The organism is uncultured Endozoicomonas sp., from assembly GCF_947495845.1.
Classification (GTDB): domain Bacteria; phylum Pseudomonadota; class Gammaproteobacteria; order Pseudomonadales; family Endozoicomonadaceae; genus Endozoicomonas.
In genome coordinates, this window is sequence record NZ_CANMAO010000002.1 from 1 (window position 1) to 230686 (window position 230686).

The 230686-nt window shown below is 46.4% G+C and carries 219 protein-coding genes and 5 tRNA genes (1 of these 224 cut by a window edge); 118 read left to right on the plus strand and 106 right to left on the minus strand.

Going from position 1 to position 230686, the window contains the following annotated elements; genetic code table 11:
• On the plus strand, positions 1–357 hold a 357-nt coding region (locus tag Q1B11_RS01685; protein ID WP_299726416.1), incomplete at its 5' end, for a DUF599 family protein.
• Between the two features lie 110 nt (positions 358–467).
• Positions 468–2381 (plus strand): molecular chaperone HtpG, encoded by a 1914-nt coding sequence (gene htpG, locus Q1B11_RS01690; protein ID WP_299726419.1) that lies wholly within the window; start codon positions 468–470, stop codon positions 2379–2381.
• A gap of 62 nt (positions 2382–2443) precedes the next feature.
• Here the strand turns inward: htpG and Q1B11_RS01695 are convergent, their stop codons facing one another.
• The 5 genes from Q1B11_RS01695 to fabA all read right to left on the minus strand — a co-directional run bounded on the left by Q1B11_RS01695 (position 2444) and on the right by fabA (position 8317).
• The gene (locus tag Q1B11_RS01695) at positions 2444–3139 is read right to left on the minus strand and encodes a hypothetical protein (protein WP_299726422.1); all 696 of its coding nucleotides are present in this window, start codon (positions 3137–3139) and stop codon (positions 2444–2446) included.
• Between the two features lie 298 nt (positions 3140–3437).
• Positions 3438–4847 carry an L-serine ammonia-lyase gene (locus Q1B11_RS01700; RefSeq protein ID WP_299726425.1) on the minus strand — a complete coding sequence of 470 codons (1410 nt, stop codon included), beginning with the start codon at positions 4845–4847 and terminating at the stop codon, positions 3438–3440.
• Positions 4848–5039: 192 nt separating this feature from the next.
• Entirely contained in the window at positions 5040–6311 is a 1272-nt protein-coding gene (locus Q1B11_RS01705) for an aromatic amino acid transport family protein (protein WP_299726428.1), read from the minus strand.
• A gap of 232 nt (positions 6312–6543) precedes the next feature.
• Positions 6544–7761, minus strand: coding sequence for a beta-ketoacyl-ACP synthase I (fabB, locus tag Q1B11_RS01710; protein WP_299726430.1), 1218 nt, complete (start codon positions 7759–7761; stop codon positions 6544–6546).
• 31 nt (positions 7762–7792) lie between these two features.
• On the minus strand, positions 7793–8317 hold the full coding sequence (gene fabA, locus Q1B11_RS01715) for a 3-hydroxyacyl-[acyl-carrier-protein] dehydratase FabA (protein ID WP_067517805.1): 525 nt from the start codon (positions 8315–8317) through the stop codon (positions 7793–7795).
• 239 nt (positions 8318–8556) lie between these two features.
• Between fabA and Q1B11_RS01720 the strand changes: the two genes are divergently transcribed.
• The 19 genes from Q1B11_RS01720 to Q1B11_RS01810 all read left to right on the plus strand — a co-directional run bounded on the left by Q1B11_RS01720 (position 8557) and on the right by Q1B11_RS01810 (position 30517).
• Positions 8557–9843 (plus strand): hypothetical protein, encoded by a 1287-nt coding sequence (locus Q1B11_RS01720; RefSeq protein ID WP_299726437.1) that lies wholly within the window; start codon positions 8557–8559, stop codon positions 9841–9843.
• A 1542-nt stretch (positions 9844–11385) separates the two neighbouring features.
• Positions 11386–11943, plus strand: coding sequence for a hypothetical protein (locus Q1B11_RS01725; protein WP_299726440.1), 558 nt, complete (start codon positions 11386–11388; stop codon positions 11941–11943).
• An 824-nt stretch (positions 11944–12767) separates the two neighbouring features.
• Positions 12768–14192 carry a winged helix-turn-helix transcriptional regulator gene (locus Q1B11_RS01730; protein ID WP_299726443.1) on the plus strand — a complete coding sequence of 475 codons (1425 nt, stop codon included), beginning with the start codon at positions 12768–12770 and terminating at the stop codon, positions 14190–14192.
• Between the two features lie 929 nt (positions 14193–15121).
• Positions 15122–15364 carry a hypothetical protein gene (locus Q1B11_RS01735; protein ID WP_299726446.1) on the plus strand — a complete coding sequence of 81 codons (243 nt, stop codon included), beginning with the start codon at positions 15122–15124 and terminating at the stop codon, positions 15362–15364.
• 3 nt (positions 15365–15367) lie between these two features.
• On the plus strand, positions 15368–16048 hold the full coding sequence (locus Q1B11_RS01740) for a hypothetical protein (RefSeq protein ID WP_299726449.1): 681 nt from the start codon (positions 15368–15370) through the stop codon (positions 16046–16048).
• A gap of 1 nt (position 16049) precedes the next feature.
• Positions 16050–17837 carry a hypothetical protein gene (locus Q1B11_RS01745; protein WP_299726452.1) on the plus strand — a complete coding sequence of 596 codons (1788 nt, stop codon included), beginning with the start codon at positions 16050–16052 and terminating at the stop codon, positions 17835–17837.
• A gap of 370 nt (positions 17838–18207) precedes the next feature.
• Positions 18208–18558, plus strand: a complete 351-nt coding sequence (locus Q1B11_RS01750) for a hypothetical protein (RefSeq protein WP_299726455.1) — start codon at positions 18208–18210, stop codon at positions 18556–18558.
• A 29-nt stretch (positions 18559–18587) separates the two neighbouring features.
• Positions 18588–18899, plus strand: a complete 312-nt coding sequence (locus tag Q1B11_RS01755; protein WP_299726458.1) for a hypothetical protein — start codon at positions 18588–18590, stop codon at positions 18897–18899.
• A gap of 203 nt (positions 18900–19102) precedes the next feature.
• Positions 19103–19681, plus strand: a complete 579-nt coding sequence (locus Q1B11_RS01760; RefSeq protein WP_299726461.1) for a hypothetical protein — start codon at positions 19103–19105, stop codon at positions 19679–19681.
• A complete protein-coding gene (locus tag Q1B11_RS01765; RefSeq protein WP_299726463.1) occupies positions 19681–20301 on the plus strand; it encodes a hypothetical protein in 621 nt (206 codons plus the stop codon). The genes Q1B11_RS01760 and Q1B11_RS01765 overlap by 1 nt, the downstream gene beginning before the upstream one ends.
• A complete protein-coding gene (locus Q1B11_RS01770) occupies positions 20291–20545 on the plus strand; it encodes a hypothetical protein (RefSeq protein ID WP_299726465.1) in 255 nt (84 codons plus the stop codon). Before Q1B11_RS01765 ends, Q1B11_RS01770 begins: the two co-directional genes overlap by 11 nt.
• Positions 20546–20611: 66 nt before the next feature.
• Complete coding sequence (locus Q1B11_RS01775; protein ID WP_299726467.1) at positions 20612–20866, plus strand: KilA-N domain-containing protein; 255 nt, start codon at positions 20612–20614, stop codon at positions 20864–20866.
• Entirely contained in the window at positions 20838–21299 is a 462-nt protein-coding gene (locus tag Q1B11_RS01780) for an antA/AntB antirepressor family protein (protein WP_299726469.1), read from the plus strand. Before Q1B11_RS01775 ends, Q1B11_RS01780 begins: the two co-directional genes overlap by 29 nt.
• 74 nt (positions 21300–21373) lie before the next feature.
• Positions 21374–24493, plus strand: a complete 3120-nt coding sequence (locus Q1B11_RS01785) for a hypothetical protein (RefSeq protein ID WP_299726471.1) — start codon at positions 21374–21376, stop codon at positions 24491–24493.
• 447 nt (positions 24494–24940) lie between these two features.
• Entirely contained in the window at positions 24941–26005 is a 1065-nt protein-coding gene (locus tag Q1B11_RS01790; RefSeq protein WP_299726473.1) for an NAD(P)H-dependent glycerol-3-phosphate dehydrogenase, read from the plus strand.
• Between the two features lie 48 nt (positions 26006–26053).
• Positions 26054–26350: a DUF4389 domain-containing protein gene (locus Q1B11_RS01795; RefSeq protein WP_299726475.1), complete on the plus strand. Its 297-nt coding sequence runs from the start codon at positions 26054–26056 to the stop codon at positions 26348–26350.
• A 194-nt stretch (positions 26351–26544) separates the two neighbouring features.
• Positions 26545–26988 carry a histidine phosphatase family protein gene (locus Q1B11_RS01800; RefSeq protein ID WP_299726477.1) on the plus strand — a complete coding sequence of 148 codons (444 nt, stop codon included), beginning with the start codon at positions 26545–26547 and terminating at the stop codon, positions 26986–26988.
• A 286-nt stretch (positions 26989–27274) separates the two neighbouring features.
• Positions 27275–28540 (plus strand): MFS transporter, encoded by a 1266-nt coding sequence (locus Q1B11_RS01805; protein ID WP_299726479.1) that lies wholly within the window; start codon positions 27275–27277, stop codon positions 28538–28540.
• Positions 28541–28615: 75 nt separating this feature from the next.
• Entirely contained in the window at positions 28616–30517 is a 1902-nt protein-coding gene (locus Q1B11_RS01810; protein ID WP_299726481.1) for an ATP-binding cassette domain-containing protein, read from the plus strand.
• A 59-nt stretch (positions 30518–30576) separates the two neighbouring features.
• Here Q1B11_RS01810 and Q1B11_RS01815 read toward each other — a convergent pair whose 3' ends face one another.
• Positions 30577–31020: a universal stress protein gene (locus Q1B11_RS01815; protein WP_299726483.1), complete on the minus strand. Its 444-nt coding sequence runs from the start codon at positions 31018–31020 to the stop codon at positions 30577–30579.
• Positions 31021–31415: 395 nt separating this feature from the next.
• On the opposite strand from Q1B11_RS01815, the gene fadB reads away from it, so the two are divergent.
• From fadB to Q1B11_RS01840, 5 genes are all read left to right on the plus strand, one after another.
• Positions 31416–33566: a fatty acid oxidation complex subunit alpha FadB gene (gene fadB, locus Q1B11_RS01820; RefSeq protein ID WP_299726485.1), complete on the plus strand. Its 2151-nt coding sequence runs from the start codon at positions 31416–31418 to the stop codon at positions 33564–33566.
• A gap of 46 nt (positions 33567–33612) precedes the next feature.
• The gene (gene fadA, locus Q1B11_RS01825; RefSeq protein ID WP_299726487.1) at positions 33613–34785 is read left to right on the plus strand and encodes an acetyl-CoA C-acyltransferase FadA; all 1173 of its coding nucleotides are present in this window, start codon (positions 33613–33615) and stop codon (positions 34783–34785) included.
• Between the two features lie 523 nt (positions 34786–35308).
• Positions 35309–37951, plus strand: coding sequence for a type I DNA topoisomerase (gene topA, locus Q1B11_RS01830; protein ID WP_299726489.1), 2643 nt, complete (start codon positions 35309–35311; stop codon positions 37949–37951).
• Positions 37952–38042: 91 nt separating this feature from the next.
• Entirely contained in the window at positions 38043–38519 is a 477-nt protein-coding gene (locus Q1B11_RS01835; RefSeq protein ID WP_299726491.1) for a DUF6586 family protein, read from the plus strand.
• Positions 38520–38567: 48 nt separating this feature from the next.
• A complete protein-coding gene (locus Q1B11_RS01840) occupies positions 38568–38867 on the plus strand; it encodes a hypothetical protein (RefSeq protein ID WP_299726493.1) in 300 nt (99 codons plus the stop codon).
• A gap of 9 nt (positions 38868–38876) precedes the next feature.
• On the opposite strand, the gene Q1B11_RS01845 is transcribed toward Q1B11_RS01840, so the two are convergent.
• Both Q1B11_RS01845 and lexA read right to left on the minus strand, forming a co-directional pair.
• Entirely contained in the window at positions 38877–39302 is a 426-nt protein-coding gene (locus tag Q1B11_RS01845; RefSeq protein WP_299726495.1) for a hypothetical protein, read from the minus strand.
• Between the two features lie 167 nt (positions 39303–39469).
• The gene (gene lexA / locus Q1B11_RS01850; RefSeq protein WP_299726497.1) at positions 39470–40066 is read right to left on the minus strand and encodes a transcriptional repressor LexA; all 597 of its coding nucleotides are present in this window, start codon (positions 40064–40066) and stop codon (positions 39470–39472) included.
• A 197-nt stretch (positions 40067–40263) separates the two neighbouring features.
• Between lexA and Q1B11_RS01855 the strand changes: the two genes are divergently transcribed.
• From Q1B11_RS01855 to Q1B11_RS01890, 8 genes are all read left to right on the plus strand, one after another.
• The gene (locus tag Q1B11_RS01855; protein WP_299726499.1) at positions 40264–40893 is read left to right on the plus strand and encodes a TetR/AcrR family transcriptional regulator; all 630 of its coding nucleotides are present in this window, start codon (positions 40264–40266) and stop codon (positions 40891–40893) included.
• 52 nt (positions 40894–40945) lie between these two features.
• On the plus strand, positions 40946–41428 hold the full coding sequence (locus tag Q1B11_RS01860) for a L,D-transpeptidase (protein WP_299726501.1): 483 nt from the start codon (positions 40946–40948) through the stop codon (positions 41426–41428).
• A gap of 98 nt (positions 41429–41526) precedes the next feature.
• Positions 41527–42642: a mechanosensitive ion channel family protein gene (locus Q1B11_RS01865; RefSeq protein WP_299726503.1), complete on the plus strand. Its 1116-nt coding sequence runs from the start codon at positions 41527–41529 to the stop codon at positions 42640–42642.
• A 198-nt stretch (positions 42643–42840) separates the two neighbouring features.
• Positions 42841–43362, plus strand: coding sequence for a GspH/FimT family protein (locus Q1B11_RS01870; protein ID WP_299726505.1), 522 nt, complete (start codon positions 42841–42843; stop codon positions 43360–43362).
• A gap of 130 nt (positions 43363–43492) precedes the next feature.
• A complete protein-coding gene (locus Q1B11_RS01875) occupies positions 43493–44515 on the plus strand; it encodes a mechanosensitive ion channel domain-containing protein (RefSeq protein WP_299726509.1) in 1023 nt (340 codons plus the stop codon).
• Between the two features lie 18 nt (positions 44516–44533).
• Entirely contained in the window at positions 44534–45703 is a 1170-nt protein-coding gene (locus tag Q1B11_RS01880) for a SpoIIE family protein phosphatase (protein ID WP_299726513.1), read from the plus strand.
• Between the two features lie 203 nt (positions 45704–45906).
• The gene (locus tag Q1B11_RS01885) at positions 45907–46239 is read left to right on the plus strand and encodes an STAS domain-containing protein (RefSeq protein WP_299726516.1); all 333 of its coding nucleotides are present in this window, start codon (positions 45907–45909) and stop codon (positions 46237–46239) included.
• A 2-nt stretch (positions 46240–46241) separates the two neighbouring features.
• Positions 46242–46685, plus strand: a complete 444-nt coding sequence (locus Q1B11_RS01890) for an ATP-binding protein (RefSeq protein ID WP_299726519.1) — start codon at positions 46242–46244, stop codon at positions 46683–46685.
• Positions 46686–46709: 24 nt separating this feature from the next.
• Here the strand turns inward: Q1B11_RS01890 and Q1B11_RS01895 are convergent, their stop codons facing one another.
• Both Q1B11_RS01895 and mfd read right to left on the minus strand, forming a co-directional pair.
• Complete coding sequence (locus Q1B11_RS01895; RefSeq protein WP_299726522.1) at positions 46710–47513, minus strand: CsiV family protein; 804 nt, start codon at positions 47511–47513, stop codon at positions 46710–46712.
• Between the two features lie 33 nt (positions 47514–47546).
• On the minus strand, positions 47547–51014 hold the full coding sequence (gene mfd, locus Q1B11_RS01900; RefSeq protein ID WP_299726525.1) for a transcription-repair coupling factor: 3468 nt from the start codon (positions 51012–51014) through the stop codon (positions 47547–47549).
• 310 nt (positions 51015–51324) lie between these two features.
• Here mfd and Q1B11_RS01905 point away from each other — a divergent pair, with 310 nt between their 5' ends.
• The 4 genes from Q1B11_RS01905 (at position 51325) to Q1B11_RS01920 (ending at position 56086) form a co-directional block, all read left to right on the plus strand.
• Complete coding sequence (locus tag Q1B11_RS01905) at positions 51325–52758, plus strand: glyceraldehyde-3-phosphate dehydrogenase (RefSeq protein ID WP_299726528.1); 1434 nt, start codon at positions 51325–51327, stop codon at positions 52756–52758.
• 293 nt (positions 52759–53051) lie between these two features.
• Positions 53052–53384, plus strand: coding sequence for a FeoA family protein (locus Q1B11_RS01910; protein ID WP_299726531.1), 333 nt, complete (start codon positions 53052–53054; stop codon positions 53382–53384).
• Complete coding sequence (feoB, locus tag Q1B11_RS01915) at positions 53381–55729, plus strand: Fe(2+) transporter permease subunit FeoB (protein ID WP_299726533.1); 2349 nt, start codon at positions 53381–53383, stop codon at positions 55727–55729. Before Q1B11_RS01910 ends, feoB begins: the two co-directional genes overlap by 4 nt.
• 96 nt (positions 55730–55825) lie before the next feature.
• Entirely contained in the window at positions 55826–56086 is a 261-nt protein-coding gene (locus Q1B11_RS01920; protein WP_299726536.1) for a FeoC-like transcriptional regulator, read from the plus strand.
• 5 nt (positions 56087–56091) lie between these two features.
• On the opposite strand, the gene Q1B11_RS01925 is transcribed toward Q1B11_RS01920, so the two are convergent.
• The 3 genes from Q1B11_RS01925 to Q1B11_RS01935 form a co-directional block, all read right to left on the minus strand.
• Positions 56092–56604, minus strand: a complete 513-nt coding sequence (locus Q1B11_RS01925) for a hypothetical protein (RefSeq protein ID WP_299726539.1) — start codon at positions 56602–56604, stop codon at positions 56092–56094.
• Between the two features lie 11 nt (positions 56605–56615).
• Positions 56616–57071: a DUF2147 domain-containing protein gene (locus Q1B11_RS01930; RefSeq protein WP_245673478.1), complete on the minus strand. Its 456-nt coding sequence runs from the start codon at positions 57069–57071 to the stop codon at positions 56616–56618.
• Between the two features lie 179 nt (positions 57072–57250).
• The gene (locus Q1B11_RS01935; RefSeq protein ID WP_299726549.1) at positions 57251–58264 is read right to left on the minus strand and encodes a helix-turn-helix domain-containing protein; all 1014 of its coding nucleotides are present in this window, start codon (positions 58262–58264) and stop codon (positions 57251–57253) included.
• Positions 58265–58457: 193 nt separating this feature from the next.
• Between Q1B11_RS01935 and Q1B11_RS01940 the strand changes: the two genes are divergently transcribed.
• From Q1B11_RS01940 to cobB, 3 genes are all read left to right on the plus strand, one after another.
• Complete coding sequence (locus Q1B11_RS01940; protein ID WP_299726552.1) at positions 58458–60296, plus strand: beta-ketoacyl synthase; 1839 nt, start codon at positions 58458–58460, stop codon at positions 60294–60296.
• A gap of 182 nt (positions 60297–60478) precedes the next feature.
• Entirely contained in the window at positions 60479–61867 is a 1389-nt protein-coding gene (locus Q1B11_RS01945) for a hypothetical protein (RefSeq protein WP_299726555.1), read from the plus strand.
• A 54-nt stretch (positions 61868–61921) separates the two neighbouring features.
• Positions 61922–62617, plus strand: coding sequence for a Sir2 family NAD+-dependent deacetylase (gene cobB / locus Q1B11_RS01950; protein ID WP_299726558.1), 696 nt, complete (start codon positions 61922–61924; stop codon positions 62615–62617).
• Between the two features lie 18 nt (positions 62618–62635).
• Here cobB and Q1B11_RS01955 read toward each other — a convergent pair whose 3' ends face one another.
• On the minus strand, positions 62636–63811 hold the full coding sequence (locus Q1B11_RS01955) for a VWA domain-containing protein (protein ID WP_299726561.1): 1176 nt from the start codon (positions 63809–63811) through the stop codon (positions 62636–62638).
• Between the two features lie 6 nt (positions 63812–63817).
• Entirely contained in the window at positions 63818–64657 is an 840-nt protein-coding gene (locus tag Q1B11_RS01960) for a MoxR family ATPase (RefSeq protein ID WP_299726564.1), read from the minus strand.
• A gap of 250 nt (positions 64658–64907) precedes the next feature.
• On the opposite strand from Q1B11_RS01960, the gene cysK reads away from it, so the two are divergent.
• The gene (cysK, locus tag Q1B11_RS01965) at positions 64908–65879 is read left to right on the plus strand and encodes a cysteine synthase A (RefSeq protein ID WP_299726567.1); all 972 of its coding nucleotides are present in this window, start codon (positions 64908–64910) and stop codon (positions 65877–65879) included.
• Positions 65880–66094: 215 nt separating this feature from the next.
• Positions 66095–66379 carry an RNA-binding protein gene (locus Q1B11_RS01970; protein ID WP_299726570.1) on the plus strand — a complete coding sequence of 95 codons (285 nt, stop codon included), beginning with the start codon at positions 66095–66097 and terminating at the stop codon, positions 66377–66379.
• On the opposite strand, the gene Q1B11_RS01975 is transcribed toward Q1B11_RS01970, so the two are convergent.
• From Q1B11_RS01975 to gloB, 7 genes are all read right to left on the minus strand, one after another.
• Positions 66373–67968, minus strand: coding sequence for an ABC transporter ATP-binding protein (locus Q1B11_RS01975; protein ID WP_366139427.1), 1596 nt, complete (start codon positions 67966–67968; stop codon positions 66373–66375). The genes Q1B11_RS01970 and Q1B11_RS01975 overlap by 7 nt on opposite strands.
• Before the next feature lie 6 nt (positions 67969–67974).
• Positions 67975–68997, minus strand: a complete 1023-nt coding sequence (locus Q1B11_RS01980) for an ABC transporter permease (RefSeq protein WP_299727235.1) — start codon at positions 68995–68997, stop codon at positions 67975–67977.
• An 11-nt stretch (positions 68998–69008) separates the two neighbouring features.
• Positions 69009–70097, minus strand: coding sequence for a microcin C ABC transporter permease YejB (locus Q1B11_RS01985; RefSeq protein ID WP_299726573.1), 1089 nt, complete (start codon positions 70095–70097; stop codon positions 69009–69011).
• Between the two features lie 17 nt (positions 70098–70114).
• Positions 70115–72121, minus strand: coding sequence for an extracellular solute-binding protein (locus tag Q1B11_RS01990; RefSeq protein ID WP_299726576.1), 2007 nt, complete (start codon positions 72119–72121; stop codon positions 70115–70117).
• Positions 72122–72196: 75 nt separating this feature from the next.
• The gene (locus tag Q1B11_RS01995; protein ID WP_299726579.1) at positions 72197–74002 is read right to left on the minus strand and encodes an extracellular solute-binding protein; all 1806 of its coding nucleotides are present in this window, start codon (positions 74000–74002) and stop codon (positions 72197–72199) included.
• 154 nt (positions 74003–74156) lie between these two features.
• Positions 74157–75761, minus strand: coding sequence for a LysM peptidoglycan-binding domain-containing protein (locus tag Q1B11_RS02000; RefSeq protein ID WP_299726582.1), 1605 nt, complete (start codon positions 75759–75761; stop codon positions 74157–74159).
• A gap of 41 nt (positions 75762–75802) precedes the next feature.
• Positions 75803–76585 (minus strand): hydroxyacylglutathione hydrolase, encoded by a 783-nt coding sequence (gene gloB / locus Q1B11_RS02005; RefSeq protein ID WP_299726585.1) that lies wholly within the window; start codon positions 76583–76585, stop codon positions 75803–75805.
• A gap of 331 nt (positions 76586–76916) precedes the next feature.
• Between gloB and Q1B11_RS02010 the strand changes: the two genes are divergently transcribed.
• Genes Q1B11_RS02010 through nudC form a run of 4 tightly spaced genes read left to right on the plus strand, consistent with a single transcriptional unit; the run spans position 76917 to position 79778 of the window.
• Positions 76917–77738: a methyltransferase domain-containing protein gene (locus tag Q1B11_RS02010; RefSeq protein ID WP_299726587.1), complete on the plus strand. Its 822-nt coding sequence runs from the start codon at positions 76917–76919 to the stop codon at positions 77736–77738.
• The gene (rnhA, locus tag Q1B11_RS02015) at positions 77735–78178 is read left to right on the plus strand and encodes a ribonuclease HI (RefSeq protein WP_299726590.1); all 444 of its coding nucleotides are present in this window, start codon (positions 77735–77737) and stop codon (positions 78176–78178) included. Before Q1B11_RS02010 ends, rnhA begins: the two co-directional genes overlap by 4 nt.
• Positions 78179–78203: 25 nt before the next feature.
• Positions 78204–78929 carry a DNA polymerase III subunit epsilon gene (dnaQ, locus tag Q1B11_RS02020; RefSeq protein ID WP_299726593.1) on the plus strand — a complete coding sequence of 242 codons (726 nt, stop codon included), beginning with the start codon at positions 78204–78206 and terminating at the stop codon, positions 78927–78929.
• Between the two features lie 51 nt (positions 78930–78980).
• Positions 78981–79778, plus strand: a complete 798-nt coding sequence (gene nudC / locus Q1B11_RS02025) for an NAD(+) diphosphatase (RefSeq protein WP_299726596.1) — start codon at positions 78981–78983, stop codon at positions 79776–79778.
• Positions 79779–80052: 274 nt separating this feature from the next.
• Here the strand turns inward: nudC and Q1B11_RS02030 are convergent, their stop codons facing one another.
• The 7 genes from Q1B11_RS02030 to Q1B11_RS02060 form a co-directional block, all read right to left on the minus strand.
• Positions 80053–80445 carry a type IV pilin protein gene (locus Q1B11_RS02030; RefSeq protein WP_299726599.1) on the minus strand — a complete coding sequence of 131 codons (393 nt, stop codon included), beginning with the start codon at positions 80443–80445 and terminating at the stop codon, positions 80053–80055.
• Between the two features lie 11 nt (positions 80446–80456).
• The gene (locus Q1B11_RS02035) at positions 80457–83723 is read right to left on the minus strand and encodes a hypothetical protein (RefSeq protein WP_299726601.1); all 3267 of its coding nucleotides are present in this window, start codon (positions 83721–83723) and stop codon (positions 80457–80459) included.
• A 40-nt stretch (positions 83724–83763) separates the two neighbouring features.
• Positions 83764–84321 (minus strand): hypothetical protein, encoded by a 558-nt coding sequence (locus tag Q1B11_RS02040; RefSeq protein WP_299726604.1) that lies wholly within the window; start codon positions 84319–84321, stop codon positions 83764–83766.
• 14 nt (positions 84322–84335) lie between these two features.
• A complete protein-coding gene (locus Q1B11_RS02045; RefSeq protein ID WP_299726607.1) occupies positions 84336–85262 on the minus strand; it encodes a PilW family protein in 927 nt (308 codons plus the stop codon).
• 22 nt (positions 85263–85284) lie between these two features.
• Positions 85285–85860: a type IV pilus modification protein PilV gene (gene pilV / locus Q1B11_RS02050; protein WP_299726610.1), complete on the minus strand. Its 576-nt coding sequence runs from the start codon at positions 85858–85860 to the stop codon at positions 85285–85287.
• Entirely contained in the window at positions 85860–86378 is a 519-nt protein-coding gene (locus Q1B11_RS02055) for a GspH/FimT family pseudopilin (RefSeq protein ID WP_299726613.1), read from the minus strand. Before Q1B11_RS02055 ends, pilV begins: the two co-directional genes overlap by 1 nt.
• 228 nt (positions 86379–86606) lie before the next feature.
• Positions 86607–86921: an SCP2 sterol-binding domain-containing protein gene (locus Q1B11_RS02060; protein WP_299726616.1), complete on the minus strand. Its 315-nt coding sequence runs from the start codon at positions 86919–86921 to the stop codon at positions 86607–86609.
• A 200-nt stretch (positions 86922–87121) separates the two neighbouring features.
• Here Q1B11_RS02060 and sohB point away from each other — a divergent pair, with 200 nt between their 5' ends.
• Positions 87122–88177 (plus strand): protease SohB, encoded by a 1056-nt coding sequence (sohB, locus tag Q1B11_RS02065; protein ID WP_299726619.1) that lies wholly within the window; start codon positions 87122–87124, stop codon positions 88175–88177.
• Between the two features lie 61 nt (positions 88178–88238).
• Here the strand turns inward: sohB and Q1B11_RS02070 are convergent, their stop codons facing one another.
• The 7 genes from Q1B11_RS02070 to Q1B11_RS02100 form a co-directional block, all read right to left on the minus strand.
• Positions 88239–89411, minus strand: a complete 1173-nt coding sequence (locus tag Q1B11_RS02070; protein ID WP_299726622.1) for a cation:proton antiporter — start codon at positions 89409–89411, stop codon at positions 88239–88241.
• Positions 89412–89525: 114 nt separating this feature from the next.
• Positions 89526–90023 (minus strand): DUF934 domain-containing protein, encoded by a 498-nt coding sequence (locus Q1B11_RS02075; protein ID WP_299726625.1) that lies wholly within the window; start codon positions 90021–90023, stop codon positions 89526–89528.
• Positions 90010–91662 (minus strand): nitrite/sulfite reductase, encoded by a 1653-nt coding sequence (locus tag Q1B11_RS02080; RefSeq protein ID WP_299727238.1) that lies wholly within the window; start codon positions 91660–91662, stop codon positions 90010–90012. Before Q1B11_RS02080 ends, Q1B11_RS02075 begins: the two co-directional genes overlap by 14 nt.
• A gap of 354 nt (positions 91663–92016) precedes the next feature.
• Positions 92017–92220 carry a DUF2970 domain-containing protein gene (locus Q1B11_RS02085; protein ID WP_299726628.1) on the minus strand — a complete coding sequence of 68 codons (204 nt, stop codon included), beginning with the start codon at positions 92218–92220 and terminating at the stop codon, positions 92017–92019.
• Between the two features lie 302 nt (positions 92221–92522).
• Positions 92523–94235, minus strand: coding sequence for a hypothetical protein (locus tag Q1B11_RS02090; protein ID WP_299726631.1), 1713 nt, complete (start codon positions 94233–94235; stop codon positions 92523–92525).
• A gap of 74 nt (positions 94236–94309) precedes the next feature.
• Positions 94310–95815 (minus strand): hypothetical protein, encoded by a 1506-nt coding sequence (locus Q1B11_RS02095; RefSeq protein ID WP_299726634.1) that lies wholly within the window; start codon positions 95813–95815, stop codon positions 94310–94312.
• Between the two features lie 213 nt (positions 95816–96028).
• The gene (locus Q1B11_RS02100) at positions 96029–98002 is read right to left on the minus strand and encodes a monovalent cation:proton antiporter family protein (RefSeq protein WP_299726637.1); all 1974 of its coding nucleotides are present in this window, start codon (positions 98000–98002) and stop codon (positions 96029–96031) included.
• Between the two features lie 153 nt (positions 98003–98155).
• Here Q1B11_RS02100 and Q1B11_RS02105 point away from each other — a divergent pair, with 153 nt between their 5' ends.
• A complete protein-coding gene (locus Q1B11_RS02105; RefSeq protein WP_299726640.1) occupies positions 98156–98395 on the plus strand; it encodes a glutaredoxin family protein in 240 nt (79 codons plus the stop codon).
• A gap of 121 nt (positions 98396–98516) precedes the next feature.
• Positions 98517–99407, plus strand: a complete 891-nt coding sequence (locus Q1B11_RS02110) for a cation diffusion facilitator family transporter (protein ID WP_299726643.1) — start codon at positions 98517–98519, stop codon at positions 99405–99407.
• On the opposite strand, the gene Q1B11_RS02115 is transcribed toward Q1B11_RS02110, so the two are convergent.
• From Q1B11_RS02115 to Q1B11_RS02130, 4 genes are all read right to left on the minus strand, one after another.
• Entirely contained in the window at positions 99391–100188 is a 798-nt protein-coding gene (locus Q1B11_RS02115; RefSeq protein WP_299726646.1) for a TatD family hydrolase, read from the minus strand. The genes Q1B11_RS02110 and Q1B11_RS02115 overlap by 17 nt on opposite strands.
• Positions 100189–100283: 95 nt before the next feature.
• The gene (locus Q1B11_RS02120) at positions 100284–103379 is read right to left on the minus strand and encodes an efflux RND transporter permease subunit (RefSeq protein ID WP_299726649.1); all 3096 of its coding nucleotides are present in this window, start codon (positions 103377–103379) and stop codon (positions 100284–100286) included.
• Positions 103380–103385: 6 nt separating this feature from the next.
• Complete coding sequence (locus Q1B11_RS02125) at positions 103386–104495, minus strand: efflux RND transporter periplasmic adaptor subunit (protein WP_299726652.1); 1110 nt, start codon at positions 104493–104495, stop codon at positions 103386–103388.
• Positions 104496–104753: 258 nt separating this feature from the next.
• Complete coding sequence (locus Q1B11_RS02130) at positions 104754–105911, minus strand: hypothetical protein (RefSeq protein ID WP_299726655.1); 1158 nt, start codon at positions 105909–105911, stop codon at positions 104754–104756.
• 544 nt (positions 105912–106455) lie between these two features.
• On the opposite strand from Q1B11_RS02130, the gene Q1B11_RS02135 reads away from it, so the two are divergent.
• The 5 genes from Q1B11_RS02135 (at position 106456) to Q1B11_RS02155 (ending at position 110755) form a co-directional block, all read left to right on the plus strand.
• Positions 106456–106785, plus strand: coding sequence for a MarR family winged helix-turn-helix transcriptional regulator (locus Q1B11_RS02135; RefSeq protein ID WP_067517756.1), 330 nt, complete (start codon positions 106456–106458; stop codon positions 106783–106785).
• A gap of 377 nt (positions 106786–107162) precedes the next feature.
• Complete coding sequence (locus tag Q1B11_RS02140; protein WP_299726661.1) at positions 107163–108221, plus strand: DNA-binding protein; 1059 nt, start codon at positions 107163–107165, stop codon at positions 108219–108221.
• Positions 108221–109342, plus strand: a complete 1122-nt coding sequence (locus Q1B11_RS02145) for a site-specific integrase (RefSeq protein WP_299726664.1) — start codon at positions 108221–108223, stop codon at positions 109340–109342. The genes Q1B11_RS02140 and Q1B11_RS02145 overlap by 1 nt, the downstream gene beginning before the upstream one ends.
• A gap of 37 nt (positions 109343–109379) precedes the next feature.
• Positions 109380–110396: a protein DA1 gene (locus tag Q1B11_RS02150; protein WP_299726667.1), complete on the plus strand. Its 1017-nt coding sequence runs from the start codon at positions 109380–109382 to the stop codon at positions 110394–110396.
• A gap of 41 nt (positions 110397–110437) precedes the next feature.
• Positions 110438–110755 (plus strand): VOC family protein, encoded by a 318-nt coding sequence (locus Q1B11_RS02155; protein WP_299726670.1) that lies wholly within the window; start codon positions 110438–110440, stop codon positions 110753–110755.
• Between the two features lie 116 nt (positions 110756–110871).
• Here the strand turns inward: Q1B11_RS02155 and Q1B11_RS02160 are convergent.
• From Q1B11_RS02160 to Q1B11_RS02200, 9 genes are all read right to left on the minus strand, one after another.
• Positions 110872–110945: transfer RNA gene (locus tag Q1B11_RS02160), tRNA-Cys, on the minus strand.
• Positions 110946–110954: 9 nt separating this feature from the next.
• Positions 110955–111041: transfer RNA gene (locus Q1B11_RS02165), tRNA-Leu, on the minus strand.
• An 83-nt stretch (positions 111042–111124) separates the two neighbouring features.
• A tRNA-Cys gene (locus Q1B11_RS02170) sits at positions 111125–111198 on the minus strand.
• A gap of 34 nt (positions 111199–111232) precedes the next feature.
• Positions 111233–111308: transfer RNA gene (locus Q1B11_RS02175), tRNA-Gly, on the minus strand.
• Between the two features lie 158 nt (positions 111309–111466).
• Positions 111467–112030: a CDP-diacylglycerol--glycerol-3-phosphate 3-phosphatidyltransferase gene (gene pgsA, locus Q1B11_RS02180; protein WP_299726673.1), complete on the minus strand. Its 564-nt coding sequence runs from the start codon at positions 112028–112030 to the stop codon at positions 111467–111469.
• Between the two features lie 102 nt (positions 112031–112132).
• Positions 112133–113998, minus strand: coding sequence for an excinuclease ABC subunit UvrC (gene uvrC, locus Q1B11_RS02185; protein ID WP_299726676.1), 1866 nt, complete (start codon positions 113996–113998; stop codon positions 112133–112135).
• A 145-nt stretch (positions 113999–114143) separates the two neighbouring features.
• Positions 114144–114785: a UvrY/SirA/GacA family response regulator transcription factor gene (gene uvrY / locus Q1B11_RS02190; protein WP_067522466.1), complete on the minus strand. Its 642-nt coding sequence runs from the start codon at positions 114783–114785 to the stop codon at positions 114144–114146.
• Positions 114786–114916: 131 nt separating this feature from the next.
• Positions 114917–115846: an FAD-binding protein gene (locus tag Q1B11_RS02195; protein ID WP_299726683.1), complete on the minus strand. Its 930-nt coding sequence runs from the start codon at positions 115844–115846 to the stop codon at positions 114917–114919.
• Positions 115846–116598 (minus strand): electron transfer flavoprotein subunit beta/FixA family protein, encoded by a 753-nt coding sequence (locus Q1B11_RS02200; protein ID WP_067522470.1) that lies wholly within the window; start codon positions 116596–116598, stop codon positions 115846–115848. Before Q1B11_RS02200 ends, Q1B11_RS02195 begins: the two co-directional genes overlap by 1 nt.
• 641 nt (positions 116599–117239) lie before the next feature.
• On the opposite strand from Q1B11_RS02200, the gene Q1B11_RS02205 reads away from it, so the two are divergent.
• Positions 117240–118904 (plus strand): electron transfer flavoprotein-ubiquinone oxidoreductase, encoded by a 1665-nt coding sequence (locus Q1B11_RS02205; RefSeq protein ID WP_299726688.1) that lies wholly within the window; start codon positions 117240–117242, stop codon positions 118902–118904.
• 31 nt (positions 118905–118935) lie between these two features.
• Here Q1B11_RS02205 and Q1B11_RS02210 read toward each other — a convergent pair whose 3' ends face one another.
• Positions 118936–119517: a DUF1285 domain-containing protein gene (locus Q1B11_RS02210; protein ID WP_299726691.1), complete on the minus strand. Its 582-nt coding sequence runs from the start codon at positions 119515–119517 to the stop codon at positions 118936–118938.
• A 167-nt stretch (positions 119518–119684) separates the two neighbouring features.
• On the opposite strand from Q1B11_RS02210, the gene Q1B11_RS02215 reads away from it, so the two are divergent.
• Positions 119685–120596 (plus strand): YiiX/YebB-like N1pC/P60 family cysteine hydrolase, encoded by a 912-nt coding sequence (locus tag Q1B11_RS02215; protein ID WP_299726694.1) that lies wholly within the window; start codon positions 119685–119687, stop codon positions 120594–120596.
• A 110-nt stretch (positions 120597–120706) separates the two neighbouring features.
• On the opposite strand, the gene Q1B11_RS02220 is transcribed toward Q1B11_RS02215, so the two are convergent.
• The 21 genes from Q1B11_RS02220 to Q1B11_RS02320 form a co-directional block, all read right to left on the minus strand.
• Entirely contained in the window at positions 120707–121921 is a 1215-nt protein-coding gene (locus tag Q1B11_RS02220; RefSeq protein ID WP_299726697.1) for a site-specific integrase, read from the minus strand.
• 165 nt (positions 121922–122086) lie between these two features.
• On the minus strand, positions 122087–122263 hold the full coding sequence (locus tag Q1B11_RS02225) for a hypothetical protein (protein WP_299726700.1): 177 nt from the start codon (positions 122261–122263) through the stop codon (positions 122087–122089).
• Entirely contained in the window at positions 122250–122567 is a 318-nt protein-coding gene (locus Q1B11_RS02230; RefSeq protein ID WP_299726703.1) for a hypothetical protein, read from the minus strand. Before Q1B11_RS02230 ends, Q1B11_RS02225 begins: the two co-directional genes overlap by 14 nt.
• A 92-nt stretch (positions 122568–122659) precedes the next feature.
• Positions 122660–122890 carry a hypothetical protein gene (locus tag Q1B11_RS02235; protein ID WP_299726706.1) on the minus strand — a complete coding sequence of 77 codons (231 nt, stop codon included), beginning with the start codon at positions 122888–122890 and terminating at the stop codon, positions 122660–122662.
• 66 nt (positions 122891–122956) lie between these two features.
• Positions 122957–123292 carry a hypothetical protein gene (locus Q1B11_RS02240; RefSeq protein ID WP_299726710.1) on the minus strand — a complete coding sequence of 112 codons (336 nt, stop codon included), beginning with the start codon at positions 123290–123292 and terminating at the stop codon, positions 122957–122959.
• 76 nt (positions 123293–123368) lie between these two features.
• Positions 123369–123623: a hypothetical protein gene (locus Q1B11_RS02245; RefSeq protein WP_299726713.1), complete on the minus strand. Its 255-nt coding sequence runs from the start codon at positions 123621–123623 to the stop codon at positions 123369–123371.
• A 68-nt stretch (positions 123624–123691) separates the two neighbouring features.
• A complete protein-coding gene (locus tag Q1B11_RS02250) occupies positions 123692–123922 on the minus strand; it encodes a hypothetical protein (protein ID WP_299726716.1) in 231 nt (76 codons plus the stop codon).
• A gap of 63 nt (positions 123923–123985) precedes the next feature.
• On the minus strand, positions 123986–124324 hold the full coding sequence (locus Q1B11_RS02255) for a hypothetical protein (protein ID WP_299726719.1): 339 nt from the start codon (positions 124322–124324) through the stop codon (positions 123986–123988).
• Positions 124325–124395: 71 nt separating this feature from the next.
• Positions 124396–124686 (minus strand): hypothetical protein, encoded by a 291-nt coding sequence (locus Q1B11_RS02260; RefSeq protein ID WP_299726722.1) that lies wholly within the window; start codon positions 124684–124686, stop codon positions 124396–124398.
• Positions 124687–125053: 367 nt separating this feature from the next.
• Entirely contained in the window at positions 125054–125221 is a 168-nt protein-coding gene (locus tag Q1B11_RS02265; protein WP_299726725.1) for a hypothetical protein, read from the minus strand.
• A 170-nt stretch (positions 125222–125391) separates the two neighbouring features.
• Positions 125392–125640, minus strand: coding sequence for a hypothetical protein (locus Q1B11_RS02270; RefSeq protein ID WP_299726728.1), 249 nt, complete (start codon positions 125638–125640; stop codon positions 125392–125394).
• On the minus strand, positions 125637–125837 hold the full coding sequence (locus Q1B11_RS02275) for a hypothetical protein (RefSeq protein ID WP_299726731.1): 201 nt from the start codon (positions 125835–125837) through the stop codon (positions 125637–125639). Before Q1B11_RS02275 ends, Q1B11_RS02270 begins: the two co-directional genes overlap by 4 nt.
• On the minus strand, positions 125834–126718 hold the full coding sequence (locus Q1B11_RS02280) for a DNA cytosine methyltransferase (protein WP_299726733.1): 885 nt from the start codon (positions 126716–126718) through the stop codon (positions 125834–125836). Before Q1B11_RS02280 ends, Q1B11_RS02275 begins: the two co-directional genes overlap by 4 nt.
• Positions 126705–126869 carry a hypothetical protein gene (locus Q1B11_RS02285; protein ID WP_299726736.1) on the minus strand — a complete coding sequence of 55 codons (165 nt, stop codon included), beginning with the start codon at positions 126867–126869 and terminating at the stop codon, positions 126705–126707. The genes Q1B11_RS02280 and Q1B11_RS02285 overlap by 14 nt, the downstream gene beginning before the upstream one ends.
• On the minus strand, positions 126853–127650 hold the full coding sequence (locus Q1B11_RS02290; RefSeq protein ID WP_299726739.1) for a hypothetical protein: 798 nt from the start codon (positions 127648–127650) through the stop codon (positions 126853–126855). Before Q1B11_RS02290 ends, Q1B11_RS02285 begins: the two co-directional genes overlap by 17 nt.
• The gene (locus Q1B11_RS02295; protein WP_299726742.1) at positions 127637–127846 is read right to left on the minus strand and encodes a hypothetical protein; all 210 of its coding nucleotides are present in this window, start codon (positions 127844–127846) and stop codon (positions 127637–127639) included. The genes Q1B11_RS02290 and Q1B11_RS02295 overlap by 14 nt, the downstream gene beginning before the upstream one ends.
• 28 nt (positions 127847–127874) lie before the next feature.
• On the minus strand, positions 127875–128468 hold the full coding sequence (locus tag Q1B11_RS02300; RefSeq protein ID WP_299726745.1) for a 3'-5' exonuclease: 594 nt from the start codon (positions 128466–128468) through the stop codon (positions 127875–127877).
• A 25-nt stretch (positions 128469–128493) separates the two neighbouring features.
• Positions 128494–129141 carry an ERF family protein gene (locus Q1B11_RS02305; RefSeq protein WP_299726748.1) on the minus strand — a complete coding sequence of 216 codons (648 nt, stop codon included), beginning with the start codon at positions 129139–129141 and terminating at the stop codon, positions 128494–128496.
• Between the two features lie 53 nt (positions 129142–129194).
• A complete protein-coding gene (locus tag Q1B11_RS02310; RefSeq protein WP_299726751.1) occupies positions 129195–129521 on the minus strand; it encodes a hypothetical protein in 327 nt (108 codons plus the stop codon).
• Positions 129522–129566: 45 nt separating this feature from the next.
• A complete protein-coding gene (locus Q1B11_RS02315) occupies positions 129567–129836 on the minus strand; it encodes a hypothetical protein (protein WP_299726754.1) in 270 nt (89 codons plus the stop codon).
• A 557-nt stretch (positions 129837–130393) separates the two neighbouring features.
• Complete coding sequence (locus Q1B11_RS02320; RefSeq protein WP_299726757.1) at positions 130394–131002, minus strand: LexA family transcriptional regulator; 609 nt, start codon at positions 131000–131002, stop codon at positions 130394–130396.
• A 131-nt stretch (positions 131003–131133) separates the two neighbouring features.
• Here Q1B11_RS02320 and Q1B11_RS02325 point away from each other — a divergent pair, with 131 nt between their 5' ends.
• The 40 genes from Q1B11_RS02325 (at position 131134) to Q1B11_RS02520 (ending at position 158128) form a co-directional block, all read left to right on the plus strand.
• The gene (locus Q1B11_RS02325; RefSeq protein WP_299726760.1) at positions 131134–131340 is read left to right on the plus strand and encodes a helix-turn-helix transcriptional regulator; all 207 of its coding nucleotides are present in this window, start codon (positions 131134–131136) and stop codon (positions 131338–131340) included.
• A gap of 196 nt (positions 131341–131536) precedes the next feature.
• Positions 131537–131797, plus strand: coding sequence for a hypothetical protein (locus Q1B11_RS02330; protein WP_299726763.1), 261 nt, complete (start codon positions 131537–131539; stop codon positions 131795–131797).
• A gap of 201 nt (positions 131798–131998) precedes the next feature.
• Positions 131999–132643 carry a helix-turn-helix domain-containing protein gene (locus tag Q1B11_RS02335; protein ID WP_299726766.1) on the plus strand — a complete coding sequence of 215 codons (645 nt, stop codon included), beginning with the start codon at positions 131999–132001 and terminating at the stop codon, positions 132641–132643.
• The gene (locus Q1B11_RS02340) at positions 132570–133301 is read left to right on the plus strand and encodes a replication protein P (RefSeq protein ID WP_299726769.1); all 732 of its coding nucleotides are present in this window, start codon (positions 132570–132572) and stop codon (positions 133299–133301) included. The genes Q1B11_RS02335 and Q1B11_RS02340 overlap by 74 nt, the downstream gene beginning before the upstream one ends.
• Entirely contained in the window at positions 133301–133720 is a 420-nt protein-coding gene (locus Q1B11_RS02345) for a sigma factor-like helix-turn-helix DNA-binding protein (protein ID WP_299726772.1), read from the plus strand. Before Q1B11_RS02340 ends, Q1B11_RS02345 begins: the two co-directional genes overlap by 1 nt.
• A gap of 69 nt (positions 133721–133789) precedes the next feature.
• Positions 133790–134215, plus strand: coding sequence for a hypothetical protein (locus Q1B11_RS02350; RefSeq protein WP_299726775.1), 426 nt, complete (start codon positions 133790–133792; stop codon positions 134213–134215).
• Complete coding sequence (locus tag Q1B11_RS02355) at positions 134212–134703, plus strand: hypothetical protein (protein ID WP_299726778.1); 492 nt, start codon at positions 134212–134214, stop codon at positions 134701–134703. Before Q1B11_RS02350 ends, Q1B11_RS02355 begins: the two co-directional genes overlap by 4 nt.
• Entirely contained in the window at positions 134700–135005 is a 306-nt protein-coding gene (locus Q1B11_RS02360; protein ID WP_299726781.1) for a Ref family recombination enhancement nuclease, read from the plus strand. Before Q1B11_RS02355 ends, Q1B11_RS02360 begins: the two co-directional genes overlap by 4 nt.
• Before the next feature lie 88 nt (positions 135006–135093).
• Entirely contained in the window at positions 135094–135543 is a 450-nt protein-coding gene (gene ssb, locus Q1B11_RS02365; RefSeq protein WP_299726784.1) for a single-stranded DNA-binding protein, read from the plus strand.
• A gap of 61 nt (positions 135544–135604) precedes the next feature.
• On the plus strand, positions 135605–135784 hold the full coding sequence (locus Q1B11_RS02370; protein WP_299726787.1) for a hypothetical protein: 180 nt from the start codon (positions 135605–135607) through the stop codon (positions 135782–135784).
• Positions 135777–136040: a hypothetical protein gene (locus tag Q1B11_RS02375; RefSeq protein WP_299726790.1), complete on the plus strand. Its 264-nt coding sequence runs from the start codon at positions 135777–135779 to the stop codon at positions 136038–136040. Before Q1B11_RS02370 ends, Q1B11_RS02375 begins: the two co-directional genes overlap by 8 nt.
• 206 nt (positions 136041–136246) lie before the next feature.
• On the plus strand, positions 136247–136573 hold the full coding sequence (locus Q1B11_RS02380; RefSeq protein WP_299726793.1) for a hypothetical protein: 327 nt from the start codon (positions 136247–136249) through the stop codon (positions 136571–136573).
• A 14-nt stretch (positions 136574–136587) separates the two neighbouring features.
• Positions 136588–137313, plus strand: a complete 726-nt coding sequence (locus Q1B11_RS02385) for an antA/AntB antirepressor family protein (protein WP_299726797.1) — start codon at positions 136588–136590, stop codon at positions 137311–137313.
• 15 nt (positions 137314–137328) lie between these two features.
• On the plus strand, positions 137329–137868 hold the full coding sequence (locus Q1B11_RS02390) for a hypothetical protein (protein WP_299726800.1): 540 nt from the start codon (positions 137329–137331) through the stop codon (positions 137866–137868).
• A 471-nt stretch (positions 137869–138339) separates the two neighbouring features.
• A tRNA-Met gene (locus tag Q1B11_RS02395) sits at positions 138340–138414 on the plus strand.
• Between the two features lie 55 nt (positions 138415–138469).
• Positions 138470–138883 (plus strand): glycoside hydrolase family protein, encoded by a 414-nt coding sequence (locus Q1B11_RS02400; protein WP_299726803.1) that lies wholly within the window; start codon positions 138470–138472, stop codon positions 138881–138883.
• Complete coding sequence (locus Q1B11_RS02405; protein WP_299726806.1) at positions 138871–139083, plus strand: hypothetical protein; 213 nt, start codon at positions 138871–138873, stop codon at positions 139081–139083. The genes Q1B11_RS02400 and Q1B11_RS02405 overlap by 13 nt, the downstream gene beginning before the upstream one ends.
• Positions 139083–139280 (plus strand): hypothetical protein, encoded by a 198-nt coding sequence (locus Q1B11_RS02410; protein WP_299726809.1) that lies wholly within the window; start codon positions 139083–139085, stop codon positions 139278–139280. Before Q1B11_RS02405 ends, Q1B11_RS02410 begins: the two co-directional genes overlap by 1 nt.
• Positions 139281–139291: 11 nt before the next feature.
• Positions 139292–139747, plus strand: a complete 456-nt coding sequence (locus tag Q1B11_RS02415) for a terminase small subunit (protein ID WP_299726812.1) — start codon at positions 139292–139294, stop codon at positions 139745–139747.
• On the plus strand, positions 139680–140948 hold the full coding sequence (locus Q1B11_RS02420; protein WP_299726815.1) for a phage terminase large subunit: 1269 nt from the start codon (positions 139680–139682) through the stop codon (positions 140946–140948). Before Q1B11_RS02415 ends, Q1B11_RS02420 begins: the two co-directional genes overlap by 68 nt.
• A complete protein-coding gene (locus Q1B11_RS02425) occupies positions 140945–142342 on the plus strand; it encodes a DUF4055 domain-containing protein (protein WP_299726818.1) in 1398 nt (465 codons plus the stop codon). Before Q1B11_RS02420 ends, Q1B11_RS02425 begins: the two co-directional genes overlap by 4 nt.
• Before the next feature lie 18 nt (positions 142343–142360).
• Positions 142361–142567, plus strand: a complete 207-nt coding sequence (locus Q1B11_RS02430; RefSeq protein ID WP_299726821.1) for a hypothetical protein — start codon at positions 142361–142363, stop codon at positions 142565–142567.
• Positions 142564–143613 carry a minor capsid protein gene (locus tag Q1B11_RS02435; protein WP_299726824.1) on the plus strand — a complete coding sequence of 350 codons (1050 nt, stop codon included), beginning with the start codon at positions 142564–142566 and terminating at the stop codon, positions 143611–143613. The genes Q1B11_RS02430 and Q1B11_RS02435 overlap by 4 nt, the downstream gene beginning before the upstream one ends.
• A complete protein-coding gene (locus Q1B11_RS02440; protein ID WP_299726827.1) occupies positions 143610–143750 on the plus strand; it encodes a hypothetical protein in 141 nt (46 codons plus the stop codon). The genes Q1B11_RS02435 and Q1B11_RS02440 overlap by 4 nt, the downstream gene beginning before the upstream one ends.
• Before the next feature lie 111 nt (positions 143751–143861).
• Entirely contained in the window at positions 143862–144536 is a 675-nt protein-coding gene (locus Q1B11_RS02445; RefSeq protein ID WP_299726830.1) for a hypothetical protein, read from the plus strand.
• Between the two features lie 6 nt (positions 144537–144542).
• On the plus strand, positions 144543–145502 hold the full coding sequence (locus Q1B11_RS02450; RefSeq protein WP_299726833.1) for a major capsid protein: 960 nt from the start codon (positions 144543–144545) through the stop codon (positions 145500–145502).
• A gap of 37 nt (positions 145503–145539) precedes the next feature.
• Entirely contained in the window at positions 145540–145989 is a 450-nt protein-coding gene (locus tag Q1B11_RS02455) for a DnaT-like ssDNA-binding protein (RefSeq protein ID WP_299726836.1), read from the plus strand.
• On the plus strand, positions 145986–146342 hold the full coding sequence (locus Q1B11_RS02460) for a hypothetical protein (protein WP_299726839.1): 357 nt from the start codon (positions 145986–145988) through the stop codon (positions 146340–146342). Before Q1B11_RS02455 ends, Q1B11_RS02460 begins: the two co-directional genes overlap by 4 nt.
• The gene (locus Q1B11_RS02465; RefSeq protein WP_299726842.1) at positions 146339–146746 is read left to right on the plus strand and encodes a hypothetical protein; all 408 of its coding nucleotides are present in this window, start codon (positions 146339–146341) and stop codon (positions 146744–146746) included. The genes Q1B11_RS02460 and Q1B11_RS02465 overlap by 4 nt, the downstream gene beginning before the upstream one ends.
• The gene (locus tag Q1B11_RS02470) at positions 146746–147147 is read left to right on the plus strand and encodes a phage tail terminator-like protein (protein ID WP_299726845.1); all 402 of its coding nucleotides are present in this window, start codon (positions 146746–146748) and stop codon (positions 147145–147147) included. The genes Q1B11_RS02465 and Q1B11_RS02470 overlap by 1 nt, the downstream gene beginning before the upstream one ends.
• A 25-nt stretch (positions 147148–147172) precedes the next feature.
• The gene (locus Q1B11_RS02475) at positions 147173–148081 is read left to right on the plus strand and encodes a phage tail tube protein (protein ID WP_299726848.1); all 909 of its coding nucleotides are present in this window, start codon (positions 147173–147175) and stop codon (positions 148079–148081) included.
• Positions 148081–148530, plus strand: coding sequence for a phage tail assembly chaperone (locus Q1B11_RS02480; protein WP_299726851.1), 450 nt, complete (start codon positions 148081–148083; stop codon positions 148528–148530). Before Q1B11_RS02475 ends, Q1B11_RS02480 begins: the two co-directional genes overlap by 1 nt.
• A 35-nt stretch (positions 148531–148565) precedes the next feature.
• The gene (locus Q1B11_RS02485; protein ID WP_299726854.1) at positions 148566–148844 is read left to right on the plus strand and encodes a hypothetical protein; all 279 of its coding nucleotides are present in this window, start codon (positions 148566–148568) and stop codon (positions 148842–148844) included.
• A gap of 28 nt (positions 148845–148872) precedes the next feature.
• Positions 148873–149220 (plus strand): hypothetical protein, encoded by a 348-nt coding sequence (locus Q1B11_RS02490; RefSeq protein WP_299726857.1) that lies wholly within the window; start codon positions 148873–148875, stop codon positions 149218–149220.
• A 63-nt stretch (positions 149221–149283) separates the two neighbouring features.
• Positions 149284–151452, plus strand: a complete 2169-nt coding sequence (locus Q1B11_RS02495) for a tape measure protein (protein ID WP_299726860.1) — start codon at positions 149284–149286, stop codon at positions 151450–151452.
• A complete protein-coding gene (locus tag Q1B11_RS02500) occupies positions 151452–152051 on the plus strand; it encodes a hypothetical protein (RefSeq protein WP_299726863.1) in 600 nt (199 codons plus the stop codon). Before Q1B11_RS02495 ends, Q1B11_RS02500 begins: the two co-directional genes overlap by 1 nt.
• Positions 152048–152617: a DUF2163 domain-containing protein gene (locus Q1B11_RS02505; protein WP_299726866.1), complete on the plus strand. Its 570-nt coding sequence runs from the start codon at positions 152048–152050 to the stop codon at positions 152615–152617. Before Q1B11_RS02500 ends, Q1B11_RS02505 begins: the two co-directional genes overlap by 4 nt.
• 2 nt (positions 152618–152619) lie before the next feature.
• Entirely contained in the window at positions 152620–156435 is a 3816-nt protein-coding gene (locus Q1B11_RS02510) for a hypothetical protein (RefSeq protein ID WP_299726870.1), read from the plus strand.
• 178 nt (positions 156436–156613) lie between these two features.
• Entirely contained in the window at positions 156614–157606 is a 993-nt protein-coding gene (locus tag Q1B11_RS02515; protein WP_299726873.1) for a tail fiber protein, read from the plus strand.
• 9 nt (positions 157607–157615) lie between these two features.
• Positions 157616–158128, plus strand: coding sequence for a hypothetical protein (locus tag Q1B11_RS02520; RefSeq protein ID WP_299726876.1), 513 nt, complete (start codon positions 157616–157618; stop codon positions 158126–158128).
• Positions 158129–158135: 7 nt separating this feature from the next.
• On the opposite strand, the gene Q1B11_RS20410 is transcribed toward Q1B11_RS02520, so the two are convergent.
• A complete protein-coding gene (locus Q1B11_RS20410) occupies positions 158136–158306 on the minus strand; it encodes a helix-turn-helix transcriptional regulator (RefSeq protein WP_366139429.1) in 171 nt (56 codons plus the stop codon).
• Positions 158307–158475: 169 nt separating this feature from the next.
• Between Q1B11_RS20410 and Q1B11_RS02525 the strand changes: the two genes are divergently transcribed.
• Positions 158476–158664 carry a hypothetical protein gene (locus Q1B11_RS02525; RefSeq protein ID WP_299726879.1) on the plus strand — a complete coding sequence of 63 codons (189 nt, stop codon included), beginning with the start codon at positions 158476–158478 and terminating at the stop codon, positions 158662–158664.
• Positions 158665–159266: 602 nt separating this feature from the next.
• Here Q1B11_RS02525 and Q1B11_RS02530 read toward each other — a convergent pair.
• A complete protein-coding gene (locus tag Q1B11_RS02530) occupies positions 159267–159551 on the minus strand; it encodes a 4a-hydroxytetrahydrobiopterin dehydratase (RefSeq protein WP_067522477.1) in 285 nt (94 codons plus the stop codon).
• 197 nt (positions 159552–159748) lie between these two features.
• Complete coding sequence (locus Q1B11_RS02535) at positions 159749–160150, minus strand: hypothetical protein (RefSeq protein WP_067584706.1); 402 nt, start codon at positions 160148–160150, stop codon at positions 159749–159751.
• 309 nt (positions 160151–160459) lie between these two features.
• Between Q1B11_RS02535 and aat the strand changes: the two genes are divergently transcribed.
• From aat to infA, 3 genes are all read left to right on the plus strand, one after another.
• A complete protein-coding gene (gene aat, locus Q1B11_RS02540; protein WP_299726902.1) occupies positions 160460–161179 on the plus strand; it encodes a leucyl/phenylalanyl-tRNA--protein transferase in 720 nt (239 codons plus the stop codon).
• Positions 161176–161883, plus strand: a complete 708-nt coding sequence (locus tag Q1B11_RS02545) for an arginyltransferase (protein ID WP_299726905.1) — start codon at positions 161176–161178, stop codon at positions 161881–161883. The genes aat and Q1B11_RS02545 overlap by 4 nt, the downstream gene beginning before the upstream one ends.
• Before the next feature lie 132 nt (positions 161884–162015).
• Entirely contained in the window at positions 162016–162234 is a 219-nt protein-coding gene (gene infA, locus Q1B11_RS02550; RefSeq protein ID WP_034842760.1) for a translation initiation factor IF-1, read from the plus strand.
• Between the two features lie 51 nt (positions 162235–162285).
• Here infA and clpA read toward each other — a convergent pair whose 3' ends face one another.
• The 3 genes from clpA to icd all read right to left on the minus strand — a co-directional run bounded on the left by clpA (position 162286) and on the right by icd (position 166596).
• Positions 162286–164592, minus strand: coding sequence for an ATP-dependent Clp protease ATP-binding subunit ClpA (gene clpA, locus Q1B11_RS02555; protein ID WP_299726919.1), 2307 nt, complete (start codon positions 164590–164592; stop codon positions 162286–162288).
• Between the two features lie 20 nt (positions 164593–164612).
• Positions 164613–164969 (minus strand): ATP-dependent Clp protease adapter ClpS, encoded by a 357-nt coding sequence (gene clpS / locus Q1B11_RS02560; RefSeq protein WP_095210643.1) that lies wholly within the window; start codon positions 164967–164969, stop codon positions 164613–164615.
• 370 nt (positions 164970–165339) lie between these two features.
• Positions 165340–166596, minus strand: coding sequence for an NADP-dependent isocitrate dehydrogenase (gene icd / locus Q1B11_RS02565; RefSeq protein WP_299726930.1), 1257 nt, complete (start codon positions 166594–166596; stop codon positions 165340–165342).
• A gap of 421 nt (positions 166597–167017) precedes the next feature.
• Between icd and mnmA the strand changes: the two genes are divergently transcribed.
• The 3 genes from mnmA (at position 167018) to purB (ending at position 170328) form a co-directional block, all read left to right on the plus strand.
• Positions 167018–168145, plus strand: coding sequence for a tRNA 2-thiouridine(34) synthase MnmA (gene mnmA, locus Q1B11_RS02570; protein ID WP_299727241.1), 1128 nt, complete (start codon positions 167018–167020; stop codon positions 168143–168145).
• A gap of 35 nt (positions 168146–168180) precedes the next feature.
• Entirely contained in the window at positions 168181–168798 is a 618-nt protein-coding gene (gene hflD, locus Q1B11_RS02575) for a high frequency lysogenization protein HflD (RefSeq protein ID WP_299726933.1), read from the plus strand.
• A 150-nt stretch (positions 168799–168948) separates the two neighbouring features.
• Positions 168949–170328 (plus strand): adenylosuccinate lyase, encoded by a 1380-nt coding sequence (gene purB, locus Q1B11_RS02580; protein ID WP_299726936.1) that lies wholly within the window; start codon positions 168949–168951, stop codon positions 170326–170328.
• A 3-nt stretch (positions 170329–170331) separates the two neighbouring features.
• On the opposite strand, the gene Q1B11_RS02585 is transcribed toward purB, so the two are convergent.
• From Q1B11_RS02585 to Q1B11_RS02610, 6 genes are all read right to left on the minus strand, one after another.
• The gene (locus tag Q1B11_RS02585) at positions 170332–171816 is read right to left on the minus strand and encodes a DHA2 family efflux MFS transporter permease subunit (RefSeq protein ID WP_299726939.1); all 1485 of its coding nucleotides are present in this window, start codon (positions 171814–171816) and stop codon (positions 170332–170334) included.
• Positions 171806–172873 carry an HlyD family secretion protein gene (locus tag Q1B11_RS02590; protein WP_299726942.1) on the minus strand — a complete coding sequence of 356 codons (1068 nt, stop codon included), beginning with the start codon at positions 172871–172873 and terminating at the stop codon, positions 171806–171808. The genes Q1B11_RS02585 and Q1B11_RS02590 overlap by 11 nt, the downstream gene beginning before the upstream one ends.
• Positions 172874–173076: 203 nt before the next feature.
• Positions 173077–175260 carry a malate synthase G gene (locus Q1B11_RS02595; protein ID WP_299726946.1) on the minus strand — a complete coding sequence of 728 codons (2184 nt, stop codon included), beginning with the start codon at positions 175258–175260 and terminating at the stop codon, positions 173077–173079.
• 560 nt (positions 175261–175820) lie between these two features.
• Positions 175821–185786: a hypothetical protein gene (locus Q1B11_RS02600; protein ID WP_299726948.1), complete on the minus strand. Its 9966-nt coding sequence runs from the start codon at positions 185784–185786 to the stop codon at positions 175821–175823.
• 224 nt (positions 185787–186010) lie between these two features.
• Positions 186011–186142: a hypothetical protein gene (locus Q1B11_RS02605; RefSeq protein WP_299726951.1), complete on the minus strand. Its 132-nt coding sequence runs from the start codon at positions 186140–186142 to the stop codon at positions 186011–186013.
• 201 nt (positions 186143–186343) lie between these two features.
• Positions 186344–187270: a LysR family transcriptional regulator gene (locus Q1B11_RS02610; protein WP_299726954.1), complete on the minus strand. Its 927-nt coding sequence runs from the start codon at positions 187268–187270 to the stop codon at positions 186344–186346.
• A 137-nt stretch (positions 187271–187407) separates the two neighbouring features.
• Between Q1B11_RS02610 and aceA the strand changes: the two genes are divergently transcribed.
• The 3 genes from aceA to Q1B11_RS02625 all read left to right on the plus strand — a co-directional run bounded on the left by aceA (position 187408) and on the right by Q1B11_RS02625 (position 191448).
• Complete coding sequence (gene aceA, locus Q1B11_RS02615) at positions 187408–188724, plus strand: isocitrate lyase (RefSeq protein WP_067522509.1); 1317 nt, start codon at positions 187408–187410, stop codon at positions 188722–188724.
• Between the two features lie 201 nt (positions 188725–188925).
• Complete coding sequence (locus tag Q1B11_RS02620) at positions 188926–189936, plus strand: pyridoxal-phosphate dependent enzyme (RefSeq protein ID WP_299726964.1); 1011 nt, start codon at positions 188926–188928, stop codon at positions 189934–189936.
• A 321-nt stretch (positions 189937–190257) separates the two neighbouring features.
• On the plus strand, positions 190258–191448 hold the full coding sequence (locus Q1B11_RS02625; protein ID WP_299726967.1) for a hypothetical protein: 1191 nt from the start codon (positions 190258–190260) through the stop codon (positions 191446–191448).
• A gap of 23 nt (positions 191449–191471) precedes the next feature.
• On the opposite strand, the gene Q1B11_RS02630 is transcribed toward Q1B11_RS02625, so the two are convergent.
• The 6 genes from Q1B11_RS02630 to ppsA all read right to left on the minus strand — a co-directional run bounded on the left by Q1B11_RS02630 (position 191472) and on the right by ppsA (position 200429).
• On the minus strand, positions 191472–192935 hold the full coding sequence (locus Q1B11_RS02630; RefSeq protein WP_299726970.1) for an ATP-binding protein: 1464 nt from the start codon (positions 192933–192935) through the stop codon (positions 191472–191474).
• Positions 192936–192949: 14 nt separating this feature from the next.
• The gene (locus tag Q1B11_RS02635; RefSeq protein ID WP_299726973.1) at positions 192950–193489 is read right to left on the minus strand and encodes a heme NO-binding domain-containing protein; all 540 of its coding nucleotides are present in this window, start codon (positions 193487–193489) and stop codon (positions 192950–192952) included.
• Positions 193490–193600: 111 nt separating this feature from the next.
• The gene (pykF, locus tag Q1B11_RS02640) at positions 193601–195022 is read right to left on the minus strand and encodes a pyruvate kinase PykF (RefSeq protein ID WP_299726976.1); all 1422 of its coding nucleotides are present in this window, start codon (positions 195020–195022) and stop codon (positions 193601–193603) included.
• Positions 195023–195246: 224 nt separating this feature from the next.
• Entirely contained in the window at positions 195247–197199 is a 1953-nt protein-coding gene (locus tag Q1B11_RS02645) for a TolC family outer membrane protein (RefSeq protein ID WP_299726979.1), read from the minus strand.
• A 286-nt stretch (positions 197200–197485) separates the two neighbouring features.
• The gene (rraA, locus tag Q1B11_RS02650) at positions 197486–197965 is read right to left on the minus strand and encodes a ribonuclease E activity regulator RraA (RefSeq protein ID WP_299726982.1); all 480 of its coding nucleotides are present in this window, start codon (positions 197963–197965) and stop codon (positions 197486–197488) included.
• A gap of 88 nt (positions 197966–198053) precedes the next feature.
• Positions 198054–200429, minus strand: a complete 2376-nt coding sequence (gene ppsA / locus Q1B11_RS02655; RefSeq protein WP_299726985.1) for a phosphoenolpyruvate synthase — start codon at positions 200427–200429, stop codon at positions 198054–198056.
• A 251-nt stretch (positions 200430–200680) separates the two neighbouring features.
• Between ppsA and Q1B11_RS02660 the strand changes: the two genes are divergently transcribed.
• Positions 200681–201502: a pyruvate, water dikinase regulatory protein gene (locus Q1B11_RS02660; protein WP_299726988.1), complete on the plus strand. Its 822-nt coding sequence runs from the start codon at positions 200681–200683 to the stop codon at positions 201500–201502.
• Between the two features lie 58 nt (positions 201503–201560).
• On the opposite strand, the gene Q1B11_RS02665 is transcribed toward Q1B11_RS02660, so the two are convergent.
• From Q1B11_RS02665 to Q1B11_RS02690, 6 genes are all read right to left on the minus strand, one after another.
• Positions 201561–201683 (minus strand): hypothetical protein, encoded by a 123-nt coding sequence (locus Q1B11_RS02665; RefSeq protein WP_299726991.1) that lies wholly within the window; start codon positions 201681–201683, stop codon positions 201561–201563.
• Positions 201684–201921: 238 nt separating this feature from the next.
• Positions 201922–203100: a 2-methylaconitate cis-trans isomerase PrpF gene (gene prpF / locus Q1B11_RS02670; RefSeq protein WP_299726994.1), complete on the minus strand. Its 1179-nt coding sequence runs from the start codon at positions 203098–203100 to the stop codon at positions 201922–201924.
• Between the two features lie 138 nt (positions 203101–203238).
• A complete protein-coding gene (acnD, locus tag Q1B11_RS02675; protein WP_299727243.1) occupies positions 203239–205833 on the minus strand; it encodes a Fe/S-dependent 2-methylisocitrate dehydratase AcnD in 2595 nt (864 codons plus the stop codon).
• A gap of 221 nt (positions 205834–206054) precedes the next feature.
• Positions 206055–207182: a 2-methylcitrate synthase gene (gene prpC, locus Q1B11_RS02680; protein ID WP_299726997.1), complete on the minus strand. Its 1128-nt coding sequence runs from the start codon at positions 207180–207182 to the stop codon at positions 206055–206057.
• Positions 207183–207296: 114 nt separating this feature from the next.
• The gene (locus tag Q1B11_RS02685; RefSeq protein ID WP_299727000.1) at positions 207297–208136 is read right to left on the minus strand and encodes an oxaloacetate decarboxylase; all 840 of its coding nucleotides are present in this window, start codon (positions 208134–208136) and stop codon (positions 207297–207299) included.
• Positions 208137–208166: 30 nt separating this feature from the next.
• On the minus strand, positions 208167–208841 hold the full coding sequence (locus tag Q1B11_RS02690; RefSeq protein WP_299727003.1) for a GntR family transcriptional regulator: 675 nt from the start codon (positions 208839–208841) through the stop codon (positions 208167–208169).
• A 200-nt stretch (positions 208842–209041) separates the two neighbouring features.
• Between Q1B11_RS02690 and pabB the strand changes: the two genes are divergently transcribed.
• On the plus strand, positions 209042–210463 hold the full coding sequence (gene pabB / locus Q1B11_RS02695; RefSeq protein WP_299727006.1) for an aminodeoxychorismate synthase component I: 1422 nt from the start codon (positions 209042–209044) through the stop codon (positions 210461–210463).
• A 65-nt stretch (positions 210464–210528) separates the two neighbouring features.
• Here the strand turns inward: pabB and thrH are convergent, their stop codons facing one another.
• Positions 210529–211134, minus strand: a complete 606-nt coding sequence (gene thrH, locus Q1B11_RS02700) for a bifunctional phosphoserine phosphatase/homoserine phosphotransferase ThrH (RefSeq protein WP_299727009.1) — start codon at positions 211132–211134, stop codon at positions 210529–210531.
• Between the two features lie 204 nt (positions 211135–211338).
• Here thrH and Q1B11_RS02705 point away from each other — a divergent pair, with 204 nt between their 5' ends.
• The gene (locus tag Q1B11_RS02705) at positions 211339–211605 is read left to right on the plus strand and encodes a hypothetical protein (RefSeq protein ID WP_299727012.1); all 267 of its coding nucleotides are present in this window, start codon (positions 211339–211341) and stop codon (positions 211603–211605) included.
• A 50-nt stretch (positions 211606–211655) separates the two neighbouring features.
• Here the strand turns inward: Q1B11_RS02705 and cysB are convergent, their stop codons facing one another.
• The gene (cysB, locus tag Q1B11_RS02710) at positions 211656–212630 is read right to left on the minus strand and encodes an HTH-type transcriptional regulator CysB (RefSeq protein WP_299727015.1); all 975 of its coding nucleotides are present in this window, start codon (positions 212628–212630) and stop codon (positions 211656–211658) included.
• Positions 212631–212845: 215 nt separating this feature from the next.
• On the opposite strand from cysB, the gene Q1B11_RS02715 reads away from it, so the two are divergent.
• A complete protein-coding gene (locus tag Q1B11_RS02715; RefSeq protein ID WP_299727018.1) occupies positions 212846–213616 on the plus strand; it encodes a sulfite exporter TauE/SafE family protein in 771 nt (256 codons plus the stop codon).
• Between the two features lie 398 nt (positions 213617–214014).
• On the plus strand, positions 214015–215088 hold the full coding sequence (locus Q1B11_RS02720) for a 3-deoxy-7-phosphoheptulonate synthase (protein ID WP_299727021.1): 1074 nt from the start codon (positions 214015–214017) through the stop codon (positions 215086–215088).
• Between the two features lie 18 nt (positions 215089–215106).
• Here the strand turns inward: Q1B11_RS02720 and Q1B11_RS02725 are convergent, their stop codons facing one another.
• A complete protein-coding gene (locus tag Q1B11_RS02725; protein ID WP_299727024.1) occupies positions 215107–215505 on the minus strand; it encodes a hypothetical protein in 399 nt (132 codons plus the stop codon).
• Positions 215506–215646: 141 nt separating this feature from the next.
• Positions 215647–216129 (minus strand): transcription elongation factor GreB, encoded by a 483-nt coding sequence (gene greB, locus Q1B11_RS02730; protein WP_299727027.1) that lies wholly within the window; start codon positions 216127–216129, stop codon positions 215647–215649.
• 473 nt (positions 216130–216602) lie between these two features.
• Between greB and Q1B11_RS02735 the strand changes: the two genes are divergently transcribed.
• A complete protein-coding gene (locus tag Q1B11_RS02735; RefSeq protein WP_299727030.1) occupies positions 216603–217325 on the plus strand; it encodes a hypothetical protein in 723 nt (240 codons plus the stop codon).
• Between the two features lie 56 nt (positions 217326–217381).
• On the opposite strand, the gene nfuA is transcribed toward Q1B11_RS02735, so the two are convergent.
• A complete protein-coding gene (nfuA, locus tag Q1B11_RS02740; RefSeq protein WP_299727033.1) occupies positions 217382–217963 on the minus strand; it encodes a Fe-S biogenesis protein NfuA in 582 nt (193 codons plus the stop codon).
• 157 nt (positions 217964–218120) lie between these two features.
• Here nfuA and Q1B11_RS02745 point away from each other — a divergent pair, with 157 nt between their 5' ends.
• Entirely contained in the window at positions 218121–218936 is an 816-nt protein-coding gene (locus Q1B11_RS02745; protein WP_299727036.1) for a hypothetical protein, read from the plus strand.
• Positions 218937–218964: 28 nt separating this feature from the next.
• Here the strand turns inward: Q1B11_RS02745 and cysG are convergent, their stop codons facing one another.
• Positions 218965–220359, minus strand: a complete 1395-nt coding sequence (gene cysG / locus Q1B11_RS02750) for a siroheme synthase CysG (protein WP_299727039.1) — start codon at positions 220357–220359, stop codon at positions 218965–218967.
• A gap of 294 nt (positions 220360–220653) precedes the next feature.
• Here cysG and Q1B11_RS02755 point away from each other — a divergent pair, with 294 nt between their 5' ends.
• Positions 220654–222033 (plus strand): MATE family efflux transporter, encoded by a 1380-nt coding sequence (locus Q1B11_RS02755; protein ID WP_299727042.1) that lies wholly within the window; start codon positions 220654–220656, stop codon positions 222031–222033.
• Positions 222034–222077: 44 nt separating this feature from the next.
• Here the strand turns inward: Q1B11_RS02755 and serS are convergent, their stop codons facing one another.
• The 5 genes from serS to Q1B11_RS02780 form a co-directional block, all read right to left on the minus strand.
• Positions 222078–223367, minus strand: coding sequence for a serine--tRNA ligase (serS, locus tag Q1B11_RS02760; protein WP_299727045.1), 1290 nt, complete (start codon positions 223365–223367; stop codon positions 222078–222080).
• 136 nt (positions 223368–223503) lie between these two features.
• On the minus strand, positions 223504–223902 hold the full coding sequence (gene crcB / locus Q1B11_RS02765; RefSeq protein WP_299727048.1) for a fluoride efflux transporter CrcB: 399 nt from the start codon (positions 223900–223902) through the stop codon (positions 223504–223506).
• A gap of 144 nt (positions 223903–224046) precedes the next feature.
• A complete protein-coding gene (locus Q1B11_RS02770) occupies positions 224047–225372 on the minus strand; it encodes a replication-associated recombination protein A (RefSeq protein WP_299727051.1) in 1326 nt (441 codons plus the stop codon).
• A gap of 40 nt (positions 225373–225412) precedes the next feature.
• A complete protein-coding gene (gene lolA, locus Q1B11_RS02775) occupies positions 225413–226099 on the minus strand; it encodes an outer membrane lipoprotein chaperone LolA (protein WP_299727054.1) in 687 nt (228 codons plus the stop codon).
• Positions 226100–226122: 23 nt separating this feature from the next.
• A complete protein-coding gene (locus tag Q1B11_RS02780; protein WP_299727058.1) occupies positions 226123–228531 on the minus strand; it encodes a DNA translocase FtsK in 2409 nt (802 codons plus the stop codon).
• A gap of 179 nt (positions 228532–228710) precedes the next feature.
• Here Q1B11_RS02780 and Q1B11_RS02785 point away from each other — a divergent pair, with 179 nt between their 5' ends.
• From Q1B11_RS02785 to Q1B11_RS02795, 3 genes are all read left to right on the plus strand, one after another.
• The gene (locus Q1B11_RS02785; RefSeq protein ID WP_299727061.1) at positions 228711–229373 is read left to right on the plus strand and encodes a potassium channel family protein; all 663 of its coding nucleotides are present in this window, start codon (positions 228711–228713) and stop codon (positions 229371–229373) included.
• A gap of 92 nt (positions 229374–229465) precedes the next feature.
• On the plus strand, positions 229466–229705 hold the full coding sequence (locus Q1B11_RS02790) for a YecH family metal-binding protein (RefSeq protein ID WP_299727064.1): 240 nt from the start codon (positions 229466–229468) through the stop codon (positions 229703–229705).
• A gap of 357 nt (positions 229706–230062) precedes the next feature.
• On the plus strand, positions 230063–230686 hold the 5' portion of the coding sequence (locus Q1B11_RS02795; protein WP_299727067.1) for a hypothetical protein. 264 nt of this gene lie beyond the right edge of the window; 624 of the gene's 888 nt are visible here — the first part of the coding sequence; its start codon is at positions 230063–230065; the stop codon falls past the right edge of the window.

Sequence of the window (230686 nt, forward strand, 5' to 3'; positions counted from 1 at the left end):
ATTGTGCGGGCTGTGTTTTTCTACCTCCTCTGTACATCTTGCAGCTGTGAGGCTTCAGGAAAGAGCGGGAATTGCTGGATGGGCAATGCGCCGTTTCTTAACGAGGTCGTGGGTAAGCAAGCGGAGCAGGAAGATTATGGTAAGACCGCGGGTTACATTATGACCTTGGCTGCGAGCCACTTTAACTTTGGTCTGCGTGCGTACTATTTTGCACTGGCGACCCTGAGCTGGTTTATCGACCCCCGATTATGGATGGGAACCATTATTCTGGTGACGGCCATCCTCTACAGTCGTGAGTTTCACTCCAAAGTATTGAGTGTCTTAGAGGGCTACGATTTACCGCCAAAGTTGTCGTAAGCGCATTGTTATGAGATACATTTTTTCATGGAGGGTTGAAATACCATTTCATGCCCACATTTTAGTATCACTCTCAACACCCATTATTATGAACATACTTTGAGGTTCCAATGACCGTAGAAGCACAAAAAGAGACGTTAGGTTTTCAAACCGAGGTAAAGCAGCTGCTGCACCTGATGATTCACTCCCTTTATTCCAATCGTGAGATCTTTCTCCGGGAGTTGATTTCTAATGCCTCTGACGCTGCGGACAAACTGCGCTACGAAGCCCTGAATAACAGTGCACTGCTGGAAAGCGATCCCAATCTGGAAATCCGGGTAGATTTCGATAAAGATGCCAAAACCGTGTCCATTGCCGACAATGGCATTGGTATGAATCGTGACGACGTGATTGCGCACCTGGGCACCATTGCCAAGTCTGGCACCGCAGACTTCCTGCAAAACCTGAGTGGCGATCAGAAAAAAGATTCCCAGCTGATTGGTCAGTTTGGTGTTGGTTTCTATTCTGCCTTTATCGTTGCAGATAAAGTGACCGTAGAAACCCGCAAGGCCGATGCCGACGAAGGGGTTCGCTGGGAGTCTGATGGTTCTGGTGAATTCACCGTTGAACCTCTGGATAAAGAAGGCCGCGGCACCACGATCATTCTTCATCTTAAAGATGACGCAGACGAGTTTGCTGATGGTTGGCGTCTACGCAACATCATCCGCAAATATTCGGATCATATTTCTCTGCCCATCATGATGAAAAAGGAAGCCATGCCTTCCGGTGATGAGGATGAAGCAAAGGATGAAGAGCAAGCGCCTGAGTGGGAAACGGTCAACACTGCCAAAGCCTTGTGGACTCGTTCTCGCAGTGAGATCAGCGACGATGAGTACAACGAATTCTATAAACACATCAGCCATGATCATGTGGAGCCACTGAAGTGGAGTCACAACCGGGTGGAAGGCAAGCTTGAATACAACAGTCTGCTGTATATTCCGGCCAAGGCACCGTTTGACCTTTATAACCGCGACATGCAAAAAGGTCTGAAGCTGTATGTTCAGCGCGTATACATTATGGATCAGGCAGAAGAGTTCCTGCCGATGTATCTGCGTTTCATTAAAGGTGTGGTGGATTCCAACAACCTGTCTTTGAACGTATCCCGTGAAATTCTTCAGAAAGACCCGGCTGTTGACAGCATGAAAAGCGCTCTGACCAAACGAGTGCTGGATATGCTGGATAAAATGGCCAAAAAAGAACCAGAAGCTTATACCTCGTTCTGGAAAGAGTTTGGTCAGGTACTGAAAGAAGGCCCTGCTGAAGATCACGCCAACCGTGAGCGTATTGCCAAGCTGCTTCGCTTTACAACCACCGAAAGCGCCGGCACAGATCAGGATCAGTCTCTGGAAGGTTATCTTTCCCGTATGAAGGAAGGGCAGGATAAAATCTATTACATCAGTGCAGAAACACCCAAAGCGGCGGCAAACAGTCCGCACCTTGAAGTTTTCCGCAAGAAAGGGCTGGAAGTTCTTCTTCTGTCCGACCGTGTCGATGAGTGGCTGATGTCTCACCTGTTTGAGTTTGATGGTAAGTCATTTGTTGATATTGGCCGTGGCGATCTGGATCTTGGTAAGCTTGACAGTGAAGACGACAAGAAAGCGCAGGAAGAATCTGCCAAAGCCAATGAAGATCTGATGAAGCGGATTAAAGACGTGCTTGGGGCGGATGTGGAAGATGTTCGTGTTACTCATCGTCTTACCGACTCTCCAGCATGCCTTGTCGTGGGTGATAATGATATGGGTCTGCAGATGCGCCGGATTATGGAAGCCGCTGGCCAGGCGATGCCAGAATCCAAGCCGATCTTTGAAATTAACCCTGAGCACCCATTGGTGAAGCGTCTGGATAATGAATCTGATGAAGATCGTTTTGGTGATCTGACCCGGGTGGTGTTTGATCAGGCGAATCTGGCGGCGGGTGGTCAGTTGGATGATCCGGGCTCATATGTACAGAGATTGAACAAACTGTTGTTAGAAATAGCGGGTTAACCTCTCTCTATTGCATTCATCATAAAAAACCGGAGCTCATGGCTCCGGTTTTTTTATGAGTATTATGATTGGCCTGCAGCACTGTCCGGTTTAGGTTTCGCCGACTGAGATGGAGGAGGTGGTGGTGGTGGTGGCGTACTGGGTTTAACCGGTGGTTTTTTATCAGTTTTGATCTTTGTTGCTAAAGTTGCAGTTTCTGCGGATTTTCTGGATGTTTGAGAAGCATTATTAGACTTAAAAGTTGAGAAGGTAGGAGCGGTTTCTGGTGGGTTGGTGGGTGTTGGCTCAGCTATCTGATTCTCCAGCGGTATGTTGGTAAAATCGTTTTCTGCCATTTCTAATCTCGCCCTGTGAGCCTCTGGGGCGTTTGGTATCCATAGGTCCCCTTTTTTTACTTTTGAGGAAAAATTGACTGTCAGACGCTCCGGTTTTTTGGATTCTGTGTGCTTTTCCTTTATTTCAGGCTTTTCCATCTCAGGTATGGCTATCTCAGTTGGCTTGATACTTTCATAATCTTGTCGTTCTCGGTAATCCTCCGCCGCATTTTTGATCCATAGATCAGGTACTTTTGCTTTGCGGTCAAAAATGCTGGTTTTGTGCGGCGTCTTATGCTTGTCTAGCTCGAGTAGTTTTCTTGCGAATTTTTTCAGAGGACTGAGGAGTCTCTTGCCGTGTTTGGCTTTTTTAGCGTGTTGTAATTTTTGGTCAGGTGGAATCTGACTCTGACTCTGAGGACCTTTTCCAGATACTATGGGCATATTGCGTCTCCGTTTTATTAGTTAGAACGTTCCTTATTTATCACTTTAAACAGTATAGTAATTGCACTTGGTTATTTCTTAGCCTGTAAGGGTGCTGCGCTGACGTTGTTGATAATTGTCAAAATCAACTGGCATTGACAGAGTGTGTTGGATAATTCGAATGCTTATCCAGGCGAGTGTCAATTTTCTAACAAAAGAAGAATGAAGCTCTAAAGGTGTTAATTTTCAGTAACTTAGGTTGCATGGAATCGGCTTCTGGATAAGGGGGCGTTAACACCCTATCCAGAAGCGTATTGATTTAGGAAACCATCATCTTAATCGGTTGGGCTTTGGCATAAATCGCCAATCCACCCAGAGATGTCTCACGGTATTTAGCTTGCAGATCCAAACCCGTTCGATACATGGTTTCAATACAGCTATCCAGAGACACTGCGTGTTCACCATCGCCACGCATAGCCAGGCGTGATGCGGTTATGGCTTTGATAGCCGCCATACCATTTCGCTCAATACACGGAATTTGTACCAGCCCGGCAATTGGATCACAGGTCATGCCCAAATGGTGTTCCATGCCAATCTCGGCAGCGTTTTCCACTTGCTCCATTGTGGCACCCTGAACAGCCGCCAGTGCTGCGGCAGCCATGGAGCAAGCAGAGCCTACTTCAGCCTGACAACCCGCTTCAGCACCCGAAATAGAAGCGTTCATTTTGATCAGCGCGCCAATAGCGGCAGCTGTCGCGATGAAGTCACGAATACCTTGCTGGTTATTGCGGGAAATAAAGCGAGTGTAATAAGCCAGTGTCGCCGGAATAACGCCGGCTGCACCATTGGTTGGTGCCGTCACCACACGACCACCGCAGGCATTTTCTTCATTTACGGCCATGGCAAACAACGTCACCCAATCCATGATGGCGAAATGATCCATCAGCATAGCTTCCGGATTAACGGTGAGCTTTTTATGCATATCTGCAGAGCGTCGTTTAAGACCACTGACCGGCAGTGTGCCTTCCATACGGAGACCGCGTTCGATGCAGGCATGCATTACTTCCCAGATATTATCGATTTTTTCATTCACCAGTTCGGCGTTGCCGTCGTGACGGGCAATTTCATTTTCAACAACCAGTTGAGCGATGGTTAAGCCATGATCGTGACAAAGGTTTAACAACTCTTCGGCGGAACGGAAAGGGTAGGGAACCGGTGATATTTCATCTGAACCATTGGCTGCTTCTGGCTGATTAAATTCATCCGCACTGACCACAAAGCCACCGCCCACAGACAGGTAAGATTTGTAATAAACAACAACGCCGTTTTTGTCCGAAGCAAAGATGCGCATGCCGTTTGGGTGTTCCGGCAGGGTTTCACCGTTATGGAATACCAGGTGTGAATCGTAATCGAAGTCAATATCGAACTTACCGGCCAGCGTCAGTTTTTTCTCAGAGCGAATGGTTTCAAAAATACGGTCAGCATCGTCTGGCTCGATGGTGTCTGGACGGTAGCCTGCCAATCCAAGCAGAGTGGCTTTATCAGTACCATGACCAACACCGGTCAGAGCCAGCGAGCCATAAAGGCCAACTCGTATAGAGGCAATGCTCGAAAGAATGCCTTTCTCTTCAAGTTCATTCAGAAAACGGTGACCTGCCCACATAGGGCCAACAGTGTGTGAACTGGAGGGACCAATCCCGGTTTTGAAAATATCGAAGATGCTGAGCATAGTACTTCTTGCCCTTGAAAGGATGAACGAGCAATGGCCCGTTACGATTCTACAAATGGTTGGGAGTCTAGCCCGTGCATTGAGAACAAAGGCTAGTGAAAATTCTTTGGGTATTTTGCCGTGCTTTGCCGGTAACTGAAATACCGTGAGCACTCATGGCGCTCACGGATTACCGAAGGTTTCGGTGGGAAATCAGATTAACTGGGAAGTGATAAAACCGGTGATTGCAATCAGGCCCATTACCACGGTAAAGATGTTGGCCTTAGAGCGATACTGCGCCATGGAAGGCACTTTATGGGTTGCATACACTGGCAGGATAAACAGGATCATGGCCAGAATCGGTGCAACCAGAGATTCGATCATGCCCATAACGCTGACGTTAGCATAAGCAACCGCCCAGACAGACAGCGTGATGAAAGCAATAATGCCTTTATCGATGGCCTTCTCATTCACTTTCTTACCCTGAGCCTTGGCACGGTTAACCAGCATACCTTGCAGACCTTCACGGGTACCCATGTAGTGACCGAAGAAGGAAGAGGAGATTGCGACAATGGCAACCACCTGAGCCAGCCAGGCAAAGATCTGGTTATCAGTACGCTCGGCAAAGATAGACAGAATTGGCAGGTTAGCCGCTTTAGCGTGCAGCAGTTCAGCAGGCGACAGTGTCAGTACACAACTGTAGACAAAGAACATAGTGAAGCCAACCAGCATCATGGTGGTGCGTTTCAGCGTTTTGCTGGTTTGTGCTTCAGCGCCGTCACCCAGCTCTTTACGATAAGCAGAAGAGAAGGAGGAAACCGCAGGGGAGTGGTTGAAAGCAAAGACCAGAACCGGAATGGTCAGGAATACGGTTTTCAGGAAGCCTGCGGCAGTGACTGGCGCATCAAACTGTGCGGTATTCCACTCTGGAATCAGGTACAGAGATGTACCGAACAGTACCGCAATCAGAGGGTAAACGATGGCGTTGGTCACTTTCAGAACGGTTTTCTGACCAGCAATCATGACGCTGACCATGGCGGCTACCAGCACAAAGCTGAGAATCGCACGGTTTGGTGTTTCCATGCCAAGCTGATTCACCATTAGAGAGCTGACAGTGTTGGTGATACCGATGCCGTAGATCAACAGGATTGGGTAGATAGAAGCAAAGTAGCCAAGCGTAATCAGAGAGCCGGCTTTCTGGCCAAAATGCTCAGTCACGGTTTCGGTGATGTTGGAGTCCGGGTTTTTGGAAGACAGACACAGACGATTCAGACCACGGTGAGCCAGAAAAGTCATTGGTCCAATGATGATGGTCATCAGGATCAGTGGCCAGATACCGCCAAGGCCAGCATTGATCGGTAGGAACAATACACCAGCGCCGATAGCGGTGCCGAACAGTGTCAGCATCCATTCCGTATCACGTTTGGTCCAGTTGCTGGAAGTTGTGTTGCCAGCGGTCATTGGTTGAGCAATTGTTTGCGACATCGGAGTCACCCGGTCAGTAGATAATCAGATGGCGCGAACTGTACAGAATTTACGCTGTTGGTTTTTTGATCTGGATCAAGTTGGATGAACAGTTGGTGTCCGTATTTAAGGGGTTGATATTTCGGTATTTATTTATAGATAAACCAATGCGCTATGGGAGACTTTGGAGGGGAGTAGACAAAAATAAACCGGCTAAAGCCGGTTTATTTTACAGTTAGAATCGGTTTGCGATTTATTGCTCAAAGCGATCGAACACCAGGCAGGCATTGGTGCCACCAAAACCAAAGCTGTTGGACATGATCCGGTTCAGTGTCTGTTCACGAGCTTCACCAACCAGAATTGGCAGATTAGCGGCCGCCTCATCCAGGTTGTTGACGTTGGCAGAGGCAGTGATAAAGCCGTGCTTCATCATCAGCAATGTATAAATCGCTTCCTGAACACCGGCGGCACCGAGGGAGTGGCCAGACAAGGATTTTGTCGAGCTGATCACTGGCATGTGATCACCGAACACCTCAATCAATGCTTTCAGTTCTGCAACATCACCAACCGGTGTACTGGTACCATGGGTGTTGATGTAATCGATTGGGCCATCGAGTGCTTCCATCGCCATGCGCATGCAGCGAGCAGCACCTTCACCGGATGGGGCGACCATGTCGTAACCATCGGAAGTGGCGGCGTAGCCGGTAATTTCAGCATAAATTTTCGCACCACGAGCCAGGGCGTGTTCCAACTCTTCCACAACCACCATGCCGCCACCGCCAGCGATAACAAAGCCATCACGGTCAGCGTCGTAAGCACGGGAAGCTTGCTCCGGTGTCTCGTTGTATTTGGTAGAAAGGGCGCCCATGGCATCAAACAAACCGGTTTGAGTCCAATGCTCTTCTTCGCCACCACCGGCAAATACGATGTCCTGTTTACCCAGCTGAATCTGTTCTACTGCATTACCAATACAGTGGGCGCTGGTGGCACAGGCAGAGGTGATGGAGTAGTTAACACCCTTAATTTTGAAGGGGGTTGCCAAGCAAGCAGAAACGGTACTGCCCATAGTCCGGGTTACCCGATAAGGGCCAACACGCTTCACCCCTTTTTCCCGCATGATATCTGCGGAATCAACAATGTTTTCAGAAGAGGCACCACCGGATGCGGCAATGAGACCGGTTCTCGGGTTGGAGACCTGATCTTCAGTAAGGCCTGCATCTTCAATGGCCTGTTTCATGGAAATGTAGGCATAAGCTGCCGCATTACCCATAAAACGCAGGGTTTTACGATCGATATGCTCTTCGAAGTTGATATCAACGGTTCCGGATACCTGGCTGCGAAAACCATGATCGCGGTAGCTTTCATTGAAGCGTATGCCGGAACGTCCGAGTTTCAGGCTCTCAGCAACTTCGTCCTGGGTAATGCCCAGGCAAGATGTGATGCCAATCCCTGTAATTACAACGCGTTTCATTGATGTTACCTGAGTAGTCCTGGAAAAAAAATCAGAAAGAGTCTGTGTTCTGGAAAAGGCCTACGCGGAGGTCTTTTGCCGTATAAATCTCGCGACCATCGACACTGACACTGCCGTCGGCGATGCCCAGAACCAGCTTACGGGCAATCACGCGTTTAAGATCGATACGATATGTCACAAGCTTGCTGGTGGGCAGAATCTGGCCAGTGAATTTCACTTCGCCGCTGCCCAGTGCTCTTCCCTTACCGGGGTTACCCATCCAGCCCAGATAAAAACCGACCAGCTGCCACATGGCATCAAGGCCGAGGCAGCCCGGCATTACGGGGTCACCGGGGAAGTGGCAGGAAAAGAACCAGAGGTCAGGATTGATATCCAGCTCGGCGACGATCTCACCTTTACCGTAGGCGCCGCCTTCTTCAGATATGCGCACAATGCGATCCAGCATCAGCATATTCGGAGCAGGGAGCTGCGCATTTCCAGTACCAAACAGCTTGCCTTCAGAACACTCTAAGAGTTCTTCCTTGCTGAAGGACCCTTTTTTTAATGGTTGATTCATAGGTTTATTGATTCCTGGCGGACTCAGTACTTTGGTATATCATCTGCTATTCCATTCAAACCACAGGGGATTCGATGATAGCAATTTGCTGATTGATAATGCCTTGAGTACTGAAGACTCCTTTATATCCTGACAGTTGTGCAAAAACGTTCACTATCGTTCCGAGGGTGAACTATACCATTGCAAACCGTCTATCATAGTCCTGCTGAGCAATTTGTAACAATAACCCTACATAAATTATGATAAATAGTTACAAATCAAGGGCTAGAGCCAAGCCGAGACAACTAAAGAGACATAGTGTATCTCAAGTTGTAACTCATTTGATAACTCGAAGTGGTACTCACTACTACAGAAGGAGGTACGACAAGAGCCACTACATAACACTTTCGCTATTCACGGATAGTTATTCTGAAGCTCAAAGAATAGTCTTTATTTTAAATATTGTATGGGAAGCAAGAATAAGCATGACTATCTTCAAGAATCTTAAGGAAGAACTCATAGCCGCTAGAGATAACGCTGTTACCACCTCTCAGTTGCAGTGGGTCAAGTATATGCTTGAAGAAGTAGTTGAGGCTGAAGAAGCCATAGTACCTATAGATGACCTTAGCTCTGCTCGTTACGCTGCTGAGTATGAACAGAAGGTGTATAGAGAGTTAGATAGTTTAATCGGTGAGTCAGTTGTAAGTGAGCCACAAGCTGTAACCAATAGCGATAATACGACAGAGAATAGTGAGATCTTCTTAGCTCCTCTATTTGAAGAATACTTAGATGAGAAGTCTAGGGACTGGAAAGACCCAAAGCAGAGAAGGAAGGATGTAGTTAAGGCTTGGCAGTTCACTGATATTAAGTATCTGCATGAGATAACTAAAGACAATGTTCGTACATTCAAGAAGAAGATACAGGATAAGTACAAGGGAACTTCAGCACAAACAGTCTACCTTAATGCTCAAGGCTTCATCACTTGGTTACTGAAAGCTACTGAACATGAGTTTAAATGCCCGTTTAAGGCTATAGGTGGCTTTAAGAACCTTAAGAAGGTGAACCATAAGACCCCAATCAAAGGAAGCGTATGGACAGCTTTAAGAGCCTCTAAGGAGTATAAAGGTGCTGAGGATATATTCTCATTCTTCTACTACTCAGGTTGTAACGCTAAAGAAGTCTACAACATACAGTGGACGACAGTAGAAGGTATACCTTGCTATAAGGTGACTGATAGTAAGACTGATGCTAGAGAGCGAACAATTCCACTTCATGCAAACATTAAGCATCTTTACGGTCAGGACTTGAGTAGCGGTAAGAAGTATGATGCTTGGCTTACGTTCCTCAATAGGAGACTAGCAGTTCATGGGTTGTCAACTCACGGTTTCCGTCATGGGCTTACAGATAGGCTTAGAGACTTACTAGACGTTCCTGACAGTTTACGTAGACATATTACAGGTCATTCCTCAGTGGGAACTACAGATAGACAGTATGGCTCAGGTTGGTCTGTAGAGGTCATTAAGTCAGTTATAGATAGGTTGGAATAGAACTATTGATTTAATCCTATCTATAAGAAGAAGAAGTAACTTTGGGGGGTTTGGGGGGCACTCTAAGTCAAACCCTAAGTTACTTATAGTTAACTTTAAGCTACTCCATTATGTGAGTTACAGGTAATGCCTTACTTAAAGTTAGCTATAGTTCCTCCTTAATACTTATTCTATTTAGTATTCTTATAAGTAAAAGACTGATAGCTAACCTAAGACCAAGCTATAAGGCTGTTAGCTATCTGTAAGTCAACTCAAGGCTAACCCAAGGCTAACCACTAGCCAAACATAAAGACCTCATAAAGACCTCTTACTCTAAGGCTAATCGCTATCTGTAAGTCAGCTTGTATCCAATTGAAGTTGACTTTAAGTTCCTACTGTAGAAAGAATACTACTAAGGAGAACTAAGGGAATAAGGTCTCTGTTTAACTCTGATTCATACAATGAATACTCTACGCTTACATAAAGTTTACCGACTGATATTTTATGCAAAAATGTCTATGGCTTAAATCAGTAACGCAAAGCCGAACTCCCCCCATAGCCCTAAGTAGAACTACGGATAAACTCAAAGCAGATTGAGAGCTAGCCATGAACACCTATGTTCCAAACATTGTCACCTATGATGCAACCTGAAGCTGCGTATGAGTAGAACATCGGCAGCTATACTTAACCTTACGTGTACTCTTATTTAGCATAACCGGACTACTGTCGTACTCTAACTGCACCTCATGTCACCATTATGTCACCTACCTAAGCTGTAACCCTTGGTAACTCTAGGTTCACTGGGGATTATATATCCATTGGTTGCAATGCTTGCATCATTGGTTAGCTTAAGGTTTATTTTTTGTATTGGTTGAGCAGTACAAAGATGCTAATGGTTCTCATATAGTTAGCTTAAGCTGGCTATTGCTCCTATGTATGGAGCTATTAGTTTTTGCAAAGTTGGCATAATGATTGCTTAATGCTGGCTTGTGTTTATAGGTTGCAATGATTGCATCATAGAGTTTAGCTATCAGTGGCGTAAGGTTGATAGAGGTTAGCTATTGGTTTTCTTTAAGCCTCTAAGAGTACCTGTTGAGCGTAGAGCATTCATTGTATGAATGAGAGTGAGCGTAGAGCATTCATTGTATGAATGAGAGTGAGCTTAAAGCCTTACACATAAAGAATTCATTGTATGAATTAAAGCCAAACATAAAGCCAAACATAAGCCTTCTGAGAGCTAAATTAACGTGTTTTAATGGTGTTTATAGTTAGCCTATGCCATTGCATTAGATAAGGCTTAAATAGGCTGAAAATGGCTTGAATTGGCTACTTAAAGCTGACTATTAGCTCCTTTCTATAGTTCTCCTTAGTAGTATTCTTTCTACAGTAGGAACTAGAGCAGGAACTTACGTTAATGACCAATGGTAATAGTAGACCAACATAAAGGCTATTGGTTAATCTCAAGTCAAACTCAAAGCTGCCCCTTGGTTAATCTCAAAGCTTCCTTCAGTAAACTCTTATTTATTCCTAGCTAATAGAAAGTAATAACTAGGAGTAAACACAATGAACAACACTGTATTCAATAACATTGAACGTAGTATCAATAAGAATCAACTTAAAGCAGTAACTACTATTTCTGAATGTCAATTATCCCTTGATGAGCTAATAGCTAACGGTAAGTTACACACTTGGCATAGCAGACAGTTAAATCTGAACTTCTTAGGTTTATCACCTTTTAGTAGAAGACAGAGAGAGTCTATTGTAATGGCTTATAGTGAAGCTGATAGAAGACTTGAAGCTATACGTAAGGTTAAACCTAAGAAAGTAAGAGTAAAACCTTTACCTAATCTTACAGCTAAAGAAACAGTTACCTTTAAGTATCTTCAGGCTAACAATGGTTTTAATAAGGGTCATAAGCAGTTGGCTAAAAGGCTTGAGATTAGTGAGAAGACAGCTAGAAATCATCTTAATAAATTGGAGTGTAATAATTATATCTTCATAATTAGAGATGAGAGTAATTCTTATACCAAGGCTTCTAGTATTTGGGTAAATACTGACTTTGAGTTTCAACATAAAGAGGAACTTTTAACTGACTTTGAGTTGTCGGAACTGCCTTACTGAAGGTCTGAAGTGTACATAAGTTTACTAGTCTCCCAAGGGCTGTAGCTTTTTTTACCACCCTTATATAGAGTTTCACCTATATTAAAGCATAGAGTTGGATAATAGTTTTCCTTAAGAAATAATACTAATAAGGAAAACTATAAAAACAAAAGAGTAAGGTTTGCTAATAGTTAGCTTAATATAAAACTTAAGTTTGTAGACCACTCTTTTTATCTTTGTAGTATTCTCTTTAGTAGGTTAGCTATAAGGCAGCTTTGAGTTTGACTTGAGCTTAACTAGCAGCCTTTATATTGGTCTCTAAACAGACGGTCTTATTACCTATAAATTACCCAAAACATTTTATCCTCACTATAAGACTAGTCTAAGACTCTAAGTTCCTCTCTAAGCCAAACCTTAAGTTATAACTTTAAGTTAGCTCCATCATTGAAGCCTTAGTTAATGTTATCTTTAAGCTAACCTAAGTTCCTCTTTCATTCTTATTCTATTTATTATTCTTATAAGTAAGAAACTAAAGACAGTAACTATAAGCTAACACTAAGCCACTCTCAGGCTACTTGATGCTGACTGTAGCTAAGAAGACTACTAAGTAAGAACATAAGCAAAGAGAATAGGGTTAGGGCTTATAGGCAGCTTGGAGTTAGCGTTTAGGTTTGACCTTTATCTTTGGTATCTATTCATATGCTGCTTACTTTAAGCTGACTCATAGCTAAACCCTTTGAAACAGGTTACTTATTATCTGTATAAATACCTAAACCATTTAGCCATTAAGAAAGAATTAAGCCACTAAAAGTACATTGGTCTCATACCTATAAATGGAATGAAGTATGACCATTATCACTTTCGAGACCACTAAACACGAACTTATCGCTGACTCTGAATTAACTCAGGTAAGAGCCAAGACAAGCAAGCAGCATAAAGACGCTCTTGTTGGAGAGATTAAAGCCTTACTTGAAGAAGACCCTAAAGCTAGGTTAAAGCCACTGAAGGTTGTTAAGGCTACTGACAGAACGAATGACTTTGGGTTTGAGGTCTTCTACCTAGCTGATGGTTTCCATAGGTATCACGCTTACAGAGAAGCAGAAGTTACTGACTTTCCAGTTGAGGTTATCACTGAGGGTAACGAGTTAGACGCTAAGAAGGCTTCATTAAAAGCTAACGCTGACCAAGAGATTATCTTAGGTATGACAGCTAAAGATAGAAAGAAGGTCATGCTTAAAGCCGCTGAAGTTTTAACTGATGGTCTTCCTTTATATAAGAAGACAGTAAGTATGGGGTCAATGATTGAACTAACAGATATGCCTGAAAAGTTTCATAGTCCATTAGAGACATTCATAAAGAACTTCAACAGGGAAGCCAAACGTGAAAGAGATAACGTGATTGTACGTTTAATAGAAGACACTGAACTTACACAGCAAGAGATAGCTGATGAAGTTGGTGTAAGTGTAGGTAAAGTAAATTCAAAAATTAAAGAGCTTAGGGATTTTCAAAAATGTGAAAATGCCAAAACTGAAAATTCACCAGAACCAGCAGCTAAACCGTTTGAAACAACTATCACGGTATCCACTGCTTCTACAGAACCACAACGTGGTTGTGCTTATCCCTCCTCTACTCCACTCCAAGAAGAACAAAAAGTCCTAACCATAGAAGAAGAAATGGCTCTCATTGAAGCTAATCCAGAAGACGTTTCCTTCCTTAACTTCAGAAATGAAGAACTGGTTGAAGACGACTCTGAATTATTCCTATCTTTAGATAACAACAATAATAATACAGAGAACAATCAGCCCATGAACAAGAACAAGAGAGGCAAAGTTAAACGCCCTCAACATAGCTTCCGTAGGTTATCAACATTAGTTGACTTGGATTATGACCCTAGTCAGCGGGGTAAGACTTACATATCAACCTTGGTCAGTAAGAAAGATACTTATGATGAACTTGTATTCAATTTGTCGCAATTCAAGGAACATAACAGTGACCAAGTTGTAAAGAAGCTCATGCTTAATCTTCAAGTATTGAATGAGGCTGCTAAGGAAGCTGGGCTTAATACAGAATTAACATTACCTAAGAGAAGCATTAAGTCTTGGGATAAGGGTCTAGTAACAAAAAGAGAGAAAGTTAAAAGAGAGGAGAGAGCTTACCGTAAATCTTTATCTCAATCTGATAGAGAGTTCTTAGCTGACATGGAGCAGCTACAAGCTAACGCTGACCAAGCTGAAGCTGAGCTTAGAGAATTCAAGATTTGGAAAAACTGAAGTTAACAAAGCCAGCGAGAAGCGAAGCATTCAGTATCATATCGGTGAACTCCTGAATGAACTGAGGGGACAGTTTGCTAGTAATAATGAATTTGGCGAAGCTGTTGTGCAGGTTTTTGAAAAATTGCACAACGGGAACTGGAAAGTACCAGGTAAGCGTAACTGGCAGAACTTCATGCAACTACCAAAATTCTCCACGTTATCCGATTGTGAAACCATTGGCTTCACTAACGTCTGTAAGCTCATGATGGTGGTCTATTATTATTTCTCTACTTTTTATTTTATCCTACCTAATAGAGAGTAAGTAAGAAAACTCTCAGTCAGTCGTATATAAAAGTTCATGTATCTGCGAAGACGTTACTATAGGGTTTCTATAGTTTTACTGCCTAATAAAGTGTTTCTTAGAGTTAAAGTTAAACCTTGAGTTGTTGTTGTATCTACTTCCAATTCTCTCCTGTTGTTGGCTCAGGGTTTAGCTTTTAGCTCTAATTTACATACATACATATATATATAATATTCAGGGATAACTTTAATTTAATCGTTAAGTAATGAAGGCTCTTAACAAATAGTTGTGGTGGCTAGTTAGTTTAAAGTTATCCCTGAGTGTTATAAAAATAATAAGAAACTCAAACCTAATTCTTTCTCTTCAATTTAGTTAGGTTTAACTCTCGGTCAGGCTTAATGCTTGGCTGAGGGTTTCTTTTTAGTCAATTAATTTACAATATTAAAGGTGTATAACCATGTATAAGCAATATAAATCACATACAGATTTCAAATCAGTTACAACTAGAGTACCCATCGAGACAGCTAGAGAGCTAAAGGAAGCATTACTTATCTACAGTTCTACTAAAGGTAAGCTATACAACTCTAATAAGCTGCTGGCTGAACTCATCAATAAATTTATTAAAGACGTTAAGGAACTGTAGACAATGATTAAACTTAAATTCAATAACAAGACAGTTACAGTTAAGACTCATCCTGAAAATGATGAACTGTATTGTCTTAACGATATACATAAAGCTAGTGGTGGGACTGGTAAGCTAACTGATTTAACTAAGAACCTAAATGAAAAAGTAGTACGCCGTTTTAGCATAGTGAGTATTAACGGTGGAAAACTAAAAGGTACTTATGCTAATGAGCATTCTGTCAGCTTTAGCCCTAAAGGAATGTGACCAATGATTAAACTTAAATTCAATAACAAGACAGTTATGGTTAAGACTCACCCTGAAGATGAAACCTTGTATTGTCTTAACGATATACATAAAGCTAGTGGTGGTGAGAAGAAGTACACACCAAGTCAATTCTCACGGAATGCATATTTGCATTCTGTCAGCTTTAGCCCTAAAGGAACTAGGGCATCTTATATTTATACTGACGAAAAGACTGTTTATAAGTATGCTGCTTGGATTGATGACACTTTCTATGACACTGTATTTGAAGCCTTCAAAGCTGCAGCTAATGGTAAGTCAACTGAAGCCTCAACTATCGCTAACTCTGTAGCTGTACCTGAAGCTCTAATAACTGAAACTAAGGAGACTGAAGCTAGACTTTCATATCACATAGATAAAGCTGGTAAGAGAGGTCTCATTAATATTAAGCATCCACATTCTCAGTTTAAACGCCAAGCTATGAAAGTAGCTACGGGTTATGGCCATAAACAGTTGACGAATAAGACAGCTACAGGAATTGAATATCTAGTTGAAGCTGAGCATACAGCAGCTATCAGTGCATATAAGGCTAGTCTCGAGATTATTATTAAGCTCTTGGTTTCAGGTGTTACTGACTATCACACTATTTCTATGATCTTAGGTGTCGAGACTGGAAAGAATAAAGACTTAATTAAGGAGGCCGCATAACATGCCAACATACGCAGGAGATATTCAAACTAATGCCCTACCCAAAGTACGTTCTCAATCAGCAGCACGACAGCGACAGCCTCTTCAGGTGGGACAGTTAGCTCAAACCCATACTCTCGATAGCCCTATTGAGAAACTAATTCAGAACGGTTCAGCTATCTTCTCAAACGTAGCTGACCAAATTGAGACTACTCATTACGCTAATAAACAGGAAGCAATTAACAATGACCAGCTTCTAGTTAAACGTTCAATGCCTTTATATAACCAAGCGTTTAAAGAGCGTACAGCTAAGTTTAGTGATGAGCAAAAGCTAGACACTGAAGCCTATAAGCTAGCTACAGAAGAATTAAGTGCTGAATACTTCAAAGGTGTAAGTCAATACTCTAAGGATAAGGTTAAAGCCTCATTAGAAGCTGACAGTCAACTCTTAGTTCAACAGAACATATTCAATAAGGATAACTCAGAACGTCTACAGCGTGGCTCTCTAGCCCTTGATGGGTCTACAGATAGCCTTGAGTCATTACAGCAAACTATTAGTCTACTTAAGTCTTCTGACACTCAATGGTCTGATAGTATGAATGAGGAGGAGATTAATACTCAGCTATATAAAATGTATCAAGCTAACCCTAGAAACTTAAGTGTTAATGATTACATTATTAATTCTGAAACATTCCCTGCTCACTTAAAAGAAAGCGTGAGAGAATCTGAACGCTCAATCAAAAGTTTTGATACTCATCAAGCCTTATCAGATTTAGCTAAAGCAGGTAAACCTGAAGCTATCGCAAGTCTAGCTGAAGTAGCTCAACGTGAAGGTAAGCTAACTGCAGTTCAAGTTAAGCGATATGAAGAAGAAGGAATTAAGAATTATGAGTTTAAACAATCAGTAGCTGCAGCCAAAGCTGAATTGACTACTACGGGTAAAGCTCCGGTTAAAACTAAGTTAACTAAAGAGCAGCTTGCAGAGGCTACTAATGAAGCATATCAAAACGGTAATGATAACCAGAAGCGTAGGCTTATAGCTCAGTCTGTAGTTCCTATGGTTAAAGATCAAATAGCTCAAGGTCTAATTGCTAAAGATGCTGATGGTTATCCAGATAGGGTTGCGCTGTATGGAGCTTATACACGTTTTTCTAAAATAGCTGAGAGTAGAGGTGGTATTGGATTTGCTCAAGACTATGCAGGGTCAACTGAAAACTTCAATCAGTTACTACTAATGGGCACTCTAATTAAATCGCAAGGTCAAATGCAGGGTATCAATCAATATGTAGCTTTGAAGGGTAAAGGTTTACCAGCCATTAAATATAGTCCTGAAGTAAGTGAAGGTTTAACGCTTACAGGTAATCTATCAGATAACCCTGCAGTTATGGCTGAAGGTAAAGCCTTACTTAATACTTATAGTCAGCTAGGGCTACCTGAAGACCAAGCTAAAGCGGTAACTCAAGGTCTACTTAAAAATAACTTTATTGAACTTGAAGTTGAAGAAGGGTCTTGGTTAGGTTTCTTCAATTCAAATTATAAAAGTAAAGACTTAGTAGTAAGAAAAGATATTAAGCCAGTCTTAGATGAGCTTGAAGCTAATACTATAGGTGATGAGACTGTAGGTGATATCTTAGGTTCTTATCTAAAAGGTCTAACTGCTGAGATTGAAGTCATCCAAGATAACTTTGATATTGATGATTATCAGATTTACGCTGACCCTAGAAATAGCCATGGTCTAGTTATATTCGCTGAAGGTAATCCTCTTATTCGTGTAGAGGCTGAAGACATTCTTAATGGTGTCTATCCGTGATTTAAGCTATCTAAATCCTATCTAAAACGTGACTTACAGTTCAGATTAATGTTGAGCTATAGGTTCACATATACATAAATTTAAAACACTAAAACACTAACTAATAGGAAGTATTATTATGAGCTTACGTAAAGCTATTAATGCTCATTGCAAATCTTGTATTTATGATGATGCTGAGAAAGGAACTTGGGTTAAGCAAGTAGAAAACTGTACCGTTTACAAATGTGACTTGTACAAAGTAAGGCCACTAACTAAAGCATCAAAACAGCTAATTAAAACTACAAGTATCTGAAGGTATGCAAAGATATAGACTTTAAGTCTTACCTTCAGTTTAGACACCAAATTGAATACTTAAATAGGTTATCCATAGATGAGCAAAGGATACGGAAAACTTCAGTTAGCAATAATTGACTACTTAAAGCATTCTGAAAGTGCAGCTATGGAAGTTTATTTTATTTCTGAAGATTTAGACTCTACTAAACAAGCTGTAGGTAGAGCTTTAAAAAGACTATTAGCCGATGGTCTTGTAATTAAAGAACAACGTAGAGTTAATATTTCAGGTAAGAATAGAATAGTAAACACTTATATCCTACCTGATAGAATAGAGACCTCTTATTTAGAAGACCATGAAGAAGCTATTGAGACTAATAAAGCTGTAGATATTCATGGTTGCTATTACAAGGCTATTGCTAAAAACATTATCAACCACTTTAAACTATAAACACTTAAACCTAACTAAAGGAAACTAAAATGGGAAGTTCAACCACCTTTGAATCAAATCAATCTGAAGCTATCAACGGTTACGATGAGTATAACGTTGACCGTAGCAGCTTTGGTTCAACTAAAGGTTATAGCGTAACGCCTGACTCTATGGGTACATTTCCGCTAATCTCTCAGCTATCTAATGGTGGGGCTATTAGTCAATCTCAGGCTGATGCTATCACTAATGGTCTATACGACAATGAAATGATTGGTAGTTATAACTACAGTAACGAACAGGTAGCTATGGCTAAACACTCGCTACAGCAAATGATTATGGCTGGTAGAGTCAAACTAATTTAATTAAATAGGAGCATACTGCTATGAAAAACTTAAAGACTATTATTGATGATGATTATAAGGCTTTCTTGAAGTTCATATTGATTAAGCATTATGCACCTATCACATTTGTACTGCTTCTTTGTGGAATTGTAGAAGCTGTTAATTATCTTAAAGACCTAATCAATTAAACACAAACAAAACTAAACCTAACTAAAGAGAACACTATGCAAACTATTGCTGAAACTAAAACAATTGAAGACATGACCATTGACCAAGCTCATGAGCTTCTGTCTTCTTATTCATCTTCTAATAAGCCTCAAACCGTAGAGAAGCCTTATCTGCTAACTGGTGGTGAGGGGGGCTTCAATATCACTGAAATGAAGAAGTACCAAAAGACACTTGATGCTACTTACAAAGTTAATACTGGTGACACACTTGTAGCTACGACTGGTCTACGTAAAGCTGTCTCTAGCCTTATTGATGATCAAGACACTGAAGCTCTACAGACCATTGTTAATAAATTACCTAAATGGGTGTCTTATATTCGTGAGACCATTCAAGGCATTAATGAGTATAAGGAAGCTCAAGCTAATCTACAGCACAACCTAGAGAAAGCACGTTTTGTAATCGACGTAGAGTCTATGGTTGAACGTCAAGTTGAAGCCAAAGCTAAACGTGTATTAGAAATTAATGCTCATAAAGAGGCTATTAATATTCTACTTAATAAAGCTATATCTGAAGTTGAGCAGGAGATTCTTAAGGCTAAGCTATTGGCTTTTGATAGTGAACTGGAAGCTATGTAATGAAAACTATTAGCAGAGCAGAAGCTAAATCTGAGTGTCTTAAATTCTACTTTACAGGTAAGCCTTGCAAGTATGGGCATATAGTTAAGCGTTATGTTAGCACTGGTGTTTGTTTTGAATGTAAGCGTTTAAGGGGTGCTTCAGACGAAAGTAAGCAAAAGAAGAAGCAGTACAACTTAGAGAACGCTGAAGCTATCAAGCAATATCAGAAGCAATACCAAGCAGAGAACGCTGAAGCTATTAAGCAGTACAAGAAGCAATACCGATCAGAGAAGCCTGAAGTTAGACTTAAAGGTAGTGCTAAACGTAGAGGTGCTTATATAGCTTCTTCTTTAGATGACTCTTGGGATGAATTAAATGAGTTCTGTATTAACGAAATTGGTCTACATAGAAATCAATTAACTGAAATGACAGGAATTGAACACCACGTAGACCATATAATCCCTATAGCTTTAGGTGGTGTTCATGCTTATTTCAACTTAAGAGTAATTCCAGCTAGTCAGAACGTAAGGATGCAGCCTATAGCTCTACCTGAAGAAACTAAAACTTACTTCAAACAACTTACAACTAACCTAAATTCAAACTTAAAGATTTATAAGAAGATTAAACATGAAAGCTAAAGACCTTAAAGCAATTATTGCTACCTCAGAACAATTGATTGAAACCTATAGCAGAAGTAACCCTAATAACTTTGGTTATAAAGAAGTTGCTGAAGTAGTTGACGGTCAACTTATGCTTATTGAGTTCTACATTAAAGATGAAGACCATTCACTACATGAGCTATGGATTAAAGCTAACTTGCTCCTGCATAAAGTTAAGACTATCTGTCTTGAAGCAGAGCTTTATCAGAAGTTTGGACGGTAATAAACTAAAGATTAACTGAGGGATTAACTTCCCTCTAACTAAATTGAAGAAGAAAGAAGTACAATTATGATTACATTAAAATTTAAAGACCAAGAAGTAAACGTTAAGACTCACCCTGAAGATGAAACCTTGTATTGTCTAAATGATATACATAAGTCTAGCGGTGGTGAGAAGAAGAACCAACCTAACCATTTTAAAGAATATTCTAATTCCCGAAAATTCGGGAGTAAGATTAAATCATTAAGTGGTCGTTATGGTGGTTCATACGCTGACGAAAAGACTGTTTATAAGTATGCTGCTTGGATTGATGACACCTTTTAAAGATTGGATAAGAGAAAAAGTTAAACAGAATAAGCTTATTGAAGGTGAGGATTACGAGGTGTTTTTAGCTGCACAAAAAAATGCAGCGGGTGATACCAAGGGCTGTAGAGGAGGTAATAACAAGAAGGAGTATATATTAACTCTTGATGCTTCAAAGATGCTAGCAATGCAAGCTAAGAGTGATATAGGTATCGCTGTTCGTAGGTACTTCGTTCTGTGTGAGAAGTTATTAAAAGGTATGGCTGTCTATAACCCTCCACGTATTCTATCCAAGGCTAACCAAAAGAAGGTTGGAGACTGGTATCAAGATCAACTTAAAGCAGGTGCTAAAGAACAGCCTATGCACATCTTTAAGATTCGATTTAATAAACTATTTACGAGCGTGAAATCACGCCGGTTACTATTTGCGCCAATTTGGGCGAAAATAAAATAAACCTTAACTCAGGGTCTAGCTAACACCTAGGCTCTACTCACTCTATTTAATTTAATAAGAAGTAAATAAGAAACATGGAAAACGATATAGATTTAAGTCAGGCTCAAGGTCTCGGCTTTGAGCTTAACCCAAGACGAAGCCGTAAGCGTGAAGTAGCCTCAACTAATGCTGACCCATTCTCACCTATTAAACACCTACCAGAAAGCAATAGCCGACCTAATAGACGAACTTCAACTAAGACTAAAGACTTCTCTTTTAGTAATGCACTAGAGGCTTCTTATCTTATTGATGAAGTAGAAGGCTCATTCTTCAATAGTGAACTATCAGACATTCAAAGCCAGCATGAAGCTAACCCTGATTTCAACATAAGAGACCGTAAATCTAATGAAGTTGTCTTTAAGGGTTTAAATTCTAAATGGCAGCAAACCTTAGTTGACCAAGAGCCAGTAAGCCAAGAGGCTGCTGAAGCTATGGCTGAAACTCTACGTAGACGACAGCAAGCAGAAGCTGACTTACAGCAATACGGTATGATGACTAATCTAGCTGCTGCTTTCTTAGCTGACTTCAATACTAAAGAAGACTTGGCTGCTCAAGCTGGTATGACTGCAGTAACTCTAGGTTTTGGTACTGTCATTAAGGGTCTATGGACTGGCTCAAAGGCAGCTTTACGTCTAGCTAAGATGAACCGTGTAGCTAAGTATGGTCTTGTAGGTGCTGCTACTAATGCAGGTGATGAACTATTAAGACAGAGTATTAGGACTCAGACTAATGAGTTATACAATGCTGAAGACGCTTTGAAAGATACTTTATTCTCTGCTGCTGTTGGTGGTGTCTTAGGTGGTACAGGTGCAGGTCTTAAGATTGGTGCTGAGAAGCTACTTAAGAAAGGTAAGCCAGCTAGGGCAGCCAATAGCCAAGCTGCTGCTGAACTCGTAGACGAAGTAGAGCAGACAGTTAGTCATCTTATGGTTGATGCTGTAGAGGAGACTAGCGCACCACAATGGAGAGCCTTAAAGCTACGTATGGATTTAGGTGCAAGGTCTCAAAAATTAGACTCAAGTGTAGCTAAACGTGAATACAGTAAGTTGCTGACTGATGCTGTAGACGTAGATGGTAAGGCTGATGGTGCTGATTATTTAGCTTTAAGTCTTAGAGAGAACGTAGGTCTTAAGTTTAAAGATGATCTAGCAGCAGCCTTCAAGTTAGACAAAAACTTAATCTCAAGGTCTCCTGCAGAGAAAGCTGAGTTTATGACTCATGTTTATAAGAAAGCTGTTACAGGTGCTGCAGGTGAATCTGAAGCCGAACGTATGGCTATAGGTGCTGTACGCTCAGCATTAGATACTTTAAAGATTAAAGCTAGTAATGCAGGTGTAGAAGGTGCTGACTTTAAATCATTGAAGAACTATGTACCTAGAATTTGGAAAGGTGACAAAGTTAAAGAGCTAATTCGTAAAGGTGAGCTATCCATAGACAGCGTTAAGTCAGCCTTACGTAATGCTGTAAGTAAGGGTCAGCCTGATAAGAGTCCTGATGAAGTTGAAGCCCTAATTGAACGTATAGTTAAAGGTGGTGACTTAGACCCTTATGCTGAAGAAAGTGTAAGTAGTCTTAAGTTGCGTGATGGTTTCCTAGCTGATGAAGATAGATTTAAGAAGCGAATTGAACTTGATATGTCAGCTACTTCTGATGATGGTTCTGTCTCTGTATTTGATTTAGTTGATACAGACTTGAATAAGGTTATTGATAACTACACGTCATCTATGAGTGGTCGTATAGCTTTAGCTGAGAAAGGTTTTAAGTCACCTGAAGACGCTGAGAGCCTTCTGAGGAGTGTTATTAGTGACTTAAAGCGTAACCATAAGGGAAGCGAGAAAGACCTACAGAAGAAGATTAAGGATGCTGAGAAGGTACACTCAGATACTATGAATGGTATCATGGGAAGACAGCAGCGAGACAATTGGTCTTCTGATTTTGATAGAGCTTTCAATAACCGAGTAGTAAAGTCTTTAAAGTCTCTTGGCAATTGGACTATGTTAGATTATTCCTCTTTTGCAGCCTTACCTGATATAGCTAACTCTATTGGTAAACTTGGGGTTGCAGGTGTACGAGAACATATACCTTTACTGTCAAAGCTAACTAATCCACAACGTAAGAGTCTCTTAAATGAACTTGAAGTCATTGGTCTTCATTTAGGTGACTCAAGTAATGCTCGTTACTTTGGTAAAGCATTAGCTGACCTAGAGCCTGCTGGACGTTTTGACTCTGCACTAAATACTTCTGATAGATTGGCATTCAAAGCTAACTTACTGTCATACATTGAAGGTGGTGTTAATAAGGCTTTGAGTTTACAAGTAGTTGGAAACATAGCCAAGAAAGGTAAGATAACTCCTGCAATGCGTCGAGCTATGGGTCTATCTGTAGATGAAGCTGCAGTCATCGATAAGCACTTGAGTAAGGTTACTGTTAAGAAAGGTCTTACAGGTAAGCAGATAAAGGCTTTTAACTTTGACCAGTGGGTAGACGATAATGGTATGCCTGACCAGAGAGCATTGGACTTGCTTGCAAGAGGAGCTAAAAGAGAAGCTGACAGAGCTAATGCTAAGGCTGCTGTAGGTGAGAAGATTACAGGACTAGACGCTCCTTTAGGTGGTGTCATGCTTCAGTACATGAATGCTGTAGCTAACTCTTGGCAGCGTATCACCTTACGTACAGGCTATGAGGTCTTTAGTAGAGGTCAAGCTATTGATATGGACACAAGACTTAGGGCTGTTCAAGGTGCGCTATTAGCTGGAATGGTTAGCTATCTAAGCTCTGAAGGTAAACAGTATGTTAGAGCTATAGGTGATAAGGATAAACAGAAGCAGCTTAAAAAGAGAACCACTAAAGAGAAGACACTAAACGCTTTAGCTTATACACCTCAAGCAGGTGCTTTGTTAGCTGTAACTGAAAAGCTGTCTCCTATTCTTTATCAATTTGGTATTGAAGTTAATGAGTTTGCTAGATACCAGAAGCCAAGTTCAGCTTGGGTAGGTGCGCCTATAATTTCTCAAACAGACCAAATCTTTAGTTCTGCAGGAGCTTTACTTGATGATGACAAAATGACTGTGAAAGAAAAAGAGAAGGCTTTAAAACTACTTCCATTCTATGAGGTTGGTAACAACATTAAGAATATAGCTGAAGATATGTTCTGAGAGCTAACATAAAGCTCTCTCAGCAGACTTTAGGTTTAACTAATGCGATGGCATAGGGTTATCTTAAAGCCACTGATACAGGCTTTATCTCAATACTACAGGGTGACTTGGATTTATTTCTGAGTCACCTATTTTTTGCTTTAACAGAAGTTCAAAGTTCATGCTTAGTTGTAACCTAAGTTGTACCGTTTGTTGTATCATTTGTTGTAACTCATGCTTGCCCTAAGCCATTGATATTGTTAGGCTTTAGACTCATTCATAGCTAGTAACAATACTCATACAAAATATGTGGCAAAGAGCCGCACAGGGCAAAGCAATGAATACTGTGTGCGCTTTCAGCTAATTGCCACCGACTTATGTTATTCGCTGCTTGTGTGGTTTAATAAGCTCAGGAATTACATGCCATTTTATAAAGCGGTTCGATAGCAGTAATCAGGATTGAAAGCGATGACAGTTAAGCCAGAAAACGCTAAGCCAGAAAGCGCAGGGAATGTTCAATCGTCCGAGATATTATCCATTGCGGTTCTTGGCGGCGGCAGCTTTGGTACGGCTCTGGCAGATATTTCAGCGACAAATGGCCACCGGGTTAAGCTCTGGATGCGGGATGAAACTCAGGTTCAAAGCATCAATGAACATCATGAGAATCAGCGATATTTGCCCGGTTTTCAAATTAATCCCCGGGTGAGCGCTGACAGTGATCTGGATGCGGTGATCTCGAATGCAGATATTGTGTTTATTGCCATTCCCAGTAAATCCTTCAGGGATGTGATCCGTAAAGCCGGTGATAAGCTCAATGGCAAGATCGTGATCAGCACCACCAAAGGTATTGAACCGGTCACCTTTGACTTAATGAGCGAAATACTGCGTGAAGAGTTGGACAATATACGACTGGGGGTTCTCAGTGGTCCGAATCTCGCCAGAGAGATTGTTGCCAAGGCGCTGACAGCAACCGTTATTGCCAGTGAAGATGATGCCCTTTGTCAGACGATTCAATCGGTTCTGCATTGTGACTATTTCCGGGTATATTCTAATAGTGACGTCTATGGTGTGGAGTTGGCCGGCGCACTGAAAAACATCTACGCCATTGTCTGTGGTATGGGTGCTGCCCTTGGAATGGGGGAGAATACTCACAGCATGCTCATAACCCGCAGCCTGGCAGAGATGAGCCGCTTTGCCGTCACTCTGGGGGCCAACCCAATGACGTTTCTTGGCCTTGCCGGTGTTGGTGATCTGGTGGCGACGTGTACATCAGAATTAAGTCGTAACTTTCAGGTGGGGCGCGCGCTGGGAGAAGGCTGCAGTCTTCAGGAAGCGGAACAGAAGCTGGGGCAGGTGGCGGAAGGTGTTAACACGCTTCAACAGGTGAAGCAGAAGGCCGATGAGCTGGGTATCTATATGCCTCTGGTGGATGGTCTTTATAGTATTATTTTTGAAGGTAATGCCATCGAAAATCTGGTGAAGGGTATGATGTTGCGGGAACAGAAAACGGATGTTGAATTTATGTCCAGGTAAGGTATTTAATATCTTTGCAGGGCTTAGCTATGCGATAGGAGACAGTCAATGGATGAGAATATAGTCGATAACTTGAAATCAGAGTCACGGTGGTTTCGCCTGGTATTTATGGTGCTGTTTGGCATAGCAGCCTACCTTGCCGGTTTCCTTGTGATGTTGATTGCGTTGATTCAGGCGGTGCATGGTTTTGTTGTTGGTGAGCCCAACCAGCGATTGCTGAACTTCAGTGATAGCGTGAATCAATACATCTTTCAGATTGCCAGTTTTCTCACCTTTAACAGTGATGTAAAGCCCTACCCATTTTCAGATTGGCCGCAGGGCTCTCCAACTGATATAGATGAATAATACCAATTCTGTTTTTAAATTATGGGCTGCGCAGCCATTTTGGGCGAATGGATCTGCGTTGAAGCTCCTCGCCATAGCTACGGCTATGACTCGTCGCTTCGCCTTTATGCCCTGTGGGTATTGCCCAGTCGCTCAAAATAACTTGCTCACTCCACAATTTAAAAACGACATTGGTATAAGAGGATGTGCACGCCATGCAGTTAATTATCATGCGTCATGGTGAGGCTTCCTGGTCAGCGACGAGTGATCGGGCACGGGTACTGACCGACGTTGGCAGAAATGAAGTGCTGAGTACGGTGACTGCCATGGCGGATATTCCGGTTACCCGGATTATTTCCAGTCCTTATGATCGTGCCAGAGAAACTGCAGGTATTGCTGCCAACCAGTTTGGCTGTGATGTTGAAACGTTGGATGCCCTTGTGCCAGAGGGTAACCCCCGTGATATTGTGGAGCGGTTACCGGACTCTGGCGTTGTCCTGTTGGCAAGTCATATGCCAGTGGTGAGTTATTTGACTGGGTTGCTCTGCGATGGTGTGCCATCTTCAGGCCCTTCTTTTCAGACGGCCATGGCAGTGTTGCTTGAAGCTGAACTCATGGTGGCAGGGCTGGCCACCATTAAACACTGCTACACACCTTGATACCTTCGACTTAGCATCCTGAAGCTTTTAATTCTCCAGAATATATTTTTGGCTTGCTGTCTTTCATTGATGATCTGTCTTCACGTCTTGCCTGATAGATGTTTCATTTTCTATTTAAGTAATTGCTACTATGACTTCTAATTTTTCCTGTAGTGACTGTGACGCTCAAACTGTTTTTTAAGGTGAAGTTAACTGATTTTTGACTACGCTAAGCAGGCTCATATCCCATTTGTACGATTGTTAAATGCAGGGAGGTGCGCAAGATTGTTTAGGGGGAAAGAGTCCAATGGTCAAAAATGTGTGTGTGCGTGGTATATTGGTTTGTGCGGTAGCATCTCTGTTTTGTTCCTACCAGCTTATGATTCAAGGCGCGCCGTCGGTGATGGTGCCTCAGTTGATGAGTGCTTTTCATCTCGACGTTGCCGGTATCGGCTGGCTCACCAGCAGTTATCTGTATTGCTATCTTATCTTCCAGATTCCCGCAGGTTACCTCACAGACCGTATTAACTTAACCGTCTTATTGAGTATTTCTTCAATGCTGATGGCAGCTGCTTGCTATTGGTTTAGTGTGTCAGAATCACTCTGGTCAGTATTCATATCCCGCTCGCTTATGGGAGTGATTGCCACACCGTGTATTGTTGCCTCCCTGACGTTGGCTTGCCGTTGGATGCGAGAGGATCAGTTCCCGGCAATGGCGGGTATGGTAGAAGCTTTTGCCATGCTCGGTGGTGGCCTCGGGCCGATCGTTCTGCCGAACTTGCTTGATATGTGCGGCTGGCAATGCACCATGAAAATCGTCGCTTTAGTCGGTGTTGTTATTTCATTTTTAATTTTGTTCATGGTTAAAAATGCACCGTCATACCCAGTATCGGATTCTGAGACGGATATATCTGGCCGTATTTGTTCCACATTTAAGAAAGGCGAAGACTCTGAGGCAGAACCCTTTAATCGAATGGCATACGCTCAATGCTGTATTTTCGGGTTTGGTTTGTTTTCAATTATTTCAACCTTCGGAGGGCTGTGGGGGATTCCTTTTTTTTATGAGCGCTTTCCAGGGCAGGAAGAAGCGGTAGGGGATGTGGTGGGTGTTATGTTTCTGGGGGCGGGTATAGGAGCACCGCTGCTGGGTTGGCTTGCTACCCGGTTGGGCTCTTCCAGCAAGGTGATGATGGGTTCATCGGTCATGTCGGTTCTGCTGTTCTCTGCTTTGATCTTCTGCCCCTTTTCACTTGGTGCACTGGGAGTGCTGAGTTTTTCCACCGGCTTCTTCAGTGGTGGTTATATATTGTCATTTTCATTGGCTAAGCAGTTTAGCCCAACAAACAGTAAAGGGTTTTATCTGGCAATTATCAATGCATCGATGCTGATAGCTGCCCCTGTGATGCAACCATTAATCGGCCTTGCTTTGGAAGCAAAAGCACCGGATCTGGATGCATTGACCATACAGGACTTCCAGATAGCATTTTTAGTGCTGATTTTATGCCAGCTGGCTGCCATCATCGTTGCAATCTGCCTCAAAAAACATGAGCTTGCTATGCATTCAGTGAGCTAAAAGTTATCCTACCGCTTTTGAAAATTCACTCTGTGCGCTTTCCGCGGACAGAGTTCATGTCTTTCTGGATTGAGAATGCCGTTACTTAGATTTGAAAAAATCAGCCTGGCCTATGGTGACCAGCCTTTACTGGATCAAGCCGAATTCCAGATTCGCAAAGGAGAAAGGGTCTGTTTGCTTGGTCGTAATGGTGCGGGCAAATCCACCATGATGAAGCTGGTGTCGGGCGCTGCCATTGCTGATGACGGTTCCATGTGGCGCAAGCCGGGCTTGAAAGTGGGCGTGTTAAGCCAGGATCTGCCGGATCAGGATGAGAAAAAAGTCTACGATGTAGTGGCTTCCGGATTGGAAGCGGTGGGTGAGCTGATTAGCCGTTATCACAGTTTGTCCATGAACATCAGCACTGATGAGGACATGAAAAAGCTGGAGAAAGTTCAGCAACAGTTGGAGGCCGCGGATGGCTGGCGTTTAAGCCAAAAGGTCGATACTGTCATGCAAAAGCTGGGCTTGCCTGCAGAAAAGCAGATGAAGGAGCTTTCTGGTGGCTGGCGTCGTCGTGTTGAACTGGCTCGTGCGCTGGTGGGTGAGCCCGATCTGTTGTTATTGGACGAGCCGACTAACCATTTAGATATTATTGCCATTGATTGGCTGGAAAAACAGCTGAAGGACTTTGGTGGCGCGCTGTTGTTCATCACCCACGATCGTTCTTTCCTGCAATCGTTGGCCACGCGCATCATCGAGTTGGATCGCGGTCAGCTGACCAGTTGGGACTGTGATTACAACACCTATCTGGAACGCAAAGCGCACGCTTTGGAAGTGGAAGCAGAACAAAACGCCCTGTTTGATAAAAAGCTTGCCCAGGAAGAAGTGTGGATTCGTCAGGGCATCAAAGCTCGCCGCACCCGTAACGAAGGTCGGGTTCGTGATCTGAAAAAGTTGCGGGAAGAACGTAGCCAGCGTCGTGAAGTGCAGGGCAATGCCAACTTTGGGCTGGAACAGGGTGACAGCTCCGGTAAGTTAGTGCTTGAAGTGAAGAATGCGTCACAAGCCTTTGATCAAAATACGGTTATCAAAGATTTCAATCTGCGTGTCATGCGTGGTGACAAGATTGGTTTGATCGGTGCTAACGGTGCCGGTAAATCCACATTGCTCAGTATTTTGTTGGGCAATCTTGAGCCGCAGGTTGGCACGGTAAAAATGGGCACCAAGCTGGAAATCGCCTATTTTGATCAGCTGCGCAATCAATTGGATCTTGAGAAAACCGTTATTGATAACGTGGCCGAGGGGCGTGAAAGCATCATGATTAATGGTGCCAGCCGTCATGTGATCAGTTATCTCGGTGATTTCCTGTTTCCAGCCAACCGTTGTCGTGTGCCTGTAAAGGCATTGTCCGGTGGGGAGCGAAATCGATTATTGCTGGCCCGCTTGTTCAGTAAACCTGCCAACCTGTTAGTACTCGACGAACCGACCAACGATCTGGATGTAGAAACTCTTGAATTGTTGGAATCGCTGCTGATGGATTTCCAGGGCACGATTCTACTGGTGAGTCACGACCGAACCTTTTTGGATAATGTGGTTTCGAGCACGCTGGTGTTTGAACCAGGTGGTCATATCAGCGAATACGTTGGTGGTTTTGATGATTGGCTGCGGCAGGGTGGTGCTATCAACAAGCTGGTTGCAGAAAGTGGCTCTGCAAAGAAGCAAGGAAAGCCCAGCGAATCGGAAGCAGCGCCAGTGAAAGACAGCGCACCCGCCAAAAAGAAACTGAGCTACAAGCTTCAAAGAGAGTTGGATGGGTTGCCCGCTGAGATTGAAGCGTTGGAAGCAGAACTGAATGATCTGGAAACGAAAACAGGTCAGGCTGATTTTTATCAGGGTGATCAGGAGGCCGTGCAACGGGTGCTTGGTCGTTTAACGGAGTTGAATGAATTGATTGAAGAAAAGATGGAGCGTTGGGAAGAGCTCGATAATATGTAAATCAGATCTGAAAAAAGGGTGTCGTTTGACGCCCTTTTTTGTGTGATTTCAAGACTGCATTAACTGTCGTTTTTACCAACCCGAACCGCAAGAACATCACAGTTTGCGCCGTGCAGAACACTGGTAGACGTCGATCCTAAAATCAGCGCCAGTCCGTGACGGCCATGACTGCCCACTACGATCAAATCCACATCGCTCTCTTCAGCTATACGGTGCACTTCCCGCTCGGGGCGTCCGTAAACAACATGCTGTTCACCTTTTTCCAGGTTGATCGAGTTTGCCAGATGAGCAATGCGTTCCTTGGCTTGTTCGGTAATCTCGTCCTGAAGGGTAGTTAGATCCAGAGGAATGTCGCTGCCATAGGCAACGCTCAGTGGCTCAACCACGTGTACCAGAGTGAGTCTGGCTTGATGTCTTTCGGCAATGGTCTTGGCCTTATTGAGCACCTCATCGGACTCATCGGACAGGTCAACCGCAACAAGGATGTGCTTGTAGAGGCTCATAAGCTGGTTTCCTTTATGAAATCTTCTCAAGTCTTGGCCTCTCTATTGTAAGGCTTCGTCGTGTTTTATCCATGATTTTCTTTGCATTGGTCAGTAAAAACCATTAAAAGACAGTGGTTATCTTTGTGCTGTCTTATTTTTTGTAAAAGAGTGGGTTTCTCTGTCATTTTCTGTTTTTACGCCAAGGCGGTAGGGTTGACTTTGAATCTCTTTTCAAAGAAGGTAGGCATAAATTCAAACACCTGTATGAATTTGCAAGGAAGTAACTGGTTTTGCCAGTGTTAATTCAGGAAGTCATATAGGATCGGAAACACTGCTCTATAAATAGAAAGGCGAGCAGGCAGTATCCGATTGCTATAGAGCAATAATAATCAAACATCCGAAAGGAGACGTTCATGATCTACCAGGGCAAGGCGTTCAGGGTTCTGCCTGTGGAAGACGGTATCGCCGAATTGCAGTTCAATCTGGAAGGTGAGTCCGTCAATAAATTCAGTCGCCCGGCGATTGAAGATCTTGCAGCGGCCATCGCAGCGATCAGTGCTGATGGCTCTATCAAAGGGCTGGTTTTGACCAGTGGAAAAGACGGCTTCATCGTCGGTGCCGATATCAACGAATTCGTACAAACCTTCAAAGAAAGCGATGACGTTCTCTATGCCGGCGTGATGGAAGTGAACAAAATCTTCTCCAGCTTTGAAGATCTGGACATGCCAACCGTTGCTGCCATTAACGGTATTGCACTGGGTGGCGGTTTTGAAATTTCTCTCTGTGCTGACTACCGGGTGTTGTCTACCAACGCCAAGGTTGGCCTGCCAGAAGTCAAACTGGGCATCTATCCAGGTTGGGGCGGCACCGTTCGTCTGCCACGGGTTATCGGTGCAGACAATGCCGTTGAGTGGATTGCCAGCGGTAAAGAATTTCGCCCGAACGCTGCACTGAAAGTGGGTGCGGTTGATGCAGTGGTTGCTCCTGAGAAACTGAAAGACTCGGCGGTTGCCCTGATCAAAGATGCCTTAGCTGGTGAGCTGGATTATAAAGCTCGTAAGGCTGAGAAGAAGGGTAAGCTGACACTGTCTCCTATCGAAAGCATGATGGTGTTCGAAACCACCACTGCTTTTGTTAAGCAGCAGGCTGGTCCACACATGCCTGCACCAGTTGCAGCGGTTAAATCCATCCAGAAGCATGCTTTTCTTGAGCGTGATAAAGCACTGGAAGTGGAAGCCAAAGGTTTCATCAAACTGGCAAAAACCGACGTCAGCGATGCGCTGGTTAACCTGTTCCTGAATGACCAGAAGCTGAAGAAAAAAGCCAAAGACTCTGCCCATCTGGCTGCAGAAACCAACAAAGCTGCCGTTCTCGGTGCTGGCATTATGGGTGGCGGTATTGCCTACCAGTCCGCTCTGAAGGGCACGCCGATCCTGATGAAAGATATTAATCAGGCGGGTATCGATCTGGGTCTGTCGGAAGCCAGCAAATTGCTGTCCAAGCGTGTATCCCGTGGTCGTATGGACGCTGCCAAGATGGGTGGTGTGCTGAACAACATCGTGCCAACACTGTCTTATGGTGATTTTGAATCGGTAGACGTTGTTATTGAAGCCGTTGTTGAAAATCCTAAGGTGAAGAAAGCGGTTCTGGCGGACGTTGAAAACTACGTTGCTGACAACGCTGTGCTGACATCAAACACCTCAACCATTTCGATTACTGATCTGGCCAGCGACCTGAAACGTCCTGAGCAGTTCTGTGGTATGCACTTCTTTAACCCTGTGCACGCCATGCCACTGGTGGAAGTTATTCGCGGAGAGAAGACCAGCGAAGAAACCGTAGCCACTGTCGTGGAATACGCTCGCAAGATGGGTAAGACACCGGTTGTCGTTAATGACTGCCCGGGCTTCATGGTAAACCGTGTTCTGTTCCCTTATTTCGCTGGCTTTGCTTCACTGCTTCGCGACGGTGCTGACTTTAAGCAGGTTGATAAAGTCATGGAACGTTTCGGTTGGCCAATGGGTCCGGCTTACCTGCTCGACGTAGTGGGCATGGATACCGGTAACCACGCTGAAGGTGTGATGGCTGAAGGTTATCCAGACCGTATGCAGAAGAGCTTCAAGACGGCCATGGACGTTATGTTTGAGAACAAGCGCTTTGGTCAGAAGACAGAAGCCGGCTTCTACAAATATGAGCAGGACAAAAAAGGCAAGCCAAAGAAAGTCGTTGATGAGTCTGTTTACGAGTTGATGGCTGACGTTTGTGCTGAGCGTAAAACCTTTGAAGATGACGAAATCATCGCCCGCATGATGGTGCCGCTGTGCATGGAAACCATTCGTGCCCTGGAAGATGGCATTGTTGACTCCGTTGCTGATGCAGATATTTCCCTGATCATGGGTATCGGTTTCCCACTGTTCCGCGGTGGTGCACTGAAATACATCGATACCATGGGTGTTGCCGAGTTTGTGGCCCTGGCGGATAAGTACGCTGAGATCAGCCCGCTGTACGCGCCAACGGACAGACTGCGGGAAATGGCTCGTAACGGCGAAACATTCTACGGCGCTTAAGTCGCGACCGATGAACCATTTTCAGGGATTATAAAGAGAGAAAATCATGAGCCTGAATCCAAGAGATGCAGTGATTGTTGATTACGGCCGAACCCCAATGGGGCGTTCCAAGGGAGGCATGTACCGCAATGTGCGTGCTGACACCCTGTCGGCTGAACTGATTACCGGTGTTCTGAATCGCAACGAAGCCCTGAACCCGGCAGAAGTTGAAGACGTTATCTGGGGTTGTGTAAACCAGACTCTGGAACAGGGTTGGAACATCGCCCGTATGGCTTCGTTGATGACGCCAATTCCTCATACTTCAAGTGCTCAGACGGTCAGTCGTCTGTGTGGTTCTTCCATGAGCGCTCTGCACACTGCCGCACAAGCCATTCAAACCGGCAACGGTGATGTGTTTGTTGTGGGTGGTGTTGAGCACATGGGTCATGTTGGCATGATGCACGGTGTGGATCCCAATCCACGTCTGTCCAAATACGGCGCCAAAGCGGCGGGTATGATGGGATTGACGGCGGAAATGCTGGGCACCATGCACGGTATTACACGTCAGGCGCAGGATGAGTTCGGCGCTCGTTCTCACCAGCGTGCCTGGGCTGCTACGCAAGCGGGTAATTTCAAAGATGAAATCATCCCAATGCAGGGGCACGATGCAGACGGCAATCTTCGTCTGTTTACTCAGGATGAAACTATTCGTCCAGAAACGACAGCGGAAAGTCTGTCTCAGCTGAAGCCAGCCTTTAACCCTAAAGGTTCGGTTACTGCTGGTACCTCATCACAGATTACCGATGGCGCTTCCTGCATGATCGTGATGTCTGCCCAGCGTGCTCAGGACTTGGGTCTGCAGCCATTGGCTGTGATTCGCTCCATGGCGGTGGCGGGTGTGGATCCGTCCATCATGGGTTACGGTCCTGTACCAAGCACCAAGAAGGCGCTGAAGCGTGCTGGCCTGACCATTGACGACATTGACCATGTAGAGTTGAACGAAGCGTTTGCTGCCCAGGCTTTGCCTGTGTTGAAAGACCTGAAACTCCTCGACAAGATGGACCAGAAGGTCAATCTGAATGGTGGCGCTATAGCTCTGGGTCATCCGTTTGGTTGTTCTGGTGCGCGTATCTCCGGCACACTGCTGAATGTGATGAAGCAGAATGGCGGTAACATTGGCCTGTCTACCATGTGCGTAGGTTTGGGTCAGGGCATTACGACTGTCTTTGAAAGGGTTTAATCCTTTATCAATGATAAAACAGAAGCTGGTTTCAGCTTCTGTTTTTTTATGTACTTAGAAAAGGCTGTGTTTTCTATTCCCTGTTTTCTATTGCCTTTTCTAAGTACATATCCTTGGTGTTTGCGGCCGAGCGTAGCTTGTCAGTGAACCCCTAAGTTTTAGATCATCTTGCCGTTATCGTTTACATGAATTCAGGGCTGACTGGATTGATGACGTGTGTTTTTGCAGCACAGCGATAATTTTTTATACAGCGGGATATAACAGAGAAACTGTGGATCGAAGGCGTTTTCAGCGATGTTTCAGAGTGTTAATTGATCAAGGTTTTGGTAAGTGTTTTCATGGTTTTCCTTGACCGATTATTGACTTCGCCTTATATATTGAAGCAATTTCTATCCCGGCTTTCCTGTTTTGGCTGATGACTTTTTCTGCAAAAACTGGGCATACAGCATAATATGCTGATAACCTGCTCTCAGAATCTGATCAGTCGGAACAATGGAACAGATGACAGGACGTGTAAGGCAGCATGGGTAAATCGCTAGTTATTGTGGAGTCGCCAGCCAAGGCGAAAACCATCAACAAATATTTGGGCAAAGACTATGTTGTCAAATCCAGCGTTGGTCATATAAGAGACCTGCCAACGTCGGGTGGTGCCAAGAAACCTGTTGATGCAAAAGCCCGGGCAAAAGCCGCGGCCGAATCGAAGAAACTCCCACCAGAAGAACGGGAGATTCGCAAAAAAGCCAAAGCGCGTAAGCAGCTTATCGAGCGCATGGGCATCGACCCGGACAACAACTGGGAGGCGCATTATGAAGTGCTTCCTGGTAAAGAGAAGGTGGTTGATGAACTGACGCGTCTGGCAGAAAATGCCGACACCATTTATCTCGCAACGGATTTGGACCGCGAAGGGGAGGCTATTGCCTGGCACCTTCAGCAGGCCATCGGTGGTAATCCTGATCGCTACCGACGCGTTGTGTTTAACGAGATCACCAAAAAGGCGATTCAGAAAGCCTTTGAGGCACCCGGTGAATTAAACCAGGATCGTGTGGATGCCCAGCAGGCTCGCCGGTTTCTGGATCGTGTGGTTGGCTACATGGTTTCACCACTGTTGTGGTCAAAAATTGCCCGGGGCTTGTCTGCCGGTCGGGTTCAATCCGTAGCGGTTAAGCTGGTGGTGGATCGTGAACGTGAAATCCGCAGCTTTATACCGGAAGAATTCTGGGAAGTGTATGCGGATCTGACTACTGCCAAAAAGGACACTGTTCGCTTCCAGGTGGCTAAAGAGAACGGTGAAGCGTTCAGGCCCACCAATAAAGCAGCTACCGATAAAGCGCTGGCTGTTCTTGAGAAAGCGGAATACTCCCTGACCAATCGGGAAGATAAGCCCACCAAGAGTAAACCTTCAGCGCCTTTTATTACCTCGACGTTACAGCAAGCGGCAAGTACACGACTTGGGTTCAGTGTTAAGAAAACCATGATGATGGCTCAGCGTCTCTATGAGGCAGGCTATATCACCTACATGAGAACCGACTCCACCAACTTGAGTCAGGATGCTGTGGACAGTGCCCGCACTTACATTGTTGATCAATACGGTGAGGATTACTGCCCGGAACAGCCAAATCGCTATTCCAGTAAAGATGGCGCTCAGGAAGCCCACGAAGCGATTCGTCCTTCCAGTGTGACTCAGGAACCGGGCAGCCTGAAATCCATGGAGAGGGATGCTGAACGGCTTTATGAGTTGATCTGGCGTCAGTTCGTTGCCTGTCAGATGACACCTGCGCAATACCTCAGTACTTCATTGACTATTGATGTGGATGGCTATCAGCTGAAGGCCAAAGGTCGCACCTTGAAGTTTGACGGTTACACCCGTGTTCAAAAAGCAGTGGCTAAAAAAGGTGAAGATCTGATTTTGCCTGCACTGGATAAGGGAGTCGGCTTCGATTTAGACAAATTGGATCCAAAGCAACTGTTTACACGACCACCGGCTCGTTTCAGTGAAGCAGCATTGGTTAAGGAGTTGGAGAAACAGGGGATTGGTCGTCCATCCACTTATGCTTCGATTATCTCAACGATTCAGGATCGAGGCTACGTGACGGTCAAGAGCCGTCGATTTTATGCTGAGAAAATGGGCGACATTGTTACGGATCGCCTGGATGAATCCTTCCGTGATCTGATGGATTATCACTTCACTGCTCGCATGGAAGAGCAATTGGACGATATTGCAGAAGCTGGTAAGGACTGGAAAAAGGTGCTTGATGAGTTTTATGCGGATTTTTCCGAGAAGCTCGCCAAAGCGGAGCAAGAAGAAGGTGGTATGCGTGCCAATGAACCTTCTCTAACGGATATTGAATGTCCGACCTGCTGTCGCCCAATGATGATTCGTACAGCTTCAACTGGTGTGTTTCTCGGTTGCTCTGGCTATGCGCTCCCCCCGAAGGAGCGTTGCAAGACCACCATTAACCTGGTGCCAGGTGAAGAAGTTGAAGATGTTGATGATGAGTTTGCCGAAGTCAATGCCCTGAGAGCCATGCGTCGTTGTCCTAAATGTGCAACGGCAATGGAAAGCTACCTGATTGATGAAAAGCGCAAGCTTCATGTTTGCGGCAATAATCCGGATTGCTCTGGCTATGAAGTCGAACAGGGTAGCTTTAAGCTGAAAGGCTACGATGGTCCGGTACTTGAGTGTGATAAATGCGGCAGTGAAATGCAGTTGAAGACGGGTCGTTTTGGTAAGTACTTTGGTTGTACCAATGCTGAGTGTAAGAATACGCGGAAGCTCCTGAAAAATGGTGAAGCGGCGCCACCAAAGATGGATCCGGTGCCGATGCCAGAATTGAGCTGCCTCAAGGTTGAAGACCATTACATCCTCAGAGATGGCGCGTCAGGACTGTTTTTGGCGGCCAGTCAGTTTCCGAAGAATCGGGAAACCCGTGCACCGTTGGTTGCTGAGCTATTACCTCATCAGGCGGAGATTGATCCTAAATACGGTTACTTGATGGACGCACCAAGACAGGATCCGGATGGTAATCCTTCCATTATTCGTTACAGTCGCAAAACTAAGTCTCAGTATGTCATGACTGAAATTGAAGGAAAGGCAACCGGTTGGAGCGCTACCTTTGAAGAAGGCAAGTGGCATGAGAAGCAAACGAAGAAACGCAAATCCAGTTAGTGGATGACCAACACACAGGTTAAATAAAAGTAACAATGCTTTTGTTTAACCTGTTTGGTTACTTTGTATTTGGTGATTTCAGGAGTTGGTTATGACCAATAATTGGCAGGGATATACTAACAAAATGTTGTTCCACTCCCGTTTGCTGTTAGAAGCCTGGGAGGGTGCAGACGATATTGCCAAGCCTGCGTTTCGCGAAGCGTGTCTGAATGCCATGATACAGGCTTATCATTCTTTGTTGGCCGAAATTATGACTAACCACCGTCTCCCTGTTCAACAATTACCATCCCTTGATGAAGCCATTAATAGCATTCACCAAAAAGGTGAGGTTTCTTCCGAGCTGAAGTATGTTGAGCGCTTAGAGCAACAGGATTCCTGGCTGGCGGCACTGTTGAAAAGTCATGAGGAATGCTCAATGCCCATTGAGCGAAAGGGTATCAATCACAATGAGATTCCACTATTCAATGAGAGCTCAATTCGCTATGACCTTCCTGGTAATCTATTGTCGGCGCTTGAGTCTTTAAAAGAGTTGGTGACTTATAGTCGGAACTTTAGTCTTGAGTGGTAAATGGTGGTGATATATTCAGTGCTTCGCCTTGAAAGCACTGGATGGCTCATGCAAAATGCCCTTCAATATTTTCTTGTCCGTTATTTATCTAAGCACGGGATGTCTATGTCAGTGTCGTTTCTGGAAATTGTGGAATTACCTTCTGGCGAGATTGTCTTGCGCCGAAGTGATGAAGAAGATGCTGAACCACTGGTGACTATGTCTTTTTCTCAGGAATTGGTGGATTTCCTGCAGGGGGATCAGTTTGAAATCGCCAGGGTTATGTTAGACGCCTGTATTGAAGAAGTAGGGCGTAAAACTGAGACGGATGCCGGTGAATATATTCCGGAAGACCGAGTGCTCCATTGATTAATTAATTTACCGGTTTCTAATGGCTAATGCATGACATTGGCCTGATCTTGCAGCAAATTCGAGTTCGGATAATTCTCTACTGGTTAGTTCATTAACCCAGCTGACGACTGTGTGGCTGGTGCCTGAGGCTAGAGCCTTTTGGGTGAGTTTGAATGGGTCTGCTTTTGCTGAATGATTCAGAACCTGTAAGCGCTGGCTCTTAAGTCCATTGGTTTTCAACCATTTAATAGTGCTTCCCGCCTGTTCACCAGAGAGGATTAGTGTCAGCCATCGTTGATCCTGTGGGTCATTTGCCAGGTCATTCAGTAGGGATTTCAGTAGCTTTCCTGATTTGAATAATGAGCCTGAAAGAATCACTTCGTCAATTGAATGGATGTTCTCAGGTTCAGGGGAAGCGTATTGTGTTTTTTCTGCCAGTGATAATAATTGCATGTCTGACTCCTACAACGGCAATACCTGCCTTAGATTAACTATCATATTTCTTTTTTACAGGTGCCAGCCCCCTCAGGCATCACATGTCTGTGTAAATGAGGAGTAGGCATTTAATGGATCGAAGCGGTATCAATACCGCCGAATCAAAACTCGGCTTGTTTTGTAATTTAGTGTCTAATTACGCCAACACTTAAGCCTTCAATCGCAAAATCATCAACACTGAGATCGACCTCGATGGTGTTAAAGTCTTCGTTCTCAGGGTGGAGATAGACCTTGTTTTTGATCTGCTCAAAGCGTTTCACTGTCACTTCATCTTCAATTCTGGCCACTACAATCTGACCGTTAGATGCAGTCGTTGTTTTGTGAACAGCTAATAAATCACCGTCTAAAATACCAATATTTTTCATGCTCATTCCTTTAACTCGAAGCATGAAGTTTGCTTTTGGCGAAAAGAAATCAGCATTGATTGAAAGGTGATTTTCAATATGTTCCTGGGCAAGAATTGGGCTACCTGCGGCCACTTGGCCTACAATGGGAAGGCCTAACTGGTCAGAGCCGGGTATGCGGATGCCTCTTGATGCACCAGGGGTGATTTCAATCGCACCTTTACGGGCAAGGGCACGTAAATGTTCTTCAGCAGCATTGGGTGACCGAAAGCCAAAAGTTTTCGCAATTTCGGCACGTGTCGGTGGGAAACCTGTTTCTTCTATATAGGAGCGAATCAGGTTCAGTATTTCCGCTTGGCGCTTGGTCAGTTTATACATGATGATATCTGTTTTTTTATACAGTACATGTGATTATATACAGTATTTTTTCGGCTGCAATAGCTGATTCTTCAGTAAACAGGATAAATAACCTGAAACCCTGTTGGCATATAGATGCATTACACGAATTCTGACTTGAAGTTTTATGTTTCGAACGGTAGTTTTAAACAAACGTTTACATTGGAGGTATATAAAGTATGTCACAGCCAGCAACCGTAGACAGGATTCTGGATGCTGCGGAGAAGTTGTTTGCTGAGCACGGATTTGCTGAGACCTCCCTGCGCTCTATAACCAGTAAGGCCGGTGTTAATCTAGCTGCCGTTAATTACCATTTTGGCTCCAAGAAGGCGCTGATACAGGCCGTTTTTTCCCGTTTCCTGGATCCATTTGTTCAGAATTTGTCGGGGGCATTGGCAGATTACGAATCCGGGGAAAAGGAGGTGGATCTGGAAGGTGTTCTGCATCTTCTGGTGGATCAGATCATGGCCGTTCAGCCGAGAAAGTCACAGGATCTTTCTGTCTGCATGCGACTGATTGGGCTTGCTTATACCCAGGGGCAGGGACACCTTAAAAAATATCTGCGGGAAGTGTATGGCGATGTTTTTCAGCAGTACCTTCAATTAATGGTCAAGGCGTGTCCTGAGCTTCCGATTGATGATCTTTTCTGGCGTGTGTATTTCATGCTGGGATCTGCCGTGTTTACACTGTCCGGTGCCAATGCGTTACGCGCTATTGCGGAAAGTGATTATGGTGTTCATCATGATCTTGAAGAAATTATGCGTAAGATGGTGCCGTTTATGGCGGCGGGTCTTCGGGCGCACGTTTAAATATTGTTGTTTGACTGTATTCGTTGAATAGAATGTTGGAGTAAATTCCCTCATGCACATAACGGTCCATGTTGCGACTCAGGAAATGGTGCTCCATGAAGATGATGATAATAAGCGACGTTACTTGATTTCGACGGCCAGTAAGGGCACAGGCCAGCAGGAAGGCAGCTGGCAAACCCCCTTGGGAAAGCACATTATCAGGGCAAAAATTGGTGATGGGCTTCCCAGACACGCCGTTTTTGCTGCGCGTCGATTTACTGGTGAAATATATGATGAAGCACTTAAATCCCAGTATCCTGCGAGAAAAGACTGGATTTTAAGTCGAATTCTTTGGCTTAGCGGTCTTGAGCCTGGTTTTAACCGGCTGGGTAGTGTCGATACTATGCGACGATATATCTATATTCATGGTTCTCCGGATACAGCGGAAATGGGTAAGCCCGGTTCCCGAGGCTGCATACGGATGCACGGTGATGACATTATCGATTTGTTCGCTCGGATATTACCCGGGACGCCAATTGAGATCTTACCTGTTTAGTGATTATAATCCGCTGTCGTATATTATTCCCATCAGAGCCTGATGCTTGGTTTATAGTAAATACCTGAGTATTTGGCTTACCTTTCAGGTCTTCTCCTATGGATTTTCAGTCCCTGCTTCATGAACCTCCGCCTGAATGGCTGTATGTGCCGGTTATAGCGCTTATCACCACGGCAATTATCCGTTTTCTGTCTGGCTGGTTATTCAAGGCGCTGATTGTTAGAGCCAAAACCACGAATAATATCTGGGACGATGCTCTGTTAATGTCTGGGCAGAAACCAGTTCATCTATTTATCTGGGCTGCAGGTATTAGCTGGACCATAGATGAATGTTGGGAAGGTTCAGCGGGGGCACTGTTTACACGGTTTTTGACCTTCAGAGATTTTTTGTTTGTCCTGCTCTTTTGCTGGATTTTTATCTCCTTTATTAAAACCATGGAGAGCCACTACCTTCAACTGGCAGGGAAAAAGAAATTTGATCAAACAAGTGTGATTGCTATGGCAAGGTTATCCATTATTGCTGTTGTGATCGCGGGTGTTTTGATTGTTATGCAATCCATGGGCTATAAGCTGTCCGGTCTGCTGGCCTTCGGCGGTGTGGGTGGTTTGGCCCTGGGTTTTGCGGCAAAAGACATGCTGGCCAATTTTTTTGGTGGCTGGATGATTTATCTGGACAAGCCTTTTCGCGTTGGAGATTGGATCAGCTCTCCGGATAAGAACATTGAAGGCACTGTTGAGTATATAGGCTGGCGACAGACCCGTATTCTGACTTTTTCAAGGAGGCCGCTCTACGTACCGAACTCAACCTTTATGAGTATCTCGGTAGAAAACCCATCAAGGATGCAAAATAGAAGAATCAAGCAGATGTTTGGGTTACGGTATGATGATAACACGCTGATTAATCGGATACTTGAGGACATACGAAGCTATTTGGCGGATCATAAGGATGTTGATCAGAGCAAAGCCTTAATGGTTAATTTTGTCGGCTTTGGCGGGTCCAGCCTTGATTGCAGCTTGTATTGCTTTACCCGAACGACTGATTGGGCAAGGTATTTATTAATTCAGGAAATGATCCTGCTTGAAATTTTAAATATTGTTCATAGCCACGGTGGTGATATTGCTTTTCCAACCAGAACACTGGATTTTCCATCTAATCATCCAATGAACCCATCAAGCATGAAAATGGTTAAAGAGGTTGAAGAAAATGCTTTCTGATGGTCTGTACTAACTGTATTTTTAATCTTCTTTAGGCATGCCCTCGTGTGCCATATGCATTAATTGTGGGCTGCCACAATAACTCAATCTAGTGGTTATTGGATTAAGGTATATGCCGATTAATTAAGTGATATTTAAAATCATGTTAAGCAATACATGGTTTTTCTACGCTGATTAACAAATAGGATGGCATGGCGAATGCTGGTTTTAAAACGAAGGGAACATGGCTTTACGCTGATCGAGCTGCTGATTACAGTCATTATTATTGCTATCTCAATTTCTCTCGTCACGCCCATTGGTCAAATTGCAGAGCGCTTTCGCCTGGATTATTTTAACCAGAGGGTATATTCCAGCGCGATGCTGGTAAAGAGTGAGGCGATTAAACGATCACAGTTGGTCAGTGCCTGCCAGTCTAATTCTGGAACCAGTTGCGATGGTGATGCAAACTGGGCAGGTGGTTGGGTTATTTTTGAAAATCCGAATAATGATGATTTGATTGACCCAACTGAAGAAGTGATTCGTGTTTACAATGCAATCGATTCAATCATTGAAATAAGTTGGGGTGGTGGAACCCGGTTATCATTTACCTCAGCAGGTGTCCCCGTCACCAGTGGTGAATTTTCAATGTGTTCCTCCACTTCAAGAGCCATCGAAGAAAGGGTTGTCAACGTAGCCAGTACAGGCTTGATTAGCAAGCAGGTAAGGGGAGCGTGTCCATAAATGGTGGTCAATTCGATGTTAGCTACTCGGCTTGGAAATGAGTACTAAAGCTCAGTATCGAACAATTTGAAAGTACTGGTCACTCAGCAAGCTACACTGTATTGAACGATAATTATGCTTGGCTGCTGCAATGAGTGACGGTTTTTTGTCTTTTTACTACCACATTATTTTTGCTTTCTTGTTGTCTGCCATTTTCTTCTATGGCTTTCGGCGGGTATCCATATCACTTCAAAATGACTCCCACGAAAATTTTAGAACGATTGTTATAAAAACAGTTAAGTTGCCTTTGCTGTTATTGCCCTGGTTTCTCTTTTTGTTTTATACAGCGTACGCCTGGCCTGGTGATAAAAGTGATGAGTATTTGAATGTTCTGGATTTGGTTCGCCGGGTTTTCTGGATTCTCTATGTTGGCTGGTTCAGTTGGGAAGTCAGTCTTAATGTCGGTGCAATGCTGCAGGCTTCCAGCGGCAGACTGGCCGAGCAGGTTTCCCATTCAGTGGTTAGCCGCACCATTCAGTTGCTGGCGACTATTGGTATTTTTCTAAATCTTGTTCATGTGTTTGGTTATAGCCTGTCTACTTTGCTTGCTTTTGGTGGAGTGGGCGGCATTATTCTGGGTCTTGCTGCTAAGGACTGGTTGTCCAATTTCTTTGGCGGTTTGATGCTAATGCTTGATCGTCCATTTTCAGAAGGCGACTGGATTCGATCGCCAGATCGATCCATAGAAGGCCACGTCGAAAAGGTAGGCTGGCGATTAACCAAAATCCGTACATTTGATCGTCGTCCGATCTACGTTCCTAATTCAATTTTCAGTGGCATTGTGGTTGAAAATCCGAGTCGAATGCGTAACCGCCGAATGGTAGAAGATTTCTCTCTGTGTTATGAAAATCTCGAAAAAATGCCTCGTATCCTCAAAAGGATCGATGAAACAGTTTCTTTGTTATCGGATGTGGACGCTACCGAACCTCACTATGCTGTTTTCATAAGGTACGACGACTCTGGTCTTTTATGTCAGATACGTGCGCACATTACACGAGTTGATCGAGTGGGTTATTTACAGGTGCAGGAAGAAATATTACTGATTATTGCTGACATTGTGAAAGAAGAAGGGGCGGCGTTTGCCTACCCAACCCGAAGGATTATCAACGAATAACCAATATCCGAGAAAGATATGGAAATCTTAGTGGTAGAAGATGCCCGCGATCAGCGAATGATGCTGACGAGGTTGCTGACAAAACAAGGCTTTCAGGTTTATGAAGCGGCTGACGGCCTTGAGGCGTTGGCGATGATTCATGATCATCGGGGTATTCGTTTTGTCGTCAGTGATTGGATGATGCCCGGGATGGATGGTATAGAACTGTGCAAGACTATCCGCGCCACTGATTTTCACCGCTATATCTATTTTGTTCTGTTAACTGGTAACTCCGATGAAGAAGCCGTGGTTGAGGGAATCAATGGCGGGGCAGATGACTTTCTGAAAAAGCCGGTTGATTTTAATGAGCTTCAAGCCAGGTTAAATGCCGGCAATCGAATCATTGAATTGAAAGCTGCGTTGGAAGCGAAAATTGACGCCATTGAAACGGACTTAAAATCCGCTGCAGATACTCAGGCACAATTATTATGTGATCCAGCTCAATTAGGGAATGTAGCTTTCAATTGGTATTTTAAACCCAGTCGTTTTCTGGGTGGCGATATGTTTGGCTATCACGAACTGGGTGATGGGCATATTTGTTTTTATCAACTGGATGTTGCCGGGCATGGCATACCTTCTGCGCTGTTATCATTCTCTTTAAATCATATTCTCTGTGATGATCAACACGGAAACGTGGTGAAAGAAGTGCTGGATACACCCCCGTATGTTAGAGGCAGAGCACCGGATCAAGTGCTGTCCCGGCTAAATGAGCAATTTCAAGCCAAAGCAGAGTCAATGCTGTATTTCAGCATGGCTTATGGGCTGATCAATAATGAGACCGGCGCTGTTTCCATTGCGTTAGCGGGGCATCCGCCTCCCTTGTGGGTTCGTAAAACAAGCGCTTCGATAGAAGTACTTCCGATCGCCGGTGTGCCAATTGGTATGATGCCGGGAATGAGCTACTCAACTGAATCGCTGCAGTTAGCGCCGGGTGATCGGCTGTTCCTCTACTCCGATGGCTTAACAGAATGTGAGAACCGGGAAGGAGAGATGTTTGGCGAAGATCGGTTAAAAAGTATGCTCAAAGAGTCGATCACGAAAGACCTGGGTCTCGTAGTGAATCATTTTGAAGATAGTATTCGAGATTGGTCGGGCTCCGAGGTATTTGAGGATGACGTGACTTTTTTATTATTGGAATGGAATCCGTAAACGATAATTAATACCAATGGCGTTTTTAAATTATGGAGCGAGCAAGTTATTTTGAGCGACTGGGCAAGACGAAGTGACGAATCATAGCCGTAGCTATGGTGAGGAGCTTCAACGCAGATCCAGTCGGTTAAAATCGCTGCACAGCCCATAATTTAAAAACAGAATTGGTATAACCTACTGGCTGACAATGCAAGGAGTGCACAATGCCGTTTGATACCAAGAACGAATCCAATCACCTGGTGGTGTCCGTGGATGAGGCGCGTCTGGATGCTTCTATCGCAGAGAACTTTAAAGACTATCTATTCAATCATATTGATCAGGATGCATCGGATATGGTGATCGATTTATCCGTAGTTCGGTTTATGGACAGCAGTGGTCTTGGTGTGCTCGTATCAGCTTTGAAAAAAATGGACGGTAAAAGCAAAATCAAACTGGCTGGAGCTCAACCCGCGGTTCTGGATCTGTTTCACCTTACCTCTATGGATAAACTGTTTTCCATCTTACCGACAGTGACTGAGGCGATAGAGGAGAAGTAGTCATGTCAGATGAGACCGGGCATTCGCTAAAGCTGCAAATTGACAGCGAACTTTCAAACACGGCATTGGTCGCCATGGCGGTTCGTGGTCTTTGCACCATGACAACGCTTTCACCGGTAGAAGTGAACCGGGTCGAACTGTGTATTGTAGAAATAGTCAACAATGCCATCGAACATGCTTATGACAGTGAGAAAGGGCATAAAGTAGAAGTTGGCGTGGATCTGCTTCAGTCGAAGCTGCAGTTCACCGTCAGTGACTGGGGGAAAAGCCTGGACGAATCCAAGTTAGATGAAAAAGAAGAGTTGGATGTTGATGGTGATAATCCAGCGAGCTGGCTGTGCAGTGGTCGAGGACTGAGTATTGTTCAAAATCTGATGGATCAGATTGATTATCAGTCCGAAGGGGATAAAAATAGCTTTATCATGAGTAAGCAAATCCGGGAGTGATTTGCTTACTCTATCTTTCAAACATCAATTCACTGTTGTAATACTGCTTTCTTCAGCGTCTGTTTCTTCTGGCTGCCAGGGTGTCAGTTTGAAAATAACACCAATCACTGGGCTGTCCATATATTGAATTTCCCGCGTACTACGAATCCTGCGTCTCTGCTCCAGAGGATAGTTGGCAGTGACGCGCAATGGCGGCAGGTTGGCATTTTGGAAAATAACCTGCTCACCAGGCGCTTGTTCCTGACTATTCGGGTTTTGGTCACCAACTCTACCCAGAGAGCTAGTGATAAACGTGTCCACAGGCTCCAGCTTCTTCAGCCAGAAGTCCGCATCCACATGAAGAAACCGTTCTTCGCTGATGGTGATGGTGCCATCCAGCAACATGGGATCGATACCATCAATCATTGTTGAGATTTCTACTGGTGGCATTTGTTGGCCAGACATCAACGGGCCGCGCCAGGCCTTTTGTGTTATCACTTCATAACGCCCACTCTTTGCCAGTTTATTGGCTTCTCTCGTCAGTTTCATTTCACTGGCCGGCAGTGAAATAAACGCATTATCCGGGAATGTCGTCAGAGAGCTGCTGCCGATGTCGAAAGAGGGCGCATAGAAAGGGATTTCACCTTTAAGGGTGATGGTGCCTTCAGGTTTATTGGTGGCGGTTACGTCTGGCCATGCTTCACCACTGCTATCGCTCAGGTAGCGAAAGACGATGATGTCTGCCTGATACCATTTTTCTTCAGGCTCAGCAACCTGAGCCTGAAGGTTGACCAGAGGCAAGCTAAATAACAATGCAGCAGACAGCGCAATAAAGTGGTTTCTACTCATAAATGGTCTCAAGTGGTCTCAAAAAGCTTTCTCTCATTGTGCTGGCTCGCCGAGCAATTGCAGAAGGGATTCTATGGCCTTGAAGCGCTGCTCTGGTGCGTCCATGGTTTCACTGTACTTTAAGATGCTACTGCCTTCCAGCCGGAACTGCTGTGCTCTGGATTGTATCAGTTTAATGATGGTCATAGGATCAACCGATGGCTGTTCTTCAAACTCGATACGAGCATTTTTAGTGCCAGCATCGAGTTTCTGGATACCCAGCTTCTGGGCTTTCAGCTTCAGAGACATCTGGCGAAACAGATGTTTGGCCGGGTCGGGAAGCAGTCCAAACCGATCAATCAGTTCCACTTGAAGGTTTTTTAGTCCTTCATCATTTTTAGCGGCAGCAATGCGCTTATAGAGAATCAATCGGGTATGAACATCGTGAATATAATCTTCTGGCAGCAGGGCTGGCAAACGCAGGTTGACTTCGGTTCCGTGGTTCAGCGGTTTGTCCGGGTCCGGTGTTTTACCATCACGGATGGCGGCAACAGCCCGTTCCAGCATCTCAGTATAAAGGGTAAAACCAACCCCTAAAATCTGGCCACTTTGGCCTTCGCCCAACAGCTCGCCCGCGCCACGAATCTCCAGATCGTTCGACGCCAGCATAAATCCTGCGCCCAGAGTTTGTGCTTCTGAAATGGCTTCCAATCGCTTCTGGGCATCCCTTGTCATGGCTTTTGGCGAAGGTGTGAGCAGGTAAGCATAAGCCTGATGATGAGAACGTCCAACCCGGCCGCGCAATTGATGTAGCTGTGCCAGGCCAAACTTATCCGCCCGGTTGATGACAATGGTGTTGGCGTTAGGGATATCAATACCGGTTTCAATAATTGTGGTGCAGACCAGTACGTTATAACGCTTGTGATAAAAGTCGGACATCACCTGTTCCAACTGCCGTTCGCGCATCTGGCCGTGTCCGGTGATGACCCGGGCTTCTGGTATCAGTTCCTGCAGTTCGCCGGCTACTTTTTCTATGCTTTCTACTTCATTGTGGAGGTAGTAAACCTGCCCACCCCGAAGCAGTTCACGGAGAATGGCTTCTTTCACCAATGGCTGATCGTACTGGCGCACGAAGGTTTTTACGGACAGTCTTTTTGCCGGTGGCGTGGCAATAATGGAAAGATCCCGAATGCCGGACATGGCCATGTTCAGCGTTCTTGGAATCGGCGTTGCTGTCAGCGTGAGAATGTCGACTTCAGAGCGCAATGATTTCAGCTTCTCTTTATGACGCACACCAAAGCGATGTTCTTCATCAATGATTAACAGGCCAAGCTGTTTAAAGGTGAGATCACCCTGAAGGATTTTGTGAGTGCCGATGACAATATCCACTTTGCCTTCCGCCAAACGTTCCTTCAGTTGATCCACTTGTTTCTGGGATTTAAAGCGGGAAATAACATCAATTTCCACCGGCCAGTCAGCAAAACGATCTCGGAAGCTTTCGTAATGTTGCTGAGCCAGCAGGGTGGTTGGCACCAAAATCGCGACTTGTTTGCCACTTTGCGCTGCTAGAAACGCTGCGCGCATGGCCACTTCGGTTTTACCAAAGCCTACATCGCCACACACCAGACGATCCATGGGTTTTGGTGCGCACATGTCTTTTACAACCGCAGCAATGGCCTGTTGCTGATCGGGCGTTTCTTCAAAAGGGAAGCCCGCAGAAAATGCCAGATAGTTTTGTTCAGGAGAGTCAAACGCAAACCCGGTTCTGGCTTCACGGCGGGCATAAATATCCAGTAATTCTGCAGCCACATCCCGGGCTTTCTCAGCCGCTTTGCGCCTGGCTTTGGTCCATTGTTCACTGCCAAGGCGATGCAATGGCGCCATTTCATCATCGGCACCGGTGTATCGGGAAATCAGGTGCAGGGACGCAACCGGAACATAAAGCTTGGCTTCGTTGGCGTATTCCAGCGTCAGGAACTCGGTGGTTTGACCATCCACGTCGAGCGTTTCCAAACCGCGATAACGACCAACACCGTGATCGATATGAACAACAGGAGCACCCATTCGCAGTTCTGTCAGGTTTCGAATGACCTGATCGGGGTCTTGTTCTTCACCACTTTTACGCCGACGGGCTTGAACCACTCGCTGCCCAAGAAGCAACGCTTCGGGGATGATGGCGGTTTTAGCATTGCTTAAATAAAGCCCGTGTTCCAGCAGGCCAATGCTGATCGCAAGTTTGGGGAGCGATTGTTGAAATTCAGTAAAGCTGTCACAGGCGTTCGGAGCAATCTGGCTCTGTGCCAGTAGTTCCAGTAATACTTCACGGCGACCAGCGCTTTCTGCTACCAGCAATACATGATCAACGTCATTGATAAGGGCTTTTAACGCACTGAGCGGTTCATCGGTGCGGGCATTCAAAGTGAGTTCTGGTAACGCTTCCCGATCCAGATTAAAGCGACCGGCTTTTTCTGGTACCGCCTGTTTATAGAGAGTCACTCTGGGAAGTTTGTTGAGCCTGCTGTGGAGTTCATCCGGCAGCATTAACACACTGGCGGGTGGCAGAATCGGGCGCTGGGGGTCTACCCGGCGATTTTCGTAGCGGGCATGCACATCCTGATAATATTGATCCAGTCGATTGCCCACGGATTCATAGGAAAGCACTCGGGTCGATTCTGGCAGGTAATCAAACAACGTAGCTGTTTCTGTAAAGAACAACGGCAGGTAGTACTCGATCCCCGGGCTGGCAATGCCTTCGCCAATGTCCTGATAGATTGGGCAATCCCGATGACTGACATCAAATTGCTCCCGGAAGTTGCTGCGGAACCGCTCACGGCCTGCTTTATCCATCGGAAATTCATGGCCAGGCAGAAGATTTATAGCGGCCACTTTATCAACGGAACGCTGGGTTTCCGGATCGAAGGTTCTCAGTGATTCAATTTCATCATCGAACAGATCAATTCGATAAGGAATCTCAGACCCCATAGGGTAGATATCAACGATGGAGCCGCGAATGGCAAACTCACCGTGCTCCAGTACCGAATCCACACAATGATAGCCAGCCTGCTCAAGCTGAGTCCGCCGCTCATTGGTGTTGAAGATATCACCGGGTTTTAATGAGAGACCGCTGCCCAGTAAAAAGGATGTTGGGCAGAGGCGGTGCATCAGGGTGCTGACCGGAATCACCAGGATAGTCTTTTGCTCTGAATGACCGGCCATGGGTAAATGGTAAAGCGTCGAAAGCCGTTGGGAGATAATGTCCTGATGGGGAGAAAACGTATCATAGGGCAGAATTTCCCAGTCCGGCATCTGGGTGACTTTTACATTTGAACTGTCGGGTAGGAAGAATTCGAGCTCTTCAACCAGTCGGCTGGCCGATGCACTGTCCGGCGTAATAATCATCAACGGGCGATTATCCGCCGCTGCAGCGGTCGCAATGGCGTAAGCGTATCCAGCTTTGGAGAGATTACCCCACTGAAGCTTGTCCCCGGGGTAAGCGGGCAGGGGGAAGTTGTGTTGAAGCATGAATTGTCCGGACGTCCTCTTGGTGCATTTAGTATTGATCAGTTTATTAAGTAGCTCTCTGAATAGCTTTCTGAATAGCTGAACCTATTGCCGCACTTCATTTACCGATCGGGAATTGTAGCGTTTGTTAGCGGTTTCTCCCAGTGCCTTAAAAAGGAATAAATGGCCTGGAGAAGTGATCGATTATGTTATCTGTTGAGCTGTATTGTTATCTATTGCTTTGTGTTTTATTAGAAAGGATAATAGCCGCGAAACAAAAGTCCCATGACGGGATTTCATTACAAATAGATAAAAACGACGGGAAATTATCGTGGTAGCAGACCGTTTTCAAGACTGGAAAGAGCGCGAGGCTCTTGCAGAGTCCATGATCCCTCTGATTGGTCAGTTGTACCGGAATCATCATGTTGTCACCTCGGTTTACGGACGCCCGGTGATCAACCGTTCCGTCATTAACCTTCTTAAAGCGCATAAATTTGTTCGGCAGATTGAAGATAGCGAGCTTTCTGTTCGTGAAACCTTCCCAGTGCTCGACATTCTTTCAAAGTTAGATCTAGGCCCATCTCGGATCGATATCGGTAAGTTGGCAGTGGACTATCGCCGTGAAGGAAATGGTTTAAGTCTTGAAGCCTATGTTACTGAAAAGGTTGCAGGTATTACCAACGGCAATAAGCAGCCGTTGAGTGAAGGTCAGGATGTGGTGTTGTACGGCTTCGGTCGTATTGGTCGTTTGATGGCGCGTTTATTGGTTGAACGTGCCGGCGGTGGTTCTGGATTAAATTTGCGTGCGGTTGTGGTTCGCCCGGGTGGTGCGGATAACGATCTACAGAAACGCGCCAGCCTGCTGCGCCGTGATTCAGTCCATGGTTCCTTTCAAGGCACCATCTCTGTTGATGAAGAAAACAGCATTATTTATGCTAACGGCGTTGGTATTCAGGTGATCTATTCCAATGCACCGGATTCCATAGATTACACCGAATACGGCATCAATAATGCCATCGTGGTAGATAACACCGGCAAATGGCGTGACAAGGAAGGGCTTGGCCTGCACCTTGAAGCCAATGGTGTGTCTCGCGTATTGCTGACTGCGCCAGGTAAAGGCGATATTAAGAACGTGGTTTATGGTGTGAACCATAACGATATTCTTCCGGAAGATCAGATTCTTTCCGCCGCTTCCTGTACCACCAACGCCATTACCCCGATATTGAAAGCCATCAATGATCAGTTTGGTGTTGAACATGGGCATGTTGAAACCGTTCACTCTTACACCAATGACCAGAACCTGATTGATAACTATCACAAGGGCGAGCGTCGTGGTCGCAGTGCGGCACTGAACATGGTCATCACCGAAACCGGTGCTGCCAAGGCCGTGGCCAAAGCTCTGCCAGAGCTGGAAGGCAAACTCACCGGTAATGCGATCCGGGTGCCAACGCCAAACGTTTCTCTGGCGATTCTGAATTTGTCTCTGACAAAAGAGACGGATGTTGATGCACTGAACGACTTCCTGCGGGAAACCTCTCTGCACTCCAGCCTGCAAAAGCAGGTGGATTATGTGACGTCGGTGGAAGCCGTTTCCAGCGATTTTGTTGGCAGCCGACGAGCCGGTGTGGTGGATGGGCAGGCAACGATTGTTGATGGCAAGCGTTGTGTTCTGTACGTCTGGTACGACAATGAATTTGGCTACAGTTGTCAGGTGAATCGTATTTTGCAGTACATGTGTGGCGTGATGTACCCATCCATTCCATAAGGCACATTTTTATACAGTCCAACATCCTACCCAGCGATTAACCATGAAATCGCTGGGTATTCTTATTAAAATAATTATCTACCTTTAATCTGGCTTTACTCTCTACCTTTAATAGTCGACTTATCAATCAGTTGAATTGGCATAATACAATTGATTTGAATCAATACGCGTAACAAATTGCCAGGCAATTAAATTGTAACCATTCTCATTTGCGTATATATTTCTGTTAGCTGAAAATGACCTGAAGTCATGATCGCAGCGCTGATCCCACAATAATAATAATGTTTTCAAGTATGTTTCTTGAAAACGTTGGCCTGATTTTTGACCTGAACTTCTTTATATCATTGATATTTTCAGCCGCATCCTTTTTCAAAGTCAGTGGAGAGCGGTCAATAATGGTGACATTGGGTGAATTAAAAACCGGTGAGAAGGGGAAGGTCACGGCTTTCAACCAGTCGGGCAATGCCTATCGCCGTAAGTTGCTCGCCATGGGGCTAACCCCGGGAACTCAATTCACTGTAAGTCGTGTTGCGCCACTGGGTGATCCCATTCAATTGGAAGTACGAGGGTTTAAGTTGTCTGTTCGTCGTGATGAAGCGGCAACGGTTGAGGTGTCCAGACTATGATTCCGACCAATGAACACGTTGTTGCTATTGTTGGAAACCCAAACTGCGGTAAAACCACGCTCTTTAACGCTTTAACGGGCTCTCGCCAGCGCGTCGGCAACTGGCCCGGTGTGACGGTAGAAAAGCGCAGCGGCATCTACAAATTTGAAGGCTCATCCATCGAGGTGGTTGATCTGCCCGGCACCTATTGCCTGGATGTCATCGATAGTGATGTCTCCATGGATGAGCAAATTGCCCGGGATTATATTCTTCAGCGGGAAGCAGATCTGATTATCAATATCGTTGATGCTTCTAACATTGAACGAAACCTCTATCTCACCTCTCAGCTTCTGGATATGGGCGTCCCGGTCATCATTGTTTTAAATATGATGGATGTGGCGAAAGAGAAGGGGATGGATATTGATCTGGATGCCTTATCAAAAGAGCTGAGTTGTCCGGTGTTGCCACTGATTGCCAGTAAAAGTAAAAACATTAGTGAATTCCAGAAAGCCATTAATACCTTTCTTGAAAACGGCGTCGCTATTGCGCCACCACTTAATATTGGTGAACAACTGGAAACCGCATTGGCTGAAATTGAGTCAGTGTTGAAAGTGGAAGTAGAGGATCACGGGGCTTTACGCTGGCAATCTCTGAAGTTACTGGAGGGCGACCCTGCTGCCGAGAGTGCTGATGTGCCTGAAACGTCCTGGCAATCGGTCAATACGGCAACGCAACAGAGACATCTGCTTGAGTCTGCCATGGATGAGGATATGGATATTATTCTCGCCAGCCGTCGGTACGATGCCATTGGCCGTGTGATGAGCAGTGCCATTAAAGAGCGTGGCATGGTCAGCCATAAATTGACCGAATCCATTGACCGTATTGTTCTGAATCGTTTTCTGGGCTTTCCGGTGTTTCTGGGCGTCATGTATCTGATGTTCATGTTCACTATTAATTTTGGTAGTGCATTCATTGATTTCTTTGATCTTTTTACCGGGGCATTACTGGTTGATGGCCTGAGCTATTGGCTAGCCAATCTTGGCACTCCGGATTGGATCGTTACTCTGCTCGCCAACGGGGTGGGTGGTGGTGTGCAAACCGTTTCCACATTTATTCCGGTGATCGCGTTTCTCTTTCTCTTCCTGTCGATTCTTGAAGATTCCGGTTATATGGCCAGAGCCGCATTTGTCGTTGACCGGTTAATGCGATTTCTGGGGTTGCCCGGTAAAGCATTTGTGCCGATGCTGGTGGGTTTTGGCTGTAACGTGCCCGCTATCATGGCGGCCAGAACGCTGGATAATGAAAAAGACCGGTTGTTAACTATCTCTATGGCGCCATTTATGTCCTGTGGTGCCCGGCTGCCGGTCTATGCCTTGTTTGCAGCAGCGTTCTTTCCGGAGTCGGGGCAGAATGTCGTCTTTACGCTCTATCTGGTGGGTATTCTGGCGGCGATTTTTACCGGGCTTATTCTGAAAAAAAGTGTGCTGCGTGGTGATAGCTCTCCATTCATCATGGAACTTCCCAACTACCATTTGCCTTCGGTCACTCAGGTGTTGCTTCGTACCTGGGATCGATTGAAGTCTTTTATTCTTCGCGCCGGTAAAGCCATTGTGATGGTGGTGGTGATTCTAAACACATTGAATGCCATTGGCACTGATGGCTCTTTTGGTCATCAGGATACCCAAAGCTCCGTGCTGAGCAAAATTGGCCAGAGCATCACCCCTATCTTCGCACCAATGGGCATGACGGAAGATAATTGGCCGGCAGCGGTAGGTCTCTTTACTGGCATTCTGGCGAAAGAAGCTGTTGTTGGTACTCTCGACTCTATGTACAGCGCCATTGCGGCTTCAGAAAACCAGGGCGCTGCAGAGGATGAGTCTTTTGATTTGATGGCGGCTATTCAAGCAGCGTTTGCTACTATTCCTGCCAACCTTGGTGATCTCGCCGGCTCGTTTGCTGATCCGTTGGGGATTCAGGTGGGTGATCTCAGCGACATTGAATCGGTGGCCAGTGATCAGGAAGTCGATGTCACCACCTTTGCGGTGATGGCAAAACTCTTCCCAAGCGATGCGGCAGTGATTGCCTATCTGTTGATGATACTGCTGTATACGCCTTGCGTTGCGGCATTGGGTGCGATTTACCGGGAAACGACCGCCGGTTGGACACTGTTTATTGCGTTCTGGACCTTTTTGCTTGGTTATGCGACGGCAACGTTGTATTACCAATTGTCGCTGGTTCATGTTCAGCCTGGAGAAACGGCTCTCTGGGTGGTGAGTATTGCCCTTGTGATGTTTATTGCCATTGCATTGATGCGAAAACTGGGTGGTGCTGTTCTGTTAGGGCGCATGGAGTCCTCAACTCAATGAAGCCTCAACTCAATGAAGCCTCAACGCAATGAAGTCCTCAACGCAATGAAGTCCTCAACTCAATGAAGCCACTGAAATGATTATCCGGATTACGCTGTGCTGATTGCTATTCGTGACTATCTGAAAGAACAGAAGGTCTGCTCCCTTGCAGACCTCAGTGTGAAGTTCAAGACAACACCTGAGGCGATGCGGGGCATGTTGTCTCACTGGTTGCGAAAGGGGCAGGTAATCTGTGAGTCACCGCAGTGCTTCACGGCCTGTAAAAAAGGGTGTGTTTCCTGTGACCCTGCGGAACTGGAAATCTATCGCTGGAAAGGAAGAGAGGCTTTGGGAATTCCTTTAACGTCCATTTCATAAGCGGCCTATAGCCGATAGAGATACACCGGCGTCTGGTAGATGTCATTGGATTTCATAACGTTTACCGGATGTCGTTTTCGCAAGCTGAAGGTATGGGTGACAATCCAGCATCCTGAGGGCAGTTCGGGAATGAGCTTTTGCTCAATTTTCTCCATGGCGCCCGGGTAAAGATAACAAAGAATCAATCCCGTCTGCTGAAAGTCCCCGTTGAAAAAATCCTGCTTCTTAATGCACGCACCCGTTGTAAGTTGACTGAACATTGCGGGTATGGGTGAGCGCTCATAGCCGTAAATAGTCTGGGTAGGGTATTTGACCTGCAGTAGATTGAGGAGCTGTCCCCAACCGCAGCCTAACTCAACAGCATCACCCGTTAGATGATCAGGAAGGATTTCCAGTATTGTTTTTTGTACAGAAGGAGAGGTGGGTACAGGGCCAATACCTAATCGCAATGTCCAGAATAAAAGAGAGCCAGCAACAAGGCTGGCTATCAGAACAACAATAATGGCTAATAAGCTCAACGAGTTATCGCTTATTCTTCAACACGTAGCCAGGTCTGGGAACGGCCAAGCAGGGCAAAGCCGATGTAACCACGAACTTCCAGCTTCTCACCACCATCGGTGACTTTCATGTTAGCGCTGTATACTTTGCCTGACGCTGGATCAACAATTTCACCATCGTCGTACTTACTGCCCTGTTTTTCCATGCCCCAGAGAATAGTCATCCCTTCAATCTTCTGATCTTTCAAGTCACCTTCGCACAGGTTGCAGATGTCATCTTTTGACTCAGGATCGAGCAGCTTGGTGATTTTGCCAGAGAGCGTTCCGTTGTCTTCAAAAATAGTGACATAGCTGGTGGCGTCGCCAGTTTCATCATCAATGGTTTTCCAGGTTCCCAATGGTGAAGCAGCGAAAGTGAGGGTTGAAAGAGTGGTCAGCAAAAAGCCTGCTGCCAGTTTTCCCATTTTGAAAGACGTCATCTGTGACATTGTCAAAAATCTCCGTAGTGCCGATGTGGCTGATTATTATTATGAGTCCAAAAGCATACCGAATCTGTTTACTTTTCGTAAGAGCATGATCGTGAATTATACCAATGGCGAGGAACTTCAACGCAGATCCAGTTGGTCAAAATGGCTGCGCAGCCCATAATTTAAAAACAGAATTGGTATTAATCGTTGAGATAGAATAATTTACCTCGAACACTTCGCCTGAACTCTGTGGGCGTTAGCTCATAGTCACGCTTAAAAATGCGGGCAAAGTAATCAGGATCATTAAACCCTGCCTGAACCGCAATTTCGGCAATGCCCAGATTCGTATTCTTTAATAGATCCCTCGCCTGATCAAGTCGGATTTGGCGGACGTAAGCCATGGGTGTGGTTCTTGCTGCTTCGCGGAATCGGCGATTGAGCGTGCGGCTGTTTAAGTCGGATAACCGACAAAGGTCTTCAATGGTGATATCACTGGCGAAGTGCTGGTGGATGAAATCTTGCAACGCCACTATCACTTCATCCTGATGTGCGGTTTTATGATCTTCAGCAAAGTGGGTTTCTTTGAAGGATTTTCGAATCTCATGGGAGAACTGCTGCTCAACTTTGCGGGCAATGGCCGTGCTGAAAGCACCCTCAATAAGATGCACCATAAGGTCGGCAACGGAATTGACACTCCCGGCACAATAAATACGCCCAGCCCGGGTAATTAAATGATTTGGCATAAAATCTACGGCAGGAAAAGCCCGCTGCAACCTGTTCATGTAGAACCAGTGCGTTGTGGCGGGTTGTCGATTCAAGAGTCCGGCCGCGGCCAGAAACGTAACGCCGGTTCCGGCAACCACAAAAACAGCGCCTGCTTTGTGTTGTTCTTTGATCCAATCAACGATCGCCGGGTTTTTCCGCACCAGTGGCACAGGGTTGCGCCACAGTGCGGGTATTAATATCAAATCACCGTGCCCGGTTTCTGATAATGGGCAGTCGGGTGTGACTCTTAAACCCCCGGTGGTCGTCACTGCGCTTTCCTGATTTGCGCAAAAGAGAATATCAATTTTATCGGGTGTTTTGTGGGTGTTCTGATAAGTGCGGGCTGCCTCGAGCATTTCCAAAGGCAGAGTAATGCTGGTACTGATCATATGCTCAATGGTCAGAATAAATACTCGGCGGATGGACAGTGAAACGGGCTGCTTAAGCATAAGTTCAACAATATAGTTGTTAACAATACAGGGTGTAGTGGTTTTTTATCTGGGTGAATGTCTTTTTCATCCGGATAAGTTTACCACAAACCCATTACACTGATAGTAACTTTCCGCTTTAAGCAATTTCCCTGATTACCGTCATGCTCTTTTCCCATGGAATGCAGAGCAAGTTATTTTACAGGAGTATGGTTTGTCCAGATTACCCGTTATTGTTGCCCAGGGTGGCATTAGCCCCGCCGGCAGAACATCCGGTTTTCATGGTTATCGCCGACTTGTGCTGGAAAGCCTGGAGGGCAATGCTCAGAAAGAAACCATCGAGGCATTGCGGGTTCTGAGAAATCTGCCAGAAGACACGAGCCGTGAAGATATTCTATCGGGCACACTGGTGCGCAGGTTGGAAAAGAACCTGTTCAATAGTGATGCCATTGATATTCATCAGGCGATTAAAGCGGAAGAGGGGACTGAGATCGTCTTGAGTGCCCGACGTTTACCAGACCCTCTACCAGAAGGTTGGCAGGTAGAACCCCTTGACGGTGGTCGTATAAAGGTTCGAATTGCCAACCCACAACCGATGCTGGTGCCCTGTACCCGTAAATCGCCAGTCAATGCAGCAGGGCAGCTACCCAGTGGTTTTTCGCCCGAAAAACTCTACCAATCCCGCAATCATCCACGTTCGTTGGCCATGACGGTTTATGGCGCATCCGATGCCATCGGTTCTTCCGGTATAGACTGGCAAGCTCTGAAACAAAAACTCAGCCCGGATGATATTGCAGTGTATTCCGGCAGTGCCATGGGGCAGATGGATTACAACGGCTACGGCGGCATGCTTAAGGCTCGCCTGATGGGTAAACGGGTAACCTCAAAACAGTGTCCCCTTGGGTTTGCGGAAATGTCCGCGGACTTTATCAATGCCTATATTCTTGGCTCACTAGGGAATACCGGCACCAGCATGGGTGCCTGTGCCACCATGCTTTATAACCTTGAACAGGGTTTGCAGGAAATTCGCAGTGGTCGTCGCCGTTTAGTGATTGTCGGTAACAGTGAGGCACCGATCTTACCGGAAATTTTGGAAGGCTATTCCACCATGGGGGCTCTGACCACCGATGCAGCCCTGAGGCAGCTGGATGGTTTATCCGACAGTGAAAACCCGGACTGGCGTCGCTCTTGCCGACCTTTTGGCAATAATGCCGGCTTCACTATTGCTGAATCGTCTCAGTTTCTGGTGTTAATGGATGATGAGCTGGCTCTTGAAATTGGCGCCGATATTCTGGGTGCCGTTGCGGACGTTTTCATCAATGCGGACGGTTTTAAAAAATCCATTTCAGCCCCGGGTGCTGGTAACCATCTCACCGTGGCGAGAGCTGCCGCGATGGGTAGAGCCATTGCCGGTGAAGATGCATTACGCCATCGCAGTTTTGTCCAGGCTCATGGCACGGGAACGCCGCAGAATCGAGTCACAGAGTCGCAGATTCTTAATGATACAGCCAAGGTATTTGGTATAAAGAACTGGCCTGTTGCCGCTGTGAAAAGTTATCTGGGGCATTCTATTGGCGCAGCTGGTGGTGACCAGATCATGGCAACTCTGGGAGCGTGGAAATATGGCGTGATTCCCGGCATTCAAACGATTACCGGGCTGGCTGATGATGTTTGCTCGGAGTATCTGAACATTCTTCAGCAGCACCGAGAGATAGCGCCGTCTGAAATGGACCTGGCATTGATCAATGCCAAGGGCTTTGGTGGTAATAATGCAACGGCGTTGCTGTTGAGCCCCACATTAACCAGAAAGATGCTGTTGTCACGCCATGGCGATAAGGCGATGAGTTCATGGCAAAAACGCAATGAATCGGTCGGCGCACAGCAGGAAGAATACGAGAGAGGTTGTCTTGATCGCTCCGTTAATCCTATTTACCAGTTCGGTGAGGGTGTTCTGGATGGCACATCGCTGAGTTTTTCCGATGATAAAATCGAAGTGCCAGGGTTTGGTAAGGCGGTAAATCTGAAGCTTGAGAACCCTTACTGGTCTTTTTAAAATCAATCTTTCCTGCCAACGTTAGTTTCAATAAGGTTCTTCATGTTTAATCGCAGAAGAACCTTTTCTTTTATCGTCAGCCTACGATGGTTAAGTGATTTCTTATTAAAGACATATTAATAAATAGACTATAAAGTACTGGAATAATTTTATATTTCCTGATGAACGAGGATAGAAAAAACATGTTTCGACCTTCGCTGTGCATCTTGAGCTGCTTGTTCTTTTTTTCAGAGGTTACGATTGGCTCAGAAGTGGTGGAGGGGAGGCTGAACGTTTCGGAGGCGAAAGCCAGCACAGTTACCCTGTATCGCGACAAAGCATTTATTGCACAGACGTTTAATAAGCTTCCGAATCAACAAGGTGTTCTTGAGTTAGCCGGATTACCAATGAACCGTCAGAATGGCAGTCTCTGCCTTGAGTATCGAGATGGTAACCATGTCATTCGACCTGACACGATCACCTGGTATCTGGGAGGGCTGGATCGCGATAACTACTATCGCAAGCTGGTTGGTAAAACGGTTGAAGTGTTTGGCAGTGGTCTTAATGTTTCGGTTCAGGGCAAGTTAATTACTTTTCAGAATGGGGTCGGCCTTGTTGAAGGGAATAATGGCAGACAGTATTTCGTTGACTATCAAGACCCGCAGGGGCTCAGGGTTTTATCCCGTGAACCGTCGGAGACCCAGGGAAAATATCTAAAATACCATACGGCCAATTTTGGGCAGCAAAAAACCGCGGGAAAGCTGCACCTGTCTTATATTACACCTCTACTGAGTTATGAAAGCCATTACCGATTAAGTGTTAACGCTTCAAACAGCGCTCCGCAAACAGGGCAACTATTGATGAAAGCATTGCTTTCAAACAGCTCCAGTATTGACTTCAGTAATGCAGAGATTCGGTTGGTGGCAGGAGATGCTTCCACTGCCCCTGGAATGTACAGAAAGGCGCAAATGATGGAAGCCAGCATGGCCGCAGACTTCACTAATCCATCAGAACGAGTCGGAGAAGTGCTGGTAACACCATTACCAAAACAGACAGCACTTCCGGCAAACAGCAGAGAGTTGATTAATCTGCTGGCGAAAACCCTGACACTGGAAAAATATTATATTCTAGACACCTATGGCCGTAACGGTGGCAGGGGCGCACTTATGGCTGAGCGGCCAATACAGTACTGGCGGTTTAAAGCGCCGGTGGATTTACCGCCTGCCCCTTTACGTATGTACGATAAAGACAGCTCAGGTGTTGAAGTGATTGGTGGCCAGTCCTGGATGCCTAAAGCCACTGCCGGTGAAGACGTTTGGTTACCCATCGCGGAAGCACTTGCTGTTCGGGTTGAACGTTCTCGGGTTGAAGTGCAGCAGAAAGGAGATAAAGAATTACAGGTTAAGTGGGATGTGAAAGTGTTCAATGATCAAAAGCAATCCGTGACATTACTGCTACGGGAACGAGATGCCAATTTACTGAAGCTGTCTGATGTCAAAGGCGCCGTTCTTGATAAACACAACCAGCTTAAACTGGAAGTACCCGCTGGCAGCCGCAAGATCGCGTCATATATTGCCATTTTTCGTCGTTAGGCGCCGTCGTTAGGCACTTTTTTGAGTGAGCGCTTTTTTGAAACAGGAGCATTTTTGAACTATTCATCAATTGTCGTGTTGACGGGCGCCGGAGTTTCTGCCGAATCCGGTGTTCAGACGTTTAGAGCCAGTGACGGTCTCTGGGAGAATCATCCCGTTGAAGAGGTGGCTACACCAGAAGGTTATGCCCGAAACCCCAAACTGGTTCAGAAATTCTATAATGATCGTCGCCGGCAGTTGTTCACGATAAATCCTAATCAAGCCCACATCGCTCTGGCTACGTTCGAACAACAGTTTAGCGGTGATTTTCTGTTGGTTACCCAGAATGTTGATGATCTCCATGAGCGGGCAGGGAGCCAGAACTTGATTCATATGCACGGCGAATTGAAGAAAGCGCGGTGTCAGGATACAGATAACATTTTTCCATGGGATCAAGATCTTACGGTAGAAACCCCATGTGATTGTTGTGGCGTTCCGGGCAATCTTCGTCCTCACATCGTGTGGTTCGGTGAGATGCCGCTGCAGATGGATGAGATTTATCAGGCGCTGTCGACATGCGATCTTTTTGTTTCGATCGGTACATCAGGCAATGTCTATCCGGCAGCGGGTTTCTTTCAGGAGGCAGCCGCATCTGGCGCTAAAACCGTGGAACTGAATTTGGAGCCAGGGAATCACGGCTCTTTGTTCCATGAACAGATTTATGGACCGGCAACGGAAGTAGTTGATTCATTCTTTAAATCACTACTGTGAGAAAGGAAGGGGCAGGTATTACCCTGCCAGCCAGCCCATCGCTTCTTCCAGGCCGTTAATGGTTAATGGATACATTTTGCCTTCTACCTGCTCTTGCACAATTTGAGTAGAGGAGGTGTACTGCCATGCTCCGTGAGGAGAAGGGTTCAACCAGGCGACACGGTCAAAATGATTCAGCACCCGTGACATCCACACATAACCGGCTTCTTCATTAAAATGTTCCACACTGCCGCCCGGTGACGTGATTTCAAAGGGTGACATCGCGGCATCGCCGACAAATATCACTCGATAATCTTTGCCATAGCGATGGATGACATCCCAGAGGCTGATTCTTTCCTGATAACGTCGGCGATTGTCCTGCCAAACACTTTCATATAGGTAATTATGGAAGTAATAAAATTCGAGATGCTTAAACTCTGTGCGACAGCAGGCGAACAGTTCCTCGCAAAGCCGGACATGGTCGTCCATGGAACCGCCAATATCCATAAACAGTAAAACTTTTACGGAGTTGTGCCGTTCCGGCACCAGTTTGATGTCCAGCATGCCTTTATTGGCTGTAGAGCGGATGGTGTCGTCCAGATCCAGTTGGTCAGCAGCCCCCTGTCTTGCAAATCGACGAAGCCGGCGCAGTGCCATTTTCATATTGCGGCTGCCGAGCTGTTCATTGTCATCCAGATTTTTAAATTCCCGTTTATCCCACACTTTCGTGGCTTTTCGGTGACGGGATTCGTGCTGACCGATGCGAATGCCTGAAGGGTTATACCCGTATGCGCCGTAAGGAGAAGTGCCCCCAGTACCAATCCACTTGTTGCCGCCCTGATGCCGCTCTTTCTGTTCATCAAGTCGTTGCCGGAAGGTGTCCAATAATTCTTGAAGGTCCTTCATGGTCTTAATCTTGGCTTTATCATCATCGGACAGTTGCCGGATAAAATCCTCACGAAGCCATTCTTCCGGAATCAGCGCCTCCAGAAGATCGTCCATTGACTCAAGCCCACTGAAAAAGGCCTGACAGGCTTTATCAAACTTGTCGTAATGACGCTCATCCTTAACCAGAATGGTGCGGGATAATTGATAAAATGCGTCCTGGTCAGCAAACGCCAAATGGGATTGAAACGCTGCCAGCAAATCAAGGTATTCCCTAGTGGTCGCTGGCACGCCAAAGGCTCTGACGGTGTCAAAGAAATTCGTCAGCATGGCGGATTAACTCCGACGATTCATAAAGGCCAGACGTTCCAAGAGATACACATCCTGCTCATTTTTTACCAAAGCACCGTGGAGTGGCGGAATGGCTGTGCGGGTATCCCGGTTTTGGAGAATATCTGCAGGGATATCATCAGAATTCAATAGCTTGAGCCAATCTATTAATTCAGAGGTTGAGGGTTTCTTCTTCAGGCCGGGGATGTCACGGAGTTCAAAAAAGACTTCCAGTGCTTCGTCCACCAGTTTTTTCTGTAGATTTGGGAAATGCACATCCACGATCTGTCGCATAGTGTCGGCATCAGGAAAACTGATGTAGTGGAAAAAACAGCGGCGGAGAAATGCATCCGGCAGTTCTTTTTCATTGTTACTGGTAATGATCACAATGGGGCGTTTTACAGCTTTGACTACTTGCTGGGTTTCATAAACATGAAACTCCATTTTATCCAGCTCCTGAAGTAAGTCATTGGGGAACTCGATATCCGCTTTATCAATTTCGTCGATTAGCAATACCGACTGTTCTTCCGATTCAAAGGCTTCCCACAGTTTGCCTTTGACGATGTAGTTGCTGATGTCGTGTACCCGCTCATCCCCTAATTGGGAGTCACGCAGACGAGAAACAGCATCGTATTCATACAAACCCTGCTGAGCTTTTGTGGTGGATTTGATGTGCCATTGCAGCAGTTCTTTACCCAGTGAGCTGGCAACTTGCTCTGCCAGCATGGTTTTGCCGGTGCCTGGTTCACCTTTGATCAGTAAGGGGCGTTGCAGGGTTACCGCGGCGTTGACCGCCATTTTCAGGTCATCAGTGGCAATGTACTGGTCGGTACTGCTGAAGCTCATAAATCTGTCTTTGTTTTTATTGGCTTTTGATGGTCGTAAGGTTACCCAAAAATGAAAGGGCTGGGTAGGTTTTTGCCTTTGCGGCTGCCCTTCCGAATGTTGAGATTATGTTATAGATAAATCGTCTAACTCTATAAATTTAAATTACTTTACTGATAATGGGGAGTCGGTATAGCCTCACACCATAAGAAATGCTCTGGTCGATGATGACGGCCTGACTTGATATGAAGTGATAATAGGGAAGGTAACAATGACACAGGTTTATCAGGATAATTCCCAAACGATTGGTAACACACCGCTCGTAAAGCTGAACCGTTTAGGCAAAGGTTACAATATCTACGCCAAGCTGGAATCCAGAAACCCGGCCATGAGTGTCAAGTGTCGTATTGGCGCCAGCATGGTGTGGGATGCGGAAAAAACGGGCAAGCTAAAGCCGGGTATGGAGCTTATTGAACCTACCAGTGGCAACACGGGGATTGCTCTGGCGTTTGTTGCCGCATCCCGAGGCATTCCACTGACGTTGACCATGCCTGCTTCCATGAGTATTGAGCGTCGTAAAGTCATGAAGTCCCTTGGGGCGACCATTATTCTTACGGAGCCCGCAAAAGGCATGCCCGGTGCGATTGCCAGGGCAAAAGAAATAGCGGCAGAGAATCCTGAGAAATTCCTTCTTCTTCAGCAGTTTGAAAACCCGGCCAATCCTCGTATCCATGAAGAAACCACGGGGCCGGAGATCTGGAATGCGCTGGATGGTGAGATAGATGTTCTTGTTGCAGGTGTTGGCACCGGCGGAACCATTACCGGTATTTCACGCTACATCAAAGAAACCAAGGGTAAGCAGATTACCTCCGTTGCAGTAGAGCCAAGCGCATCGCCAGTGATCAGCCAGACCATTGCGGGTGACGAGGTAAAACCGGCTCCCCATAAAATTCAGGGCATTGGTGCTGGTTTTATTCCCGGTAATTTAGATTTGTCGCTGGTGGACCAAGTTGAGCAAGTTTCTAATGAAGATGCGATTGAAACTGCCCAGCGTCTTATGAAAGAAGAAGGCATTCTTGCGGGGATTTCTTGTGGTGCTGCGTTGTATGGTGCGTTGAAAGTAGCGGCGAAGCCTGAGAATGAAGGTAAGAACATTGTGGTTGTCTTACCGGATTCTGGTGAACGGTATCTTTCTACCGCGTTATTTGAAGGTGTCTTTTCAGAAAACGAGACCGTTCAATAATAGTGTATGTGAGTTACGCTTTTTGACCTCCGGTGTTCTTAATTTCCCCAGAATTGATTCTGGGGAAGTCTTTTCTCAATGGAAACAGTCGTCAATTTTGAGTAATGTAGACAGTCAGTTAATGATGTGAGAATCTTTAAGGGTTGGCACCATTACCTGGTTCAGATACCCCACATCAGAAGCCCATAGATTAATTTGGATAATTGAGCTGGCTCATGGAAAAAAGGACTTTATACATAGGGAACCTCGCCTACACCGCAGTGGAAGATGATCTCGAGCACGCTTTCGAAGCTTTTGGTGTTATAGAAGATATCAAGCTAATGAGAGATCGTGAAACTGGTCGTTCCCGAGGTTTTGCTTTTATTACTTTTGAAAAAGACGCAGAAGCAGAAGCGGCTAGAGCAATGGACGGTAAAGAGGTTGCCGGTCGCCCCATCAAAGTGAATGATGCAAAGCAAAAGCAACCCTCTGAACGTAAACCAAGATCCTTTAATCAATAAGCACTGAAAGCGGCGCTGATCAATTCTCGGGTGTACTGCTGTGATGGGTTAGAAAAAATCTGTCGGGTATCTCCCTGTTCTACGATTTCACCCTCTTTCATTACCAGTATTCGGTGGCTCATGGCTTTGACCACCGCCAGATCATGGCTGATAAAGATATAGCTTAGGTTGTATTTTTTCTGCAGATCACGCAGCAGGTTAATAATCTGGGATTGTACGGTTCTGTCCAGGGCCGATGTGGGTTCGTCTAAAATCATGAGTTTTGGCTTGAGTACCAGTGCTCGGGCAATGGATATCCGCTGTCGCTGGCCGCCGGAGAATTCGTGGGGGTAGCGGTTGCGGCAACCTGAATCAAGGCCAACATCTTCCAGAGCCGAAATAATCTGCTGCTCCCGTTCATAGCCTTTTGCCAGCTGGTGGATATCAAGCCCTTCGCCAATGATATCTGCAACGGTCATTCTCGGGCTGAGGCTGCCAAATGGATCTTGAAACACAATCTGCATTTCACGACGTAATGGACGGAATTGCTTTTGAGTCATATCTCCGATGGATTGTTCCTGAAACCGGATCACTCCTTCACAGTGTTGTAATTTTAGCAGCGCCAGACCAAGGGTGGTTTTTCCGGAACCTGATTCACCAACAATACCAAGAGTTTCACCTTGCTGGATTGATAGTGAGATATTAGAAACCGCTTTAATATGATCAACCGTTTTCTTGAAAAACCCTTGCTTGATGGGAAACCAGACTTTTATATCCTGAGCGGACACTAATTCGGAACAATGACTATCTAAAGGTTGAGGGCTGCCTTCGGGCTCTGCGTTCAGTAAATCGATGGTGTAGGGGTGCTCAGGGTTTTTAAATACTTCCGATGTGATGCCTTCTTCAACCACCTGACCTTCTTTCATCACGTAAATTCGATCCGAAATATGACGGATCAAATTCAGATCGTGACTGATAAACAGCACAGCCATATTGAGCTTTTTCTGGAGATCTTGAAGCAGGCTGAGGATTTGCCGCTGAACAGTTACGTCCAAAGCAGTGGTCGGCTCATCGGCAATAAGCAGTTGTGGCTCACAGGCCAGTGCCATGGCAATCATTGCCCGTTGTCGTTGACCGCCGGATAATTCATGGGGAAAGGCTGAAAGACGACTACGGGCGTTTTTAATACCCACCAGTTTGAGCAGTTCCAGCGCTTTGGCTTTTGCTTCACTGCCCGTAAGACCCAGATGAATACCCAGTACTTCACAAATTTGTTTCTCAATGCTGTGAAGAGGATTCAACGCTGTCATAGGCTCCTGGAAAATCATACTGATCTTGTGACCACGAATCTTGCGAATTTTGTCCGGTGACAATCCCAGTAACGATTCACCGTTAAATTCAATACGACCAGTGCACTTGGCGTTGCCAGCTAACAAATGCAACACGCTTAAGGCGGTAATGGATTTCCCGGAGCCAGATTCCCCCACCAGACCAATGGTTTCTCCGGCGTTGACCTGTAGAGAAACATTTTTAACAACTTCTGTACTTTCACTACCCTGTTGAAAGTGGATATTGAGATCACTAATGGTCAGTAATGAGGTATCCGTCATGGTCTTCTATCCGGCGTAGTATTTTCTTGGGTCGAGGGCATCCCTGCAAGCTTCACCAATGAAGACCAGCAAAGTGAGCATGATGGACATCACCACAAATGCGGTGATCCCCAGCCACGGGGCTTGTAGATTGTTTTTCCCCTGGGCGATTAACTCGCCGAGAGATGGTGAGCCCGCGGGCAGACCGAAACCAAGAAAGTCCAAAGAGGTGAGGGTGGTGATGGCGCCGGTGAGAATAAAGGGCATAAACGTCACGGTGGCAATCATGGCGTTTGGTAAAATGTGGTTGAACATCAGGCGAGCATCGCTCATACCGAGGGCTCTTGCTGCGCGAACGTATTCCAAATTTCGCCCGCGAAGAAATTCTGCCCGCACCACGTCAACCAGTGTCATCCATTGAAATAACAACATAATGCCCAGTAACCACCAGAAGCCGGGTTCGACAAAGCTGGAGAGAATAATCAGCAGATAAAGGTTGGGCATGCCGGACCAGATTTCAATAAAACGTTGACCAAATAAGTCGACTTTGCCGCCATAAAAACCCTGTAATGCGCCGACGGCGACGCCAATGATAGTGCTGAACAGCGTCAGCGCCAATCCGAACAACACAGAAATTCGAAACCCATAAATAACCCGGGCCAGCACATCACGACCCTGGTCGTCGGTTCCCAGCCAGTTTTCAAGGGAGGGAGCCGCAGGCGCAATGCGGGCATAATTGATGGTGTCGTAACTGTATTGAATCGGTGGCCAAATCATCCAGCCTTTTGGTTCAATTAATTCTTTCGCATAGTCCTGACGATAATCCATGGCCAGTTCAAACTCACCGCCAAAGGTGGTTTCCGGATAGGTAACAAAAGTTGGAAAGTAAGGTTCACCATCAAACCAGACCAGCAGTGGTTTGTCGTTGGACACGCCTTCTGCCAGAAGGGTGACAACAAACAGTATGGAAAAAATCCAGAGAGAAATATAACCACGGCGATTCTGTTTGAAATTCTGCCAGCGTCGTTGGTTTAATGGATTCAAAGTCAACCTGCTCATGGTCAGTCTCTGGCCTCAAAATCAATTCTCGGGTCAACCATGACATAGGTCAGATCACCAACCAGTTTAATCACCATACCCAGCAATGTGAAAATATAGAGTGAACCAAACACCACGGGATAATCACGATTAATGGCCGCTTCATACCCCAGCAAGCCAAGCCCATCGAGAGAGAAAATAATCTCGATCAACAAGGAGCTGGTAAACAATATGCCGATCAAAGCGGCAGGAAATCCGGAAATAACCAAAAGCATGGCATTTCTGAAAATATGACCATAAAGAACCCGTTTCTCATCAAGCCCTTTTGCTCGAGCCGTCTGCACATATTGTTTATGGATTTCATCAAGAAATGAGTTTTTTGTTAGCATGGTCAGCGTGGCAAAACCACTGATCACCATACAGATCAGGGGTAACGTCATATGCCAGGTGTAATCTACGATTTTTCCGAAAAGACTTAACTCGTCAAAATTTTCTGAGAACAAACCTCTCAGAGGAAACAGATTCCAGTAACTGCCACCGGCAAAAACGACAATCAATAAAATAGCCAGCAAAAAACTGGGGATCGCATAACCGGTGGTGATGACAGCACTGGACCAGATATCAAACCGACTGCCGTGTTTCAATGCTTTGCGTATTCCCAGGGGGATGGATATCAAGTAAATAATTAGGGTGCTCCATAAACCAAGAGAAATGGAGACGGGCAGTTTTTCTTTGATCAGGTCAATGACTTTGGCATCCCGGAAAAAAGAATCACCAAAATCAAACACCAGATAGTTTTTCAACATGGTGAAAAAGCGCTCATGGGCAGGCTTATCAAAGCCGTAGAGCTTTTCGATATCTTTGATTAGTTCAGGATCTAACCCACGGCGCCCTCGATACTCACCGGAATTATCAGAACTGACCTGCTGTACTTCAGCATTACCAGAACCACCAATACGGCTGAGGGCATTGCTCTCAAAACCTTCCAGCTTGGCAATCATCTGCTCAACCGGGCCGCCGGGGGCGGCCTGTATGATCAGGAAGTTAACCAGCATGATACCAAGCAGTGTCGGTATCATCAGTGCCAGTCGTCTCAATATGTAGCTGCTCATGGAGCGATCCTGCCGGTTTAATCGATCGGTGACGTACGTTTTCTACGACGGTGCATCCATAAAGGAATCAACCCCAGCAAAACCAAACCAGAATAGAGCCATTTGTTGGATTGCTCATCATCCACCGGTGAGTGAACTGGCGTTGAAGTTTCTGTTGAAGCTCTTCTGGAAGGTTCTGATGCATTCGCTTCCTCTATCCACCAGGTGTACAGGTCAGTATTGTAAAGCGGTTCAGCATCGGGACGTACCACCTTGCTACTGTGAGCGATTCGATCATAAGGATAGTACCATTGCGGAATCAGGTATTCGCCCCAGAGCAGCACTCGGTCCAAAGCTTTAACGGCAGTGGTTAACTCTTCCCGGCTATGGGCATTAATGACATGGCTAATCATGGCATCAACGACCGGATCTTTAATGCCCATGTAGTTTCTACTGCCCTTGGTATCTGCTGCGGCACTGCCCCAGAATTCGGATTGCTCGTTACCGGGTGAGGCTGATTGACCGTAGCCAGTAACAATCATGTCGTAATCGAAATCACGAAGCCGTTGAATATACTGAGAAGTATCCACCGTGCGGATATTCAGGGAGATGCCAATCTGCTCCAGATTTTTCTTGAAGGGTAGGGCGACCCGCTCCATGGATGGCTGAGCGATTAATAGCTCAATGGAAAAACGTTCGCCTTTGCTGTTGGTCAACTGTCCATTATTTAATGTCCAGCCGGCGTCTTTTAATAAAGATAGAGCTCTCTTGAGGTTCGAACGAATATTTCCTGAGCCATCGGAAACGGGCAGTTCATATGGTTTCGTGAACAGGTCTTCAGGTAACTGTTTTTTCCATGGTGCAAGCAATGCCAGTTCGTCTTCATCGGGCGTGCCTTTGGCTTCCATGCCTGAATTGTTGAAATAGCTGCTGGATCGAATATAGCTGTTATAGAACAGGTTCCGGTTTAGCCACTCAAAGTCCATGGCGTAACTGATCGCCTTGCGCACTTTTCGATCCTGAAACTGATCTCTACGCAGATTATAGGCAAATCCCTGAATAGGCGCAGGACTGATGGTTGGTATAGTTGAAAGTACCAGATCGCCATTGTGTACAGCGGGAACGTCATAGGCGGTTGCCCAGTTTTTCGCCACGGTTTCATAGCGGAGATCATAAGCACCGGCTTTCAGTCCTTGCAAAGCCACATGCTCATCGCGGTAATAATCGTAGATAACTTCATCAAAGTTGTATCGGCCTTTGTTCACTGGCAGGTCTTTGCCCCAGTAGTCAGCCACTCTTTGATAACTGATACTGCGACCACCATCCACCTGACTGATTTTGTAGGGGCCGCTGCCAAGCGGTGGTGTTAGTGATGCAGAAGAAAAATCATTCTCTGGCTTTTCCCAATAATGTTTGGGGAGAATTGGCAGTTGAGACATGATGAAGGGCAGTTCAGGGTTTTGATCAGACTTGAATGAGAAAAGTACCTGACCTTTGTTCAACGCCTTAACCGATTCAATATCGGAATAATAACTGCCGAAAAAGGGGTGACCTTTTTCAATTAGTAGCTTGAAGGTGTAGCTGACATCCTCTGCTGTTATGGACTTTCCATCATGAAATCGTGCTTCCGGGTTGAGATTAAACTGAATGCTCATCTTATCCGGTGCAATTTCTGCGGATTCCGCTACCAGAGGGTACATGGAAAACGCTTCATCGTTACTCTGAGTCATCAGCGTGTCATAGATCAGGTTCAGGCCAGTGACAGCAGTTCCCTTGCTGGAATAAGAGTTAAGACTGTCGAAGGTACCGCTGGCTGCCATTCGAAGTTTACCGCCTTTGGGGGCATTCGGGTTGGCATAATCAAAATGAAGAAAGGGTTTGCCGGGCTGATCATATTTGGCGTTGCCGTGATGGGTTAGAGCCGTTTGTATTCCGGTTTTAATTTCCAGTTCTGCATAACTGATGGATGGCACCGCCAACATCAATCCGAGGCCCATGATACAGGATGAAATTCTGTGGGTTGTACCTGAATTTTTTATCATCATTAGAAGTCATCTTCAGTATGAGTCTGCAGTGCTTAACGATCACAGCAATATTGATAGTAAGAAGCATTAGACGACTTAACGTTCATACCACCAAGTACTGAGATCAAGGGTATAAGGTGCCGGGTTGGTCGGATAGCGCAGGCTTTTCTTATGAATAACAAGCCAGTCCGGCAAATACCACAACGGAAGCACGTAATGATTCCACAATATCGTACGATCCAGTGTCCTGACAAGCGTCAGTAGTTCTTCTCTGGATTTAGCCATGGGTATTTTTTCAGTTAATGCATCAACAGATTTAAGGTCTACGCCCGCAAGGTTTCGGCTGCCGTGGTGATCTACAGTGGATGAACCCCAATGGCTGATTTGTTCCGTCCCCGGAGACGCGGTATGAGGAAAGGTGTGAAGCACAAGGTCGTAATCCTGATTTCGCAGTCGCTCGATATACTGTGCGATGTCTACCGTACGAATTTTTAATGTGATCCCCATATCCTGCATTAACTTTTGTACCGGCAGCAGTATACGTTCATTGTCTGGTGAAGAGACTAACACTTCCAGTTCAAGATGTTGTCCTTTCGCGTTGGTCATTCTGTGATTTTGAACAGTCCAGCCCGCTTGATTCAGTAGAGCGAGCACTTTGCGTTTTCTTTCCCGTCGGCTCAGATCAGCTTCACTGCCGGGTGAACGCCAGACGGATGTTAACGCTTCTGCTGGGACTTCTTTGGGCCAGGGTTTTAATAAGTTGATTTCGTCTGTGGTTGGCGCCGCATCTGCACCAAGATCTGAACCATCAAAGATGCTGTGCGCCCTTTGGTACATACCATGAAAGAGCTGCTTGTTAATCCAGTTAAAATCGACGGTATAGCCTAAAGCCTGGCGAACAGGGGCATCTGATAAAATGGGCTTACGGCTGTTGTAAGTCAACGTCAGGGTTTGGGGGTTATGGTTGGTCAGTGATGAACGAGTCAGGTTGCTTTTAACCATTCGTTGGTCATTTAGCTTGTCATGCCATTCCCTTGGATCTACCACAATTCTGAAATCGTATTCTCCCTTTTGCAGGGCTTCCAGAAGTACGGCATTGTTGCGGTAATATTCATATTGGATCACATCAAAGTTATGCCGTCCGCGATTAACCGCAAGACCCTTTCCCCAGTAATTTTCAACCCGTTGAAAGGTAACGGATCGACCCGGTTCAACCGTAACGGCTTTATAGGGACCACTGGTTACCGGAACGTCAAGGCCGGGTGATGAAAAATCTCGGTGTTGCCAATAATGCTTTGGGAATATGGGCATTTGTCCAAGAATTAAAGGCAGTTCACGGTTTTCACTGTTTTTGAAATGAAACGTTACCGTCCGCACGTCGTTGATGTCGACATGCTCAATATCCTGATAAAACTGTTTATAGAAAGTAGAGCCTTTTTCCCGGAGTACATCAAAACTGAACTTTACATCCTCTGCAGTGACAGCCTTACCATCATGAAATGTTGCCAGCGGATTTATATAAAATCTGGCCCAGCGATTATCAGGATCTAACTGCATTTTTTCAGCAATCAATCCGTATTTTGTCAAAGGCTCATCCCAGGACCGTGCGAGGAGTGAATCGTACATCAGGTAGCTTCCCGCCACCGCTGTACCTCGGTCAATATAAGGTGTCAGGCTATCAAAATGACCGATAACACCTTGTTTTATCCTTCCACCTTTTGGCGCGTCAGGGTTCGCATAATTAAAATGTGTAAAGTCTGCTGGGTACTTAGGTTCCCCATAAAGACTGATAGCATGGCGAAGAGGCGGATTTTGCAGAGTTGAGTCAGCGTACACCAGTAACGATAAACTGAATAACCAAGCTAATAAAAAACGAATCGAAACGTGCAGCGTAGACCGCATTCAGTGGCACCTGTTGAACATGCTCAGAAGATTATCGACTGTCTTCGGTGAATAACTATTTTTATTGCGACAGTGGATAATGGTTCAGGAAAGCTAACAGGATAGCAGGCAATAAGTATTAGAGAGCTCCAGTACTTATTGCCTGGATGAAAGATCAGGTATCCGTTACGTCCACAAAGACAATAACACGCTGACCCGGATGGATGTATTTGCCATTAAGATCGTTGTTCCAATCCTGAATTTCATTGACTTCGACATTGAATCGGGAGGCAATCTTAGCGAGGGAGTCACCGGAACGAACGGTATAATTCACCTTACGGAGAATGCTGCCATCGCTTTCCTGTTCGCTCCAAATAGCCAGCGCCTGATCAATCCGCAAAGTATCCCGTGGTGACAGATTGTTCCAACGGGTTAATTCATTTACGCCGACGTCATACTTCCGGGCGATGCTCCAGAAGCTGTCGCCGCTTTTTACCCGGTATTCCACTTTTGATCGACCGGATACACCGCGATTCTGTTTGGCGGCTAAACGTTGGCTGGCACTGAGGGTGTACGTTTCTGATTTGCCAGTGGCTACAGGAATCAGTAGTCCCTGCCCAATGCGAATGATAGTACTGTTCAGTTTATTGGCTTCAGAAATGACATCAATGCTGGTGTTGTAGTCATTAGCAATCTTACCCAGATTGTCTCCAGCTTTAACCACATAACGCTGCCAGGACAGCCGTTGTTCCGCCGGTAAAGCGGCCAGTTGAGTTCGGAACTGCTCTGCATGGTTCAGTGGAACCACCAGATAGTGAGGCCCTTCTGGTGGTGTGGACCAGCGGTTCAGCCCGGGGTTGAGTTGGTATAACTGTTTTAAATCGACACCAGAGAGTTCGGATGCCTTAGCCAAATCAAGCTGCCCATGGGTGTTCACCTTGGCAAAATAGGGTTTGTTGGCAATGGTGTCGAAGGTCATCCCATACTTTTTTGGGTCTCTGACGATTTTAGCAAGAGCGATTAACTTGGGAACATAAGCGGTTGTTTCTTTGGGTAAATCCAGAGCCCAAAAGCGAGTGGACTTCCCTAAACGCTGATTCTTTTTAACCGCACGAAGCACACGACCAGGGCCGGAGTTAAAGGCGGCCAGTGCCAGCTCCCAGTCGTCAAACATGCCATGCATATACACCATATAATCCAGAGCGGCACGGGTGGAGGCGACAACATCACGACGGCCGTCGTACCACCAGTTCTGATCAAGGTTGTAGTGCTCGCCGGTCTCCGGCATAAACTGCCAGAGCCCGGAAGCGCCTGCATGGGAATAGGCAAAAGGATCAAAACTGCTTTCAACAATTGGCATCAACGCCAGTTCCAGAGGGACTTTACGAGCTTCGGCTTCCTTTACAATGAAGTAGAGATAAGGTGCAGCTCGGCTGGACATGGTATTGAAGTAATTTTTGTGGCGGGTGTACCAGTTCAGCTCAGCCTGAATGCGGCTGTTGTTCTGGTCAAGATCCATTGCCAGACCGGACTGAATACGTACCCAGAGGTCATCAATGACGACAGGTTGAACCACTTTTTTAACATCAGTACTGCTAGTGTCTTTGGCCACTAGAGTTGGACCACCGGTCTGAGAAACTTCAGTCGGCGTTTCAGGTTGGTTAAGTACCTGACAGCCAGACAACAGCGACGACATGACAATACCAGACAGCAAAAGTCTGGCATTGGCAGGAAAACGGCTGCGGGGATGGCCGTCCTTGGGTTGGGGAGCTTTGATCATAAAATAGATTCTGGAGTTATTAGTCGGTTATTCTACCATCATCAAAATTGATCCTTCCATTCACGGATTACCCGTAGAACGTGAGAAGCAGAAGCGCCCGGTTGCGCACCTTTTTGCAGTGCCGCATTGATGACTGAGGTCTGGCCGGATCTGAGAAACGGGTTAGTAGCCAGTTCCGTCGCTAACGAAGAAGGTAACGATGGTTCTAATCGTTGGCGAAGCATCTCGACCTCGAACTTCCTTTTGATAATGTTTTTGTTATTTGGTTCCACAGCCAATGCAAATTCTAAATTGGCTTGTGTGTATTCATGGGCTGGGTAGATCAAGGTATTTTGAGGCAGCGCCGCTAGTGTTGAAAGGCTGCTGTACATTTGTTCTGCAGTACCTTCAAACAAACGACCACAGCCTGCTGAAAACAACGTATCGCCACAAAACAACGCAGGATTGCCTTGTTCGCCACTAGCCGTGAAATAGGCGATATGATCCAGTGTGTGCCCTGGCGTAGCAAAAACAGTGAATTGAGTACCTGCAATCATTACTACACTGCCATCCTTTAGAGGGTGAGTAATGCCGGAGATATTGGTGTTATCCGGGCCATAAACCGGAATATCCCGGTCAGCCGTTAAGGCTGTAATACCACCGGTATGATCATAATGATGATGAGTAATCAGAATGCCGGCAAGATGGCATTGCTGTTCTTTCAATGCCTGTTCTACGGGTTGCGCATCGCCAGGGTCAACGACAAAAACATCCGAGCTTCCGGACTGATGAAACATCCAAATATAATTATCATTAAAAGCCGGAATTGGTGTAATGGTCAGCATGAAGATGAAAAGCCCTGACGGCATATCTATGTAGAAACAGCCATGGTAAATGAATGGGGTTACAATGTAGAGTCTCTGTTTGTGTTTTCAGTGTAAACTGTTATCGGGAAAGGTAATAAGTACCCAACCATATGAAATCATATTTTCTGCCTTAGTGGTCAGCCACTCTGCTGTGTTACATCTACGATCTCATAGCTATGGCTATGCTCACTCCGATGTGCCTTGCATAGTAACTAACCACTAAGGCAGAATTATTCTATTTCATATGATCGGGTACTTATGGCTGTTAACTTTCAATATTTCACAATCTGTTTCGGGTGTGTTTGACTGCATGATTCGGCCTTTTGGAAAAAGTGCGGAAACCAGTCTGGATGATCGAGTTAAAGGGCTTGAGCATTGGCTGGACACAGACTCTGGGAAAATTCTGGTTGAGAGCGAACGCAGCCTCCTTGAGCATGAATTGAGTACGATCTTTGGTTTTCATGCCGGGCAATGTTCCATCTCATGGAAACTGGATCTACTGTCGTCCAGTCAGGTTCGGCGTCAATTTATACTGAGTCATCATCATCTTGAAAATCCGCCAAGAGCTCAAATTTGCGCTGACCCTCTTTATTGGCCAGTGACGCCGGGGTCGATGGATCTGGTGTTGTTGCAACATACTCTGGAAGTCGCAGACAGTCCCCACAGACTGCTCAGTGAAGCGGCGAATACGATCATTCCAGATGGCAAACTTATTATCATTGGTTTTAATCCCTACAGCCTTGGCAGTGTTGCCCGGCACACCGTCCCACGCTATCGAAAAATGATGCGAGGTGTGCATTTTATCTCGCCATCTCGTTTGAAAGACTGGCTTGTACTGTTGAACTTTTCCATCGAGAAAGTCATTTACAGTGGCTATCTTCATCCGATCAAACCCTGGTTTTCGGGTTTAAAGGGTGATCTGATTGAAGATCGTTTGGAACAGACACAACTGCCCATCGGTGGGTTTTATCTAATGGTGGCAACCCGGGAAACACCAGGGCTGACCCCAATTCGTAAAGTCTGGTCTGACGTCCGTCGTCGTTTTGTTGGTCAGCCATTAGCAAGGCCCAGTGCCAGTCGTTTATCACTCTCTTGTCATGAAATTGCCATAAAAAAAGAGGAGGGCGCTTGAGCCTCAACGTTGAAATTTTTACGGATGGAGCCTGTAAGGGGAATCCGGGTCCTGGTGGCTGGGGCGTTTTGCTTCGATACGGAGATCTCGAAAAAGAGCTCTATGGTGGTGAGCCGGAAACCACGAACAATCGCATGGAATTGATGGCGGCTATTGAAGGATTGAAAGCACTGAAAAGACCCTGTTCTGTAACCCTGACCACAGACTCTCAGTATGTTCGCAAAGGCATTCTGGAATGGATGAAGGGCTGGAAGCGTAAGAACTGGAAAAACGCGGCTGGCCAACCGGTAAAAAATCAGGATCTCTGGAAAATGCTGGATGAGCAGAACCAGAAGCATGAGGTTGAATGGCGCTGGGTTCGAGGTCACACCGGCCATCGGGAGAATGAAATTGCCGACCAGCTTGCCTGTAAAGGCGCTGAAGAACACAAGCGGACTTAAAGTACTGAGCAGGAATCGTTAATCCATGCGTCAAATTATTCTGGATACAGAAACCACCGGTATCGACCCGAAACAGGGGCATCGAATCATCGAGATTGGTTGTGTTGAAATGATTGACCGTAAGCTCACGGGCAATCATTACCACGTATACATCAACCCGGAACGGGTAGTGGAACAGGAAGCCATCGACGTACACGGCATTACTAATGAATATTTGGTGGATAAACCTGTATTCAAAACCATTGCTCAGGAGTTTTTGGAGTTTATCCAGGGCGCTGAACTGGTGATCCATAACGCAGCGTTTGATATTGGCTTTATCAACCATGAATTTGCTTTGCTGCGTCAGGGCTTTCCTAAAGTAGAAACAGTTTGTGGCGTTATCGATACGCTGGCGCTTGCTCGAAAGAAACATCCGGGGCAGAAGAATAATCTGGATGCTTTGTGCAAGCGTTACTTCATCGATAACTCATCCCGTACGCTTCACGGAGCACTGCTGGACTCCGAAATTCTCGCTGAAGTCTACCTGACGATGACCGGCGGTCAGAGAGCCTTACTGCTTGCTGGCGGCGATGATGACAGTGATGGCGATGATGACGGTGGAAGTCAGATTCGCAGGCTTCCCAATGACCGTCCGGCATTGAAAGTGATATCTGCTGGCGAAGATGAACTGGCTCACCATAAAAGAAAGCTGGATTATATTCAGAAACAATCGGGTAATTGTCTTTGGCTTGCGAACAAACCTGCCCACTGAGTCTTCAGCGTTTAGTTTACAGCTTGCAGTTTACAAGGAGTTACCTTGATTGTGGATTTACCCGAGTCTGTTTCCTATTCCCCCCTCATGGGTTATGACCCCGAGCTCAAGGCTGAGCAGTTTCTTGTTCTCTTTGAAGGTCAGATAGTACTAAGCAGCACAAACTCATGGCTTTGGGGCAGGGAAGAGTTCACTGGTTATGAAACCTCTCAGGCAATAGTTGTTGGTCATCTTGATAGTACCTCTATCGGGTTTGCCGAGCTGTGTTATCTACCAGAAGGTTACGAGGTCATCAGCCCAAGACAGTTACTGACGATGACCAGTGAAACAACATTTGGGTTATTGAGTCATGGGTTACAGATTTTAACTTCAAGAAAAGAGCATCGTTTCTGTGGATACTGCGGCACAGAGAATAAGGCTGAAGCGGGTGAATGGGCAATGGTCTGCCCTGGTTGTGGTCATCATGCTTATCCCAGAATTTCTCCTTGTATCATTGTGGTCGTAAAAAAAGGCGACGAGTATCTTTTGGTTCAACATAACCGTCATGGAAAAACATCAACGATGCACACGGTAGTGGCAGGCTTTGTTGAACCAGGTGAAAGTGCGGAAGTGGCCGTTAGTCGTGAGCTGATGGAAGAGACCGGGATTAAAGTTCGCAATATTCGGTACTGTTTCAGCCAGAGCTGGCCTTTTCCACACTCATTAATGATGGGATTTCATGCAGAGTATGAATCCGGGGAACTTGTGATAGATAATAAAGAGCTCTGTTTTGCAGGGTGGTTTCATAAGGATCACTTGCCGCAACTCCCGCCGAAATTCACCATATCCCGTCAGCTGATTGATCTTTAGCAATTATATTATCCAATCATATTAAAGCGTATTAAAATATTCCATCCAAATCCTACGAATAAGTAACCATTGAAAAGGAGCTCAAGCAGAGCCCCTCACAATCTTCTAAGTACCCGGCCATATGGAATCGAATATTTCTGGTTTGTTGATCAGGTTCTCTGCAAGGCGCAACGGCGGGAGCATAGCAAGCTATGTGACCAGAGTTGCAACGCAGTCAGAGGGGCTGATCAATGAGTCAGAAAATATGATTTCATATGGTTGGGTACTTATACATTCACCACTTACCCGATTTACTGCCCAACGAATTTATCGTGATATTCCCATCAACCGCTTGAGCATTCTGAGGTAAAGCCAACAGCAAGTAACCATCTTCACAGGTAAATGCATCACCTGCGTCACCACACTCAGAACTGATGGAGTACCAGGCATGTTCAGTGACAAAAGGATTATTAATGCCCAGATCGGATAGATCATTGGCATAGCGGTGATTTTCCAAAAAAAACTGCTCTTGTCGTCCAGCAATATCAAGCAAGGCGGTTTGTCCCTCCGAGCGTCTGCCATTCTGCAAGTATTGCTGGTAGCTAGGTAATGCAATGGTCGTCAATATACCCAGAATGACCAGGGTAATTAGCAGCTCGATTAATGTAAAGCCAGACTCCTTTTTCATTGTTTTTTCCTTTATAGCTCTAGCCATCCACTGCGATGAATGCCGATTGGATTGTCGACATCACAAAAGTTGGAGTTCAAATCACAGAGGCTTTGTCCTTCACCCATGGAGACGATCGCAGCATCACCGGGCATACCCATAACCGACAGTAAAGAAGCTCGATCATCCACTTGTCGGTCACCATCATTGTCCAGGTCTCGAATGGCTGCCGCGGTATGTAAATTCACCACATAGAACCGACTACTGCCAATACCCGGCATACAGGCGTTGGCACCAGATGCACTGGTTGGGGAATAGGTGCTGAACAACAATGAACCGCTGTACACATCTCCGACCGTTGTCGTTTTTTCACCGGAAGCGGTCAAATTTATGTACCAGCCAAAGCTTGTATCCAAAATATTCAGTGCGCTGGCACTTTGCTGACCTGTGCCTTGCTGAATTAAATTACTGCTCGCGTCATAAAAGTCATCATGTTGAATCACTTCCGGTGGCGTACTGCAATCCTCACAGTTGCCAAACCGAGTATAGAAAACATTTTTATCTCGGATCACGTAGTAGCGATCCGATGGAGTGGTGGTTGAACTTAAACTCCCGGACTGTGGATTAGCTCGATTACCACTGCCAAGAACCACCGCGTCATAAGCAATGCCCCGGTAAATGGTGCGTACCAATTCGGGTTGATACATAAATCGACGATCTGAACTATTATCCGGCGCTGGGCGAACATTCAATTCATCTGCTCCCAATTCAGCCAGTTTGATCATGCTCCAGACGTTACTTTCTTCTGTCGGTTCATCCTCATCAAGGTACGCTGTGCCAATATCAATTCTGAACACATTGCCACCGGTATCCGCAAAATACACTCGGTCAGTGAGACCATCACCATTACTGTCCATTGGAGCAGGGGGGGCGACAACACTCCATTTCAAACGACTGTCTTCATAATGAAGCGCGTTTGGTAGATCAACATTGTCTGTTGGGATAAACGATTTAATTAATTCGCCACTGCCGGCATCCACAAAAAACACACCACGCCCTTTTTGCGACAGCTTTCTCACCCTATGGCTATTTCCATCGGTATCTACTTCCTGAATACCAATGCGATCGTCATCATTAACAGGATCATAACCAGCGCTAAAGGCAACGACATACCGATAAAAAATCGAGGTGGTTGTGACTCCTGATTCCGTATCTGTTTCTACACGACGATAGCCTGGAATAATCATAGGAACAGGAGAGGACCAGCTTTGTCCTAACTCTGCAAACCCCGGATCAGTACTGTCTTTTCGCCATAGAAGAATCGGTGTACCATCGGGATTAGAAACATCAATGGCATAATAACTATCACCACCGCGGCGCATACCAAAAAGCAACACCATGCGGTCACCATCGGTGTATTTGATATTGCCATCGTCATTGTAATCCAGCCGAATAACACTGATCTGGCCATCAATACCATAAGGGTGTGCGGTGCTGTCACTGTCTAGATAAAGGGCTGGTACATTGCCTGCGGTTTCTCCTGCAAAAAATGACCAGTTTTCTTCTACGTCATTGCCTTTATCTTCTATAAAGTGCAATTGCCCAAAGTTGGTGCCAAACGCTAAACGAATATTTGGATTATCCTGGTCATATTCCGCACCATCGCCGTCTGTATCGCCATAATTCAGGGTCACTGGCTGAGAGTGCAGAATGTCACCCAGTACCCAGGAACGTGTATTACCATCGTCGTCCAAACCTTTTATCCAGTTTATTAGGTTGTCCGACGTGTAATGTTCTGAGCCGGTTAGGCCAAATTTGTCACGTTCTATGTAATCCAGTGGCCCCATAAATTCAAATTCTGTGGTCTCATCGCTGAATGTCAGGTTGGTATAGAAAGTACCTCTGGCTCCGGTGGCTAATAACTGAGCGCCCAATCCACCACTTTCAACTTGCCGGCCGTCGCTGCCGTTTCCCCAGTAGGTGCCAATACCTTCAGCAATCCGATTTCCATTGGTTTCAATTGCGGCATCACAGCCTCGATCAACCACGGTGCCGGGGCTAAAATTGTCATTCTCATCACAACCCGGCGTTACGGTATTATCTTTAAATATCTTCAGTTTTTTGATGTTGCCCAGCCAACGAGTGTTGTCCGTTGGACGAAACATAGCGTAGTAGGCATTATCCAGTGACTCGGTTTTTTTAAAGCTATTCACTGCAACGGAAGGGGACACAAAAGTACTGTTTCTTTTCAGAATCTCCCCCAGTGCACCCTCAAATGCACCGGCGATGTCGTCTACTGCAACACAACCCGCTTCCGGATCAGTATTGGTGCCCACTGTTGTATAACAGTTGCCACCACCTTCATCTGCGGTGTCTCTTAACAACTGTTGATCCGTATCAAAACCAATGGTGTAAGTAAACGCCTTTTGTGGGCCGGTAAACGTATTGCCATCAAGGCCGGATTCACCGGGATTACTCAGGTAGCCGGCAAGGATTGGCAGGCAGTTGCCGTCATATTCTGAGCAGGATCTTCCAGTCAGTGTTTCAATTTCGGTATTACGACCTCCATCCCTGCTTGGCTGACCATCAGTCATGTAAATAACGTAGATATTTTGGCAACTGTTCAATGGAGAAGTGTATAAACCGCCACTTTCCTGTGAGGTATCTCTGCTGCCAGCTTCGAGACCATAATCAACAGATTGACCAGTAAAATATCGATAAACCTCATAATAGGTTTCACACAACGGTGTCCATGTACTGGGAGACAGGTCATTTATTGCTGATAGCAATGTCTGTGTTTCGCCGCTATTTCTTTCCCGTAGCCCCTGGAATATGTGCCCTCCATTTTCAAAGTTAAACAATGCAAGGCCAAACTCCAGGCTTGGATTATCTGTGATGAGCTGGGTTACTGCTTCTTTGGCAATATCCATTCTTGTTCTATCAGGTTGAAAAAACCAGTTGAGATAGTTGCCTGGGCATGAGGTAGCAACAGAATTCTGCTGGCAGGGATGACCATCACTTAACAGGTTATTAATATCTTCATGATCGTCGTCTATCTCACCGGTGCCATTAGATGGATAGCCACCCTGATAAGTAATTGACGCGTCGTACGGTCCTCTGGGTACAACTGTTCGCATGCTGCCGGAGTTATCAAAGATGATCATTACCTGAGCCGACTCTGTATTGGCAACATTCGCTGCAGTAAATACTTCGGTATCATCAGCAATAGTCAAATTTGACCAAAGACTTAACATGGATAGCGTAATCGCCACTCCGGTTTTCAATGTTGACCACATCATAGGCTTATCTTTTTCTTATCATTATTTAATTAATTCTGATTTACGGCGAAGGTGATGGTACTAAGTGCGTAGGAATACTGACCATGACATTACGTCCTGAAGAAGCCCCATTGCTCTGATCCCCCAGCATCACCTTAAAGGTATTCATGGCCAGCGTCGTCGATATACCCGACTGATTACTTGCCCCTTCAATCTGGTAATACTCCACCTGATATTTCCCGACACCACTGGCATTTTCTGTTCGTGGTGCAGTCATTGATGTTGATTGATAACGAACACTTGGGCTTGGTGGCGTATTAGCTGTTCCACAAAGGTGCGCCTGTTGCTGTTCCTGAGTGAGACCTGCGGCGGGTTGTAAGGGGTTATAAGGATTTCTGGCCTCATTACAAACACCTTTCAAAAAAGTATCCATACCCGATACGGATATTTGATTCACTATCGCCTGAGCGTCATTAAAGGTATTGAGTTTGATTTCTGTATTGGCAATCGTCCGCGGTGAACGGCTATTCTGATTGACCATGGTGACAGCAATGGTGGTCATCATCATCAAGAACAGCAGAGAAACCAGCAGAATCATTCCGCTCTGTTTTTTCTTCATCTTAATCATCCTGATTATTGATATGCATGGTTATATAGAAACACTGTCGTACTGACTAAATGGCGATGACGATTATCACCACCGCCTTTTACGGTGATATCACCCATGGTATAGGTTCGATTGTCCGTGTAATTATTCGTTTCCGGACTTCTTGCCAATAGATGAATTTTAACGCTTTGCACCTGATTCCACTGGCCGGCGCTCCAATTACTTATGTCTGCTGGCACACTTTGATGCCGATTGACCTGGCCATCGCCGTTTTCATCAATACCCAGCTCAACCCTCATGGCTTCAATATTGCTGGCCAGTGTCGTATCTACCAAAGCATCATTATCCAGCCGTAGTAATCTCAGTTCATTGTTGGCCAGATAAAACAGGCTGAACTGGTATTCTCTGATTTCCTGATCAGGTGATAGATCCGGAGCATTGGTTCCTCGAAAAACTCGACCTTCCTGACTGTTGGCAACCAGATAGTTGCCAGTGGCAGCCAGTGCCGTCGTCAATGAACCTGCCGTACCTTTAAATAAAAACCAATCCGCCGGTTTACCATCGGCTGCCGTATAATTTCCGGCCTGACCGACAGCGCAATCCAAAATATTATTGCCTCCACGCCCGGCTAAAAAAGAAGGAAAGGGCTGGGTTGCGGAAGCCAAACCAGTACAATCATCAGTCACCGTATAGCCTGCAGAGCTGATGCTCCCAGCAGCAACACCGTTAGCAAAACCGGCAGATTTTAAATCACCGCTGGCAATGGCCAGGGCTGATCTGGCGTTATGATTCAATAACACCATGTCACTACTTTCCCGCTGAGCGATAAAGGTGTTGAGATATAAGGTAGCCACGCCCGCCAATAAGAACAGAGACAGCACCATGGCAACCATCAATTCAATGATGGTAAAACCATTCATACGACGAGAGTACATCAATAAACAACTATCCATGTTTGATGATCACTTTTTGTTATTAGTTAATGGTCGTGTTCATCACCATGACACGTCTGAGATCGTTATCCGCAATTGAGCGGTAACTGGCGATGCCGGTTCCACAATTGCCCGGTTCTGCGGGAACCAGTGCATCCGGTGGACGACTGTCTGGACGAGGAAAACGACCACGCCACACCAGCGTCAGCGTCACATCACTATTATTAATATCGATACAGGCTCTGGGAGAAATAAGGCCGCCCGTGCTGGTAGCGTCTTCCCGTTGAATGGCACCAGCAAACACAGAGGTTCCCCATTGCCAGAGATCAAAAGCAGCCGTTTGCTGTGCCGTACAGTTAGATCCCGCTTGATGACAGACCGTGCCAGGCTGAGCTGGCACGGCATTCAAGTTGGCGGTGTAACTGCCAAGCCCATCAACATTTGCTGCCATGCGAGCCAGAAGGTCATCAGCAAGGTTTATCGCAATGGAACGTTGCTGCACTTCAATAATGTTCTTACGGGACTCCAGCACTAAGCCGGCAATGCCCAGTAGCCCAACAGACACAATCATCATCGCCACCAGCACTTCAATCATGGTAAAGCCTGAAGTATTTTTCATCACGGCGATTCCTCCTCAGTTTCTGCTGGCTCTTCTGTATAGTCTTCTGTAGAACCTTCCTCAGAAGGGGAGTGGGGAGTAAACGACACTGTTATGCCATTGACGGTACCGATGATAGAAGAATTCGCATCACTAATAGCGATAGCCCCACCGGAGAATAAACCGCGGTTGTCAAAGCGATAGCTGTCTTCCGGTGAGTTTATGTTGGTGTCCGTGAATGACCCAACCTGCATCAGGGTGACACCATTAGCACTGACAGTCCCATTACTGCCTACCCAGTCATTGTCAGGAGTAATTGTTACAATGGTATCCCGAGTGATGGCTTCCGATCGGGCAAAAGAAAGAATGCTCTGGATTTCCTGAGCCTGATTGCGAACACGATTATTAGCAATCGACTGAATAAACGACGGGTAGGCTATAGAGGCGACAATTGAAAAGACCGCAAGGGTGATCAACAGTTCTACAAGTGTGAAACCACATCCTGTGTTCTGTTCTCTGTACTTCCATTTAACAGACATAAACAAACCATAACTTGATTATTTTTTTTAATACCTTATTGAGTATGTGAACTGCATCACACTCATTGATGATGAATGGTATTTATTGTTGGATGGTCGGTCAATCACTTGTTGAGAAATGACTATAAAACGACGATGTTTATATATTTTAGCCATAAAAAAACCGGTTCCGAAGACCGGAACCGGTTTATGATGCCAAATTGAGAAACCTCAATTCATGCTACATGCTCAGTTAGGAAACAGCGCACTCAATTTGGTAGCCAGCATCATGTTGCCTTCGGCACGTAATTTACCCATCATGAAGGCTTGCATGCCGTCCATCTCACCGGACATCACACCGACCATTGTCTCGCCATCCATGATCAGAGTAACGCTTGGGTCATCATGAGTGCCTTCCGCTACAGAAAAAGCATCATCTTTGACGATGAGATGATAAGCATCGCCATCGGTGATATCGAACTGGAAAATTTCATCCATGCCAGAAGCAGCGTCGGCATCGAAACGGGTGTTCATAGAGTTGATGATGTCAGCGACAGAGCTCATATCTCTTTTCCTTGTTGTTATGGTAGAAATTAACGATTACCAGTCTGCAGATTATGGGGATTCAAACAAGCTGTCAATGGTATTCATACGAGCGTTTGAATTTTACGGTGTATTGACTTTATATATGTAGTCACTGTGGCAGGGAAATCAGGTATTCTATAGCCACTGGCTCTGTTTTCGGGTTTTGTAAGGAGATACTTTTGGACTACATCGCTGACTTTATTCTGTTTCTGGCGAAAACCATCACATTGATTGGTGGTATTGCCGTTCTGGCTGCGCTGATCGCCGCCATTGGACAGAAAGCCAAAAAAATGCACAAAGGACACCTGGAGATCAACCGTCTGAATGATCATTACGATCATTTAAAGGATGAGCTAAAACACACATTACTGGATAAGGCACAACTGAAAAAAGAAGAGAAAGAAAATAAAGCCAAAGCCAAGGAAGAAAAGAAAGCCATTAAAGCCAAGGGCGATAAATTTGAAGAACCAACAAAGCCCAGAGTATTTATTCTCGACTTTAATGGTGACATCAAAGCCTCTGCAGTGAAGTCTCTGAGAGAAGAAATAACGGCAGTCCTTTCCATTGCCAGCCCTGAACAGGATGAGATTGTCGTCCGTCTTGAGAGTGGTGGCGGTATGGTGCACTCCTATGGTCTTGCTTCATCCCAGTTGAAACGTATTCGGGATAAGGGCATCAAACTCACAGTCACCGTTGACAAAGTAGCCGCTAGCGGTGGTTATATGATGGCCTGTGTTGCTAGCCATATTGTTGCGGCACCTTTTGCAGTGTTGGGTTCCATCGGCGTCATGGCTCAGTTGCCAAACGTCAATCGTCTGCTGAAGAAACACGACATCGACATTGAATTACACACGGCGGGTGAGTACAAAAGAACGTTGACCATGCTGGGTGAGAATACTCAGAAGGGCAGAGAGAAGTTTATTCAGGACATGGAAGATACCCATGAACTCTTCAAAGACTTTGTAAAAGCCGAACGTCGTGTGGTGGATATTGATCAGGTGTCTACCGGTGAAGTCTGGTACGGACAAAAAGCCCTTGAAATGAAATTGATTGATCAGATCAGTACCAGCGATGAGTATATCTATCAGAAGGTTGATGAAGCAGACCTTATTCAGGTGGAATACATTATCAAAAAGGGCGTTACTGACAAGCTGGGCATGGCCGCAGAACATGCATTGGACAATACACTGCTGAAGTGGTGGGAGCGTTTTACCACCCGAGGTTTCTTTTCCTGATTGAAATGAGGGGGGGAAAGTATCATTCCCCCTCACTATCCTAATTCATCTCCAAAAAAGATTAATCCCTGCGCAGTCGCTCAGACAGCGCAATAGGCGATTCAAACCGAAAAACCACAATGTAAGAAGACACAATCAGTGAAAGTATCGCGGTTGCCTGAATAATATGTGCAGCCACCCCACTGATTAAGTGCTGGCTGCTTGCTAACACAGCGATAAGAATCGAAAACTCACTGGTTTGCCCAAGGCGAAAACCCACTTCCCAGGCTGTTGATTGCTTTTCACTAACCCTGCGCAATAAGAAACCAAAGACAACGGGTTTAACGGTAATAATCACTGCTGTCATAATCACTGCGGGAACCACCACCATACCCATTAAATCAAGGTTAAAGCTGGCGCCGATTGAGAAGAAGAAGAGTACCAAAAAGAAATCGCGGAGTGGTTTCAGGTTGATCGCGATGTATTGAGCAATCGGGCTGGTTGCAAGGCTGATGCCGGCAATAAAAGCACCAATTTCGTAAGAAAGGTGCAAGCTGTGAGCCAGCTCAGCAAATCCGAGGCACCAACCAATGGCCAGTAAAAACAGATATTCATGAAACCGATCAAACCGTGCCATCAGTGGCAACAAAAGATATTTCACCAACAACACCGCCGCCAAAAACATCAGGGGAAGGGCAGCAAACGCCAGCGCCAAATCACTGTAGCCCGATTGGTGGGACGGTTCTAAGTTATAGAGAAGTAATAACGTAACAATGGCAAATAAATCCTGAAGCAACAGCAGGCTGACCATCATCTCGCCGGTGTGTTTATGATGAAGAACCGTGGTGGGTAATAATTTGATGCCAATAATCGTGCTTGAGAACATCATGGTCACACCAACGACAAGCGCTTCATGTTGTGGCAGATCAAATGCCAAGCCAAGACCATAGCCTGTGAGTGCGAAGATAAATGAACTTAATACACCGACTGTAGCGGTTTTTTTCAATAAATGGGCAAGGTGGCTGGGCTGCATATCGAGCCCGAGAAGAAAAAGTAGAAAGATAATGCCAACATGGGAAATGTCGTTTAATAGATCGGTATCGTTGACGATTTCTAATCCGAAAGGACCAAACAATGCACCCAATGTAATATAAGCGACCAATAAAGGCTGACGGGTGAATAGGGCGCCAGTGGCCAGAACCGCAGCTCCGGTGAATATAAGAAAGAATGAGAAGAGCAGGGAACCGCTTTCCATTTATATAAGGCTCTGTGTTGGATGTATTTATTTGAAAATACAGTATAACCAACTGAACGCGGTTCGTGCATGGATTAGTGATAAATCTCTTTCCAAAAGAGATTTATCCATTTATTACAGGTTGTGCCTCAAGCGATAGGCCGGTATCGCCTCATCTGCAGAGGTTTGATAGAAATTCGTAAAACCATTCATTTCACGAACCGCCACCTCAACATCCTGATCTTCACGAAGTTCAAAGCTACTAAACCCACAGCGACGCATATAATTCAACTGATCCACCAGAACATCACCAATGGCTCTGATATCGCCGTTGAATCCAAGCCTTTCCCTTAAAAGAAACGCAATACTGTAGCCGCGACCATCAATAAATTTGGGGAAATTGACAGCAACCACAGTAAATTGATTCAATAAATCGGTACTGATCCTGGGTTCATCAGAACTGTCCAGCCAAAGCCCTGATTTGCCATGCCCTTCCGCCTGAAATTGCAGTGCCAGCTCAATATGCGACACTGGAAATAAATAATCTCCAGGAGGCAGGGCGTCGGTTGCCTCTTCGGCACTCAATACTTTGTACTGATTTTCTGTATGCGTCCCATCCTTAAGCAGCGGCATAAACACTCTCCTTAAATGGCTCGACCCCGATTCGGCGACAGGTATCGATAAACCGCTCATCCGGTCTTCTTTCTTTTACATAGGTCTGCAGCAGCTTGTTGACCACATCAGGCACTTCTTCCATTTTAAAAGAAGGTCCGAGTATTTTGCCCAACGATGTGTCGTAGCCAGAAGCACCACCCACCTGAATCTGATAATACTCTTCGCCTTTACGGTCAACGCCCAGAATACCGATATGCCCAACATGGTGATGACCACAGGCGTTCATGCAGCCCGAGATATTAAGATCCAACTCGCCGATGTCATGGAGAAAATCGATATTTTCGAAGCGCCGTTGAATGTCTTCTGCCAGAGGAATTGAGCGAGCATTGGCCAAAGCACAAAAATCACCACCCGGGCAGCAGATCATATCGGTTAAAAGACCTTGGTTAGGTGTTGCCAGGCCAAGAATTTCTAATTGTTGCCAGAGCTCATAAAGCTGCTTTTGTTGGACGTCCGCAAAGATTAAATTTTGTTCGTGACTAACCCTAAGCTCACCAAAGCTGTACTTATCCGCTAGATCTGCAATGGCGTCCAACTGCTCTGCACTGGCATCACCGGGCGCATCCGCCGTCGCCTTAAGTGTCAGAGTCACTGCACTGTAACCAGGCTTTTTATGCAAGTGGACATTACGTTTCAGCCAGAGCTGGAAAGGAACGCTTGCCGACAGAGCAAGATCATTCAAGTCTACAGACGCCAGTGATTGATAGGCTGGCTCTGTGAAGAACGAAGCCACTCTGCTGATTTCCTGTTCTGGCAGATGAGCATTGGAATCTTTAATTGGCAACCATTCCTGCTCAACCTTTTCAGCAAACACTTGCGGTGTTAACGCTTTGACCAGAATTTTGATTCTGGCTTTATATTTATTGTCTCGACGACCGTATTGGTTGTAGACGCGCAACACGGCATACAGATAACTCAGTAAATGCTCTGGCTCTAATGATTCTTTAATGACAGAACCAATCATCGGCGTTCTGCCCAAACCGCCACCCGCCAGAATTTTAAAGCGCACGGCACCATTGTCGTTCAAATGCGCATGGATGCCGATATCATGCACATTGGTAGCTGCACGATCTTCAACGCTGCCGCTGACGGCGATTTTGAACTTTCTGGGCAGAAAAGAGAATTCAGGATGTAATGTCGACCATTGTCTTATAATTTCACACCACGGACGCGGATCTACGATCTCATCATGAGCAACACCAGCAAACTGGTCTGTGGTGGTGTTTCTAATGCAATTGCCGCTGGTTTGGATGGCATGCATTTGAACCGAGGTAAGCTCCTCTAAAATATTTGGAACCTCTTCCAGACTTGGCCAGTTGAGCTGAAGGTTCTGTCGGGTGGTAAAATGCACATATCCTTTGTCGTAACGTCGGGAAATATCCGACAATTTTCTCAGTTGCTCACTATTCACCATGCCATAAGGGATAGCAATGCGAAGCATCGGTGCAAAACGCTGCACATAAAGTCCGTTTTGCAGCCGGAGGGGAAGAAACTCATCTTCTGACAGCTTGCCATCCAGGAATCGCTGAGTCTGATCATGGAACTGTCGAACTCTGTCAGCGACGATTCGCTGGTCATAATCATCGTATTTATACATGGACTGATCGTCTGTTGCTTTTGTGATGTGACCAGGCAGCTTCAGGAATACAGCACGACCTGACATGTGTCGTATTTCTGAGGCCTTGTCATGATACAGCACAGAGGATACTGGCTTTTGTTTATACGTAAAACTACTGTTTTCAAATAAAAATAGACGAAAAAGGAATATATGCGAAATTGTTGGTGAACAGGGATGACCAAAAGCAGCTCAACTTGCTACAGTTACCCCTGCGCATTAACCCTAGGAGAAAAGTGATGAAAGACAGTTCCGTTGATGCAATTGCTGCAGTCGCGTTAATTACGTTAGTTGTGGTGACTGCTGTTTATTGGGTTAGTACCCAGTAATATCGGTTTACGCTGAGCTCAGTACCATTCGTACGATCGCCATTAAAATAATAACAAAAAGAAAAGTACCCACTAATCCAGCGATAATGAAGTGCGCTGGTTTGCCTTTTTTGAAATCCCTTTCCAGATTCGATTGCTTCTGAACACCGAATGCTGCAGACAGGGCGCTCAAGATCACTGACCTGATTCCGGTACCTTTGCTATCGGACATTGCCTATCTCCAGAACTGTTGTCTTCGAATCTTAAGATGATTACTCCTATAGATGCAATATTGAACAGAAATAGATAAGTACCCGAGCATATGAAATCATATTTTCTGACTCATTGATCAGCCCCTCTGACTGCGTTGCAACTCTGGTCACATAGCTTGCTATGCTCCCGTCGTTGCGCCTTGCAGAGAACCTGATCAACAAGCCAGAAATATTCGATCCCATATGGACGGGTACTTATAAAATATACGGAAACGAAAAGATGGGAGAGATGGCACTGGTATCATCTACCAGTACCAAAAGTTTACTTAATAATCAGAAAGCTTACTTTATAGTAAGTATTTCTAGCAGCGAAATAGCCTATCCAGCCCTCTTTATCCGCCTGACTCCATTCCATGAACTTATCCGCTGCTTTTTGTGTGTAATAGCCGGCTTGCTTCTGAATGTAGGGAAGCAATACATAGGCAAGAGCACCCAGAACAAGACCATTCGTGGCAGATGTAAAAATTCTCTGAACTGCCATACTGGTACCACCAACAGCATAATAATTAATCATTGCATCCATCAGTACATAAGCCGCTATAGGGCCAAGTACTGTTGCTGCGACCGGAACTGCATACTCTCTAACATTCTCCGGTACCGGTACAAATTGGTAGGCCGAAGAAGCAATCGCCTCAGCCCGCTCACCAATAGACACCACCTGATGGTGCAGCTCTTTATCAACGGCCAGCAAATCTTCTGTGGCCTTTTCATCCAAACCCATGCTTGATATACGTCCTACTCTGTAGGCTATTTCAAGAAGGCCTATACCGGATGCAAGCCCATAAGACGACGTTTCACTCCAACCTCGCCCGTTGAAAAACTGCATGTAACCATTGTGTAGCGTATACTGAATACTGGTTTTAAGTGCTTCATTGAAGTCTTGATAAACGCCATGATTTTCTTTCATACCTAAGTCATCACGAATCAAAGAAACCGCTCCACCGGGCAGGTTAGCAAATTGGTTAAAGCTATATCCAACCATGAGCTTAGCGATACCATCCAGAGTTTCATCATTCAGAGAATCCAGTTGCGACCAGTTGCCGAATACTCGTTGAATCTGACCTTGCTGATGAAGTGTTTTCAGGTTATCTGCAACAATAGAGGAAATACAACTAACCAGGTTATTGGTCGGTGTCGTACCCATATAGCCACGAAATGCTTCCAGATTACTTCTTGTATAATGATGCCTCTGGATACCATCCTTCATCTCCAGCGGTGAAGTTTGGTCTTGGCTGCCATATTTATTTCCATACATCCCCAGAGAATAGGCCGTCAGTCCCTGAATAAAACCCTGTGCACATTGCGTAAACAAGGGGCTACTATCTGTAAATATCCTTTCATTAATTAATTTGGCAACTGACTCTGTAAAATCACTGCCGGTCAATAAGTGATTCCATTTCATCAATGTACTTGTGTAAGAGTAAGGCTGCCATGTGACAGCATTTATGGCTATCACCGGAATAAGCTGGGGAACAAACGCCCCCGCAATAGCAACTTTTGACAAGTTGTCTTCTCGCTCTAGAAATACACGGAGTTTTTTACCCAGCATATTAGGTGATGGTTCAAAACTGAAGCGAATATAATCATCATCCGGCGTTATTACTTTCATATCATGGGGGGAAGCGATTTTTTTCAGCCAGCTCTGACTTGTAGAGTCAATACTTCCATTGATTTTAATATTACTGGAATTTGAGCCCAGTGAGGTAACCGCCTTATTATCACTTTGATTGAGTAATGTATCTTTCTTGAGTTCAAAGATGATCTGTTGATCGCTATCTATAGTGATATCATCAAAAATAATTTCTCCTTCATACAACTCCGTTCCATCACTAACTGAATATCCACTCAGTGATAGAAGCAGCACAATAAAAAGGCTCTTAATTGGCAACCTAATATCAATCGCAATTCTTTCAAAAAAGTAGCGAAAAACAAATACCATATACTTTGCACCATAGACCAAATAGGAAACCTTCATTCTTAAAAACCTCATCAGAATGACAGATCCGTTGCCATGAATTATTGTTTATTTATTAATAAAAACATTAGAGTTTATTCATCCTCGACAACAAGATCCACTCTATAGTGAATGTCTTCCGCCAGAATATATTCAGACCAACTTCCGTTATCTGCACCCACATAGTCAAGCACAGGTTTCTGGATATATCTAATTGTTTGGGAACCATACTTCTGAAGGACAGGAGATATTAAAAAAGTCAGGGCACCTAAGGTAATACCTTCATAGGCATTATTGAGAAGATGAAACAGACCCGCTGAAACATGTCCATTTAACAAGGATACAGCAGCATAGGATGCAACCGGAAGGGCGACGCCTAACGTTAAAAGTTGAAAGTCATTAAACTCTGGTATTGCTATCCATCGGTTAAATGAAACGCCCATTGCCTCGGCACGCTTCGCAAATGAATGAAATTGATGCCTTTTATCTCTTACACTATCTCTTACACTATCGCTTACCCCCTGATAAATGTAGAGCCGTGTAAACATTTCAATAAGACCAACACCACCGGCCATTGCATAACCAATACGGTCATCTAAACCATAGTCCTCAGAAATACCCTGAAACAGATCTTCATACCCAGCCTGCAGGGTATATTGGATAGCTTTTGCAAGAGAGCGGTCAATATCGTCTTGAAATGTGGCGCTGCTACCAGCGTCAGTCAGCCCGATATTTCTTTTCAGGCTCCCGAATAAATCCCCTGCCTGAAAAGCGATGGTATTAAAACCATAACCAACAACAATTTGAGAGATACCTTCAATACTTTTATTATTTAATTTTGAAAGAAATTTAAAACTATCCGATTCAGGGTTTTCTGCAAGATCAATGGCCACGTCACTAACAACCCGTGACATACAATCCATCACTTTCTTCATTGGTGCTGTTGCCATATAGTGACGAAATGTATTGATCTTACCTCTTTGCTCTCCAGTACTGTCTCCGTAGTTTGCCATTTCAAACAAGACAAAGCCTTCAATAAAGTCAGCAGTACATTTTGATAGCAACGCAGTTTTATCATCAAATGCCTTGGTTGCTGCAATATTCCTCACTAAACTTGACACATCAGAACCAATGACTTTGTAGTTCCAACGCATCAGTGTCTCATAGAAAAGGGTAGGTGCTGGCCCCCAAGTAACATCATTGGCTATAAACACAGGAATCAGCTGTGGAAAAAATGCAGTCACTGTCGCTAATCGTGATTGACTTTCTTCTTTCCTGATGATGACAGATATATCTTTACCCTTTAAATCATCATCAATATCTAAGGTAAGATAGACATAAGGACTATGAGAAACCTGATGGTTGTTGATTTTATCCGTTACAGATTTATTGCCATGCCATAAAAAATAGTTAACATCATTTTCAAAGGTAATATGTTCATTGTCAGCTACAATTCTTGCGGGAATATTACCTTGAATCTCGTCTTTAAGCGGGCTGGTATTAATTGCTATTACTGCATTATCTTTCTGACTTCGTCCTATTTTAATCTTATTTTCACTAATCGCATTTAATTCATATTCAAAGTGATCAGCCTTTGCCACACTAATACCTAACAAGCTATTAAAAAGGCAAAAAATCAAGGTATATGAATATAGTTTAAATCTGTGCTGGAAAAAAAAATCAACTGTGAATACCATATTGCCATCTCATACAGCAGACAATCCCTTGCTATTTAATTCAGAAAAGTATGGCCTTGTGAGAACAAGGTCATACTCGATAGTACCGTCAGAAAAATATTATACTATCAATTTATGCTAGTCGAAGTACTTTTCGATATGAGAAATGTCATTACTACTTCCTGTTAAAACAACAATATCTCCAGGAAACAATTTCATGCCTTTTTGAGGTTGTAAAATCATATTATCCCGCCGTATTTCAACAATTGAAACATCTGTTCCTTTTAAGTCAAACAAATCAATCGTCTGCCCACAAACCTTACTGTTTTTATGGACAGTCACCGCGTGACGATGGGTTTGATTCGCACCTTCTAAAAGATAGTCACTCATACCAGGGTAAAATCCATTTAAGATTTCATACCCTTGAGCTCTGGCTTCATTTACTCGCTGCCGAACGTGCAGCGGATTTAAACCCAACATGAGCAGAGCGTGTTTAACGATGACAAGGCTGGACTCTAATACCTCAGGAATAACCACTGTTGCGCCCGCACTCTTAAGCGCATCAGACTGACTATCATCCCGGGTTCGTACCAGAATAGGTGTGCTCTGACAATTTTCCCGAATGGCTGTCACAATCTTAATGGCGTTCTCAGGTCGATCAATACAGATCACCACCTGACTGGCTCGCTCCAATCCAACGGCAAGTAACAATTCCAGTTTTCGGCAATCACCATAAAAAACGGGGTCACCTGCCAGTCCTGCTTCATGAACATGAAGTGGGTCATCATCAATGGCGACGTAGGTTTTACCTTCTTTGGAAAGGAATCGGGCAATGGTCTGACCCACCCGGCCATAACCGCAGATCAAGGTATGGTGGTTCATATGGGCAGTCTGTTTACGAACTTCTTCTTCTTTAACCCGATTCACTGTGTCCTCGGATTTATCGAATTTCACCAACTTAACAATTCGATCACTTTTCCGAATCAAAATCGGCGCAATAACCATGGATAAAATAGTCACTGCGAGAACAATGGAGGTCAAATTACCGCCATTTTCGCCATATTGAGAGGCGAGAGCCACCAGAGCAAAACAGAATTCTCCTCCTTGAGCCAGTGAAAGGCTGGCTCGCAGCGAGATGTTTTTGGTTTCACCCATGGTTCTCGCCAAGGTGTAGGTCACTAAAAACTTAAAGGCTATTAGAGCAATAGTACCTAGAAGTACTTCTTTCCAAAACTCTTGAAGTACTGCTGTATCTAAAATCAATCCGACAGACACGAAGAACAGCCCAAGCAATACATCACGGAATGGACGGATATCCGCTTCCACCTGATGCTTATAATGGCTTTCTCCCATCATCATACCGGCCACAAAACCACCCAGAGCCATTGACAGCTCAAGAGCATGGGAAAGCCAGGCGGCCATCAATGCAACGACCAGAGCCATCAATACAAACAGTTCTTCAGAACGTGCCTTGGCGATTTCATGAAATACGGCAGGTAACACCCACTTACCAATAGACAGCATCACTACGACAAAAATGATGCCTTCAAACAAGGCAAACCCTAACGATGAGGCAATGGCGATAGATTCCGTACCACCATTGATCAGGGCAGGGATCATAATTAAGAAGATAACAGCAGAAATATCCTGAAACAACAGAACGCCAATAGCCAACTGCCCCTGCCGGGAGCGTATTTCATTACTCTGAGTTAATTCTTTGGAGACGATAGCGGTTGAAGATAAAGCCAATGCTGAGGCACAAATCAGTGATGCCAAAAAGGGAAAATTGAAAAAGGTCAGAATGCCGAAAATCCCCACCCCAGTAACCAGCACCTGAAGCCCACCAAGACCGAAAACCTCTTTTTTCATAGCCATGATGGTCTTTATGGAGAATTCAAGACCGAGGGTAAACAATAGGAAAACCACGCCGATTTCCGCCAATAGGGCAATATCAAAATCCTGCTGTATCAAACCAGAAGTGGTTGGGCCAAGAATAATGCCAACAAACAGATAACCAAGGCTTTCAGGCATCTGAAAACGCTTGAAAAAAACGAGGGTTATAGCAGACAACGCCAGAATCAGCATCAACTGATTAAAAAATGTAAAATCCATGGGACCGCCAGCTGTGTTTATAATTGCCCGTTGCAAGTATACGCAAAAATTCCAATCTGTGGTTATATCAGGGGTTATATCTGGAATTTTTCTTTCTTGGTCTAACACTGAGTATATCGCTATCATAGGCTCCCTTTTTAGGTAAGACGTACCATGACTCAGCTACTTCTCTATACCACAGCCGGTTGTCACCTATGCGAAGATGCTCAAAAAATACTGGAAACCATTGGCTGCAAATGGTCGCCAATAGAAATCAGTACAGATAATGACTTGATAAAACACTATGGCATACGTATTCCAGTGGTTGGTATAAAGGGGCAGGAAGAAGAGCTAGGTTGGCCATTCTCCGAGAATGAACTGAAAAACTGGCTCAATAAGATCACTTCAGGATAGGATAAAGAAGAATCTTTAGTTGATTGGCAAGGATCGCATGATTAGCTATTTTTTGACTTTATTTAAAGATAACAAAGTAAACCATTCTGATACCCAGCATGACATACCTTCAGGTGAGCACGTGTCTAAAGAAAATCACCGTTTACTGAAACTCGCAACCTATGCCTCTGTTGCAACCGCCAGTTTATTGATTATTGCTAAACTAGCAGCCTGGTTTATGACCGGGTCATTGAGTCTACTGGCAACTCTGTTGGATTCAACCATGGATGTGCTGGCCTCCTTGATCACCTTGTTCGCTATTAGAATTGCCATTCAGCCGGCCGATGACGACCACCATTTTGGTCATGGCAAGGCAGAGCAGCTTGCGGTGCTGGCACAGGCTGCATTTATTGCCGGATCTGCCATTGTGTTAATACTGAACAGCCTGGATCGAATGTCCGGCGATGATATTGTGCTGCAAAATGAAAATGCCGGCCTTGGGGTTATGGCTTTCTCCATGGTGGCCACCATTATCCTGATTACTTTCCAGCGGTACGTGATCAAACGGACTGATTCCGCCGCCATTAAATCCGATTCGCTTCACTACCGTATGGATCTGTTGACGAATTTTGCGGTTATCATTGCATTGTTTGGTGCAAGTCAGGGATATGATCAGCTGGATAATTTGCTGGCTTTCCTCATCGGTGGCTATATGATTTTTAGTGTTAGAAAGCTGGCCTGGGAAGCCATCCAGCAGCTAATGGATCATGCTTTACCTCCGGAAGACCTGGAAGAGATAGAGAGAAGGGCGCTGTCCATTCATGGTGTGTTGGGTGTACATGATGTTCGCACCCGGGTATCCGGCCCAATGTCCTTCATACAGATGCACCTGGATCTTGAGGCTGAGCTGTCCTTAGAAAGAGCACACCATCTTGGCGCAAAAGCCAAGCGGGCGGTGCTGGAATACCTGCCCGATGCGGATGTGATTGTTCACCTGGATCCGTACCCCCATGAACCTATTGATGAATATTGAAAAATTCCAGGGCTGTGGCTAACGTTTCCTTGGCGATAACCGTTTCTTTTTTGCCGGTATGAACGGATATTTCCTTTACAACTTCCACCAAAAAGGCCGGTTCATTACGGCGACTCTTCGGTTTGCTGGTTAAGGTTCTTGGGAGCAACCAAGGAGCGTCGGTTTCAATCATCAGTCGATCAGAGGGAATATCTTTTACCAATGGGTGAAGGTGAGTGCCTCTGCGTTCATCACAGATCCAGCCGGTAATGCCAATGTGACAATCCAAATCCAGATAACGATACAGAGCCTTTTTCTCCGCGGTAAAACAGTGGACGACCAAACGTGACAACTGATCCCGACAGCCTTTAATCATCTCTACAAAGCGTTCAGATGCATCCCGTTCATGGCAGAAAAGCGGCATGCCCGTTTCAATGGCCAGTTCAATATGTTGTTCGAACACCTTTTCCTGAACCGGTCGGGGAGAAAAATCTCGATTAAAATCCAATCCTGTTTCGCCAATAGCCACCACCTTCTTTTCCATCAGTAAACTTTTCAGTTCTGCCATTGTGGTGTTTTGCACGTCTTTCGCATGGTGTGGATGGATACCTGCCGTTGAATAACAGTACTCAGCATAGTGATTAGCTAAGTTCAACACCTGCTGGGACTCCTCAAGGGAGGTTCCCGTCAAAATCATTGTGGTAACACCCGCTTCAACCGCGCGCGTGATTACTTCATCTCGGTCGAGATCAAAGGCCTGATCACTCAGATTGACACCAATATCAGCTAACTGCAGAGTCATGTATTTACTCAAATCGTAATAAGATCCATAGATTCTGTAGAGAATATCAGATTTGAACAAAAAGCCAGATAACAGAAAGTTATCTGGCCATACCATTAAGGCTGGAGTTTTCGATCCTGCTTTTTACCGGCAATCACCAGAAGGCAGGGCGTTAATATCAGAGTCAACACCGTGGCGAAAGCAAGACCACCGGCAATGGCGGTAGAAAGCTGGTTCCACCACTGGGCCGTTGGTCCACCTATTTCCAAGCTATGATTCAACAGGTCAATATTCGTGGATAACACCATGGGCATCAATCCCAGAATAGTGGTGACGGTTGTCAGCATCACGGGGCGTAAACGCTGGGCGCCGGTCCTGAGAATGGCTTCCTCCGCCTTCATACCTCTGCTTCGAAGCACGTTGTAGGTGTCAATCAAGACGATGTTATTGTTCACCACAATACCGGCAAGGGAAATCACACCAATACCACACATCACAATACCGAAAGGCTTTCCGGCCAACAACAAGCCAAGAAAGACGCCGCCAGTGGACAAAATAACCGCGGACATAATCAATGATGCTTGATAGAAGCTGTTGAACTGCGTCACCAGAATCATAGCCATGACGAACAGAGCAACAGTAAATGCCTTCACCAGAAACTGACCACTTTCTTCCTGTTCTTCATTCTGACCTTTGAATTGGAAGCGAACGTCCCGGGGAAGATCAAGCGCTTCCAACTGTTTCTTCAGGACCGGCAACAGGTCATTGAGCAACAGTCCTTCAGATAGATTGGCAGTGATGCTGATGGAGCGTTTGCCGTCTTGGTGCTTAATGCTATCAACCTTTGGCACGATCTCCCGGGTCATGAAATTATTGATCGGGACCAAGCCCGCTTGAGTCATCAACCTAAGTTGGTCGATGCTTTCCAGATGGCGATCGGTTTCCGGGAAACGAATACGAATATCGACTTCATCACTGCTGTCGTCCGGACGATAACTGCCAACCGTTAACCCGGACGTCACCATTCTGATCAAACCGCCGGCACTGCTGACATCCGCGCCATAACGGGCAGCATTTGCCCGGTTAACATCAATTCGCCATTCATAACCAGGAGTTGGGCCATCGTCTTCTACATTGATAAATCCATCCGTCTCTGACAGTAGCAGTCTCACTTTTCGAACACTGTCGTGGAGTACTTCAAGACTGCTGGCAGTGACCACCAATTCCAGTGGTTTGCCCTGTGGTGGTCCGTCTTTCTGTCGTTCAATGGATATATCAAGGCCAGCAAAATGCGACAGTTTCACTTTAAGATCTTCCGTGATCTCAGCCGCCTTTCTGCGGAACTTCCAGTCCACCATATTCAAGCGCAGCGTGCCCACTTCCTGATTATCGCCGGTACGGGCATACAATGTTTCCAGCTCAGGCTCTTTAAGAATGATGGCTTCGACTCGTTTGAGAATGTCGTCTTTCTCGTCAATAGACAGATTACTGGAATTGACCTTCACCTTAACAACGATGCTATCCGTATCCACATCCGGGAAAAACTCGGAACCTTTACCGAACTGGATAAACGCCACATAAATAATAAAGACCGAAGCCAGCCCGGCAGCCAGAATTTTCAGAGGATGCTGAATAGCTTTAGACAATGATCGTATATAAAAACCCGTCAATCCCGGAATATCCAACAAGTTGCCAGATTCTGCAGCAACAATGGCTTGCTGCTCTTTATTACTGATCTTTCTGGGTTTGCCAAAGACAGCACCGATGGTTGGAATAAATATCAGCGCCATCACCAGAGAAGAGGCGAGGGTGGCGATCAGAGTCAGGGGAAGATACTTCATCATCTCCCCCATAATACCCGGCCAAAACATCAGCGGGAAAAAGGCGGCCAGTGTCGTTGCCGTGGAGGCAATAATCGGCCATGACATTCTAATGGATGCATCACGATAAGCCTGCCGCCTTGGCACACCTTCCGTCATTTTCCGATCGGCAAATTCGGTAACCACCACGGCACCATCAACCAACATGCCCACGGCCATCATTAAGGAGAAAAGGACGATCATATTGATGGTTAAACCCATCATGGCAATGATCAAAATGCCTGCAAGAAATGATCCCGGAATAGCAACTGCTGCCAACACCGCACTACGAAAGCCCAGCGCCCCGATAATCACCGTCACCACAAAAATAATGGCCGAGAGTACGCTGTTTTGCAGATCGTTGACCATGGTTACAATATCCGTGGACTGATCACCCACGTAATCCACTATCAACGTATCAGGTGCCAGCTTTTGACCTTCAGCAATAATGGCTTTGGCCAGGGCAACGGTTTCGATAATATTTTCACCCGGCCGTTTTTTGATTTCCAGGGCGACGCTGTTCTGCCCGTTCATCCGGGCATAACCGCCACCTTCTTTGAAGGTGCTCAATACGGTTGCAATATCTGCAAAAGTAATAACACGATCACCGTCGGCTTTTACGGGCTGGGAAAGAATGTCTGCAGGTGTCTTATAAACCGCGGGTACTTTTACGGAAAATCGACCTTTGCCATTATCAACATTACCCGCTGCAACCAGCTGATTATTTTGAGCCACAAGGTTAATTACATCACTGGGAATCAGGCCGTAGCTTTCAAGCTTCAGCGGGTCAATGATAACATCGACCACTTCTTCACGATCGCCGGCGATATCCACTTCCAGTATTTGTTTTCTGGATTCCAGCACATCTTTCAACTCACGGGCCATTTTGACCAAAGCTCGTTCAGGAAGATTTCCAGATAACACAGCGGTAATGACAGGCGCCATACTGGCAAACGTAATTTGATGAATTTCTGGCTCATCCGTATCTTTGGGTAACTTACTTTTCGCCAGATTTACTTTGTCCCTGACGTCCGCCAGTACTTCATCTGTGTCCATACCGGCAATAAACTCCAGCACTACCGACGCATGGGATTGAGATGCCGTGGCGCTCATTTCCTTTAAGCCTTCAATGGCGCGAAGCTCTTTTTCCAGCGGAAGGACGAGAAGACGCTCAGCATCCTCAGGGGAAATGCCCTCAAAATGGACAGACACATAAATGACCGGAATGGTAATGTCGGGGCTGGACTCCCGGGGAATGGTCATATAGCTGGCAAACCCGGTGAGCAGAATCAGTGCCAGTAACATCATGACACTTCGGGTTCGTAATAATGAAGCCGTTATCAGATCACGCACAATGCATTACTCCCCGGCAACCAGTGATAAACCCGGATTAATCACCGAGACCTGATCACCGGCCCGGACAAATCCCTGGCCACGGGTGATGACTTTTGCATGTCGGGGAATGCCGGTAATCCATAGGCGATTACTTTCTGACTTCACCAGATCGATGGGTGTGAATTGCACACGATCCTTATGGTTTACCCATTTCACCCCTGGTTTGCCGTCTTCATCCAACGCCAGCCAGGCAGGGCTAATTTCCAGCGCAAGCACTTCATCCATAAAAAGATCGGCTTCAACACTCAATCCGGCTGGAATATCCATGGCTGGGTTTTCAACAGTTAACTCAACTTCGAAGGTTCGGGTAGAACTGTTTGCCTGACGACTGATAAAGCGGATATAGGCCTGTCGTGACTGACCATCTGCAAAGCGAACCGACGCGGACTCGCCGGCCTGAAATTGAGCAATAGAGGCTTGGGGCACATCCACACTGATCACCAGTGGATCCAGATCCAGAATCTCGGCCACCGGCTTACCCGTATCAATAAAATCGCCCACTTCAACATAGCGCTGGTTGAGCACTCCAGAAATCGGAGCGACCACCTTCGTGTTTTCCCAATGTATTCTCAGTTGCTCTTTATTGGAAATAGCTTCAGCCAGAGAGGCCTCCAGGTCGGCCACCTGATTATCCGCGATCAGCTTTTTCTTCTGCAGAGAGATGACTGAATCATAATCCTGCTGAACTTGTTTGACCCTGGCTTTTGCGGATGCCAGCTGAGCTTTTAAACTGCCTTCATTGAGTTTAAGAATTTCCTGCCCAACCGTAATCAGTTCGCCCCGTTTTCCAGACACTTGAACCACGCGTGCTGCCAGTTCAGAGCTCACTGTGACCGTACGGTCTGTTTCCGTGCGACCATAAAGCGTCAAGGTTCGTTTAATCAGTGTTTGGTCAAAACGCGTCGCTTCAACGGTGGGTAATGCGTAATTTGGGTTTTCCAAAGCCGAAGGGGGAGGGGATCGATCACTGTCGTTAATATCAACGACATCTGCTGTCAGTAGGTACACAGCGATGACGGCTGAAACACCCCCTGCGGCCAGCCATGAACCGCTCAACTTGGCAAATTTCTGCATTCCACTCACTTTATTATTCTGATGGCATCACTGCCTGAAATTAGGCTGCACCTTTACATCAGCTGTCTAAAACAAAAGCTTCAGTCCGAATAAAACTGCATATCCAGGCTAAAAATAGCTGACCATGTACATTCGTTTCAATGTGAGGCATTTTCGCAACATATTTCCATAAAATCGACCAGTTTATGGCGTTGCCGGAAAATCAAAATAACGACACTGGTAAAGTATCGTTATTTCAATGAGTTGAGGGAAGGGAGGTCAGCTATTGTTTCTTCGATTAGCGGCCTGTTTTGTCGCGGTAGTCTGCAGCGCTTCTATCAAGGAGTATTCATAGACACGAGCCGGAATATGATGATAGCCAAAGCTGGCCACGGTCAACCCTAGTTGAATACCATGCACGATAGACCACATAGTAACTGTTTCATAAACAGTATGACCTAAATGAAGAACACCAAAAACATGCTCCCCAATTCCATGGTCATGATCATGGTAATGTTTTTGACCTCCATAAATAAACTCACCAACACCATGGGTATGATCAACAATCTCAGCAACATGGAACCCAGAACCTATGAGTTCTAAAATCACTTTTTTTATCCCAGAGCTAACCGCAGGGCCGTGGGAGTGACCATCAGTTTCAAAACCCATTAATGATGAACCATAGCGGACAAATTCAACACCGTGTAAAACGAGCCCAACCAAATCCCCATAACCAATAACGGTTTTGACCAGGGAGTGCCGGAATAAACGCCAGCGATCAACTACATAAATGGAGCTTGGCAGGTTTTGATCATCAAATGTCATGATCATGGAATAGCTATCACCAATATCAAATGTAAGAAAATCTTCTGAGATCACTGAGTTAAGAAGATTCGCATCCTGGGTTGAAAGATCGTGGCTCTCAGGCTTGAATAAATGCATAGTTTGGGACAGTTTTTTTTCACCGATCACATAATCATTGAGATCCTTTTCACCGTTTATCTCTTTTAGAGCGTCTGAAATCAAAGCCGGGTGGAAGAAGGAAATCAAAGCCCTGGCTTGAGGAGAGTCTTTGTCGCCAAGATTGAGGGCATCAAAATCGATATGAATCGGTGCTGTAGTAGATTTACTTCCTTGCTTCACAGTGATGGAGCCATAATCACCGGCGACATCCGGCTTTTGATAAAACAGGGCATTAAACTGAAGAGTCCCAACTAATGGGTTACTTTGCTCAGTCAGCGTTTGAGCTGATGGTGTAAAGTTTACATGGCAAGACTCTGCACCTTTAACGCAATCAGTACTCAAAGAACCTTTAGCATCAGAGTCTCCAAGATAACTAATAGTGATGATACCCTCAGGATCAGCCGAAGCAGCACTCCCAATAAATACCAGTAATAAAGTAATAAAGAGGGCAAAACCCTTTGCGGCAAAATTCATATTGATAGTCCAATTCAGTTTTTATTAAACGTTTTTAGAATAGTCATAAAATCAAAAGGCGCAAATGAGATTTATTCTCAATTAATTAAATCCATCCTATAACTCGTATTAATAGGGTTGGGATAAGAATATTACCTATTTAACATAATATATATTATGCGCACATACGGCATTATTTAGGCGATACCTTCATAGAACGTTTGGAGTTATAGAATTTTTTCTGAAAACTGTTGTCAAAGCCATAGGCGAGTAATAGAGGCTTTTAATGGGAGACTTTTAATGGGAAACATTCACTCTGGGAAGCGTTGAACTTTTCCTGACAACCTGTTCCCTAACGTAACAGTTTTGTTACTTATTGCCGAAATATTTAACGACTGCGTCCATAAACTTGCTAAGACAGTAGAAAACTGTCTAATATTTATTTTGGTATAGCAGTCACCACAAGTGTTGCGAACAAAGGGCTTTAGCCAACAAGGAATGAAAATAAACGACATTCTTAGTTCACAACAGCCCTGAAAATTAACTCTAAAAAAGGTAACTGCCGATGACTTTAAAAGGCTTGGTTAAACTGACTCAACTTATGCAAGAACAACCGCTGACCGTAATCCAGTGGCAAATACTTCTTGTAGTGGCTGAGAACCCTGGTGAGACCATCACCGATCTTGTGAACTCTGAAAAATTGACCTGCGGGACACCTAGCGATATTGCTGTCAGTGTTAAGCGTCTTGGCGAAGGCCGTCATGATCGTCCTGGACTTGGACTGATCAAGAAGGTTCAACATGAAGACGATGGCCGTTATTTCAAGCTGACTCTAAGCGCCAAAGGTAAGAAGTTGGTAGAAAAAATAAAGCAAAAGTCTCGTAATTTTAAGTAAGGGAGGGATTTTCAGGGCTCACCCTATGCGATAAGAGTATCTATGCAGTTACTCTTAATATCTGAGCCCTCCTCCTATTTATCTCCAGTCACATTCCCTCTCTCAGTATGCCCCCTACTCCCCACTTACTGAGCACTGTGTGTTGATCGCAAAAATTGTTCTTTTGCGCCTCCAAATCTAACGGCCTCGTACCTGACAACCTGGTAATGCTTTCAGTGTTCACCGAGACCTTAATTTAGTCATCTTTTTAATATATCTCGCCAAAACCACTTTTTAATGCCGGTAAGAATAGTTACCGGCATTAAAGTAATTATTGATAGAACTGATAATACCAGTATTATAATACTGGTATTATCAGTTCTACATGAGCAGAGAAAATGCAGGAATCTACAGAAAGCGACATGAAGCGAACCCGAATCTTTCATATTCTTGATGAATTGCAGGAAAAAGGAGAGCGCATAAACGCGGATAAAATCGCACGATTGGGTAAGATGGGTAAGCAAACCGTTCTTCCTTATTACAACGAATGGCGGTTTCTCAGCGACCTGAGCAAAGATGAAGACATTGAACTTCCTCAGGATCTGGTAAAAAGCCTGAAGCGAGAGATTGGCAAGTGGAAGCACTCCCTGACTGAGCAGCAACGCTCACAGGAAGAAGCGTCTAATCAGGAAATCGATGAACTCAAGCAAACCATTCAACAGCTGATTGAAAGAAATGAAGCGCTCTCTAAAGAAAATAGAGAATATAAGACGACGAACGAGCAAATAACTCTTGAGTTGGGACAGTGCCAGGAGACAGAGAAGCAGCAGGCGCTACAGATACAATCCCTGCAATCAAAACTTGAGCAGGAACAAGAGCGCAGTATTCAGACCATTGATGCGTTGAACCAACAAAAGCAAGACCATCAGGAATCAGTGAAAGCGCTTGAAAAACAGCTGGACCAACGACACCAGGAGCAAATCAATCATTGGTTAGGTGTCGTGGATGATGAGAGAAGAGCCAAAAAGAGTCTCGAAAAAAGCATCACTGACCAGAATGACAAAATCCATTCTATGAGCAAAACTCTCATGGAGCTGGAGAATCGTCTGGAAAACAAATCCCGTGCTTATCTAAAGGCGTGCGAAGAAAAAAATGATCTTGCAGCAACAACCAAAGACCTTAAGACCTCCTCAGACATAGCTGAGAAGATCAGCCTTCTTCTGGATTGTGGCAACACCGAGATCATCATGACGGTTAGAGAGCTACTGATCGATAAAAAAGAGCAGATCCACCTTAGGCGGCAACTGGATGATATTTCGCAATCAAAAGCAAACCTGGAATCACTTTTGGAAAAAACCGAATCAAAACTGGCCAGATTTAACCAGCTCGAATTAGAAGTAGAACGCCTCAAAGGTGCCGCTGAAGCTTTCGAGAAGACCATGCCTGGTAAAAAATAATGAGCAGTATCATGACCATATTTGGCTCCGCAGTGATGGAGCTTCCACCTGCCCCGCCCCAGGCATCACCGCTGCATCAAGACAATATGCTTGGCGCCAAAAATGATGCAGAAGCCCTGCAATTCTATCTTCAGAAAGCCGGCGCACGCTCTAAAGAAACCCTAAGGCGCTACGATCGAGAAATCACCCGCTTCACCGCTTATTTATACCTTGAGCTAAAAGTCAGCTATCAAAACGTACGACTCAAGCATTTACAAAACTACCTGACCTTCATTCAAACACTGCCATATCACTGGACAACCCAAGGCATTCTACCCGGCCAACCAGAAAGGGTGCTGTTTAAGTCCTCCATAAAGCCCGGAAAGAGTACAGATCAGGTGATCGATGTGTTGTCGTCCTTTTTCTCGTTTCTGGAGAAAAACAGATACATTACAGGGAATCCAACTGCAGCACTGATCCGATCTGGCGAAAAACTGGCCCGAGGAAATACCGTCGTACGTTACTTTCATGACTCAGACTGGGAATTCATCAAGAAGTGTATTGACCACCTACCCTCTAATACAATAGGTCAAAAGATGGAAGCAGCTCGAACCCGATACATCATCGCTTTAGGATATGGACTGGCACTTCGAGAATCTGAACTCACCCATCACAACTGTACCGATATACATCCAGATAACGACAATGGTTTTTACTTGAGCGTACTGGGCAAAGGGAAAAAGCGCCGGCATATCCCGCTCAACAACCAGCTTCGAGGCACGATCATGGACCTCAAGCAGTTATACGGCATTGATAGCCTTTATGGTGACACATTTCCACTGGCACCCAGGCACAGGATGTTAAATAACACCCTATGCGCCCTATCCCCAAGAGGGTTAAGGCAATGGTGGCGAACCTTTATGAACCGATGTGCAATCAATGCTGAACCGGAACTGAAAGCCCGACTCAGCACAATGCCATTCCACGCTTTGAGGCACACAGCATTAACCCATCTGGCGCGTAAGATGGATATTGAAGATCTCGCGATTTTTGCAGGACATGACTCCATTCAGACGACAAGCCAGTACTATCATGCAGAAGCCAGTCGTTTAAAGAGAATGTCTGCCGATCACTATCTTTGAACTAACAGCACAGCACTCAATATTATCAATACTATTTGTGAAAATTTGTAAGGGATGCAGAAAACCAATATCAGGTAATATCGTGAACGCCATGGGCAAGCATTGGCATCCACATTGCCTGCTTTGTAAAAGCTGCCGGCAACCGCTGCAAGGTGGCTCATTTGTCGTATTTAGAAAAAAACTATATCACCCTCAGTGTGTTCGCTGCCCGGGCTGCAAAAAACCGATTTCAGCAGAATACGTTGAACACAACAAAATGCCCTGGCACCCCGCCTGCATACCAACCAGGGGTAACAAAAAATGCTCAGTATGCAGAAAACCACTAACTCGCCGGTATTTTGTTGATTTTTGGGGTAACCCCTATTGCGATCAACATCAAAATCATCCGGAATGCTCCAGCTGCGGCCGACTGGTTTGCGACAACCTCACCGATGGCGGCATGCAGTATCCCGACGGTGTCGTGATTTGCAATCAGTGCAGCCTTAACGGCATCTCCACGCAGGCACAAGCTGATCAGATTGCGGAAGAAATGCGCTTCGCACTGGCCTCCGTCGGTTTAAAGTTAAACTCCACCCAGACCCCAGTATTTCTATGTGGCCGAGATGAGCTGAATGGCGCCAGTCATCATAATTTCCATGACAACCACCCCATTCTTGGCGTGACTCGCACCAATACCACTCATAGTCGCGGGGAGATTCTGGCGAGAAATTTTGACTGCATCCTGATTCAGGTCAACCTGCCAGAAGAACATTTCCGAACCGTGATGATTCATGAATTAACCCATGCCTGGTTTTTTTATAATTATTTTCTGGATCTTCCTCTAAAAGTCGAAGAAGGCATGTGCGTGCTCATGGAGTACATCTGGCTCAAAAATCTGGACACAAAAGATGCAGAGTTCCGGCGCAAACAAATCGCATTAACACCAGACCCCATTTATGGCGATGGTTTTCGTGAAGCAAGAGAGGCTTTACGTCTTATGCCGCTCTCAAAGCTACTGTCGTACATTAAAGAAAAGAAAAAATTCCCTACTCGGTGGGCTGCGTTTTTCTACTGAAGCTAAACTGATTTAATCACTCCACACATCCGTGCAAACCTATGACTATCGTCGTTCATCATATATCCATAACCAGCGGCAATATCGCAGAAAGCGAAAAATTCTACAGCCTTTTTGGATTTCACGCTCAGACGAAATACACAGATGACAACGTTACTATTCTTCTTATGGCGCTAGCCGGCTCAGCAAAAATCGAGCTATTCCAGTTCGCAACACCTTGCAAAATAAGCGCTACGACCAACTATTTTCCGTATATAAACAAATTGGGAATCACGCACTTTGCACTTCAGATTCCAGAATCTGGAACCAATGAGGAAACAGCTAGAAGAGAAATGCATAAAATGCTCTTCTATTCTTAACGCTAGGCTAGGATGCTTTCGGTATTTTTTTACAGCAGATCCAGATGGCAATCAGATAGAGCTGGTGGAGATCAGACCAGAGGAGTTTGAATCAGAGAGATGAGATAAGAGAATAATGGAGGCGAGTACCGGAGTCGAACCGGTCTAAATGGAGTTGCAGTCCACTGCATAACCGCTTTGCTAACTCGCCTTAAATAGATGGTGCCCGAGGCCGGAATCGAACCGGCACGATCTTTCGATCGAGGGATTTTAAGTCCCTTGTGTCTACCAATTTCACCACTCGGGCATAAGAACATATTACAAACTTATGCCATAAAAAAACAGGCTATTGCCTGCATTCTTTATGTATTACATATAGAACGTTAAAACTGGAGGCGAGTACCGGAGTCGAACCGGTCTAAATGGAGTTGCAGTCCACTGCATAACCGCTTTGCTAACTCGCCTTCTATTAAAAACTGCAAAACAGCTATTAATATTTGGAGCGGGAAACGAGGTTCGAACTCGCGACCTCAACCTTGGCAAGGTTGCGCTCTACCAACTGAGCTATTCCCGCTCTATCTCTCAAAACACTCACTTAAGGAGTTATCTTCAAGAGTTGTGCTTCATACCGTAACACCAAGTTGTTTCTAACTATTTCAACTCGCTGCCACTGCCTAAGCACGAAGCGTATTTTAGGTTTTTCTCCTTTGATGTCAACCGCTTTCCGTCTTTTCAGTCAGGCTTTTGAAACGGCGACAGATCTGGCCAAGCCGCTTTGAGATAAACGTACATTGACCACAGGGTTAAAACCACGGCCAGATACAGCAATAAGATGCCCGCATAATCTGTCCAGGTGTCCAACGGTTTAGGAGACAATAGCAATAAAGTGATCGCCACCATTTGCGCCGTTGTTTTGGCCTTACCAATCATACTTACAGCAACACTGGTGCGCTTACCAAGTTCAGCCATCCATTCCCTTAAGGCAGAAATCACAATTTCCCTGCCAACAATGATCATGGCAGGTACTGTCATCCAAAAAGAACTGAACTCGTCAATAAGCAAACACAGCGCCGCAGCCACCATAATTTTATCCGCCACGGGATCAAAAAAAGCACCGAAGGGTGTGCTTTGATTCCATCGGCGAGCCAGATAGCCGTCAAACCAGTCGGTGACCGCCGCGAAGGCAAAAATCCCAGCACACACAAGATAGCGGGACTCGAAGGGTAAATAGAAAATGATTACCAGAAAGGGAACCAGAACAATTCTTGCAAGTGTCAGAAAATTTGGAACGTTCATGTTATGCCAAAAATTGATGCCGTTGTTATAAGCAGTAAGCAAACCGCTTAGTTTATTCAGTATTTATGCGGAGCATACGGTACACAGTACCTGACATTTTCGCTAGTCATTATGAAAATAATCATGAATCTGTTGAGCCATTTTACGACTAATCCCCTCCACCTTTGCCAGCTCATCAACAGAAGCATTATAAACACCATCTTTACCGCCAAAGAACTTTAGCAGAGCTGAGCGGCGCTTACTGCCAACACCTGGGATATCGTCAAGCACAGAGCGATTCCGAGCCTTCTGGCGACGCTGACGATGACCGGTGATGGCAAAGCGATGCGCCTCGTCCCGAATCTGCTGTATGAGTAGCAACGCGGCGTCATACCCTTCTGGATTTAATTCTTTTCCATCATATAACAGCTTTTCAAGACCCGCCTTTCGGGTGACACCTTTCGCAACGCCCAGCATGGGAATCTGCAGCTCCAGCTCTGCAAGAGCTTCTGCGGATGCTGTCAGCTGTCCTTTACCGCCATCAATAATAATCAAATCTGGACGACCACCCTCTTCTTTCTCATCCTCCATGGAAGCCAGTCGATGATACCGTTTTTTCAAGGCCTGGTTCATGGCGGCATAATCATCACCGGGTTCTATGCCTGAAATATTATACCGACGATACTCACTGATCTTTGGGCCTTCAGCACCGAAAACAACACAGGAAGCCACTGTCGCCTCTCCCATGGTATGACTGATATCGAAGCATTCCATTCTGATGATCGGCTTAGACAAGCCCAGCAATTTAGATAACTGCTGATAACGCTGAGTCAGATGACTTTTATTGGCAAGATGGCTCTGCAGGTTGTGTTGCGCATTTTTATTGGCCAACACTAACCAATCATGACGTTCTGAGCGCACTCGATGTTTTATTTTCAGTTTTTTCGCTGCCAGTGATTCAATGGCTTGCTCCACCACCAAAGCACCTGCAAACTCAAACGGCACAACAATTTCATCGGGAAAGTCTCGACTGCCGGCAAGCCGAACATAAAACTGAGCGACAAACTCTTCCAGATAATCAGAATTGGACGACTCAAGCTTAAACTCCGGAAAGTAATACTTATGACCAAGCACATGGCCTGAGCGGATAAACAACACATCAAAACAGGTCTTCCCTGCCAGTTCGGCAAAGCCTATCACGTCCACATTACCCGACGCCTTCGTGACCGACTGCTGTTCTTGCACCGCTCTTAGGTGTGAAATCTGATCACGAAGTGCTGCGGCAGCTTCAAAATCCAAAGACTCTGCTGCTGTTTCCATTCTTTTTATCAGTGAGCGAATCAGTTGCTGGCTTTTTCCTTCCAGAAACTGACTGGTGTCGTGAATATCCTGAGCATATTCTTCTTCGGAAACCAGTCCTACACAGGGGGCTTTACAGCGATCTATCTGATACTGGAGACAAGGTCGAGTTCTATTTCGAAAGTAGCTGTCCGTACACGAGCGGATTTTAAACACTTTCTGCAATAGATGAAGACTGTCTTTTACTGCAACCCGGCTGGGGTATGGACCAAAGTATTTACCCTTCTGTCGTTTACGGCCTCGACAGGACTCCATTCTGGGAAATTCATTATCACCAGAAATAAAAATATAAGGGTACGACTTATCATCCTTGAGCAGAATATTGTATTGCGGCCGTCGATTTTTGATCAGATTTTGTTCCAGCAGTAGAGCTTCGGTCTCTGTCTGGGTAACCGTGACCTCAATATCAACAATCCGGCTTACCAACGCCATGGTTTTCGTAGTCAGGCCGGTGGCTCGAAAATAACTGGATAACCGATTTTTAAGATTCTTAGCCTTGCCAATATAGAGGGTTTTTCCATGACCATCCCGCATGTCATAAACACCGGGGCGCGTCGAAACACTTTCCAGAAAGGATTTATGATCAAAGGGCTTGGAATCAGCAAGGCTTAACGGTTCACTGTCTGCCATATACATCCAGTTGGACTACATATATCAGACCATTATACCCGTCGCCTTTCAAGTTGCTACTTTGTTGGCTGTGTGCTCTCACCTCGCTTACTTGCCGCCGCGTAGCAACTTGAAATCCTTTGGGTATATATGGGAGTCGGCTGCGCTATTGAACGGTATCAATCAATTCATGGCGAATCGCCAGATGGGTAAGCTCAACATCACTGGTGATATCCAGCTTTTCAAAAATACGGTATCGATAACTGTTCACGGTTTTCGGGCTAAGGCACAGCTTGTCAGAAATGGCCTGAACCTTTTCACAATTGACAATCATCAGAGCAATTTGAGTTTCACGATGGGAGAGTTGACCAAAGGGAGAGGCTGCATCCGGTTCCATGGATTTAAGCGCCATCTTCTGAGCAATCTCTGGAGATAGATATTTTTTCCCGGCATACACAGTTTGAATTGCTGTCACCATTTCCAAGATATTAGAACTTTTAGTGACATATCCGGAAGCACCGGCTTCAATCAATTTATTAGGAAAAGGATCATCAATACAGACGGTGACCGCAATGACTTTGGCCGAAGATTCAATCTGACAAATCTTTCGAGTCGCTTCAAGACCACCAATGCCAGGCATTCTGACATCCATCAGTACTACATCAGGCTTTACTTCGCGAAAAAGGTCAATGGCCTCTTCCCCACTGGCCGCCTCAGCAACGATCTCAATATTGTCGATATCTGACAACATTCTTGAGATCCCGGTTCTCACCAGATCGTGGTCATCCGCTAACAGAACTCGAATCACTGACTACTCCAGCACACTTATAATTATTATTCTGCATTTAAGGATTATTATGCATGGTATGGTCAGTTAAGAAAACCCTGCGGACATAAAAGACAGATGACTATTAGTCATCTGTCTATCTCTAATAACTATTAGAGTTTGCCTTCCAATTCAGGCACCGCTTCAAACAGGTCTGCAACCAAACCGTAATCCGCTACCTGGAAGATAGGCGCTTCTTCATCTTTGTTGATGGCAACAATGACTTTACTGTCTTTCATACCGGCCAGATGCTGAATAGCACCGGAGATACCGACAGCGACGTACAGGTTTGGCGCAACGATTTTACCGGTCTGTCCAACCTGCATATCGTTAGGTACATAACCGGCATCAACAGCCGCACGGGACGCGCCAACAGCAGCACCCAGTTTGTCCGCCACTTTGTAGAGAAGCTCAAAGTTCTCACCGTTACCCATACCACGGCCACCGGAGACAATAATCTCGGCAGCAGCCAGTTCAGGCCGGTCAGATTGAGCCAGCTCTTCGCTGACAAAGCTGGAAACGCCAGCGTTGTTATCTGCAGAAATAGCTTCAACAGCCGCGGAGCCACCTTCTGCAGCGGCTGGATCAAAACCCGTACCACGAACAGTAATCACCTTCACAGCAGCGCTGGACTTAACCGTCGCAATGGCATTACCCGCATAGATTGGACGAGCAAATGTATCGGCGCTTTCTACTTTAATAATATCCGACACCTGATCCACATCCAGCAGCGCAGCAACGCGCGGCATCATGTTACGAGCATCAGTGGAAGTAGACGACAGAACGTGGGAATAGTTTTTACCAAGCTCCGCAACCAACAGGCTGACATTTTCTGCCAGACGGTGTTCAAAGGCAGCATTATCAGCCAACAAAACTTTCACAACACCAGCAACGTTAGCAGCTTGTTCAGCAACAGCACCGCAGTTAGCACCGGCAACCAGCAGATGGATATCTCCACCAATGGCAGCTGCGGCAGACACCGTATTCAGTGTCCCGGCACCCAGAGTTACGTTGTCATGATCAGCAACGACGAGTATGGTCATTAGATCACCTTTGCTTCATTTTTTAATTTTTCGACCAGCTCATCAACACTGGCGACTTTAATGCCAGCCTGACGTTCTGCGGGCGGCTCAACCTTCAGGGTTTCAACAGTGGATGACACGGTCACGCCCAGGTCTTCCGGCGTTTTCACATCCAGAGGCTTACGCTTGGCCTTCATAATGTTTGGCAGGGACGCGTAACGCGGCTCATTCAAACGCAGATCCGTTGTCACCACAGCCGGGAGACTCAGGCTTAATGTCTGTAAACCGCCGTCTACTTCACGGGTCACATTCACTTTGCCATTATCAACATTCACTTCGGAGGCATAAGTACCTTGCCCCATGCCAGTCAGCGCTGCCAGCATCTGACCGGTTTGGCCGTTATCGCTGTCAATGGCCTGTTTGCCCAAGAGAACCAGGTCTGGCTTTTCTTCATCCACAACCGCTTTGAGCAACTTGGCAACACTGAGAGAGCCTAAAGGCGCACCATCAGTTTGAATTTGAATGCCACGGTCTGCACCCAGTGCCAACGCAGTCCGTATCTGTTCCTGGCACTCTTTTGGGCCGATGGATACGGCAACAATTTCTGTTGCTACCCCTTTCTCTTTCAGTCTTACTGCTTCTTCTACAGCAATTTCACAGAAAGGGTTGATTGCCATTTTGACGTTGGTGAGATCGACGTCGGTATTGTCCGCCTTCACCCGAACCTTGACGTTATAGTCAATGACTCTTTTGACGGCTACTAGTATCTTCATAGGTTCGCAGCCTTCCCTTCTCGTTATTGGCTTGATTTGGAATGTTCAAACAGATAACGGAACAACCGGATGAATCAAAATGATTATTCAGTCACCTGTGTTCACACATCTGCGCAGACGCAGTCTACCAGCAGGTTTATAAGGGTTCAAACGTATGTTCCAAATAGTTCATACAAACGATTTCATTTGTATCTACGGCACTTATCATTTATAGCTCGGGTTTTACGCAGCCTATACTGGCTACCCTTTACTATAAGGCAGTTGATGTTTACTTTTGCCTGCCAGGCTTTTTCCGTTTATAAGGTTTACGCACTTCCGGTTGCTTGAGATCAACACCAACGCATTAAATATAGGCAACAATATTGCTCATTTCGGTAAACACTGATTATAATGCCAAGCAAATTCAAACACTTGTTTGAAAACGGTTATCCATAAAGACCGTCTATACCCAAAGGATTTCAAGTTGCTACGCGGCGGCAAAAGAGTGAATCCTTTAGGCCCTCGGGTCCCATGAGCCTACAGCAGTAGGTGATTGGGGTGAGCGAGTGCAGCCAACAAAGTAGCAACTTGAAAGGCGACGGGGATACTTGTGTTTGCCATAACCATTAGAAAATAACACTCCGACAGGGAGGAAGCTGATCATGGAACGCGAATCCATGGCATTTGATGTCGTTATCGTGGGTGCCGGCCCTTCGGGTTTATCGGCCGCCTGTCGTCTGATGCAACTGGCCCAGGAGCAAGAGAAAGAGCTTGCTGTCTGCGTTGTTGAAAAAGGCTCTGAAGTCGGCGCTCATATTTTGTCCGGTGCCGTTTTTGAACCCACCGCATTAAATGAACTGTTCCCGGACTGGAAAGACCGAGGAGCACCACTGAATACACCGGTATCAGCGGACGATATTTTTGTACTCCGCTCCGAGACCAAGTCTATAAAAGTGCCCAACCTTTTTGTGCCTAAAACCATGCACAATGAAGGCAACTATATTATCAGCCTTGGTAACCTGACCCGCTGGCTGGCAGAACAAGCCGAAGCCATGGGCGTTGAGATATTCCCGGGCTTTGCGGCTCAGGAAGTGCTTTTTAACGACGATGGTAGTGTTAAAGGCATTGCCACCGGTGATATGGGTATTTCTGAGGCTGGCGAAGAGAAAGACAGCTATATGCCAGGCATGGAGCTCCACGCCAAATACACGCTGTTCTCTGAAGGCTGTCGAGGGCACCTTGGCAAGCAGCTGATCAGTCATTTTGACCTGGATGCTAATAGCGATCCTCAGCATTATGGCCTCGGTATTAAAGAGTTGTGGGATATTGATCCTGCCAAACATCAGGAAGGCTTAGTGGTTCACACGGCGGGTTGGCCACTATCCGTTGCAGGCACAGAATCCACTGGCGGCGGCTTCCTCTATCACCTGGAGAACAATCAGGTGGTGTTGGGCCTGATTACTGATCTGAGTTATTCCAACCCTCACCTGAGCCCTTTTGAAGAGTTTCAGCGTTATAAGCAAAACCCTGTCATCAAGCAGTATCTGGAAGGCGGCAAGCGGGTTTCTTATGGCGCTCGCGCCTTGGCAAAAGGCGGACCAATGTCACTGCCGGAAATGACATTCCCTGGTGGATTGTTGATTGGTTGTGACGCTGGCACCATGAATGGCGCCAAGATTAAGGGCTCTCACACCGCCATGAAGTCCGGCATGATCGCAGCAGAAGAAGTGTTCAAGGCCATCGACTCTGGCGATGAGGGCGGCAAAAAGCTGGAAAGCTTTGATCAAGCCTTTAAAGGCTCGTGGCTTTACAAAGAACTGCATCAACAGCGCAACTTTGGCCCGGCTATGCACAAGTTTGGCAACATTCTTGGTGCCGCGTTTGCCTTTACGGATCTGAACATCTTTAATGGCAAACTGCCGTTTACTCTGAGAGATAAGACGCCAGATCATGCGACCTTAAAGCCTGCGGCTGAAAGCACGCCAATCAACTATCCAAAACCGGATGGTGTTATTTCTTTTGACCGATTGAGCTCTGTCTTCCTCTCGAATACCAATCACGAGGAAGATCAGCCATGTCATTTGAAACTGACCGATGAAACCATTCCTCTTACACAGAATCTACCTATGTTCGATGAACCCGCCCAGCGTTATTGCCCGGCCGGCGTTTATGAAATCGTGCTGGATGATGTGACTGGAGAGAAGCGATTCCAAATCAACAGTCAGAACTGCGTTCACTGCAAGACCTGTGATATTAAAGACCCCGCCCAGAATATTACCTGGGTCGCTCCGGAAGGTGCGGGTGGTCCGAACTATCCAAATATGTAACTCGATTAAGCCATAAGACAGCGAGGGCGATTTATTCGCCCTCCTCTTTTAACACTCCGATCGAAAATAACTCGCCTCCACTGGGAACCACAAGCTCAACACCTTCCTCAATCACTTGTTCTTGCGCATCGTTCACCAACTGATAGAAGACATTCCTATTCACTCGGGCATACAATCGATCACGAACCAGAACGTATAACATTTCAGCCAGAAAGCCTGCCCGCTCCCCAGTGAGTATTGGCGAACCCTTACCGACAACCACTTGATCACCAATATTCGTTGTCAGATGATACTCTTTTCCAGCCTCACCCTCTTGCACATCCGCAGCAATCACCACGAAAGGCACATCTTCCACTTGAATTCGCACCTTCTCTACCGGGGTAACCAAGTAGTAGTCATCATCATCCCGGCGCATCACCGAGGCGAATAAAGAAACCATTTTCTCTCTGGCAATTGGAGAACCGTTGTAGTGCCAGCGCCCTTCTCGATCGATGCGCATATCGATATCGCCACAAAACGGTGGATTCCATGAGTGTACCGGCGGCAATCCTTTCTGCTTTTTCAGAAGCTGCAGGGATTTACCCACTCCACCAACATCGCTGATTTCATCCATTTAGGCCTCCCACAAATTATCAACCCATACCCATTACGGCTCATTAATCATTATTCATCGCCGTTATTTAAGAATACAGATTTAACGTCAATTTTTATGACTATTCAAAATCGATAACCGCCTAAATGCTAACATAAAGTAATAAAAACAGGCTTATGGACTCATACATGAAGCTCTTTAAGGTTCTCGCTGGATACCTCACTCGCTGGCTTAGCCACAATGTCCAGAAAAAACACACACCACTGTGTGATTTTGAGCGTATTCGTCATGAGGTAAAACCCTGCGACGTACTGCTGCTTGAGGGGCGAACCCGAGTCAGCCAGGTCATCAAGCAGATGACCCAGAGCCCCTGGTCTCACGCCATGCTGTACATTGGCCGAATCCACGATATTGAAGATGAGCAAGTCAGGCTAAGAATCAGCGAATCCTATGATGGCGCCCCGGACGAACAATTAATCATTGAAAGCGAACTGGGTGTCGGTACCGCTATTCGACCATTGAGCGCTTACGAAGGTGAACATTTAAGAATATGTCGCCCCAAAGGGTTGAGCTACCCTGATAGCCAGAAAGCATTGCATTACGCGGTCAGCAGACTGGGGATGGATTATAACGTTCGACAAATACTGGATCTTGCTCGATTTTTCTTTCCTTATGCATTCTTGCCAAAACGTTTTGGCTCCTCTCTTTTTCATCATGCGCCCGGACAGGAAACCAAAACTGTTTGTTCAACGATGATCGCCGAAGCATTTAGCTTTATTCAATTTCCCATTTTGCCGTTGGTCAAACAAAGCTCTGAGTCCAGTGTCCAGTTATTTCAACGCAACCCCAAACTCTGCACACCCAGCGATTTTGATTACTCACCTTACTTCCAGATCATAAAGTATCCATTTCTGGATTACGCACATCATTCTGACTACCGCCTATTGCCCTGGCATGGGCATGGAATACTTGAAGGTAAAGAAGCGGATATTTATATGTCATCTCTTCAAATGCAGCAGCTGCAAGAAGATGGTTTACCATCACATCCAATCAACGAAGAAATCGAAAACACCCCTGATCAGCAAGGCCCGATCCACTGAACAAAAGCCACACAAAAAGAAACCCGCGCTTCTGGGGGAAGAAGGCACGGGCTAAGACCATTTAGGAGTGTTACAAGCATTAGAGGCTAACATACTGTTATATATGGGATTTAGTTTTTAGCCTTCTCTTTCTGCCAAGTTTTCGCCAAGTTTTGAGGCGTTTTTTGTCCCCAATCGGCTTTTAAGGTGTAACCGGTAGAAGAGTCGTCTTTGATGAATTTGCGGTAGTGCTTTCTGATCATTTCGACAGTGGTATGACCAAGCATCTTTGCCACCCACGCTTCATCTTCTCCATTCATTAACATCCAGCTTGCGAATGTGTGGCGAGTCTGCCCTACCCCTCTCTTTGTTACGTCAGCTCTTTTGCAAGCGTAATGAAACGACCACTGAAGCGCGTTGTAATCTACAAAGGGTTGCCTTTCACGATTTACAAAGACTCGGCCATGTTTTGATAGCTGGCTGATTTCCCTTTGTCTCTGTATCGCTTCCAGTGCTGCAGGCAACAACATAATCTCTCTTCGGCCTTTGGCTCTGGTTTTGATATCGCTCATCGTTTTGTCAGATATGGCTTGACAGATAAAAGCCGTTCCTTTCTTTAAATCGACGTGGCGCCATTCAAGCGCGATTAATTCCCCCGGGCGAACACCAGACCAAGCAGCAAACTGGAATAGATTTCTCTCTGAGTCGTAATGACAATGCTCGAGCAATCTATCTATTTCCTCTCTGCTGTATGGTGTTACCTGCTCCCGCTTCTGCTCGATACGTTTTGTTATCTCGGCCTTCTCTTTAGGCAGCACCAACCCTTTGAGCGGGCTTTCCGTGAGAACGCCATCATTAATAGCCTCTCTGATCGCAGACCTCAGAGCCATTAAATAATTGCTGGTTGTTTTGCGAGAAGTGTTCTGCTTTGAAGCCCAATCACGAATGTGACCGGGCGCGAGCATAGATATTGGGATGTGACCGAAAGCCGGTATAAGAATGGACTCAACTCTGTATTTAGAGTTTTTGTAGTAGCGTGGGCTGAGGATGCCCTCTTGAGTGTCAAGCCAGCGATTAAGCAAATCCTCTACCGTCATGCCGGTAGCTTTGGGCATTTCTGCTTTTGCTAACTTGTGATCGGGGAAATGGGTTGACCACTGGAATATACCAAGCTCAATTTCTCGCTTTATAACCTCCCGTAAAGCTGCAGCCTGTTTAATTCCTTTTGCCGTGGCTGGAAGACCAGGAACCACAACATAGCGGGTTCTGGCATTCCAAGAAAAATTGATCTCTATTTTGTCTCCGCGCAGTCTTACACCGCGCGGGGTTGGGCTGTGTCCAGCCATTGCTCTATCGCCTCTAAATTCATCCAATAAATTTTTTTGAAATACGGGTCTTTTCTATAGTGTCGGCGTTCCAGATAAACGCCTTCAGCTATTTTCGCCCTTACGCTAGATTCTGGCTCACCAGTCTCTTGAACGTATTTTTTTAGTCTTACCCACTTTGCCATATCAAGCGGCCTTCTGTCCTGCAATTATGCGAGCCTTGTAATCGTTCTTTGCAGCCTGACTGATTGCAGCGGCAAAGAATGGTCTGTACGTGTGGCGCAAAGCCTGCACCAGTTCAGCCAGTGACAGCTTTGTTAATGCCTCAGCTAATGGCATATCTTTGATTTCATCGTACGTCATGGTGCTTGTCTCGATTATGGTATCTGGGTTTTGATGTGTCGCAGTTGTGCTTGATGGTTTCAGGATCAATGTCACCAAATATCAGCTCGCAATATTCGCAGAGATAACGACGATTGCCATTACCATCCACTCCCCAAGTGGGTTGAACGAATTTCTGATACTCAGTACACCTGACAACTATTGTTTGTCCGTTGTCATGGCTACCGATCTTCGGCATATCTTTAAAGGAAAGCTTTGAGCAATCCTTGTTTACATTGGCGCATGACTGACACATGCCACCTTTGGGGGTGTGTGTTATTTCCATGTTTTACCGGGTATAAAAAAGCCCCGGATAAAACCGAGGCTCTTGGTACGATTGTTAATGTGAAAAAGCCAACGAGTTGGTCTACTAATGGGTTATGTGTTACGTATCAACTCTTTAAATTCTTTTTGATGCTTTTCAGCTTCTGAATATCTGGAAAAATCAATAACATCGCATTTGCCGAAGGTCTTATTTTCTTCGTTAAATGTAAAAGCAATATCTTGCTCAAAGTCATCGCGCATTTTTTCTTTAGTTAAAAAATGGACATACCCGTTATCGCTTAAATACTTATTCAATCCCGCTGTGTACCATGTAACTTTGTCCATACCTTATCCTCTAAAAAACACATAACAACACGCTCCACCCGACCCTTCGGGCGGGTGAGCTTAGGGTTATGCAGTCGATCCAGTGCTTAGATACGTTTTCTTACCTGCTGGCGTTGTTGAGATTTCTGTAAAATCTCCGTTGACACTATTCTCAACCCTCAATTTATTTGGGCCAGCAATGTAGACCCTGAGATGACCAGTGCTAATCATTCTAAAATCACCATTATTTAGTTTATCAATACAGTCTGGATTCTTTTGCACTTCCAGAACTCGCCCCATTAGCGACTCAGCATCTTTACGTAATCCGTTTAACTGAGCACTTTCCAGAAGTTCAACGGCTTCTGCCAGGTTATAAGCAGCTTCTTCTATTAGCCTTTTAAGTATTCTTTCTCTATGGCTCATTCTTTTACCTTCTAATCAAGACCGCATAACAAAGTTTTCAACCGGACTACGCCGGTTAAAACGGGGTTATGCAGATTTATCCAAACTCGTCCAAAGCATTAAGAGCGATATTGCAAGCTTCGTCCTGCCGAACACTGGGAAGCTGCGAAATATCATTCAGTGCTTTCTTGTATGCGTTTAATTCTTTGGCTATTTCAATGAGCTTCTTTGTAACAACTTCTGCCCACATAGCTTCACCCCCCTGAATTGCTTCTACACGATCATGCACAGTAACAATGCAGTTATCATCTACCCAGCGGTCAAGCTCTGGGGCAATTTCCCATAAATCCAAAATTCAAATCCTCGGTTAATCATCTGCATAACAAAGTTTTCCACCGGACTGCGCCGGTGAAAACGGGGTTATCCGTCGAAATCGTGTAACCTTTTACCACGCACGATTTTCTTTTTTTCAATCTCATTTTTTATAAATTCTTCGGCTTCTTCTTTTTTATAGAACCCGACATTTGAGTGATCATGGCCTGTGTATGTTGTCCACCAGTACAACCAGAAAGGAAAAAATCTATACATATACTGCGGCCTGAAATAGCGAAAACCTGCGCTGTCATAATCTTCTTTGATTCTGTATCTCATGTTTCCTCCAGAACGGATAACAACACGCTCCAGGTGACGCCTGCGGCGCACCTGAGCTTTGGGTTAGGTGTATCCGAGTCCAACTTGACGAAAACCACAACAGATCGGTAGAAATTCCAACATACTTTCCATTTGATTATGTCTTTCCGAAAAGTATCTGTGATTTCTATACTCGTCAGTCTTTACGTACTCAGTTAAAAGTTTGTGCATTTCTAACGCATCATCTTCGCTGAACCACTCGCCAACAAAACCTTTATGCTCATACCTGATTGTGTCTCTGTTTGTGTATTCACAATCAATTACTTCGCTGACTGGGGTTTCAATACAGAAGGCTGGCCAGAAACCGTTTGGCTTTCCGAGAATTCCCGCTTCTTTGTTTTTTGGTTCTATATCAAATGACATTCTTTTATCCTTAGTTCCTACACCTAACAATCAAATCCACCGGACGCCTGCGGCGCCTGTGATTTAAATGGTTATGCATCCCAATCATTGCCGCCAGGTATCGCATATTCAGTAACATGAACCTCCCCATCCTCATCTTCTTCAACTTCAGGAGGGCAGATCGTATTAAACCACTCCCGCTTGGTCATCAAACGCAAGCCAGATTCAGCAACTTCTGCTTCGCATTTTTCAACCAACTCACGTATTTTTTCTTCGGTCGGGAAAATACCCTTTCCACACGTAACAGTCGCATGACCGCTTTGTCCTTCGCCATTAGTGACCGCGACTTTGATTACAACTTCTATCGGTGCTTGCATTTTCATTATTAAATCCTTGGTTCAGTGCAGTGTGCTGCATAACAAAGTTTTCAACGCGGAGCTACGCTGCGCTCCGCCCGGTTAAAACGGGGTTAGCAGGAAAAGCCGCCAACAAATAAACCGTTCTCTATCTGAAATCTTGCTTCAAATAGTGCTAAATATCGTCCGTACATGATCAATTTGTTCGGATTGTCTTTAATGCTATCTGCTGAACTCTGTTCCTGATCAAAACCATAAGTCTTCTCAAACCATTCGATACGCCTGGTAAGCTCATCCTTTATCGCTGTTTTTTGTTAATTTCTCTGCCATCTCATTTCCTGCTAACAAGTTTATCAACCGGACTCCGCTACGCTGCGCCGGTTTAATTCAATGGTCATGTTTCAAATATTCTATGCCTTTCAACTCTTTCTAAAGTTGTCGGTTTCACCTTTCTATAGTGATCCAGTTTGTTTTTTAACCGTTCATCTTTTGGGTTATCAAGTAAATCTATTAGCCTAGTAAGTTCCGACTGCTTTATTCTTATTAGTTTTTGTTTTGCCATAATTTCACCCTGTAAAAAAACACAACAAAGCATTCCACAGGATAAACCTGTGAATAGCGGGTCATGGTTTTCTGCTTTTACTCTCAAGCTCTCTGATATACCGCAATATTTCTTGAGCCTTGGAATTGTTTTTAACAGTGGCTAGTTGCTCTAACCACTGGCGTGTAGATTCATTCATTGACCACCTGCTTCAACTGGGTAAGATCACGCATCCTTACACCGTCATTTCTGGAAACAGAAGCAAGAAAGCCTTTAACGGTCATTTCTAAACGACCATGGCCTTCAAGTTTCTTTCTGAGAACATTTGCCTCTCTGCGGTGCTTATCCTTTGCCATTCGCTCTTGATCGAGCATCTTTTCAAGCCGTTCTATTTCGGCTCTCATGGATTTGTTGGCTTTTACAATCATGCTTTCTGTCATGACTGCGCCTCCTGCTTTTTCAGTCTAACCTTGTGCGTTACTGTTTTTGCGCTGGCGTAGCCTTTTTGGAAGCCAAGATAATTTTTTGGAATTAAGTGAGTGTGAGAATTAGGTTCAGAAACAAACTCTTCTTCAATCTCATAACCAAGCTCTTGAATGAGCGCCTCAACCAACAATTCAGCTCTGCTTTTTCTCATGCTGCCCTCGCTCTGCTCATATACCGGATAATCTCACCACCAATCCACTCACCGACAGGTACAGAAACACCGTTGCCTATCTGTCTGTAAGCAGCCGTATTTGATACTGGGAAGCTGAAAGAATCGGGCAAGCCTTGAAGCCTTGCGTACTCTCTGACCGAGTAAGGCCGGACGCCAAGCTCAAAGCGTTTGTCTTTGATTAGCCTGGTGCTTTTATCTTTCGCGTAATGAGCAACACAGGTTGGCGCCAGATCATCATTTGCCGGGTCGGAAATAATCGGTAAGTCTCTGTATGCTCCCTGCATTCTGGCGGTGACTGCCTTGGGAATGCTTACATCAGGATCGGCGTCCATTATTTCAGATAACTTTACGCGCCTTGCATTCTCAGGCGGCCTGATATTGAAATGACGACGAGAGCCGATGATTATCAGTCGGTTTCTTCGCTGTGGTAGCAACTGTTCAGACTGGATCGGGCAAAACACCTGAACATAGTAATCAGGCATTTTTGTCATTGCCTCCATTACTACTGGAAAGGCTCGCATCCCTGGGACATTCTCAACTACATACAACTCAGGGCGGGCAACGGCTAAATGCCTGAGCGCATGTAAAAACAGTTCATCGCCTGTCCTTGTCTGATGAATGTCTGCAATTGTGCTGTACTTGGTGCAGGGATAAGTGAAAACCATTGCATCGCAGCTATCTTGCTCAAGAACCAACTGCTCAGAGATATCACACTCAACAACATGGTTTCCGAGATTTGCGCGGTAGGTTTTGCAAGCATCCTTATCAAGTTCAAATGCCTGATTGATGGTGATGCCAGCTTTTAACAAGCCGACATCCATCAGGCCAGCACCGCAAAAGTAACTATTAACGGCGACCATTCTTTTTCCTTTTATTTCTGATTTGTTCCAGGCTAACAACAACCTTCTTTTCTTTTGGTTGCTGCTTCAGGTTTGGATACATGGCGCAGATCAGCGCCATGTCTTGTTGTTCCCAAAATTCAAACAAGAATGTTTCAGCACTCACCTTCATAATTGAACACCGTATAAACTCCGGGTACTTGACCGGCCTCGATGCTCTTTACAACTGCATGAGCCAATGAATCATCAATGCTGTGAAGTTGCACTAATGCCTTAATTGCTTCTTGTCTGTCGGCGGCTTGCTGGTATTCAGACTCTTCGACAAAAAACGGCTCCATGTCGTCTTCTGTAACTGGATCGGGGTCAGCAAATGGCGCGAACTCTTCCGGCTCTGGCTGGCGATGCTGCTCCTGACTTTGTTTCTCCTGAACAATCCGTAAATCGTGAATACCCTCAAGGTGAGCTACTGCGTCATTTCTTGCCTTGAGCGCGTCAATCTCAAACTCTGCAAAGCCTGTTACCTGATCGGCTTTCAGATCGTCAATACAGGCTTTCAATTCTGCTGAACTGGCTTGAAGCATTGCCAGTGGGATGTTTTTGTAACACTCAATCCGTTGTTGAATGTCGTCTACCCGCTTTTGCTCTTTGATCTTCTCAGCGTTATCAACTTCTTTTTTGGCTTCCTGCAACGGGGTTTCGATCTCTAGAATCCTGCCGGTTATCCGTTTGGCTTCTGAATTGACTTTCTTTTGCCAGGCTACTGCGTCAGCAACCAAAACTTTCCGCTTTTTTTCAACTCCGGTACGAAGCGGAACCAGTTCTTTCAAGGCGGCTTTGATGGTCTTCATGCCTTCCTTGGTGGCAGCATCGGGAACTGAGTTATAACGCTCTCTCAGTTCATTCAAAGCGGCATCGGTGACACCGTATTCAACAACTTGATTAACTGCGCTCATGCTTTCGTCCTCCACTGGAAATGACTGTATTAAAATCCGCTTTGCTGTTGTTATTGATCACGCCATAAGGAAGCCTGGTGATCTTGCCGCCAGCTTTCCTGAAAGCCTTGATCTGCTCCGCTATCTCTCTACTGACAACGGCTTTATTTTCTAATGTGCCGATTGATACGTGATCAAAGTACGCTTCAAATGCCATGGTGATTCCCCCAATAAAAAAGGCCGCTTTAAGCGACCTCTTCAATCTTGATCTCTCCGAGCCTGACCAGCTCAAAGAAGCAATTTGCTGTAGCCCTCACATCGGCTAGAGCGTCGTGAGCGTTGTCAAAGTCACAACCAAATAGCTTGTTGTGAAGCTCTGAGAGCGTGGGCCATTTGTACTTGCCATAATTACCGGGTAACTGGCAGAAGTCAGTGCCGATTTCCTTGGTGCAGAATTGTCGGTTTTTCTTACCTGCCCTGATGCCAGCTCTCAGCAACTCCGCGCCGGTGACGTTGTAGTCATAGGAAATGTTGTGAGCTACCAAAGCATCAGCCTTGTTGTAATCCGTGATGAAAGAGCCAAGCGCGTCAGCAATAGGGATACCTTCGGCTTCTGATTTCTCCTGACTGAATCCGTTATCAATCCAGAATTTCTCGGTTGGCATCGTCCAGCCATCCGGCTTGATCAGCTCATTGAAAGAGCCAACTTCGTTCCCATCCAGATCAAACACCAGATAAGCGAGCTGAATAATCCGAGGCCAGTTATCCAGATCGGTCATTGGTGCTCGCCAATCTTTGGGTAGGCCTGTTGTTTCAGTATCGAATAGTTGAATAAGCATGATTCCTCCAAAGGAAAAGCCGCAGTTAAGCAGCCTGAGTATTGTCTTCTTGTTTACCCTGGGCGATTTCTTTTAACCAGTTAACTGCAGGTTCAAACTTGGCTGCTTTAAGATGACCAAGGCTCTTTATCTTTGATTTCTGGCAGAACCACTCATCAGTTACACCGGCGGCCATGATTGCGCCTTGTAGGTGCTGAACCTGCTGAGGGTTTACAACCGGCTCCCGTTTCTGTTGTGGTGCTTGTTGGCGTTGCGTCTGCCTTTGCTGTTGTTGCTGAGGCTGATTGTTATTCATGCTGTCAGCGTCCTTATTGTCATCAATCAGGAATAAGCCGTTAAGCGCGTACTTTCTTGCATAACTGCTAGTCGCTCCGGTTAGCTGACTTACGTCCATGCCCTTTTTTTCAATTGCTTCACGAGCAAGAGCGGTAGTTTGCTGGCTATGCTCGCCATCAGTAATGGTTGCGGTTGCCTTAACATAAACGCGATCACCAACAACCTGAATTTCATCAGTGATTGTAACAATCAGGCCTTCAGCCAGAAGCAGCGGTTTCAATGCTTCAAGAATGTCTTCACAGTTTCGGTAGTTGTAGTTCCCGAAGTTATTGCGCTGGTTTTTTGGGGCGTTTAACTTGCACTGGATTCGGTTGAGCTTGGTAATAAACTCTTTCATGGTTCAACTCTCCATATCGAAAAAGAAAAGCCCGGTTGAGTCCGGGCGATTGGTTAGAATTTCAGGTTTTGGTTAAGCAGTTCGTGCAGCTCATTGCAGATCGCTACAGAACTCAAAAAATCATCACAGTGTTTTAGCAGTACTCTGTTGATCTCAAGCACTCGATTTGTGTTTTTGACTCGCTGGTTTATCGCTTCTACCGATACATCGTTTGAAGTGCTTTTGTTCTCAGCCACAAGCGCTGTCATTTCATCAAGCAGTGGCTTTTCAGCGTCGAGAATGTCCTGCTGTTTCTTGCCTTGCAGGTTTAGCTGATTAAATATGCGCTCTCGATCAATTTCAGGCGTTTCTAGCGGTTTTTCTTGTAATAGTGCTGCCATGGTATTCCCCAAAAAGAAAAGCCCTTAAAAAAGGGCTATGGTCGTTTACATCGCTTCCAGATAATCATCAAAGTCAGCATCAACACCTTGAGCGGTTGTGATGTTCTCCATGTGTAGTTCATGGAGTGCAATGCCGATCTTGTCAGACAGTCTTTCAATGGCAGCGATCAGGACAGCATCGCCAGAAGCTTCAACAATCAAATCAAGCAAACTGTGAGTTGCCTCAGATCGTCTTTCAGCCTCGCTCTCGTCACGCTCTTTTGCGTCTTGGTTGCGTTGGTGGTTGTTTAACTGCTGGGTTGCGTAGCAAGTCATGGTTTTTCTCCCCTTCTAAAAATCACTAGAAAACTTGGCTTTCTGGTGATCTCTAACGGTTAAGGCCGTTGCTCCACACTCCTATCTGCTCTGCAGACTCGGAACCAGATACCGGTTTGGAGGCTTATTCACCGGGTGGCTGGCGGGCTAAATGTCTGTATAAGTATTTAGCTTGTGGAAATATTACCCCTAGACATTGTGTATCGTCAATATGTCTCAGGACATTATTTTAAATAAATTTGTCTAAGCGTCTGAAGCACGGATAGAGGGAGAGTAAGAGTGGGTATTATTAATAATGTATTACTTATATGTATTACTTATAGAGAAGCAGACGACAGATTTGTCGTGTGGGGGTGACAAAACTGTCGTCTGGGTACGACAAATTTGTCGTGTGGGTATGGGTAAAAACTGGATGAAAATGGAACTTGAGAGAATGCCAGAATAGAACTGTGATTGATAAACGACAGGTGTAAGGGGTTTTTAACCCTGTTTTCAGAGGATTTTACAAGATAGGTGGTATATCTGGGCTAGAGCGTTCTAACGTGTGTCAGAACGCTTTATTCTGGCTTGTATGAAGCAACTACAGAACCACAGTAGATAGCATCTGCTTCCACTTCTTGCGCTGGATACTGAGAGTTAAGTGGTTTCAGGTACTCAACGCCATCAACCTTGGTAAAGCTTCTCAGTGATGGTCTGCCATTGCTGGCGATGTAGATAACATTCTTACCAACGGCTTTCTCTGTATCCGGATCAACATAGACAATGGTTCCATCTTTATAAGCTGGCTCCATTGCATCGCCCTGAACGATGTAAGCAAAAGTGCGCGCGCCTCTGTCTGCCTTAGGGCAAGGAATAAACTGACTGGCCTCTGCTGTCGGGTCATTGATCCAAGCTGCCAGGCTAACCGGATCAAGCAATGGAACACCGTCAACTGCAGGGGTTTCTGTCTCTCTTCCGTAGTAAAGCGCATTGAAGCTAACGCCAAGGGCGCGAGCGAACTTGTAGACGGTATCCAGAGTGAAGCCTTTACGTCTGCGCTCGATATTGGACACATAGCCCTGAGTGGCATCCATGCGGTCAGCAAGCTCAAACTGAGTCAGTTGGGCGGCCTTCCTTGTCTGTATCGCTCTATCAATCCAGTCGGTCATTTCTAGTCTCTCGTACATCAATAATATTCCTATGGGTATTATAGGTACAAATACAATCCCTAAGCAATTACCTAGAGGTATTATTTATAATTGCCATAATAAATGTCTCGGGGTATTATTATAAGTATTGGAAGTTAGGTTTAGCGCAGATGATCAATGAAGATTTAAGGAAATTCAGACAGTTACACGACCTGACACAAGCTCAGGCCGCAAATGTGTTCGGGCTGACTCAAGGCGCATGGTCGCACTACGAATCCAAGCGCAAGAATATCAAGCTCAAAACCTATCTGAATCTGAAAAATATTGCGGAAAGCAAAGGCTTGATTGGTTTTCCAAGCCCTGAAGCCTTTGTTTGATTGACCGGCCTTTGTGCCAACGCTCTTTAACAACTTGACGCGGAGTTTTTAAGTTCCAGGCGAATCGCTGGGGAAGGCGTCTACCTGAAATTTACTGACTCAACCGGTTACGCGAGCCGGACTTGCGGAAGTTGTCCGTCAGCCATTCGGTTAGTGGCTGCAATAGATTAACCACCAAGAGAGCGACGATGTAAGTATGAGTGAAGCAGAAAAACAGCGGCAAAGTATGCCACCTGAAGCCTTGAAGCTATTTGAGGAACTGGAAAGCAGCAAGACGCAATCAGAGCAAGGTTATTTGGTTCTTGATGATCTGCTGACCCGGCAAGGGTTGTCAGTCGAAGGGCTTTATCTTTTGATGAGAAGTTTTGTTGATTTCGGGATGCTTGAAACATGGACTATCAAGCATATCAAGGGGGCTTGCTTTATCACTTACAAGCTATCGCTTGCTGCCGCTTAGCGGCTCACGCTGCCAGCAACCATGGAAGGCGCTGGCTTCCTTTTAAAACAGGATGCCTATGGATAAAACAATTAAACAGCACAACGGAAATTCTCAAACCCCATAAACAAAAAAACCCAATCTAAAAGACTGGGTTCCGGCTCCTGCTCTGTCTCAATCGCCAAATCGTTTCAAAGCAGGAATAAAAGGAGTATATGACAAATGTCATTCGAAAGCACGCCAGGTTATTACGGAGTAATCCCCGCTCCCGTTTTGCGGTGTAAAAACCTGAATGGTGATGACAAGTGCTTGTATGCAGATATATCGGCTCTCACTTCTAAAGAGGGTTACTGCTACGCAGGTAACGCTTATTTTGCAGAGTTGTATAACTGCCATGAGCGCACCATTCAGCGGCGCATTAATGCGCTAGAGAGTGAAGGTTTTATAACTGTCGAGCTGATCAAAAGTTCTGGCGGTACAGATCGACGAATCTGGTTAGCGGCTGCGGTTGCCATTCAGCAGCAGGTAGCAAAGCAGGCGCCCAAAAAGCCGGCAGCTAAAACCAAGACGCTCTCAAAACTCACCATCTACCCGGATCAGCTCAACTATGAGGCGTGGATCGCATGGCTTGAATACAAGCGCGACGAGCACCGATGGACGTTCAAAACAGAAAAAACAGAGCTGACCGCAATCAATAAGCTGATCAAAGACACCAGTGGCAACCAACAACAACAGGCCAACTGGATCGAAAGCAGCATAGCCAACGGCTACAAAGGTATTTTCGGGGGAAACAATGTCAACTCAAGCCGCGCACCAACTCACCACGACATTGCAGCAGAACTTAACGAAGACTACTGGAACAACTGAGCTACAGGCTGAACCGATCATGGATCAGATCAAGCTCGATGCTGTTAACCAGATATTCGGCGCAATGTTTACCGCTTGGCCTGCTCAGTACAGCAAGCACTACGCAGGCACCGACAACGAAAAGCGGCGCAATGCTGCAAAGCGTATGTGGGCAACATCGCCAGAGTTTCAGGCATTAACGGCTGATCAGATTCAGCAGGGTATCAGGCGCATGGTTGATCAGTGCGAATACCTGCCAAGCCTGAAGCTGTTTATCACCTTGTCACAAAGCAGGCCTGAAGATTTCGGGCTTCCTTCTGTTGATGATGCTTGGTTTGAGGTCAATAACAAACGACACCTGATGATGCAAAACCCTGATACAGAGTTTACTCATGCAGCGGTCAAGCTGGCGGGTCGTGGTTTGTGGCAGCGGTTAGGCATGGCTGACGAGATCGGCATTAAGCAGGTTAGAGCCGAGTTTGAGCGAGCCTATCAGGTGCAGGTTAGCCAGGTGATTTCTGGTAACGACGATTCTGATTTGATGCGGCTTGAAGATCGTTCCGGTTATGCAGAAAAGCAGCTACTTCAAACCAAGTTTGATATTGAGCAGCAGATGCAAAAACAAGGTATTAACGCTGATCCAGAGTCAGCACGAGCAAGGTTAAGAGGTTTGTTCTGATGACTCCTAAAGAGCGGCGCGAAAAGATATTGGCGATCTACGCCATTAACCCTGAAGAAAAAATTTCAAACGTTGCAGAGATGACCGGCATTCCTGAGGGCACTGTTCGCTATCTCAGGCGAGTGCTTGGGATACAGCAAAAGAGGAACTGGCTCAGCGATGAAACGAAGCAGCAAATCTTTGACCTGAGAGCTAAGGGATTGACCTATAAGCAGATCGGCGAAGAGTTGGGAGTAAGGGCGGCTACGGTTGAAAGTACTGTTAAGCGATCATCTTCCCGCCAGAGCACTACTCGCAAGGAGTTTATCAAGAGAGCCGGTGCAGGTATTCCTGTTATGGAGCTGTTTGAGAAAACAAAAGCCAACCTACTGCTTACCGTGAAATGGAGTCAGGCCAATGTCCAACGAATTTATCAATGACTGCCTTGAGGTGCTGGCTCTCGCTTCTGTCATGGTGCTGTTTGCTGGCGTTTGGATGAGTGCTGTTTGATGACTCAGAAGCTGGTCGTTTGTAATGATGCAACAAAACGCCAGCTTCTCACTTATGTAGAGAGGCTGGATACCAACAAGCCAATAGAGTTCAGCTTTAAGCCATTTAAGGCTCGGCGCAGTCTTTCAGCCAATGCCCTCTATTGGAAGTGGGTTTCTATCATGGTGACTCACTTCAATAGCAAGGGCGCAAAGTATACGACTGAGTTCTTACACGATGCTCTGAAACATACTTTTCTCGGCTACAAAGAGTCGCCAGATAGCAAGCTGGACATTCCACCACAGCTTAAAGATTCCAGAACATTAAGTACGGCTGACTTCTGCCGGTACATGGAGCAAGTGGAAGCCTGGGCGATTGATCGCGGGTGCTTTCTTCCAAGGCCTGAAGACTCAGCTTATGAGAAATATTTGCAGGGGGTTAGATGAAAATCAGGGCTTTCATACCAGATTTACTGGTAACAGTTCTTGTGTCATTTCAGTTGTTCTTTTTGGTTGTCATTGCGCCAGTATGGGCGGTTCAAATAGCCATTGATAATAGCTACTTGCCAGAGTCAGAGTCGGCCTATTGGTTTCTGGGTGTTAGTTATCTGGTTTGTCTTGCTCTTGGTATATGGGCGATGGCTGACAAGTTAGGAAAGCCTAAAGCCCTGAAGTCATGGAAAGACCTTCAAGTAAAGCTTTTTGGCTGGCATCAATACAGAGTCAAATTCATATACAAAGACAGGCATGGTCGAGAGCTATTCAGCTACACCACAACCATTGGTGTTAGAGAAAAGCCGACTATTAATAAGCACAGACGCATTAAGGCTTCCCAAGTTCCACTTCATAAGATGCAAGGCATAGACAAGCGGAGTTTATGTAATGGGACAATGGTTTTTGAGCCAGTTTGCTACCTCGGAAGGTGGCGAGATTGAACAAAAAACAATACATGAGCCTTGCAGCGCGTGTCGGCTGTTTGGCTTGTGAGCTGTTAGGCATTCCAGACACACCCGCTCAGTTACACCATCCAAGAGCAGGCCAAGGCATGAGCCAGAGAGCGAGTGATTACGATGTTATCCCGCTCTGCCCTGCTCATCACACTGGTTCGGCTCTTTCAGTCCACATGACGCCAATACAATTCAAGTTGCTGTTTGGTACAGAATCGCAATTGGTGGAAATGACTCAGGAGCGTGTAGCTGACTTAAAGGCGCAAGCCGTTGGAGCTGGTTTTGGTTGAACTTTTCATCTTTCTGGTCGTCCTTGGCTTGCTGATCGGTGCAGCCTGGGAAGTCATAAATCATATTTTCTATCACTGGGGGTGACACATGGCACGCGGTGTAAACAAAGTTATTCTGGTCGGCAATGTCGGCAACATTGAAACACGCTACACAGCACAGGGCTCGGCAATTACTAACCTGTCTCTGGCAACCTCTGAGAGCTGGAAAAATAAGCAGACCGGACAGCAGGAAGAAAAAACAGAATGGCATAAAGTGGTCATTTTCGGAAAGCTGGCAGAGATCGCTCAGCAGTACGTGAGCAAAGGCAGCAAGCTCTACATCGAGGGCAAGTTACAGACTCGCAAATGGCAGGCGCAAGACGGGCAAGACCGCTACAGCACAGAGATTGTTGTTGATGGCTTCAGTGGTCAGATGCAGATGCTTGATGGAGCGCAAAACGGCGGTCAGGCTCCACAACAGCAAAGCCAGCAACAACCACAGCAGCAGCCGCAACAGAGCGGCGGGTATGATGACTACGACCCGGATATTCCTTTCTGAGCCAGTGTCGTTAATCAATAAATCAGGGTGGCAGTAGCTGCCCTTTTTTGTGGGCCACTATATGTCCGCTTTAAAACCTCAGATAGCTGATGAGCTGCTTTCTCTTGCTGGAAAGCTTGAATACATCGAAGACAAGAAAGCTCTTCGGGCTTTGAAGATTCTCAATTCATACCTCAATCGTGAAGCGTTTTCCCATGATCGAGCATGGCGGCGCAAAGGGACGAATAACAATCATGGCTAAAACACCAGAGGAAAAGCGCGAAGCTGACCGCATAAGACAGCAAAAATACAGAGCCAGAAAGAAAGCTCATAAGCAGGCCAGAGGCGCAGAGACTATCAGCCTTGAGATATTCAAAGGCACTCGGAACTGTATCAATGAGCTGATGGTTGCCGGTGAGTTTGAAGAGCAGGCTGAGTTGATAACCCTGCTCTTACATGGCGCTCATAAGTTGATGTTGCGTGACAAGTCACGTTTTAACGATTTGATCACGCCGTGACAGGTCGCAGGAGTTAGGAGCATGAAAATAAAAACCTGTAGCAACTGTGCTCATGCTACGTCATGGGGAAATTGCAAGGCATCAGGCCTGAATCAAGACGTAGAAAGGCGGTACAACACAAAGTGTAGTGCTGAATTTAGCGCATGGGTTGAGCGCCCATCATTCAAGATTCGCCTGGTTAATTTCTTTTGGGGGCTGTTTCCTTAATGGGCAAGTCAGAATTAGAGCAAGCCTTCCTGATGCAAGTCAGAGCGGTAAAGCTTCCGGAGCCTGAGCAAGAGTTCAGGTTTCACAATAAACGAAAATGGCGGGCTGATTTCGCATGGCCTGATCTGAGAATACTGGTTGAGATTGAAGGCGGTGTCTGGTCAGGTGGCAGGCACACCAGAGGCAGCGGGTTTATCGGTGATTGCGACAAATACAACACAGCCACTCTGGAAGGTTGGCGGGTATTTCGGTTCGCAGGTGATCACGTTAAAAACGGTATGGCATTAAACACGGTAGAGCGGGCCATATTCGGCAGCATTAGATAACTCTGGGGGGGTGTATGAAATACGAAATAACAACGCTAAATGACGCTGAATTGATTCTACGCCGTGAGGGTGCGGTAAATGATGATGTTGTAGATGGTGAAAGCCTTCTTTTGGTCTGTGGATTCGACACATCACCCTCAAGTCAGTCTACCGTTATCAAACGGCAAATAGAAAAACACTCCCTCAGAGAAGGCCAAGACTTTACTGCATCAATGCAGCAAAGCACCGGAGGCAGGCCAAAGACTGTCTACCACTTCAGCATCAATGCCGCTAACCATGTTCTCTTGGCGGCAATGACGGCAGAGGGAAAGATTGCAAGACAGGAAGCAATTAATTCAAAACTGAAAAGCCAGACTCAGCCAGCAATGACGAGAATGGATGATCTAAAGGTTATGAATGACTTTCTCAGTCTGACTCTCTCGGCAATGCCTAACCTTGGCAACCGCTCAAAGCAAGCGTTCATATCGGCGGCAATGAAAGAGTTTGCCGGTTTTGACGCTATTCCGCTTCCGATCATTGAGAAGAAGTATTACACCGCAACAGAGGTGGGCGAGCAGCTAGGCATAACTGCAAACATGGTTGGAAGACTTGCCAATCAGCACGGCATCAAGACTGAGCAGTTTGGAGAGTATCGGCTTGGAAAAGCCAGAGGGCATGACAAGCAGATTGAACAGTTTTATTACAACGACTCTGGTGTTGCCAGGTTAAAACTACTGCTTGTTAGTCGGCAGGCTTCTTAATACAGGGGTTAACAGGTGAGCTACTACCACAACACAAAACAAGCCCTTCTCTCTGCGTTTGATCTGCGTGGAGTGAAGTGCAAGGGAATGAAGTTCGACTATGAACAGGATTACCCGACAGTTAACCGCTACACCACAGAGCCAAGTTCTTTTGATGAGCGACTGGCTCAGGATGCCATGGTAAGGCGTTCTATCCGTGAAGCTCTCACAGAGGATGAGTACCTTACCCTGATGTTTTGCTATACGCAGGACGGGAACCAGCTCAAGGAGAGCTATTCCAAAGCGGTTTATCCTGCTGCTATGAAGTCTTCCAAGCTGGCAAAGCGTTTACAGCCAGGACTCCTTTTAAGCTGGTTATTCCATGTATTCAGCCAGACAAAGCGCAACAGTACGGCTCCTGATATTACGGAGACTCTGGGCGTTAATCGTTCGACGGTATACCGGAGCCTGAAAAAGCCACTGCGGGAGGCTCTGAGGTTGGAAGAGTTAGAAGACAGGGTTAGTCAGATTTTGCATGAGAAAGGTTTGTATATTGGCTCTGAAGTGACGCAGTAGTTAGCCTTGCAGGAGTCTTGCAACAAGCATGGTGCAATAGTAATCTGTTTTTGTAGCCTCGGTGATTTTTCACTGAGGTTTTTTTGTTTATAGCAAGACAAAAGGAGCGGTATGTTTTTATTTCTCCTGCTGCTCGTTTTTGTCGCCTCCTTCCCCTGCTTTGCTCTCTGTCGCTTCCTTCCCCAAGCGTTACCGGTTGAACCAAAATCCTACAGGCCATTGCCTGAAGAATATGGTTAGCCTGGTTATCGTGGCGACGAATCGCGGGGATGATGGTGTACCTGCTACCCAGTGCAGGCATGACAAGGCGACTTTTCCCTTCATGTGCTCTTGATGAGATGGGATAGATCGGACTGGCGACCCGTTAACGCATCAGCAAGCCTTACGAATATGACTATCGTTTCATGGCGATTCCATGAATATGACTCCCCTCCTGCTACTGGCAACCGGTTCAGGCTGGGGAGTTTTTTTAGCAGGGTTGAGAAGTGGTTTCTCGGCAGTCTCATAAGCTGCAATACGGTGGTTCGATTCCATCCCCTGCTACCAATTTCATCCAGCCCCTTCCGTTATCGGTTGGGGCTTTTTTTTTGGTTTGTGAAAAATGAACGTAGTTGAATTGATCAAGCTGCATGAAGGTCTGCGGCTTAAACCGTACCGTTGCACCTCAAACAAGCTGACAATTGGCTACGGGCGTAACATTGAAGACAGAGGGATTAGCAATCAGGAAGCTGAAACCCTGCTTTCAAATGATATCTCTCAGGTAACGATTGAGCTTGAGAAGAAGCTCACTTTCATGTTTTGTCTGGATGAAGTCCGGCGAGCAGTGCTGATTGATATGGCGTTCAATATGGGCGTCAGTGGTCTTTTAAGATTCAGTAAAACCCTGTCTTGTATTCGGGCGGGCGAGTATGACGAAGCGGCTATGGAAATGCTTGATAGTCGTTGGGCTAATCAAGTGGGCAAGCGGTCTATTCGACTGGCTGAAATGATGAGGACAGGGAAATGGGCGGAATAATTTGGAGCCTGCTGCTTAACAGCCTGAAGGCTATTGTCGGAAAGATTGCCTTTGCCATTATCGGTGAGCGGTTCTTATCTCAGATCATCGCCTATTCGCTGCGTAAGCTGGCAAAGATGACCACTAACGAGCTTGACGACAAGCTGGCAGAGGAAATCATTAAGTCACTCAAGCGCGATGACTTACCGGAGCTGAAGTAATGGAATGGAAGGTGCTGCTTGATGTTGCTCAGACAATATCGCCAGCCCTCAGCCTGTTGTTGTTTTACTTCTGGACTGAGCTGAAAGCTCTAAAGGTTAAGGTTAACGATCAAAAGGCCATCATTGATCTAGTAGACAAGCTCGACAAACGCCTTGTCATACTTGAAACGATTCTTGATGAGATGAGGCGCAGGTAAGGTACTGACGTATGGCAAAGCTATCTCCAAAACAGGAAGCGTTTTGCCGTGAGTACATTGCCAACGGTGGAAACGCTACGCAGGCCGCTATAGCTGCGGGTTACAGCAAAAAGACAGCAACAGTTGTCGGGGCGCAAAACTTAACAAAACTTAATATCAAAGAAAGGCTTCAGGAGCAGCAGAAAAAGGCTCAGGAAGCTTTCACGATAACGGTAGAGCAAAGGCTAAGGATTCTCCAATCTGTTACCGAGTCTGGTCTATCAACATACAAAGATCAGAATGAGAATCTACGGCCTAATAACTTATCAGCGGTTGTCTCTGCGGTGTCTGAAATGAATAAGATGCTCGGAACCACGACAGGCGAAGAGGATACAGCCAAGCCGATACAGGTAGTTTTCAATGTCAGAGAGCCAGTTAAGCCTGAGCAATGCTCAGCATCGCTTTCTGTCGATGGAAAAGAAGTTTAGAGCTTATGTTGGCGGCTTCGGTTCTGGTAAGACGTTTGCAGGCTGTCTTGATCTTTGCACCTTTGCAATGGCTCACCCAAAGCTTGCTCAAGGGTACTTTGCTCCAACGTATCCACTGATACGCGATATCTTCTACCCGACGATTACGGAAGCTGCAGAGCTTCTTGGTATGCGAACTCGTATCAGGGAGAGCAACAAGGAAGTCGATTTATATTTAGGCCGGATTTATTACGGGACGATCATTTGCAGGACGATGGACAATCCAGCAAACATTGTTGGCTTTAAGATTGCCCGCGCTTTGTGTGATGAGCTGGACGTAATGAACGGCAAGAAGGCTGAGCAGGCATGGAATAAAATCATTGCCCGTTTGCGTCTGGTTGCTCCCGGTGTCGTTAACGGTATCGGTGTTACAACCACTCCGGAAGGTTTCAAGTTTACCTATCAGCGATTCAAGAAGCAGCCCGGCGCATCTTATGGACTAGTTCAAGCCAGCACCTATGAGAATCAGGACTTTCTACCTCCGGATTATATTTCTTCTCTGCGTGAGTCTTACCCTGGGCAACTGATCGACGCTTATCTTCTGGGTGAGTTCGTTAACCTGAATGCAGGCACGATCTACAACCAGTTTGACCGCAAGCTAAACCACTGCAACGACAGGATAGAAGGCCAAGAGCCTTTATTCATTGGTATGGATTTTAACGTGGGCAAGATGGCGGCTGTTGTCCATGTAAAGCGGGAAGGATTGCCGAGAGCGGTTGAAGAGATCGTTAACGGATTCGATACCCGTGAAATGATCCAGGTCATTCAGTCAAAGTATGGCTCTGAGCGTTCGATTCTGATTTATCCGGACGCCAGTGGTAAGAACAGGAAGTCAGTTAACGCCTCTGAGACTGATATCAGTTTGCTGGAACAGGCCGGTTTTTCTGTCTGTGCCAATCCTGCCAACCCTGCGGTAAAAGATCGTATCAACGCAATGAACGCCATGTTCTGCAATGCGGACGGTGAGCGGCGTTATCTGATCAACACTGACAAATGCCCTGTTTATACAGAGTGCATTGAGCAGCAGGTATGGGGTGACAATGGCGAGCCTGACAAGTCATCAGACAATGATCACGCTCCCGACGCTGGCGGCTACTTCATCGCTTATGAATATCCGGTTATTCGACCGATCACAAACTTCAACATTGGTTTTGCTTTATGACGCAACAGGTTGATTACTGTCGTATTGATGGCGACAAGCTACGCCTCTGGCAGATGATTGATGATGCTTGCGAAGGTGAGCAGGCAATCAAGAAAGGTGGCGATAACTATCTGCCAAAGCTAAACCGGCACGATATCACTGAGCAGAACACAGAGCGCAACAGTCAGTACAAGCTGAGAGCTTCATACTTTAACGCTACGGGCAGAACTCGCTCAGGGTTGATGGGTGTTGCTTTCGCCAAAGACCCAACGGCTGAACTACCTTCTAACCTTGAGTACCTGACCGATAATGCTAACGGTGAAGGCATAGGGTTAGAGCAGGTTGTTCAGAAAACTCTAAGCCATGTTGCCTCACTGGGCAGAGCTGGCTTACTGGTCGATTACCCTGCAACGTCTGGCAGCATGAGCAAGGCCGAGAGTGCAGGCAAAGGCGCTACCATTCTCCGCTATCATCCACGCCAGATTATCAACTGGGATACGGAAACCGTAGACGGCGTTACCCGTTTATCTCTGGTTGTACTGAAAGAACAATCGACAACGAGAAAGCCTGGGGATTTCAAACACTGCGACAGCATTCGTTACAGAGTGCTTGAGCTGATCGACGGTGTTTATCAGGTTCGTATCTTTGAAAAGTCTCGGAAAGGCTTTGAAGAGGTAGACAGCTTTCTTCCTACGGATGTCAGTGGCAAATATTGGCAAGAGATCCCGTTTACTTTTGTTGGTGCTGAGAATAACGATACTGATTTTGATCAGGCTCCCCTTGCTGATCTGGCGCAGTTGAACATTGCCCACTATCGCAACTCAGCAGACCTTGAAGAAGGTTCGTTTATCGCTGGCCAGCCAACACTGGCAATGATTGGCCTGAATCAAACATGGTATGACAACAACATCAAAGACCAAGTGTATCTTGGTGTTCGTGGTGGTATTGCCCTGCCTACTGGTGCTGATGCGAAACTGCTGCAGGCAAGCCCGAACAGCCTCCCCCTTGAGCTGATGAAGCACAAAGAGGAACAGATGATTAAGCTGGGTGCGCGTCTGATGTTGCCCGGTGTTAACGTCACCGCCACAGCAACCAACAGCAGCGATAAATCAGCTTATTCTGTTCTGGCTCTCTGTTGTGCCAACGTATCAGCAGCCGTTACCAAGTGCCTGCAATGGTGCGCTCAATACATGGGCGTCACTGGCGATACTTGGTATGAGATCAGCCGAGACTTTGTGACCGCTCAGTTAACGGCTCAGGACTTACTTGCACTGGTTCAGCTTTGGCAGTCCGGCACTGTTGCCAAGTCAGACATTCGGGCTTTGCTGCGTAAGTTTGAAATCGTTGATCCGGAAAGAACGGACGAAGAGATAGACGCAGATCTTGAAAACGAGCCGGTTCCTTTATCGGCGTAATTCATCCATAATTATCTGATGGAAAACGTATCTGACCTGAATGCTCGGCGAGAGCAGAAACGACAAAAGACGCTACCGAAGCTAACACCCAACGGTACTTGGATTCCTTACGACGGAAGGGTTCAGCTCGTCTGGAAGTGCGGCTGCGGTTCGTCGTTGATGCAAGTCGTTGAAGGTATCGGTACTCAGTGCGTTGTCTGTGAGACTGTCGTCATGCCTCTATGATTGATAATGCGATCAAGTTTCAAACCCTCATAGAACAGCTCAAATCCTCAGAAGCCACCAATCAGAATAAAGTCTTTAAGATGCTCCAAAAGGAGTTAAGGGCTTCTATTGCTGCGGCTGAGAATATTGATACCAAAGCTCGCTTAAAGGCTCTGCAGAAAGAGCTTGAGCAAGCAATGTCTTCTATCCTGGGCGATTACGCTACAGAGCTGAATAACCGGCTTGAGCTGCTGGCACCAGAAGCGGCGAATATGGAAATAGCCGCGCTATCGTCTGTTGCTCCTGAAAGCCTGACATTTGCAACGGTGGACGCTTCTGCACTGTGGAGCAAAACCCGCAACCGGGCTTTAATGGTCAAAGGCTATAGCGGTGAGCTGCTGCTAGAGTCGTTTATCAAGGATTGGATCAAGCCAGAAATACAGCGAATCAATAACGCTGTGACTCAGGCTTACCTTGAAGGCCGAACAAACAGAGAATTGATTGACGCCATTCTTGGCACCCGGTCAATGCAGTACAGAAACGGAATGCTTGAAACCTCTCGGCGCTCTGCTGATGCCATTGCCAGAACAGCAATACAGCACGTTGCCAGCACTACCCGACAGTTAACGTGGGAAGCGAATCAGGATGTGATAACGGCTTACCAGTTCAATGCAACTTTGGACAGTCGAACTTCTGCAACCTGCCGCTCTCTGGATGGTCGTGTATTTGATTTTGGTAAGGGGCCAACGCCTCCGCTTCATATTAGATGCCGGTCTACAACGATTCCTGTTTTGTCTGAAAAATACGACTGGCTCTCAGAAGGACAAACAAGAGCCTCTAAGGGCGGTTATGTCTCGGCTGATGAATCGTACTACTCATGGTTAAAAAGACAGCCTGAGAGCTTTATTGATGGCGTCTTGGGTAACGATAGAGCGAAATTGTTTAAGAATGGTGGTCTTAATGCTGATCAGTTTGCAAAGTTGCAGCTTGATAAGAACTTTCGACCACTGACGCTTGAGCAGATGCGCGATATTGCTCCTGAAGTGTTTAAGCGGGCGGGATTGTGACTCAGAAAGAACGGATTATTGGCTTCCTGAGAGGCTTGATAGATAAAGCTCAAAGTGAGGCCAACTTTCAAGACTGGCAGAATTACAGCGAGCTTTTGAAATACTGGGAGCAGCGTCTTGAAGTTGTGACAGCTTAACCAATCAATAAATTCAATTCGTGACTTGTCACGCTAAAACGAGCCTCGGTTATCCGGGGCTTTTTTGTATCTGCTGCAAGGCGGCAAACATCAAACGACCAAGGGTTAATGATGCTCAAGTTTAAAGTTGATTCACTGGAAGGCATGGAAGAAGCAACAGCAGCCATGTACCAGAAAACAGACAGCGGCTACCAGTTAGCGGTTGATGGTCTGCCAGAAATGGAAGACACCAGCGGCCTGAAGGCTAAAAACGCTGAATTGCTGGCAAAGCTCAAGGAGCAGAAAGACGCCAAAGCAGCAGCAGACAAAGCCGCTCAGGAAGCAGCAGACGAAGCAGCTCGTAAGTCTGGTGATGTAGCTGTACTGGAAAAAAGCTGGTCTGAAAAGCTGGCAGCCCGTGAAGCTGAATTGACAGCAATCAACGAAGGCATGAGCAATAGCCTTAAAACCATGCTGGTTGATAACGTAGCTCAGGCAATGGCAACAGAGATTAGCGTTTCTCCTGCCTTGATGATGCCGCATATCAAAGGCCGTTTATCTGTAGAGATGCAGGACGGTAAGCATGTAACCCGTGTACTCGATGCCGAGGGCAAACCGAGCGCGGCAACCATTGACGACCTCAAGAAAGAGTTTGTCAGCAACGAAGCTTATGCACCGGTCATCATCGGCAGCAAAGCAAGCGGGGGTCAGGCTCCCAGTTCCAACGCTCAGGGCGGTGGAAATACACAAGGCGGCTCTATGAAAGATCGCGCCTTGCAATCTATCAAGTCCAAAAACTGGGGTTAAACAACCATGGCAACTCTCGAAATTTTCAATCGCCAGGTGCGCGACACTGCAACCGAAATGGTTGATCAAGAAGTACAGAAGTTTAACGAAGCTTCTGGCGGTGCGCTCATCATGGGTAACGAGTCCGTTATCGGTGATTACGTTGAAGAAGCAAGCTGGGCGGCAATTGCTGGTCTGGCTGCTCGTCGTAATGCTCACGCTGATAAGGCCGTGACTGCGGTTGAGCTGAACCAACTGCTCAAGCGTTCCATCAAAGTCGATGGTCGTATCGGGCCGGTCAAGATGACTGACACCCAATACCGTCGAATCGGTGCCAGCGTTGAAGAAGTGGCGGCGATCGTATCCGCTCAGGCTGCTGAGGGTATCATCCGCGATCAGCTCAATACTTCTGCTGCTGCTGCCAAGGCCGCAATCGGTTCTGTTACAGAGCTGGCTCACAGTGTCGCTACTGCCGGCGGTGTTCCTCTGACTCTGGCAGAGCTGAATCGTGGTAATGCCAAGCTGGGCGACCGTTCTGCTCTGATCACTGCTTACCTGATGCACTCTATCGGCTTCCATGAGCTGATCGGTGAAGCACTGAACAACGACAACCGTCTTTACACTATCGGAGACATTAACGTCTTTGATGGCGGTTTGGGTCGTCGTTATGTGGTGTCTGATATCCCTGCTCTGGTTGAAGATGAGCTTCTGCATACTCTCGGCTTGGTGGCTGGCGGTGTTGCGGTGCAGGCTTCTGGTCTGACTTCCTTTGTCACCACTGAAACCACCGGGCGCGAAAACATCCAACGCATGATGCAGGGTGAGTATGAGTTCATTGTGGGCGTGAAAGGCTTTCAGTGGGCTAAGACTGACGTCAACAGCCCAACGGATGCAGCGATCGCCACTGCAGCCAACTGGAAGAAGATCGCCACCAGTCACAAAGACTGTGCAGGCGTTCTGATCACCACTGGTAAAACCGGCAGCTAACCGGAACGGGGGCGGGTTAACCGCTCCCGATTGACTCATGCCATACGCAACAGTTGAACAGCTCAGGGAATACGCCACAGCCAGAGGGCTAAGCGTGCCTGAGTCTGAAAGTGATTGTCTGGAATTGTTGACCGTGGCGCATGACTGGCTAGAGGTGCAGCAGTACAAAGGCTCTCGCGCTGATCCGATGCAGGCTGATAGCTGGCCTCGCAGTGGTGCGGTTTTCGATGGCTTTTATCTGCCCTCCGATCAGGTGCCGGCGCTGATTATCAATGCTGAGTGTCAGCTTGCCATTGATAGCCAATCGGTTGATTTACTGCCAACGGGCGAAGGCCGAGAAGTTATCAAGGAAAAGGTAGAGGGTGCTATTGAGATGGAATACGCCGAAACCGGCTCAGGTGCGGTGATACCGCAACCAACTAAAGCCAAGGCAATGATTCGCCCTCTTCTGCTGACTGCTTCCGGCTTTATGGTGTCGCGCCGATGAGTAAGTTCTATCAGGACAAAGCTCAAACCGTTATCAAGCTGCTGAAGAAGTTCGGGCAATCCGTTGTTTTGCTTCGGGAAACGAGCGGCGGCTTTGATCCGGTTGAAGGTAAACCGATTCCAGGCACTACCGAAGAACTGACGTTTAACGGTTTGCTCACTTCGTACAAAAGCAGCCTGATAGATGGATCCACCATTGTTCAGGGTGACAAGCTGTTATTACTGGATACCAGTCACAAGCCCCAAAAAGGCGACAAGGTGAGATCAGTTGATGGTGACTGGCAGATTGTCAGCATTGATGAAGTTAACCCGGCTGGCGTTCCTCTGGTTTATCAGGTGCAGGTGAGGCGATGACCAAAAAGAGCTTTTCCGGTGTCGTCAGCTCGTTCAAGTCAGATGCTATCGCTGCCTGCGGGGATACTCGCAAAGCGGCAACCATCGAGCTATTCAAGAGCGTGATTCTTGATACTCCGGTTGACGAAGGTCGTTTAAAGGGTAACTGGCAAGCGACAACCGACAACCCGGCAAGCGGTCAGCTTGATATCTATGACGGGAACGGCGGCGGTACAGTAGCTCTTGCAGTCAAAGCGGTTAATCAGTCAAACGACGATCAAACGCTATACCTCACCAACAACCTCCCCTATGCGCTGGCTATTGAGTACGGTCACTCTGATCAGGCACCAAAAGGAATGGTCAGGCGCAATATGGCGAGAATCAGCAGTCTGATTCGTAAAGCAGTCAAGGAGAATAAAATCTAATGCTTTCTCCTGTTTATTCCGCTCTCAGCAGTCATTTAACCGGGCTTGATCTTGGCTTGCCGATAGCCTGGGAGAATGTAACACCTCCCGATAAAGTTGGCGCATGGCTGGCGGTAATGTTTATTCCTGCTGAAACTGTCGGCTCAACGCTGGGCGATGGTGGTCTTGATGAGTCAACAGGCTTCTATCAAGTCGATGCATACGCGCCTACCGGTGAAGGCTGGGCAGAGCTTCACAGCTACGCTGACCAAGTGCAACGGCACTTTAAAAACGGCCTGCTTCTGAGTCACAACGGGCAAGCAGTACAGATAACCAGCTCAAGCCGCACTGGTGGCAGAGTAGAAAACGGCTGGTATCGGCTCACTCTCACAATCAATTGGCGTTCGTACTCTCAACGCTGATCTTTCCCTTACAGGATTATTAACAATGACCATTGCTACCGGTGCGCGTCATTCGATGGCGTATGTGGCAGAGCCTTCCTATGGGCAAACACCAGATACACCAGAGTTAAAACCGATTCGCCACACTTCAACCTCGCTGGCTCTCAGTAAAGAGACAATCCAGTCTGAAGAACTGCGCTCTGATCGCCAGCTTGCAGCTTTCAAGCATGGCAACAAACAGGTTGGCGGCGATATCAGTTTTGAGTTCAGTTATGCCAGCTTTGATGATTTCCTTGAAGCGGTGTTGTGCGGCACCTGGGCAAACGATGAACTGAAAACCGGCGTTACCCGTCGAAGCTTTACCATTGAACGACACTTCTCAGACATTGGGCAGTATCACCGCTTCACGGGTGTAGAGCTTAATGCTCTGAGCCTGTCCGTTGCGCCTAATGCCATGGTAACAGGTACGCTAACCGCCATCGGTAAGGGCATGGCGACTGATACCGCTATCGTTACCGGTGCAACCTATGACGCAGCAACCACCAACATTCCTTTTGATTCGTTCTCGGGTGGCCTGACGGTTAACGGTGCTGAGTCCGGTGTTGTTACCTCCATCGAGCTATCGCTTGAAAACGGGCTTGAAGCTCTGTTCGTGGTTGGCTCTGATGAAACATTGCAGCCAAGTATCGGGCGAAGCAACCTGACCGGCTCCATGTCTGTGTATTTTGAAGACAGCAGCATGGTTGATCACTTTATCAATGAGACAGAGCTTGCGGTTGCTTTCACTCTGGCGGGTGATGGTGGTAGCTATACGTTTACCTTGCCAAGAATCAAGTTTGGTTCTGGTGCGCCAGAGGTGAGCGGAACGGGGCCAGTCGTTCTGAGCATGGAATTTCAGGCACTCTATGACACAACCGAGCAAACTAACCTGAAAATTGTAAGGGCTGCAGCGTAATGACTCCGGAAGACTTCTATACAAAACCGGCCTGTAACACGCCTCAACGCTTAAAGCTTTACACCATTGACGGTGCTGATTCCGGTGAATGGATAGAGGTCTACGGCATTGATTCTGATGCTTATGAGGCTGCACTGGCTGAGACTCAGCAGCAGCTTCTGGCGATTGAAGTAACTACGAGCGTTTACAAGACGAAAGCGCTGGAAGGCGGCAGCACTCCTACTGAAATGGAGAAGGCCGCTAATGATCTTTTGCAGGTTTCACAGGATCGGCAAGCAATCCTGAAAAGCCGAGAGCTGGAAACCAAAGCCGCGCTTGTGGCTGGCTGGTCATTTAAGAAAGAGTTCAACAAAGCGAATGTTATGGAGCTGCTACGCAACTCTCCGGCAATTGCTCAGAGTTTGGATAGCTTTATAACAAACCGGCTGAACTTTCTTAAAAAAAAATAGACCGGCTTATCAAGTGGGCTGAAGCTGAGGCGGTTTTGATAAAGCCGCCAAAAGGCGACAAAAGCCCGTTAAAGGCTCACTTGCTCAAGGTATACGAATCTACAGGGATAAAGCCAAAACAGTTACAGGAGCAGCCAGAAAAGCCGTCAGAGCTTGAATATATTATTGGTTGGTTCTACTCGCTGCACAATGCGACAAAAGGCGCGATTACTTACACAGAGATTTACCACTGGGCAAAGCTGACCAAGGTCAATATAAGAGCCTGGGAGGTTGCAGTTATACAACGACTGTCGGTAGCATTCAGCAGGATATAATTTCTATTTGTACTGAATGGACAATTCAATGAAACGATTCTGTATTTTGCTTATTGCTGCTGTTTTGGCTGGCTGTACTACTACCTCTGAAGTTGGCAGGCCGATCAATCAGGTTTCTGTTGCTCAAATCGAAAAAGGCAAAACCACAAAAGAAGATATTTTTCTGGCCTTTGGTCAGCCTTATTCAACCATGAGTGATAGTGAAGGCCGTGAAACATGGCTGTATATGTATGGGCAAAGCAGCTACAGCATGTTTAATCCTGCTTCTATGGAAAGTACGGGTTCATCTCTGACAGTTGTTATGAAAAACGGCGTTGTAGAAAGCTACGCTACTGCGGGAACGGTATTGCCTGAAACCAAGGTAACAACGCAGTAATCACAAACAGCAAAGATTTAAACAAGCCCGGTCTTTACCGGGTTTTTTTATGCCTGGTGAAACATGAGCGAAACAGCCAACTTACAGATTCGCGTTGAGTCGAAAGGCACAAAACAGGCCGAGCGCGAACTAAAAGGACTTGAAAAACAGTCAGCCAGAACCGAGCAGGCATCAGACAAGCTGGCTGGATCAGTCAAGGCTGCAGGTGGTGCCATTGCTGGATATTTCACAGTGCAGGCGGCTATTGGCGTTTTAAAGACTGCTGACAGTTTTAACCTGTTGCAAAAGCGAGTCGAGCGGCTTGCTAACAGTGCAGTGGATGGGAAGGTTAAATACAAAGCCCTGACTGATATCGCAATCAAAACAGGTTCAGACCTTAAGACAACTATCGGGCTATGGGAAAACCTTGATCAAACCCTTGGCGAACTTGGTAAGTCCGATGCTGACATTATCAAGCTGACTGAAAACCTGAATAAGCTTGGCATTATTGGCGCGTCTTCTTCTGAAGAAATGTCTGCAGCTATGCGCCAGTTTGGGCAGGCAATGGCTGGCGGTGTTCTGAGAGCTGAAGAGTTCAACAGTATCATTGAAAACACTCCGGAAGTTGCCCGCGCCATGGCTCGCGGTATGAATATGAGCATGGGCGAAATGCGTGCAGCCATGCTGGATGGCGAGCTGACTGCTGATAAGGTGTTTGAAGCTTTAATGTCTCAAACCGAGTACGTCAATGAAGAGTTCGGCAAAATGCCGCGCACCATTGGTCAGGCATCCGAAGCACTGACCACCAACTTCGGTAACGCTGTTGCAGAGCTTGATAAACAGATTGGCGGTTCTTCGTTTTTCGTCAAATTCCTTGATGCCTTGTCAGAGACAGCCAGTGACGTCGGTGAAGGCTTTAAAAACTGGGATGTAATGACCGCTCAGGCTTCATTGAATCGCCTCAATATTGAACTGACAAAGCAGCAAGACCTTGTAAACAACCTCAAACAAACTGTTGAAGATGGCGGTATGGGTGGGCTGTTTGCTCAGGGCAGGCTTGATGAAGAGTCTCAAAAGCTCGATGAAATCAAGGCAAGGGTAGCGGATACCAAGAAGCTACTGAAAACCGAGCAAGACAAAGTGGCGGTTGATGTTGAAATCTCCACAACCAGCACAGAAACCAGCATCAAGAAAACCGGTGGCAGCGATACAGGCGCTCAAGACAAGGAAGACAAAGAGGCAGAAAGGGCGGCAAGGCAGCTTGCAATGCAGAAAGAATCGGCCTCTCAATGGCTTGATACCATCAAGCAAAGAAACCTTGATGAAGTAGCCCTTCTGGATGAAAAAGAGCAGCAGGAATTAGCAAAGCTCGATTCATACCGAGAGCAAAGACTGATCAGCGAGCAAGAATACTCTGACGGAATGATTGCCATTGGTAACAATTATTCGGCGCAACATGCAGAGCTTGCTGAAGCAAGGTTAGAAAACGATAAATCAAACCTTCAGCTATTCATAGAAGACGCTGAAGCACAAATGCAAACCTTTGAGGGTATGTGGGGCAATGTCTTCACAAACTTTACCGAAGGGTTTGCCAACGCAACGGCTGATGCCATTGTTGACGGTGAAGACTTCGGCGATGCCATGGCAGGAGTCGCTTCAGGTCTAGCCAAGTCAATGATTGCAGCGTTGATTGAGATCGGCGCTCAGAAAGTCGTGCTTGCTGCACTGGAAAAGACGCTGGGCTTAACTGCTGCAACGGGTTATGTGACGGCTGTCACTGGTGAGGCGACCGCACAAACGGCAATGGCTGCGCTTAATGCGTTCACCTCTACAGCGGCTATTCCAATAGTCGGCCCTGCTATGGCTCCGGCAGCGGCAGCAGCAGCTACGGCAGCAGCAACGCCAATGGCAGCATCGGCAATTGCTGCGGCAAGCTCAACTCTGGCGGGCAGTCGCTCCCACGGTGGTCAGGTAATGGGCGGCTCTTCTTATCTGGTTGGTGAGTTTGGCCCCGAAGTCTTAACGGTTCCCGGTAACGGTGCAGGCTCGGTTACGCCAAATCATAAGCTGGATCAGGGCGGCAAAGGTGGCGTTAATGCCATTACCCTATCGCCTCAAATCGTTGTCGAGTCCGGTGCGAGTCAATCCAATGATGAGTATCTGGCTGAAAACATATCGGCTCAGGTGTTCAACATGATTCTGAGCGATCTTAACGCGGGTGGCGTTCTCTCAAGATCAATACGAGGTCGGTAATGGCTGATATTTATAACTGGCCTAGCGAGCTTATACCTCAAGAAAATGAGTTCTATCTTGAGGCGGTAACTCGCTTTTTTGAGAGTCCGTTTACTGGTGATTCTCAGACAATGGAAGTTCCCGGCGCAAAGTGGAAAGCAAAGCTCAAATTTTCAAAGCTTGGAGCTGAGAGGCTGCGGTTGCTTGAAATTACGTTGCTTCAGCTCAGAGGTGCGGCTAACCGGATCAAGATTACCGATCACGCCATAGCTAGAGCTGGCGTTGGTGGTAATGCTACGGTTGACGGTGCTGGGCAGTTGGGGCGCGTTCTGATGGTTAAGGATGCAACGCCATCTGTTGAGTACCTGAAAACCGGTGATTACTTTGAGGTTAACGGTGAGCTTAAACGCATGATTGCTGATGCCTTCACAGATAGCTATGGAAAAACTTCATTGCGATTTGAGCCAGCATTGCGAAAAGCTCCACCCAATAACAGCCAGGTAATCACAGATAACCCGTCAGCCATTTTCAGGCTTGAAAAAGATTCAGGCAGTAAAACTCAGAGGCAGTCATTGATAGGTAATGTGACGCTCAACTTCGTAGAGGTTATACGTCAATGACAACGCCATTAGAAACAGCCTTGGCGCGTGATGATGTGCGACTGGCTTTTGCTGTTGAAATCCAATGGCCTGAGATAACCGCTCGATTCCATACCAGTCTTGGTGATCTTACTCTTGATGGAATGACATTCTCAGGTGTTGGCGCTCTTGGAGAGATCGGAACGATTAAGGAAAACTCCGGTAATTCTCCAACTCAGATAGATATCACCTTATCAGGCTTTGACGACTCGCTACGAGGTGAGGTGATGCGTGCTCGATACCATGGGCGGCCTGTAACTGTCTGGCTTGTGTCGTTGGATGATGATCATCAGCCAGAAGCTTCTGAGATTGTTTTTAGAGGCAAGATCATTGACGCAAAGGTCAAGACGGGAAAGCAGAACTCTATCAAGGTAAAGGCCTCAAACCGCTTTGAAGACTGGGATAAAAAGCGTTCTGACCGGTTTAACGATGAGTCACAGAATGCCAGGCATCCGGGCGACCGTGTTTTTAAGTACGTATCTGATACAGCAAAGCGAGAAATAACCTTTGCTGGAAAGAAAACAGAATTTAATTTGAGAGCAAGTTAATTATGCTGCCTTCTGTTGTTGATAGCGTGGTCAGTGCCAGTTCTGCCCCTTCTTCGCTGCTGATTAATTCCGTTATGGGGTTTTCTTCTCCTGCTGCGGTATTGAATCCGGGCAGGAAAAGCAGCAAAGGCACAGCGCCAGAACATCGGCGGCAGGTTGTGCGCGGCGCGATGATTCCCATGGTTGGGGTTCTTGGTAAAACGCTGGTTTCTGGCGTTGCTGTTCATGCTACTGGTGTCGGTGGATGGCTTCATGTTGTGCTTGCTCTGGCTGGTCACAAATATTCAGGAAAAGCCGTTATCAATGATGCTCCCTATTTCCTGAAAGATGAGCACAAGATCAATCTGACTCGCAGATCAACGGCGGGAGGCTCATATTTTACCTATAACGGAAATGGGATAAATATTGCTGTCTACGATGGTGGGCAAACCGATGTAAGCCATTTACCAACTCTGCAATCTGCAGGTTGGTCAAATGATATGATCGGCAATGGAATTGTTCTTGCACATATCCATCTTAGAGATGACAAAAAGCTCTATCCAAACGGTTTCCCTGAATTTTCTTTTCTGCTTGATGCTTCAGAGCGCATAGATAGTCAGCAAGCCCCTTCACTCTCATCTGATGTGATATTGCGGTATCTGAGAAACGATCTCGAAGCAGCAGACTTAGAGATTGACCTTGAATCATTTGAAGCTGCAAGAATTGTCTGTAATGAGCCAGTAGTTACAGCGGCAGGTGCAAACGAAAACCGTTATACGGCTGGCGGCGCTTATGATTACGATGAGGCACACTCAGAAATATTAGAGCGGCTATTGCAGACTTGCGGCGGCAAGCTGGTTTATCAATACGGTAGATTTTCCCTCTATGTGGCAACCTATTACGGCGAGCCTGTTTTAGAGCTGACTGAGGCTGACATTATTGGCGATGTCGAAATAACGCCAATGCCTGAACGTAGAGACCTTGCCAACATTATCAAAGGCTCTTATACCGATGCGCTTTCAGGCTACCAGTCTGCTGATTTTCCAGAGGTGGGCAGCGAGCGTTACTTGCTGGAAGATGGTGAAGAGCTTGAGGACGACTTTGACCTTGAGTTTGTTCAATCTTCAGATCAGGCACAGCGGCTTGCATCGTTGGAGCTAAACCGGCATAGACTGCTGACACTGAAAGCCCCTTTTAATTTTCGGGCTTTTCCTGCAAAAGTTGGGCGCATTATTCGGCTGAATACGCCAACTATCGGCTTTAATCACCCCTTTATGGTGGAGTCTTGGGAGTTTGATACCAAGAAAGGCGTTGCTCTTACTTTGCGAGAAGACTTCGCTGAATTGTGGGGCGACTACATTGGTGCGGTTCCATCAAGACCGCCATCAACAACGCTGCCAGGTGCAGGCGATATTGACCCACCTTCTAACGGGCAGATTGCAGAATTTCAGCAGTTCGGTGACTGGATAGCAGAGCTTACTTGGAGTCATCCTTTCCCCGGATCGGTGCAACGCTACTATGTGACTGTTGACCGCATGAAAGCTGATGGCGAAAACTGGATAGCTGAAACAGTCGCAAGCGGTGAAACTACTTCAACTCGATACCGTTTTACTGTGCCTACTGACGGTCAATTCAGAGCCATTATCACGGCTGAAAATGCTTACGGTGTGGTATCTGATCCTTATGAGTATTGGTATATCAGCTCGATTCCAACATTGGAAATTACCGAAATCTCAGCAGAGTCAGTTGATGTTACAGCTTATCCTGCAAGAGCTTTGATCAAGTGGCAGGTAGAAAGGCTGGACTCCTTTGACCTTGATACGGTTATTTTTACGGTAGAGACTCGACCTTTCTCCGGTAATGCTTGGCTACCAGTCACAAAAACAAGTTCTGTATCTTGTTGGGTTGAAGGCTTGGCGCATGGTCAGCATGAAATCAGGGTAAAGGCAGAGCCGCCATTTGGATCAGTGACCGGCTGGCGTGTTGGCTCATTTACTGTTGAAGCTGTCACAGTTCCAGTAAATCTAAAAGTGGATCCAACAGAGAAAGACTCAACGACAGCAGGCGTTTTGAGCTGGATGGGTGCAGGACAATCATTTGATGTTGAGATGCGTAAAAATGGCGTCCTATGGGCAGGTGGTAGCGTGTCTACTCGTGAGTGGCAGGTGCCAGCTTGTGAGCCTGGGGTTTATTCGCTGAGGGTTCGTGCTCGTGCGGGTGATGTGGTTTCTGATTTTGCTGAGCTTGACTGGAAGAGCGCAGAGCTGCCAGCACCAAAAAACCTTGTCTTCAATGTAACGCCACAGAATGCAGCATCATCCGGGCTTGTCTCTTGGCAGTCTGGCGGCGCTTCTCAGTTTACATCAGGTTATGAGCTTCATTTGATTGATAATGCAGGCAACATTGACCTGAGAACGATTACCCAAGGTACAGAGTATCTGTTACCTGTCGTATTGCCGGGAGCTTATACCGTTAAGGTAAGAGCGGTTTCAACCTCTGGGGCGTATTTCTCCCCATGGGCAGAAGATAGCGGCAGTATTTCAGGGTTAATGGCTCCAAAAGACTTGAAAGCGGTTGAGTCAATTGTGGGCGCAGGCGCAACACTTCAACAATCAATAGCAGTTAGCTGGAAGGCTGGTGACGATCTGGCGCAGTCTTACGAGCTGGAATATCGGCTATTGTCGTCTGATGAATGGTCAGGTGGTTATTCTGGTGCGGCTACCAGTGCAATACTGACGAGCCTTGCTCCCGGTGACTATTATTTTCGAGTTCGGGCGCGTCTTGCAGGTGTCTCATCGCCTTACGCTCAAACATTGGTGACAGTGCAGGGCTTGGAGCGTGCGCCAGACAATATTACAGGCGCTCAGTTTCGGGCTATCTCTTCAACCATTGCCTTGCTCTCTTGGGATTTAATGAATGATCCAACGGTGTTGACCGGTGGCTCTATTCAGGTGCGTTGGACTTATCACACTGGCAGTGCGGCAACATGGGAGGCAGGTGTAAAACTCACTGATCGCTTGCCGGGTAACGCTACGCTTGCCAATGTTCCGTTGTTGTCTGGAACGTATATGGTCAAGGCTGTAAACGCTTTCTCAAAATGGTCTGAAACGGCGGCAATAGTGGTATCCAATCTCGGCAATATGCTCAACTACAACCGGATTGTAGAGCGTGACGAGCCTAAAACATGGCCTGGTGAAAGTCATGGCGTTGTTATAGATCAAGGTACGCTGACGTTAAGCGGTAGCGGTGCATATTATGTGATGGATGAGCCTATCGACCTGAAGGCAGCCTTTACTGTTCGTCTAACCCTGCAAATGGATGGATCAGTTTACTTGCCCGACCTCATTGATGATCGAACGGATAAGATAGACGACTGGCCTATGTTCGATGGTCAAGACCCCGGCAACACTTCATTGATTTATGAGGTGTCGCAGACTGATGATGATCCTGCCAGTAGTTCGGCTAAATGGTCTGAATGGACTCAGTTTCTTGTCGGTGAGTTCAGGGCAAGAGCCTTCAGAATTCGCGTATCGCTGTCTACTGAAGATGAAAGCGCAGTTGGCACCATTGCAGGCCTGAAGCTGATTGCTGATGCTCCCGACAGGATAGAGCGCGGCGTTGGCATTGCCTGTCCTGCTGCTGGTTTGTCCGTTAAGTACAATCGGGCGTTTCTGGCTCCTGCTTCTGTTGGCATAACAGGCCAGGGAATGCAGGCCGGCGACAGGTTTGAGCAGAGTAACAGCACTGCTGAAGGATTTGATATTAAGTTCTTCAATAATGCCGGCTCAGCCATTGCCAGAACCTTTGACTACTTCGCTATCTCCTACGGCGAACAATAAACCTTTCTCCCTTCCCATATTGCCCGGTTCTTACCGGGCTTTTTTTGCGTGGATTTCCATGGTTGATTACTACATAGATAACCAGTCTGGCGCATTGGTCAGGGCTGAGCTAAACGCTTTATTTGCTGCCATTCGATCCAGCAACGCGAATAGCGCAGCTCCCGCTACTGTTGCCGGTTTGATCTGGTTTGAGACAGATACAAATACCTTCTGGGGGCGTAACTCTGCAAACGATGCCTGGACAAAGTTTTATACAACTGACAAGAAGCCAACAAAGGTCGAGATTGGGTTGGGCAATGTTCCCAACTATTCGGCTACTGGTAGCCTGACAGATGGCAGTGCAAACAAGCTGGCTACTGCTGCAGCTACAAAAGCCCTGCAAGACAACAAGCTTGATAAAACGGCTACCGCTCCAAACTCAGCAAAGCTGAATAATCAGTCTGCCAGTTTTTACGCAACTGCTGACCACGCTCATACGCCTTCTGATATTGGTGCGGCTCCTGCCAATCATAATCACAGTGCTTCTCAGCTTCCAAAAGCAAGCCCTACAGCTCAAGGTGTAGTCCAGCTATCAAACAGCACAACTGGGAAATCAGAATCAAAAGCAGCTACAGAATTAGCGGTAAGCCAGGCAAAGGCTGAGGCCATCGCTTCAAGTGTGTTTCCCGGCTTTATTGGGATGTTTGCTGGTACTGAAGAACAAATAGAACCGGGATGGCAGCTTTGCAATGGTCAGGGTGAAACATCTAACGGTATACCGATTCCAAATTTAAAAGACCGGTTTGTTATTGGTGCGGGTGGTGGCTATGACGTGGGAGCGACTGGAGGAAGTGTTAGTGCTACAACCGCAGTAGCGGGCAACCACTCACACACTGTTTCAGTAGGTAATACCACCCTATCGTCGACTCAAATCCCAGCACATGGACATGCTGTAAAGGGCTACAGACTAAACTCAACAGGCAACTACTACATAAAGGGCGTAGTAAACGACGGGTTTAACCAGTCAAGACCGGATAACAATTATTCCGGTGTTTCGAACGTTTCAACCTATAACGCTGGTAATTCAGGTTCACACAATCATAGTGGTATTTGTGCTGATGGTGGAAATCATTCACATACGGTTTCCACAATGTCGCCCTATTACGCGCTTTGTTACATCATTAAACTTTAAGGGGTAACGATGGATATTCAGCGACTAACCGTTATCACAGATGATCAGCTCGTTGTTGTTGATAATTACAGCGAAACAATGCCGCTAGACCTGCCCGAAGAAATACATGCCATCCAGTGGCAGGCAGGTAAAGGTGAGGTCGAATACCTGGATGGCCGGCCTAATAAGCCGTTCACTGACTTGGCTCCATTTATGGAGTTGATAGAAGATCATGCAAGAAGAAAGGCAGAGGCGTTAAAACCACCTGAGCCGCCTACTGGCGAAGAGCTTGCTGAAATAAAGAAAGGCTGGCGAAACAGTGAAATTCAGAATGTTGCTCAACGTATCGACCAATACAAAAACGATAAGGATTTTGGCGGCAACACCTTTCCTTATCAGGTCAATGGAAGCAAAGAGCAAGCGGCTCTCCAGCTAAACTCATACCGGCTTGACCTTATCACTTGGACAGATCAGCCAGGCTTTGAAGAAACAGAGCCACCAAAAGCCCCGGAGTTCTGGAAGCCTGCACCTTACTGGTGGTAGCAGTAAATCAAGTTTTCCAGCCAAGCAATTCATTGGGCGAAGTGTCAAGGATGACGCAGAGCTGACAGAACTTATCAAGCCTTGGTAATGCCTTACCATATACCCACTTATGAACAGCAGGCTGAGATACGTCCAGTGATTTGGCTATCCTTCTCTCGCTGATCTTCTTCCGTGTCATTGCTGCCAGTAATTGCCCTGGGAACTGATGGCACAAAACAAACACCTATTATTTTTCGAGTATCACTCAATAACCTGAGGTTATACTTTTTAAAAAAATTGATCTGCGTCAATAGTCGGTTTTGGCTTAGTCTTTATGATTTGCGTACATTTCACACAGGCGAGATTATGTGATGCAACAATCAGCGAACATCTTAAAAAAACTGCACGCTTTAGCCAGCTCAGCCAAAAAAGACCACTCAGCACGCTACGAATGTTTTGAAAGTACAGACGATCTTGCAGCGATGACCAAGCTTGATTTTGCTATTGGAATGATCAATGAGGTAATCAGCCAGTTAGAAGAAAAACTGTCCGACTGACTTTTATTATTGAAATGGTGCCGGGAGCTGGTAAGAGCTTAAGGCACTCTCCTGATTTTTCCCGCAAGCGGTCTTTTATAGATCAGGACACCCGGCTCTAAAGCCGTGCAATCTGATCGGGAACCTGTCCCGCCCTAAAGTGCTACCAACACCGTCAGACGACGACGGGACAAGTATTGCCGCAAATATGCGACCGGTCAAATGATAGACCGGTTTTTTTATGCCCTCAAAACTTGTCTTTGTTTTGGCATGCCAAGTCTGCCAAGTTTTTGCCAAGTTTTTATATCGTTTTGTAGCGGTGTATGCGGAAAACTGGAAATGCTGATCAGGTGATGATTTATCGGTAAGCTGCTGATACTTCGCTGCATAGCAGGAATTTCAACCAAAAAGAAACCCGCGCTTCTGGGGGAAGAAGACACGGGCTAAGACCATTTAGGAGTAAACATTTGGCACACAATCAACGTGCCACAGTCATATAGACCAAGACTGATTCAATCGTAGGGGGGAGTCGATCAAAATCAGCATGGTAATTATGGATCAAATTTCTAATACATCCACTCGAATTTAATATCTTTTCACGATATTAAGAATATCTTTACTTGTTAACTGATTATGACTGGGCGCAACAGCTGCTCAAACAGCTCATCGCAGCGTTGAGCCAACACTCTGTCTTTCTCAAAAACACCGCTCCCCTGTTTTGACTGATGAGTTCCCCAGGCAACGACAACCTTGCCCCATTCAACAACCATACGGGGATGATGCCCATTCAACTCAGCCAAACAGGCAACGGCATTGGCAAAGGCGAGCGCCGTGGAATACTTTTTAAAGGCGTAAGTGCGCTCAATATGCTCGATATCATCATATCGACAAATGTTCCAATCCTTCATGTATGCGCTCCCGCTGAAAGCTCAAATGAACTTAATGATTGATTTCACAGGATAGAAGGGATGCCAGCAACAGGAAAGGAATTTGTGCAAGGAAAAGGGAATATATCAATACTTCCGGCAACAACACAAAGCATGGGATTGGGTGGTTGCCGGTTATTGGGAATAGACGCTGCGATAGGCCTACTCCAAGACCAGAATCAGGCTTCTGCTTCAGCCTCTTCGGTTTTCTCGGATTCAGCTTTCAGCTGCTCCAGCTCCTGATTGGCGGTATTCAGTTGCTGAGTCAATTGCTTCTGCTTGGTTTTCAGTGTTGCATTTTCGCCGGTCAGGGTGCGGTTTTGCTCCTGTAGACGCTTCACCTGCTTCTTCATGCGATCAGGATTGCTGGCGCGCAACTCCTTCAGTTCGCTCTCCATGTTTTTCAGCTGGGCTGCAGACTTTTCAGCTTTCTTTTCCGCTGTTTCCAGACGGGATTTCAGCTGACTGACTTCCTTGTTGTGTTGCTCTGTAATTTCAATAAGAGCGGCAAGACGCTGCTGTTCAATGATATCCATCTCATTGTTGGTATCAATATTTCCGCCCATGCTCAGGGTACCCATAGATGTGATTTCCTCCAGGAAATTCATTTGTCAGAAAAAGGGATAATACTTGCACCAGCGCACATAAAGTACACAGTAGTGTCGGTAGAAAAATTAAGTAGATCTGAATTATTCTTCATTAAGCGGCTGGTAGAAAGCAGAGTATCAAATAGATTAGGCGTGGCATTCTAATACATTAATTTGGACAATAAAAGCATTGCTCTGCAAAATAGTTGTATCAGGCCATGTTTTAACGGAGATCAGTTTACACGGCCAGCCTGATTTAACAACCTTTTTAACGCAGTTTTTAACAAAGGCAAGCCACAAACTATGCAAGAAATTCTGACATTGCTGGCAGATTCAAACATTCTCTTCCCTGATCCTGAAAAAGCATTGGATGAACCGGACGGACTGCTGGCCGTTGGCGGGAACCTGAGCATTGATACATTACTGCAGGCTTATCATAAGGGAATATTTCCATGGTTCAGCGAGGACGACCCTATTCTCTGGTGGTCTCCCAGCGAAAGAATGGTGCTGCACCCTGATCAATTCCATATTTCAAAATCCCTACTTAAATTACTGCGTAAAAGTAAGTATCAGGTCACTATGGATCATGATTTCTCCGGCGTTATCCATCACTGCTCCACTTCGCGACAGAGCCAGGAAGGCACCTGGATCACTGATGAAATGATGGCCGCCTACATTGATTTACACCGTGCCGGTTATGCCCATTCAGTCGAGGTCTGGCATGAGCAAACGTTAGTCGGCGGGTTGTACGGTGTTTCACTGGGAAGTTTATTTTTTGGGGAGTCCATGTTCAGTCTGCAAAGCAACACCTCAAAGATAGCCTTTGCCGCGCTGGCAAATCAGTTGCACCAATGGGGTTTTAAATTGATTGATTGCCAAATGCACTCGACTCATCTTGCATCACTGGGCGCCGTCACCATGCCTCGACAGGAGTTTACCGGATATCTCAACCGCTATTGCCGAACAACGCCCACAGGTGCACACTGGAAGAAAGCATGGCAATGGATTGACCATCAACAATGAGTGAACATAAAAACATTAAATTTTATGCCACACAGCCTCATCAGTGCAGTTATCTACCGGATGAAGAGGCGACCACCCTTTTTATTGACCCTGATATCACCACCGATCAGGCACTTTGCAGTAATTTATCCAATCTGGGGTTTCGCCGGAGTGGCCAACATTTATACCGGCCGCACTGCAACCAATGCAATGCCTGCATTGCATCCCGCATTCCAGCGACTGATTTCTCCATGCGCAGAACTCAGAGAAAGGTATGGTCAAGGAATAGCGATCTAAAGGTCGAAAAACGAACCCCGGAGTATTGTCATGAGCACTATGATTTGTATGAACAATACATCAATCAGTGCCATCATGATGGCGATATGTACCCGGCAACCGTTGAACAATACTCAGCATTTCTGATTGATAATCCCGGGTTTACGTCCTTTTATGAGTTTCGCCTGCAAGGGGAACTATTGGCAGTGTCTGTGGTGGATGAATTACAGAATGCTTTTTCGGCAATCTATACCTACTACAGTCCAAAATATTCAAACCGAAGTTTGGGTAAATACTGTATCCTCTGGTTAATTCATCAGGCTAAGCAACAGCAGATAGATTACGTACACCTTGGGTACTGGATCAAAAACAGCCAGAAAATGAATTACAAAATTGAATTCCGACCCATAGAGCTATACATCAACCAGCAATGGCAGCTTTTGAAGTAAGGAAAAAAGCACAGAAATAACGCGACAAATCACTGCCATACACCAAGGGTACTTTGCTTTACAAATTATTTTCAGGCAGAATGCCCAGCAAAATCAATCACGCCGTACTAACACCTCTGAGGTAGCTATTTAATGGCAAAAGAAGAAAGTCTGGAAATGGAGGGTGTCGTTATCGATACCCTCCCTAACACAATGTTCCGTGTAGAACTGGAAAATGGGCACGTCGTCACCGCTCATATTTCAGGAAAAATGCGCAAAAACTACATTCGCATCCTGACTGGAGACAAGGTAAAGGTTGAACTGACACCTTACGATCTGACCAAAGGTCGCATCACTTACCGTTCTCGTTAAACAGGGGCCTTAAGCCCCTGTTTTTCTATCTACTGTCTAAACGTCCTACCGTCACTCTCCACTGTCCATCGCTTCGAGATCCGTTGTGCGCTGTTTCGTAGGTTCGTACTTCAAATGCAACTTTCCTTTGCGGACCGTCACCTTCACCATTCCACCCCGCTCCGCCAGCTTGCCGAACAGAATCTGCTCAGCCAATGGTTTCTTGAGATGCTCCTGAATAACACGACCCATCGGGCGTGCACCCATTTGGCGATCAAAGCCTTCTTCGGATAACCAACTACGAGCCTTATCATCCACATCCAACTGGACCATTTTCTCATCCAATTGGGCTTGAAGCTCGGTCAGGAACTTATCAACCACATGCTTGATGATGTCATCATTCAGTGCACCAAATGGAATGATAGAGTCCAGGCGATTCCTGAATTCAGGCGTAAATGTCTTCTTGATTGCCTCAGTACCATCAGTAACATGATCCTGCTCAAGGAAGCCAATGGAGCTTCGGGTCATTTTTTCTGCACCGGCATTGGTGGTCATAATCACAATAACATTACGGAAATCAGCCTTACGACCATTGTTGTCTGTTAGTGTTCCATGATCCATGACCTGCAACAAAAGGTTGAAAACATCAGAGTGCCCTTTTTCAATCTCATCCAGCAACAGCACGCAATGTGGCGTTTTATTGATGGCTTCTGTCAGCAGACCGCCCTGATCAAAACCCACATAACCCGGAGGCGCACCAATCAAACGGGACACGGTATGGGCTTCCATGTACTCAGACATATCAAAGCGCACCAGCTCAATACCTAACGCCTTGGCTAACTGACGACAGACTTCCGTTTTACCAACCCCCGTCGGACCGGAAAACAAGAAGGAACCCACCGGCTTTTCTGGTGCTTTTAATCCTGCTCTGGAAAGCTTGATTGCAGTAGACAGCGAAGTAATGGCTTCATCTTGACCAAACACAACCATCTTCAAGTTGCGCTCAAGCTTACCAAGTAATTCTTTGTCAGACGAAGAAACCGATTTAGGCGGAATCCTTGCCATCTTGGCAACAATGCTTTCAACATCATCAACATCAATCACTTTCTTCCGCTGATCTTCAGGCTGAAGACGCTGATACGCACCGGCCTCGTCAATAACGTCAATGGCTTTATCCGGCATATGACGATCATTAATGTAGCGCCCTGCCAACTCAGCGGCAGCCTTTAATGCTGCATCCTGATATTCAATGCAATGATGCTCTTCAAACTTTTTCTTCAGGCCAAGTAATATCTGAAAGGTGTCTTCTACATCCGGCTCGACGATATCCACTTTTTGGAATCGTCTGGCAAGGGCTCTATCTTTTTCAAAGATCCCTCGAAATTCCTGGAAGGTCGTCGAACCCACACAACGAAGTTCACCGGATGTCAGCATCGGTTTTAGAAGGTTAGATGCATCCATAACACCGCCAGAAGCTGCACCGGCACCAATGATGGTATGAATCTCATCAATAAACAGAATCGCATGATCCAGTTTTTTCAGCTCACCCAGCAACTGTTTGAAACGCTTTTCAAAATCACCGCGATATTTGGTGCCGGCAAGTAATGAACCTAGATCCAGGGAATACACAACACTCTCAGAGAGCACTTCTGGCACTTCACCATCGACAATTCTACGAGCCAAACCTTCAGCAATCGCCGTCTTACCAACACCCGCCTCACCAACAAGAAGCGGATTATTCTTACGACGCCGGGTCAGAATCTGACAAACACGCTCAACTTCATCAGCACGACCCACCAGTGGATCTATCCGACCTAAACGAGCCTGCTCGTTTAAATCAGATGCGTACAGTTTTAATGGATTCTTCGATTTACCAGAGCTGGTAGGCTCTGATTCCATTTCTTCTGAAAGATCATGCCCAATTTCTTCCAGTTCCTGCCCAGGGGTTTTGGCAATACCATGGGCTATGAAATTGACCACATCAATTCGGGCAACGTCCTGCTGTTTCAAAAAATAAACAGCCTGGCTTTCCTGCTCACTAAAGATGGCCACGAGAACATTGGCGCCAGTGACTTCTTTCTTGCCTGAACTCTGTACATGAAAAACCGCACGCTGCAGCACTCGCTGAAAACCCAATGTAGGTTGAGTTTCACGTTCAGAGTCACCGTCGGGAATTAAAGGTGTCGTGGAACTGACAAACTCCATCAAATCCTGACGGAGCTTTTTGAGATCGATACCGCAGGAAATCAGCACTCTTGAGGCCGATTCATTATCGAGAAGAGCCAGCAAGAGGTGTTCAACCGTCATAAATTCATGTCGGTTTTCCCTGGCATCTTTAAATGCATTATTCAGTGTCGCTTCGAGATCTTTGTTGAGCATATGGTTCAACCTTGAAAATGCTAATCGGCCTTTTCTGTTTTACACAGCAGGGGATGGTCATTTTCTCTGGAATATTCATTTACCTGCTGTGCCTTGGTCTCTGCGATATCCTTGCTAAACACGCCACAAACTGCTTTTCCCTGCGTGTGTACCATTAGCATGGTCTGGGTCGCCTTTCCCTCTGGCATACTGAAAAATTTCTCCAGTACCTCAACAACAAAATCCATGGGTGTAAAGTCATCGTTCAGGAGTAAAACCTGATACATGGGCGGAGGCGCAAGTCTGGTTTTCTCCGGGGCTACAGCGACACCCAGATCTGCATCCAGATCACCTTCCTCTCTATCCAAGCTTAGACGAAACAGTTCGAGATTACTCATGGTTTATGGCTGTAACCTTAACATTCAAACTTACCTTCTGATTACTCATACCGCATCCGGAGCAACAAAAGCAACGATTAAGTCTTAGTACCAAGGGCCAATCATAAAATTCATTGAGCGTTAAAAAGCTGATCGGCACGCCAGGATAAGTTTTGACAAAATCTCAGGATTTGGCATCCATGCATTAAAAATTGACAATAACGATAGGTATTTTAACACTATCCATTGTCTGATGACGCAATATTAACGAGAGGTGATCAAAAAACAAGCAGTGAAAAAATAAATCAAGAAATGGAATAAACCTGATTTTGCCCAATCAAAAAAGCCGGACATAAAATCCGGCTTTCATGATCACAACATCAAACGCACATTACATATGCTTAATGATCTCATCACCAAACTCAGAGCACTTCACTAGAGTTGCTCCATCCATCAGGCGCTCAAAATCATAGGTAACGGTCTTGGCGCCAATGGCTCCATCCATACCTTTGATGATCAAATCAGCTGCTTCATTCCAACCCATGTGACGCAGCATCATTTCTGCAGACAGAATTACTGAACCAGGGTTCACTTTATCCTGACCTGCATACTTCGGTGCTGTACCGTGCGTGGCTTCAAACACAGCAGTCGGCGCACCAATGTTGGCACCTGGAGCGATACCAATGCCACCCACCTGTGCTGCCAGAGCATCGGAGATATAATCGCCGTTCAGGTTGAGAGTAGCGATAACATCGTATTCAGCCGGACGCAGTAGGATCTGCTGCAGGAACGCATCCGCAATGACATCCTTGATCACGATCTCTTTGCCAGTATTCGGATTCTTGATGGTATGCCATGGGCCACCGTCCAGAGGCTCACCGCCAAAGAACTCAACAGCCGTATCGTAACCCCAGTCCTTGAAAGAACCTTCGGTGAATTTCATAATATTACCCTTGTGCACCAGGGTAACCGAGTCACGATTGTTGTCGATGGCAAACTGAATGGCTTTCTTCACCAAACGCTGAGTGCCTTCTTTAGAAACCGGCTTAACACCAATACCGCAATCCTTGTCGAAGCGGATTTTCGTCACGCCCATTTCATCACGCAGGAAGGCAATCAGCTTGTCAGCTTCAGTAGTGCCTGCCTTCCATTCGATACCTGCATAGATATCTTCAGAGTTTTCACGGAAGATGACCATGTCAGTTTTGCCAGGTTCTTTTACCGGGCTTGGAACGCCTTCGAACCAGCGCACTGGGCGAATACAGGCAAACAGATCCAACTCCTGACGCAGAGCAACGTTCAAAGAACGAATGCCGCCACCCACTGGTGTGGTTAGAGGACCCTTGATACTTACAACATATTCTTTCAGGGCTTCCAGAGTTTCTTCTGGCATCCACGTGTTTTCGTCATAAACCTGGGTGGCTTTTTCACCACAATACACTTCCATCCAGGCAATTTTACGCTGCCCCTGATAGGCTTTCTCTACCGCTGCATCAACCACTTTCAGCATGGCTGGCGATACGTCGACACCAATGCCATCACCTTCAATAAAAGGGATAACCGGGGTGTTTGGAACATTAAGGGAGAGGTCCTCATTGACGGTAATTTTGTCACCGTTAGCAGGCACCGAAATCTTTTGGTATCCCATTATTAACTCCATTCTCTAATCATCGGGTTGGCCAGATGAATGCCGGGTTCTTTAATTTTTTGTCTTTATATAGGTGCAAGTCGCCTGACTGCGTGCCCTTCCAAGGCCAATTGTTTTGAAAATGCGATAACCGGCTGGCATTTTCTGACCCCGAAGTGAACGATAATCTATCCTCACGAACGCATTCATTACTCAAGTGGTTACTACCGTTCAAGGCAGTTTGAGACTGTGACTCGAATGCAATCAGACATCTGCAAAAACGCGTATACCATATACCATCCTTGATCAGGAATAAATTAAGTTTTGTTAAAAAACGAAACCGGCATCCGCAAAAACCTCTAACGTTAGCTCCATATAGATTCATCGGTGGCTTAACGGTAAAATGCTCTTTTTTCATAGGCAGTAGCATTTTCCCGTGAGCATGGAAACCTCTTCAGCAAACGCATCTTCAAGCGCATCTTCAATAAAGGGTCGGGTTATCGTTGGCATGTCCGGCGGTGTCGACTCATCGGTTTCTGCATTGCTGTTAATGCAGCAGGGATACCAGGTTGAAGGCCTGTTCATGAAGAACTGGGAAGAAGACGATGGCACCGAATATTGTACGGCCATGACCGATCTTGCAGATGCACAGGCGGTGTGTGACAAGCTGGGCATCAAGCTGCACAAAGCCAATTTTGCCGCGGAATACTGGGACAATGTTTTCGAACACTTTCTTCATGAATATAAGAATGGAAGAACACCGAACCCTGACATTCTCTGCAACAAAGAGATTAAATTTAAGGCATTTCTCGATTACGCCATGACACTGGGCAGCGATCTCATCGCCATGGGGCATTATTGCCAGCGAATTGATCAAGATGGCCATAGCTATCTGGTGAAAGGTGCGGATAACAACAAAGATCAAACATACTTCCTGCACGCCGTAAATGAAGCGCAGATTGCCCGCACACTATTCCCGGTTGGCCATCTTCAGAAGCCAGAGGTTCGTCGCATTGCTGAAGAACACGATCTGGTGACCCATAACAAAAAAGACAGTACCGGCATCTGTTTTATCGGTGAACGTCGATTCAAGGATTTTCTGAAGCAGTACCTGCCCGCACAACCCGGGGCCATTGAAACCACAGACGGTGACATCATTGGTGAGCACGCCGGCCTGATGTACCACACAATTGGCCAACGACAAGGCCTGGGCATTGGTGGCCTGAAAAATGCCAGTGAAGCGCCATGGTACGTACTTGAAAAAGACCTTGAGAGAAATGTTTTGATTGTCGGTCAAGGCACAGACCATCCAATGCTCTTCTCCAGCAGCCTCACCTGTTCCCATATTGACTGGGTGTCCGGCTCTGCACCAGCATTGCCAGCAAAACTCACCGCCAAGGTTCGTTATCGCCAGCAAGATCAACAGTGCACATTAACCATGGATGCCAATGGTCAATATCACGTGACGTTTGATGTACCTCAAAGAGCAGTAACACCGGGACAATCCGTGGTTTTTTATGACAATCAAACCTGCCTTGGTGGCGGTGTTATTGAAACTCGTCATTCCTAACTCATAACTTTTACCACCTGCAGAGAACAGCATCGGTGCGACATTCAATGATGGATCAGGCGGCAGCTCTTTCTGGCGTATTCCAGGCCGCAGAGCTCGTCGACAAGCTAGCCAAGACCGGGCAGTGCGACAGTGAGGTCATGAACGCCTCAATCAACAGTATTTTTATCACCTCACCTCAAAGTGTGTCCGAGGTTTATGGCGGTTTTGAACATCTGAGCACAGGGCGCAAATCCCTTGAATCAGTACTCAGCAGAAACAGCTCCGCTATTCAAGGAGATGTGGTCCGTTATGCCCTCGCCCTGATCCACATCGAAAAGAAGCTCAGCCGAAACTCAAAAATGCTGGGCACCATAAGCTCCCGGCTGGCACGCTCTCAGGAACAAGCCAATCACTTTGGTCCCAATCACGAGAACGTGATATCCAGTCTCGCCAGTGTGTATTTAGACACCATCAGCACCTTTAAAACCCGCATCCAAGTGAATGGTGATGCTCGACACCTGCAAAACTCGATGAATGCCAGCCGTATTCGCGCTGTATTATTGGCCGGCATTCGTTCCGCCATGCTCTGGCGACAATGCGGTGGTAGCCGCTGGCATCTATTTATAGGCAGGAACAAGCTCTTGGACGCCGTCAAACGCCTACCATCCTAACCCTATAAAAATAACGATGGGCCCCGACAATCCAAATGGGCCCATTGTTTAATCCTAAAAACAACCCGATTTCTTCTGCTCCCACCTACGATTACCACGCCATTTCAGGTATCATGCGCTCTTTCTTTTCCTCCGGCATAAGGCAAGAACATGGAGCTGAATGCACTGACCGCAGTGTCTCCCATCGATGGACGTTACGGTGATAAGACGCAATCTCTGAGAACCATTTTTAGTGAATACGGGTTGATTCGCTTTCGGGTGGCTGTGGAGGTTCGCTGGTTACAATCCCTGGCGGAGCATGCTGATATTCAGGAAGTCCCTGCCCTGTCGGCAGAAGCCAATCAATTACTGGATGCCTTGGTCACCGATTTTTCCATGACCGAAGCTTCCCGTATCAAGGAAATCGAACGCACCACCAACCACGATGTTAAAGCCGTAGAGTACCTGATTAAAGAGCGTTTTCAGGGCAATGCAGAACTGTCTGCCATCAGTGAATTTGTTCATTTTGCCTGTACTTCCGAAGACATCAATAACCTCTCCCACGGTTTGATGCTGAAAACCGGCATGGAAGACGTGGTGTTGCCAGAGATGCGCAAGATTATTGCCGCCATCGAAAGTCTGGCAAAGACCCATGCTGACCAACCAATGCTGTCACGCACCCACGGTCAGACTGCTTCACCAACCACCTTTGGCAAAGAGATGGCCAATGTCGCTTATCGTCTGAAGCGACAAATCCGCCAGATTGAAAGCGTGACCCCAATGGGCAAAATCAACGGCGCCGTTGGTAACTACAATGCACATCTGTCGGCTTATCCGGAAGTAAACTGGGCAGATCATGCCGAACGGTTTGTCACCAGCCTTGGTCTTGAGTTCAACCCGTACACCACACAGATTGAGCCCCACGATTACATCGCCGAACTGTATGACGGCATCTGTCGTTTCAATACCATTCTGATCGACTTTGATCGTGACGTGTGGGGTTACATTTCTCTAGGCTATTTCAAGCAGAGAACGGTTGCTGGTGAAGTGGGCTCTTCCACCATGCCGCACAAAGTTAACCCCATCGACTTCGAAAATTCCGAAGGCAACTTGGGTATAGCCAATGCCATCATGCAACATCTTGCAGCCAAGCTTCCGGTATCCCGCTGGCAGCGGGATCTGACGGATTCTACCGTGCTGAGAAACATGGGCGTCGGTCTTGGTCAGAGCTTGATTGCTTACGCCGCGACACTGAAAGGCGTTAGCAAGTTGGAAGCCTCCCCCGCCCGATTGAATGATGATCTCGACAAAGCCTGGGAAGTTCTGGCAGAACCCATTCAAACCGTAATGCGTCGCTACGGCATTGATCAGCCTTACGAAAAACTGAAAGCACTCACCCGCGGCCAAGATGGCATTACCAAAGCAACACTCGCCACCTTCATCGAAGGGCTTGAGATGCCAGATAGTGTCAAAGCTGAACTAAAAGCAATGACACCGGCTTCCTATATCGGTAACGCATCCGAACAGGCACTGGCCATTGAAAGTCACTGAGCATCATGAAACCTTCCGCTTAAACAGCGGAATCAGTGCGATCAATACAATATAAATTGCCACCATCACGGTGAAGCAATAAACAAACGCCAGCATGGTGGATTGCTGATGCAACATGGCAGCTATCTTTTCCAAAAACACCGTGCTGGTGACTTCCATACCTGACCGTTCCGCATAATTTTGTAAAATCGGATTATCTGCAGCAAGGCTTCCTCCCAAACTGTGCCACTCTTCCTGCTGAACATAGCTGAAGTAAGTATTAATGATAGCGATACCGATGGAAGAACCGATGGTCCTGCAAAGGTTGAACATGGCGGTGCCACCGGGCACCCAATCTGCAGGCAGCGTGGCAAAAGCCAGTTTTGACAACGGTGCAAACACCAACCCCATCCCTGCCCCTTGAATCACTGACGGTAAAATAAGCCAGAATTCATCCACTTCCAGAGGGTACTGGCTCATGTGCCAGACACCGACCGCGTTCAGAGCCAAACCAAGTAGTACAAACCAGCGCTCATCCACCTTATCCATTAACGGTGCCGCCATCATCAGCACAATGGCTGACGCTATGCCTCGAGGCGCCATGATAAAACCTGCAGTCTGAACGGGGTAATCATACAACTGTTGAAGCAGCATGGGCTGAAGTTGCAAAACACCAAACGTCCCCACAGCAAACAGGTTGGCCACCAGACAGGAAATACCCAGATTGCGATTCATCAGCATCCAGGCTGGAGCAATATCGCCCCGGGTTTTGCAAGATCGAATGATAAATGCAGCAATCATCACCACGCTGGCGATGGAGGAAAAAAGAATAAAGTTCGAACTGAACCAGTTTTTCTCATTCCCCTGGGACAGGACCATCTGCAACAAACCAATACCCAGCGCCATGGTGGTAATCAACAGCCAGTCCATTGGGGCTTCTCCCTGATTGCTAATCCTGATATTTCTTAAAATCAGCAATACGCACAGCGCACCAACAGGAAGATTGATGTAAAATACCCAGCGCCAATTGAGATGCTCCGTCAGAACACCGCCAATGGCGGGCCCCAGTACCGGCCCAACCATCACACCAATGGCAAAAATCGCCATGGCCTTGCCCTGTTCCTCTTTGGGATACACCTGCATCAAAACCGATTGACTCAAAGGAATGACAGGCGCCGCAAACAACCCCTGCAAAATCCTGAATACAATCATTTCCATTAACGAGTCGGCCTGACCGCACAGGGCGGAAAACAGAATAAAGCCCAAAATGGAATAGAGTAAAAGATGTCGTTCACCCAGCCGGCGGGTCAAAAAAGCGGCCAGAGGAATACAAATCGCTTCTGCCATGGCAAAGCTGGTGAGCACCCAGGTAATCTGTTCAGAAGTGGCTCCCAGTGCTCCCATCATATCCGGCAGAGCGACATTGGCGACGGTCATGTCGATCAGCACCATTAACGACGATGTGATAATCGTAATGGTCACCGCGGCTCTGCTGACATTATTGACCATGGTTCACCGCTGCACTGCCAGCCCTATCTTTTGTCGCCACTTTGGTAACAACAGTATCGACAGCCACCGTATCGACAACCACAGCGGCACTTGCTCCGACTCTGAGCGGTTTGTCATCATCAGCATCCAACCGAATGCTCACCGGAAAGCGCTGAGTGATTTTGACCCAGTTCCCCGTCGCATTCTCTGGTGGCAATAACGAAAACGCACTGCCACTGGCTGGAGAAATTGATTCGACGACACCTTTCATTGGACTATCCGGGTACATATCCAATGTCACACTGGCCGACATACCGGGTTTAATACGAGCAAGGTCGTCTTCTTTATAATTGGCCTGCACCCAGAAACTTCCGGCTTCCACCAAGGGAAACATGGCCTGCCCCATGCTAACCACACTGCCCGGATGCACATTGATCAACCCCACCCTGCCATCCACGGCGGCGGCAATATTGGTATAGGAAAGGTTCAAGGTGGCGGTCATTAAATCTGCCGCCGCAACTTGCACAGCCGGCGCATCTTTCCCAACAGTTCCCTGTTCGGCGACCAACTGTTCCATATGTGCTTTGGCACTGGTGACCGTTTCCCGCGCCGTCGTTAATGCCGCTTTGGCATTGTCACCATCTTGCTTGGGAAGTACGCTTGAATCCACCAGCGTCATGGTGCGTTTGAAGTTTATCTGGACTTTTCGAAGGTTCGCACCAGCAGTAACGACATCAGCACTGGCCGCATTAATCGCCTTGCTAGTCGCCAGATTCTGCTCTGCTGCCACCTCATAGGCTGCACGGGCTTTTTTCAGTTGCGCCTCATAAGGGGCAGGATCGATTTGAACCAACAACTCCCCTTCATGAACATAAACATAATTGCCAGCATTAACTGTGCTGACCATGCCGCCCACCTGGGGAGAAACATAAATGATATTGCCGTGAACGTAAGCATTATCAGTACCCGGATATTTTCGCTGATGTTCGAGGTAAAACCAGGCTGCAATACCCAGAGCGATAACCAGTAACAAACTGATTACCCAGTTCTTAACGGAGTGGGAAGACGTGTTTTCCATTTAACAACCAGACAGGACAATGAATGGGGAGGTTTGAAGGCAATCAACTAAACAATTGAAGGGTCCAGAAAGCGTAGTTCAGGTTGTGACTGTGGTCGACTAAAAACAGTGCTCACCTAAAAAACAGCGGTCGTCTGATTATAATAAGTAAAGGAAGGAAAGAGTGCTGAAAACAGCACTCTTTTACGACATGTGACCGATTTTTACTTGGAGGATTGCTGCGCCTTAAACTCTTTTCTGCGCTTATGGAGAACCGGTTCGGTGTAACCGTTAGGCTGCTCACAACCTTGCAGCACCAATTCCAGAGCCGCCGTAAAAGCAACACTCTGATCAAAGTCTGGCGCCATCGGCTGATAAGCACTATCACCGGCATTCTGTTGATCAACCACCACAGCCATGCGCTGCATAGTTTCCAACACCTGCTCTTCTGTACAAACCTTATGACGAAGCCAGTTAGCAATGTGCTGACTGGATATACGCAGCGTTGCCCGATCTTCCATCAAACCCACGTTGCTGATGTCCGGCACCTTAGAGCAGCCAACACCCTGATCAATCCAGCGAACCACATAACCCAGAATACCCTGGGCATTGTTATCCAACTCTTTCTGGATCAGCTCTGGCGTCAGGTGACTGGTATCCGCCAGTACCGGAATCTCCAGAATATCATCAACACTGGCTTTCTTACGGCTGAACAATTCTTCCTGAACCGTTTGAACATTCACACGGTGATAATGCACGGCATGTAACGTTGCACCATTAGGCGACGGTACCCAGGCAGTATTAGCACCGGACAGAGGATGAGCAATCTTTTGCTCCATCATCTTGGCCATTTCATCAGGCATGGCCCACATGCCTTTACCAATTTGCGCTTTACCCGGCAGCCCTGCTCTTAAACCGACATCGACGTTTTGATCTTCATACGCCTGAATCCAGGTGGATTGCTTCATCTCACCTTTTGGAATCACCGCGCCTGCTTCCATGCTGGTATGAATCTCATCGCCAGTACGATCAAGGAAGCCGGTATTGATAAAGACAATGCGATCTTTGGCAATGCGGATACATTCTTTCAGGTTAATGGAGGTTCTGCGCTCCTCATCCATAATACCAACTTTCAAGGTGTTAGCCGGCAAATCCAAAGCAATTTCGATGCGATCGAACAGCTTGCAGGTAAACGCCACTTCTTCCGGGCCGTGCATCTTTGGTTTTACGATATAAACACTGCCTTCACGGGAGTTGCGACGCCCACCGCTTTTCTGCAAATCGTGCATGGCGATCAGTGACGTAAACATACCATCCATAATGCCTTCGGGAATCTCATTGCCCTTAGCGTCCAGAATGGCATCGTTAGTCATCAGGTGTCCGACATTGCGAACAAACATCAGACTTCTGCCCGGTAATATCAGTTCACCACCGTCCGCTGCCGTATAAACCCTATCTTCATTAAGCTGACGGGTTAACGATTCACCGCCTTTGACAAACGTGTCTTGCAAGTTACCTTTCATCAAACCGAGCCAGTTGCGATAAACCAGAGTTTTATCTTCTGCATCTACCGCAGCAACCGAATCTTCGCAGTCCATAATAGTGGTGATGGCCGCTTCAATCAGCAAATCCTGAACGTTAGCGGCATCACTCTTACCGATAACGCCTTCAGCATCGACCTGAATTTCAATGTGTAAACCATTGTTTTTAAGGAGAAGGGCATCAGGCTTGCTGGCTGCACCGGAAAAACCAACGAACTTTTCTGTGTCTTGCAAAGAAGTTACAGAACCGTCTTGCAAAGAAATCGCCAGGTTGTTTTCAAGCACCTGATAACGAACGGCATCCGCATGACTACCGGAAACCAGAGGCGCCGCATCATCCAACAATTCACGACCAAACTCTATGACCTTCTGACCACGGATTGGGTTATACCCTTTTCCTTTCTCAGCACCGCCATCTTCGGAGATGGCATCGGTACCGTATAAAGCGTCGTACAAACTGCCCCAGCGCGCATTAGCAGCGTTTAGAGCAAAACGGGCATTCATCACTGGCACAACCAGCTGAGGGCCCGCTTGAAGAGCGATTTCACTGTCCACGTTTTCCGTCGCAATGGTGAAATCACCGCCGTCTGGTAGTAGGTAACCAATGTCTTGCAAAAAGGATTTATACGTCGCTTTGGTTTCAGCATTGAATGTGTTTTTACGATGCCAGCCGTCGATCTGCTCTTGCAATTGATCACGGCGGGCCAACAATGCCTTGTTTTCCGGGGCCAATTCGATGACCAGCGATTCCAGGGACTGCCAGAAGCGATCGGGCTCAATACCAGTTCCTGGCGCAATATCATTGACCAGTAAATCATGTAGGGTTTTGGCAATCTGCAGGCCACCCTTCTGGATACGTTCAGTCATCTGTGCCTCACTTCCTGATTGTCGTTATTGTTGAATTAGGAACATGAAACCCTCAGCGGATAGCCAAGCTTATAGCTAGTCCAAATGCAGGGTATATTTGGCACGATAGTATAGAAATGGGTGAATAATGCCAATCAGCAGGGGTTATGACGGGTATTTTCAATATGAATAAGAGCGCGTTAAGTTGAAGTAGCCCGTGCTTTCGAAACTATGATGTCATTTGCTCATCCAATGCTTACGCATGAGTATTCGCATTCTCATTTAGACGGCGATGAATTTGTATTTGGGTTAATAAGCGGGCGATTTCATGACATCACACATTGATTTTGATTCGGGAAAAAATAACACAGCTCAAAATGTAGCTTCTCAATAACTGCTGGGAAACGTTAGTACCATGTTGCTGTAGCCCTTGGTAATCAATAATCATGTACTATTGTTTTACACGATTTTTGGCATCGCCCAGCACTTTCTGAGAAGTTACCTCAAAATGCATCATTAAGTGTCAGTCGATGACACTTGTTATCGCTGCAAGTTGTAAAGAGAACCCATACTGGGTTGTACTAAACACTCAAATGCGAATGATTATCCTCGTGCGTAAGCCCTGTTTGCTCATCGTACTCTGTCAATTGTCTTTTCCACTGAAGATCAACTTCCTTTTCAATATCAGCTGCTTTAACCAGGGCGAAAGCTTCAGGGTTGCTATAGTGCCAACTAGCTTGTTTTTCAGAAGAGTTAGCGTCAGTAGTATTTGCTTCATATATCGAAAGTGAACCAATCTCAGGTATTTCCGCCGCATTTTCGACGTAAATAGAACCAGCGTCCACCTTAAGCTTTCGCCCTGCTGCTTTACCCTGCCTGTTTTGTAAGCCAAAAAAGCTGAGAGAAGCAACATCACTGGCAATTTCCTGCTCTAAACCCTGATCCAGTTTAGGATACTTCATCCTATCAGGTTGCGTATCGATAACACGTTGATACACCTGTTGATACACCTGTTGATATATACTCATTTGCCTCTTGATTTCATGGTTATAAGCAACACGCCCAGAAACGTTTTCCGTTGGTAATTCCTGCATTGATTCCCATATAAACAATGCAATCATTCGCTTATCCAACGTTGATATCTGGCAATTTTCAAGACTGCTATTCATATCGATAATAAATCGAATGTAGTGGTTCTCTTTGGGGGCTTTGTCATTTTTTATTGTCGCTGTGGAAGTCAGTTCTGCTTTTTTGACATTTTCAGAGTAACTATTCTCATTATTTGAGGAGTACCGTCCGTGCTGACGCAGCTCACTTAATAACTCCTGATAGCAATGCTTTCGGCTCCTTTCCAAAGTGATTGGAGATGGTTTGAATGGCCGCAAATCCTTGATGGATTGCCACGCGCTTTTTTCCTGCTTAATCAGCAGGCAACGGGATATCAACTCCTCATCGTGCTGCTTACTAATCAATTTGAGCGCATTGACCGCCAGAACATTCAGCATGCTTCTTATGAAATGAATCCCCAATTCATTCTCTGGCTGCATTTCACCTTCAATCGCTGAAAAAAAGTGCTGTTTATGAATTGCACCGGCAGCATGTAAATGACTTCCCTTGAGGCATACACCTGAATCGTCCGTCAGATCGAAGACATTTGCATATCTTTCATGCTCTGGTCCAATTGGAGAATGGTAAACATCCTGAAGATAGCTTTCGATAAATGATTGAGGAAGTGCATCCAGTAATTCGTTAAAATGACTGGATAAGTCGGAGTGTGTCAAAAGAATAATGTTCAGCTTATCTGCATCATTCCATAATCTGGATACTGTGGTATCGTCCGTATGGCGCTTCAAGAAATCGACTACATCCTGCAATAAATCAGGAATGAGCTCATAGGCACTTTGCAGAAAATCAATATTAACTTGGTGGCTCTCATTTATGATTGATTTATCACTGGATGAATGAATCATTCGCCCTGCATCTGCTTTATAGCTGGGAACCATAGTTCGATTATTTTTCCAATGCAGGAAGATGTTGGCCAGTTCCATCTGTCCATGGACAGCACTTCCAAGCGTGTTAAAACCATTAGCGATGCGAGCCTTTTCATCAAAAAGCGAAGCATTCATAACACCATTGATCGCTTTATGGGTTTTTGCTGATGCCCAAGGCTGACTATCCTGCTGCCCCTGATTATTTTGATAAAACCAATTACTTAATTTTCCAGCAAGATGTTCACTCCAGGAAGTGTTTTCAAGAGGTGATGAAATAGTGCATTGCTTGCTACTATGGTTGCATACCATAGAATTGGCATCATCAGTGGAATAGTATTTCCCATCTTTTCCAAGGTTTATTCCAAAACCATCAGGCAGTTTGCCATGATTTTTTTGATACAATGCCAATACCTGATTCCACGACTGAGCTTTTGTACCGGGCATGGTTAATGGGTGTAAATCACCCTGTCCCATTACTGCAGTATCTTGATTCCAACGATTCAGGGCTCTGCCGCCTAATTCGTTAACCGGGTTCAACACTATTTTTTGTTTAAGCCCACTTTTATTTGGTTTCTCCTGAATCAGCTCGTGATGAGCTGGTCTGCTGATAACCTCACAGGGTGCTTTCTGATTCCCGCTGATTAATTGGCAGTCTTTTTCATCAGTGCTTCGAAAGGTAACTGCGACCTGCCCTGGCTTGCAATCCGTCATATCTTTGTTGCAGCTGCCAAGAACATTGGTTGCTATTGTAACTTTGCTGATATCAGAGCTGTTTGGCTGGTTTGCCTGATGCTGGGTACTGCCAGCATATTGATTCCACAGCTGCCCGCCCATTTCGATCAGCACGGTTCCACCCAATATCATTTGACGAGGTATTTCAGCAGCTTTAGCGCCTAGATACGCCATATGGCTAAAGGGGGAACCAAGCCGCATTGCAGAGTTCCTGTCAAATTCATCCCCCACACTTAATAATCGTCTACCAGGCATGGTTTGCCTTTCTGGTGTTAATGTCGTGTTTGACACTCCACCCACAACGGTTTGAATGGACAGTTGGCTTGTTACAAACGCCTCAAAGACAGGCTGTGGAAGAGCAAGAGAAGTTTTAAGCAGGTGGATCAAATCTTCCTTTTTTAAGGGTCTTGAAGATTGTTCACAGAGCATGATTAAACGAACCAGTTTATCCACGCCGTGCTGACTTTCTTCAGCCAACCCAACTTCTCTGCAAGGCTGATATTGCCCATGGTGTCGCTGGTATTGGGTCACTAGTATCTGATATTTCTCAATGTCGCCCTGGGGCAAGTCGTCTGTCTCAATGCTGACTTCATCATTTTTACGACCAGGAAGATCCAGTAACTGCTCCAGGATCACTTTCCAGTACTCACCATAACGGTTGGCGGCAGAAATAGTGCTGACAAGTCGCTCTTTGACAGTGTCCAGTGAGACCGGCTGATTAGAAGTCAAACATTCCTGAACATATTCAGTTGCAGAGGAACTGGTTGGTGTGACAACAAAAGTTTGCTTTGCATCCCCACGGTTTGCCTGAATAACATAACGCCCCGGTGACAGTTGACCATGGACTCGAACACTGCCCGGTGGTTGGCTAATGTGTTCTGTAGGTATTGTGGATATTACCCCCCCCTGATCATGCCCATCAGCAGTAAATAATCGTTTCACGATTTCGAATACACCCTGACTTGGATCGACCGGTTCCCGAAGGTGCAGCACTTGCTTTCGCTGGAAAAAATGATGATTCAAGCGAGCCAAATATGTCGCTCCAGCACTAATTACTTCGCCGTCTTCATCCACTGGATAAAAGTAAAGCATGTAATGCGTATTAGCGCTGTAGCGACCCATCTGCTTCAGATAAGCGTCTGAAAAAATGATTTTCCGCCTGTTTGGAATTATCTGTAATTCAGGTGAGTTAGATGAGTATGTTTCAGTTTCCCCTGTCTTATCATTAACGACCTTCTGCAAACTGAGAGTAGTCTCCGACTTATGCCATGGAATCGTAGCATCAATGTCGACAACACAGGGGTCATCATCACAGGTATCTATGTCCTGAAACTGATGCTCGGGTGTACTGAGAAAAGCGCCTTGTTTCACTATCTGGCCATCTGGCCCAATAACCGGGCGTTCTGTTGGCGTCATCGGCGTTCTGTTGCCAGAATCCATAATCGGAATGAGTCGACTTTCTCCAGAAATCTGTTGAAGTGCGAGCCGATAAACGTGTTTTTTCATCTCAGAAGAATAGTGTCGCCAGGCCCTTGGAGTATAAGGGGGATCAATGTCACCATTGAGTGATGACAGAAGTGCGCCAACAGATACCTGCCGAAGAATCAGCACATGTTCATTCGAAGCCGATACGTCATAATACGTAAACGTCTGGCTGTCTAAAAAGTTGTGATTTTCAGCCGCGCGGGTAGTTTGAATTTGCTCAAATGGCAACGTTGGCACAACATCATCATAGGTTCTGTGATAGCGTCCTATATTTTTTTCAGCTGCGTTATAACGGGCATGCCGACAAACACCGAGAATGTCCGGAACGGTGACAACGGAAGATTCAAAAGCATGTTTTGATGGAGCTGCGCTATCCTCTCCACCGGTAGCTTCGTCATCAGTAGATTCATAAAGGTTGACTGCCGGGGATGACTCGCTGCTTTTAAAATCAACATCCGGATAAAAGTGAAGAATATCGACTAATGCCTTCCCTGTATTTATTGTGTAAACACGAAGATTCTGCTGCTGAGCCTGAGCTTTTTCAGTACCTTCTACTGGCAGATTTTCACGCTCCAACCCTATATAGGCAGGCTTAACCCGTTTTCGATATTCAGGGTCAAGATACTCATAGGTTGATGTCACCGCATCACGATACCCTTCATCACCTTCTTTTAACATGAAAGCACTGAACTGATTTCGTGCTTCCTGCCAATTCAAAGTGCCATTATGTGCCGCATACAAGGCTGTTGTTTTAAAGAATTCATGTGTCGCTGCTTCCTGGCGTTTTGCCTCAAAGACAAATGAGGTGATGGGCTCCTCCAGTGCTGAATAAATAGGCTCAACCTTGGCACGGCTTTCGGCCTCCTTAGCTGCCTTCAATTCGTTAAGTTTCCTAATCTCCTGCAGTCTTTTAAGAAGTTTATCCTGAGGGCTTAACCCCTGCCATGGGTAGCTTTTACTGTTGATTTTCCTTTGCTCTTCCTCAAGATCCAGTGTTTCAAATACATATTTCTGATTGATCCTATTAATCGCCCGAAAAACCAGTGCCATCTCTTTATGTTTGGTGTTCAGCGTATCTAATACTGAAGAGGTAATCCCAAAATAAGTCCCGGAAGCCAATACAACTTGTGATTGTCCTTCTACTTTCCTGGTGATGATATAAAAATCCACTCGCCCCGGTGTCGTTTCACCCTGCAACAGCTGGTCAAATGCTCCCTGTTTTGACTCGGTTGATATGGGCATATCTGCTTTTTTATATGAGGCTCGATACAGCACTGTGCCATCTGGAAATTCAAAACGTGCGTGCCCAACTCCCAGCGTCGGATCCGAAGCAATATCGTGCAACGCCTCAAACGCTTGCGACCCGGTTAGAGGAGACTTCAGCACTGCCATCCAGGGTACAAATCGATCTTTTATTTCATGGAGTCGTTCCAGGGCGAGCTCGGGAGCAATTTTTTGCCAGGCCATGGCAGCAGGAAAGAAGAGGGAAAGATAACTCATTATGTCATCCACCGTAGTCAGCCCCTGTTCATAAGTCTCTTGCTCCATCCACTTACCAATGTCCTGAGCAAACTGGAGGCCGATGGTGACGCCATAGGTAATTGGCAAAGCAGCATTCGAGCATGCCCCCAGCACCCTCAAAGCTGCTTTAGGAAATAACTGCAAAGCCTTGATCAGGCTTGCAGAACTGAACCCGGGGTTTATCCAGTTTATTCTGGTGCTTGGCAACAGCCTTGCTATGGGTGATGTGGCAGGAAACACTCTCGACGTTCCGGTCCAACGGAGATTTTTCAGCATCTTCAGCTCAGACCGTGCTGCCCTGAAACCAGCAGAGGAAGCAACGGTTTCCATGCCCGGAAGGTCCTCGAAAATAACTTCTGGTTCAACAATATCAGCCTCATCAGCCGCGTTTTCTGTTTCAATATTAGTATCTTCTTCGTCTTCAGGTGTTCTGGAGCAACCTCCATCAATGCTTTTCTTACACCGAACTTTCACCTTCTGAGCACCAGCTTTAGAGTCCTCAACCTCTTCTGCCTCTGTGTTTGGGAGAAGTGGGTGGTTCGGTGCATCTGGTAAATCAGGCATTTCAATATCTTCAGACTGCGGATTGGCCTCAGGCTGGGAAACTGGCTTCGGATTCACAGGATCAATTCCCAATTCTTCAAGGACGGCATTCACCTCTTCATCCGTCACTTCTTCATCAACCAGAACGCCTCTGCCCGCGCCTGAATCACCCGCACTGGATATACGACTACTTACCGATTTGTAGATACCTCTCACTGCAGCACCAAGAATCCCGGCTCCTCCCAATGAACCCAATACAATGCCGGCGACTTTCCCTGCCGAGGGACCATCAGTCTGAGTTGTCCTAGCAGGATTTTTTTTCCGCTGTCCCGTGGTTTGAACGGCACCTGTTTCCGCTGCGGCCGGCGCACTGGAAAAATACTGATTCATCGAAATAAGCAGAGGCTTAATAACCGGGTCATTCATAACGCCGGCAAAAATTGGATTGAGTTCTGGATTCAGTAATGAGGACTCCGGATTCAAATCCAATACTTTTTTCAGTCCGTATCGAGCAATCAATTTTGTCTCATTGGATAACGTAACCTCCTCCTGAGTACTCACTTCAGCAGGTCGATGACCGGTCAGGGCAAAAAATAACTGGCTAAAGTCTTGTAGTTCAGTTATTAAAGCCTTTTCTTTCTGCAAAGGGGTTTGATCATTATCAGGCGATGCTTGTTTTTTAAAACAGGATAGCCATGAGGGCAATGATTTCTTATCTTTAAGCACACCGTTGAGGTTATTCAACATCTCAAGTCGCTCATCATCACTGAGCGTGGTTTTCTCGTCTGTTGAGGGTTTGGCAGATGCGGAAACTTTTGCAGAGTTTGCATCAAGCATCTGTTTGAATTTTTTTGCCTCCTTTTTTAATGACTGAATTTCCTTCGGGAAAAGAGATGCCCATTGTTGGTTACTGGCCAGATCTATTAAAGATTGGGAAAGCTCAGTCACTTTCTCCAGAAACTGAACATCAAAGTTTTCCACAAACTGCTTTGCTGTCAGCTTATTGATAACGCTCAAAGTGCGGGTGAAATCATTGAGAATAGAAGGCATTAGCGCGGTTATTTGAGGTGCGATAACAACCCCACTGGATTCAAAATCATTGACTGCTGCCAGCATCTCTTGAGCGCGAAATAACAGTGGGTCACTGGGCGTCACATACCCCGACTCAATGTCAGGTATAACGCCCCTAGGAGACCGGAAGCTGTCTTTAACAGATAACCCATTCAGTTGTTTTAGCAGTTTGGTATAAAGCTCGACAGTACGGGTTTGTTTCAGTACCTTCAGTTGTTCATAAGGAACCGTTGTAATCTCGCCCAAAGTTAAAGGGCTTGTCGGCAATAATCGCAGGGCGGTCAAAGCCGATAATAATTCAGTTGAAACCGGTGAAAGTGTAAACTCTGACGGTGCTGGCAGCCTCAGGAGGTTCAGATTGTGCAATACTTCTGCTGTGAATTCTGAACTGGCATCTGAGAGTGCATCAAGTGAAGGCGCTGTTAATGAAACCAGATGAGTGCTCGTGTCTTCAAAATACATAGAAGCACGCCCATCTGAAAACTCCCTGACTGTACCTACTGTTACATGATTTGCATCCCCGTAATCAAGTTTCACTAACAACTTAATTTCATGAAAAGCCTTCTCTCCTGCGTTGAGGGCCGATTGCTTGGCTGCCTTGTAGGCATCAATCAAGTAAGCGCCAATATTGGATGAGGGTATTACGGTCTGTTCAAGACTGGCGACCATACGTTCTATTTTTATTGCATTCTTTATGATCTCCTTATAAAATAGACTGTTGAGTTTATGACCTGAAGCGACCATTAATCCTTGATTCATGGTAAGATCATGCTGTGCAGCTTCCAGAACCTTAGGCGGTAATGATTGCTTACTGCTTAATCGAGCCTTTGCAATATAGATATTATAAGCGGCATGCAATATGTTGGCCGCTTCAACGAATGGCATTGTCTCAAACTCTGAGCTCATAAGATTATGAAAAACGTTATGGTAATAGGTGAAATTCTGTGACAGCGCCTGGATAAGCGATGATGCAAAGCAATTTCCCACACGTCCTGCCAGCCTTAATGGTACAAAGAAAGGATTCCCCAACGTTAATAGATGATTGACCGCATCAATTCGAGCTGAATTAATTTCCACAGGAATGGACACACCGCTTCTATTCACGACATGTATAATATTTGAAAAATCAACCTTTGATGCTTTCAAATATTTATTCAGAGCATTCGTTGGGTTTTCTAACCGTTCAGCCTGAGCGATCCAATTTATTTTGCAAGTTTTTTCCCCAGCCGTGTAATAGTCTCTTTCTACAAATGCATTATTTGCTTCTTGTAACATCTTACTAAGTGCTACTGAATCAACTTTTTTATTATCAATAGCGTTCTTTAATAGGATTTCATCCGGGGTCCATTGTTCGTCGGGAGTCGACTCTACATTCTGAAGTTTATTCTTCATTATTTTTCTAGAGTCGGAAAAGCCACGACAAAACGTCATCATCGCCCTTGAATGGGGAGCTTGGCTCAACCGATTGACGGCACTACTAAAGATTTTTTCTAACCCTTCTATATCTGATTCTATACTGCGTTTTTTTCTGCCAGGAACCTGAGGCTCACTATTAGGAAAAAGAGTGCTGATTTCATCATCAATAGTAATTATCAGCTGTTGATAGGCTGTGACAGCAGCCGAATCCTCTCCTTCTTTTTGGACTAAAAAATCTTTGAATATATTCAACCACTCCCGAAGGGTAAAAATATTCAGATAAGCATCGGAAATATCCAATTGCTTCAGTATTTCATTTGCATGCGTTTGTTCAACGTCGGTAAGCGTCGAAGAATATAACGTCAACTGCTTTCTAAATTCTGCACTCCATTGATCATCTCGTGTTTCTGTGACTAAACTTCGCACATTTCCCTCAAAACTCAACGGCAGTGGTGTAGTAGTTGATGTGGTGTTGGTCGTTGCACTCAAAATTGTCGGTAATGAAACCGTTTCGTTGGCATGAGTGGCATAAACCGTCGCTAACGGTATCGTGGTGTTGGTGATGCTTGTTTCGGGGGAAACTGTTTGCGGTTGATGCTCACCCTGTCCTGCAGAGGTTGAAAATTCTGAGTTCACTGTATCCAGGCGTTTATCTGCAGATTTTAGCTCTAACAAAACCTTAATCAGCGCTTCTCCTTCATCGGTTGGTAAATCATCATGACGAGTTGATAAAGCCATGTCAGGAGAAACCCCCAACTGCGAGCAGCCTACTTCATAGGCATTGATCAATGCGATCAAATGAGCTTGCGATTGAGCAAGCGTTTCACGTTCTCCGCTGCTGGTTTTACAAGGCCTTGAATAGGTTTTACCGGAGAGCATACGATCATGGGCAGTTATTCGCTGTTCCAGAGCTTGCCCTACCTTGACAAGCTCACTCACCATTTCTGCGCGGTCTGCGCCTGCCTGAGTCAGGCTCGCTAAAAAACAATTTTTTCTACCAGCAGCGGTGACTCCGTTAACGACCTTCAGATAGTTCTGTAAAGATCGAAGCTTATCAGATACAGAGGCTGTAGAAGGTTGAGCATTTTCAGTCTGAAAACGCTGAGGTATCTGAAAATTCTTAAGATCTTTACAAAATGGGCTGGTTGTTTTTTTCCCGCTGATGCTCGATGTATCGGTGCTGACGTCAGGCAACTGTCGGGTTATTTTCCGCTGGGCTTGTGTGGATTGCTGTTGCAGCTGGTGAACCATAGCAAGTTCATTCTTTTTTTCATCCGTAGAAGGGTTAGCCGATCTTACCGATCGTGTTCGTGTATTCTCTGACACAACACCATTGCAGCGCCTTAACTGCCTGCTGAGTGCAACCATTGTACATTTTTGGGATTTATCGCTTTTGTTATACGCACGGCCTTTGTGATTCCGGCAAGGCTTATGCCGATCTCCCTCCATCAGCTTTGTTTTTCTATCAAACAGTGCCGCATCAATTTTTCTAATGGCAACACGGCACTTTTTCAACGACTTGTTATTGCCCGATAACTCGCCATTATTAACAAGCGTTAATGTTTTGCTGATTTTACTGGTCGCAGAGTCATAGCGTTTTTCAATCTTGTGAGCTGATGTACGTGTGCATTTTCGGGTTCGTAGTCCATAAATCGAATGACAGTGCTTGCTTAATTTAACGTTTCTCCGTGACGTTCCCTGTCTCTTTTCCTTACTGGAAGGCTCCTGTGGAAGGGGGGGGGATAAGGAAAGTTCAGGGCTCAATCCAGCTGCAGATGTTGTGGGCATAATGATTTCTCTCTGCCTGCTATGGGCTACTCGCAAACCTGATTCAGTCAAGTTACGCAACAGCTAACAGTAGTAGGAATAGAAAATCATCAAAGAAGTTAACACTATAAAAAATCTTTTTTTAAAATTGAGATAGCTATTTGTCGTTAGAATCACTGCATATAAAAAAGCCCACTTCACACGAGTGGGCTTTTTAAAATGTTGGTGCACGATTTGTGTGGTTGTCAGTCTTCCAGGAGAGATTCACTTTGCTGCTCAGAAATCAGCAAGTAGTAGGACTCTGCCATAAATTCCTTGCACTCTTCAGCCACATCAAAAAGCGCGTGTTCGGTATCAAGATCGCTCAGCCAGTCCATATTCTTCTCCTTTAATCCAACTGATTTTTGTACTTCGTTGTTTGCTCAAAAGTTTGCTCAAAAAGCGTTGAGAGCCAGCTAGACATCTCATCGGTTACTTCTCAGCACCGTGGAGAAAGTAGAACACAGGTTAACATCGATTAACAGATTTTTTTATCGCAAATGTTAATCGATGTTATTCTGTGTAATTTCTGATCGCTATCACTTGATGGATTTGATGATCTGACGCAGCCATTGATGGGCAGAATCATGGTGCAATAGTGGGCTCCACGCCATGGATAAGTCGAAAGACGGAATTTCAAAGGGCGGCGGCACCACGGCAATTTTAGTGTTAAACCGCTCCATCTCTGCAAGTTTGCTTGGCAGTGTGGCGATCAAATCATTCTGCGCACTCAGCAACATGGCCACTTGATAGTGTCGGGTGAATACGCTGATTTTCCGCTTTTTACCAACAGCAGCCAGCGCTTCATCCACCCAACCAAGCCTTTGCACATCTTCAGGGTTAACACCGACACCAACTCCCATGCCCGTTTTACTGGCCCAGATATGCTGAGAAGCCAGGTACGCATCAAGAGTGAACTTGTGAAAAATCGGGTTATCACGACTGATGACACAAGAAAAATCATCCTGCCAAATCCTCATCTGATGAAACGACTGCGGCAGACTATCGAAGCGGTTGATCGCCATATCCACCCACCCCTGTTCAACATCGTGAAAACTGACGTCACTGGGCGTCAATATATCAAGCGTGACATTCGGTGCATTGGCACGTACTTTTTGCAACACCATGGGAATCAGCGTGGACTCTGCATAGTCCGAAGCCATAATCCGGAATACCCGCTGACTGCTTTCCGGCACAAAATCTTCTTTGGGCTGGATGGTTTTCTCCATGGCCAATAACGCTTCACGGATAAGAGGCTGCAACTCCAGCGCTCGTTCCGTGGGTGTCATACCATCGCTGGTACGAATCAATAATGGATCACCAAAAAGCTCCCTTAGTCGTCTAAGCCCATTGCTCATGGCGGGTTGCGTTATGCCTAACTGCTCAGCTGCCCGGGTCACATTGCGCTCCCTTAACAGTACATCCAGATAAACCATCAAATTCAGATCGACGCGTGCAATATTCATTTTCTAAATACCCGAGATAACTCTTATAAATTACCAGAATTAAGGCTTTGTGTTTAGCATTCAGTCCTGAAATCAAACACATGTTTGAATTTGTAGGTCGTATAATTACACCTCGGTTTTCGGAGGAGAAAAATAAGATGGCTCAATACAACCGCGCTGAAGAAATTGCCCGCATCGAGAAAGACTGGGCAGAAAATCCACGCTGGAAAAACGTAAAAAGAACCTACACGGCAGAAGACGTTGTTCGTCTGCGCGGCTCTGTAAAAATTGAAAACACACTGGCTCGCCAGGGCGCTGAAAAGCTGTGGGATCTCGTTTACGGTAATCAATCCAAAAAAGGTTATGTCAACTGCTTGGGCGCGCTGACCGGTGGTCAAGCTGTTCAGCAGGTTAAAGCTGGCATCGAAGCCATCTACCTGTCCGGCTGGCAGGTGGCTGCGGATAACAACTCCGCCAGCACCATGTACCCAGACCAATCTCTGTACCCGGTAGACTCTGTTCCTGCCGTTGTTAAGCGCATCAACAACAGCTTCCGTCGTGCTGACCAGGTTCAGTGGAAAACAGGCAAGCAGCCAGGTGACGAAAACTACGTTGAAATGTTTGCACCTATCGTTGCGGATGCTGAAGCCGGTTTCGGCGGCGTTCTGAACGCTTACGAACTGATGAAAAGCATGATCGAAGCAGGCGCAGCCGGCGTTCACTTTGAAGACCAGCTGGCTTCTGTGAAGAAGTGTGGTCACATGGGCGGTAAAGTACTGGTTCCTACTCAGGAAGCCGTACAAAAGCTGACCGCTGCTCGTCTGGCGGCTGACGTGGCTGACGTTCCAACCATCGTTCTGGCTCGTACCGACGCTAACGCTGCAGACCTGATCACTTCCGATTGCGACGCTTACGATGCACCTTTCCTGACCGGCGAAAGAACTCCAGAAGGTTTCTACCGCACCAACGCTGGCATCGATCAAGCCATCGCCCGTGGTCTGGCTTACGCACCTTACGCTGATCTGCTGTGGTGTGAAACCGCAACACCTTGCCTGGACGAAGCGCGCAAGTTCGCTGACGCGATCAAAGCCGAATACCCAGATCAGCTGTTGGCTTACAACTGCTCTCCTTCTTTCAACTGGAAGAAGAATCTGGACGACGCCACCATTGCCAAGTTCCAGCAGGAACTGAGCGACATGGGCTACAAGTACCAGTTCATCACTTTGGCTGGCATCCACAACATGTGGTACAACATGTTCGAACTGGCGCATAACTATGCTCAGGGCGAAGGCATGAAGCACTACGTAGAAATGGTTCAGGAGCCTGAGTTCGGCGCTGCTGAGAAGGGTTACACATTTGTTGCTCACCAGCAGGAAGTGGGTACCGGTTACTTCGACGACATGACTACCGTGATTCAAGGTGGCCAGTCTTCAGTAACTGCTCTGACCGGCTCTACTGAAGAAGAACAGTTCTAATCAAATAGAACTGCTGATAAAAAGCCCGCTTTAAGCGGGCTTTTTTATGGAGTCCAATAAATACAGGTCATTTTTCGTTATACCGAGGTGATGACCTAGGCTTATTTCATATTGGAAGAGACTGAGAATAGCGCTTTCTTAAAAGTTGACTATCTTTCATAGAGGATTTTGCTTAACTCTTTTATGCAGTCACCATAATAAATGATCAACCTGTCAGCCCCCTCGCCACTTCCCCAACATAAACTGTTGCTCCAAGCCTATGAGCAAATAGCACCTTATATTCGAGAAACACCACTCATTAAATCTGAACGTCTTAGCGAATTAATTGGTGGCGACGTTTTCATCAAAGCGGAATCGTTACAAAAGACCGGTGCTTTCAAATTTCGCGGGGCTATCTTCAGATTACTAAACCTGAGTTCTTTTGAGAAAAAACAGGGCGTTATTGCCTACTCTTCAGGGAATTTTGCCGCCGGGCTAGCCGCTGCCGGGCAACTATTAAAGGTCAATGTCACGCTTATCATGCCCCATGATGCCCCAATCGCAAAAGTACAAAATGCACAATCTTACGGAGCCGAGGTCATATTGTGTCACAGCACAGAACCATCCCGGGAAGAAGCTGCAAGCCTTATGGCTCAGAAAATGGCCACGCAGCATAAGAAAGTACTTCTTCACCCTTTTGATGATCGGCAAATTATTATTGGCCAATCTTCTGTCTCGATAGAATTATTCAGGCAATTAACGGCGATGAAAAAACACTGCCAACATCTACTTTGCCCCACCGGTGGCGGCAGCCTGGTTGCCGGCGCAAGTCTGGTAGCGCCAGAAGCTTCAAATATTTGGGCGATAGAAGCGGATGGCTTCCAAGGTATGGGGCTTTCTCTCCAGCATAAGACCCGAACTCGGGCTAAAGGCGCCGACAACTGCGAATGTGATGCGCTGATGGCATTGGAACCGGGCAAAGAAAATTTCAATATTACCTTACAGACAGGGGTAAAAGGCTTTTCGGTTACACAACCGTACATTCGTGAAGCCGTGAGGTTGTTGTTCTGCGAACTAAAACTGGTGGTTGAACCCAGTGGCGCCATCGGAGTTGCAGCCCTTCTTGAAGCTCCCCAGCTATTTAAGAGAAGCACCGTTGTTGCAATCGCCAGTGGTGGCAATGTCGATTCAGAAAAGTACTCTGACATTCTCTCCGTAAATTGGGGTAAATAAGTGCAGACTGGCAAACCATCTGCCCATTGTCACTCTCCTCCACTTACTTTTTCACACTAGCCCACCATTCAAAATGGTTCTGTTAAGTGCTCAATCATTGAAATTTCGCTAATTAATCATGTTCAGCAAAAGTCTCGTAATGACGTTATTCCTGATACTCAAATCATCAATAGATTTGCCCAAACAATCAGTGATGAAATCATTAGTCACACTCTCCTATCCTTTTCAGAAAGAGCCTCTGACGCTCACGCTTTAAAAGGAAAAACCAACCCCAATCAAGCTGAAAGGGAGAAAATAACAGAACACGATGGCTCGGAAATCATGCCTTGCAAGGAAGCTAATGCAGAAGTAACCACGATATCCATTCCTGAAAAAGCAGAAAATAGAGATACAGTGACTTCAGCACAGCGTGACAATGATCCACCGAGCCTATCCAAATCGGATTCTGTTGCAGACTTACTGGATGAATTAAATGCAGACGAAGAAGACCACACAGGCTCGTTAAGCTCAACAGACATTCGGAAAATTATCGGCAAACGAATGCTATGGAACTCCCTGATGGGTGTGACTTCTGCCGATGTTATAAACGACTTAGGTTACCCTAAGGCCGCAGGCTACTGCATCTTGCTTAAGACGACAATCGGCTTTCTGGATGGAATGAACCGAATTGGGCAGAGCTGCCCTAATCAACAGACAGGGTTTTTAAAAGCCTCGAGGCTACTTCACCAGTGCTTACATACTATCAGCGACTGTATCCCCGATAACTTCCGGGGTTATTTATCAAAACTGTATTATTTTTGTCCACCCACAGCCATGGGGTTTGCCATTGCTGCTGACATCATACGTCATCTTCATGATGCCGGGATTATCACCGCGTCAATGGCTCAGGTGGTAGCCGGCCCTGCAATTATTGTTATTCCTGCGGCAATAATGGCGATCGCACTGCTGGTTCGCCCTGACTGTTTGAAAGATGAAACGTTATCAGAAACCCTTGGGCACATAAAAACAATCATTAAGAGAGTGTTTATCCATTCGGGAATTGGCACCATTCTTGGCGATATTCTTGGCTATACGGGACACCCAGTCGCTGCCGTTGGGTTTATCCTGTTGATGGCAATTTCTGGTTTGGATGAATGTGGAGAAAATTTGGAAAAAAAGGCAGGTTCAATAAAAGCAGGACAGCATTTTTATAATGCCTGTTTAACGATGCATCAGCACTACCGATCCCTGCAGTCAAAGCTACCGACAGCTTATCTGCAACAGTTCCATAAAAGCTATAAAGAAGCCGCCGTTGCCGGAACGATAGGCACCATAGCTGCAGATACTCTCACCTATTTTGGCAAGACCGGAAATCCTATGATTGCTGCAAGCAGCGCAGTTGTTGTGAGCGGCTGTACGTTCACAGGTGTATTATGGTCGCTCAAAGATCGATTCATGCAATTGTTTAAACCAATGACCACACCCGTTTCACCGTTCGTTTATTCAAACCTGAATAAAATCGACATTATCTAAAGGTTATCGTAAAACGATCGTACTCAGCGATGCCTGCTGCTCAAAAAAACATTATTAATATGATTGATCAGCACGCTGACTTCGATTGGCTTTTGTAGATAATCATCAGCCCCTGCATCACGACAGCGGATTTCATCTTCTCTTAGCGGACTCGCGGTCAACATCACGGCTGGGATTTCACGAAAGTTATCCTGACTCTTCAGCTGGGTTAACAGCTCATAACCATCAACTTCTGGCATCATAAGATCCAATAAAATCAAATCAAGCGGTGGGCTTTGATTCAGGAAATCGATAGCCTGATGGGCATTTTCAGCCAGATGTACTTTAAGTCCTTTGCTCTCCAACAGTCTGGAAAAGGCAAAGCTGTTCCTTAAGTCATCATCCACCAGAAGAACCTCCTGTCCGCAAAAGTCAGGTGTTGTATCTACATTACCCGCTGCAACAAAGTTACTGTCAGATTGAGCACTTGCAGCACTCTGTGGAACCAGTGTGAGCGGAGGGAGAGTTAATGAGAATGTAGCCCCTTTACCGGCTTCGCTGTCCAGATTTAGCTGACCACCGAGTAAGTGAGTCAGTTTTCTGGAGATGGATAAACCAAGCCCCGTACCACCATAACGCCGACTGGTGGAACCATCAGCCTGTTTAAACAGATTAAAGATGGTCTCGTGTTTATCTGCAGCAATGCCTACGCCATCATCACTCACATCAAAGACCAGACCTTCTGACGTATATTGGTCATCCAGTCTCCAGGTTTTTTTATGGATTCTTAGACAGACAGAGCCGTTTTCAGGGGTGAATTTGAAGGCATTGGACAAAAGGTTTTTTAAAATCTGTTTGAGTCGTTTCTTGTCCGTGTGTATTAGATCCGGCAACTTCGGTGCGCAAACCACCTGGAACTCAATCTTTCTTTCTTTACTGATCGGCATAAACTGATCGTACAAGCCTCGCCATATATCCCCCAACAGCACATCGTCTTGATAGATACTTAACTCCCCTGCCTCGGCTTTTGACATATCCAGAATATCTTCAATTATCTCCAGTAACTCATTGGCACTGTTATAAATAATTTGCAGGGATTGAAGCTGATCATCACTCAGGTTACCTTCGTGATTGCCTGTCAACATGCTGGCCAGAATCATCAGGCTATTGAGTGGCGTTCTTAACTCATGGGAAACATTGGCCAGAAACTGTGATTTATGCTCGCTGACTTTTTCCAGCTCCGCCGCCTTTTCCTGCAGCCGCAGATTCGCCTCTTTCAATGCGGTTTGTTTTTGCCGAAGGGTATTTCTGGAGTCTGCCAGTCGCTGATTATTCGCCTCCAGCTCCGCAGTACGCTCTACCACCTGATGCTCGAGACTTTCAGTTAACTGGGTTAGCTCTCTATTTCGCTGGTAGATTTCCCGAGTTTTTTGTTCGGCAATCTGCTCAGCCTGCAGCCTTGCCTGCTTTTCCCGCTCGTATCGCTTTTTCCAGAGTTCACCGTCCATGATGTAATCCTTGCTCAACTCCGGGTTAAGTGGAACATGGTTTCAGTACCCGCATCCGACAGCGGCTCTACACGAATGGATAATCGTTCATCAAAATAGCGCCCAACCCCTTGAATCAACCCCAGCGCCAGCGCAGAAAAAGGACGGTGGGATTTATAATGCAGCCGCATCTGATATTCATCAATGGACGTACATTGAATCTCCGGCGGAGAAGACTCGGGATAGAGCTTACGGACTTCAACGTGAATGTAATCTTCCACCCGCTCAAGCAAATCAAAAGAGGAGCGAATATCCTTGATAAATTGGGGGTGAGAGTCCGCCAGTCGTTTGAAAAGGTATTCACCAAAAGCCGTCTGTAGCACCTCAGGGTCTACCTTTGTTACTCGAGACAGATTGCTGACCAGCGATAGAATTTCTGCATGGGCATAAGTACCCAGGGATGTATAACTACCACCGGACGGCAGTTCGCTAAGCTCGAGAATCTCTTCAACCACTTCTGGAGAAAATTGCGTTTCCACCATCTCCAGAAACTCTGTAAATATCATCCCCTTCATGGGACACACTCCCGACACATTTGAACTCTATGCTATCGGCAGTTAAGGGAATAGATGCAGAAAAACAGGCACGAAGGCCTGCTTTTGAAATACGACAATAATCAGTAATGATTAATCGATGACATGGACAGAAGCAGTGTTGGTGGTACCAGACTCAACCAGAGCACCGGACACCATCACAACCACGTCACCAGACTTGGCAAAACCATGCTTAACCGCCAGCTCTTTACCCATCTTGTAAAACGCGTCGCTGGTTTCCTGCTGTGGAATCACGCAAGTCGTCACGCCTTTGCTCAGGCTCAGCTGGTTTGCTGTCTTTTCAGAGGAAGTCAGCGCCAGAATCTGTGCTTTTGGGAAGAACTTGCGCAGAGAGCGAGCAGACTTACCCTGTTGCGTCGCCACAATGATCAGGCTGGAATCCAGGATCTCGGCAGTATTCACCGCACCACGGCAAACCGCCTGAGTGATACTGCGGGAATTATCGATTTCAGCATCAAAGGCATCAATACGGGAAGCCATGCTGCCATCGGTGCTGTCACAAATAGTGGCCATCACATGAACGGATTCAGCTGGGTACTTACCCTTGGCACTTTCGCCGGACAACATAACTGCATCGGTACCGTCCAGAATGGCGTTCGCCACGTCACCGGCTTCTGCGCGGGTCGGGCGTGGATTCTTGATCATGGAATCCAGCATCTGGGTGGCAGTGATAACCGGCTTACGCGCTTTGTTACACTTGTTGATCATCATCTTCTGGGCAAAAATCACCTGATCAACCGGGATTTCAACACCCAGGTCACCACGGGCAACCATGATCGCATCAGAGATTTCCAGAATCTCGTCGAAGTTATCAACGCCTTCCTGATTTTCGATTTTGGAGATGATCTGAATATCGGAACCGCCATTGGCAGCCAATAATTCGCGAATTTCCAATACGTCACTTGCCTTACGAATAAACGACGCTGCAATGAAATCAACGGCCTGCTCGCAACCAAACACCAGATCCGCTTTGTCTTTTTCTGACAGTGCTGGCAGATTGACTTTTACGCCCGGCAAGTTAACGCCTTTGTTTTCACCCAGTTCACCGTTGTTTTTAACTTCACAGACGATTTCCTGTGCTTTGACGTCTTTAACGGTCAGTTCGATCAGACCGTCGTCCAACAGAACAGTGTTACCCGGCTTCAGGTCGTCAGTCAGGCCACTGTATGTCACCGCTACACGGGTATTGTCGCCTACTACAGATGTATCCGTGGTCAGAGTAAAATCCTGACCAGCAGTCAACATCACATCATTGCCGCCCTGCAATTTAACCGTACGGATTTCTGGACCCTTGGTATCCAGTAGAATGGCAACACGCTTTCCGGTATCAGCCATCACTTCACGAATGCGGGTAATGCGAGCACCATGCTCGTCGAAATTACCATGGGAGAAATTCAGTCGCATCACATTCATGCCGTTGTTGACCAGCGTGGTCAGCATTTCATGGGATTCAGACTTAGGGCCGATGGTACAGACGATCTTGGTCTTTCTCACAGGAAGTTTCTCCGTCAGAGGTGGATTACGGAAAGGTGCTGTTCAGATTGTGATCTGAGCAATGGATGGGTGCGGATATTACCGTAATAAGAAAAGAAAACCTTAGTGTTTTTGCAATTAATTCAGGGATTTAGATCAGTATTTTCCGAACACTTGATGAAATAATAACCTACGGTAATAACTAATGAAAATACGTGTCAATAGCCGGGGCGAAACTAACAAAATCAGCTAAAAACTAACAACCTACCCGTGACTCTTATGGCAAGTTCCTGTTTATCAATGGGCTCGGTTTCAGTCTTTTCTCGCCACGGTGCTAATGTTGAATGTCTGGACTTGATCCACTCATTCCTTTTTGGCTCAGGCTTATTTTTCTGCGAAACCGCCTGCTGCTGTCCACCTTGGAATGAGAGGAAAGCACTTCGATTCAGAGTCATATCACGCAGTGAAACCTGACGACTGGACGAGATTTTTCGCTGGTAAAGATCACTCCAACCATTGGGTTGTATAGCTTGAGCTCTCAAAACAGCATCAATGCGTTCTCGCTCAAACGTCACACCACCCGGTAATCGACTATCGGTTAATGCCCTTTCATAAAATGCCCTTTCATAAATTAAGTGGCTTGTCAGATGATCACTTGCGCCTTTCTCTTCTGACACATCAACTGGCTCAACAGCCAATTGAGCAACTTGAGCCTTGCTCTCCTGAGTGGGTGCTGTTTTGTCTGGCTTAACGGTTACTTCTACGGTTTGATGAACAATGAGCGCTTCTTCTGCCTTTTTCATTACAGGGCTTATTTTATCGTGATGCCGGCTTGAAAACGTTGCGCTTTGTGCAATCACTTGCCTGACACTGACTTCTGGCTTGATCGTTTCTTTCTGACTGACCACCGATGATTTGACGGGGTCTGTGCCATCACGTTTGACAACCAGCTTTTGTTGAAAATCATGTTGAATACCCAGAGTGGGCAAAAGCTTGCCGGTGGTACCCAGAATCTGGTACCTGGCTTTTACCGCTTCATAAAACTGTGAATTCAAGCTCTGGGCTGTTCTAAAATGCGTATTCTCTACATCCAGTAAATCCAGATGGGTACGTTTACCCAAATCAAATTGCTGGTAATAATCATTAATGGTCTGCTGATTATTTTCCTTCTGTCGCTGCAGCCACTTCTTTTTCTCATCAGACAGCTGATAAACCACCCATGCCCGTCGTAATTCAGCTTTTACACTGAGGATTGTCCGGTTTCGCTTTGAACGAGTTTCTTCAACCCGATAAGCCGCTTCCTTGATTCGAGCCTGATCTCTACCGCCAATGAACAGGTTGTAGCGGACATTGATCATCGCCTGCACATTTTTACCCGAACCTTTAGTACCATTGGCATTGTGGTCTTCGGTCCAATCAACTTCCAGATCAACCGTCGGCAGATTCTTACTTTGTGCAACTTTATACGTTGACTGAGAGGACTGAATTTCGTGATCTGCCGCCCGGATAGATGGGTTGTCGTTGTAGGCATGTGCTAAAGCCCTGTTCAGGTCTTCAGGCATCGGGTAATTCTGATAGGCAGGCTCCGGCAACGCTTCCGGGATTTTACCGGTCAAATTCAGGTATTCATTCTCGGCATCCAACAAGCGATTCTGCGTATTCAAAAACTCCACTTGAATACCTGCTAAACGGCCTTCTATTTCGGTTAAATCCGACCGTCTTGCCACTCCCTGTGCCAGCTGTATCTGGATTTTCTTATGCACTTCTTTATGTTTACTCAGGTTCTGCTCCACCAGCCTCATCTGGCCACGAAGCTCAAGCACTTCTAAAACCACATCGATTATATTGAGTGCCAATTCGTCATAGGTTTTCTGAAGTCGCCACTGTTCAGCCATAAGCAGCTGTTCTGCACCGCGCACGGCGTGGGTGGATTCAAAACCGGAAAATAGGTTTTGTCGAAAAGATAGGGAGGCTTCTCTTCTGGCCAGAGTGTCACCGTCCGTTTCGGAGGTGCTGCCTTCGGGATAATGTTTTTCCTGCCTGCCACCACCAATGGTCAGATTCAGACTCGGAAGAAAATCGGCTTTTTTAGCACGATGATGCTGTTGTTGAGCCTGCCAGCGATGATAACTTATTTGGGCTTCCGGATGATTTTCCAGCAAATCGATGATCAATGACTCCAGAGTTTCAGCCGACACTGAAACACTCCACGTCAGTAACATCAACATTATATAAAACGGAAGCGATCTAAGCGCTCTAACTATCATCCCGGACTCCAGACACACTCCAACACAAGCGGTAAGTGCACTGTCTAAGGAGGGATTTCAACTGCCAGGAGGGTTTACTTCAGGTTTTACATTAATTGTGCTGCAAAACGGTGGGCTTGATAACAGTTGAAAAGCTCCAAGACTTTTCTCAGTATTGGTTAGCGACCGTAACCTTTCAAACCCAGCCTTATTATCGTCAACAGGCTGTCATTGCGTTTCAAATAAGCAATTCAGATGAAACAAGAACGCCATTTGTATCGGCATAGAGAAATTGCCCGGGAATAAAATCGGTGCCATGAAAGCGCACGGAAACATCCACTTCACCTAATCCTTTTTTATCGGTCTTCATGGGATGAGAAGCGAGGGCCTGTACACCAATCGGCAGTTTGGCAATCACCTCAACATCTCGGATGCAGCCATAAACAATGATACCCTGCCAGCCATTGCTGACTGCTTTCTCAGCCAACATGTCCCCCAGCAGCGCTCTGCGCATTGAGCCACCGCCATCGATGACCAGCACTTTTCCCTGCCCATCCGTTGATACCTGCTCGCGCACCATGGAGTTGTCTTCATGGCATTTGATGGTCACGATCTTGCCACTGAAAATCTGGTTGCCACCATAACTTCGAAAACCAGGCTCCACCACCTGAATTTTTTCAGGAAAATCATCGCAGAGATCCGGTGTTGTAAAAGACATTATTATTCTCCCTGAATCAAACAATGAATGATAACGAGATTAGCTGGAAAGAACACTACTCCTCTCTGCGCTCTTTCCAGTATTGGACTTACTCCGCCAGATAGAGCCAGGTTTCAATCACAGAATCCGGGTTCAATGACACTGTATTAATACCCTGCTCCATCAACCAGCGGGCAAAGTCCGGATGATCGCTGGGACCCTGACCACAAATACCAATATACTTGTTCTGACGTCGACAGGCTTGAATCGCCATGGACAACAGCTGCTTGACCGAGCTGTTACGTTCATCAAACAAATGGGCGATCAAGCCAGAGTCACGATCCAGACCAAGGGTAAGCTGAGTCATGTCGTTTGAGCCGATGGAGAAACCATCAAAGTAATCCAGGAACTCATCCGCCTGCAGTGCGTTGGAAGGAAGCTCACACATCATGATGATTCGTAAGTCATTTTCGCCACGACGCAAGCCGAAGTCAGACATAATTTTCACCACCTGACGGGCTTCATCCGGTGTTCTGACAAACGGCACCATCAGCTCTACATTGCTCAGACCATACTCTTCACGCACTCGTTTCATGGCACGGCATTCCAGCTCAAAACAATCCCGGAAAGATTCGGAGATGTATCGGGACGCTCCACGGAAGCCAAGCATCGGGTTTTCTTCTTCCGGCTCGTAAATGCTGCCGCCCACCAGGTTGGCGTATTCGTTAGATTTGAAGTCAGACAGGCGAACAATGACTTTCTCAGGCGCAAAAGCCGCAGCAATGGAAGCCACACCTTCCACCAGTTTTTCCACGTAGAAATCCACTGGATCCCCATAGCCTGCCATGCGCTCATCCACCTGATGCCGCACTGCTTCTGGCAGTTTGTCATAATTGAGCAAAGCTTTTGGGTGAACGCCAATCATTTTATTAATGATGAACTCAAGCCGAGCCAAACCAACACCGGCATTGGGGATTCGGGAGAAGCCAAAAGCACGATCCGGGTTACCGACGTTCATCATGATTTTGAAAGGCAGATCCGGCATCGCTTCCAGATCTTTCTTCTGGTGCTCAAAAGGCAGCTCACCTTCATAAATAAAACCTGTGTCGCCTTCTGCGCAGGAGACAGTGACAGACTGACCGTCTTTAAGCCGTCGAGTGGCATCGCCACAACCCACTACCGCAGGAATCCCAAGTTCACGGGCAATGATGGCTGCATGACAAGTTCTGCCACCCCGATTGGTGACGATGGCAGAAGCTCTTTTCATGACCGGCTCCCAATCCGGGTCGGTCATATCCGTCACCAGAACATCACCGGCTTGCACTCGATCCATATCCGCCAGATCATCCACCAGACACACACGCCCCTGGCCAATGCGCTGACCGATACTGCGACCCTCCACCAGCACATCGCCCTGAGCCTTTAACTGATAACGCTCCAGAGTTCTGGATTCGGTGCGGCTTTGCACGGTTTCTGGCCGCGCCTGAACCACGTATAACAACTGATCATCACCATCTTTTGCCCATTCAATGTCCATAGGGCGACCGTAATGTTTTTCAATGGCCATCGCCTGACGGGCCAGCTCCAGAACATCGTCATCATTAACAGAAAACTGCTGACGCTTTTCCAGATCAACGTCCACTGTCTGTACTGACTTTCCGGTTTCCCCGGCATGGCCGTACACCATTTGGATGGCTTTACTGCCCATATTCCTGCGAAGAATGGAAGATCGCCCTGCTTCCAGAGCTGGCTTATAAACATAAAACTCATCAGGGTTGACGGCACCCTGAACAACTGTTTCACCCAAGCCATAGGAAGACGTAATAAAGACAGCATCACGGAAACCGGATTCGGTATCCAGAGTAAACATCACACCGGCAGAACCGGTTTCACTGCGCACCATCCGCTGAATACCAGCAGACAAAGCGACATCACGATGATCAAAGCCCTGATGCACACGGTAAGAGATGGCACGATCATTAAAAAGGGAGGCAAACACTTCACGAACCGCGACCAGCACATTCTGCTCACCACGAATATTCAAAAAGGTTTCCTGCTGACCCGCAAAGGAGGCATCCGGCAAATCTTCAGCGGTTGCAGAAGAGCGGACAGCAACGGGCATTTCATCATTACCACCCGCCATTTCACGGTAGCTATTAATAATGGCGGTTTCGAATTCCGGACGGAAAGGTTCATCCATAATCCACTGACGGATTTTGGCGCCTCCCTGGGTCAGCTGTTGGATATCATCCACATCCATTTTATCCAGCAGATCGTGGATACGGTCATAAAGACCAGAGCTATCCAGAAAATCACGATAAGCCTCAGCAGTGGTGGCAAAACCACCAGGAACCCGGACACCGGCCTGACCAAGATGGCTCAGCATCTCACCGAGCGAGGCATTTTTACCACCGACGCGTTCCACATCACCATTGCCCAGGACATCCAGGCCGACCACAAACTCTGGTAAAGATGAACTATTCAAGCTGCACTCCTGCTATATCTTGTTGATTTACTGAATAATTCCACCTGTAATAGATCATCTTTGATGACCCGTTTTACCGACTGCAGAGAGCCTGACAGGTTGTTTTCGACACATTTTGTTAGATAATGTTAGAAATTGGAAGAGTTTTTTACATTTAATCACACCCTACATTAGTGTAGGTTTAACCCTCATCCCGGCTGAGCTATCCCGGCTGAACTATCACCAAGAACAACATTTTCAGGAGTGCATGGGTGGAAAGGTCTGTTTTTTTTGTCTCTGATGGTACCGGAATTACGGCGGAATCCTTTGGCCAAAGCCTGCTGGCTCAGTTTTCCGGGCCACAGTTTATTCATCACACCCTGCCTTATATTGATACGCCGGAAAAGGCCATTAAGGCATTAACGCTGATAAAAGAAACGCATCAACAGGAACAGGTTCAACCCATTATTTTTATGACCGTGCTGAACGAAGAGGTAAGCACCCTCCTTTATACCAGTGGCGCTTATATGATTGATCTCTTTGCCACTTTCCTGCCCGGTCTCGAAAATGAACTGGGCTCGCACCCGTTGTACACCGTCGGTAAAAAACGATCTACCACCACCAGCGACAGTTATCACCGGAGAATCGAAGCCGTTCAGTTTGCCCTGGATAATGATGATGGCGCCCGCTTCAGGCATTACGAAAAGGCCGATATTATTCTTGTTGGGGCTTCACGCTCGGGAAAAACACCTACTTGTATTTATCTGGGGCTCCAGTTTGGTCTCTTTGCTGCGAATTATCCGATTACTGAAGACGATTTTAATAAAGGCATCAAGCTACCTGAATCGTTAAGGCCACATAAAGGCCGCCTGTTTGGCCTTACCATCAACCCTGGGCGTTTAGCGGGGATTCGTAACGAACGTCGCCCAAACAGTCAATACTCTTCACTCCGGCAATGCCAGTATGATGTGCAGATGGTTGAGCAGATTTATCAGCAGGAACGTATCCCATACATCGATACGACAGAGTTTTCAGTCGAAGAAATTGCCACGAGGATCATGGATCAAGCCAATCTGACCAGAAGACTCAAATAGTTTTTCTGTGTCTCTGAAACCCTTACAGCCAGCCAGAAAGCCTCTCTGGCTGGCTCATTCAACCCTGAAAGAATTCATCCACCAGTGGCGGCACCGGGCATTCCATTATCACAGCCGTCGCGCGCAATGCCTGAGCTTCTTCCAGCACAACCTCACCATCGTACTGTATGCATTGGCACATCTCATTTAGCAATCTTTCTCTGGCATCTGTCTGATATCTGTATAGATCAAGGAAACTGTGCTGAGCGCCTTGTTGAGACCAGCAAAGCTTAGAGCACCACTATCAATATCTGTAAGCCCCAATGAATTCATTGAATTCTGCAGACACGCTTTTTTCTCACTCGTCTCCATACCTGACATTCCGATCAAGGATTTAAGAACAATACCAGCCTCTTCACTGATCTGACTTTACGCCGTGATTATGGTGTTGCAGAAGGAATATGCACATTACCTTCCATAAGAACCCTGGCACTGCGGCTCATTATCGCCTTGGTCACAATCCACTGACCATTTTCAAGGTTCGCTTCAGCACCCACCTTTAGAGTCCCCGATGGATGACCAAATCGCACGGCATTTCGCTCACCACCACCAGCGGCAAGGTTAACCAATGTGCCGGGAATGGCAGCAGCAGTACCAATAGCCACCGCAGCTGTGCCCATCATGGCATGGTGCAGCTTACCCATAGACAACGCACGAACCAGTAAATCTATATCGTTTTCACTGACTTCTTTACCGCTGGAAGAAACATAACGCTTGGGCTTTGCCACAAAAGCCACTTTCGGCGTGTGCTGTCGTGTAACGGCTTCTTCCAGAGAGGTAATCAATCCCATTTTCAGGGCGCCGTGGGCACGAATGGCTTCAAAACGATCCAACGCTTGCTGGTCGCCATTAATGGCTTCCTGAAGTTCAGTACCCTGATAACCAATGGCTTCTGCATCGATAAATATAGTGGGAATGCCAGCATTGATCATAGTGGCTTTCAAAGTGCCAACACCGGGTACCTCAAGATCGTCCACCAGATTGCCTGTTGGAAACATCGCGCCTTCACCATCAGCAGGATTTAAAAACTCAACCTGAACTTCAGCTGCCGGAAAAGTTACACCATCGAGAACAAAATCTCCGGTTTCCTGCACGGCGCCATCAGTCATCGGCACTTTAGCGACAATGGTCTTTTTGATATTAGCCTGCCAGATCCGAATCGTTGCAACCCCGTTTTCCGGAACCCGATCGGTATCCACCAATCCACTGGTAATGGCAAAGGCACCCACAGCTGCCGTAAGGTTGCCGCAGTTGCCGCTCCAATCCACAAACGGTTTATCAATGGAAACCTGACCAAACAGATAATCCACATCGTGATCTGGCTGGGTGCTTTTCGAGAGAATCACCGCTTTGCTGGTGCTGGAGGTGGCACCACCCATGCCATCAATCTGTTTGCCATAAGGGTCAGGGCTACCGATGACCCGCAGCAACAAGGCATCACGAGCCTCTCCTGGCACCTGTGCTGCTTCCGGTAAATCTGACAAGTTAAAGAAGACACCCTTACTGGTGCCTCCTCGCATATACGTCGCTGGGATTTTTATTTGAGGGAGATGATTCATTTTATTAGCTATCCTCGTTCCCATGCTGTGCGTGGGAATGCATATCTCAATTTTCAAAGAGATAGTCATTTGGGTTCCCACGCACAGCATGGGAACCAGGGATTTTGCGGCAGCCTTATAGCATGAAAGCTCTCATGGTTAAGCCGCCTCAGACGACTCCAGAAAGTCTTTGGCAAAACGCTGCAATACACCGCCCGCATCGTACACAGACACTTCTTCTGCAGTATCCAGACGACAAGTCACTGGTACTTCTATGGTCTCATCGTTCTGATGATGGATCAGCAGAACCAGAGTCGCCCCCGGAGTTCGCTCGCCAATCACGTCATAGGTTTCAGTGCCATCCAGCTCCAGAGTTTTACGGGTTGTGCCCGCCTTAAACTCCAGTGGCAGAACACCCATGCCCACCAGATTGGTACGATGAATACGCTCAAACCCTTCCGCAACAATGGCTTCGACACCGGCCAGACGAACACCTTTGGCAGCCCAATCTCTTGAGGAACCCTGACCATAATCTGCCCCCGCCACAATGATCAGCGGCTGTCGACGATCCATGTAGGTTTCAATGGCTTCCCACATGCGGGTTTCTTTGCCTTCTGGCTCCACTCTTGCCAAAGATCCCTGCTTGATTTCACCTTTGTCATCCAGACACATTTCGTTCAAGAGCTTCGGGTTGGCAAACGTCGCCCGTTGTGCAGTCAGGTGATCACCACGGTGGGTGGCGTAAGAGTTGAAATCTTCTTCCGGCAAGCCCATTTTTGCCAGATATTCACCGGCAGCAGAGCTGGCAAGAATGGCATTAGAAGGCGACAGGTGATCGGTAGTGATGTTGTCACCTAGCACAGCCAGAGGGCGCATGCCTTTCAGGGTTCGCTCACCGGCAAGGGCGCCTTCCCAATAAGGAGGGCGACGAATGTAGGTGGTATTGGGGCGCCAGTCGTAAAGTGGGCTTTTTGCTTCTACCACTTTATCCAGATCAAACATGGGGATGTAAATCTTGTTAAACTGCTCCGGCTTCACATGCTCACTGACAATAGCATCAATCTCTGCATCCGATGGCCAGATGTCTTTAAGCGTGATGGGATTGCCGTCTTTATCGGTGCCCAGCACATCTTTTTCGATATCGAAACGCACAGTACCGGCGATGGCGTAGGCGACGACCAAAGGCGGCGATGCCAGAAATGCCTGCTTGGCATAGGGGTGAATCCGTCCATCAAAGTTTCGGTTGCCAGACAGTACTGCGGTGGCATAAAGGTCACGATCAATCACTTCCTGCTGAATCGCTGGATCCAGCGCACCACTCATACCGTTACAGGTGGTGCAGGCATAGGCGACAATGCCAAAGCCCAGTTTTTCCATTTCTGGCAATAAACCAGACGCTTCCAGATAGAGTTTTGCCACCTTTGAGCCGGGAGCAAAGGACGATTTCACCCAGGGCTTACGAACCAATCCAAGCTCATTGGCTCGTTTCGCCACCAGACCGGCAGCCACAACATTTCGAGGGTTACTGGTATTTGTACAGCTGGTAATAGCGGCGATAATGACAGCGCCATCGGGCATCAACCCTTCTTTTTCTTCCCATTCACCAGCAACACCACGATTCTGTAGTTCCGACGTTGGTAAACGACGGTGTGGATTGGATGGGCCTGCCATATTCCGACAAACGGTAGACAAATCAAACGTCAGTACCCGTTCATACTCAGCTTCTTTTAGATCATCAGCCCAAAGCCCGTTGGTTTTGGCGTAGTTTTCTACCAGAGCCACCTGTTCCGCATCGCGACCTGTTAGCTTGAGGTAATCAATGGTTTGCTCATCGATATAGAACATACCGGCAGAGGCGCCGAACTCTGGGGTCATATTGGAAATGGTTGCACGATCACCGATGGTCAGCTTGGAAGCGCCCTCCCCAAAGAATTCCAAATAAGACGACACCACACGCTCTTTTCGCAGGAACTCGGTAATGGCCAACACAATATCTGTGGCAGTAATGCCCTCCTGCCGCTTACCAACCAATTTGACCCCAATAATATCCGGCAGGCGCATCATCGACGGACGACCAAGCATCACTGTTTCCGCTTCAAGACCACCGACACCAATAGCAATAACACCTAAGGCATCCACGTGCGGCGTATGGCTGTCTGTGCCTACACAGGTATCAGGGTACGCAACGCCATCACGCGCCTGAATTACCGGAGACATTTTCTCCAGATTGATCTGGTGCATGATGCCGTTGCCCGCAGGAATGACATCGACGTTTTTAAACGCAGTTTTTGTCCATTCAATAAAATGGAAGCGGTCTTCGTTACGGCGATCTTCAATGGCTCGGTTTTTCTCGAACGCTTCTGGATCAAAACCACCGTGTTCAACGGCCAGGGAGTGATCGACAATCAGCTGTGTTGGTACGACTGGGTTTACTTTGGAAGGATCACCGCCCTGCTCTGCAATGGCATCACGGAGGCCTGCCAGATCAACCAGCGCTGTTTGACCCAGAATATCGTGGCATACGACTCTGGCTGGGTACCAGGGGAAATCCAGATCTCGCTTTCGTTCAACAATCTGTTTAAGGGAGTCCGTTAATGCTGCTGGTTCACAACGGCGAACCAGCTGTTCAGCAAGAATTTTTGAGGTATAAGGCAGCTTTGCATAAGCACCCGGCTGGATCGCTTCCACAGCTTCGCGGGTGTCGTAATAGTCCAGCTCAGTGCCGGGTAATTTTTTTCGAAAGTCAGTGTTCATACGTCGAACGTCCACCGGGCAGGTATTTTTTGTTTTGTATGCATTCCCACAAAGAGCGAGGATGTCGCAAATCCAGTAGGTCGGTAATTCTGTAAGAATTGCCGACATCTCGCAGGCCTGTAGGTGCTGATTGTCGGCAACCCCTTGGGTTACCGACCTACAACACCCGCTTTTAATGACCTTTTGCGACACCTTCGGGCATGGGAATAAGGATTATTCACTTACACACGATCCTGAATATCAACCCATTCAGCAGTTTCAGGGCCGGTGTAATCCGCAGATGGACGGATAATTCGGTTGTTAGCCCGCTGTTCCATCACATGAGCGGTCCAGCCAGAAACGCGGGAACACACAAAGATCGGGGTAAACAGTTTGGTAGGAATGCCCATAAAGTTATAAGCAGACGCATGGAAGAAATCAGCATTACAGAACAATTTCTTTTCGCGCCACATGACAGCTTCCACCCGCTCGGACACAGCATACAGACATTCGTCGCCTACCTGCTCAGACAGTTTCTTAGACCACTCTTTAATAATGGCGTTACGAGGGTCAGACTCACGATAAATCGCATGACCGAAGCCCATGATCTTATCTTTACGAGCCAGCATGCCCATGATTTTGTCTTCCGCTTCATCCGCTGAGCGCCAGTTCTCGATCATTTCCATGGCCGCTTCGTTAGCGCCACCATGCAATGGACCCCGCAAGGAGCCAATAGCACCAGTCACACAGCTATGAATATCCGACAATGTGGAGGCACATACACGACCAGTAAAGGTGGACGCATTGAACTCGTGTTCAGCATAGAGAACCAGTGACGCATGCATCACTTTAACATGAAGCGGATCTGGCTTTTTATCGTGCAGGGTCCACAGGAATTGTTCGGCAATGGAATCCGCGTCAGTATCGACATTAACTCGCACGCCATTATGGCTGAAGTTATACCAGTAGTTGATCATGCCCGGGAAGATCGCCAGCATACGATCAATATGATCCAGCTGCTCGGAGAAGTCTTTTTCGGTTTCCAGATTACCCAGCATGGAGCAACCGGTGCGCATCACATCCATTGGGTGCGCATCGGCAGGAATGTTTTCCAGGACGGTTTTCAGCGCATCCGGCAGTGAACGCATACCTTTGAGACGAGCTTTATAAGCGTCCAGTTCCGTCTGGTTGGGTAAGTTGCCGTAAAGTAGCAGATAAGCCACTTCTTCAAACTGGGCTTTGTCGGCCAACTCTTTAATATCATAGCCACGGTAAGTCAGACCTGAGCCGGTTTTGCCAACTGTGCACAGCGCGGTTTCACCCGCTGACTGGCCTCGCAAACCCGCACCGCTTAATTTCTTATCTGCCATGGAACTTCTCCGTTTTTATAGTATGTTCGCTTGCTGAGCGCAGGCGACAATCTACCAAAAGATTCACCTGCAAATTGTTGTATTTCTGAAAAAGAATCACGTACCCCAAATAGATTATGGGTTGAGAAATTCTTGGGTTTTCACCAACTGCTCCCGCTCCTGGAATGTCATCATACCGTCGGCAATGGCGCCGCTGTTGCCATCCCGTTTGATCACATTCAACACTTCGCGCATGGCTGTGACTGCTGCCCGCTGAAGGTCTGAAGGAATAATGATGAGCTGGTAGCCCATGGCTTTCAGGTCTTCCGTTGGCACCAATGGTGTTTTGCCGCTGTAAAACATATTGATCAATTTAGGGCCAGGCGCCTGTCGTGCAATCTCTTCAATCTGTTCGATGGTTTGTGGTGCTTCCACAAACAACATATCTGCACCAGAATCCACATACGCACGAGCACGCTCAATGGCATCATCAAAACCGGTCACTGCAATAGCGTCGGTACGAGCAATGACCATGACATCACCGGCGTATTTTTTCGCTACGGATACTTTTTTGCACATCTCTTCGGTAGATACCAAAGACTTACCGTCCAGATGACCACAACGCTTTGGAAACTCCTGATCTTCAAGATGGAAAGCACTGACGCCAGCATTAGCAAACAATTCAACGGTGCGTTTAACATTAACTTCGTTACCGAAGCCGGTATCCGCATCGGCAATCACTGGTAACGATGTGGCTTCCACAATCTGACGAACACGGTCAACTACTTCGGTTAACGTCAACAGCCCGATATCCGGTACACCAGTGCTGCGGGCAATGGCACCACCGCTGGCATACAGTGCCGAGAAACCCGCCTCCCCACCCAAGCGTGCAGAAATACCGTCGTAAACACCCGGTGCGGTAACAATGCCTTCTTTTTGGATGAGTTGAACCAGTGCATTTGTCTGCTTATTCAAGATGTTACCTCTCGTTCTTGTTGTTGTTTGTTATTGCTCAATCGCGTTTTCAATTTCTCGCCGTGCACGACCTATGTGCTTGCGCATCAGCAGTTCTGCTAATTCACCGTCCCGGTCTTGCAATGCCTGGAAAATCATTTTGTGCTCGATCAACGCGCGCTCCGGGCGAGCTTCACCCTTGGAGGTTTTTCGATAAATCCGGATCAGGTGGTAGAGCTCATTACAAAGAAGGTTGATCAGTCGTTGATTGCCGGACGCTTTGATGATTCGATAGTGAAAATCGTAATCCCCTTCCTGATCCATGTAAGCTTCGCCATTATTTTCTTCAACATAGCGTCCATGGCGATCAATGAGTTGACCGAGATCAATCAACTCAGCATCCGTGATATTTTTCGCGGCTTCACGGGCGGCAACTCCTTCAAGGGCTTCGCGCATGGTGAAAATTTCCGCCAACTCCTGGCGCGATAACCTGACGACTCTGGCGCCCACATGGGGTTCACGCACCACAAGCCCCATGCCTTCCAAACGAAGAATGGCCTCTCTGAGCGGGCCCCGGCCAATGCCATAGCGGCGAGACAGCTCAAGTTCGGAGATCCGACTGCCTTCTTCCAACTGCCCGGATACAATGTCCTGCATCAGCAGATCAGTCACTTCTCTGGCCTGGGTCAGCGGTTTGACCGATGTTTTTTCAGCAGCATCGCCCATGAGATTGTCTACAATTATTAATTTTCATGACTTTATATATAAAAATAGATCAAAAATCCACAAGGATTGTAAACAATCCCGAGTTTTTGGCATTTAGACATACGCACAACTCAGAGAAAAAGGAATGTAAGCAGTCGAGTTAAATGACAGAAAGCGCCTTCAGACGTTACACTTAGCCGCAGTTCTGTCCGGATAAATATATGAAGAGTCTGACAATTCTTGAACTGGAGTATAAAGATGACACCAGTCTCTATTTCGAGCATTTTATCGAGTTGCCCTACCCCTGTTTTCTGGATAGCTCCGCCTTTAATGGCACCCATGCCATTTATAAGGATACTTTCAGTCGCTACGACATCATCACTGCAGCACCCGCCAAACACTTCACCGCTTTTCCCGGTGGAAAGCTGATTATTGATGATTTTGTCGATCAAACTAAAAGACAGGTCACCACTAACACACCGCTAAGTTATCTATCAGAATCGCTTGAGCGCATGAGCCTGATTGAGCAAAGCGCTGAGAACAGCGACTTACCTTTTCAGGGTGGGCTGGTGGGCTTTTGGAGTTATGAGCTTTGCGAACAGTTAGAGCCTGAACGGATTCTACCGAGAGATAACGATACACCGCATATATCTGTCGGACTCTACCACTGGGCTTTAGTGACTGATCATAAAAAGCGATCAACATCTCTGGTGTTTCATCCGGATATTCCTGAGAAGATTAAAGCGCAGGTGCTTCAGTCTCTCGATACCGAAAGAAAAGCAGTAAATTCTTCATCATTTAAACTGCTGAAAGCCTTTGAACCGACACAGTCCAGAGCAGAATATCAGACTGCGTTTCAGGCGATACAAGATTATATTGCCGCTGGAGACTGTTACGAAGTCAACCTGACTCAACGTTTTACCACGCACCACACCGGCGATACCTGGGAAGCCTATAAAAAGCTGCGTACCACCACTTTGGCGCCCTACTCTGGTTATATAAGGCGACCGGATATGGCTATTCTCAGCCATTCACCAGAGCAATTTATTCGGCTTAAAGAAGGCAAGGTGTCTACCAACCCAATCAAGGGAACGCGCCCAAGAGGCCTCACGCCAGAAAGCGATCTCGCCATTGCCAACGAGCTAAAGAGCAGTGAAAAGGATCAGTCTGAAAACTTGATGATCGTGGATCTTTTGCGAAACGACCTTGGCAAGGTGTGCAAAACCGGAAGCGTTTCGGTGCCCAGATTATTTGCCCTGGAAAGTTACGCCAATGTTCACCATCTTGTCAGCACCGTGAATGGTGAACTGGATGATCACCACAGCCCTGTGGATTTACTGGAAAGCACATTTCCCGGCGGCTCCATCACCGGTGCGCCAAAAATTCGCTCCATGGAAATTATCCGTGAGCTGGAACCCGTTGCCCGCACCATCTATTGCGGTTCCATTGGTTACATCAGTTGTGATGGCACTATGGATACTAGTATTGCCATCAGAACGATCCTCTCAAAAGATGGGGAGCTTCACTGTTGGGGAGGCGGTGCGATAATTGCGGATTCCGATTGTGACTCAGAGTATGAAGAGTCCATCACGAAAGTGCGTAACCTGATGAATGGACTAGAAGACCACTTTTTAGCCCGCTGATTGATACAGATGAATCAGAACTATTAGTCAGGAAAGTGAAAGGCGCTTTTAGAGCGCCCTTTTTATTAAACTTTACTGGCATCCAGCAATGCTTTCCTAAGCCCATCATAATGAGTGATCGCAGGGTATTGAGGAAACTCTGCAATCACATTATCCGGTGCCATAATCAGAAAACCCGCATCCGCTTCGGACAACATGGTGGTATCATTATATGAATCCCCCGCAGCAAAAACTCGATAATTCAGATTCTTTAGCGCTTTAACAGAAGCCCTTTTTGGATCCTTCTGGCGCAATTTGTAGCCAGTAACTTTACCAGCACCGTCCACTTCAAGGCGATGGCAAAACAACGTAGGTCGACCCAACTGAATCATGAATGGATCAGCAAATTCATAGAATGTGTCGGACAGAATAATCAGCTGAAATTCGCTGCGCAGCCAGTTCACAAAATCCACAGCGCCTTCCAGAGGCTTCATACCTGAAATCACTTCCTGTATTTCATTCAAACCAAGACCGTGCTTTTCCAGAATCCCCAGACGCATGGTCATCAGTTCATCGTAATCAGGAATATCGCGGGTGGTTGCCCGCAGTTCATCAATACCGGTTTGGGTGGCAAACTCAATCCAGATTTCAGGAATCAGTACACCTTCCAAGTCAAGACAGACGACATCCATTAGCTATTTCTCACTGGCTGCTTTTTATGATTGTTGTGATATAAGAGTGTTATAAACATAGAGGACTCACCTGATCTTGCATCAGATCAGACACCCCAAGCCTCAGAAATATATCATATTAACCTAGCCATATAGGCATTAATTCTAATAAGGTACAGATCTTCGCAGGTACAATAAATGTAAAGATACCTAGGAGCATCCCCTATGAAAATCACCATGGTCAAAAAAGTGATGTTGGACGGAAATCTTTGCACCAAGTGCGAAGAAGTTCAGAAACGACTTGAAGATTCTGGCCATATCCACCGAATAGACCAATTTGTAAATGCCGTAGAAGGTGAGCCCGGAAGCACTGGTGCGTTGCTGGCGGATCTTTATCAGGTGGATAAAGCACCGTTTTTTATTGTGGAAGAAGAAGGAAAAGAGCCGGAAATTTACACAATCTATTTTAAGCTGGTCAAGGATGTTTTGTAGAAAGCGGCTTAGAACAGCCGCTTTTTTCAATACTAATAAGTTTTTACAACTTAACGATTAGGCAGCTGGACATGGGAGAAGAGTTCATCAACCTCCACCTTGTTATGACGCAGTACTGCTTCCTGAACCACATCTTTTGTCAGGTGCGGCGCAAAGGCTTCAATAAAGTCGTACATAAACCCACGCAGGAAAGTGCCACGGCGGAAACCAATCTTGGTAATGCTTGGCTCAAATAAGTGGTCAGCACGCAGCGGCACAAGATCCTGATCCAACTCTGAATCATAGGACATTTTTGCCACGATCCCCACACCCAAACCAAGGCGCACATAGGTTTTAATGACATCCGCATCCGTGGCGGTAAACACGACTCTGGGTGAAAGCCCTTCATTCATAAAAGCTTCATCCAGTTTTGAGCGCCCGGTGAAACCGAATACATAGGTCACCAGCGGGAACCGGGCAATGTCTTTCAGGGACAACTCAGAAATCTGCGCCAGAGGGTGATTTCTGGGTACCAGCACACAACGATTCCAGCGATAGCAAGGCATCATCACCAAATCATTAAACAGTTCCAGTGCTTCTGTAGCGATGGCAAAGTCAACGGATCCATCCGCCGCCATTTCAGAAATTTGTATAGGCGTCCCCTGATTCATGTGCAGGGCAACATCCGGATACTGACTAATAAATTGTTGGATAATATCCGGTAATGCATAACGGGCCTGGGTATGCGTCGTGGCAATGGACAGGCTGCCTTTACGCTCATCACTGAACTCCTGGGCCACCTGCTTGATGGATTCCACCATCCGTAAAATATCGCCCGCGGTATCAATTATTTTTTCGCCGGCTGGGGTAATTCGCGTCAGATGCTTACCACTTCGGGCAAAGACTTCCACACCCAGCTCGTCTTCAAGAAGTCTGATTTGCTTACTGATGCCCGGCTGGGAAGTGTAAAGGCTCTGCGCTGTTGCTGAGACGTTCAGGTCGTGGTGGGCAACCTCCCAGATGTAGCGCAGTTGTTGCAGCTTCATTGATGATGGCCTCCGGTCAGGCGGGTTGTTCTGACAAAAGTGGATAGGGAGAAAATCAATCCGTTAGTTCTATATAGAATAAAACAATGACATTAAATTCTTTTCCAGAATACAAGCCAGTCAATATAGTTACCAGCGAATCTCGCTAATTAGTCAACATTTTCAAACATCGTCTGGGCTACTTATAACTTTAGACCATATATTTCAGGATGCTTATGGACTTTCTAACATACATCGCAGCCGGTGCAGGCGTAGGCTTTGCCGTCGGTCTGACCGGTATTGGTGGTGGATCTCTGATGACACCGCTATTGCTGATGTTCGGCTTTCCTATGCACATTGCGATTGGTACAGACCTGATGTTTGCCGCCATTACTAAATCCACCGGTGTTATGATTCATCACCGACAGCGCAGTATTGACTGGTCACTGGTTAAAATTCTTTGCGCTGGCAGTTTGCCCGCAGCCGCCCTGACGATTCTTTTGTTAAAGTTCTTTTTCGACAAGAGCGCTGATTATAGTCCGATCCTTACACTCTGCCTCGGGATTATGCTGACCCTTACTGCTATCTCGTTATTAATAAAGCCTCTGCTCAAACAAAGACAGCTTAAGGCGGTAGCTCGACTCACCACGAAGCAACAACAGCTGCTGACCTTCATAGCCGGCATTTTCCTCGGAATTCTTGTCACACTGTCGTCTGTTGGCGCCGGTGCTCTGGGCACCGCAGTGATCGTATTGCTGTATCCATTACTCAAACCCGTCAAAGTGGTTGGCAGTGAAATCGCCCATGCCATACCACTGGCATTACTGGCGGGTCTTGGGCATATCTGGCTTGGGAATGTGGATTTCATCCTGCTCGGCTTTTTGTTGATCGGTTCCATTCCTGCCATTTCACTGGGCGCAAAACTTGGGAATAAGTTACCAGATACCCTAATGAGAACGGTATTAGCACTGATTCTCTTCACACTTGGCATAAAATATCTGTTTTAGCGGTATTTAATCCGAATGAGGCTTGCAGGGATGCGAGAGTTTGAATAAAGTGAAAATGCGTAAAATACTGCGGTATACCGACAGAATTTATTGACCCGGATATTTCATAAACTGCCCCGAGTCTCGCGCGGGCATTTGCCGTACTAAGGGATTTTGCGATGGAGCGCCGTATTTATGCCCTGTGGGTACCGGGGAGTACGGTCGACTGAGTAAAACTCTCTTAGGGCGGCAAAGGACAAGCGAGAACGGGAGCATGTTTATGAAATATACGGGTTAAACGCAGTCTGTCCCATGACTCTTATCAAACAAAGAGAACGATCTTCAGGCTCTTTAGAACAAGCAGGTAGCACAGGCTTTAACAAAAAATTTCAGCGCATATCAAAACGGAACCGTATTAAATGGCAGTTTTACCCATTGAAGATTTAAACATCCAGTCACAGGAAGTATTGCTGACCCCTGAGCATCTTAAAGCTCAGATTCCCATGACCGATGCTGCCGCCAGAACCGTTTCCGAAAGCCGCGAGGTAATCCGGAATATTCTGGACGGGAAAGATCATCGTGTATTTATCGTGATTGGCCCCTGCTCTATCCACGATATTAAAGCAGCTCATGATTATGCCACCCGCCTGAAAAAACTCAGCGAAGAGCTAAGCGACACTTTATATCTGGTAATGCGCGTCTATTTTGAAAAGCCAAGAACCACCGTTGGCTGGAAGGGTTTAATCAACGATCCTCACCTGAATGACTCCTTTAAAATCGAAGAAGGTTTGCATATTGGCCGTCAATTACTGATGGATGTTGCGGATATGGGCATTCCCGCAGCAACCGAAGCGCTGGATCCTATTTCACCTCAGTACCTTCAGGATCTGGTCGCCTGGTCAGCCATTGGTGCCAGAACCACCGAATCCCAAACACACCGGGAAATGGCCAGCGGGCTTTCCTCTTCGGTTGGCTTTAAGAATGGCACGGACGGCGGCCTTGAAGTTGCGATCAATGCGTTGCAATCAGTTTCCAGCCCGCATCGTTTTCTTGGCCTGAACAGCAAAGGCCAGGTTGCGATCACCCATACCAAAGGGAACCCCTATGGGCATGTGGTGCTTCGTGGTGGTAGCGGAAAGCCTAATTACGATTCGGTAAGCGTCGCTCTGTGTGAGAAGGAACTGGAAAGTGCGAATATCAAACCAAACATCATGGTGGATTGCTCCCACGCCAATTCCAACAAAGATCCGGCTCTGCAACCTTTGGTGATGGAAAACGTGACTAACCAGATTATCGAAGGCAATAAATCCATTGTTGGCTTAATGGTGGAAAGTAATATTGGCTGGGGCAGTCAGAAAATGACCGATAAGCCGGAAGATCTGAAGTACGGCGTGTCTATCACCGATGCCTGTATTGACTGGGATACCACAGAGAAAACCCTGCGCTCCATGCACGAAAAACTGAAAGATGTTCTACCCGGTAGACGCAGCTGATCATCAACGCTACAAACCTCACAGAATCAGTTCGAATTGCTCGGGCTGATTCTCTTGTTTCTCCTCCTCTCCACTTGTTGCCAGCTTCTGTTTAATCTCCACGTATGACAACAACGACAGCTGAGAGCTGGGGGCAACTTCCTCTTTAATCTCCAATTTCCTAATGATCACCGCCTTGCGCTCCACTGGCATATTACTGATTCGTCGGTCGAGAATAGCGGAACAGATCAAACAGACTTTTGGCAGATGCTGATTTTCCAGCACCTGATACTGGCAATCACTCTGCAGCACCTCAGTGCACAGCGTATGGTCACTTCTTGACTCTATATCCAGATTCGCTTCCACCAGATGTCGCATGCCGCTACCATCTTCGGTGACAAAAAAATTGGATAAAATGGCCTGTTTATAACGCTTCACAGTTCAGTCGGACTACTGGGTGATTGATAACAAGAGGAATACAAAAAGGTCGGAAAAGATACACTATTATGACGATGAGTTATACCGGTATCTTTACCATTACGTAAAATTACCATCCCTAAGAGCACCTTGACCAGCACTCTATGTAAATGGCTTGTATTGGATCTTGTTTACGATCCAGAATCGATTCCCCGACGGCGTTTTTACCGCCACTTCATCATCAACAGCTTTTCCAACCAGCGCCCGGGCCATGGGCGAATCGATGGTGATATGATTCTTTTTCATGTCGATCTCATCAGCGCCCACTATACGACACTGCAGAATATCGCCTTCTTCACCCTCCAACTCCACCCAGGCACCGAAGAAGGCTTTGCCTTCTTGCTCCGGGGAGTACTCAACCACTTTCAGCACTTCCAGCCGCTTGGTAAGAAAGCGAATGCGACGATCAATCTCCCGAAGCAACCTTTTACCTTCTTTATACTCCGCATTTTCGCTCCGGTCTCCAAGGGCTGCAGCCTCAGATACGGCTTGGGTCACTTCAGGGCGTTTGGTTCGCCACAGGTATTTCAACTCATGTTCCAGGGTTTCTTTTCCGGCAAGCGTGATAAGAGGTGAGCGGCTCATATAATCAATTAAGCATCTGCATTAATAATGACGAAATAGTAACCGACTTTATGAATGAGCTCGATGGGAAAGTGTGAATCCGACTGAACGATCATTCTCTGACAATCAAAATTCAACAAGGAGTCAAGACTGACAACCCGATTTAGAAATGTTAAGGTTTTCCTACATTTATATAAAACTAACTTAACGCCCAATACCGAATGATTGCGGTAGTCGTAGGATCCCCATGTTTATAAAGTCAGCATTTCATCAAAAAATCGATCACTATTCCAACATCAGCGATGATGCTAATCAGTTACAATAAGTACTGTTAAACCAAATAATGAGCCATCAGTGATTGAAGGCTCATTATTGATAGCCACTTTCTCATGAATGGACTCATAGAGACATAACGCTCTAAAGAGAAAGAAATATAAATACGACAAAACCCAATATGGAGACCCGTGCCAATCAAGCCCGGGTTTACAAAAATAATGACCATTTATTCAGAAGCCATTCAGGAAATGTCTGAATTGGCGTCAAATGAAGAAATTCGCCACCCGTCGGATGCCGTACAATTTCTGGAACGGTGCACTGAATTTGATCCAATTGCCGAAGGTGTTTATGCCACGGTCTACAACCTGCCGGATGAGCCGGACAAAGTGGTCAAAGTCTGCACCAGCCGAAAAGACGGCTATTATCTTTTTGCTCGCTGGTGCATGTCTCAAGAGAATCGAGAAAACCCACACCTCCCATTTATCCATCGGGAAGATATCGTTGAACTGCCAAACGGTTTAAAAGTCCGCTTTTATGTCATCGAGCGCCTGGAAGATATTACTGAAGATGGAAGCCATCCCGTTCAACCAGAGCACTTTCATGATATGGACTTTGGCACGCTCTGGAACGCCTTTAAAACCGTTGCATTTTCCTATGGCATGGATCATCGATCATTACCGGATGAGATAGAATCCCTGGATGCCTTTATTGCAGAGATCAAAAAAGCCAGCGAGCGGTTATCTCAAAAACCCGGCAATGAATCTCTTCCTTCCTTGAAAGAGCAAACTATTGAAGAATATGATTCTTTTTTGAGAACGTTATACGACGTCTTGATTCAGCTGTCCCCGGTGGGCGTTATGGACCTTCATGGCAATAACTTCATGCTCAGGGGCGACACCATTGTTATTACCGATCCACTGTCTCATAAACATGCTGCGTAATTAATTAAACAATTAATAAAAAATAAATGGGGGGTTCCCCACCCCCAAAAACAAAGTTATTTATAAAACGCATTATCCGTATTGGTATGATCTGTGACGTCACGAACCCCTTTCAGCTCAGGAATCCGCTCCATTAATGTCTTTTCGACCCCATCCTTTAGTGTAAGGTCAACTGCCGCGCAGCCCTGACAACCACCACCAAACTGCAGAATCGCTACATCATCTTCCAGCTCTACCAGAGACACCATGCCGCCGTGAGAAGCCAGACCCGGATTAACCTCCATCTGCAGGAAGTAATTAATTTTCATATCCAGCGGGCTGTCGTCATTGACCTTTGGCAACTTGGCGTTTGGTGCTTTGATGGTCAGCTGACCGCCCAGTTTATCTTCTGCGAAATCCACCATGGCATCGTCAAGAAATGGCTCACTGACACCTTCCACGTGGCAGGGAAAATACTCCAGATCCATCTTCAGATCCCCTTCTTTCTCTTCACCCGGCTTGCAATAGGCAAGGCAGGTTTCGGCATGGGGCGTACCGGGATTACTGACAAACAGACGCACACCAATGCCTTCAACACCCTGTTTTTCCAGCAGATTGGCGAGATACTTCTGTGCGGCTTCTGTGAATGTAATGTTCAACGCAACACTTCCTCTATCAGTTTCAGGACTATTCTATGACATTACTGAGTCGCAGAGAATCCCTACTATTCAACTTGGTTATTATTAAGTTTCTTTTAATACATTTATCAGTAAGAATAGTTCCCATTTGCACTTCATCACCAAAATGAGAGTCACCATGAAAGAGACCATCAGCATTCTGGGTTGTGGCTGGTTGGGCACGCCCCTGGGGGAAAGACTGGTTAACAATGGTTACCCTGTCAAAGGTTCCACCACCCGGGCAGAGAAAATAGACAATATCAAAGCTGCCGGTATGGCGGCCTACAACATCAGCCTGTCCCCCGATCCCGAAGGTGACATTGCCGACTTCCTGGATACTGATATTCTCTTCATCAACATTCCACCCGGCAAAGGTGACGGCCAGCCGCATTTTTACCTGAGACAAATGCAGGCACTTGCCAAACAAATTGATGAATCCAGAGTTAAAAAAATCATCCTCATCAGCGCCACATCCGTCTACCCGCAAAATAATGACGAAGTGACAGAAAACGACGCCATTCGTATAGAATCTCCATTCTCAGACACTGCCTGGTTGGATATTGAAGAGCTGTTCACCCTCAATGAAGAACTAAAAACGACAGTGTTACGCTTCTCCGGGCTGATTGGTGGCGATTATCAACCGGGCCGCTACTTCTCCGGCAGAGAGCTGGGCGGAGCGGATGACCCGGTCAATATGATTCATCAGGAAGACTGCATTCTTATTATTGAAGAGATTATTGCCAAGAACCTCTTTGGTGAAGTCTTCAACGCTTCTGCTGATGAACATCCAACCCGTCGCGAACTGTACACCCGCTCCTGCGAAGTGTTGGGAATAGAGCCGCCAATATTTACCGATAAGCCTATGCCCTACCGGCTGGTAAACTGCGATAAATTAAAGAAAGCTTTGAATTACCAGTTTACTCATCCAGACCCGTTGGAAGCGCTAACTGTATAAAAGCATTTAGTCCAGAACGAAACCGGGATTACCTCCCGGTTGCTTCGTTTTTGTACCAGCTCAATCGTTCGTGGAGTGTAACCACACTGCCCACAATAATCAGCGTCGGCGCCCGGACTTTTTCTTCGGCAATGATCTCGTTAATCGTTCCCAAAGTGCCGGTAAACACTTTCTGGTTTTTTGTAGTTCCCTTCTGAATCAAGGCAATGGGCGTATTAATATCACGACCATGGTCAACTAATTCCTGACAGATTCGTGGTAGCCCCAGCAGCCCCATATAAAAGACCAGTGTCTGACCAGGATCCAGCATCTCACGCCAGTTCAACCCATAAGAACCATCTTTCAAATGCCCGGTGATAAAACGTACAGATTGCGCATGATCACGATGAGTCAGTGGAATACCTGAATAGCTGGCACAGCCAGACGCGGCCGTAATACCGGGCACCACCTGAAATGGAATACCCTCATCTGCCAGCGTTTCAATTTCTTCTCCGCCTCGGCCAAAGATAAACGGATCACCGCCTTTCAAACGGAGCACTCGTTTACCTTCTTTTGCCAACTCTACGAGTAACGCGTTGATCTCTTCCTGCGGCCGGGTATGTCGATCTCGTTTTTTACCCACGTAAATGTAATCTGCATCCCGACGACATAGCGCCAATACTTCTTCAGACACTAATCGATCATGAAGTACGACATCTGCCTGCTGCATTAAACGCAGGGCTTTAAAAGTCAGCAAATCCGGATCACCCGGACCGCCACCAACAAGATAAACCTCACCGACTTTTTGTGCTTCACTGGCAAGCAGTGTCTGCTCAAAAATCGCTTGCGCTCCATCAAGGTCGCCGGACATTGCTTTTTCAGCAGCAGGACCGGCCAATACCTTTTCCCAGAAGTAACGTCGATCATTGATATGACTGAATCGTGCTTTTACTTGCTCACGGAATCCGCCAGCCAATGCCGCCAGTTTACCGTAACCCTGAGGCAGAATGGTTTCCAACTTCTGTCGCAGCAAACGAGCAAGAACCGGCGCTTTACCGCCGGTAGAAAAAGCCACCACAACCGGTGAACGGTCAACAATAGCCGGCATGACCGCCGTCCCTGCATCCGCATCATCCACCACATTTACAAACAACCGGCGCTGCCCTGCGGCGGCCGCCACCTGCCGGTTCACCTGCTGGCAATCCGTTGCGGCAATAACAAGGCAAACGTCATCAAGGTCCTGCTCATCAAAGGCTTTTTCAAGCAGCTCATGATGGTCAGAAGAAAGGAATGCACGAATATCAGAACAAATGGCAGGAGCAACCACACGAATCATGGCGCCCGCATCAGACAGCAATCGAATTTTTCGCAGGGCGATATCACCACCGCCAACAATTAAACAACGCTGATCACGTATCTGTAGAAATAATGGCAGATAATCCAAAGTATTCTCGATATTTTATGCAGATAAGGAATAATGCGACTTATATCAGAAGCTAATAACCTAGTACAGTTACCAATAGAAATTACGATATATACCCAAAGGATTTCAAGTTGCTACGCGGCGGCAAGTGAGTGAATCCCCGTGAGCCTACAAATAGTAGGTGATCGGGGTGAGTAAACGCAGCCAACAAAGTAGCAACTTGAAAGGCGAAGGGTATAACTGTTATCCATCCTGATCGAGCTTTCCTCCCTCACGGATTGAGACTTATTCCAAAAATCAGTTTGTTGTCCATATATGATCACTCAATCTAGCGATACACAGCTCACCAACCGGGAATTTCTCCGTAATCTCTGGCAACTGGCACTGCCCATCTCCCTGCAGTCTATGATGTTTTCCATGCTGGGGCTGATCGATATTTTCATGGTTTCGATGCTCGGTGAAACCGAAGTGGCTGCAGTGGGCATTGGGAACCGAATCTTCTTTTTCAACTTGATACTCATTGCTTCCATGGGCAGTGGTATGAGTATTCTGGCAGCACAATATATTGGTGCCCGAAATATAGACGGCGTCCGACGAACATTAGTGCAAACCATTATTGCCTCCCTTGTGGTTTCCATCCCCTTTGTCGTCCTGTATTTGTCGTTTCCTCAGGAAATAATGGCCATGGTCAGCGAAGACAGCAGCTTGGGAGAGCTGGGCCGCGCCTATTTGGTCATTACCGCGCCTTCCATATTATTCATTGCTATTACCATACCGTTTGAAGCACTACTGAGAACGAGCAATGATGCAAAAACACCAACCCGCATTGGATTTATCACCATTCTTTTGAATGTGCTGTTTAATTATTTGCTGATTTACGGAAAGTTTGGATTTCCAGCGCTGGGGGTTGCTGGTTCCGCGTGGGGTACGGCGATATCTCGCCTGATCCAAGTGGGCTTGATCATCTATTACATCGTTAAAGTAAAACCGGACCTGATCCCCAATGCCTGCGACTTTATTCAGTGCCGCATCCCAAAACATTGGCTCAAATACATCAGTATCTGTATTCCCATGCTGCTACAAGACGGGCTGTGGTCGTTTGGCCTGATCCTTTACAACCTGATGTTTGCCCAGATGGGTGTGGAAGAACTCGCCGTAATGAGCGCAATCTCATCCGTAGAAGGTGTACTGATTTCATTGTTTATTGGTTTCGCCATTGCCACCTCCATTCTACTGGGTAAAGAGCTCGGTGCAGGCAACTTTGACATGGCCAGAAAACAGGGACGATTTGCCATGATCGTTGCGCCATTATCTGCACTGACCTTTGGAATAGTGACACTGATATTCAGCAAACAGATTGTCAGTATGTTTGGGGAGTTTGATGGCGATACTGCGGCGATGGCTCAAGAAGTTCTTGTCATTGCCGGCTTTGCCATTGCTATTCGAGTGATTAACTTGACCGGCATTATCGGCGTTTTACGGAGTGGCGGTGATGTTAAAGCGACAGCGGTAATCAACATCATCGGCATGTGGGCTGTTGGTATTCCGCTAACCTGGGTTGCCATTAACCACTGGCATCTGCCGTTGTATCTGGTCTTTATCTGTGCGCTGATGGAAGAAGGTACGAAAGCAGTTTTGGTACTGTACCGAATTATGAAAGGAATCTGGTTGAAAAATCTCGCTACAGAAAACTGAGAAGGAAGGAACCGGTTTCCAGAACGGAAACCGGTAGATAACGATTATTCGATAATCGTAAGACCGCCCATATAGGACTGCAGCGCTTCAGGAACATGAATGCGACCTTCCGCGTCCTGATAGTTCTCAAGTACCGCTACCAGAGTACGACCCACCGCAAGGCCAGAACCATTTAGCGTATGCACCAGTTCAGGTTTGCCGGACTCATTGCGGAAACGAGCCATCATACGGCGCGCCTGAAAATCCACACAGTTACTGACGGAAGAAATCTCACGATACTGGTCTTGCGCTGGCAACCATACTTCCAGGTCGTAAGTTTTGGCCGCGCCAAAGCCCATATCGCCACCACACAAGGCAACAACACGGTACGGCAAGCCCAGTTTCTGCAAAATGGCTTCTGCATGACCGGTCATTTCTTCCAGCGCCTCAAAGGACTTCTCTGGATGAACGACCTGAACCATTTCCACTTTTTCAAACTGGTGCTGACGAATCAGACCTCGGGTGTCACGACCATAACTGCCCGCTTCACTTCGGAAACAGGAAGTATGAGCGGTTAAACGCAGTGGCAGTTTATCCGCCTCAAGAATTTGCTCACGCACCAGATTGGTCAGTGTCACTTCAGCGGTTGGAATCAGATAAAATTGTTTCTGCTCTGCACCGGACTCATCATCACAGGCGGTTTTAAACAGATCTTCACCAAATTTTGGTAGCTGACCGGTACCGTAAAGCGCCTTGTCATGAACCAGCAGTGGTGTTATGACTTCTTCGTATCCGTGCTCTGTGGTTTGCACATCCAGCATAAACTGGGCAAGAGCACGGTGAAGACGGGCAATCTTGCCACGCAACATGGCAAAGCGCGCGCCGGAGAGCACTGCTGCCGCTTCAAAATCCAGTCCGAATGCTTCGCCAAGATCTACGTGGTCTTTTACTTCAAAATCAAACTGACGTGGTTCACCCCAGGTACGGACGAGCACGTTATCGTTTTCATCTTTACCTTCTGGCACCGAGTCATGGGGAAGGTTTGGTACTTCCAGCAGCAGATTGTTCAACTCTTCCTGAAGTTCGGAAAGCGCATGCTCATTTTCCTTCACTTCCAGGTTCACCTGATCCATCCGCGCTTTCAGTTCAGTAACATCACCGCCCTGGGATTTGATCTTGCCAAATTCCTTGGAGCCCGACTTACGTTCACTCTGCAGCTGCTCGGTTTTTATCTGTAGCGATTTACGGCGCTCTTCCAGAGAAACCAGACGCTCTACATCCAGTTTGTAGTGTTTCTTTAACAGCTGTTCCGCCACAGCGTCAGGTGTGCTGCGTACGAGTTTAGGGTCTAGCATATTCCTACCAATTTAACTGATTGGTTGATGAGTGGGTTACCCTTACTTTGTCGGGCTGCGGGCAACTGAGTGATGATACACCATGAAAGCAGGACATTCGATATTGGAAGAAGCCGTCAACGTTATAAATGACAGATCAGTTAATCAGACCCCGGGCACCGATGTAACCCAACCAGGTACCCAGCAAGCAAATGAAAACACTGCACAAGGTATAGGCCACGGCTTCAATAAATCGGTCTGATTGCAATAGCCTGAATATATCAAGGGAAAACGTAGAAAACGTGGTTAACGCCCCAAGAAATCCTACCGTTAAAACATCTTTCCAGATGGGCGGCAACAGGCTTTTTTCCACCAGACAGTACCAGCCAATTCCCATTAAAAACGAACCCACCACGTTTACCGCTAATGTTGGCAGCGGGAATAAATGATCATTCCCTGATCGGGCAAACCATTGGTAAATCATGGAACGACTGAGAGCTCCCAGCGCACCACCTGCGGCTACTGCCAGATAATTCAACAGGTAGCTGTATTGCATGGGAGACTCCTCCGGTCATTGGATAAAAAACGGTAACAGGTTACCAGATTTTGATAATGCGCCCTTCTATCCAACTGCTTTTCTATTCAGGGTTTGATTTGTACGTGTTACGACAACAAAATATGATTGGATAATATAAATAAATTACCGCTTATTAGGGCTTTCTTGATCCAGTGAAGCCAGCCAACTCAGCTTTTCCTTTATCTTGATCTCAAGACCACGGTCGTTTGGCTCATAATATTGCTTTACATCCATTCCTTCCGGAAAGTATCGCTCCCCAGCGGCATACGCATTGGGTTCATCGTGAGCATAACGATAACCTTCACCATAACCAAGACTCCCCATCAACTTAGTGGGCGCATTACGAAGATGATTCGGTACTTCATAAGAAGGCCCGCTGCGGACATCATCCATCGCCGCTTTCCAGGCTTTATAAACTGCATTACTTTTCGGTGCACAGGCGCAATAAACTGTGGCGTGGGCCAATGCCAGCAACCCTTCTGGAGCCCCCAGACGTTCAAACGCCTGCCAGGCGTTCATTGCTATTTCCAAAGCTCTGGGGTCAGCATTACCAATATCTTCACTGGCAATCGCCACTAATCGTCGGATGACATAAAGAGGATCACCGCCGCCATCGACAATTCTTGCTGCCCAATACAATGCAGCATCGGGTTGGGAACCTCTGACGGATTTGTGGAAAGCAGAAATGGTGTCATAAAACGCATCGCCGCCTTTATCAAAGCGCCGGCCGGTATCGGCCAATATGGCCTGCACGGTTTCACCGGTGATAATGCCACTTTCTGCAAGGTCCGACGCCACTTCCAATGTGTTCAGCGCCTTGCGTCCATCACCATCGGAGTAACGTACTAGAATCTCCCGGGCTTCTGAATCCAGAGTAACGCCTCTACTGCCAAGCCCCCGCACTTCATTAGTGATAGCCTGATCAATCACCTGCCCTATGGCATCATCACCCAATGGTTTCAGCACATAAACGCGGGCTCGAGATAACAGAGCATTATTTAATTCAAAGGATGGGTTTTCAGTGGTTGCGCCAATAAATATAACGGTTCCGTCTTCTATATGCGGAAGAAAAGCGTCCTGCTGGGACTTATTAAACCGATGAACCTCATCAACAAAAAGCACGGTTTTCCGATTGTGAAATCGCTGTTCATCCTTCGCCCTTGCTACGGCCTCACGGATATCTTTCACACCAGAAAGCACCGCAGACAACGTCTCAAAATGTGCATCGGTTTTCGTGGCGATCAAACGAGCCAGTGTCGTTTTTCCAACACCAGGCGGCCCCCAGAAAATCATGGAGTGCAGCATACCTTGCTCTAATGCTTCTCTCAGAGGTTTGCCTCGAGCCAGAATATGATCCTGACCGAGATACTCATCCAGATTCGCCGGACGCATTCGGGCAGCAAGGGGCTCGTATCGTTTGGAGTCAGGAACATCAAAAAGAGAGGTCATTGCCGGCACTTTGCCTTATCTAAACGCTGCATCTACAGAATTACAGATTGCTTTCATCAATAATATCAAAGCCGTCGTTTTCCAGCTTCTTGATATCTGGCTGAAACAGCTCATTATTCACTGGTTGATTCAAGGTGACGCCAGTGAAATCAATCCGTCGTTTACCGCCGAGGGTATCCAAAATGGTAATGGCGGAAATTTCACCTTCGGAAAAGTTGATTTCCAGCTTTTCAAACAGATCTTCACTACGCAGCGGCTTCAGGGTAAACACCTCTTCAGGGCCATAGTTCATACGAATGACGGAGTAGCCTTTTAGAAAAACACTGGCATTGCCACTGAGCAGTTGAACCGCTGTAGGACCTGATTGATCATCCTGTTTTTTGATCACCACCTGTTTGAAGTCCGGATCCAGCATCCAGAGTTTGCCGTCTCTGACAACAATTTCCTGACTGAAAGGCGCAGTGATATTCCAACGAAACTGGTTAGGGCGCTTTAACTGCATATCGCCCTTTTCAACTTTAGGTCGGCCATGTTTATCGATGGTACTTTGGGTGAAGGAGGCACTCACCGTATCCATTCCCTGTAACTTATTCGCCAAATCGTTTGCCGCCTGAGTATCATTTGCAACACGGGCTGGCGTATCGCCGGGAGCCTTTTGCTCGGCAGATACCGGCAAACCAAGCGCTAACATCATCGGCAACAGAGCCAGTAATTGTCGTTTTTTCATCGTCTTTAATCTGCACTATAAAATTAATTCTTGGGCGGTGGTGGCGCAATCACGTCTCGGTTGCCATTATGCAACGGTGGACTTACGACACCTGCCGCTTCCATGGCTTCAACCATTCGGGCGGCTCGGTTATAACCCACTTTCAGTTGTCTCTGCACCGATGAGATAGACGCCCTTCTTGATTCCGTAACAAAGGCGACAGCTTCGTCATAAAGGGGATCTTGTTCGCTATCGTCCAAACCGCCGGAAATTGCGCTGCCTTCTGAGGCATCAGACACCCCGTTAAGAATCTCATCCACAAAATCCGGTTCGCCACGTTGTTGCCAGTCGGCGACCACTCGATGGACTTCATCATCACCCACAAAGGCACCATGAATGCGCACAGGCACACTGGTTCCCGGCGGTAGATACAGCATATCACCATGTCCGAGAAGCTGCTCAGCACCGCCCTGATCAATGATGGTTCGAGAATCGATCTTACTGGATACTTGAAAACTGATACGAGTCGGCACGTTGGCTTTGATCAAACCGGTAATCACATCCACCGATGGACGTTGAGTTGCCAGAATCAAATGAATTCCGGCAGCACGGGCTTTTTGAGCAATACGGGCGATGAGCTCTTCCACCTTCTTACCAACAATCATCATCATGTCAGCAAATTCATCAACCACCACGACAATAAACGGCAGTTTGTTTAGCTCGGGGGCAATATCATCGGAAGAGACCGGTTGATAGAACGGATCACGCAAAGGTTCACCCTGGTCAGCGGCGTCTTTCACCTTGCGGTTATAACCCGCAATATTCCGAACGCCAAGATGCGCCATCAATTTATAGCGACGCTCCATTTCAGCCACACACCAACGCAGCGCATTGGCGGCTTCTTTCATATCCGTTACCACCGGTGCCAGCAAATGGGGAATACCGTCGTATATCGACAGCTCCAGCATCTTGGGGTCGATCATAATCAGACGAACATCTTCCGGCTCTGATTTAAACAGCATGGAGAGCAACATGGCGTTGATCCCCACGGATTTACCAGAACCCGTTGTACCCGCCACCAGCAAGTGCGGCATTTTTGCCAGATCGACTGTCACCGGCTGACCAGAAATATCATGTCCCAACGCGAGGCTGACTGGCGACGGCGCGGATTCGAAAGAAGGTGAAGAAATAATTTCGCTGAAGAACACCGTTTCACGATCATCGTTGGGTATTTCAATACCCATAACGGATTTTCCGGGAATGACTTCAACCACACGCACACTGACCACTGCCAACGAACGAGCCAAGTCGCTGGCCAAGCCCGAAATCTTACTGGCCTTCGTGCCCGGGGCCGGTTGAATTTCAAATCGGGTAATAACAGGACCAGGCAGTACCGCCACCACTTCAACATCCACATTAAAGTCTTTCAGCTTCAACTCGAGCAGACGGGACATTTGATCGAGAGACTCTGGACTCATGGCTTTACCCGAGGGGCGCGCCACATCCAGCAAATCCGCAGTAGGCAAACGACCCACCGGCACATTCTTGTTGACCGGAACGGGTTTCACTTTTGGCGGAGGAGGTACAATCACAGGTGATCGGGGCTTAAGGGCGGCCTCCTTAACTGCTCTGATCGCAGCAGGTGACGGCAATTCTTCCGTTATGGGCATCACAGGGTCTTTTCTCAGAACAGGAATCGACTCGGCCGCGTGTTTTCGCTCTGAGCGCTCAGCTATATATTCTTTAATGCGTCTAAAGCCATTGACCGTCTTCCGCTGACAGAATTTCAGGAACTGCATACTCCAATAACCCACCGTATCCATCAAATAAAACCAGGACAGGTCAGTATAAAGCGTCACCCCAAGCAAAAAACTCGCCATCAACAGCAACGTGCTACCAGTGACATTAAAGGCAGGGATAAATACCGAGATGATGAGTTCACCGATGATTCCACCGGTGCTGGAAGGAAACAGATCATTCAATGCGTGGTAATGAAGGGAAGCCAACGCCGCGCCCGAGGCAATCGTCAGTACAAAACCAGTGCTGCGAATAGTAAATAGCCAACCGTGCCACTCATTGGGTTCGTGCCGATAGCGGAAAACCTTAACGGCTTTCAGAATGAACACCACCGGCACCAACCAGGCCAGAAAGCCAAACAAATTGAGTAAGAAATCAGACGACCATGCACCAATTCTGCCGGCACTGTTGGCCACAGAATCCGCTGTCCCAATAAATGACCAACCCGGATCGCCCTTGTGGTAACTGAACAGCGCCAGAGACAGAAAAGCCGCCAGCACCAGCCAGCAAAACATAATCCCTTCCTGAACCCGGGATGACAGTGTTTCGCTCACTTTTTCTGAGTGACCAGACCGTTTCCGTCGCCGGATAGCTACCTGGTCCACCGATGAATCACTGCCGGACTGGCTGCTCTTTTTGCTTACCGACTCTGCCATTCAGATCCCTGAAAATACCTGATAATAAATACAGTAGTTTAACGTAGAAAGATAACACGAGCCTTGAAGGCTCTACAATCCCCGTTAACCCCTCAGCCCAGCCTGTGCGAACATCTCTCTATTTCTGAATCGCTTTTAGATAAGTAGAATAACTTGTTTCCCCTTATCGGCTTTTATCAATGCTGCGTAAACCGCTTACCCACTTTCAAGAGACTGTACAACATCCTCATCACTCACTGGGGTTTCTGCTGCTTACGCTGATTTTCAGCATCGTTTTCTCGCCATTGATGATCGATTATCAATCCATTGCCGGCACAGTGTTTTCTGCATTAATGATTGCCAGCATGGTGCTCAGCCTGCAGGCCTTGACGGAAAAGTCGCCACGACTCCGACGCTGGCTAAAAGTCACCGGCATTGCCATTGTAGTGCTGCGACTGTTGGCGGAGCATTCAATATCGCCACCGTGGTTACCCTTATTTACTTTAATTGCCAGCATGCTGTTTAACCTGGGCATGATGGTTATGCTGATGGGGCACCTTTTCAGCAAGCAGCCAGAAATGGAGAAATTGCTGGCCGCTATTAACTTTTATCTCCTGACCGGCGTTACGTTTAGTTATCTCTATTTGATGACCAACTTATTCTCACCCGGATCCTTCGATATGCCAGCCCAGAGCATTTCCAGCTGGCCGGATTATCTGTATTTCAGTTTTGTCACGCTAACCACATTAGGCTACGGCGACATCCTACCCTTAAGCTCGCTGGCGCAAAGCCTGGCATCACTGGAAGCCGTTATTGGTGTTCTCAGCCCTACTGTGATGATTGCAAGGTTTGTAGGCAAATAATCCTTATTCTGAATACGAATATATACGACTACTCTAATCTATAACTCAGAGTATTGTGTTTGCCGTTCAATATGATTAACGAGAATAAAGCTATGGAATCTGTACACGGTCATAACGTGCTTAACCTGGTTAAAGAACAGGAAGCAGCACTGACTAAAGAAAACCTGATGAGCGCCATCGCCGAAGCATTTGGTACCGATGCCCGCTACCACACCTGCTCGGCTCGCGATCTGACCGCAGATGAACTGGTTAGCCAGTTTATTGAAAAAGGCAAATTGGTTGAAGCAGATTGCGTGATTCAATATCACGGTTGCAATTGCCACTGTCATTGATTTTTCAATTTGCAAAAAACAAAAAACCGGTCACTAGAACCGGTTCCAAACTTTACGATTATTGCCTGTCTGATCTTCGTGATTTATACACCACCTCCCCCGCGGGGTATAAATCGTTTCTTTGAGGAACCCCCTTTCACACTTTCCTCATCAGGCATGAGCCATCTTACGTATTGTCTTTACTGAACATATTGATCCACATCAACATTACCGTTTCTCTACAGTTCAAATGTTAACCACTGTGAGAACCCGTTCACACATCCTCCAATTGGCATAAAAAATTCATAATAAGGTACACCTTCTGTGCCGATAGCTATTTAACGACCATTCGTTACTCACTGCTATTGGATACTTCCCATGATTATTAACGCTTTTATAACCACATTAACCTTGAGCTCCGTCTTACTGACCACCGCTGCCATCAGCAGCACTGAGACCCTAACCACTGTGCACCCGATCGACGGAGAACATAAAACTCAGTCTATTCCCGCACCGAAATCATTAACGCCTCCCCCAGTCAAATCGAATACAGAATTGGTGGAGCAAGCGCTTAAGTATGGAATGTTGGCAGACGCTTATCAGAAAAGCCCTCAGGGGATGATCACCGAAGGGTACCGCTACCAACTGCGCCAGCTTTACCTTAACTGGCTACCAAAAGCCCTTGAGGTGCCGGGTCAAACCATTGAGAAAGCCAACGCAGCTATAATACGACAATGGTCTGACTTACTCGGTCAGGCAGACTACCCTGCCTCAGAAAAAGAACAATGGGTTTCTTTGCTGGCCAATGCGCTGAATGATTGGTCCAACAAACATCAACGCCAGTTCTTTTCATTAAAGGACATCACTTCTGTCATGCCTGTGCTCAAGAATAAATTAGAGGAGTGCAACCAATACCTGCAGAAACCAAGCAGCTTCAATTTAAAACAGAATGCTTGCCACTCCATGGGCTCAATTACCCGCCAGGTTACCTCAGAAAATAGC

Bases quoted from the DNA above. Each gene is read 5' to 3' on its own strand.
- htpG (WP_299726419.1), top strand. From the start codon at position 468: ATGACCGTAGAAGCACAAAAAGAGACGTTAGGTTTTCAAACCGAGGTA.
- Q1B11_RS01695 (WP_299726422.1), bottom strand. From the start codon at position 3,139: ATGCCCATAGTATCTGGAAAAGGTCCTCAGAGTCAGAGTCAGATTCCA.
- Q1B11_RS01700 (WP_299726425.1), bottom strand. From the start codon at position 4,847: ATGCTCAGCATCTTCGATATTTTCAAAACCGGGATTGGTCCCTCCAGT.
- Q1B11_RS01705 (WP_299726428.1), bottom strand. From the start codon at position 6,311: ATGTCGCAAACAATTGCTCAACCAATGACCGCTGGCAACACAACTTCC.
- fabB (WP_299726430.1), bottom strand. From the start codon at position 7,761: ATGAAACGCGTTGTAATTACAGGGATTGGCATCACATCTTGCCTGGGC.
- fabA (WP_067517805.1), bottom strand. From the start codon at position 8,317: ATGAATCAACCATTAAAAAAAGGGTCCTTCAGCAAGGAAGAACTCTTA.
- Q1B11_RS01720 (WP_299726437.1), top strand. From the start codon at position 8,557: ATGATAAATAGTTACAAATCAAGGGCTAGAGCCAAGCCGAGACAACTA.
- Q1B11_RS01725 (WP_299726440.1), top strand. From the start codon at position 11,386: ATGAACAACACTGTATTCAATAACATTGAACGTAGTATCAATAAGAAT.
- Q1B11_RS01730 (WP_299726443.1), top strand. From the start codon at position 12,768: ATGACCATTATCACTTTCGAGACCACTAAACACGAACTTATCGCTGAC.
- Q1B11_RS01735 (WP_299726446.1), top strand. From the start codon at position 15,122: ATGATTAAACTTAAATTCAATAACAAGACAGTTACAGTTAAGACTCAT.
- Q1B11_RS01740 (WP_299726449.1), top strand. From the start codon at position 15,368: ATGATTAAACTTAAATTCAATAACAAGACAGTTATGGTTAAGACTCAC.
- Q1B11_RS01745 (WP_299726452.1), top strand. From the start codon at position 16,050: ATGCCAACATACGCAGGAGATATTCAAACTAATGCCCTACCCAAAGTA.
- Q1B11_RS01750 (WP_299726455.1), top strand. From the start codon at position 18,208: ATGAGCAAAGGATACGGAAAACTTCAGTTAGCAATAATTGACTACTTA.
- Q1B11_RS01755 (WP_299726458.1), top strand. From the start codon at position 18,588: ATGGGAAGTTCAACCACCTTTGAATCAAATCAATCTGAAGCTATCAAC.
- Q1B11_RS01760 (WP_299726461.1), top strand. From the start codon at position 19,103: ATGCAAACTATTGCTGAAACTAAAACAATTGAAGACATGACCATTGAC.
- Q1B11_RS01765 (WP_299726463.1), top strand. From the start codon at position 19,681: ATGAAAACTATTAGCAGAGCAGAAGCTAAATCTGAGTGTCTTAAATTC.
- Q1B11_RS01770 (WP_299726465.1), top strand. From the start codon at position 20,291: ATGAAAGCTAAAGACCTTAAAGCAATTATTGCTACCTCAGAACAATTG.
- Q1B11_RS01775 (WP_299726467.1), top strand. From the start codon at position 20,612: ATGATTACATTAAAATTTAAAGACCAAGAAGTAAACGTTAAGACTCAC.
- Q1B11_RS01780 (WP_299726469.1), top strand. From the start codon at position 20,838: ATGCTGCTTGGATTGATGACACCTTTTAAAGATTGGATAAGAGAAAAA.
- Q1B11_RS01785 (WP_299726471.1), top strand. From the start codon at position 21,374: ATGGAAAACGATATAGATTTAAGTCAGGCTCAAGGTCTCGGCTTTGAG.
- Q1B11_RS01790 (WP_299726473.1), top strand. From the start codon at position 24,941: ATGACAGTTAAGCCAGAAAACGCTAAGCCAGAAAGCGCAGGGAATGTT.
- Q1B11_RS01795 (WP_299726475.1), top strand. From the start codon at position 26,054: ATGGATGAGAATATAGTCGATAACTTGAAATCAGAGTCACGGTGGTTT.
- Q1B11_RS01800 (WP_299726477.1), top strand. From the start codon at position 26,545: ATGCAGTTAATTATCATGCGTCATGGTGAGGCTTCCTGGTCAGCGACG.
- Q1B11_RS01805 (WP_299726479.1), top strand. From the start codon at position 27,275: ATGGTCAAAAATGTGTGTGTGCGTGGTATATTGGTTTGTGCGGTAGCA.
- Q1B11_RS01810 (WP_299726481.1), top strand. From the start codon at position 28,616: ATGCCGTTACTTAGATTTGAAAAAATCAGCCTGGCCTATGGTGACCAG.
- Q1B11_RS01815 (WP_299726483.1), bottom strand. From the start codon at position 31,020: ATGAGCCTCTACAAGCACATCCTTGTTGCGGTTGACCTGTCCGATGAG.
- fadB (WP_299726485.1), top strand. From the start codon at position 31,416: ATGATCTACCAGGGCAAGGCGTTCAGGGTTCTGCCTGTGGAAGACGGT.
- fadA (WP_299726487.1), top strand. From the start codon at position 33,613: ATGAGCCTGAATCCAAGAGATGCAGTGATTGTTGATTACGGCCGAACC.
- topA (WP_299726489.1), top strand. From the start codon at position 35,309: ATGGGTAAATCGCTAGTTATTGTGGAGTCGCCAGCCAAGGCGAAAACC.
- Q1B11_RS01835 (WP_299726491.1), top strand. From the start codon at position 38,043: ATGACCAATAATTGGCAGGGATATACTAACAAAATGTTGTTCCACTCC.
- Q1B11_RS01840 (WP_299726493.1), top strand. From the start codon at position 38,568: ATGCAAAATGCCCTTCAATATTTTCTTGTCCGTTATTTATCTAAGCAC.
- Q1B11_RS01845 (WP_299726495.1), bottom strand. From the start codon at position 39,302: ATGCAATTATTATCACTGGCAGAAAAAACACAATACGCTTCCCCTGAA.
- lexA (WP_299726497.1), bottom strand. From the start codon at position 40,066: ATGTATAAACTGACCAAGCGCCAAGCGGAAATACTGAACCTGATTCGC.
- Q1B11_RS01855 (WP_299726499.1), top strand. From the start codon at position 40,264: ATGTCACAGCCAGCAACCGTAGACAGGATTCTGGATGCTGCGGAGAAG.
- Q1B11_RS01860 (WP_299726501.1), top strand. From the start codon at position 40,946: ATGCACATAACGGTCCATGTTGCGACTCAGGAAATGGTGCTCCATGAA.
- Q1B11_RS01865 (WP_299726503.1), top strand. From the start codon at position 41,527: ATGGATTTTCAGTCCCTGCTTCATGAACCTCCGCCTGAATGGCTGTAT.
- Q1B11_RS01870 (WP_299726505.1), top strand. From the start codon at position 42,841: ATGCTGGTTTTAAAACGAAGGGAACATGGCTTTACGCTGATCGAGCTG.
- Q1B11_RS01875 (WP_299726509.1), top strand. From the start codon at position 43,493: ATGAGTGACGGTTTTTTGTCTTTTTACTACCACATTATTTTTGCTTTC.
- Q1B11_RS01880 (WP_299726513.1), top strand. From the start codon at position 44,534: ATGGAAATCTTAGTGGTAGAAGATGCCCGCGATCAGCGAATGATGCTG.
- Q1B11_RS01885 (WP_299726516.1), top strand. From the start codon at position 45,907: ATGCCGTTTGATACCAAGAACGAATCCAATCACCTGGTGGTGTCCGTG.
- Q1B11_RS01890 (WP_299726519.1), top strand. From the start codon at position 46,242: ATGTCAGATGAGACCGGGCATTCGCTAAAGCTGCAAATTGACAGCGAA.
- Q1B11_RS01895 (WP_299726522.1), bottom strand. From the start codon at position 47,513: ATGAGTAGAAACCACTTTATTGCGCTGTCTGCTGCATTGTTATTTAGC.
- mfd (WP_299726525.1), bottom strand. From the start codon at position 51,014: ATGCTTCAACACAACTTCCCCCTGCCCGCTTACCCCGGGGACAAGCTT.
- Q1B11_RS01910 (WP_299726531.1), top strand. From the start codon at position 53,052: ATGTTTCTTGAAAACGTTGGCCTGATTTTTGACCTGAACTTCTTTATA.
- feoB (WP_299726533.1), top strand. From the start codon at position 53,381: ATGATTCCGACCAATGAACACGTTGTTGCTATTGTTGGAAACCCAAAC.
- Q1B11_RS01930 (WP_245673478.1), bottom strand. From the start codon at position 57,071: ATGTCACAGATGACGTCTTTCAAAATGGGAAAACTGGCAGCAGGCTTT.
- Q1B11_RS01935 (WP_299726549.1), bottom strand. From the start codon at position 58,264: ATGCTTAAGCAGCCCGTTTCACTGTCCATCCGCCGAGTATTTATTCTG.
- Q1B11_RS01945 (WP_299726555.1), top strand. From the start codon at position 60,479: ATGTTTCGACCTTCGCTGTGCATCTTGAGCTGCTTGTTCTTTTTTTCA.
- Q1B11_RS01955 (WP_299726561.1), bottom strand. From the start codon at position 63,811: ATGCTGACGAATTTCTTTGACACCGTCAGAGCCTTTGGCGTGCCAGCG.
- Q1B11_RS01960 (WP_299726564.1), bottom strand. From the start codon at position 64,657: ATGAGCTTCAGCAGTACCGACCAGTACATTGCCACTGATGACCTGAAA.
- cysK (WP_299726567.1), top strand. From the start codon at position 64,908: ATGACACAGGTTTATCAGGATAATTCCCAAACGATTGGTAACACACCG.
- Q1B11_RS01970 (WP_299726570.1), top strand. From the start codon at position 66,095: ATGGAAAAAAGGACTTTATACATAGGGAACCTCGCCTACACCGCAGTG.
- Q1B11_RS01975 (WP_366139427.1), bottom strand. From the start codon at position 67,968: ATGACGGATACCTCATTACTGACCATTAGTGATCTCAATATCCACTTT.
- Q1B11_RS01985 (WP_299726573.1), bottom strand. From the start codon at position 70,097: ATGAGCAGCTACATATTGAGACGACTGGCACTGATGATACCGACACTG.
- Q1B11_RS01990 (WP_299726576.1), bottom strand. From the start codon at position 72,121: ATGATGATAAAAAATTCAGGTACAACCCACAGAATTTCATCCTGTATC.
- Q1B11_RS01995 (WP_299726579.1), bottom strand. From the start codon at position 74,002: ATGCGGTCTACGCTGCACGTTTCGATTCGTTTTTTATTAGCTTGGTTA.
- Q1B11_RS02000 (WP_299726582.1), bottom strand. From the start codon at position 75,761: ATGATCAAAGCTCCCCAACCCAAGGACGGCCATCCCCGCAGCCGTTTT.
- gloB (WP_299726585.1), bottom strand. From the start codon at position 76,585: ATGCTGACCATTACACCAATTCCGGCTTTTAATGATAATTATATTTGG.
- Q1B11_RS02010 (WP_299726587.1), top strand. From the start codon at position 76,917: ATGATTCGGCCTTTTGGAAAAAGTGCGGAAACCAGTCTGGATGATCGA.
- dnaQ (WP_299726593.1), top strand. From the start codon at position 78,204: ATGCGTCAAATTATTCTGGATACAGAAACCACCGGTATCGACCCGAAA.
- Q1B11_RS02030 (WP_299726599.1), bottom strand. From the start codon at position 80,445: ATGAAAAAGGAGTCTGGCTTTACATTAATCGAGCTGCTAATTACCCTG.
- Q1B11_RS02035 (WP_299726601.1), bottom strand. From the start codon at position 83,723: ATGATGTGGTCAACATTGAAAACCGGAGTGGCGATTACGCTATCCATG.
- Q1B11_RS02040 (WP_299726604.1), bottom strand. From the start codon at position 84,321: ATGAAGAAAAAACAGAGCGGAATGATTCTGCTGGTTTCTCTGCTGTTC.
- Q1B11_RS02045 (WP_299726607.1), bottom strand. From the start codon at position 85,262: ATGGATAGTTGTTTATTGATGTACTCTCGTCGTATGAATGGTTTTACC.
- pilV (WP_299726610.1), bottom strand. From the start codon at position 85,860: ATGAAAAATACTTCAGGCTTTACCATGATTGAAGTGCTGGTGGCGATG.
- Q1B11_RS02055 (WP_299726613.1), bottom strand. From the start codon at position 86,378: ATGTCTGTTAAATGGAAGTACAGAGAACAGAACACAGGATGTGGTTTC.
- Q1B11_RS02060 (WP_299726616.1), bottom strand. From the start codon at position 86,921: ATGAGCTCTGTCGCTGACATCATCAACTCTATGAACACCCGTTTCGAT.
- Q1B11_RS02070 (WP_299726622.1), bottom strand. From the start codon at position 89,411: ATGGAAAGCGGTTCCCTGCTCTTCTCATTCTTTCTTATATTCACCGGA.
- Q1B11_RS02075 (WP_299726625.1), bottom strand. From the start codon at position 90,023: ATGCCGCTGCTTAAGGATGGGACGCATACAGAAAATCAGTACAAAGTA.
- Q1B11_RS02080 (WP_299727238.1), bottom strand. From the start codon at position 91,662: ATGTATAAATACGATGATTATGACCAGCGAATCGTCGCTGACAGAGTT.
- Q1B11_RS02085 (WP_299726628.1), bottom strand. From the start codon at position 92,220: ATGTCCGATAGCAAAGGTACCGGAATCAGGTCAGTGATCTTGAGCGCC.
- Q1B11_RS02090 (WP_299726631.1), bottom strand. From the start codon at position 94,235: ATGAAGGTTTCCTATTTGGTCTATGGTGCAAAGTATATGGTATTTGTT.
- Q1B11_RS02100 (WP_299726637.1), bottom strand. From the start codon at position 98,002: ATGGATTTTACATTTTTTAATCAGTTGATGCTGATTCTGGCGTTGTCT.
- Q1B11_RS02105 (WP_299726640.1), top strand. From the start codon at position 98,156: ATGACTCAGCTACTTCTCTATACCACAGCCGGTTGTCACCTATGCGAA.
- Q1B11_RS02115 (WP_299726646.1), bottom strand. From the start codon at position 100,188: ATGACTCTGCAGTTAGCTGATATTGGTGTCAATCTGAGTGATCAGGCC.
- Q1B11_RS02125 (WP_299726652.1), bottom strand. From the start codon at position 104,495: ATGCAGAAATTTGCCAAGTTGAGCGGTTCATGGCTGGCCGCAGGGGGT.
- Q1B11_RS02130 (WP_299726655.1), bottom strand. From the start codon at position 105,911: ATGAATTTTGCCGCAAAGGGTTTTGCCCTCTTTATTACTTTATTACTG.
- Q1B11_RS02135 (WP_067517756.1), top strand. From the start codon at position 106,456: ATGACTTTAAAAGGCTTGGTTAAACTGACTCAACTTATGCAAGAACAA.
- Q1B11_RS02140 (WP_299726661.1), top strand. From the start codon at position 107,163: ATGCAGGAATCTACAGAAAGCGACATGAAGCGAACCCGAATCTTTCAT.
- Q1B11_RS02145 (WP_299726664.1), top strand. From the start codon at position 108,221: ATGAGCAGTATCATGACCATATTTGGCTCCGCAGTGATGGAGCTTCCA.
- Q1B11_RS02155 (WP_299726670.1), top strand. From the start codon at position 110,438: ATGACTATCGTCGTTCATCATATATCCATAACCAGCGGCAATATCGCA.
- pgsA (WP_299726673.1), bottom strand. From the start codon at position 112,030: ATGAACGTTCCAAATTTTCTGACACTTGCAAGAATTGTTCTGGTTCCC.
- uvrC (WP_299726676.1), bottom strand. From the start codon at position 113,998: ATGGCAGACAGTGAACCGTTAAGCCTTGCTGATTCCAAGCCCTTTGAT.
- Q1B11_RS02195 (WP_299726683.1), bottom strand. From the start codon at position 115,846: ATGACCATACTCGTCGTTGCTGATCATGACAACGTAACTCTGGGTGCC.
- Q1B11_RS02200 (WP_067522470.1), bottom strand. From the start codon at position 116,598: ATGAAGATACTAGTAGCCGTCAAAAGAGTCATTGACTATAACGTCAAG.
- Q1B11_RS02205 (WP_299726688.1), top strand. From the start codon at position 117,240: ATGGAACGCGAATCCATGGCATTTGATGTCGTTATCGTGGGTGCCGGC.
- Q1B11_RS02210 (WP_299726691.1), bottom strand. From the start codon at position 119,517: ATGGATGAAATCAGCGATGTTGGTGGAGTGGGTAAATCCCTGCAGCTT.
- Q1B11_RS02215 (WP_299726694.1), top strand. From the start codon at position 119,685: ATGAAGCTCTTTAAGGTTCTCGCTGGATACCTCACTCGCTGGCTTAGC.
- Q1B11_RS02220 (WP_299726697.1), bottom strand. From the start codon at position 121,921: ATGGCTGGACACAGCCCAACCCCGCGCGGTGTAAGACTGCGCGGAGAC.
- Q1B11_RS02225 (WP_299726700.1), bottom strand. From the start codon at position 122,263: ATGACGTACGATGAAATCAAAGATATGCCATTAGCTGAGGCATTAACA.
- Q1B11_RS02230 (WP_299726703.1), bottom strand. From the start codon at position 122,567: ATGGAAATAACACACACCCCCAAAGGTGGCATGTGTCAGTCATGCGCC.
- Q1B11_RS02235 (WP_299726706.1), bottom strand. From the start codon at position 122,890: ATGGACAAAGTTACATGGTACACAGCGGGATTGAATAAGTATTTAAGC.
- Q1B11_RS02240 (WP_299726710.1), bottom strand. From the start codon at position 123,292: ATGAGCCATAGAGAAAGAATACTTAAAAGGCTAATAGAAGAAGCTGCT.
- Q1B11_RS02250 (WP_299726716.1), bottom strand. From the start codon at position 123,922: ATGAGATACAGAATCAAAGAAGATTATGACAGCGCAGGTTTTCGCTAT.
- Q1B11_RS02255 (WP_299726719.1), bottom strand. From the start codon at position 124,324: ATGTCATTTGATATAGAACCAAAAAACAAAGAAGCGGGAATTCTCGGA.
- Q1B11_RS02260 (WP_299726722.1), bottom strand. From the start codon at position 124,686: ATGAAAATGCAAGCACCGATAGAAGTTGTAATCAAAGTCGCGGTCACT.
- Q1B11_RS02265 (WP_299726725.1), bottom strand. From the start codon at position 125,221: ATGGCAAAACAAAAACTAATAAGAATAAAGCAGTCGGAACTTACTAGG.
- Q1B11_RS02270 (WP_299726728.1), bottom strand. From the start codon at position 125,640: ATGACAGAAAGCATGATTGTAAAAGCCAACAAATCCATGAGAGCCGAA.
- Q1B11_RS02275 (WP_299726731.1), bottom strand. From the start codon at position 125,837: ATGAGAAAAAGCAGAGCTGAATTGTTGGTTGAGGCGCTCATTCAAGAG.
- Q1B11_RS02280 (WP_299726733.1), bottom strand. From the start codon at position 126,718: ATGGTCGCCGTTAATAGTTACTTTTGCGGTGCTGGCCTGATGGATGTC.
- Q1B11_RS02285 (WP_299726736.1), bottom strand. From the start codon at position 126,869: ATGAAGGTGAGTGCTGAAACATTCTTGTTTGAATTTTGGGAACAACAA.
- Q1B11_RS02290 (WP_299726739.1), bottom strand. From the start codon at position 127,650: ATGAGCGCAGTTAATCAAGTTGTTGAATACGGTGTCACCGATGCCGCT.
- Q1B11_RS02295 (WP_299726742.1), bottom strand. From the start codon at position 127,846: ATGGCATTTGAAGCGTACTTTGATCACGTATCAATCGGCACATTAGAA.
- Q1B11_RS02300 (WP_299726745.1), bottom strand. From the start codon at position 128,468: ATGCTTATTCAACTATTCGATACTGAAACAACAGGCCTACCCAAAGAT.
- Q1B11_RS02305 (WP_299726748.1), bottom strand. From the start codon at position 129,141: ATGAAAGAGTTTATTACCAAGCTCAACCGAATCCAGTGCAAGTTAAAC.
- Q1B11_RS02310 (WP_299726751.1), bottom strand. From the start codon at position 129,521: ATGGCAGCACTATTACAAGAAAAACCGCTAGAAACGCCTGAAATTGAT.
- Q1B11_RS02315 (WP_299726754.1), bottom strand. From the start codon at position 129,836: ATGACTTGCTACGCAACCCAGCAGTTAAACAACCACCAACGCAACCAA.
- Q1B11_RS02320 (WP_299726757.1), bottom strand. From the start codon at position 131,002: ATGTACGAGAGACTAGAAATGACCGACTGGATTGATAGAGCGATACAG.
- Q1B11_RS02325 (WP_299726760.1), top strand. From the start codon at position 131,134: ATGATCAATGAAGATTTAAGGAAATTCAGACAGTTACACGACCTGACA.
- Q1B11_RS02330 (WP_299726763.1), top strand. From the start codon at position 131,537: ATGAGTGAAGCAGAAAAACAGCGGCAAAGTATGCCACCTGAAGCCTTG.
- Q1B11_RS02335 (WP_299726766.1), top strand. From the start codon at position 131,999: ATGTCATTCGAAAGCACGCCAGGTTATTACGGAGTAATCCCCGCTCCC.
- Q1B11_RS02340 (WP_299726769.1), top strand. From the start codon at position 132,570: ATGTCAACTCAAGCCGCGCACCAACTCACCACGACATTGCAGCAGAAC.
- Q1B11_RS02345 (WP_299726772.1), top strand. From the start codon at position 133,301: ATGACTCCTAAAGAGCGGCGCGAAAAGATATTGGCGATCTACGCCATT.
- Q1B11_RS02350 (WP_299726775.1), top strand. From the start codon at position 133,790: ATGACTCAGAAGCTGGTCGTTTGTAATGATGCAACAAAACGCCAGCTT.
- Q1B11_RS02355 (WP_299726778.1), top strand. From the start codon at position 134,212: ATGAAAATCAGGGCTTTCATACCAGATTTACTGGTAACAGTTCTTGTG.
- ssb (WP_299726784.1), top strand. From the start codon at position 135,094: ATGGCACGCGGTGTAAACAAAGTTATTCTGGTCGGCAATGTCGGCAAC.
- Q1B11_RS02370 (WP_299726787.1), top strand. From the start codon at position 135,605: ATGTCCGCTTTAAAACCTCAGATAGCTGATGAGCTGCTTTCTCTTGCT.
- Q1B11_RS02375 (WP_299726790.1), top strand. From the start codon at position 135,777: ATGGCTAAAACACCAGAGGAAAAGCGCGAAGCTGACCGCATAAGACAG.
- Q1B11_RS02380 (WP_299726793.1), top strand. From the start codon at position 136,247: ATGGGCAAGTCAGAATTAGAGCAAGCCTTCCTGATGCAAGTCAGAGCG.
- Q1B11_RS02385 (WP_299726797.1), top strand. From the start codon at position 136,588: ATGAAATACGAAATAACAACGCTAAATGACGCTGAATTGATTCTACGC.
- Q1B11_RS02400 (WP_299726803.1), top strand. From the start codon at position 138,470: ATGAACGTAGTTGAATTGATCAAGCTGCATGAAGGTCTGCGGCTTAAA.
- Q1B11_RS02405 (WP_299726806.1), top strand. From the start codon at position 138,871: ATGGGCGGAATAATTTGGAGCCTGCTGCTTAACAGCCTGAAGGCTATT.
- Q1B11_RS02410 (WP_299726809.1), top strand. From the start codon at position 139,083: ATGGAATGGAAGGTGCTGCTTGATGTTGCTCAGACAATATCGCCAGCC.
- Q1B11_RS02415 (WP_299726812.1), top strand. From the start codon at position 139,292: ATGGCAAAGCTATCTCCAAAACAGGAAGCGTTTTGCCGTGAGTACATT.
- Q1B11_RS02420 (WP_299726815.1), top strand. From the start codon at position 139,680: ATGTCAGAGAGCCAGTTAAGCCTGAGCAATGCTCAGCATCGCTTTCTG.
- Q1B11_RS02425 (WP_299726818.1), top strand. From the start codon at position 140,945: ATGACGCAACAGGTTGATTACTGTCGTATTGATGGCGACAAGCTACGC.
- Q1B11_RS02430 (WP_299726821.1), top strand. From the start codon at position 142,361: ATGGAAAACGTATCTGACCTGAATGCTCGGCGAGAGCAGAAACGACAA.
- Q1B11_RS02435 (WP_299726824.1), top strand. From the start codon at position 142,564: ATGATTGATAATGCGATCAAGTTTCAAACCCTCATAGAACAGCTCAAA.
- Q1B11_RS02445 (WP_299726830.1), top strand. From the start codon at position 143,862: ATGCTCAAGTTTAAAGTTGATTCACTGGAAGGCATGGAAGAAGCAACA.
- Q1B11_RS02450 (WP_299726833.1), top strand. From the start codon at position 144,543: ATGGCAACTCTCGAAATTTTCAATCGCCAGGTGCGCGACACTGCAACC.
- Q1B11_RS02455 (WP_299726836.1), top strand. From the start codon at position 145,540: ATGCCATACGCAACAGTTGAACAGCTCAGGGAATACGCCACAGCCAGA.
- Q1B11_RS02460 (WP_299726839.1), top strand. From the start codon at position 145,986: ATGAGTAAGTTCTATCAGGACAAAGCTCAAACCGTTATCAAGCTGCTG.
- Q1B11_RS02465 (WP_299726842.1), top strand. From the start codon at position 146,339: ATGACCAAAAAGAGCTTTTCCGGTGTCGTCAGCTCGTTCAAGTCAGAT.
- Q1B11_RS02470 (WP_299726845.1), top strand. From the start codon at position 146,746: ATGCTTTCTCCTGTTTATTCCGCTCTCAGCAGTCATTTAACCGGGCTT.
- Q1B11_RS02475 (WP_299726848.1), top strand. From the start codon at position 147,173: ATGACCATTGCTACCGGTGCGCGTCATTCGATGGCGTATGTGGCAGAG.
- Q1B11_RS02480 (WP_299726851.1), top strand. From the start codon at position 148,081: ATGACTCCGGAAGACTTCTATACAAAACCGGCCTGTAACACGCCTCAA.
- Q1B11_RS02490 (WP_299726857.1), top strand. From the start codon at position 148,873: ATGAAACGATTCTGTATTTTGCTTATTGCTGCTGTTTTGGCTGGCTGT.
- Q1B11_RS02495 (WP_299726860.1), top strand. From the start codon at position 149,284: ATGAGCGAAACAGCCAACTTACAGATTCGCGTTGAGTCGAAAGGCACA.
- Q1B11_RS02500 (WP_299726863.1), top strand. From the start codon at position 151,452: ATGGCTGATATTTATAACTGGCCTAGCGAGCTTATACCTCAAGAAAAT.
- Q1B11_RS02505 (WP_299726866.1), top strand. From the start codon at position 152,048: ATGACAACGCCATTAGAAACAGCCTTGGCGCGTGATGATGTGCGACTG.
- Q1B11_RS02510 (WP_299726870.1), top strand. From the start codon at position 152,620: ATGCTGCCTTCTGTTGTTGATAGCGTGGTCAGTGCCAGTTCTGCCCCT.
- Q1B11_RS02520 (WP_299726876.1), top strand. From the start codon at position 157,616: ATGGATATTCAGCGACTAACCGTTATCACAGATGATCAGCTCGTTGTT.
- Q1B11_RS20410 (WP_366139429.1), bottom strand. From the start codon at position 158,306: ATGACACGGAAGAAGATCAGCGAGAGAAGGATAGCCAAATCACTGGAC.
- Q1B11_RS02530 (WP_067522477.1), bottom strand. From the start codon at position 159,551: ATGAAGGATTGGAACATTTGTCGATATGATGATATCGAGCATATTGAG.
- Q1B11_RS02535 (WP_067584706.1), bottom strand. From the start codon at position 160,150: ATGGGTACCCTGAGCATGGGCGGAAATATTGATACCAACAATGAGATG.
- aat (WP_299726902.1), top strand. From the start codon at position 160,460: ATGCAAGAAATTCTGACATTGCTGGCAGATTCAAACATTCTCTTCCCT.
- Q1B11_RS02545 (WP_299726905.1), top strand. From the start codon at position 161,176: ATGAGTGAACATAAAAACATTAAATTTTATGCCACACAGCCTCATCAG.
- infA (WP_034842760.1), top strand. From the start codon at position 162,016: ATGGCAAAAGAAGAAAGTCTGGAAATGGAGGGTGTCGTTATCGATACC.
- clpA (WP_299726919.1), bottom strand. From the start codon at position 164,592: ATGCTCAACAAAGATCTCGAAGCGACACTGAATAATGCATTTAAAGAT.
- clpS (WP_095210643.1), bottom strand. From the start codon at position 164,969: ATGAGTAATCTCGAACTGTTTCGTCTAAGCTTGGATAGAGAGGAAGGT.
- icd (WP_299726930.1), bottom strand. From the start codon at position 166,596: ATGGGATACCAAAAGATTTCGGTGCCTGCTAACGGTGACAAAATTACC.
- mnmA (WP_299727241.1), top strand. From the start codon at position 167,018: ATGGAAACCTCTTCAGCAAACGCATCTTCAAGCGCATCTTCAATAAAG.
- purB (WP_299726936.1), top strand. From the start codon at position 168,949: ATGGAGCTGAATGCACTGACCGCAGTGTCTCCCATCGATGGACGTTAC.
- Q1B11_RS02585 (WP_299726939.1), bottom strand. From the start codon at position 171,816: ATGGTCAATAATGTCAGCAGAGCCGCGGTGACCATTACGATTATCACA.
- Q1B11_RS02590 (WP_299726942.1), bottom strand. From the start codon at position 172,873: ATGGAAAACACGTCTTCCCACTCCGTTAAGAACTGGGTAATCAGTTTG.
- Q1B11_RS02595 (WP_299726946.1), bottom strand. From the start codon at position 175,260: ATGACTGAACGTATCCAGAAGGGTGGCCTGCAGATTGCCAAAACCCTA.
- Q1B11_RS02600 (WP_299726948.1), bottom strand. From the start codon at position 185,786: ATGCCCACAACATCTGCAGCTGGATTGAGCCCTGAACTTTCCTTATCC.
- Q1B11_RS02605 (WP_299726951.1), bottom strand. From the start codon at position 186,142: ATGGACTGGCTGAGCGATCTTGATACCGAACACGCGCTTTTTGATGTG.
- Q1B11_RS02610 (WP_299726954.1), bottom strand. From the start codon at position 187,270: ATGAATATTGCACGCGTCGATCTGAATTTGATGGTTTATCTGGATGTA.
- aceA (WP_067522509.1), top strand. From the start codon at position 187,408: ATGGCTCAATACAACCGCGCTGAAGAAATTGCCCGCATCGAGAAAGAC.
- Q1B11_RS02620 (WP_299726964.1), top strand. From the start codon at position 188,926: ATGATCAACCTGTCAGCCCCCTCGCCACTTCCCCAACATAAACTGTTG.
- Q1B11_RS02625 (WP_299726967.1), top strand. From the start codon at position 190,258: ATGCCTTGCAAGGAAGCTAATGCAGAAGTAACCACGATATCCATTCCT.
- Q1B11_RS02630 (WP_299726970.1), bottom strand. From the start codon at position 192,935: ATGGACGGTGAACTCTGGAAAAAGCGATACGAGCGGGAAAAGCAGGCA.
- Q1B11_RS02635 (WP_299726973.1), bottom strand. From the start codon at position 193,489: ATGAAGGGGATGATATTTACAGAGTTTCTGGAGATGGTGGAAACGCAA.
- rraA (WP_299726982.1), bottom strand. From the start codon at position 197,965: ATGTCTTTTACAACACCGGATCTCTGCGATGATTTTCCTGAAAAAATT.
- Q1B11_RS02665 (WP_299726991.1), bottom strand. From the start codon at position 201,683: ATGTGCCAATGCATACAGTACGATGGTGAGGTTGTGCTGGAAGAAGCT.
- prpF (WP_299726994.1), bottom strand. From the start codon at position 203,100: ATGAATCATCTCCCTCAAATAAAAATCCCAGCGACGTATATGCGAGGA.
- acnD (WP_299727243.1), bottom strand. From the start codon at position 205,833: ATGAACACTGACTTTCGAAAAAAATTACCCGGCACTGAGCTGGACTAT.
- prpC (WP_299726997.1), bottom strand. From the start codon at position 207,182: ATGGCAGATAAGAAATTAAGCGGTGCGGGTTTGCGAGGCCAGTCAGCG.
- Q1B11_RS02690 (WP_299727003.1), bottom strand. From the start codon at position 208,841: ATGGGCGATGCTGCTGAAAAAACATCGGTCAAACCGCTGACCCAGGCC.
- pabB (WP_299727006.1), top strand. From the start codon at position 209,042: ATGAAGAGTCTGACAATTCTTGAACTGGAGTATAAAGATGACACCAGT.
- thrH (WP_299727009.1), bottom strand. From the start codon at position 211,134: ATGGATGTCGTCTGTCTTGACTTGGAAGGTGTACTGATTCCTGAAATC.
- Q1B11_RS02705 (WP_299727012.1), top strand. From the start codon at position 211,339: ATGAAAATCACCATGGTCAAAAAAGTGATGTTGGACGGAAATCTTTGC.
- cysB (WP_299727015.1), bottom strand. From the start codon at position 212,630: ATGAAGCTGCAACAACTGCGCTACATCTGGGAGGTTGCCCACCACGAC.
- Q1B11_RS02715 (WP_299727018.1), top strand. From the start codon at position 212,846: ATGGACTTTCTAACATACATCGCAGCCGGTGCAGGCGTAGGCTTTGCC.
- Q1B11_RS02720 (WP_299727021.1), top strand. From the start codon at position 214,015: ATGGCAGTTTTACCCATTGAAGATTTAAACATCCAGTCACAGGAAGTA.
- greB (WP_299727027.1), bottom strand. From the start codon at position 216,129: ATGAGCCGCTCACCTCTTATCACGCTTGCCGGAAAAGAAACCCTGGAA.
- Q1B11_RS02735 (WP_299727030.1), top strand. From the start codon at position 216,603: ATGACCATTTATTCAGAAGCCATTCAGGAAATGTCTGAATTGGCGTCA.
- Q1B11_RS02745 (WP_299727036.1), top strand. From the start codon at position 218,121: ATGAAAGAGACCATCAGCATTCTGGGTTGTGGCTGGTTGGGCACGCCC.
- Q1B11_RS02755 (WP_299727042.1), top strand. From the start codon at position 220,654: ATGATCACTCAATCTAGCGATACACAGCTCACCAACCGGGAATTTCTC.
- serS (WP_299727045.1), bottom strand. From the start codon at position 223,367: ATGCTAGACCCTAAACTCGTACGCAGCACACCTGACGCTGTGGCGGAA.
- crcB (WP_299727048.1), bottom strand. From the start codon at position 223,902: ATGCAATACAGCTACCTGTTGAATTATCTGGCAGTAGCCGCAGGTGGT.
- Q1B11_RS02770 (WP_299727051.1), bottom strand. From the start codon at position 225,372: ATGACCTCTCTTTTTGATGTTCCTGACTCCAAACGATACGAGCCCCTT.
- lolA (WP_299727054.1), bottom strand. From the start codon at position 226,099: ATGAAAAAACGACAATTACTGGCTCTGTTGCCGATGATGTTAGCGCTT.
- Q1B11_RS02780 (WP_299727058.1), bottom strand. From the start codon at position 228,531: ATGGCAGAGTCGGTAAGCAAAAAGAGCAGCCAGTCCGGCAGTGATTCA.
- Q1B11_RS02785 (WP_299727061.1), top strand. From the start codon at position 228,711: ATGCTGCGTAAACCGCTTACCCACTTTCAAGAGACTGTACAACATCCT.
- Q1B11_RS02790 (WP_299727064.1), top strand. From the start codon at position 229,466: ATGGAATCTGTACACGGTCATAACGTGCTTAACCTGGTTAAAGAACAG.